Below are 230,686 nucleotides of genomic sequence, written 5' to 3' on the forward strand. Positions count from 1 at the left end.
AGAACTGCGGCATATAAAAGCGTCCTGCTTACTGACCAGAGGTCTGGGCAAGTGGAAGAGGGGTGTCGTCGATCTGCACTTTTTCGCCGGGACGGGCGTGTTGCAGGCCTTCGATGACAATGCGGTCGCCGGGCTTGAGGCCGCCGGTGACGATCCAGCGGTCGTTCTGCACGGCGCCCAGTTGCACCGGTTGCTGCGCCACGCGCAGTTGCTCGTCGATGGTCAGCACCTGGGCCACGCCGGCGCTGTCACGCTGGATGGCGCGTTGCGGCACGGTGATACCGTGCTGAATGACGGCTTGTTCAAGGCGTACGCGGATGAAGCTGCCCGGCAACAGGTCGAGGTCCGGGTTGGGGAACTCGCTGCGCAGAATGATCTGTCCGGTGCCCGGATCGACAGTGATGTCGCTGAACAGCAATTTGCCCGGTAACGGATACAGACTGCCGTCATCCTGAATCAGCGTGGCCTTGACCTGATCCCGACCGACTTCCTGCAATTGCCCGGAACGGAAGGCGCGACGCAGCTCATTCAGTTCACGGGTCGACTGGGTGAGGTCGGCGTGGATCGGATTGAGCTGCTGAATCAGCGCCAGTGGCGTGGTTTCGTTCTGCCCGACCAGCGCACCTTCAGTGACCAGTGCGCGTCCGACGCGCCCGGAAATCGGCGCGGTGACGGTGGCGTAACCCAGATTCAGCTTCGCCCGTTCCACGGCGGCTTTATTGGCCGCCACATCGGCGGCGGTTTGCCGGGCATTGGCGCGGGCGTTGTCGTAGTCCTGGGCGCTGATGGCCTTGTCGTCGATCAACTGCGCGTAGCGCTGCTCCTGCAACTTCGCCTGGAAGGCGTTGGCCTCGGCCTTGCGCAGCGCGGCTTCGGCGCTGTCGAGGTCAGCCTTGAACGGTGCCGGGTCGATGCGGAACAGCACGTCGCCCTTTTTCACGTCGCTGCCTTCACGGTAGGTACGTTGCAGCACCACGCCGGCCACCCGGGCACGTACTTCGGCGATCCGCGGCGCGGCGATGCGTCCGCTCAGTTCGCTGCTGATCGTCAGGGGGCGGGCCTCGATGGTTTCGATACGCACGGTGGCCGGCGGCGCTTCCTCTTCGGCCTTAGAGGACGAATCACAGGCGCCCAGCAACAGCGCCGTGGCGATCAGGCCGAGCCCGGCCAGAAGATTTTTCGACATGTACCACCCCCAATATTGAAGCCCGCATCCTACGGCCAGACGCCGAGGGTAGCGGTGAAGCTTTGTAGCCGCTGTGTGAAATTGTGTAAGGGTTTTACTCAGGTACGGGTGAGGGCGTATATCCTTTACGCCTTGAATTCTTTTGTGACGGTCAGGCCGCTTTCGCGAGCAGGCTCGCTCCCACATGGGTTTTGTGATCGACGCAAAATCAATGTGGGAGCGAGCCTGCTCGCGAAGAGGACCTGACATCCACCACAGCAATATCTGGACACCCCATGCCCAACATCCTCCTGGTCGAAGACGACACCGCCCTCGCCGAACTGATTTCCAGCTACCTGGAGCGCAACGGCTACTCCGTCAGCGTGATCGGGCGTGGCGACCATGTGCGCGAGCGGGCGCGGATCAATCCGCCGGACCTGGTGATCCTCGATCTGATGCTGCCCGGCCTCGACGGCCTGCAGGTCTGCCGTTTGCTACGGGCGGATTCGGCGACGCTGCCGATCCTGATGCTCACCGCCCGCGACGACAGCCACGATCAGGTGCTGGGTCTGGAGATGGGCGCCGACGATTACGTCACCAAACCGTGCGAGCCACGGGTTCTGCTGGCTCGCGTGCGCACCTTGTTGCGCCGCAGCAGCCTCGGCGAGCCGATGACCGTCAACGACCGGATTGTCATGGGCAACCTGTGCATCGACCTGTCCGAGCGCACCGTGACCTGGCGCGAGCAGCCGGTTGAGCTGTCCAGCGGCGAATACAATTTGCTGGTGGTGCTGGCCCGGCATGCCGGTGAAGTGCTGAGCCGCGATCAGATCCTGCAACGCCTGCGCGGCATCGAGTTCAACGGCACCGACCGTTCGGTGGACGTGGCGATCTCCAAGTTGCGTCGCAAGTTCGACGACCACGCTGGCGAGGCGCGCAAGATCAAGACCGTGTGGGGCAAGGGTTATCTGTTCAGCCGTTCCGAATGGGAATGCTGAGCTGATGTTCAGAATCCTGTTTCGCCTGTACCTGGTGACGATTGTCTCCTACAGCGCGGCGATCTATCTGGTGCCGGATCTGGTGATCATGGCGTTCCGCGAACGCTTCATCACCTACAACCTCGACTATTCCCGTGGCCTGCAATCGCTGATCACCCGCCAGTTCCACGCGGCGCCGCATGATCAATGGCCGGCACTGGCGCAGTCGATGGACAAGGACTTCCAGCCGCTGCACATCGTTCTGGCGCGCATCGACGATGCCGAGTTCACCGCCGCCGAGCAGGCGCGTTTGCGGCGTGGCGAGAACGTGGTGCGCATCGGTGACTGGGGTTGGCGCACGTTGGCGGTCACGCCGTTGAATGACGATGTCGCGGTGCAAATGGTGGTGCCGCCGGATCCGCTGGACGTCAATCTGTTGTACTGGAGCATCAACGTGCTGATCGGCGCGAGCATGCTTGCCTGCCTGCTGCTGTGGATCCGCCCGCACTGGCGCGATCTGGAACGCCTCAAAGGCGCCGCCGAACGTTTCGGCAAGGGCCACCTGAGCGAGCGCACACAAATCCCGGCCAGTTCCAACATCGGCAGTCTGGCCAATGTCTTCGACACCATGGCCGGCGACATCGAGAACCTGCTGAACCAGCAACGCGACTTGCTCAATGCGGTGTCCCACGAATTGCGCACGCCGCTGACCCGCCTGGATTTCGGTCTGGCCCTGGCGTTGTCCGATGAACTGCCACCCGCCAGCCGCGAGCGCCTGCAGGGGCTGGTGGCGCACATTCGCGAACTGGATGAGTTGGTGCTGGAGTTGCTGTCCTACAGCCGCCTGCAGAATCCGGCGCAATTGCCCGAGCAGGTCGAGGTGTCGCTGGACGAGTTCATCGACAGCATTCTAGGCAGCGTCGATGAAGAACTGGACTCACCTGACATCGTCATCGATGTGCTGCTGCACGGTCAGCTTGAGCGTTTTTCGCTGGACCCGCGCCTGACCGCACGGGCCATCCAGAACCTGCTGCGCAATGCCATGCGCTACTGCGAGAAACGCATTCAGATTGGCGTGCAGGTCAGCCCCGATGGCTGCGGGATCTGGGTCGACGACGATGGCATTGGCATCCCGGACGACGAGCGTGAGCGGATTTTCGAGCCGTTCTATCGGCTTGATCGCAGTCGTGATCGGGCTACCGGCGGTTTCGGCTTGGGCCTGGCGATCAGCCGCCGGGCGCTGGAGGCGCAGGGCGGGACGTTGACGGTGGAGAGTTCGCCGTTGGGTGGCGCGCGGTTCCGGTTGTGGCTACCGACTGCTGCCTGGCTGAAGTGAAGGAGTAGCTGTGGCGAGGGAGCTTGCTCCCGCTCGGCGGCGAAGCCGGCGCAAAATCGGCAACCGCCGCCGGGTTGCAGATCGCCTGGGGCCGCGTCGCAGCCCGGCGGGAGCAAGCTCCCTCGCCACAGGGATTGCGGTAGTTGTGTCAGATCAACTGGTTCGACTGAATCAGGCCAACCCCGGCCGTCTGCATCCACTCCATGGCCGCCGCCAGTGATCCATTCATATCAATGGCGCGGCAGGCATCCAGCACCACGAACGTATTGAAACCCGCCGCCCGGGCATCCAGCGCCGAAAACATCACGCAGAAATCCAGCGCCAGCCCGACCATGTACACCGTGTCGACACCGCGCTCCTTCAGATAACCGGCCAGTCCCGTGGTGGTACGCCGGTCTGCCTCGAGAAACGCCGAATAGCTGTCGATATCAGGATTGCAGCCCTTGCGGATGATCAGTTGCGCGTGCGGCAGATCCAGTTCCGGGTGAAACTCGGCACCGGCGGTGCCTTGCACGCAGTGTTGCGGCCAGAGTGTCTGTTCGCCGTAGGGCAACTGAATCACGTCGTTAGGCTTGCGCCCGGGGTGACTCGAGGCAAAGGACGCGTGGCCCGCCGGGTGCCAGTCCTGGGCAATCACCACCTGTTTGAACAGGCCACCGAGGCGATTGATCAGCGGCACGATCAGATCGCCTTCGGGCACGGCCAACTGGCCGCCGGGGGTAAAGTCGTTCTGCACGTCAATGACCAGCAGGGCGGTGCGGGGTGAAATCGGCATTGGTGTTTCCTCCTTGGATAATCACCCGCTCAGCATAGTGCCAACGGCACTCAGGCGCCCAGCTTGTCGATCAAGTGTCTGGCCAGGTCTTCCAGCGCCGGCGCCGGGTTGTGCCCGATCAACATCCACGCATGTTCACCTTCGGTCCAGTACACCACGTTCATCTCGTGCCGGCGTTCGTGGGCCAATGGCCGGCTGCCGCTGTTGGAGCGGATCACGCACAACGCCAGCGGCCCATGCCTGGTGTCGAGATAGGTCAGTTGTGCAATCGGCACGCCGTCGTACTCGAGCATCTGTGCCCGCTTGAGTTCCGCACCCGGCAACGTCACCCGCGCTGGCGACAGGTTCAGGCCCAACCGGGCATCCACCGCACGCAGTTGCGCGCGTTGACTGGCTTCGTCGCTTGGCAGGTGATCAAGGGTCTGTGGCACATACAGCGCCATGTAGTCGCCGACCAGAGCGCGCCAGTTATGCGATTGCTGCGCCTGCCAGGCGATAAACAGGCGATCGGCCAGGACCCCGCCGGCCAGCAGACCTGCGGCGGCCGCACCGATGAACCAGCGACGGCTCAGACCTGGGCGCTGGGCCGGTGCGATGGCGTCGAGGCGCGCCTGCAGACGGTCCAGCGGCGCCTGTTGTGCCAGTTCGTCGTAGGCTTTCTTGTACGGCAGGCTGCTGCGATCGAGCCACTGCACGCGCAGGCTGAGCAACGGGTCGTCGGCAATCGCACCGTCGAGCTGGCTGCGGTAGGCCGGGTCCAGCTCGTCATCGAGGTAGGCCGTCAGTTGTTCGTCGGAGGGTCTGTTCATGGGTGGTCACCTCCGGTGGCTTTGGGCACGGCTTGCAGAGGCGGGTATTCCGCCAGTTTCAGGCGCGCGGCGGCCAGGCGACTCATCACCGTACCGATCGGCACTTGCAGGATGTCGGCGACTTCGCGGTAGGACAGGCCTTCGACATACGCCAGGTACACGGTTTCGCGCTGGGCTTCGGGCAAGGCATCGACCCGGCGAATGACTTGCGCGGCCATCACATGCGTCTGCGCGGCGTATTCGCCGTCGAAGGCCAGTTGCCCGTCGGCATCGACCTGACCCGCACCCTGACGAACCCGGCGCGCGCGCACTTCGTTGAGCCAGATCGAGTGCAGGATGCTCAACAGCCAGCGATCCATGCGCGTGCCGGCCACGTATTGACCGGCACGCTCCAGCGCTCGCACACAGGTTGCCTGCACCAGATCCTCGGCCACGTGCCGATTGCGCGACAGCAGCAGACCGTAGCGCCACAAGCGCGCCAGATGCTGTCCGAGTTCTGCTCTGAATGCCTGATCGCTGACGATGATGGCTTTCCTTTATCTATTTCAGGTTTTCGATGAATCGTTGATGGCTTCGGCCAGGTCCTGGTATTCCTCGCAGGAGGTGCCGCAGATCGATTTGATTTGCTGCAACTGTTCCTGCGCCAGGTCGACGCGGCCTTTGATCACATAGGCCTCGCCGAGGTATTCCCGCACTTGCGCGTACTGCGGATCGAGTTTTACCGATTCCAGGTAATAGTGGATGCCCTCATCGGTGCGCCCCAGTTTGCGTGTGGCGTAACCACGATAGTTAAGGGCTTTGGCGGTGTTCGGTTGGTTCAGCGTGTCGAGCAGGGCCAGGGCTTCTTCGTATCGACCGTCCTTGGCCAATCTGTAGGCGTAATCGGTCCGATCGGCATCCGGCACGGCGCTGCTGGTCTGCATCACGCATTTCTGCGATTTGCTGTCCCAGACCTGGCCTTTGGGGCAGTTGGGTTTCTGCACGGGCGCGCTTTCATCGCCATTGGCAAACGCCATCGACGCGGACAGCGCGGTCACCAACAGCAACGGGGCGGCGAACATAACGGAACGGATAGTCATGGGCAAGGCTCCACAGGGGGTTATGTTTCACTTTAAACACCACAGCACGGCATTTTATTCATTGCTTTGTCAGGGTCTGTTCAAGGTACGCGCAAATCGTGGCGGTATGCTCGGAAACGCCAGCCGTCCATCCAGCGCCTTGCCATGCCGCCGCGCTGACACTCGAGGAACTGCCATGAAAGATCAGGTCCATCATTCCGCTGCCGCCGGCTACAGGATTGCCGCCGATACCTACGTCAAGGGCCGCCCCGACTATCCGCCGCAAGTCAGTCAGTGGCTGACGCAGACCCTGGGCCTGGACCGTCACAAGACCGTCATCGATCTGGGCGCCGGCACCGGCAAGTTCACCGGGCGGCTGGCGGCCACCGGCGCGCAGGTGATCGCGGTGGAGCCGGTGGCGCAGATGCTGGAAAAGCTCTCTGCTGCCTGGCCTGAGGTGCTGGCCGTGAGCGGCACCGCGACCGATTTGCCGCTGCCCGATACGTCGGTGGATGTGGTGGTCTGCGCCCAGGCGTTTCATTGGTTCGCCACGACGCAAGCCTTGACCGAAATTGCCCGGGTGCTCAAGCCCGGGGGCAAGCTTGGCCTGATCTGGAACCTGCGCGACACGCAAGTCAGCTGGGTGCCGAAACTTGACGCGATCGTCAATGCCCAGGAAGGTGATACGCCGCGTTATTACACCGGCCACTGGCGTCAGGCGTTTCCGCATCCGGCGTTTGGCCCGCTGCAAGTGCAGCGGTTTCACCACGCGCACACCGGCTCGCCGGAGGACGTGATTTTCAATCGGGTGCGTTCCACCAGTTTCATCGCCGCATTGCCCCAGGCGCAGCGCGACATGGTCGATGAGCAGATCCGCGCACTGATTGCCTCGGAGCCGGCGCTGCGTGGGCGGCATGTGCTGACGGTGCCTTATGAGACGGCGGCGTATGTGGTGGTGAAGGGCGGTTAGATCGGCGGTGCAGCCCTTCGCGAGCAGGCTCGCTCCCACAGGGATCGGTGGTGAATGCAAAAACTAAGTTCACTGAACATCAATGTGGGAGCGAGCCTGCTCGCGAAGAGGCCAGCCCTGACACTGCATCTTTCGACCAGTCCCGCATTTGGCCGAACCGCCATCGTGATGCCTTGTTATAGTTCGGGCCTCATTTTCTGCCCGGTAAAGGATCACTGCCATGTCTCAATACACCGCCTTCAGCGTCGAACTGGCCGACAACATCGCTCATGTGCAGATCAATCGTCCGGAAAAGATCAACTCGATGAACGCCGCGTTCTGGAGCGAGATCGTCGAGATTTTCCAGTGGATCGATGACACCGACGAAGTGCGGGTGGTGGTGCTCAGTGGCAATGGCAAACACTTTTCTTCCGGCATCGACCTGATGATGCTCGCCGGCGTCGCCAATGAACTGGGCAAGGACGTTGGCCGTAATGCGCGCCTGCTGCGGCGCAAGATCCTCACCCTGCAAGCCTCGTTCAACGCCGTCGACAACTGCCGCAAACCAGTGCTGGCCGCGATTCAAGGCTACTGCCTGGGTGGCGCGATCGACCTGATCGCGGCCTGCGACATGCGCTACGCCGCCGAAGACGTGCAATTCTCGATCAAGGAAATCGACATCGGCATGGCCGCCGATGTTGGCACTTTGCAACGGTTGCCACGGATCATCGGCGACGGCATGCTGCGTGAACTGGCTTATACCGGTCGCACCTTTGGCGCCGAAGAAGCACGCAGCATTGGCCTGGTCAATCGCGTGTACAGTGACAAGGAACTGCTGCTCGAAGGCGTGATGGACATTGCCCGCGACATCGCCGGCAAGTCGCCGATTGCGGTCACCGGCACCAAGGAAATGATCAGCTACATGCGCGACCATCGCATCGACGACGGTCTTGAATACGTTGCCACCTGGAACGCCGCCATGTTGCAATCCACCGACTTGCGCGTGGCCATGGCCGCCCATATGAGTAAACAGAAACCCGAATTTCTGGATTGAGAAACCATGACAGCTCGCTGGACCACTGCAGTACTGGACACCGATCAACCCGGCGGCTGGGCCGTGGCGCGCAGCCCCGAAGGCTTTCTGTTCGATGACAACGGCGTGCTGTTCCCCCGGGAATGGCTCAAGCGTCAGGACCTCTCGGTACTTGCCGAACACGGTATAGGCCATCTCGATGGCGAACCGGTGTATCTGCTGGAGCTGCACAGTTCCAGTGAAGTGCCGGGCTGCAACTGGAAAGGCCTGCGGGCGTTCATGCTCGATGGTGATCACACCGTCTACAAGGTGCTGGGTTATGCCGCGCAGATCGGCACCTGGGCGCGCGAACATCGTTTTTGCGGCAATTGCGGTCAGGCCATGACGCAAGTGCCACGGGAGCGGGCGATGTATTGCCAGCCCTGCGAGCTGCGCAGTTATCCGCGCATTTCACCGAGCATGATCGTGTTGGTCACCCGCGGCGACGAGATCCTGCTGGCGCGCTCACCGCGGTTTGTCACCGGGGTCTACAGCACGCTGGCAGGCTTCGCCGAACCGGGCGAGTCGGCGGAGGACTGCCTGATTCGCGAGGTGCGCGAGGAGGTCAGTATCGAAGTGAAGAACATCCAGTACATGGGCAGCCAGTGCTGGCCGTTCCCGCACTCGATGATGCTGGGGTTCCATGCCGAATACGCTGGTGGCGAGATCATCTGTCAGGAAGACGAGATCGAAGACGCCCAGTGGTTCAACGTGCACGATTTGCCGCCGTTGCCGGCGTCAAAATCGATTGCCCGTTACCTGATCGACGTCTACGTGGCGCGCCGTTTAGGCCACGCTGAACCAGTGTTGCCAGGCTAGGCGCACGGTCAGCCCCAGCACCACGGTGATGAACACCGGACGAATGAACTTGGCGCCGCCGCTGATCGCGGTGCGCGCCCCGAAGAATGCGCCGACCATCACCGACAGGCCCATGCTCAGGCCGATAATCCAGTCCACTTGCCCGGAAAACACAAACACCGACAGCGCCGCAATGTTGCTGACGAAGTTCATGCTGCGCGCCACGCCGCTGGCCTTGACCAGATCGATCGGGTAAAGCAGCAGGCTGCTGACGGTCCAGAACGCACCGGTGCCGGGGCCGGCCACGCCGTCATAGAAACCGAGGCTGAAGCCCTGAGTCGATTGCCATTTCTTCTTGATCGGTGCGTCGCTGTCCAGCGGCGCTTTTGGCGTACCGCCGAACAACAGGTACACGCCGCAGGCGAAGACGATCACCGGCAGCATCTTGTTCAGCCATTCCGCTGGCAGGTAGTGGGCGACGATGGCACCGGTCAGTGCGCCGACCAGGGTGCCGATGATCGCGTGCGTCCACTGCCGAGGGTGGAACAGCTTGCGCCGGTAGAAAGTGAAGCTGGCGGTGGCCGAACCGAAGGTCGAACTCAACTTGTTGGTGCCCAGCACCAGGTGCGGCGGCAGGCCGGCGGTGAGCAGTGCTGGCGTGGTCAATAGACCGCCACCGCCGGCGATGGCGTCGATGAAACCGGCAAGGAAAGCGACGAGGGCCAGGATGGCGAGGGTGGTGAGGTCAACGCTGAGTTCGAAAGGCATGGAATCGGCTTATTCGGCAGGGCGCAGAACGGGAGCTGCGGGGAGGGCGCTCATGTTACCTGTATCCAACTGTTGCGGCGACCCGGCTGACGCCTTCGCGAGCAGGCTCGCTCCCACATTTTGAAATGCATTCCACCCTGTGGGAGCGAGCCTGCTCGCGAAGGCATTCTTCATGCCGGCCCAAAACCAACTGTTGCCCACACAACAACCCGCCAACAAATTCCCCGCCACAAAACATCAGCTACACCTGAAAACCCAACAAAACCAGGCATTTCAAGCCTGGCACGCTTGCTGCTCTATCCCCCACATCTCCGCAAATGTCCCGAGGACACGCCAATGAGCAAGCAAGCCGTGAAATTCGCCTACTGGGTGCCGAACGTCAGTGGTGGGCTGGTGGTCAGCAAGATCGAGCAGCGCACCGACTGGGGCATCGACTACAACCGCAAACTGGCGCAGCTCGCCGAGGCCGCGGGCTTCGAATATGCCCTGACGCAGATCCGTTTCACCGCCGGTTACGGTGCCGAGTTCCAGCATGAATCGGTGGCGTTCAGTCATGCGCTGCTGGCCGCCACCAGCAAACTCAAGGTGATCGCGGCGATTTTGCCGGGGCCGTGGCAACCGGCGCTGGCGGCCAAACAACTGGCAACCATCGACCAACTCACCAATGGCCGGATCGCGGTGAACATCGTCAGTGGCTGGTTCAAGGGTGAATTCCAGGCCATCGGTGAACACTGGCTGGAGCACGACGAGCGTTATCGGCGCTCCGAGGAGTTCATCCGTTCGCTGCGCGGGATCTGGAGCCAGGACAACTTCACCTTTCGCGGCGACTTCTACCGTTTCGACAATTACAGCCTCAAACCGAAACCGCTGGGGCGTCCGGAAATTTTCCAGGGCGGCAGTTCACGCGCGGCACGCGACATGGCGGCGCGGGTGTCCGACTGGTATTTCACCAACGGCAACAGCGTTGAAGGAATCAAGGCGCAGGTCGATGACATCCGCGCCAAAGCCGCGGCGAACAATCATTCAGTGAAGATCGGCGTCAATGCCTTTGTGATTGCCCGCGACACCGAGGAAGAGGCGCGCGCCGTGCTGGCGCAGATCATCGATCAGGCTGACCCGGAAGCGGTGAATGCCTTTGGCGACGCTGCGAAGCAGGCGGGCAGGGCGTCGCCGGAGGGCGAGGGCAACTGGGCGAAATCGACGTTCGAGGATCTGGTGCAATACAACGATGGCTTCAAGACCAACCTGATCGGCACGCCCTTGCAGATTGCCGAGCGGATTGTCGCGCTGAAGGCGGTGGGGGTTGATCTGGTGCTGGCGGGGTTTCTGCACTTTCAGGAGGAGGTGGAGTATTTCGGCCGGTGGGTGTTGCCGTTGGTGCGCGAGCTGGAGGCTGAAAAGACTGCCGCCGTCGCCTGAACACCACAAAACCCTGTAGGAGTGGGCCTGCTCGCGATTGCGTATGAACATTCAATATTCAGGTTGACTGACACACCGCTATCGCGAGCAGGCTCACTCCTACAATTGGAACTATGTGAACTTACAGACCGAGTTCGGACAGCCCCGGATGATCATCCGGACGCCGCCCCAGTGGCCAGTGGAACTTGCGCTCGCTTTCCTTGATCGGCATGTCGTTGATGCAGGCATAACGCTGGAACATCAGGCCGTGCTCATCGAACTCCCAGTTTTCATTGCCGTAGGAGCGGAACCAGTTGCCCGAATCGTCATGCCATTCATAGGCGTAGCGCACGGCGATGCGTGTATCGGAGTAGGCCCAGAGTTCCTTGATCAAGCGATAATCCAGCTCTTTGGCCCATTTGCGGGTCAGGAACGCTTTGGCTTCTTCGCGGTTGTGGGCGAACTCGGCGCGGTTACGCCATTGCGTGTCCAGGGTATAGGCCAGCGATACCTTCTCGGGGTCGCGGGAATTCCAGCCATCTTCGGCCAGACGAACTTTTTCAATGGCCGATTCACGATTGAACGGCGGTAAAGGCGGACGCACTTGGGCAGCAGTCGACATTTTCAGTCTCCCGATCTAATTAACGATTAAACAACGGTCAGGCTTATTTAAGGCGTTACAGGTCCAATAACTTACGCGCCATGCATTGCGCATTATCAGCGGCACTGTGATCACCCATCACAAGCGCTACGGTAATGGCGCCGTCAATCAGGATCAGCAACTGTCTGGCCAGACGTTGCGGGTCCTCGGTGCCATGTTCGGTACACAGCTCGCACAGGTAGTCGAGCAGTTTCTGTTTGTGGTCTTTGGCGACCTGACGCACCGGGTCTTCGGGGTCACCGGTTTCGCCACTGGTGTTAATGAAAGCGCAGCCGCGAAAGCCTTCCGAGGCGAACCAGCTCTTGAGTACGGTAAACAGGTTGAGCAGACGATCGGCCGGGGTTTCGGCCTGATCGACCGCGCTGCGGTACCACTGCATCCAGCGCACGTCACGGCGTTGCAGGGCGGCGACGGTCAACGCCTCCTTGTTGGCAAAGTAACGGTAGATGCTCTTTCTGGAGACGCCGGCGGTTTTCACCAGGAGATCCATGCCGGTGGCTGCGATGCCACTTTTGTAGATCAACTTTTCGGTGACATCCAGAATGATGTCGCGGGTCGAGGTGTCAGTGAATTCGTTCATGTGGTTAACAGTAGAACGTTCGTTCTCCTTTCGCAAGCTGTTTTTAAGATCAACAGATCGCAGCCTCCGGCAGCGCCTGCACGGATCCTTGTAGGCGCTGCCGGAGGCTGCGATCTTTCGATCTCTTTACAGACCCTCACAAGACCCGAACCGGTTGATGGTGTAAGCTCTCGGGTTCTTCGGATTCGACCCATTGCGAGCCCTATGCCGTTGCTTTTCAAACGCTCTCTGCTGCCCAAACTGCGCAGCTTTCCGCTGACTGCCGAGGCCGTGACCATTCTGTCCGGCGCCGCCGAGTTCCGTCGTTGCCTCCTGGAGAAAATCGCTGAGGCGACCCAGCGCATCTACATCGTCGCGCTGTATCTGCAGCATGACGAGGCCGGTCAGGAAATCCTCGATGCCTTGCACGCCGCCAAGCTCAAGCGTCCCGAGCTGGAAATTGTCGTGGTGGTCGACTGGCTGCGCGCTCAGCGCGGGCTGATCGGTGCCGGCAAACAGCCGGGCAACGCCGCGTGGTATCAGGAAATGACCCGCACTCACCAGAGTGAAGTGCCGGTCTACGGCGTTCCGGTGCAGACCCGCGAGCTGTTCGGCGTCCTGCACTTGAAGGGTTTCGTGATCGACGATTGCGTGGTCTACAGCGGTGCGAGCCTGAACAATGTGTACCTGCACAAGTTCGACAAGTACCGTTTCGACCGTTACCACGTGCTGCACAGCCGCGAACTGGCGGACTCGATGCACCACCTGGTCAAGCACGGTCTGATCGAATCCAAGGCCGTGCATCGCCTCGACCTGCCGAACCTGCCGACCACCCGCAGCCTGCGCAACGACATCGGCGATCTGCGCAGCCGTCTCAAATACGCGGCATACGACACCAGCGCCGGCAGCACGGCGCATGACGGTCTGTCGGTGAGCCCGCTGCTCGGCGTGGGCAAGAACAACCCGCTGAACCGGGTGATTGTCGAATTGATTGCCAGCGCGCAACAGCAACTGACCATCTGCACGCCGTACTTCAACCTGCCGCTGCCGATCATCCGCGAGGTCAACCGCGCGCTAGCCCGTGGAGTGAAGATCGACATCGTGGTCGGTGACAAGACGGCCAACGACTTTTACATCCCGCCAAGCGAGCCGTTCAAGGTGATTGCGGCGTTGCCGTACCTGTACGAAATCAGCCTGCGCCGCTTCGCCAAGCGGCATCAGCGCAACATCGACAGCGGTCAGTTGAACCTGCACCTGTGGCGTGACGGCGACAACAGCTATCACCTCAAGGGCATGTGGATCGACCAGCGCTATACGCTGCTGACCGGCAACAACCTCAATCCACGGGCGTTCCGCCTGGACCTGGAAAACGCGCTGCTGATCGATGATCCGCAAGGCGAGTGGCTGCAGCCACGGGCGAAGGAGCAGGAAGAGATCTTCCGCAACACCACGCGGATTGCCAGCTTCCAGAACCTGGAAACCTTGCCGGAGTACCCGGCGGCGGTGGCGAAGTTTTTGAAGCGGGTGAGCCGGGTGCGTATCGAGCGGTTGCTCTACCGGATTCTGTAACCGTTAAAAGCAAAAGATCGCAGCCTCCGGCAGCTCCTACATTGGGAATGTGAACATCCCGTAGGAGCTGCCGAAGGCTGCGATCTTTTTTACTGGCGACTCAAATCTGTCAGTTCAGACCGAGCTTGCCACGCAACGTGGACAGGTCTTCGGCCAAGGTATTGACCGGGCCAACCAGCGCCTTGCGGTCGTTATCCTTCACTTTGTCATACGTCTCGAAACCACCGTCCTTGGTCTTGTACTTGGCGAGGATCTTGTCCACGGTGGCAAAGTTCTTGTCGACTTTGGCGACGAACGCCTTGTCCTGTTTCTCGATCTGCGGACGGAACAGGTCGACGATTTTCTTCGCCCCGTCGATGTTGCCCTGGAAGTCATACAGGTCGGTGTGGCTGTAACGGTCTTCCTCGCCCGAGATCTTGGTCGCCGCCACTTCTTCCAGCAGCGCGGCCGCACCACCGACAACTTTTTCCGGCGGGAAGGTCAGGCCGGCCACGCGGGTCTGCAGGTCTTTCACATCGCTGTCCAGCTTGTCCGCCAGGGCGGTCAGGCCTTCGGTGCTCTTCTCCGAGAACAGCGAGTATTCGAGGCGGTGGAAACCGGTGAAGTCTTCAGCCTTGACGCCTTTTTCGTGGTCGTCGACGCGGGAGTCGATGGACGCATCGAGGTCACTGAACAGCTCGGCAATCGGCTCGATCGACTCGTAGTAGACGCGGGTCGGTGCATAGAGCTTTTGCGCGGTGGCCAGATCGCCTTTCTTCACTGCATCGGTGAACTGTTTGGTGTGGCTGCCCAGCTCATCCAGTTGCTCGGTGACGTAGATCTTGTAGTCCGACACCGGCCCGACCAGATCCAGAGGCGCGGTCGCGGCGAATGCCGACAGCGGGGTGTTGAGCAATCCGAGGGTCAGCATTAAGGCGAGTGGCGACTTTTTCATGTAACGGCTCCAAAGGTTTTTTATGGTTAGGCAGCTGTTTTGGGTTGTGTGGCGTTGAGCAGCGAGCGACCGATGAAATCCTTGTCGCCGGTGACACCCGGCAGGGTGAAGAAGTAGCCACCGCCGACCGGTTTGAGGTATTCCTCCAGCGGCTCGCCGTTGAGGCGGGTCTGCACGGTGATGAAGCCTTTTTCCAGATCGGCCTGGTAGCAGATGAACAGCAGGCCCATGTCGAGCTGGCCGTTCTTGTTGACGCCGTTGGAGTAGTTGAACGGCCGACGCAGAATCAGGTTGGCCTGGCTCGCGGCAGTGCGCGGGTTGGCCAGGCGGATGTGCGCGTCGAGCTTGGTCAGCTTGCCTTCCGGGTCCTTGCTGTAATCCGGGACCTCGGTTTCATGCTGGGCGCCCATCGGTGCGCCAGTGGTCTTGACCCGGCCGATGATGCTTTCCTGTTCCTGCAACGGCGTACGGTCCCAGCGTTCGACGAAGTTGCGAATGATCCGCACCGCTTGATAGCTGCCGTGCGCGGCCCAGGCCGGCTCGTCGCTGCCCGGTTGCACCCAGACAATCTTGTCCATCGCCTGGGCGTCGTTGGAATCGGGGTTGGCCGAGCCATCGCGGAAACCGAGGAAGTTGCGCGCCGATTGTGCCGGCACCCCCGGTTTGGCCGGGGCTTGCGGCGGCACGCTGCCTTCCTGTTTCCAGCGCACCAGCAGCAGGTCCGGCAGGTTCTTGACGATGTCGCGCAGGGCGTGAATGTTGGTGTCGGCGGTGTTCGAGCAGAACTGCAGGCTCAGGTCGCCGTGGCAGCAATCGGCCTCCAGCGCATCGTTGGGAAAACCGACCATGCGTTGCAGGCGTTTCGGTTTGGTAGCGGCCAGGCCAAAGCGCTCGTCGAACAGCGATTCGCCCACCGACACGGTGATGGTCAGGTTGTCCGGGGTCACCACCGGGCCGAGGATGCCCGAGTCCGGTGGCGGCAGTTTCGGGTCGATCTGCGCCACCGGGCCGCCCTTCATCAGGAACGCAATGCGCTCGTTGAGGGTACGGAACAGCCGCTCGAGGTCTTCGCGATCGCTGGCCAGCACGTCGAACGAGACGAACATGCCGGACGCCGGCCGTGGGGTGACGATGCCGGTCTGGTGCAAGCCGTGGAAGTCGTGGCGGTCTTCGGTCTTGTCGCTGCTCGGCGCTTCGGTGACTTGCGCCGGGGCGGCGGCCATCGCCGGGCAGCTCAGGGCCGAACCGGCCAGGGCGACACCGGCGACACCCATGCCCATCAGGAGGCGGCGACGTTGCAGATCGAGGTTTTGCAAATCTTTCATCGGTATTCGTCTTCTGCTTACAGGCCGGAGAGGCCGAGGGCGGGATCGATGCCATCCAGAGCGTCGGCGAGAGCCTTGGCCTTGTCGGCGATCTGTTTGCGTTGTTCGCCACTGACCGTGTCGTAAGTGGCGTAGCCGTCCTTGACCTTGAAGCTGTTCAACAGGGTGTCGAAATCGCTCAGCGCGGTATCGATTTTCGGCAGCAGCTCCGGCGCCGATTTGGTCAGCATCGGCCGCAGCAACTCGACGACCTTGTGTGCGGTTTGCAGGTTGCCGGCGAAACCGTTGAGGTCGCCGTGGCTGTAGCGTTCTTCTTCACCACTGGCAGCGCGCACGTCGGCCAGGGTGTTGAGGTTGCGCACCACGATGTTCACCAGTTGCTCCGGTGGCAGCGATTGGGCCAGCAGTTGCTGTTTGAGCGTGGTGACGTCGGCCAGCAGGCGCGCGGCGACCGGCGTCAGGCTGTCGAGACTGCGTTGCTGGAACAGCGCGTATTCAAGGCGATGGAAACCGACGAAGGCCGGATCCAGCTCACGCTTTTCGAAATAATCGGCGCGGGCATTGATGCTGTTGTCCAGTTCCGCCAGGCGTTGCGCGGCTGGGGCCAGGCGCTGGTAAGCGGCACGCGCCGGCAGGTACAGCGCCTGCGCCTGACTCAGGTCGCCGCTGGTAATCGCTTGATTTAGTGCGGTCACGGCTTTGATCAGCGCGCTGCTCTGGCTCGCCAGATACACGCGGAATTCCGACAGTGGCCCAACGAAGGCGACCATCGACGGCTTGGCCTTGGCGGCAGCGTCGGAGGCGGCGGTCGGCGTCACGTGCAGCACGCCACGCGGATTGCTCAACAATCCGCAAGTGATGGCGTAGTCGCCGGGTTGCAGGTTGGCGTTGATCACCTGACTCAGGCCCGGGGCGATGTTCTCGCGCTCTTCGATCACCAGCACGCCGTCGAGGATTTCCCATTCCACCGCCCGGTCGGAGCGGTTGACGATGCGGAAACTGGCGCGGCCGGCGGGAACCGTCAGCTCGTTCGGATCGCAGCTGTGGGCGTTGATGTTGACCACCACTTCGTCGTGGTTGTGCTGACGCTTGGCGGCGGCCATTTTCGAGGCGTAGTAGAACAAGCCGCCGGCGGCGATCATCACGACCACCGAACCGGCCACCGCCCAGCGCAAGGCGCGGGGAGGCGAGGCCTGAGGAATATTAGGCTTTGACATGGGTGCCCTTATTGGCTGGAAACGGAAGACGATTGGCCGGCTGCGTTGGCACTGGAGGGCGGCGCGGGCAGGAAGAACATCACCAGTGCCACCAGCAGATAAATCAGATACGCACCGAGGGTGCTGACGGTCGGCGCATCCTGATAACCGAACATGCCGGCCAGCACCGAGCCCAGCGGGCCATCCATCGGCAGCGTCGCGCTGAAGTCGAACAGCACGGTTTGCAGGTGATTCCACACGCCGGCTTCATGCAGCGCCTGCACCGAATTGGCGAGGATCCCGGCGGCGACCACGAGGATGAACAGCCCGGTCCACTTGAAGAACGCCGACAGGTTCAGGCGCATGCTGCCGCTGTAGATCAGAAAGCCGACGACGGTTGCCAGCACTAGGCCAAGCAGGGCGCCAATCGGCGCGCTCGGGCCTTCGCTCTGCTGGAACACCGCGAGCAGGAAGAACACGGTCTCCAGGCCTTCACGGGCTACGGCGAAAAACACCATGGCGATCAGCGCGATCACCTGATGCCTGGAAGAGGTCAGGGCATGGTCCAGCGAAGCTTGCAGCGAATGCTTGATCGAACGCGCGACCTTGCGCATCCAGAACACCATCGAGCTGAGAATGCCCACGGCGACCAGACCGACTACACCTTCGAACAATTCCTGCTGTTTTTGCGGGAATTCGGCGCTGACCAGTTCCAGACCACCGCCGACCAGCAGCGCCAGCGCAGCGGCGAGAAACACGCCGATCCACACCGCCGGCATCCATTGGCCTCGACCGGTTTGTTGCAGGTAGCTGGCGATGATGCCAACGATCAGGGCGGCTTCAATGCCTTCACGCAGCATGATCAGAAAGGGAACGAGCATTGCGGCAACCACGAGTCATTTAGATAGGTGGCTAAGTTGTAACATAATGACACTCATTCCCAAATGGGGATGGTTGACATTTACCTGAACATTCGCTGAACAGCGCGTTTTTTATCCAGCCACTGTTCAACCTTGTGGGAGCGAGCCTGCTCGCGAATGCGTGGCGTCAGTCGGCACAGTTTTTACTGATCCACCGCTTTCGCGAGCAGGCTCGCTCCCACAGGATCGGTGTTGTGCTGAGGATGGCTGCGTTAAAATGCCCGTCACTCGAAAACAACAAGGCCTGCCTCGCTCCATGTCGGAAAAAGACACCATCGCCGTGCAACTGGTGCGTGAAGCGCTGCTGCAAAGTTGTGCCCCGGGCGGGCCCACGGAAGACGTCTTGAACAAGGTCGGTATCGATTCCACCTTGCTGCAAAGCGCAGCGGGCCGGGTACCCGCCTCGCAATACGCGAAACTCTGGCGCTTGCTGGCCCGCCGTGGCGATGACGAGTTCTTCGGCATGGACCCGCGTCAGCTCAAGTCCGGCAGCCTCGAATTCCTCTGTCGCAGCGCCATGGCGCAACCGACCCTGGCCGCCGGCCTGAGCATGGGCCTGAGTTTCCTCTCGTTGATGCTGGAAAAAATGCCCGCGCAACTGGTGCACCAGCAAAGCCTGGCGGAAATCGTCCTGCTCGAAGACGACCCCGAACCGCGCCGCGCTTTCACCTATTTCACTTATTGGATGATCGTCCACGGCGTGGCCTGCTGGCTGGCGGGGCGGCGGATTCCGATTCTGGCGATTGAATTGCGCTGTCCGGCGCCGGATTTCACCGATGACTACCGGGTGATGTTCTCGGAAAACCTGCGTTTCGACCGTCCACGCACGCGGATGATTTTCGCCGCCGACTGCCTGGATCTGCCGATCAAGCGCAGCGCCGAAGAGTTGAAGCGTTTTCTGGCCCACGCGCCGGCGAACATCCTGGTGAAATACCGCGATCCGGAAAGCCTTGCCAGCCGGATCAAACAGGACCTGCGCCAGTTGTCCGCCGAGCAGTGGCCGGAAACCGAGGCCCTCGCGCAACAATTGTGCATGTCCGCCTCAACTTTGCGTCGACGGTTGTCGGAGGAAGGGCAGACTTATCAAGGCCTCAAGGACAGCGTGCGCAAGGAACTGGCGATCACCTGGCTGGCGGAACCGTCGATAAGTTTCGTCGAGATCGCCACACGGCTGGGGTTTGCCGATGCGAGCTCGTTCTACAAGGCCTTTCGCAAGTGGTCGGGGTCGAATCCGGGGCATTACCGTACGTTGATCCTTAACGAAGCGGTCTGATCCGGATTTTGTGGTGACCGATCCTGCCTCTTCGCGAGCAGGCTCGCTCCCACAATGTGCAATGCATTCCAGAGTAACCCCCATCGACTATTTGCAATGCATTCCCTGTGGGAGCGAGCCTGCTCGCGAAAGCGTCCGCTCAGGCGCTACATGACTTGCCCCTTGGCCAAACCAATCAGCCAGATTGACAGCTTTGACCATTGCCCCAAGCCCTGCGCAGCGCGACTATCCCTGTGTTGTTTACGGTTCCCAGCCTAATAAAAACACAGAGGGATTCTGGCAATGCGCGATTACTTGTCTGCCACCGAACAGTTCAACTATCAGCACACTGTGGACGCTGCGCTCAGCGGCACGCTGGAGGCGCTCAACGCCTGTGTCGAATGTTGCGACCGTCACGCCTTGCCGGGGCGCATCGCGCTGTTCTGGGAGGGCCGCGACGGCGCCAGTGCGACGTACACTTTCAGCGAACTGCAGGATAAAGCCGCGCGTTTTGCCAATTTCCTCCTCGCCCAAGGCGTGCAGAAGGGTGACAAGGTCGCCGGCCTGCTGCCGCGCAATATCGAATTGCTCATTACCGTGTTCGCCACCTGGCGCATCGGCGCGGTGTATCAGCCGCTGTTCACTGCGTTCGGCCCCAAGGCCATTGAACATCGCCTGAACAGTTCCGGCGCCAAAGTGGTGGTCACCGATGCGACCAACCGGCCGAAACTCGCGGAAGTCGCCGACTGCCCGACCCTGGTCACCGTCGGCGGCGCCAAGGGCCAGGGCGTCGTTCGTGGCGACTTCAGTTTCTGGGCCGAGCTGCCCAACCATTCCAACGTCTGCGAACCGGCGATGCTAACGGGCGAAGACCCGTTTCTGCTGATGTTCACCTCGGGCACCACCGGCCCGTCGAAAGCGCTTTCGGTGCCGCTCAAGGCCATCGTCGCGTTCCAGAGCTACACCCGCGACGCGGTGGATCTGCGCCCCGAGGATTCGTTCTGGAACGTTGCCGATCCGGGCTGGGCCTACGGCATCTATTTCGGCGTCACCGGGCCGATGGCGATGGGGCACCCGATCACTTTTTACGATGGCCCGTTCACCCTCGAAAGCACCTGCCGGGTCATCAACAAATACGGCATCACCAACCTCACCGGCTCGCCAACCGCGTATCGCCTGTTGATTGCTGGCGGCAATGAGTTCGCCAAGTCGATCAAGGGCAAGCTGCGCATTGTCAGCAGCGCCGGCGAGCCGCTGAACCCGGAAGTGATCCGCTGGTTTGCCGACAACCTCGGCGTGGTCATCCACGACCATTACGGCCAGACCGAACTGGGCATGGTCCTGTGCAACCACCACGGCCTGCAGCACCCGATCCACCTCGGCGCCGCTGGTTTCGCCTCGCCGGGCCATCGCATCGTGGTGCTCGACGAGCAGTACAACGAACTCGGCGTCGGCCAGCCCGGCATTCTCGCCATCGACCGCACGCAATCGCCAATGTGCTGGTTCGGCGGCTATGAAGGCGTGCCGACCAAGGCCTTCGTCGGCAACTACTACCTGAGCGGCGACACCGTGGAGTGGAACCCCGACGGCAGCATCAGCTTCGTTGGCCGCAGCGATGATGTGATCACCACCTCGGGCTACCGCGTCGGGCCGTTCGACGTCGAAAGCGCGTTGATCGAACACCCGGCCGTGGTCGAGGCGGCGGTAGTCGGCAAACCGGACCCGGAACGCACCGAACTGGTCAAAGCCTTTGTCGTGCTCAACCCGCAATACCGCGCCGAACCGGCGCTGGCCGAAGAGTTGCGGCAACACGTGCGCAAGCGTCTGGCCGCGCACTCGTACCCGCGGGAAATCGAATTTGTCAGCGAATTGCCCAAGACCCCAAGTGGCAAATTGCAGCGCTTTATCTTGCGCAACCAGGAAATCGCCAAGGCTCAAGAGGCCGCGGCGCATAACGTTTCAGCTTGAATCAGGAAGTCAGTCATGCAGATCGAGAACAAGGTTTTTATCGTCACCGGCGGCGCGTCCGGCCTGGGCGCGGCCACCGCTGAGTTGCTGGTCAATGCCGGCGCCAAAGTCATGCTGGTGGACCTGAACGCCGAAGCGCTTGCCGCCCAGGCCCAGCGCCTCGGCGCGCACAGCGTTGTGGCGGACATCAGCAATGAAGCCGCCGCCGAGGCCGCGGTGCAGGCCACGGTCAAAGCCTTTGGCAGTCTCAACGGTCTGGTCAACTGCGCCGGCATCGTACGGGGCGAGAAGATCCTCGGCAAGAACGGCCCGCATGCGCTGAGCAGTTTTGCCCAGGTGATCAACGTCAACCTGATCGGCAGCTTCAACATGCTGCGCCTGGCCGCAGCCGCCATCGCCGAAAGCGAAGCGAATGCCGACGGCGAGCGCGGGGTGATCATCAACACCGCCTCGGTGGCGGCGTTTGACGGTCAGATCGGCCAGGCCGCGTATTCCGCGTCCAAAGGTGCGATTGCCAGCCTGACCCTGCCGGCCGCCCGTGAACTGGCGCGCTTCGGCATCCGCGTGATGACCATCGCCCCGGGCATTTTCGAAACCCCGATGATGGCTGGCATGACCCCGGAAGTGCGCGAATCGCTGGCCGCTGGCGTGCCGTTCCCGCCGCGCCTGGGTAAACCTGCCGAGTACGCCGCGCTGGTTCGGCATATCATCGAAAACAGCATGCTCAATGGCGAGGTGATCCGTCTCGACGGCGCCTTGCGCATGGCCGCCAAGTAAGGAGGATTTGTCATGACTATTTCCAACGATCCGATTGTCATCGTCAGCGCCGTCCGCACCCCGATGGGTGGTTTTCAGGGCGAACTGAAAAGCCTCACCGCCCCGCAACTCGGCGCCGCCGCGATCAAGGCCGCCGTTGAACGCGCAGGCGTCGCCAGCGATGCGGTCGACGAAGTCCTGTTCGGTTGCGTATTGCCCGCCGGCCTCGGCCAGGCGCCTGCGCGCCAGGCGGCACTCGGTGCCGGGCTGGATAAATCGACGCGCTGCACCACCGTCAACAAGATGTGCGGCTCGGGCATGGAAACCACCATCCTCGCTCACGACATGCTGCTGGCCGGCAGCGCCGATGTGGTGATCGCCGGCGGCATGGAAAGCATGTCCAACTCGCCGTACCTGCTGGACCGGGCCCGCGCCGGTTACCGCATGGGCCATGGTCGGGTGCTCGATTCGATGTTCCTCGACGGTCTCGAAGACGCCTACGACAAAGGGCGCCTGATGGGCACCTTCGCCGAAGACTGCGCCGAAACCAACCACTTCAGCCGGGAAGCGCAGGATGCCTTTGCCATCGCCTCGACCACCCGCGCCCAGCAGGCAATCAAGGACGGCAGCTTCAAGGCCGAGATCGTCCCGTTGACCGTGACCGTCGGCAAGGAACAGGTGCTGATCAGTCACGACGAGCAGCCGCCGAAAGCCAAGCTGGACAAGGTCGCCTCGCTGAAACCGGCGTTCCGCGAAGGCGGCACCGTGACCGCGGCCAACTCCAGCTCGATCTCCGATGGCGCGGCGGCACTGGTGCTGATGCGCCAGTCGCAGGCGCAGAAACTCGGACTGAAACCGCTGGCGGTGATTCACGGTCACGCGGCGTTTGCCGACACTCCAGGTTTGTTCCCGGTGGCGCCGATTGGCGCGATCAAGAAGCTGATCAAGAAGACCGGCTGGGCGCTGGATCAGGTTGATCTGTTTGAAGTCAACGAAGCATTCGCCGTGGTGGCGATGGCCGCAATGACCCACCTGGAAATCCCCCACGACAAGCTCAACGTGCATGGCGGCGCCTGCGCGCTGGGCCATCCGATCGGTGCTTCGGGTGCGCGGATTCTGGTGACGTTGCTCTCGGCTTTGCGCCAGAAAGGCCTGAAGCGCGGGATTGCGGCAATTTGCATCGGCGGCGGAGAAGCCACGGCCATGGCTGTGGAATGCGTTTACTAAACACGCGGACTCTGTAGGAGCTGCCGCAGGCTGCGATCTTTTGCTGTTGTTTTTAAAAATCAAAGTCAAAAGATCGCAGCCTGCGGCAGCTCCTACAAAGGTGAGTGTTGCGATTCAATTTAAGGATTCACCATGATTCCCAACGAAGACCAAACCCAGATCCGCGACATGGCCCGGCAGTTCGCCGAGGAACGGCTGAAGCCGTTCGCCGCCGAGTGGGATCGTGAGCACCGTTTCCCCAAGGAAGCCATCGGCGAGATGGCCGAGCTGGGCTTTTTCGGCATGCTCGTGCCCGAGCAGTGGGGCGGCTGTGACACCGGCTATCTGGCCTACGCCATGGCCCTGGAAGAAATCGCCGCCGGCGACGGCGCCTGCTCGACCATCATGAGCGTGCACAACTCGGTGGGTTGCGTGCCGATCCTCAAGTTCGGCAACGATGACCAGCGCGAACGTTTCCTCAAGCCGCTGGCCAGCGGCGCCATGCTCGGCGCGTTTGCCCTGACCGAACCGCAGGCCGGTTCCGACGCCAGCAGCCTGAAAACCCGCGCACGGCTGGACGGCGATCACTACGTGCTCAACGGCTGCAAACAGTTCATCACCTCTGGGCAGAACGCCGGGATCGTGATCGTGTTTGCAGTGACCGACCCGAGTGCCGGCAAGCGCGGCATTACGGCGTTCATCGTGCCCACCGATTCGCCGGGCTATAAAGTCGCCCGGGTCGAAGACAAACTCGGCCAGCACGCGTCGGACACCTGCCAGATCCTCTTTGAAGACGTCAAAGTGCCCGTCGCCAATCGTCTGGGCGAAGAGGGCGAGGGCTACAAGATTGCTCTGGCCAACCTTGAAGGTGGCCGCGTCGGCATTGCTTCGCAAGCGGTGGGCATGGCCCGTGCCGCGTTCGAAGCGGCGCGCGATTACGCCCGTGAGCGCGACACCTTTGGCAAACCGATCATCGAGCACCAGGCCGTGGCGTTCCGCCTCGCCGACATGGCCACGCAGATTGCCGTCGCCCGGCAGATGGTGCATTACGCCGCCGCCCTGCGTGACAGCGGGCAGCCAGCGCTGGTCGAGGCTTCGATGGCGAAACTGTTCGCCTCGGAAATGGCCGAGAAGGTCTGCTCGATGGCGTTGCAGACGCTGGGCGGTTACGGTTACCTCAACGACTTCCCGCTGGAACGCATCTACCGCGACGTGCGCGTCTGCCAGATCTACGAAGGCACCAGCGACATTCAGCGCATGGTTATTTCGCGCAATCTCTGACAAGGAATTTTGCCCATGACTTACGAAACGATTCTGCTGGAACACCATGGCCGCGTCGGCCTGATCACCCTCAACCGCCCGCAGGCACTGAACGCGTTGAACGCGCAACTGGTCAGCGAAGTGAACCACGCCCTCGACGGTCTGGAAGCGGATGCGAACATCGGCTGCATCGTCATCACCGGTTCGAAAAAAGCCTTCGCCGCCGGTGCCGACATCAAGGAAATGGCCGAGCTGACCTATCCGCAGATCTACATGGACGACCTGTTCAGCGACAGCGACCGTGTCGCCAACCGGCGTAAGCCGATCATCGCCGCGGTCAACGGCTTCGCCCTCGGTGGCGGCTGTGAACTGGCGCTGATGTGCGACTTCATTCTGGCCGGCGACAATGCCAGATTCGGTCAACCGGAAATCAACCTCGGCGTGCTCCCGGGCATGGGCGGCACCCAACGCCTGACCCGCGCCGTGGGCAAGGCCAAGGCCATGGAAATGTGCCTGAGCGGGCGCCTGATCGATGCGGTGGAAGCCGAGCGCTGTGGCATCGTCGCGCGGATCGTGCCGAGTGATGAGTTGCTCGACGAAGCGCTGAAAGTCGCGGCGGTGATCGCCAGCAAATCGCTGCCGATTGCGATGATGGTCAAGGAAAGCGTGAACCGCGCCTTTGAGGTCAATTTGACTGAAGGCGTGCGCTTCGAGCGCCGGGTGTTCCACGCGGCGTTTGCCACCCAGGATCAGAAGGAAGGGATGGCGGCGTTTGTGGCGAAGCGGGCGCCGGAGTTTACCGGCAAGTAATACTGCTTTCTCACTGACACCATCGCGGGCTTGCTTGCGAAGCTAGTGAGGCAACATCAAAAGATCGCAGCCTTCGGCAGCTCCTACAGGAAAACAGTGTAGGCGCTGCCGAAGGCTGCGATCTTTTGCTTTTACAGCGAGTAGTTCTTCAGCTCCCGCGCAATCACCATCCGCTGAATCTCGCTCGAGCCTTCATAGATCTGGGTAATCCGCGCATCGCGGTAATACTTCTCGACCGGATAGTCCTCCAGATACCCGTACCCGCCATGAATCTGAATTGCCGAGGAGCAGACTTTCTCGGCCATCTCCGACGCGAACAGCTTGGCCTGTGAGGCTTCCGACAGGCACGGTTTGCCCGCCGTGCGCAGGCGCGCTGCGTGGAGGATCATCAAGCGCGCGGCGTTGATTTGCATGTGCATGTCGGCCAGCAGGTTGGCGATGCTCTGGTGCTCATTGATCGGCTTGCCGAACTGGATGCGATCGCGGGAATACACCAGCGCCGCTTCAAATGCCGCCCGGGCGATGCCCAAAGCTTGCGCGGCGATGCCGATGCGGCCGCCTTCGAGGTTGGACAGGGCAATCGCCAGGCCTTTGCCGCGCTCGCCGAGCAGGTTGGCCTCGGGAATGCTGCAGTTGTTGAGCGTCACTGCACAGGTGTCGGAGGCGCGGATGCCCATCTTGTGTTCGGTGCGATCGACGATGAAGCCCGGCGTATCGGTGGGCACCAGGAACGCGGAAATGCCTTTCTTGCCCAGGTCCGGGTCGGTTACTGCAAACACGATCGCCAGTTTCGCCCGTTTGCCGTTGCTGACGAATTGCTTGGCGCCGTTGATCACCCATTGGCCGTCGCGCAGTTCGGCGCGGGTGCGCAGGTTGTGCGCTTCGGAACCGGCCTGTGGTTCGGTCAGGCAGAAGCAGCCGATCACCTGACCGCTGGCAAGGTCGGCCAGCCAGGTCCGTTTTTGCTCTTCGCTGCCGTAGTTCATGACCGGGCCGCAACCCACCGAGTTGTGGATGCTCATGAACGCGCCGGTCGCGCCGTCGCCGGCAGAAATCTCTTCCACCGCCAAGGCGTACGCGACGTAATCGACGTAAGTGCCGCCCCATTCCTCGGGCACCACCATGCCCAGCAGGCCCAGTTCGCCCATCTTCGCCACCAGGCCATCGTCGATCCAGCCGGCCTTTTCCCACGCTTGCGCATGAGGCGCGATTTCGCCACGGGCAAAGTCCCGGGCCATGTCGCGGATCATCACTTGTTCTTCAGTCAGTTCGAGATCGTGCATGGCTCAGTTCCCGCTCTCAGCAAAACCGTGGAAAAAACTTGCGACGTGCCCGGCGTCCAGCGCAGCGAGGGTCGGCGGGTTCCAGCGTGGTGTCTTGTCTTTGTCGATCAGCAGGGCGCGCACGCCTTCGATCAGGTCGCCGCGCTCGAACCACTGGCGGTCCAGATGCAGTTCAAGGGCAAAGCAATGTTCCAGGCTCAACTGGCGGCCGCGCCGAAGCATTTCCAGGGTCACCGCCATCGCCAGCGGCGAGCGGGTCTGCAGCAGGTCGGCGGTGGCAATTGCCCACGCATGGCTGTCGGCAACCGTCACCGCGCGCAGCTGCTCGACGATGCTCGGCACGTCCGGCAGGGCGAAGAAGTGGTCGATGGCCGGACGCAGTGCCTCCAGCGGTGCATCGGCCAGGGTTTGCACGCCGTTTTTGGCAAGCAGGCTCTGCAGGTCCTTGAGCGGCGTGTCGTGCCATTCCAGGTGATCGAGTTGCTCGTCCAGGCTCGGCAGTTTGCAGCTGTCGACGTACCAGTCGGCCAGTCCGCAATACAGCGCATCGGCCGCACGAATCTGCACGCCACTGACGCCCAGATAGATCCCCAGTTCACCGGGAATCCGCGAGAGGAAATAGCTGCCGCCGACATCCGGGAAATAACCGATGGCCACTTCGGGCATTGCCAGACGACTCTTCTCGGTCACCACCCGCAGATCCGCACCCTGCACCAGGCCCATGCCGCCGCCGAGGACGAAACCGTCCATCAAGGCCAACACCGGTTTGCGGTAGTGATGAATCGTCAGGTCGAGGGCGTATTCCTCGACAAAGAAATCTTCGTGCAGCGTGTCACCGTTTTTGAAGCTGTCATACAGCGAACGGATATCGCCGCCGGCGCAGAAAGCCTTTTCCCCGGCACCGCGCAACACCACGGCGTGCACATTGGCGTCAGCGGCCCAAGCGTCGAGTTGGCGCTGCAACTGGCGAACCATGTCGAGGGTAATGGCGTTGAGACCGGCGGGGCGATTGAGGGTCAGGTGACCGATGTGATTGCGAACCTCGGCCAGCACTTCGTTTTGCGTGGCATCCATGGACGTTGTCCGCGGGGATGAAGCCTGAGCAGTCATCACTAACTCCCTGCTTTTATTGTCTTTATTCGAGAAGCTCGCGCGCGAGCGTTGACGGATCGTAACAGTGCAAATTTGCCGTGTACAACCGGGATATGTGCAGGGGGAGTTTGCGTTTTTGCAGCAGGTTGCGGATTGCCTTTGTGGCGAGGGAGCTTGCTCCCGCCGGGCTGCGAAGCGGCCAGACACTGCGGTTTTACGACTGCTGCGCAGCCGAGCGGGAGCAAGCTCCCTCGCCACAGAGATTCAGGTGCTTATCGGGTGAAAACTTCACCGATGCTGCGCCGCCTGGCGTGCAGTTCGCTGGCATGAATCAGTTGTTCGAGGTCTTCAGGGGTGACATCGATAAACGCTTCCATGTCAGCCAGGGCCAGTTTCAAGTCAGCGGCAGTGATCGCCTGAGTATCCACCGGCACCAATGCCGGCGCTGGCTCGGCCGGGCGTTTCGGGTAGCGGATGCGCGTCAGGTTGTTGTAGGCCAACGCGCTGAGCAGCATGCACGCGGCGGCGAGCATCACCGGCTCCATGGCTTTCCAGTCCAGGGCGAGGGTGGCGGGATCGGCCAGCACCAGCGTCAGCGCGAGCGCACCGGCGGGTGGGTGCAGGCAGCGCAGCCAGCACATCAGGATCAGCGCCATGCCTGCCGCCAGGCACGCACTGCCCAGCGTTCGACCCAGCACGTGGGCCACCAGCAACGCGACAACGCTTGCGCACAGGTAGCCGCCGATGATCGACCAGGGCTGAGCGAGGGCGCCAGAAGACACGGCAAACAGCAACACGGCTGAGGCGCCCAAAGGCCCGATCAGGTGGTACGCAACCTCGATGCCGAACACCTGACTGCACGCCCAGACGCTGAACAAGGTGCCCAGCGCCATGCCGATGGCGGCGCGGCTCCATTCGGTGGGGCGGGTGTTGATGGCGGCGGGCAACCAGCGAGCGAGCATGTGAATCGGGTCCTTGCGGTAAATTCGGGGCAAAAAAAAGGACTTGTCCGTTTCGGAAAGTCCTCGAAGTGTTCCAACTATTGGGGGAGGAACGCGCACAGTGTGCCGTGCAAAGTCGATGCTGACAAATTCATATTAATGCTGCTTCAGTGCATTATTTTTGATGCTGATGCCGCGCGTCTTCCGCTCATGAAGCACAAAAACCCACCCATCGCGGTCAACCCGCTCAATGCATAGAACATCGTCGGTGCCGGGGTGTGCATCAGCAAAAAACCACAGATCACCGGACTTAGCGCACCGCCCAGCGCCGCCAGATTCTGCGCCCCGTAATAGCTGCCACGCAGTTCTTCCGGAGCCAGGGTGTCGACGAACAAAAACTCCGAGGGATAAATGATCATTTCGCCGAGGGTGAAAATGAACATTGCAATGCACCAGGTGAGCAGGCTGTTGGCCAGACTGAAACCGATCAAGCCCAGGATGAACAGACTGGTGCCGGCAGCGATCCAGTAGCGCAACTTCTCGCGACTGAGAAAGCGCCCGATCTGGTATTGCAGCAGGATCACCGTGATCGCGTTGCAGGCAAGCAGGGCCGCCATGGTCTGCAGGGCATTCTTCGAGTCCTCGGTCACCAGCAGGTATTGCGACAGGTACAGGGTGAACCGCCCGTGCACCACGGTGCTGAGCAGGCAACCGCAGGTGAACATGATCAGCGTGCGGTCGTTTTTCAGGGTGATCAGGGTTTTCAGAAAGCTCTGCGGTTGGCCAATGGCGGTCACCGGGTTGGAATCCCTGGGAATCCCGCTCATCAGGAACACGCTGCCAAAAGCTATCGCGGCGGCGATCAGGAACGGCGCAATCGGATAGACCCCGGCAATCACCACACCGAGCATCGGCCCGGTGGCGTAACCGATATTGGTCAGTGTGTAGCGCAGGGAAAACGCCTTGGCCCGCTGACTCATGGGCAGGTTTTCACTGAGGATCGCCTTGGAGCCGATCAGAAACAACGCCGACGCGGTTTCGGTGATGATCAGGGTGACGGTGGTCAGGTAAAGATTCTGGGCGAAGGTCAGCAGGACAAATCCCACGGCGCTGGACAGCATGGCGAGAATCAGCAGCCGGCGCTTTTCCAGACGATCGATGATGTAGCCGCCATACAGCGCGAGCAGGGTCGCGATGAACACCGCGATGCCCAGCAACAGGCCGACATCCTGCTGATTGAGGCCGAGTTTGTTGCTCAGGAACAGGGTGAGCAGCGGACTGGTGATGGCGCGGCTGACCACGATGGTCAGCGAGACGATCATCAGGCGGCGGATAACGAGCGAGTAGGTGGCCACGGTGGGGCGAATGTCCTTATTCAGTTGTTTTTCATTCGGCTGGGCAGGGTGTCGCTTCCATCGCTGGCAAGCCAGCTCCCACAAGGATCTACAGTGCCCACAACGGTCATGTCAACGCTGTCGAGGATGTGCCGGGTCATACGAGGTAATCCCGATAATGCCGTTCATAGACCGACGCCGGATGGTCGGCGTCGATTGCCTGCGCCGATTGCGCCCACCACTGCGCAATCTCGGCGCCGCTGGCGATCCACACATCGTCATGCTTTTGAATGCCATGCAGCAATTCGCGCAACACGCCGATGCGCCCCGCAGTGGCGATGATTTCCGGGTGCAGGCGCAGCAGGTAACACAGACCGAAACGGTGAAACCCGGCGAAGTCCATCTGCAGGTTGCCCAAGGTGTGGCTGTAGGAGGCGATGCGTGATTGCGCCGGCGGCACTGCCGGGCTCAGGTTGAAGGCGAAGTACGGCTCGTCTTCCAGTTCATAATGCAGCGGCAGCTCGATGACCTCCTGGGCAGTCGGATGAGCAAACGGCAAGTCGTCACCGCGCCACGAAGACGACCAGCCAATACCGTGTTCGCGCAAGGCTTCGATGAACCCGGGCGCGCCATTCCCGGCCGGAACGCGAAAACCGCGCGGATGTTCGCCGGTCAGGGCCTGGAGCGCGGCGATGCCTTTGGCGACTTCAGCAGTTTGTGCCGCGAGGTCGAGGTGGTCGTAGTCCTGATGCCGATAACCGGCGCAGGCGATTTCATGGCCGCCCGCCTGAATCGCGGCGATGTGTTGCGGGTTTTCTTCGGCGACGATACCCGGGACGAACCAACTGCTGGTCACGCCCAGTTCCCTGAATAATCCGAGTAAACGCTCGACTCCGCGCTGCGTGCCGTAGCGCCACACCGACAGGGTCTTGTCGCGCCCGGCCACTTCCGGGGCCTGGGTCAGGATGCCGTGAATGTCGTTGTAGTCGACGGTCAGCACCACCGCGCAGCGCTTGCCGTTGGGCCAGACTTGATTGGGTGAAGCGTCGAAATCAGCCATGGTGATGCTCCTTCAGCCACCAGCGGGCGACATCGCGGCAGGTGGCGAACCACACGTCATCGCGTTGGCGCATGTGTTCGAAGAGTTGTTCCAGCAACAGGATACGTCCCGGTTTGCCGGTGATTTTCGGGTGGAACAGGGTGGTCAGGCACAAGCCTTCGTCCATGGCGCCGTCGTACTCACGTTGCCAGTTGTCGAGGGTCAGTGCGTAACTGGCGGTACGATCCAGGCCTGAAGGAAAATTCGGCGCGCGGGTGTAGGCGAGGGAGGCATAGTCGTCCATTTCCCAGCGGCCGGGGATTTCCACCAGCGGCGTGCTATGGCCGGGGACATTGACCAGATAGGGGCGATCATCGCCGCGCATGCTGCTCGAATAGATGACACCCGCCTCAGCGAGCATCGCCGGGGTTTCTGCACGCCAGTCACCGGAGGGCGTGCGAAAGCCTTCGGCGCGGATGTGCAGGTGTTGCCAGAACACGTCCCTGGATTTCGCCATCACGGCTTGCTGTTGTTCCAGCGTCAGGGCGTAGAAGGATTCGTGCTTGTAGCCGTGATAGGCCACTTCATGCCCGCGTTCGACAATCGCCTGACACTGTTTCGGCCAGTTTTCCACGACCCAGGCCGGGACGAAGAACGTGGTCGGCAGATGAAACGCATCGAGCAGATCCAGCAGCCGGGGCAGGGCGCGGTAAGGGCCGTAGCCACCGAAGCCGAAGTATTCTGGCTGGTGCCAGATCGAACCGTTGAGCATGGCATCGCCGGTCGGGCCGTCGAGGTCGAAGGCCAGGGCCAGGCACGCTTTGTGGGGGCCGGGCCAGGTGGGTTGGGGTGAGGAGGACATCACAGCGCTCCGATACTCATGGGAAAACACCGAGAAGGCTGCGATCCGGGACGCAGAGCGTCCTTGGCTGCGTTCCCACGCAGAGCGTGGGAACGATCAATCAAAAGATCGCAGCCGGGTATCAATGGCGAACCATCACTTGCCGGCGTTAATCGTCACTTCCTTGATCGCGCCCAGTTCCAGATCCCACTTCTTCAGGATCGCGTTGTAGCTGCCGTCATCGACCATGCTTTGCAACGCGACTTTCACCGCTTCGCTCAACTCAGGCTTTTTCTTGCTCACGCCCAGCCCGGTGAACTGCACCGTGATCGGCTGGCCGACGGTCTTGTACATGTCCTTTTCCTGGGTCTTGAGGTAGGACAGGGTCTCGCTGCCCTGCATCGCCGCGTCGATTCGGCTCTGGCGCAGTTGCGCACGGGCGTCGGCCGAGCCCTCGGTGCCGATCACGTTGATCGGCGGTTTGCCCGCTGCTTCACAGTTGGCCTTGCTCCACGCGGCGATTTCCGCCGGGAACGTGGTGCGCCGGCTGGTGCCGACTTTCTTGCCGCACAGGTCGATGATCTCGTTGGTCGCCGCGTTCTTCTGCAGGGTGTAGAACTGCGGGCCGCTGGTGAAGTAGTCGACGAAGGTCACGCTGGCCTGACGCTCGGCGGTATCGGTCATGCCCGACAGCACCAGGTCGACGCGGTCGGTGGTCAGCGCGTTGATCATTTGTTCGAAGCCGGTCTCCTGCCATTTGATCTTCACCCCCAGACGCTCGGCCAGAGCATTGCCCAGGTCATAGTCCAGGCCGGTGAGGGTGTTGGTGGCCGGGTCCTTGAAGTCCATCGGCGGATAGTTGGGCATGATCGCCACCACGATCTCGCCTTTTTCCTTGATGCCGGCCGGCAATTCGGCGGCCACGGCGAAACCGCAAGACATGACGGAAGCAAGTACAGCGGGGATAACAAAATTCTTCATGGTCGTTCTCTTATGCATGTTGTGGCACCAAACGGTGCTTAGGTTCGAACGGCAGAAATGAAGCTTTGGGTGCGCGGGTTTTGCGGACTTATTAGTATTTCTTCGGGGCTTCCAGCCTCCACGATCTGTCCGCCGTCCATGAACACCATGCGATTGGAAACCTCGCGGGCAAAGCCCAGTTCATGGGTGACGACGATCATGGTCATGCCGGTCTGCGCGAGATCGCGCATCACCGACAGCACCTCACCGACCAGTTCCGGGTCGAGTGCCGAAGTGGGTTCATCGAACAGCATCAGCTTCGGGCGCATGGCCAGTGCCCGGGCGATGGCAACGCGTTGCTGCTGACCGCCCGAGAGTTCGATCGGGTAGCTGTCACGCTTGTCGGCCAGGCCAACGCGGGCCAGCAATTCCAGGGCTTCTTCGTGCGCTTCCTTGGGGGAGCGCTTGAGCACCTGGCACGGGCCTTCGATGATGTTTTGCAGCACAGTCATGTGCGGGAACAGGTTGAAGCGCTGGAACACCATGCCGGTGGCCAGGCGCTGGCGGGCGATCTGCGACTCGTTGAGCTCGTGCAGCTTGTTGCCGACGACGCGGTAGCCGACCAGTTCGCCGTCGACCCACAGGCCGCCCTTGTCGATCTTTTCCAGCTGGTTGACGCAGCGCAGCAGGGTGCTCTTGCCCGAACCGGACGGGCCGATGATGCACAGCACCTCACCTTGCTCGACTTCGATGTTGATGTCCTTGAGCGCGTGGTACTGGTCGTAATACTTGTTCAGGCTGACGGCCTTGACGATGCTTCTCATGTTCGACTCCTCAAGAACGCTTGCCGGCGCCGCGAGCGAAACGACGCTCCAGACGGCTTTGACCGAAGGACAGCACAGTGACGGTGGCCAGGTACCAGATGCCGGCAACGATCAGCAGCTCCATCACGCGGGCGTTGGCGTAGTAGATGTTCTGGGCGTTGTAGAGCAGTTCCGAGTACTGGATCACGCTCGCCAGCGAGGTCATCTTGACCATGCCGATGAACTCGTTGCCGACCGGCGGAATAATGATGCGCATGGCCTGCGGCAAGATGATCCGGCGCAGCGCCTGCAGACGCGGCATGCCGATCGACTTGGCCGCTTCGTACTGCCCGGTGTCCACCGACAGCAGGCCGGCGCGCACCACTTCAGCGGTGTAGGCGCCCTGGTTGATGCTCAAGCCAAGCAGCGCTGCCACGAACGGGGTCATCAGGCTCACGGTGTCGAGTTCGAACAGGCCGGGAATGCCGATGGTGGGAAAAATCAGCGCCAGGTTGAACCACAGCAGCAGTTGCAGGATCAGCGGCGTACCGCGGAACAGCCAGGTGTAGGTCAGCGCCACGTAGCGCAGGATCGGATTGGCCGACATGCGCATGATCGCCGTGATCACCCCGAACACGATACCCAGCGCCATCGCCAATACGGCCATGATGATGGTGTTGAACAGGCCCCACATGATCGCCTGGGAGGTCAGGAACTGGCCGATGTACGACCATTCGATCTTGCCTTCGGCGAAGGCGCGCACCAGCCCGATGAGGGCGACCACAATCACCGTGGCGAAGAAAATCCGTCCGTAATAGCGGCGTGGCACATGCTGGTATTGGGTGATATCGAACTGGTTTTCCGCCAGTTTGCGCTCCGCCTGGAGTCGCTCTGCCTGAGTCTGGCTCATGGTGTTTCTCCGAACTGTTGTTTCAAATCCAACACATTCCACCTGTAGGAGTGAGCCTGCTCGCGATTGCGATAGCCCATGCAGCATTGGTGTGGCTGACCCACCGCTATCGCGAGCGGGCTCGCTCCCACAGGGTTTGGCGTTGACGGCTTCAGAGGCGGAAGCCCTGATAGTTTTCGGTCCATTGCTGTTGCGCGGCGAGCGCGGTTTTCAAGCGGCCGATCTGTTCGCGCACCTGTTGCGGCGCGGTTCCGCCCCAGCCACTGCGCGCGGCAATGGCCGCTTCCAGCGTGAGGCTGTCGCGTACATCAGCGCTCAGGCGCGGATCGATCTCGGCCAGCAGCGCCGGCGTGGCTTCCCACAATTCGATGCCGTGTTTCTCGCAGGCCTGCACCAGCGCGCCGGTGATTTCGTGCGCTTCCTTGAACGGCACACCGCGCACCGCCAGCCAGTCGGCGACTTCGGTGGCGAGGGTGAAACCGAGCGGCGCCTGGCGCCGCAGCTCTTCAACATTGACGGTCATGGTCGCGACCATCCCGGCCATCGCCGGGAGCACCAGCAGCAAGGTGTCGACACTGTCGAGCACGCCGTTCTTGTCCTCGCTCAGGTCGCGGTTGTACGACAGCGGCAGCGACTTGAGCGTCGAGAGCAGGCCGGTCAGATTGCCGATCAAGCGCCCGGCCTTGCCCCGCGCCAGTTCGGCGATGTCCGGGTTTTTCTTCTGCGGCATGATCGAACTGCCGGTGGCATAGGCGTCGTCCAGGTCGACCCAGCGGAACTGGCGCGACGACCACAGGCAAAACTCTTCGGCAAGCCGCGAGATGTTGATCCCGAGCATGCTGGCGATGAACAGGAATTCGGCGACGTGATCACGGCTGGCGACGGCGTCGATGGAGTTCTCGCAGACCCCGGCATACCCCATTTCCCTGGCTGATTGCTGCGGCTGGCGAGCGATGGCGGAGCCGGCCATGGCTGCGGCACCCAGTGGCGACAGCGAGGTGCGGACATCCCAATCGACCAGACGCTGTACATCACGCAGCATCGATTGCGCGTGGGCCAGCAAGTGATGGGCAAAAACGATCGGTTGCGCCTGCTGCAAGTGAGTAAAACCGGGGCAGATGCTTTCGACGTGCTGCTCGGCCTGCTGCACCAGCGCCTGTTGCAGCGCCAGCACCTCGACCGCCAGGGTGCGCACATGGTCACGCAGAAACAGACGCAGGTCGTTGGCGGTCTGGTCGTTGCGCGAACGACCGGCGCGCAGCTTGCCGCCCAGCGCGCCGAGTCGCTCGGTGAGCAGGCGTTCAATGAACGTGTGCACGTCTTCGTCATCCAGCGTCGGGGCAATGCTGCCGGCGCGGAAGTCGGCACCGATGGCGTCCAGCGCGGCGAGCATGGTCCGGGTTTCCTCTTCGGTGAGCAGGCCGGCGCGTTGCAGTTCACCGGCATGAGCCTTAGAGCCGGCGAGGTCGTACGGGGTCAGGCGGAAATAGCGTTCAGGGCAACGCGACAGCGCCGCCAGGGCAGCGGACGGGCCGCTTTTGAATCGGGCGCCCCAAAGACGGTCGGTGGGTTGAGACATTTGTTGTTTTCCTCGTCGGTAACGCGAACTGAAATCGGTGTGCATGACCTGCGAATACCGGCTGAACAATCAGCGGACGGATTCAGGCCAAGCAGTTTTCAAGAGGGCAGTTGCAATGTCGCGAGAGCTGATCGAAGTGTCAGCTTTTAATGTTTGTCGATCAGTGATTTGGCACTGATGTTCGGGATTTTCTGGCAGTTGCCAAGCCGAGTTTTCTGTGATCATTATTATTAGTCGGCGATGTTTTTGTTGTTGGACACAGATTGTTGAACATTGCGCCAGAGGTAAATCAGCATTATGGAAACCCCACTTTCCAATTCCGGAAACCCGCCATCGAAAACCGCACATCGCGCGCCGCTGGCGCTGAGTGGCCTGGACTTCAAACTGCTCAAGGTGTTCAAGGCGGTGGTTGAGGCTGGAGGCTTCAGCGCGGCGCAAAATGAGCTGAACGTGGGCCTTGCGGCGATCAGCAAACAGATTTCCGACCTGGAAATTCGTATCGGCATGCGCTTGTGCACCCGTGGGCGCGAGGGCTTTCACCTGACCGAAGAAGGGCGTCTGGTGTATCAGGCATCAATTGATCTGTTTGCCTCTGTCGATAACTTCCGCGACCGCCTTAGTTCGGCACAAAACGAACTTATCGGGGATTTGGGGGTGGGCGTAATCGACAATACGATCAGCGATCCGAATTCACCGTTAGTTGCAGCGTTGAAGAAGTTGAATGAAGAGTCGCCGAAAGTAAGATTTCAACTTCAGGCGTCACAACTGGATGAAGTTGAAAGAGGCGTAGTCGAGGGGCGCCTGGTGGCCGGCATTGTTCCGGTTTATCAACATCGAGAAGAGTTTGATTATTACCCGCTGTATGAGGAACGCTCGCAAGTTTACTGCGCGCTCGGCCATCCGCTGTTCGACATGCCGCAGACGCACATGAGCGGTGATGTGCTGCAGGACTACGAGTGCGTCAACCACCGCTACGCGATCCACCGCGACAAACTCAACTATGCGCGCTACGACAGTTTTTCCGCCTCTGCCACTCAGGTCGAGGCTGTGGCATTGCTGATCAAGACCGGGCGTTTCGTGGGTTTTCTGCCCGAGCATTACGCCGCAACACTGGTCGCCGCCGGACAGTTTCGTGCGTTGTTGCCGGAGCGGATTCACATCGTTACGCCGTTCAATCTGATCCTGCGGCACAACACGGTGCGCAGTCCGCTGGTCAAAGCGTTTGCCCAGGCCTTGGGAGTCAATCTCAAGGCTGCGGTTTGAATTGAAGATGCATGGCGCAGCGCCGTTCAATGGGCAATCCGCAGGCTGCTTCGCTGTTTAATGCATCGACTAAATGCGCCGGTGTTGCTTGTGGGGTTAACCGGCTAAAGCCCATTCGTTGATAAAACGGTGCGTTCCACGGCAGATCAGAAAATGTTGTCAGCGTAACGGCGTGAAGTTGCTGCCGGGCAGCGTGCTCAATGGCCATCAACAACAACTTGCGACCCATTCCCTGGCCCTGAAAGTGTTGGCTGACCGACAGTTCCTCGATATGCAATTGGTTGTCGATTTCCACCGCCCGCAGAAATCCGCCAAGTTGCTGATCAGTGAGTTCGGCCACCCACACCCAAGCGCTGCAGATTGCCTGCAAGTGCTGTTCGGCATCGGGTACGGGGGCCTCGGCAAGCCAGGCGAGGCTTGGGTCCAGGCGAAACAGCTCGGCGGCCGAGCGTTCAATGGCGGGGAGGGCGGCGGCATCACTTGGCCGGGCCCGGCGTACAACAAAACTCATGATGACAAAATCCTTGTAGGCGCTGCCGCTGGCTGCGATCCAAAAGCAAAAGATCGCAGCCTTCGCCAAGCTCTACAAGGGTTTCACGTACAACAGCACGTAATCGTTCTTGTCGAAGCGTCCCGACAACACCGGTTGCAGACCGGCCAGCGAAGTACCTTGCAGCGATTGCTGGTCCTTGCTGTCCATCATCAGCCAGGCCGGGCCCTTGATGGCTTCGAGTTGCTGCACCGTTTCGGTGAACTGCGGCTGCAGGTCCTGCTCGACGTTGACCATGAACTTGATCGCCTTGGCGTCTTTGCCCATGCCGTGCAGCACCAGCGGTGCCGGGTTCTGTTGCACCTGCGCGAACGCGGCGCGGCTGAACGCCTGCGTGTCGTACAGGCGCCGCTCCACCGGTTCGAACACCGCGGCATACACCGTCCACAACGCCAGGACCGAGCACAACGCCAACACTTCGGCACGCCAGCGCGGGACCCACAAACGCCACAGCGCGAGCAATTGCAGGACGCCGAGCACGATCAGCACCAGGGTGAGGCCGTTGAGTTGCTCGGGAAACCGGCGCCTGGCAACCAGCAGCGCCACCATCAGCAGCCCCGGCGTCAGCAGCCACAGCGCTTGAATCACGCCACGCAATACGCGGAACACCCGCCCGTGCAGGACCTGGAACGGGTACGCCGCAATGATCGCCGCCATCGGCAGCATCGGCAGCAGGTAACGCGCCTTTTTCGCCTGTGGAATCGACAGGCCGACCATCACGATCAACCCGGCGGCCGCGCAGTACTGGACCAGACGCAACGCCGGCCCACGCTGATGCGGTTTGCTCAGCCAGGTCGCGGCCAGGGCCAGGATTGCCAGCGGGTACGCCAATGCGTAGTTGCCCATGGAACTGGTGAAGTAATACAGCGAACCGCTGACGCCTTCAGTGCCGTCCATGCGCCCCATGAATTGCATGCGGATCACGTCCTGCAGGAACGCCTCGCCACCGCTGAGTTTCGCCAGCCACAACAGCAGGCCGACACACGCTGCGAGTAACACGGAAGCAATCACGCCGAACACGAACAGGCGTTTCCACTCACGGTTGAGCAGGTAGTAACTGCAGAGCATGCCGGTCGGCACCACCAGGCCGATGGGCCCGCGAATCCCGAAGCCCAACAGCAACAGGAGAAAAATCAGCGGCCAGCGACGGCGCGAGCCGAAGTGGTCGTGCGCATAGCCCAGGTAAAACACCGACAGCGCCACGGCGGCGAGCATCAGGTCTTGCGACACCGCGCGCACTTCGGTGACAAAAGTGCTGGTGAGCATCAGCAGCGCAATGCTGATCAATGCCCAGCGCTGCGAATGCACCGCCAGCAAGCGGTACATCAAGCTCACGATCACCGCGCCGGCAATCGCGCTGGGCAGCCACGCGGTCAGGGTGTTGACCGCGCCGAAGGGCAGCGACAACAACCAGATGAACAGCGTCGAAAGCGCCGAATAGTCGGCATACGGTTGGCCGTAGGTGGTGGGGAATACTGTCGGCCCGTGCCTCAACATCTCTTGGGCAAACAGCACGAAACGTGAATCGAAGCCAATGGGAGCCTGTCCGTAAACCCCGGCGATAAACAACAGCAGTGCCAGCAGCCCTGCGATCAGGGACTGCCGGCGGATGACAGGCGACAACGTAATCAAGCGACGTCCGCAGTGTTGGGCCACTGCTGCAGCGGCATCGGCAGTTTGCGCGAATCACCACGGCCGATCGGGAAGTACTTGAAGCCAGCGCGCGCCAGACGCTCGGCGTCGTACAGGTTGCGGCCGTCGAAGATCACCGGGGCTTTCAGACGCTGCTCGATCAAGTCGAAATCCGGCGCCTTGAACTGTTGCCATTCGGTGCAGATGATCAGCGCATCGGAACCTGCGAGCACCGATTCCGGGGTGCCCATCAGCATCAGTTTTTCTTCGTTCGGGTACAGATGCTGGGTTTCCTGCATCGCTTCCGGGTCGAACGCGCGAACACTGGCGCCGGCGGCGAACAGCGAATCGAGCAGCACGCGGCTCGGCGCGTCGCGCATGTCGTCGGTGTTCGGCTTGAACGCCAGGCCCCACAAGGCAAAGGTCTTGCCGCGCAGATCACCTTTGTAGAACGCATTGATGCGGTCGAACAGCTTGTGCTTCTGACGCTCGTTGATCGCTTCGACCGCTTGCAGCAGGTCGCTGGAGCAATGCGCCTGCTCGGCACTGTGGATCAGCGCGCGCATGTCTTTCGGGAAGCACGAACCGCCATAACCGCAGCCCGGGTAAATGAAGTGATAACCGATGCGCGTGTCGGCACCGATGCCCTGACGGACCGATTCGATGTCGGCGCCCAGGTGTTCGGCCAGTTCGGCGATCTGGTTGATGAAGCTGATTTTGGTCGCCAGCATGCAGTTGGCGGCGTATTTGGTCAGCTCGGCGCTGCGCAGGTCCATGAACATGATGCGGTCGTGGTTGCGGTTGAACGGCGAGTACAGGTCGCGCATCACGTCTTGCACTTCGTCACCTTCACAGCCGATGACGATGCGGTCCGGACGACGGCAGTCGGACACCGCCGAACCTTCCTTGAGAAATTCCGGGTTGGAGACGATATCGAACTGCAGTTCACGACCGGCCTTGGCCAGCGCGGCCTGAATGTGTGCACGCAGGGTGTCGCCGGTGCCGACCGGTACGGTGGATTTCTCCACCAGGATCAGCGGCTGCTCACGGTGGCGCGCCACCGCATCACCCACCGACAGCACGTATTTCAGATCGGCCGAGCCGTCCTCGCTGGACGGTGTACCGACGGCGATGAACGCGACGCGACCGTGTTGTACGGCGAGTTTTTCATCGGAGGTGAAATGCAGGCGGCCGGAGTCCAGGCCTTCGCGCACCAGGCTCGACAGACCCGGCTCGAAGATGCTGACGTGCCCCTGGCGCAGCAGTTCGACTTTCTTCTGATCGATGTCCATGCACACGACGTCGTGACCGACTTCGGCCAACACGGCGGCCTGCACCAGGCCAACATAACCGCTACCAAATACTGTGATTTTCATGGAGCACTCCTGAATTCGGGCGCACGAGACGGACGAGTGTTAATAGTGATGACCCCGAGCATGACCAGTGCCACGCCCAGCGATTTAGTGAAACTGAACGATTCGTTGAACAGCGGCAGACTGGCCGCCAGCAGGTACACCAGCGCGTAGCTGATGCTCAACAGCGAATAAGCCCGGCCCAGCGGCAGATCACGCAAGGCCGCGAGCCAGCAGAGCATCGACAGCGCGTAGGCGAAAATCGCCGCCGCCACCACTGCCAATGCCGTCAGATCAGCGCTGCCGGCGCTCAGCGCCGTCAACCATTGGTCCGGCTGCGGCAGGCGCGTCATGCTCCAGCGCATGCCCAGTTGGGCACTGCTGACCAAGCCCACGCTGGCCAGAGCAAAACCGATACCCCGTGCTTTGCTCATGACTGTTGCCCCAGCAAAACCACGCCGCCGATCACCAGTGCCACACCCAGCCAATGCTGGCGGTCGATGGGCTCGCGAAAGACGAAGCGGGCGATCAGAGTGATCAGCACGAAATTGAGGCTGAGCATCGGGTAAGCGATGCCCACTTCAAGACGCTGCAACACCAAAAGCCAGACCAACAGCCCGCTGCCGAGAGAAAACAGCGCCAGCCACAACCACGGCGAACGCAGTTTGTCGGCCCAGGACGACTCGACACCGCGCCAGCTTTCCACGGCGAATTTCTGCGCGACTTGCCCAAGGCAGGTCAGCAGGCACGCCGTCAGCAACAGCAACCCACTCATGACGGATCCTTGGGCAGCACCATGATCACCAGATTGCCCGATTCGTAACGGGTGCCGTCCTTGGGCAGCAGGTCCAGCTCTTCGAGCTCGTCCTGGCCCTTGACGCGCATCAGCACACCGACCGCTCCGCTAGGGCGCGCTTCACGTACCCATTGTTGAACCGTGTCTTTGGTGATCCGGCGTGCAGCGCCTTCCGGGTAGGAGAGGCCGTACTTGAGCTCGCCGACCGTGTTGTACAGCGCGACCTCCGGTTGTTTCATGCGCCAGGCCAATGCCGCCGCCGCGCCCAGATCGTTGCTCAGCAGGTGTGTGGCGTCGGCCAGTTCAGTGACGTGATGACGGATGAACTGATCCGGGGTTTTATTGGCCACCACCGATTTGGGCAATGCCGCCGGCAGGATCCCGGCCAGCAACAGACTGCCCAGCGCCGGCGCCGCCCAGCATTGCAGCGGGAGGAACGCTTGGGCGAGGTTGGCGATGATCCAGCCGATCAGGGCAATGAACACCAGCACCAGGCTGTGCAGCTCGTGGTCGTACACCGGTTTGTTCAGTTGCAGGTAAACCAGTGCAATCAGCGTGACCACGCCCAGCAGCAGGTTCAGCAGACCGTTGATTCCCAGCGCGCGACCTTGCTCCAGACGCAAGCGATCGGCCAGCGCATTGCCCAGCAGCAGCGCCATCGGCAACAGGCACGGCAGGATGTAGGTCGGCAGCTTGCCGTTGCTCAGGCTGAAAAAGCCCAGCGGCAGCAACAGCCACAACAACAGGAACACCATCTTCGGCTGGGCACGGGTTTGCCAGGCTTGCTTGAAGGCCGTCGGCAACAGACCGACCCACGGCAGGCTGAACGCGACCAGCAGCGGCAGGTAGAACCACCACGGCGCGTCGTGCTGCGCATCGTCCCCGGCAAAGCGACGAATGTGTTCATGCCAGAAGAAGAACCGCCAGTAATCCGGTTCCTGCGCGTGCACCGCCAGTGCCCATGGCAGGCTGACGATGATGGCGATGGCGACCGCCACCGGACCGAACACCAGCAGTTCGCGCCAGCGTTTCTGCCAGAGCATCCACGGCAGCGCGATCAGTACCGGCAGCAACCAGGCGAGAAAGCCCTTGGTCATGAAACCCATGCCACAAGCCAGCCCCAACAGCGCCCAGGCGCCCAGACGTTGTCCGGTGCTTTTGCCGTCGAGCGCAAACCACAGCGCCACCAGACTCAGGTTGACCCAGAAGGTGAACTGCGGATCGAGGTTGGCGTACCCAGCCTGGCCGGCGACCACGGTGAAGCTCATGTAGAGCAGGGCGCAGACGAAGCTCTTGCGCGGGTCGTTCCACAACCGGCGCGCGACCAGATAGGCCAGCAGCACACTCAACGCGGTGCTGAGGGCCGAGGCGAAGCGCACGCCGAACAGGTTCTGCCCGAACAATTCCTGGCCGATGGCGATCATCCAGTAGCCGGCAATCGGTTTTTCGAAGTAACGCAGGCCCATGAAATGCGGCGATACCCAGTTGCCGCTCAGCAGCATGTCCTGGCTGATCTGTGCGTAACGGGTTTCGTCGGGGATCCACAGGCCATGGGTGCTCAACGGCAACAGATAGGCCAGCAGACAAAGTCCGACCAACAACGGCAGTGCCCAGCGTTTGGTCATGCGCCTTGCACTCCCAGCCAGCCTTCACGGCCTTCGAGTGCACCGCGTTGCACGCGGCCCACGGGCAAGGTGTTGAAATACTCGGGCAGCAAGTTGCCCAAGGGTTGGAAGTCAATGTGGCGCTGGCGTGCATCGGCCAGCAATTGACGAAAGTCCTGAGCCATCAGAATCCCTTCTACTTCGGCATGAATGGTGTAGACGTTGAGTGCTTGCGGCCGGAACCGGTCGAGGATGAAGGCGTTGAAGTCCTTCGCCGCCACCTGCGGGCCGACGACTTCGTCGAAGGTCGGCAGGTCCACTGGAATCTGCGGCGTACCCGGCGTGCCGTCCGCCAGCAGCGGACGGAACAGGCTCTGCCCCCGGCAATCGCTGTTGTAGCGAAAGCCGAAGGCCTGTTTGGCCTCGATCACGCGCTCGTCCGCACGCCAACCGGCGGCGGCCGAACACTGGATCTTTTCACCGATAATGTCGCTCAACGTGTCGACGCCGCGACGGATCTGTTCGATCAGTTGCGCGTCGCTCCAGCGCCCGGCATTGGCCTGCCAGCCATGGTGATCCCAGGAATGCAGGCCGACTTCATGACCGGCGTCCCGGGCCTGACGCATCAGGTGCCCGAGATCACGGCCAATCGGTTTGCCCGGCCAGGCGGTGCCGGCCAGCAGAATGTCCCAGCCGTACAGGCCGGCAGCGTTGGAGCGCAGCATTTTCCAGAGGAATTGCGGGCGGATCAGGCGCCACAGATGTCGGCCCATGTTGTCCGGGCCGACACTGAAGAAAAACGTTGCCTTGACCTGCGCCTCGTCGAGCATCTCCAGCAGCCGCGGCACACCTTCACGGGTGCCACGGTAGGTGTCGACATCGATACGAAGACCTGCCTGCATTACTTCTTGTCCGCGATTTCGAGCATGGCTTCACGCAGGAAGAAGTCCAGGGTGTTGCCGATGGTCTCGCGCATTTCCACGGTCGGCTCCCAGTTCAGCAGGCGCTTGGCGTTGGCAATGCTTGGCTTGCGGTGTTCCACGTCCTGGTAACCGGCACCGTAGAACGCCTTGCTCTCCACGTCGCGGAAACCGGCGAACGGAGGGAAGTTGTGACGCAGCGGATGCGCTTCGAACTGACGCAGCAGCTCTTCGCCCAACTGACGGATGCTGGCTTCGTTGTCCGGGTTGCCGATGTTGATGATCTGGCCGTTGCAGACGTCGTTGTCGTTATCGATGATGCGCGCCAGTGCTTCGACGCCGTCAGCGATGTCGGTGAAGCAACGCTTCTGCTCGCCGCCGTCGAACAGACGGATTGGCGTGCCTTCGACCAGGTTGAGGATCAGCTGGGTGATGGCGCGGGAGCTGCCGATACGCGCCGAATCCAGACGGTCCAGACGCGGGCCCATCCAGTTGAACGGACGGAACAGGGTGAAGTTCAGGCCCTTGGCGCCGTAAGCCCAGATCACGCGGTCCAGCAGTTGCTTGGAAACCGAGTAGATCCAGCGCTGCTTGTTGATCGGACCAACGATCAGGTTCGAGCTGTCTTCGTCGAAGTTCTTGTCCTGGCACATGCCATAGACTTCCGAGGTCGACGGGAAGATCACGCGCTTGTTGTACTTGACGCAGTAGCGAACCAGTTTCAGGTTCTCTTCGAAGTCCAGTTCGAATACGCGCAGCGGGTTGCGGGTGTATTCGATCGGGGTGGCGATGGCCACCAGCGGCAGGACCACGTCGCACTTCTTGATGTGGTACTCGATCCACTCGGAGTGAATGCTGATGTCGCCTTCGACGAAGTGGAAGTTCGGGTGGCTGCGCAGACGCTCGATGGCGTCGGAGCCGATGTCCAAACCGTAGACTTCGTAGCGGTCGTCACGCAGCAGGCGCTCGGACAGGTGGTTACCGATGAAGCCGTTGACCCCGAGGATCAGCACGCGAGTACGACGTGGCGCACGACCGGATTCGGCACCGCGCAGCAGCGAGCCATCCACCAGACCCAGTTCGTTGGCCAGTTGCGGGCCGCTCAGGTACAGGCCGTTGTCGTTGCGCTGACCGGCGTTGATCACCAGCGAGTCTTGACCGCAGGCAATGCGCAGCGGATCGACGCTGATCACGCGGCCAGGCGCCTGGCCTTCGTTGCCCTTGACGACCTCGGCGCTCCAGACGATCAGCTTGTGCTCGCCCACGGCGCAGAAGGCGCCCGGGTAAGGGCGGGTCACGGCGCGCACCAGGTTGAACAGTTCTTCGGCCGGTTTGGCCCAGACCAGTTTGCCGTCCGCTGGAGTGCGGCGACCGAATACGGTGGCCTTGGATTCGTCCTGCGGGGTTTCGGTGATCTTGCCTTGCAGCATGTTCGGCAGGGTGTCGCGCAGCAGGTCGCTGGCGGCGGTGCGCAGTTTGGCGTGCAGGGTCAGGCCGGTGTCGCTGCGCTCGATGGCAACGCGCTGCTGGGCAACGATGGCGCCGGCATCAGCGCGCTTGACCATGCGGTGCAGGGTCACGCCGGTTTCGGTTTCGCCGTTGACCAGCACCCAGTTCGCCGGGGCGCGGCCGCGATAGCGTGGCAGCAGCGAACCGTGCAGGTTGAACGCACCTTTTTTCGCCAGGGCCAACAGTGGCTCGCTCAGCAGGTTGCGGTAGTAGAAGGAGAAAATGTACTCCGGGTCCAGCTTGGCGATGCGCTCGATCCACAGCGGGTGATTGGCGTCTTCTGGCGCGTGTACCGGAATGCCTTTGTTGGCGCACAGCTGTGCAACCGACGCATAGAACGCGTTTTCTTTCGGATCATCGGCGTGAGTGAACACTGCTGCAATGTCGTAGCCGCTGTTGAGCAGGGCTTCAATGCCGGCGCAGCCAATATCGTGGTAGGCGAAGACAACAGTTTTTGCACTCATGAGAGAACCTGATCGGAAGTGGAAGAATTAGCGGTAGAAGAAAGACCATCAACGGTGACGGCAGGGGCCGGATCGGCCGGCTGGCTGCGCAACACCTTTTCGATGAAGAAACGTGGACGGGCGCGCACATCGCTGTACATGCGGCCCAGGTATTCACCCAGCAGCCCCATGCCGATGAACTGACCACCGGTGAACACGAACAGCACGGCGAACAGCACGAAGGTGCCGTCACCGGCCCATCCGGCACCGAACGCCAGACGCAGAATGATCAGCGCCGCGGCGAACAGCACACCCAGACCGGCCATGGCGAAGCCGACGATGCTCAGCAGGCGCAGCGGGGTGGTGGTCATGCAGGTGACCAGATCGAACATCAGGTTGATCAGGCGCATCGGGCTGTATTTCGAGTCACCGTGTTCACGCTCGGCGTGGGCCACGACGATTTCGGTGGTGTGGCGGGCGAAGCTGTTGGCCAGGATCGGGATGAACGTGCTGCGCTCGCGGCAGGCGAGCATCGCGTCGATGATGGTGCGGCGGTAGGCGCGCAGCATGCAGCCGTAGTCGCTCATGGCGACGCCGGTGGAGCGCTGCACGGCGAGGTTGATCAGTTTCGACGGGTAGCGGCGCAACGCTGAATCCTGGCGATTGCCACGCACGGTGCCGACCACGTCGTAGCCTTTTTCGGCCTCGGCGACCAGCCGTGGAATTTCTTCCGGCGGGTTCTGCAGGTCGGCGTCGAGGGTGATCACCACGTCGCCCTTGCACTGTTCGAAACCGGCCATGATTGCGGCGTGCTGACCATAGTTGCGGTTGAGGATCACTGCCACGAACGGGCTGTTTTCACGGCCGGCGGCTTCTTCGAGCATGTTCGCCGATTCGTCGCGGCTGCCGTCGTCGACCAGTACGATTTCAAAATCGTGTTTCAGCTGGCGGCAGGCCGCCTCGGTACGGCGCAGCAGTTCAGGCAGGCTTTCCTGTTCGTTGTAGACCGGGATGACGATCGACACGCTACGGATTGGATAAGGTTTCACAGGCGGTTTTCCATGATTTGTGCGATGGCACCGACCACGCGATCAAGGTCTTGATCGGTCATGTCGGGGAACAGCGGAATCGAGCACAGCCGCGCCGAGTTCCATTCGGTGTTGGGCAGATACAGGTCGGGGTCACGCTGGCGATACCAGGTGTGCAGGTGGGTGGCGATGAAATGGATACCGGTGCCGATGCCCTGATCCTGCAACGCCTTCATGAACGCTTCGCGGTCCATGCCGCAGCGTTCGCTGTCGATGCGCAGGATGAACAGGTGCCAGGCGTGTTGCTGGGCGTAGGCGGGCAGGGCCAGTGGTTGCACCGGCAGGCCTTCGAACTTTTGCAGGTAGGCGGTGGCCAGTTCGGTGCGACGGGCGTTGATTTCGTCCAGGCGCTGCAACTGCACCAAGGCAATCGCGGCGTTGATATCGGCCAGGTTGTACTTGAAACCCGGCTCCATCACTTGCGCCTGAGGCTTGCGGCCGCCGGTCAGGCGATCATAGGCATCGACGCCCAGGCCGTGGAATTTGAGCATGCGCACGCGGCTGGCGAGGGCTTCGTCGTCGGTGACGAACATCGCGCCTTCGGCACAGGTCATGTTCTTGATCGCGTGGAAGGAAAAAATCGCCGTGCCTTGCGAACCGACGTGACGCCCCTTGTAGCGGGTGCCGGCGGCGTGGGCGGCGTCTTCGATGACCGCAATGCCGTGTTTGTCGGCCAAGGCATACAGCGGATCGAGATCGAACGCGGCACCGGCATAGTGCACCGGGATGATTGCCTTGGTCCGCGGAGTGATGGCCGCTTCGATACGCGCAGCGTCGGTCATCAGCGTGTCGCGGTCGACATCGACGAACACCGGTTTGGCGCCCAGCAGGGAGATCATGTTGGCGGTCGAGACCCAGGTCTGCGACGGGGTGATGACTTCGTCGCCCGGGCCAATGCCGAGCGCGAGCAAGGTGATGTGCATCCCGCCGGTTGCCGAAGACAAGGCCACCGCATGTTTGCAACCGACATACCGCGCAAACTGCTCTTCGAGTGCCTGGTTTTTCGGCCCCGTCGTGATCCAGCCCGAACGCAACACCTGCTCGACGGCGGCAATTTCCTCATCGCCAATACTTGGGCGGGAGAAGGGGAGAAACGCCTGACTCATGGGCACCTCATTGCAAAAAAAATAAAGGTTGGACTAACGATCCGTTGGATCCAACTTCAGCGTAGACACAGAAAAGCGCTCCTGCATCAATGACTTGGCAAAAAAAGCATGACGTCGGGGATAGATTGACTTTTCACGATTTGCCCGGCAGGTTGGGGCATAGCCACTACCGAACCTATGGGAATTAAGGTTATGCCGGTTTTTGTGAAAGGAACATGAAAAACCGGTGGGCGAATCGTTTATCTGTCACTTATACAGCCGCTGTTCAGGCTTCTGCCGTCCATCGTGGTTTTTAGTCAGCCGGTACAGCCCAAGTACCTTCTTTACTTCAAGTACATTGCATTTGTTAGTTGTTGTAGTGCTGTACATTTTTTACTCAAGGTTTAACGTTTGATTGATTTAGTTGCTGCAACCCCCGTCGCTCCAAAAACCAACCCGATGAGCCTCTACCTCGCGCGTTTGGCGCCTTCCAGCCAACTCACCATGCGCTACGTGCTGCAAGATGCAGCCGATCGCCTGGGGTTTGAAGACATGAATGTCGAAGAGATTCCCTGGCACGCCTTGCAACCGGAAGATGTTGTAGCGCTGGTCGCGGCATTGCGTGAAGACAACTACGCACCGAACACTTCTTCGCTGTATGTCAATGCGGTGCGCGGGGTCATGAATGAGGCCTGGCGCATGAGCCTGATCAGCCAGGAACATCTGTTGAAGATGCGCTCGGTCAAGGGCATCGCCGGCACGCGGCTGTCCCAGGGGCGCAATCTCAAGCGCACGCTGATTCACGAATTGATGGAAGTCTGCGCCGCCGACCCACGTCCGCAGGGCCTGCGCGACGCCGCAATCATTGCGTTGCTGTACGGCACGGGCATGCGCAAGTCGGAATCGGTGGACCTGGATCTGAATCAGGTCGATTTTCAGGAGCGCAGCCTGTGCGTCACCGCCAAAGGCAACAAGCAGTTGATCAAGTACGCGCCGGCATGGGCGTTCAGCAAGCTCGATGCGTGGCTGGAATTGCGCCGTTCCCAGCTCAAGGAAGGCGAGGACGACGATGCGTTCCTGTTCAACCGCATTCGCCGTGGCAGCCACATAACCCGCGAGCGCATCACCAAGCATGCGATCTACTACATCGCTCGCCAGCGCGGCACGCAGGTCGGGGTGAAGATCATGCCCCACGATTTCCGTCGCTCGTTCATCACTCGGGTGATCGAGGAGCACGACCTGTCGATTGCGCAGAAACTGGCGCATCACAGCAACATCCAGACCACCGCCAACTACGATGTGCGTGATGACAACGAGCGGCGGCGGGCGGTGGACCGCTTCGACCTGTGATCAGCTCAGGCCGAACACATGCGCTGCGCCAAGGACCGACAGTTGCACCGCGCTGCCGGCGGGCGGCGCGTGCATGCCGGTGCTGCGCACCAGGATCGAACGGGCCGCATTCTGAGTAGCGGATGAGCTCAGCTCGACCGTCAAGGTGCAGGTGTTGCCGGCGAAATCACGGTCGGTGACCTGCGCATGGCAGCCTTGGCTGTCAGACGCCACTTCGACGATCTGCAATTGCTCGGGGCGCAGCATGATCTGCGCGGCGCCGCTGAAGCCGTTGCTGTTCACCGCCACCTGACCCAGATCGCAATGCGCCCAACCCGCCTCGATCCGCGCGGGCAGCACCACGGCTTCGCCGAGAAAGTGCGCGGTCTGTTCATCGTCTGGATAGCGGTAGAGGTCCATTGGATGCCCGGACTGCACCAGCCGTCCGCTGCGCATCACCGCCAATTGATCGGCAAACGACAAGGCTTCGCTCTGATCGTGGGTCACCAGAATCGTGGTGACGCCCGCGTCTTCGAGCAGGCGCGCGACCATTTTGCGCATGGCACTGCGCAAACCGGTGTCGAGGGCGGAAAACGGTTCGTCGAGCAGCATCAGCCGTGGTTGTTGCGCCAGTGCCCGGGCCAGGGATACGCGTTGCTGTTGGCCACCAGACAATTCGTGCGGCCAACGGTTAGCCATGTTGGCGTCGAGCGCGACGCTGTCCATCAATTGCAGAATGCGTTGATGGCGCGCCGCGCCGGTCAGAGCCAGGCCGAAACCGATGTTGGCTGCCACGGTCATGTGCGGGAACAACGCGCCGTCCTGCGGGACGTAGCCGATCTGCCGTTGATAGGCCGGCACCGCGTGGCTGCGGTCGACCAGTGTCTGGCCGTTGAGGGTGAGGCTGCCGGTATCGGGAAACTCAAACCCGGCGATCATCCGCAACAGCGTGGTCTTGCCGGAGCCGGAGGGGCCGACGATCACCGTGCGGCTGCCGGTCGGCACGTTGAGGCTGACGTCGTCGAGCGCCTTTTGCGCACCGAAGGTTTTACTGAGATTGAGCAGTTCGAGAGCGTTCATCGGCCAGCGGTACGCCTGGATTGGTGATAGAGAATGGCCGTCAGCGGCAGTGAAAGCAGGATCATCAGCAGTGCGTACGGCGCCGCAGCGGCGTAATCGATTTCGCTGGTCATCGCCCAGAAACCGGTGGCGAGGGTGCGTGTGCCGTTGGGCGCGAGCAGCAGGGTCGCCGTCAACTCATTGGTGATCGCCAGAAACACCAGCGCTGCACCGGCAGCAGCACCCGGTGCCGCCAACCGTACGGTGATCAGCCACAATGCGCGCAACGGCGAGCGGCCAAGGCTTTGCGCGATGTTTTCCAGCTCGACCGGCGCCTGAGCGAACCCGGCGCGCAGGCTGACCAGCGCGCGCGGCAGGAACATCAGCAGATAGGCCAGCAGCACGGTGATGGTGGTCTGATAGATCGGCCGGGCGAAATGGATGGTCACGGTCACCAGTGCCAACGCAACGACAATGCCGGGCAGGGAACTGGTGATGTAATTGCAGCCTTCCAGCAAACGCTGAAGCTTGCCGGGGGCGCGGATCGACAGCCAGGCGATGGGAATCGCCGCGACGCTGGTCAACAACGCGCCGGCCACGCCATACGACAACGTCTGCAGCAGGGCCGGCATTAACTCGTCGCCTTGCCAGACTTGCACACCACCGGCCACCAGCCAGCGGCCGAGTGTCAGCAACGGCACACCGAGTGCCAGCAGGCAGGTTGTGGCTTGCAGCAGTAACGCCAAAGTTGTCGCGCCGCGCCCCAGTTGCACGCTGCGCTGATCCCGGGCGCTGCCGGAGCCGACTCGGGCATAACGCGCCTGACCACGGGCGGCAGACTCGGCCGTGAGCATCGCCAGACAGCACAGCGCCAGGACTCCGGCGAGCATGTTGGCGGCCGGGCCGTTGAAGGTTGATTTGAACTGATCGAAGATCGCCGTGGTGAAGGTGTCGAAACGGATCATCGCGTACAAACCGTACTCGGCCAGCAGGTGCAGGCCGACCAGCAAAGCGCCCCCGCAGATCGCCAGCCGCAGCTGCGGCACCACCACCCGAAAGAAAACCGCCCATGGCTTGAGGCCCAGCGACTCGGCGACGTCTTCAATCGCCGGATCAAGACGACGCAAAGTCGCGGCAATCGGCAAATACAAAAAAGGGAAATACGCGATCACCGACACCAGCACACCGGCCGGCAGACCGTGGATCGACGGAATCAGGCTGACCCACGCATAACTGTGAACGAACGCCGGCACGGCCAGCGGTGCGACTGCCAGCACTGACCACAAACGTCGGCCGGGCAGGTTGCTGCGCTCGGTCAGCCAGGCCAGTGTTGTTCCGAGCACGATGCACAAGGGCAGGGTGATCAGCACCAGCAGTACCGTGTTGATCAGCAATTCGCCGACCCGTGGGCGGAATATCATGGCTTCGATGGTTGCCCAACCGGTGTACCACGACACGCCGATCACGAACGCAATCGGCAGCAGTGATAGCAATGACACCAGCACCGCCGAGGTCACCACCCACGAGCCGCCGCGCCCGCCAAGCCTGCGGGCAGGGTGGAGAAGGCTGGCGGGGGCCGTCGCAACGGCCGGTGCAGGCAAGGTTTCGGGCATCACTTAGAGCAATCCGGCCTGGGTCATCAGCTCGACGGCTTTTTTGCTGTCGAGGGTCGACGCGTCGACTTTCGGCGCATCGAGGGTTTTCAGCGGGGTCAGCTTCGGGTTGGACGGCGCGTCTTTGCCCACGGCGTATTCGAAAGAGGTGCCGGTTTCCAGAACTTCCTGACCTTCCTTGCTGGTGATGTATTTGACGAACTTCTGCGCGTCCTCAAGGTGTTTGCTCGAGGCCAGCACGCCGGCGCCGGAAGTGCTGACGAACGCGCCCGGATCCTGATGTTTGAAGTAGTGCAGGCGGGTGTTGTTGCTGTTCTCGCCGGTCTTGGACTGATCGACGAAGCTGTAATAGTGATAGATCACACCGCTGTCGATCTGCCCGGCGTTCACCGCTTTGAGCACCGCACTGTTGCCGCGATAGATCGTCGCGTTGGTCTTCATGCCCTTGAGCCATTCCAGCGTGGCGGCTTCGCCTTTCTGTTGCAGGACGGCGGCGACGATGGCCTGGAAGTCGGCACCGGCCGGGGAGGCGGCCCAACGCCCTTTCCAGGCTGGGGTGGCGAGGTCGAGCAGGGATTTGGGCAAGTCCTTTTCCGTCAGCTTGCTCGGGTTGTAGACGAACACGGTGGAACGGGCGGCGATGCCGACCCAATTGCCGTGCGCCGGACGGTAGGCGGAATCGACTTGTTCGAGAGTCGCGGGCGCCAACGGGGCAAACAGTTTGGCATTGTCCACCAGCACCATCGCCGGGGAGTTTTCGGTGAGGAAGACGTCCGCCGGCGAGGCGGCGCCTTCCTGCACGAGCTGGTTGCCCATTTCGGTGTCATCGCCGTTGCGAATGGTCACCGGGATCCCGGTTTCTTCAGTAAACCCGGCCACCCAGGCCTTGGTCAGTGTTTCGTGCTGCGCGTTGTAAACCACCAGACCCACCGAGTCGGCGGCCACCGCGTGCCCGGTGCCGAGCAACGCGGTGACCAGCAATGCGCGCTTGAAGAAGGAGGGAAGGCGTGGATTCATTCGGGCAGCTCCTGTTTTTAGACGTTATGAGCAAATCCTCGCAGGAAACAATGCGAACGATTTGCAAGTATCAAGTCGCGGCAATGTAGGGTGGCAAATGAGAAAAAAACGTCAAAGAAGCCGTTAATACTTGTCATTGCCATTCAAATTTACCGCGACTCTCTACTTTTGTCTTAACGTCGTTGCTCAGGAGTGGGGGATGTAGGCCACGCTTTGGTCTTCACGCCCGTGGAATAGCTGTTCGCCACGGGTGGGCGTGGTGGTGATGACCTGATGATCGGTCTTGAGGCCATCCAGTGGCACGGCATCACCGGAACGGTATTGCGCCACGAAAATCGTGCGTTGCGCATCCCAGTGTTGCCTGCTGGTGCGTTCCAGCCAGGCGATCAGCGTCGCCGTGTCGCCATTGTGCGGGAAGTCCTGGATCGTTTCCGGCACGTAGTAGAACGGTGCACCACCGGTTTGCAGGTACATCGGCACTTTGTTGTCGACCTCGATCATGACCATGCGCCATTGATCCAACGGTGCCTGCTGACGGGCCTGTTCGCGAACCTGCTCGCCGAAGCGGATAACACCGCCGCCGCTGTTGGTCCACGGGTAGAGCACACCCAATATCGCGGCAAGCAACACAGTGGTGACAGCGAAGCCGATCTTCAGCCCACGGCCTGTGCTGTTGCGGGCGGCCAGACGCCGGGTTACCCACCAGGCACCCAGCAACTGCGCGAAGGGCACCAGCGGCAGGACGTAATAGCTGCGGCGACTGCCACTGGCGGTGAAGAACAGCATCAGCAACGCGAGCCCTTGAATCAGCCAGCGGGTATCCGGTTCGATGTGCTTCCAGTTGCGCGCGGCCACCCACAAGGCGATCAACCAGCACGGTGCCCAAGGCAGGGTGTAGACCGGCAGGTAGATCAGGTAGGTGTAGATCGGCCCGAACTGATCGAACGGCTGGAAAAACCGCACGACGTTCTCGCGCAGCACCAGGCCGAGGCCGCTTTGTTCGTAGTTGGGCGCGCCGTAGAAGTGCGAGAGCACGAACGGCGTCATGTAAAACGCCCCGGCAACCAACAGTGCAGCGAACAGTCGCAGGTTCAGGTGGCGTTTCCAGCGGTGCTCGCTGAGCAGGTGCGGCAACAGCACCAGCCCCGGCAGGACGAAACCGATCAGGCCTTTGAACAGCGATGTCAGCGACAGCAAGCCGAAGAACACCACGTAGCGCCGGAACCGAGTGTCATCCGGGCCGCGCCAGTACCACCAGACGGCCGCCAGCACACCGCAAACGGTGAGGATGTCGGCGGTGGCGACTCGCGCCCAGAACACGAAGTAGAACGTGGTCGCCAACATCCAGCCGGCGATCAACCCGGTGCCTTTGCGAAACAGTTGCTCGCCGATCAGGTACACCAGCCACACGCTGAACCACGCGGAAATGACTGAAGACAGGCGCAACGACCAATGCCCCAGTCCGCCGGTGAACCAAGAGGTGGCGGTGATCAGCCAGTACGACAGCAGCGGCTTGTCGTAGTAAGGACTGCCCTTGAGGTACGGGTCGAAATAGTCCCCGCTTTGCAGCATCTGCAACGCGATGTTGGCCCAACGGGTCTCCGGCCCCCACAGCTCACGACTGCCCAGGCCGAGCAGTAAAAGCAGGGCAGTCGCTGCCAGCAGAAGCAGCAACTGCCTCCGTTCAGTCCTGGTCTGGGTCATGGCTGGCTCTGGCTGAAGATGAGGATTTCCAGTTGGCCACGGCGGTAATGCTTACCGTCGATGGGCAGCAGCTCAAGTTGTTGAGCATCGGATGTGCTGTTGACCCGCATCACCACACCCACCGAGCCTTTTTTGCGCGCTTCGGTCATCCATTCACCTACGCCGTCGAGGCTGACCTTGCGTGAAGCCATCGCCGGGTCATCAAGCCCGTATTTGAGCTCGCCAACCGTGTTGAACAGGTCCACCTGCGGGCGACGCAGACGCCAGGAAAGCGCAGATGCAGCGCCCAGGTCGTTACTCAACAACGAGGTGGTCTGGCTCAGTTCCTGCTGGTGTTCGGCAATGAACTGATCCGGCATCTTGCTGTTGACAATGGTCGCCGGCATCGCGGCCGGCAGCAACGCGACGAGCAGGCCAATGCCCAATGCCGGCATCGCCCACAGCGTCAGGGGCCGCACGGTCTGCAATGCGCCGGCAATCAGCCAGCCAAGCAGTACGATATAGCCCAGCGACAGGCTGAACATCTCGGTGTGTTCGTAAATTTCACGGGTCGCCTGCAGATAGATCAGCGCGACCAGCGCAGCGCAGGCCAGAATCACGTTGACCACGCCGTTGGTGCGCAAGACGCGACCGTCCTGGCGATCGAGCCAGCCCATCAACGTGTGGCCCATCAACAAGGCCAAGGGCAGCAGGCACGGCATGATGTAAGTCGGCAACTTGCCGCTGCTTGCGCTGAACAATGCCAGCGGCAGCAGGAACCACAAGGCGAGGAAGGCGATTTTCGGATCGCGCTTTTCGCGCCAGGTGCGCAGCAGTGTCGACGGCAACAGCAATGCCCAGGGCAAGGTGCAAGCAAACAGCAACGGCAGATAGAACCACCATGGGCGCGCGTGCTGGGCATCTTCACCGGCAGCAAAGCGGCGGATGTGTTCGTGCCAGAAGAAGAACCGCCAGAAATCCGGTTCACGGGCATGCACGGCCAGGGCCCACGGCACGCTGACCAGAGCGGCCACCGCAACGGCCACCAAGCCATAGCGCACCAGTTCACCAAAACGCCGCTGCCAGACCATGTAGGGCAGGGCGATCAGCACCGGCAGCAGCAGGGCGAGAAAACCCTTGGTCATCAAACCCATGCCGCAAGCCAGCCCCAACAGCGCCCAGCTCCCGAGGCGCGCGCGCGGGGTGTTGCTGTCGATGGCAAACCAGATCGCGACCAGGCTCAGGTTGACCCACAAGGTGAACTGCGGATCAAGGTTGGCATAGCCGGCTTGCCCCGCGATCAGACCAAAGCTCATATAAAGAAGGGCGCACGCCGCGCTGGTGCGCGGGTTGTTCCACAGACGACGGGCCAGCAGGTAGGCCAGCCACACACTCACGCCGGTGCTGAGCGCCGAGGCGATACGCACGCCGAACAGGTTTTCACCGAAAATCGCCTGGCCGATGGCGATCATCCAGTAGCCGGCAATCGGTTTTTCGAAATAGCGGATGCCCATGAAATGCGGCGCCACCCAGTTGCCGCTCTGCAGCATTTCCTGGCTGATCTGCCCATAACGGGTTTCATCGGGAATCCACAGGCCGTGGGTCATCAGCGGCAGCAGATAAAACACCACGAATGCCAGCACCAGACCGGGGATTGCAAAGCGTTCGATCAAGGTGCTCTGGTGGAGGCGCGGCAAATTCAACGCTGCATGGTGCAGCGGTTTGTTCTCAGACGTCATGACTGGGCCTTGGTGCAGTACAAATGTGCGTTTCAGTGAAGCGCCTGGCGATTCCGTAGCAGGCGTGTCACCGGGTTGGATGAATGCAGGTGCGAGTACGTCCAGTGGACGTGACCTGTATTCAGAGAACTGGCGTGCTCCCAGCTCTAAGTTCTCTCTGGAAAGACAAGCTTTAAACTGGAATATGTCCAGTTTTTGAAACTAAAAAACATGTCTTATTACAAATTGGCAGCCGCCAATGCGCCGGCTAGAGGCTTTCCTGCGCAATGCTGCAAAGTTGCGCAAAAAAACGGCTTGTTATTTATTCATGCGTTGCCAGCCTTCGGGATTCATGATGCCGATGACTTTAAGTTGGTCTTGCGCATCTATCCGGGCTAAAACAGCGCTGCCATATTCGGCAGCCACTGCCCGTGGGTAGCCGGTTTGCCGTTCAAAATCGGCGATGCAGCCGCTGTGGGTCACCAGGATCATGTTCTGCCCGGGCGTCTTGTGCGCCACCATCTCATCACGGATCGTCGGGCCACAGGTTTCCAGCCACTCCTGGGCTACTGCATCGTGACCGAGCATGTAATGCGCAGTCTGCATGGTGCGTGTCAGCGGGCTGCTGAACAGCTCGGTTTTCTCCAGACCCAGTTGCTCAAAGCCACGGCCGACGCTGGCTGCAGCAACGCTGCCGACCTGAGTGATGCCGTCCGCCGGCCCCAGACAGGTATTGGTCGAGCGGTCGCAACGCTCGGTATGACGCACCAGTGCGACGACTTCACCGGCCTGCCAGGCGCTCACCCATTCCCGGGTGGCAGACGCACTGACATAGCGCAGATTGGCGGGCGAGCGTTGGGTCCAGACGAAGCCGCAAATCAGGCTGATCAACAGCAACCCGACAGCAATGATTGCCCAAGTGCGCGGACGAGACAGGTCCCATCGTCTGGGCGCTGATTGTACGTGTGCTAATTCAACCAAAACGTTGCCCCTTGTCATTCCCGAGTTCCATTCAGTTCGCACAGTGCAACGTAAGCTCGAGGAGGTTAGTTACTTTACGGTGGCGTACTTGAATGGCTGCTGAACACTACGTTCAGAGTCGTGTCGGAGCAGTGAAGAACATGTGAAAAATTTGCGAGGGCCAAGTGTGTTTCAACTAAAACGGGTATTTGATAAATAAACTCAAATAGCCGTTTTGTTTATCGGCGCTACTTAACAACGGCGGCGCTGGAGGCGAAGCTGCGCCCGTTGGGCAACGGCATCACGCGATACCTTGTCTATTGTTCTGATATCAGCCCAGGAGTCATCGAGCCGGATGGACCTCAAGCAAAGCCTCGCCAATCGCATCGTGATTGTGTTCGCCTTGATGAGCGCTCTGGTTGCCGGTGTGTTCGCCATGGGCATTGTCGCCACCGTGCATGTCGTGGAACACAAGTTGACCATGACCGCCCTGAGCGGTGGTTTGCGCCGGTTGCTGGCGATGGACGACATCAGTCAATGGCGGCATGAGCCGGAAAAAAGCGAATTGTTTTTTTTCGAGAAAGGCCCCGGTCCCATGGCGCTGACGGAGCCACTGGCGAGCCTGCCCCTGGGGTTCCAGGAAATAACGTTCAACGGTGATGACTTCTACGCCATGGTCGATGCGGTCGGCGGCCGCAAATACGTGCTGCTGCGCAATCAGGAAAGCTTTGAACAGCGTGAGCACCTGCTATTTGTCGTGGTGATCGTCGGCTTCATCCTCAGCGTCATGTTGGCCGTCGCCCTCGGCAGGCTGTTGGCGCGGCAGGTCATGGCGCCAGTGATTCGCCTTGCGGGGCAGGTGCGTCATCGCGATCAGTTGATCGCGTTGGCCCCGGCACTGCATCCCGATTACGCCGATGACGAAGTCGGGGCGCTGGCACTGTCTTTTGACCAGACCCTTGGCCGGTTACGCGAAACCCTGAACCGGGAAAAGCTCTTCACCAGTGACGTGAGCCATGAACTGCGCACGCCGTTGATGATTCTGGCCAGCTCCTGCGAGTTGTTGCTGGCCAACCCCTCGCTTGACCCGCGTTCCACCGAGCAGGTCAAACGCATTGCCCGGGCCAGCGCCGAAATGCGCCAACTGGTCGAGACCTTTTTGATGCTGGCACGCAAGCCCGAAGAGCTTGGAACCGAGTCCACCTGCACGCTCAAGAATATTGCCGATGCACAGGTGGAAATCTGGGGGCGATTGATTCGCGAAAAGGGTCTGGAGTTTATCTACGAGCCACAACTGGCGGGCACCACGCACTATGACCTGACGTTCTTGCAGTCGGTGATGGGCAATCTGTTGCGCAATGCCTGGCACTACACCGATCAGGGCTTTGTGCGGCTGATCTTGCTCAAGGACAGTTTCGTGGTCGAGGACAGCGGTATCGGAATTCCGGAAGAGAAACGCCACGCAATGTTTCAGCCATTCGTGCGCGGTGATGAACAGCGTGGTGAAGGGCTTGGGCTGGGATTGTCGCTGGTGCAGCGAATCTGCAGCCATCAACACTGGCAGGTGCAACTGGTGACCCGTCAACCCAACGGTTGCCGTTTCACCGTCACGCTGTTGGCGGCGACTCAGGGCGTCGAAGGACAGGCGCGCGAATTGCCCGCCGCCTGACTGATCAACGCCGCCAGGCGCCGGACGTTGTTCTGTTGCGCGACCACCAGATCGTCAATCCCCGGGCCGGACGGCGTTTGCAACGTGGAACGGCACGTCAGCAAGCTGTTGTCCGCCGCACCGCTGGGGCGCAGGCGCCATTTGACGTCGATCAGTCCGTACTGGCCGGGAATCGAATCAAACCGCTGCACGTCGATGCGCACCGAGACATTGCCGCGAGTGCCGGTATTGCTCAATTGATCGCTGAGCGCACTGCGCAACTCATCCGCCAGACTTGCGCCCCACCATTGGGTTTCCAGAATCGCCAGGCCGCTGCTGCCCTGACGAATGACAATTTGCGGGCGGTCGACTTGCGGCGGCACGCTGATCCCCTCAATGGGAATCTGCGCGCCGGCCCGGGTGTTGGGTAATTGCACCGGCGTCAGGGTGTGAAAGTTGATCGGGTCGCTGCGGCAGGCGCCAAGGAGCAGGAACGCAGCGAGCACGGTGATCTTCAGCGGTAAAGCCATGGGGTAGCTCCTGTGCTCAATTGCGCGGCGGTCCTTTCAGGTCCAGCGGTGCAGCGTTGTCCGGACGTCCGCGGATCAGCGATTCCGGATGGCGGCCGAGATAATCCGAGAGTTCTCGCAGGGAGCGCGACATGCGCCCGAGTTCGTCGAGGGTTTCCGTGAGTTTTTCCCGCTGTGGCGAATCTTCGGCCAGTGTCGAGCTGGCCGATTGCAGGGTTTTGCTGACGTCGGCCAAGGTGTTCTGCACGCCCGGCAGGGTTTTCGCGTTGAACTGGGTCAGGCCTTTGCGCAGCTCGACGAGGTTGCTGTCAAGGTTGCCGGCAATGCGCTCAACCGGCAGCTTGTTGAGCTTGTCGACCATCGATTCGAGTTTTTCCTGCAACTGTTCGAGGCTGCCCGGAACGGTCGGCAGGACGACCGGGCGAGCCACAGGATCGAACGCGACTTTCTGCGCTTTCGGGAAGAAATCCAGCGCGATGTACAGTTGCCCGGTCAGCAGGTTGCCGCTACGCGCCTGGGCGCGCAGGCCGTTATCGACGAAGGTGCCCAGCAGGCGGATGCCGGCCGCTTCATCGTCAGGGTCGTGCTTGAATTCGGTCAGCATTTTCTTGTAGGCCTGACCGAGGCGTTGCGGGTAAATGACGATCCCGACGTTAAGCGGGAAGGTGCGTTGCTTTGCATCGAAATCCAGGTTGATGCCCACCACCCGGCCGATTTCCATACCGAGGAACTCGACCGGCGCATCGACCTTGAGTCCGCGCAGCGACTGATCGAAACGCAACACCATGTATTGCGCCTTGCCGTTGGGCGGGGCGAGGGCGGTCTGTTGGTCACCGAACAGCTCGAAATCCTTGTCATCGGCGGCGGCCACATCGTTGGGGCTGTAGTCCGGCGCACGGAATGCGATACCGCCCACCAGCATGGTCGACAGTGATTCGGTCTTCACGGCAAAGCCGTTGGCGCCGACATTGATGTCGATGCCGCTGGCGTTCCAGAATCGGGTGTTTTCGGTGACGAACGCGTCGTTCGGTGAGTGAATGAACACTTCGATATCCACCCCTTTGCCTTCGGGGTTGAGGGCGTAGGTGACGACTTGGCCGACCGGAATCTTGCGGTAGTAAACCGGGGAACCGATGTCCAGCGAACCGAGATCCGGCGCGTGCAGCATGAAGCGCTTGCCGGGTTCGCCGTAGGTGATGGGCGGCGGATTTTCCAGCCCCTTGAAGTGTTTGGCGCGGTTGTTGGCCTGACCGATATCGGCGCCGATGTAATCGCCGGAGAGCAGGGTGTCGATGCCCGAGACGCCGCCGGCGCCGATTCGTGGGCGCACCACCCAGAACTGTGAGTCTTCGCGAGTGAAGGTTTCGGCCTGTTTGGACAGTTTGATGGTGGCGTCGACGCTCTTCTGGTCGCCGCTCAACTCGACATCCGTCACCTGGCCGATGACCACATTGCGGTATTTGACCTCGGTTTTGTTAGCCGTCAGGCCGCTGCCGGTCTTGAAATTGACGACGATCGTCGGGCCTTCCTGCAGCACGTTGTGCACCACCAGCGAAATACCGACCAGCACCGCCACGATCGGTACGATCCACACCAGTGAAATGCTGAAACGTCGAGTCTTGATCGGGGCTTGGCCCGGTGCTGGTGATTCATCGGCGGCTGACGACTTCATCCGTGTCCTCCTCGGTTTATCGGGCACTGAGCGTCAGGAACGCAAAAGCACTTCATCAATATAGAAGTGCTTGGCGATAGAGCAAATAGCGAGGAGCTGGTTGCGTGTAGGAGCTGCCGCAGGCTGCGATCTTTTGATCTTGATTTTTAAAGATCAAAAGATCGCAGCCTGCGGCAGCTCCTACAGGGGGATGCGTTCAGCCGACAAGTTCGCGCAGGCGATACCAGAACATGCCCAGTGCCAGCAGCGGCGAACGCAGGGCCGGACCGCCGGGGAAGGTCATGTGCGGCACCGCGCTGAACACGTCCATGCCCTGACTGTGGCCGGCATGAATGGCCTCGCCCAGCAGCTTCGCGCACCAGTGCGTGACGTTCAGGCCGTGGCCGGAATAACCCTGGGCGTAGAACACGTTCGGCTGCTGCTTGAGGCGGCCGACCTGGGGGAAGCGGTTGGCGGTGATGCCAATCTTGCCGCCCCATTGATAGTCGATGCGCACATCCGCCAACTGCGGGAAGACTTTCAGCATCTTCGGGCGCATATAGGCGGCGATGTCCGCCGGGTCGCGTCCGGAATAGTGGCAGGCACCACCGAACAATAAACGCCGGTCCGCCGAGAGCCGGTAGTAATCGAGGCCGACTTTCTGATCGCAAAGCGCAAGATTCTGCGGGATCAACTGTGCGGCGCGCTCCTCGGACAACGGCTCGGTGGCGATAATGTAGCTGCCGGCGGGCAGTACCTTGCCGCTGAGCTGCTGTTCGAGTTCATCCAGGTGTGCGTTGCAACCGAGCACCAGACTGCCGGCGCGGACGCTGCCCGTGGCGCAGCGCACCTGAACGGTTCCGCCGTGGATGATCTGCAGCACCGGGCTCTGCTCGAAAATCCGCACGCCGAGGGACGCCGCCAGACGCGCCTCGCCCTGCACCAGATCCAGCGGATGCAGATGGCCGGAACCCATGTCCACCAGCCCCCCGGCGTAGACGTCGGCGTTGACCACTTGCTGGCGGATCTGCTCGGGGCCGACCAACCGGGTTTCGTGGCGGTAGCCGAGTTCGCCCAGGCTGACTTGTTCGTCCTTGAACGCGGCGAACTGCGCGGGCGTGTTGGCCAGCTCACAGAAGCCCCAGCGCAGGTCGCACTCGATGTTGTGATCAGTGATGCGCTGACGCACCAGTTCCACCGATTCGATCCCGGCGCGCTGCAAGTAACGCACGCCGTCATTGCCGACATAACGGGCAAAGCCCTCGACCTCATGACCAATGCCACGGATCAACTGCCCGCCGTTGCGCCCACTGGCGCCCCAGCCGATGCGCCGGGCTTCGATCAACACCACCGACAACCCGCGCTGAGCGAGTTCGATGGCGGTGTTGACCCCGGTGAAACCACCGCCGATCACGCAGACATCTACGCTCAGGTCGCCGTCCAGCTTGGGGTAAGGAGTGCTCGCCCGCGCCGAAGCAGCGTAATAGGAGCGGGCGTGTTCTTGGGTGTGCTGATTCATTTGTTCGACTTCACTTTGCTCCAGGACCGGGTCATCAGACGCATGATCGCCTGAGGCGGGGTAGAGGATATGTAGAGCTTGTCCAGCACCGCCTGGGACGGGTAGACCTCGGGATTGTTGACCAGCGCCTGATCCATGTACTGCTTGGCAGCCGGGTTCGGGTTGGCGTAACCGACCGACGCGCTGACCTTGGCGATCACTTGCGGATCGAGCAGGTAATTAATGAAGGCGTGGGCTTCCTTGGGATTGGCGGCGTCAGCCGGGATGGCCAACAGGTCGAACCACAGGTTGGCGCCTTCCTTGGGAATGGAGTAGGCAATGTTCACACCGTTCTTGGCTTCCTTGGCGCGGTTGGCGGCCTGGAATACGTCGCCGGAGTAGCCGAACGCCACGCAGATGTCGCCGTTGGCCAGGTCCGACACGTATTTGGAGGAGTGGAAGTAGGTGATGTACGGGCGGATGCTCAGCAGTTTCGCTTCGGCCTTTTTATAGTCTTCCGGGTTTTCGCTGCGTGGGTCCATGCCCATGTAGTTGAGGATCGCCGGGAACACTTCGTCCGCCGAGTCCATCATCGACACGCCGCACTGGGTGAGTTTTTTCAGGTTTTCCGGCTCGAACAGCACCGCCCAGGAATCGATGTGGTCGATGCCGAGCACTTTTTTGACCTTGTCGACGTTGTAACCGATGCCGTTGGTGCCCCACAGGTAAGGCACCGAGTGCGTGTTCTGCGGGTCGTTTTTCTCCAGCAGCGCGAGCAGTTTCGGGTCGAGGTTTTTCCAGTTCGGCAATTGCTCGCGATCCAGCTTGAGGAACGCGCCGGCCTTCACCTGGCGAGCCAGGAAGTGGTTGGACGGCACCACCACGTCGTAGCCGGTGCGGCCGGCGAGCAGTTTGCCTTCCAGGGTTTCGTTGGAATCGAAAACGTCGTAGATCACCTTGATGCCGGTCTTGGCCTGGAAGTCGGCGAGGGTGGTTTCACCGATGTAGTCGGTCCAGTTGTATACGCTGACTTGTGGCTGGGCCAGGGCAGCAGTGCTGCACAACAGCGCCAGTGCGGCGGGAACCATGGATTTCAGTAGACGCATATCGACACCTCTTGAAGTTATTGGATTTTTTCAGGTGGTTCGCGATTCCCCTTGTGGGAGTGAGCCTGCTGGCGAAAGCGGAGGGTCAGACAACGTCGATGGTGACTGTGCTGACGCCTTCGCGAGCAGGCTCGCTCCTACAGGGGATGTGGGGGGATCAGACGCTCAGCAACAGGAACTCGCGCTCCCACGAACTGATCACGCGCTTGAAGTTTTCGTGTTCGGCGCGTTTCACCGCGACGTAGCCGCGTACGAACTTATTGCCCAGGTACTCGGCAACGGTGGCGCACTCTTCCATTTGTGTCAGCGCGTCTTCGATGGTGATCGGCAGGCGCAGGTTGCGGCGCTCGTAGGCTCGACCTTCAACGGCCGCGCTCGGTTCGATGCCTTCAACCATGCCGATGTAGCCACACAGCAGGCTCGCGGCGATCGCCAGGTACGGGTTGGCGTCGGCGCCTGGCAAACGGTTTTCCACGCGCATGGCTTCCGGGCCGGAGGTTGGCACTCGCAAGCCGACGGTGCGATTTTCTTCGCCCCATTCAACGTTCACCGGTGCCGAGGTGTCCGGCAGGAAGCGGCGGAACGAGTTCACGTTGGGCGCGAACATCGGCAGCACTTTCGGGATGTACTTCTGCAGCCCGCCGATGTGATGGCGGAACAGATCGCTCATCTTGCCGTCGGCATCGGCGAAGATCGGTTTGCCGGTCGCAATGTCCACCACGCTCTGGTGCAGGTGCATGGCGCTGCCAGGCTCGTCGCCAATCGGCTTGGCCATGAAAGTGGCGGTGACGTTGTGCTTGAGCGCGGCTTCACGCAGGGTGCGCTTGAACACGGTGATCTGATCGGCCAGATCCAGTGCGTCGCCGTGACGGAAGTTGATTTCCATCTGCGCCGGACCGTCTTCGTGAATCAGTGTGTCGAGGTCCAGGCCTTGCAGTTCGCACCAGTCGTAGACGTCTTCGAACAGTGGATCGAATTCGTTGGCTGCGTCGATGGAGAAGGATTGACGGCCGCTTTCCGCACGGCCGGAACGGCCCAGTGGTGCCTTGAGCGGCAGGTCCGGGTCTTCGCAGCGCTGGGTCAGGTAGAACTCCATTTCCGGCGCCACAATCGGCTTCCAGCCTTTATCGGTGTACAGCTGCAGGACTTTCTTCAGCACGTTGCGCGGCGACAGCTCGATCGGATTGCCGAACTTGTCGAAGGTGTCGTGGATGACGATGGCAGTCGGCTCGATCGCCCATGGAATCACGTACACCGCGTCGGCGACCGGCTTGCAGACCATGTCTATGTCGGCCGGGTCGAGCAGGTCGTAGTAGATGTCGTCGTCGACAAAATCCCCGGTTACCGTTTGCAGCAGCACACTTTCCGGCAGGCGCATGCCTCGCTCATGCAGGAACTTGTTGGTCGGTGCGATCTTGCCGCGGGCGATGCCGGTCAGGTCGCTGACCACACATTCAACTTCGGTAATCTTGTGATCTTTCAGCCAAGTGAACAGCTGATCGAAAGGGGCATTCATAAAGACCTCGTTATTGGTTTTATAGACGCCGGGGAGGGCGGGTTTCATCTTCCGCCCCTTCCCCTGTGGCGCGTTGACGACTATCTTGGGCGTGCCTTGCAGTTCCATCTATCCACTTTAAGCAGTACCAAAGCGCACCAAAAGAGTGCGCAAGGTCTCCCATGACAACGTGTAATCCGCTACAGGTTCAGGCTTTCAATACCGCTGATGTCACCGAGCAAATCCGCGCCACGCCGGGTTGGGTCCAGCATTACCAGCAGATGTCTCCCGGGCATTTCGCCGGGCAGATTCGCTATCTGGATTTGCAGGGCGTGCAGGTTTACGAAGAACAGATGAATACCCGCGTCGAGCAGAATTTCAGTGCGCCTGCGGGAGCCTTGGCGTTCTGTTTCGATCGCAGCGACAACGCGCTGTATCTGCTCAATGAAGAGAGCCGCAACATTTGGATCACCCCGGAGAACTATCAGGAAATCGCCGTGGTGTTTGGCCCGGAATTCGTCCGGCAACACGGTCTGGATGTTCAACGGCTCGAGGGCTTGTTCATGGCGCCGCTGAACTGCGGGCAGAACGCCTTGTTCAGTCGCTGGTTAAGCTCAACACTCACGAAGTTGACGCAAACCCTTGATCCGCCAAGTAAAGAGGCACTGACCCAGCAGTTGCTGGAGGACTGCCTGTTCATCCTCGACAACGCGCACGTGTGCCTGGACCGCGGCGGTTTGCAGCGCCGCGCAGAAGAACGAAACATCATGAAGCGTGTAGGGGAGTGGGCCGCTGATTCGCCGGAGGACACGCTTAATCTGCTCGAACTCGCGCAAGTCGCCGGTGTGTCACTGCGACAGTTGCAACAAGCGTTCAAGGCCTACACCGGGATGACGCCGAGCCACTGGTTGCGCCTGCGAAGGTTGAACAGCGCGCACCGTGAACTGCGCCGGCGCAGCCCGACGGAGACCACCGTCGCGGAGGTAGCGATGCAGTGGTCGTTCTGGCATCTGGGACGGTTTTCCAGCAGTTATCGGGCGTTGTTCAACGAGTTGCCGAGCGAAACGCTAAAGCGGTGAATATCGTCAATTTTCGGCTATCTTCTGTTAACTACACTAAATAGCCGTTTAGTTGAGCTATCACAGTTTTTACTGAACATTCAGGGAGAAGGCCCATGTCTCAACGCAAAAACGCTGCAGATGAGCTGATTGCTGCGCTGGGTCTGGAGCCTCACGTCGAAGGTGGCTATTTTCGTCGAACATTTCAGGCAGATCAGCGCGAGATGCTGCAAACAGCGTCAGGTCCACGCTATTTGGTGACGTCGATCTACTATCTGCTGACCGAGCAATCACCGGTGGGTCAGTTTCATTTCAACCATTCCGACATCCTGCATTATTTCCACTTGGGCGATCCCATCGAGTACAGCCTGATCAACGCGGACGGCTCACTGCAGACATTGATCATGGGCAACGATGTGCTTGCAGGACAGCAACTGCAATTACACGTACCAGGCGGAATCTGGAAAGCTTCACGCTTGCTGGACGGCACACATGGTTTCGGTTTGATCAGCGAAGCGGTGTCGCCCGGATTTGATTTCGCTGATATGCAAATGGGCGAACGCCAGAAACTCACGGCGCAATTTCCACAGCATCAAATGCTGATCGAAAAGCTGACGCGAAGTGAGGATTGAGTGGCGTACATTTCTAGGATCGCAGGTATTAGCGCAAGACGTTTGAGAGCGGCTGCTGGAGATTGAAAACGTGCGTGCAACCGGGCTAATCCTGAAACATCTTGTTACGTGTAATGTATATTATGTTAAATCAGATGCCATGTTAAAAATGCTCATGAGGCTCACAAACGTCCACTCTCTCAACGGGCCATGTACGTTGTGTTCATGGTGAACCATTGTATGAAGCTGATTCAGTGCCGTTACGCTTTATGGTCAGCGTGTACCGCTGCTCGTGCAGACCGGAATCTGGCACCAACGAAGGAGGTGTCACCAGGCTGGCGGCACCTCCTAGACATTTAGCGACGAAAAATGCGGTTTATGAGAATCAACGCTGCAGCACCTATTGCGAGTGCGGCAACTGGTTTTTCTTTAACGAAAGTCGATACGTTATCTAGTGCGTCGCCGTAGGTTTTGGTCAGTTGCCCAGCCGCTTGGTGTCCCGCGCCTTCAGCTTCCATCTTCGAATCACCAATCAGTTTTCCGACCGCGCTCTGCGCCTTGCCGGCCAGTTTTTCTGCTACGCCTTCTACCTGTTCACTCTTCATGATTGATAAACCTTCGTGTAAGTGGGGAACTAAGAACCTACCTATCCAAACGACGATGGATTCCCTAACGCAACTTTAGGCGAGAGGGCTCGGTGGTTAGTTCAATTTTGATGAGCTGCGGAGCCGAGCGTTTAGCTCGCCAGTCGAAACAAAAGAGAAGCGGCATCCCTGCCCCCTCCCTTCTCATTTCTATATCAAGCCGTAGGAATGCGACGGTTGGTCAGGGCCATGCGACCAACAAAGAAGCTCAGGGCCGCTCCCAACAACAGCATTGCCAAGGTACTCCATGCCGCGCGGGAAATTTGCTTGGCAGCAATCTCTCCGGCTTCACGTGCCTTTTGCTCAGCTTGTTGTTTCAGCTCTTCGAATTTCTGCATCGCTTGCTGATAGGCCTGAGCGTAGTTGTCAACGATCTGAGTCGCCTCCTCCTTACTCTTACCGGTGCGGGCAGCAACAATGTTTACCAGAGCCTCTTTGTCCGCAGCGTTAAGCGCCGGCTCACCGGAGGCTTTCACACGCTCAAACCACTGCTTCAATTGATCGCCTGCTTGGACAGGATCAGTGGCTGCGTTGGAGGCTGACTGCTTGCCTTCTGCGGCAGCTTGATCAGCTTTTTGCTCCACATTTTCTGGGGCCAATTCTGGTTTTCCACTTTGCTTCAGCAGCGTCTCCAACTCACCCTGAAGGCTGTTCCAATCCAGTTGAACACCTTGTTCGTTCAATTGCCTTTTGACGCTATCACCTATACCAGGTGCGGCAGCTGCGATGCCGGCACCAGCAGTCGACAGACCTTTACCAACAACAGAGCCAGCAGTTCCAACCACGCTTGCAGCTAGGCCAGCCAATAGCCAAGTCGTGAGCAAGGTCGTGACTGTCCAGGTCAGCAAGCCATGCAAACCGCCGCGATCTGGTGCAGTCCTGCCCGAAACGAAAGCTCCGACTCCAATGGCCACCAGAGTCGAAACGAACAACCATATCCCAGCACCAGTGCCGAAACCGCTGAGCGGATTACCCGCTTGCATCGGTGATACTGCGCTTGCACCGATGGCGGTGCCCAAAACGCTAAGCACTACGTACGTCACCAGAGCAATCGCGCTACCGGCCAATACCGAACTCCAAGACACGCGGAATAACGAACGATTGGTTTCATAGACAGTGGTCATACAGACGCCCTTTCTCAGTTATAGAAGCAAGGCTATGTGCCTTATCCACTCTGAGTATGGCGATTAGATATACGTTCGCCTTTAGCTCAAATGGGCCATATGGCCTAATGCATTTGAACTAAAAAACTGCCTGAAATTCGTAGTTTAGGGGAGCGATTCCCCTTATCGACGGCTGCACTGTACGAATGTGCAACCTACTCCGAATGACGCCAGCGAAAGACATTTGGCGCGAAATCCCGATGAATCGAAGTTTTTTTGTCGGACGATCCCTTGCTGTAGGAGCGAGCAAAATAGCATCATCGCCCAACCACCTTGCGATGCGTACTCCGATGCCCCACATTCCTGCCCCCTTTCCTCCAAACGAGGATGAAAGAGCCCTATCGCTGGAGCATCTCGGAGTGCTGGACTCCGCTCCAGAGAAAGAATTTGACGATATCGTCGAGCTCGCGAGCACCCTATGTGACGTCCCCGTCGCGCTGGTTTCCCTGGTGGACAGAGAACGTCAGTGGTTCAAAGCGTGCGTCGGGCTGGACGTGAGGGAGACGCATCGGGATCTGGCGTTTTGCGCCCACGCGATCCTGGCTCCCGCCGATGTGTTGACCGTCGAAGATGCCAGACTCGATCCGCGCTTCGAACACAGTGCACTGGTGCTTGGCCCGCCCTACATTCGTTTCTATGCGGGCGCTCCGATCATTGATGATACGGGGCATGCACTGGGTACGGTGTGCGTGATTGATACCAAGCCGAGAACACTGGCAGCACCACAGCGTACGGCATTGTTGGCGTTGGCGAGACAAACTGCTTCGCTATTGCAATTGCGCCTGCTCAGACATCAACGAGAGCGTCGAGCAGAAATGCTTCAACAAGAACTGGCCCAGGCGAATGCGCTTAATCAAGTGGCCGAGGAGTCACTGCGTCACGCAAAGCGTATCTCTTCATTAGGAATGGTCACGGCCAGTATTGCGCACGACTTCAACAACGTTCTTCAGGCGCTGAGTGCAAGCTTGCAGATGATCCGCTTGCGCGCCAGACGGCCGAAAGACGTAGAGCAATTTAGTGATACCGGGTTGCAGGCGGTCGAACAGGGCCGGCAGTTAGTCAGCCATTTGCTATCGTGTGTTCGACTCGACGGCCCGAACCTGGTGTGCATTGACGTTGATGCTCGACTTGACGCAATGCGCGATGTGTTGTTTCGCACCGCGACCGAAAGTGTCGAGCTGACTTTCGACCTTTCAGCGCCCGACACCGCTGTAATGTGTGAAGAAGTCCAGTTGAATGCGGCTGTGTTGAACCTTCTTACGAATGCCAGGGATGCGCTCGGGCCAGCAGGAAGTATTTGCATTTCAACACGACTGGCTTGGGTTGAGGATGACGTTGCGCTAGCTGGAGGCCATTACGTTGTGCTCAGCGTCTCGGATACTGGGCCGGGTATACCGGGTGACTTCGCGGCTAAAATTTTTGAGCCTTTTTTCACGACAAAGGAAAGAGGAAAAGGTACGGGCTTGGGCTTATCGCAAGTCCGTGAGTTCGCAGAGAACGCTGGGGGCACTGTCTTGGTAGATACTGCTCCCGACAAGGGAACGGTCGTATCTTTGTACTTGAAATCATTGGGTCGAATCGACTCTGCGGTTAACCCAATACCCTATAGATCTCAGAAACCACCTGCATCGTAGCGTCCTCGATTGTTCCCTCATTACGGCACAAAACCCAACCTTGCTCCTTAACCGCTTGCTCGAACATCGCCGTACATGCGACATGCTCTGCGTACTTCTGGATTACGGTTCCGCCCAATCCTCGCGCTCGTGTCGCAGCCCTTGCCCATGAAATATCCGGATCGGTGACGACGCCGACATGCAGGTCCGGCACTCGCACGTCTCGATCCAGGTTCAACTGGAGAATCTCGGCAAACGGGATGGTTTGGCGAAACGCTGCATCAGACGGATACCAGCGATCTATCAGAATAATGCTGTCCAGCGGCTGCTCCGTCAGCACGTTTCGGGAAATCCAGCGACGACTATCAGCCAGGCGCTGGCACACAGCCCATTCCAGATCCTGGGAAGGATTTCTGGCGAGCGTGTTAATCAGGGCCATGGTTTCACCCCTGAAAGGGTCGCTTTTTCTCTCGCAAAGCCGGATGACTTTCTTGTTGCCTGCCCTCAGTGCCTTCGTAACGGCCTCCAACAGTGTGGTTTTGCCGGTGCCCTTGGGCCCATCCAGAGAAACAAACAGCGGACGATTCATTGTTCACATATCGATGGATTTGCGTTTTTCTGCCTCTGTACATTTGCTAGAACCGCTCGGTGCAAGTGCGCGAAAACAGACATGGGCGACCACTCTAACCGCATTTTGGGCCTTCCAATGGCTGAATTCTCACTTCCATGACATGACCCTGTCCTGACCCGACCACCCTCTTCTGCTTGCAAGCCTGGCTGGCGAACGCGCCTACGAGAACTCGGCAACAGGGTTGTCTACTTGCAGTGAAGACGAGGCACCAGGTACCTCGTCAAATGCATTCAGCGGCTTAAGCGCTCGGATGGGTGTGGTAGATCTTGCTGACAATCGTCCACTGACCTTCAACTTTCAGCAGGTTGAAGAAGTCGGTGAAACGGAATCCTGAAACATTGTCGGTATCGACCCGGGCACTGGCTGCCGTGCCTACGATGTCGATGCGAACGATCGCTGCTTGCGCTTCGGGAGACGGGCGGAAAGCGTTATCGATGACGTCGTACAGGTTCTGGATGGCGCCGCCGACGAGCTTGCCTTCGTCGACCCCGAACATGGTGGCCTGCTGGTTGAATGCGGGCTTCATCAAGGCGCTGTCAGCTTTGGCACCACCGTCGTTGTACTGGCTGAGCACGTCGACGATTGCGTTGTATTCTTGAACGTATGTTGGATTGGACATGAGGTTTTTTCCGAGTGATTCAATATTGATGAAAGCAAAGCCTGCCGTTCAGGCGTGTGCGGTTGGCCAGTCGATGTAACCTTTGGCACCGCCGCCGTAGTAACTCTCCCGTGGCGCAACGGTGAGCTCGATCCCGCGACGCAGGCGATCCACGAGGTCGGGGTTGGAAATGAACAAACGACCAAACGCCACCGCATCAATCCGCCCCTGTGCACGACGCTCGAGCGCCATCGTCAGGTCGTAGTTGTTGTTGCCAATGAATGCCCCTTCGAACTGCGCACCCAGTGCGTCCAGATCCACGCCTTGCGGAACCGTGCGGGAGGTCGCCGTGGCGCCTTCGACAAAGTGCAGATAAGCCAGATTGAATTGATTGAGCTGTTGAATCAGGTAACCGTAAGTCGCCATCACATTGCTGTCGGTGGGCGTATTTCCGGCATCGGGTGTGACTGGCGAGAGACGAATACCGACACGATCGCTACCCCAGATCGAAATCACGGCTGCGGTGACTTCCAGCGTCAGTCGAGCCCGGTTCGCGATGGAGTCGCCATAGGCGTCAGTGCGTTGATTGGTGGAATCGCGCAGGAACTGGTCTAGCAGATAGCTGTTGGCGGAATGAACTTCCACACCATCGAAACCGGCTCGCTTGGCATTCTCTGCGGCCAGCTTGTACTGCTCGATGATTCCTGGAATCTCCGAGGTGTCCAGTGCGCGAGGCATCGACACCTCCACGAAGCCTTTCTCGGTGTAAGTGCTGCCTTCAGCCTTGATTGCCGAAGGCGCTACTGGCGCTTGGCCGTCGGGCTGCAGCTCGACACTCGAAAAACGTCCCACGTGCCACAGCTGACTGACGATTTTTCCGCCCGCTGCGTGCACCGCGTCAGTGACTTTTTTCCAGCCAGCTACCTGTTCGTCTGACCAGATACCCGGGGTCATGGCATAGCCACGCCCTTGGGCAGAAATATTCGTCGCTTCCGCGATGATCAAGCCTGCACTGGCACGCTGGGCGTAGTAAGTCGCGTGCATTTCATTGGGTACGCCGTCCTCGGCCATTCGGCTACGTGTGACAGGCGCCATGACAATTCGGTTAGCCAATTGAAGTGCGCCCATTTGCATGGGCGAAAAAAGGTCGGTGTCAGAAGCGTTTGCGGTCATAAACCCTCATTAAATAGACCGGTCGTCTATTAAAAGTTTAAAAAAAGACGCCCCTCTGTCAGCAGGCGTTTACTGGTGTTCATGCTGTTTCAACGTTGCACTGGGTCACACACGTGATTGTCTGTTTGACCCGTTCGAGAAGGTTCCAGCGCGACCTTCTCCCACTTGGCGATAACCAGCGGTGCAATGGCGTTGCCCAGTACATTAAGCGTGGTGGTGCCGCTGTCGATGATCCTGAAGATACCGGCAATCAATGCCACACCTTCCAATGGCAGACCGGCAGAGGCCAAGGTGGCTGACAAGATCACGATTGCAAACCCAGGCACACCCGCGGCGCCTTTCGAGGTCAGTACCATCGTCACTACCAAGAGAATCTGCTGTGACAGCGACAGGTCGATCCCATAGAGTTGCGCCACGAAGATGGTCGCCACGCCGAGAAAAATCGATGCGCCATCGAGATTGAACGCATAACCCACGGGCACCACGAAACTGACGATTCGCCGCGGTACACCGTAGCTCTCCAGGCGCGTCATCAACTGCGGCATGACGGCGGCTGATGCGGCACTCGAAAATGCCAGAATCAACTCATTGCGAAAGTAGCGGATCAACTTGAAGATGTTTTCGCCCATCAAGTAACAAATACCGCCGAGTATCACCAACGCAAAAACAATCAACGCCAGATAAACCACTCCGATCAACTTGAGCAACGGCAGCAACGAGGCGAAACCGAACGTCGCCACGGTCGCACCAATCATCCCAAATACACCGATCGGCGCGTAAGCCATGACGATTGAGACGACCTTGAACATCGCATCGGAAAGGCTCTGAACCAGCGCGATAAAAGGCGCGCTTTTGTCCTTCGGCAAAGCGTTCAATGCCAGGCCTAACAACACGGCGAAAAACAGCACGGAGAGCAACTTCGCCTCTGACATGGCAACCAACACATTGTCAGGGACGATGTTCTGCAAGATAACCAATGCACCTTTGGACGGTTCCAGAGTGATCGCTGCAGTGCCGTGCGAAATACCGGAAATGTCGGTGCCCCTACCCGGCTCGAAAACGTTGGCGAAACACAAGCCGATGACGATGGCCAACGCCGTAATCGCAAAAAAATAGCCCAGCGACTTCATCCCCATACGGCCAAACGACTTGTTATCGCCACCGCCCGCGATACCCAAAATCATGCAACAGAACACGATCGGAACAACCACCATCTTCATCATCTTGATAAAGATGTCACCGAGCGGTTTGAGGATCTCCGCACTCACCCATGTCTGATAGTGCGGATGCGTATTGAAGTACCAACCCACAAGCACGCCAAGCAACAGCCCGGCAACGATTTGCCACACCAAGGGAATACGTTTCATGTCTAGCCTTCTTGTTGGAATGAAAGGTCTGCGTCTATTCGCAGCTGCTAGAGTCATGAGCTTCCAGCTCACTTGAGATCAAATGGCACAACGCGGTTGTGCCATGGGTGTTGTTACTTGGCGAAGAGCTGGCTCATATCCTTGAAAGCCTTGAACTCAAGAGCGTTGCCGCACGGATCAAAGAGAAACATGGTGGCTTGCTCGCCCACTTGGCCTTTGAATCGAATGTACGGTTCAATCACGAATTCGGTACCAAACGCCTTCAGCCGCTCGGCCAGTGCCTCCCACTGGTCCCAACCTAAAATGATCCCGAAGTGCGGAACCGGAACATCGTGCCCGTCGACCGGGTTGCTATGGACGCTTTCTTGCGAAGCGGTTTTTGGGTGTTCGTGAATCACCAGTTGGTGACCATAAAAATCGAAATCGACCCATTGCGTGCTGGAGCGCCCTTCTTCAAGACCGAAGACTTCACCGTAAAAGGCGCGCGCTGCAGCCAGGTCATAAACAGGGATCGCGAGGTGGAATGGCGAGAGGCTCATCAGAACTCCAAATATTTTTTGTTGGTGGGCGACATTTCCACCGTCATTGGCTCTTTGGATTCAGCCGTTGCCGGGGATGGGAAACATCCTAGGACGGAAAACCAAACATAAAAATCAATATATATTTCTTAGAAACACAATTAATATTTATGAATGATCAAAGAATTGAAGACACTCATTGCCGTGGCGCGGGAAGGCACATTCGCCGCGGCCGGCAACAAGATCGGCCTGACTCAGGCCGCCGTGAGCGCGCAAATCCAGCGCCTGGAAACCGAGCTCGGCTTTGAAATTTTCGACAGGAAAGGACGTTCAGCCCATCTCAATAAGATGGGTCATCAGATACTTCTGCAGGCGCAGGAGCTGCTCAGGCTTTACGACAATCTTGGTTCCACTACGCTGGGCCTGCCTCCCAGCGTGCTGGTCACCATCGGTGCGATCGCCTCCGTGCAACGTTCCTATTTGCCTGATGCGCTGGCGAAGTTTCACCAGCAGTGTCCGCAGTGCCGCACACGTGTCATCCCCGGGCTTTCAATGGAGATGGTCAACCTCGTAGACGCCGGCGAAATCGACATGGCCGTCATCATTCGCCCACCCTTCTCCCTCCAAAGTGACCTGCGCTGGACGACGCTGGCCCTGGAACCCTACCGACTGATCGTGCCACGTGCCCTGGAGGGAGAGGACTGGTCGGAACTGCTGTCCACCCAGCCATTCATTCGCTATGACCGATCATCCTTCGGCGGCAGGCAGGTCGATCGTTTCCTGCGGCAGATGCATTTCACCTTGCAGGAGGTTTGCGAACTGGATGAACTGGAGGCCATCATCAAGCTGGTTGAAAAAGGTGTAGGCATCGCGCTGGTGCCACAGACAGAACCCCATCAGGAATGGCCCGCCGGTGTACGAGCGATCGATTTGGGACAACACACCTTCCACCGGGATATCGGGCTGGTACATCGGTCTCGACAGAGTCTGACGGAGCCTGTGCGAATTTTGGCGCAGCTTATAAGTGATCAGGTAGCAGCCGTTTCGGCATGATTGGCCAGGGGCAGTCTCATGACAAACTCGCTGCCCTTCCCTTCACCTGCACTAGTACCCACTACCGTCCCGCCGTGAGCCTCGATCAACTCACGCACGACCGTCAGGCCAATCCCCAGGCCCGCTCCGTTGAAGCCTACTGCATGAACATCCTGAACAAAGGGCTCGAAAATGAACGGCAGTGCGTTGGGCGTTATACCGATACCGGTATCGCGAATACGTATTTCCAGATGCTCTGACTCAATCGTCGCAGTGAGGCAAACCGAACCCTGTGCAGGTGTATATTTGGCGGCGTTGCCCAGTAGATTGCCAAGGATTTGAGTGAGGCGCGCAGGATCGCCATTAACTATCAAGGCGCATTCCGGCAGATCCGAGCTGAAACTTAAACTGTTAGCGATCATGACCGAGGTGCAGGCCTCTATCGCCTCATGAATGATCTGAGCCATATCGACACGCTGGCAATCAAGACGAAACTTGCCGGTGCTGGCGCGGGCAATATCGAGCAAGTCTTCAACCAAGCGGGACATCTGCTTGACCTGACCCTCGATCAACATCTGCATGCGCGGCAACTCTTCACTCGGCACCCGTACGAGCCTGCCAGCAATCATGCTAATGGGCGTCAGTGGGTTGCGAAGTTCGTGCGCTACAAGATTGAGGAAGTTGCGCTGATTCTCCAGCGCGTGTTCAGCGGCGGCTTGTAGATCTTGTGCACTCAATGCAGCGATGACCAATTGCTCGTTGGCCTCGCGCATCTCAAAGTACATTTTCTGCTCTTCCTGAGCGATTTGCGGAGTTTGCGCATCCGACTGCGCAGAAAGAATTGCCAATACCAACTGCTGGTTTGCCTCGATCAGTTGCTCGACCTGCAGACTATCGACGAGGTGGCTGTTGGCCTGGTTGAGCTTTTTATGCACCGCTGCGAGCACCGCCCGCGCCGCGACTGTTTTCTGGCCGATAAGGAACAGTTCGCGTGCTGCAGTCGCTATGGCTTGGTCATTCTTGCCGTCGGCCTCGCTCATGATATGTCGCTCATCCTTCGAATGTGACCGTACGCTGTTGGGTGGGTCGTCCCCCTAACAGCCCTTCCCTGTCCGGCAACATTTCGCCGACCTGCAAGCCATCATCGTCTATCTGGTACAGCCGCAGTTCATCAGAATGAGCGCTGGCCCGTACCTTGACCACGGCCATGATTCGCAACAAACGGCTTTCCACCTCAATGTAGCGCTGAACGATGATGGCGTCAGTGAGAAATGCCGTGCCGTAAGGACTGAAACGCAGGTCGGTGTAGCGGTCTTCCAGCTCGGAGGTCATCAATACGCTGACCCCTGCGCTGGTGAGAGCCGTCACCATGCGCGACAGCGACTCACGGAAGTCTTCACGAAATGTCGGGGCCAGCGCCAGTTCGAAACCTGACAGGGAGTCAATCACGACGCGTGTGGCGCTCAACCGGGTGATCTCGCTCAACAATAACTGGACGATTTCGTCGATGGACAAGTCGGGCGCGCGGCTGTCCACAAGCCCCACTTGTCCGCTCTGAATCAGTCCTGCGAGTGTGGCGTTCTGGGAGTGATTGGGACGTTGCTCAAATACCGCGATCACGCCAGTCTCGCCATTACGCGCGCCTTCAGCGAGGAACGTTGCGGCGAGAATGCTTTTGCCTGAACCCGAGGGGCCGGCCACCAGCAGGGAATAACCGCGAGGCAAGCCGCCGCCGAGCATCTCGTCGAGCCGTGGCACGCCCATTTTCAGACGCTGAATCGGGAACGTCAGAGGCGCTTCAAACGGGTTGAGTGGGGCCGGCGCAAAGACTTTGATGCCTGACGTGGCGATGCGGAAGGTATGCAGCCCCGGCAGCGTCGGTTGGCCGCGCATCTTCATGATTTCCATCTTGCGCACCATGGAGTTGCGCTGAACGCTCTGACGCAACCAGATCAGGCCATCGGCCACGGTGAAAATCGGATTGGTGTCGGTTTCGCTGAAGTACTCGCCAATCAGGAAGGTGGTTGCCTGCCAAGTGGTCATCAGCATGCCCAGTTGCTGAACGAACTGCGGCAGATTGTTGTTCGGGTTGTCCTGCGTCTGGCTGGCCAGCACCACTGAACGAAACGAGTCGACGAACACCAGCGCCGGAGAATATGCCTCTACTTCAGCGACGATGCGGCGTAGCACTTCATCCAGATCCCCCGCCAGGGTGTCACTGGCCAGGTTGATGTAGCGGACCGAGTGATTGATGGCGTTATCGTCGAAAAAGTCGAATTGCTGTTGGTAACGCAGCATCTTCAACGGTGGTTCGCCGAGCACGGTAAAGAACAGTGCCGGGCGCTCCGGGGTTGCCAAGGCGAACATCATTTGATGCGCCAGGGTGGTTTTGCCACAGCCAGGCGGGCCGGCGATGAGGTTGAACGAGAACTCCGGCAATCCTCCACCCAGCACCTCGTCCAGTCCTGGCACCCCGGTGGCCAGACGGTTGATAGTCACTTTGGTGTTCATGGCGAGTTTTCCTGCGCAGATGTGTCGCTCAAATAAGGTTTCCACACGTCGTGAAGCAAGCGTGAGGTGAGCGAGAGCCCGATCAGCGAAGCAAGCAGATCGTAAAAGGTGGTGAGCATCACTTCACCAAAATACAAGGCGTCTGCTTCGCTTTCTGTAGCGAGTTGAGAATCAAGAACGTTGAGATCCAGCGAGGCTTGCACGCGATCAGATATGTGGGCCACACGCGGGTGCCGTGAAGCACATAGCTGAAGACTGCGCCGATACAGCGCGGCGACCCCTTGCGGACCAATGATCGGGGTAAGGGCTGCTTCCATAGCCTGCAAGAACGAGACAATGACTTGCGCGATCCTTGCAGAATCAGCATTCGGGCCAACCCGTTGCGCCAGAGCAGCTATGATCTGGCGGCTCTCTTCGTTTAGCGCGGACATGGCTAACTGATTTCTGATGGGCAGAACTTGATAGTACACCCGATCACGAATCGCCGAGCCCTAATACGAGGAAGAATTGCTTCGCGTGCAGTGGCGATCGGCCGCTTTCAGGCAAAATCGGGCAAGGCTGCTGTCTATTCACGACGCGCCGTCAACCCGTCTCACTCTGTGGCAGTCAGACGGCCCAAGTTTCTGACCGCTTGATGAGCGAACTTCTATCGGCATCAAAGGCTGGCCGGACGCGTTGTCCAGCAGCACCGAACGCGTCTCCTGCGGCTCGAACAGGAAACGTTCGCCCCACTGCCGCAGACTGATCACAATCGGAAAGATCTCCCGTCCTTTTTCCGTCAGCACGTACTCCTTGTAAGCGCTGCCATCCGACGCCGGGCGAACGTCGAAAACCCCAACCTCAACCAGCGCCTTCAGTCGCGATGCCAGAATATTTTTGGCCACGCCCAAGTTCTTCTGAAATTCGCTGAATCGGCGGATGTCGTCAAAAGCGTCGCGGATGATCATCAGTGACCATCGATCCCCGATGGCCTCCAGTGTTCTGGCTACCGGGCATTCACTGCTGTGTGGTGAGGTGTCTTCCACCATCTTTTTGACCTCGCTGAATATCAGTTGCCGAGTCCGTCGAGCAGACCGGCAGGATGTGGTTGCAATTTGAAACTGATCACAGTGATAATCGAATCCAGTTCTAAATTGAAACCAGTTTAACGCCATGGAGGTGTACATGACAGCAGGTGCCGACTCAGCCACGAAAAGACGCTCCAGACAGCTTTCGGGATTGCTGCATTCGGCTACCGAAGAAAGCAGCAGGAACGAGCGGGTTCGAGGGCTTTCCCCGTCGCTCACGTGGTTGTTTTCTGTCACCTGCGCGTTGGCAGTCGCCAACGTTTATTTCGCGCAACCGTTACTCGATTCAATGGCTCAGAGCCTGGGCGTCGCCTCATCAATGATCGGAGTTGTCGTGACCGCGACTCAGGTGGGTTACGCGTTGGGGTTGCTGTTCATCGTCCCACTGGGCGATCTGGTCAACCGCAAACGGCTGATTCTGACGCAGGTGCTGCTGTCGGCGGTCGCACTCACGGCGGTCGGCGCGGCACAGCAATGGTTGGCCCTGCTGGGGGCCATGATCGTAGTGGGCTTACTGGCAGTGGTTGTTCAGGTACTGGTGGCATACGCCGCTGCGTTGGCAACGCCATCACAACGCGGGCATGCCGTGGGGACGGTCACCAGTGGAATTGTCCTGGGCATTCTTCTGGCGCGGTTTACCTCTGGTCTGATTGCCGACATCGCAGGCTGGCGCGCCGTTTACTTCGTGTCATCTGGGTTGATGCTGAGCATCGGCGCCGTGCTGTGGAAGGTGATTCCTGTCACGGCGGCGCCAAGGCACCAAGACTCCTACTTGGCGCTCATACGTTCACTTTTCAAACTGTTCATCACCGAACGCACGTTACGCAACAGAGGCCTGCTGGCCTTACTGATCTTTGCCGCCTTTTCTGTGCTGTGGACATCCATGGTGCTGCCGTTGAGCGCCCCGCCGCTGTCGCTTTCACACACAGCCATCGGCATGTTTGGATTGGCCGGCGTCGCCGGTGCTCTGGCTGCCCGTGGAGCCGGTCGCTGGGCCGATCAAGGCTTGGGACAACGCGTTACCGGCATTTCGCTGGGGCTCCTGACACTGTCCTGGTTGCCCATCACGTTTGCCGAGACGTCCCTGATCGCACTGGTCTGCGGCGTAGTCCTGCTCGACTTCGCGGTGCAAGCAGTACACGTCACCAACCAAAGCCTCATTTTTGCAGCACGACCCGACGCGCAAAGTCGCATGGTCGGCGCGTACATGTGCTTTTACTCGGTTGGTAGCGCGCTGGGCGCCGCGGCCGCAACCCAGGTTTATGCGCTATGGGGCTGGAAGGCAGTCAGCCTGCTGGGCGCCTTGATCAGCGCTACGGCTCTTGTTCTGTGGTTTCTCACATTGCATTTCTCAACGACCCATCAAGGACGATCAGCATGAAAGCCAGGCACCTACTACTCGCAATCGCGATCACGGCCATATGGGGTGCGAATTTCTCGGTTATCAAGCTGGGGCTCACCAGCGTCGACCCGTTCATTCTTGCCGGCATTCGCTTCACACTTTGCGCGCTCCCGGCGATCTTTTTCATTCCGAAACCTGATGTGCCGTGGCGCTACATCATGGGTTACGGCCTGGTTTTCGGTATCGGACTCTGGGGCGTGGTCAACCTTGGCATCCAGTCGGGTCTTTCCGCAGGCATCGCTTCGCTGGTGCTTCAGTTCAGCGCGTTTTTCACCATCCTGCTGGGGTCCTGGCTATTCAAGGAATCCATTTCCCGCTTTCAGTACGCGGGCATGGGGCTCGCGCTGTGTGGTTTGCTGAGCATCGTCTCCATCGTTGATGGGACAGTCACGACGGCCGGGCTGACCCTGGTGCTGTTGGGGGCGGTTGCCTGGAGTGCGGCCAACGTGATCAACAAAAAAGCCAAGACCACGCAGGTTTTCGCGTTCCTGGTGTGGTCGAGCGCGTTTTCGCCCATCCCTCTTTTCGCGCTTGATTACGCTGTTAACGGCTCGACGGGGTACAGCGCATTGGTGAATCAAATCGACTACCGCGCCGTCCTGTCGATCCTGTTCCAGGTCTACCCCAACACACTGTTCGGCTATTGGGTGTGGAATTCACTTTTGAAGCGATACCCAGTGTCTACCGTCGCGCCATTGTCGTTGTTGGTGCCGGTATTCGGCCTGATTGGTTCAGCAATGATCTTCAATGAGACCCTGTCACTTAACAAAATCATTGCAGTTGTTCTGATCGTGTCGGGTCTTGGTGTCGGGTTATATGGACAGCGCGTCGTCAGTGCGTTGCTCAAGCGAACTGACCGATGCCCGTCGTGACGTGACAGCAGGCGCTGGCAACGCCAGCGCAACTCAGTGCTCCAGCAGCCGCTCGGTCATTGCCATCGATGTCTGCAACGATTGCCCCGTTCGCTGCAGTTTGTTCAACAAGCTGGCCCCCAACCAGAGCTGATAAAGGGTCTCGGCCAGTTGGCGAGCATCGGTCTTCGGCAAACTTTTATCCTGTTGCCCTTCTTCCAGGCACGTCGTGATGCGCGCAACGATGCGTTCGGCGCCGTCACGCAAGGTGAGGCGCATCGATTCGGAGAGGTCGGCAACTTCCGCGCTCAACTTCACCACCAGGCATTCATCGCCATGGCCTTCCACGGTGCAGCGGTTCTGCCAGCCCTGCCAGTAATCCATCAGCCGCTCATAGGCGCTGAGGCCGGGCAGCGTCAGGCGGCGCTCCATGTCCGCGAGGTAGCCGACAAAGTAATCCTCGAGCAGCGCCTGGCCATAGAGCTCCTTGGATTTGAAGTAGTGATAGAACGAGCCCTTGGGCACACCGGCGGTCTGCAGGATCTCGCTCAGGCCAACGCTGGTGAAGCCCTTCTCGGCCATCATCCGGTGGCCGGTATCGAGCAGGTGTTGGCGGGTATCGTCGTAGGTCGGTTTCATGGGGCGCAAAATACCAAACAATAGACCAGTCGTATATTTCTGATGGACAGGAGTTTGCCACAGCGAGCACCCGGAAACACGGTCGTAAAAATTTACTAGACGACCGGTCTAATTGGAATCTATGCTGTGCCCCGTCAATCCTTCCAGGGTGTCGAAGACCCACACGTCACTGACACCAGACCAACCCAGGGTGCGCTATGAAAATCTTGATGGTTCTGACTTCCCACGATCAACTCGGCAACACCGGCAAAAAAACCGGCTTCTGGCTCGAGGAGTTTGCGGCCCCCTACTACGCCTTCAAGGACGCCGGCGCAGACATCACGCTGGTGTCCCCGGCTGGCGGCCAGCCACCGCTCGATCCAAAGAGTGATGAGCCCGATGCCCAAACCGCCGAAACCGATCGCTTTCGCAAAGACCCTGCCGCGCAACAGGCACTGGCCAACACCGGGTTGTTGGCGGATGTCCGCGCTGACGATTTCGACGCCGTGTTTTATCCGGGCGGCCATGGCCCGCTGTGGGATCTGGCCGAGGACAAACACTCGATCGCCTTGATCGAAGCGTTCGACCGCAGCCACAAGCCGCACGGTTTTGTCTGCCATGCGCCGGGCGTACTGCGTCATGTCACCGCGGCCGATGGCAAGCCGTTGATCCAGGGGCGCGAGGTGACCGGTTTCACTAACGCTGAAGAAGCGGCCGTCGGCCTGACGGATATCGTGCCGTTCTTGATCGAAGACGAATTCCAACGTCTCGGTGGGCGCTACTCCAAAGTGGCCGACTGGCAGGTTCACGTGGTCGCCGATGGTCAACTGGTGACCGGGCAAAACCCGGCCAGCTCGGCGGCCGTCGCCGAAAAACTGCTGAAAATGCTCGCCTGACTCGTTAACGAATCAAGCCCTCAGACACCGTGCGCGTCCTGCACGGTGTTTTTTTATCTCGAAACTAGTCGACTGGTCTAATAACACCAGAACAGGAATTACATGAAAAACAGCCCTTTCTTCACCCCCGTCAATGTGGGCCTGCACACCCTGAAGAACCGCATCGTCCTGCCTCCCCTCACCCGCCAACGCAGCACCCAACCGGGCAACATTGCCAACGCCTTGATGGCCGAGTATTACCAGCAGCGCGCCGGCGCCGGTCTGCTGGTGACTGAAGGCACGCAGATCGAGCCGCGCGGTCAGGGATACGCCTGGACACCGGGCATTCACAGCCCTGAACAGATTGCCGGATGGCGCCTGGTCACCGACGCCGTGCATGCCAAGGACGGAGTAATTTTCGCTCAGTTGTGGCACGTCGGTCGTGTGTCGCACACCGCCCTGCAACCCGAGGGGGCGGCGCCGGTGTCGGCCTCGGCGATCGCTACCGACCGGGTCAGCGTCTTTATCGAAACCGCGCCGGGTGCCGGCGAGCTGGTTACGCCGTCCGCCCCGCGTGCGTTGAGCACCGATGAAGTCCAGGAACTGGTTCAGCTCTATATCCAGGCAGCGCGCAACGCGATGGACGCCGGTTTTGACGGCATCGAACTGCACTGTGCCAATGGTTATCTGGTGAACCAGTTCATTTCGGCTCACAGCAACGTGCGCACTGACCCATACGGCGGTTCGTTGCACAACCGGCTGCGGTTTCTGCGTGAAGTGGTGGCGGGCGTCGCCGAGTGCATCGGCAAGGAAAAAGTCGGCGTGCGGTTCGCGCCGCTGTTCACCACCACCGATGAGGCGCGAACTTACCTCGGTCTGGTCGAGGAAGATCCGCACACCACCTACATCGAAGCGATCAAGGTGCTGGAGGCCGTGGGAATTGCCTATCTGTCCATCGCCGAAGCCGATTGGGACGACGCACCCGAGATGCCACTAACCTTCCGCCGCGCCGTGCGCGACACCTTCAGCGGCGCGATCATTTATGCCGGCCGTTACGACGCCGAAACCGGTGCGCAGTTACTCGAATCGGGGCTGGCCGATCTGGTCGCGTTCGGTCGTCCGTTCATGGCCAATCCGGACCTGCCGGCGCGCATCGCCAGTGACTGGCCGCTCAACCCCCTGAACCCGGCCACGGTCTACGGCGGCAACGCTGAAGGCTATGTGGACTACCCGACCTACAGCGAATAATTCCGCGAATTCACACAGCGCTCCCACCTTCGCGGGAGCGCGCCCTCTGCTTCGCGTCTCCCGAGCAACCTCACGCGCTGCGATGTGAGGTTGTCGCCTCTGCATAAAAAAGATTGCCGATTCATTGTCAGGTGATTTTTTTCAGCCTATCTTGAATAAAACCTATACAAAGCACTTCATTGCGTACAACTCTTTCGCTATGGATTGGCCCTTACGCATAGCACCGTTGCGAGAAACCTGAATGAACCCACTACTAGCGAACCACTACCGTGAAATTCTCGTCGGTGTCGGCGAGAACCCCGAGCGTGAAGGTCTGTTGGACACGCCCAAGCGTGCCGCCAAAGCCATGCAGTATCTGTGCAACGGCTACTCCATGAGCCTGGAAGATGTCACCAACGGCGCACTGTTCGAATCGCAGAGCGATGAAATGGTCATCGTCAGCGACATCGAGCTTTATTCCCTGTGTGAGCATCACATGCTGCCCTTCATCGGCAAGGCGCATGTGGCGTACATCCCCACCGGCAGGGTGCTGGGGCTGTCCAAGGTGGCGCGCGTGGTGGACATGTTCGCCCGTCGCCTGCAGATCCAGGAAAACCTAACCCGGCAGATTGCCGACGCGATCCAGCAGATCACCGATGCCGCCGGCGTGGCCGTGGTCATCGAAGCCCGGCACATGTGCATGATGATGCGTGGCGTAGCGAAGCAGAATTCGGTCATGACGTCTTCCGTCATGCTCGGTGCGTTCCGCGACAGCTCGACCACGCGCCAGGAGTTTCTGCAGCTCATCGGGCGGCGATAAACCTGTACAGAGCCTGCCCACTGTACAAGCCAATAATTCGAAATTTCACCCTCATCAGCTGCGCACTCAGGGAGTAAGGCAATGACCCGATTTCTGCTTTTACTGGCACTGGCACTCAGCGTGGCGAGTTGCGGCAGCGTAGATGTCGCCCGTTACGCGGACCAGCAACCGGCGTTGAATCTGGAGCAGTTTTTCAGCCAGCCCGTCAAAGCCTGGGGGATGTTTCAGAAGCGCAGCGGTGAGGTGGCCAAGCGTTTCGAGGTCAACATCGTCAGCCGGCGTGAGGGCAACAACCTGATACTCGACGAGCGCTTCCTGTACAGCGACGGCACCCGCCAACGCCGCGTCTGGACCCTGACACCCGAGGGCCAGGGCCGCTGGAGTGGTCGCGCCGGCGATGTGGTGGGTGTCGCCCAAGGCCAGGTCGCGGGCAACACCTTGCACTGGCGTTATCGCCTGAACCTGCCGGTCGACGACTCGACCTATGAAATGAGCATGGACGACTGGATGTATTTGATGGACGAGGACACCTTGATCAACCGCACCAGCATGTCCAAGTTCGGTGTCGAGGTTGGTCAGGTGACGTTGTTCTTCCGGCGCCAGGGCGCTGGAGCCCACCCATGAACCGCGCGCCGACCATGGCCTCGCTCGACGACGGTTATCGCGCTTTGGTGATCGGTGCCAGCGGTGCCCTGGGCATGGCGTTTTGCGAATGGCTCAAACACGATCCGCGTTGTGCCGGCGTTCGCGAACTGGGCCGCAACACGGTTCCCGAGCTGGACCTTGAGCACCCCGCAACGATTGCCAACGCCGCCACCGAACTGGCGGCCGAAGCACCCTATCAATTGATCATCCATGCCGCAGGCCTGCTTCATCGCGACCGGATCAAACCGGAAAAAAGCTACAGCGCGATCGAAGCAGAGGCACTGCAAGCCGTGTTTCAAGTGAACACACTGGGGCCGGCATTGGTGTTGCGGCACTTTCTGCCGCTGCTCGATCCCCAAGGGGCGATGGCGATGCTGTCGGCAAAGGTCGGGAGTATTGGCGACAACCGTTTGGGCGGCTGGTACGCCTATCGCGCCTCCAAAGCGGCGCTGAACATGCTGATCAAGACCGCCGCCATCGAACTGGCGCGCACTCGCCCGCACAGCCGCTTGCTCAGTCTGCATCCGGGCACGGTTGTGTCAGCACTGTCGCAACCGTTTCGCGGGGCCACCAGCGCCCGCCCGGCGGACGTTGCCGCTGACCAGTTACTGAGCTTGATTGACCAGTTGACGCCGGCCGATAGCGGCCAATTCTTCGCCTACGATGGAGAACGCCTGCCCTGGTAGGCAAGGAGTGAAGCATGAACCTGCAAACCCTCACCGAACGTGCGGCCAACAGCGAAATACGCGAGCTGGAATTACTGTCGCTCGAAGGTGGTTTTTACCTGGCCCGCATCCGTCTGGACCATGGCCAGTTCACCTTGCTCGACGATGCGGCCAAGCCGATGCATCTGCGTTCGATCACCCACCTGCGTGACTTGCTGCAGACCGTGCCGGCCTTTCCCTGTGTGCTGGTGCAGCAATGCGTTCATGACGAAATGTGCGGCCGGGATACCGGCCCCGTCGAGGAGCTGCGCATTCCATTTTCGTTGACCACGCCTTTATGAATCGGACGACGCTGAGCTTTATTGAATGAACGTAACCCGCCGGTTGTGCCTGGTGCTGGGCGACCAGTTGTCCTTTGACCTGGCTTCATTACAGACCCTCGATGTCGAGCACGACACGGTGTTGCTGGTCGAAGTGATGGAAGAGGCCAGCCATGTGCCCCACCATCCGCAAAAGATCGCGCTGATCTTCAGTGCCATGCGCCATTTCGCTCAGGCACTGCGGGACCAGGGCGTTCGTGTTGAATACGTCACCCTGAATGACCCGCACAACAGCGGTTCGGTGCCGGGTGAGTTACAGCGCTGGAAAACCCTGCTGCAAGCCCGGGAAGTACACGTCACCGAATGCGGGGACTGGCGGCTGGAGCAGTCGATGAAGGACTGCGGCTTGCCGATCCATTGGCACACCGATACGCGATTTCTGTGCAGTCGTGCTGAATTCGTCGCCTGGGCAGAAGGCAAAAAACAGCTGCGTATGGAGTTCTTCTACCGCGAGATGCGCCGCAAGAGCCGCTTGTTGCTCAATGGCGATGGCTCGCCGGTGGGCGGCGCGTGGAATTTCGATGCCGAGAATCGCAAGGCGCTGCCCAAAGGCGTGAAAGCCCCCTACCCGGCCCGCTTCAGCAATGACGCTATCACCCTCGAGGTGCTGGCACTGGTCAAGGCGCGCTTCAGTGATCATTACGGCGCACTCGACGACTTCAACTATCCGGTCACTCACGCCGATGCGCAGGCGTTGTGGGCGTACTTTCTGGATTATGGCCTGGCAGGTTTTGGCGATTACCAGGATGCGATGGCCAGTGATGAGCCGTTTCTGTTTCATGCGCGCATCAGCGCCGCGCTCAACATCGGCCTGCTGGATTTGCGCCAGTTGTGCAGCGACGTGGAGTCGGCATATTGGTCCGGAAGCGTCGCGCTGAATGCCGCCGAAGGCTTCATCCGGCAACTGATTGGCTGGCGTGAATACGTGCGCGGCGTGTATTGGCTGAAAATGCCGGATTACGCACTGGGCAACGCCTTCGGCAACACCCGGGCGCTGCCTGAGTTCTACTGGACCGGCGATACGCAGATGAACTGCATGCGCCAGGCCATCGGGCAAAGTCTGCATCACGCCTACGCGCATCACATTCAGCGGCTGATGGTCACCGGCAATTTTGCCTTGCTCGCCGGCATCGCGCCGAGCCAGATCTGCGAGTGGTATCTGGCGATCTACATGGACGCCTTCGACTGGGTCGAACTGCCCAACACCCTGGGCATGGTCATGCATGCCGATGGCGGTTATCTCGGTTCCAAACCCTATTGCGCCAGTGGTCAATACATCAATCGCATGTCCGATTACTGCCGCGGCTGTGCCTACAAGGTGAGCGAAAGCACGGCGGACAATGCGTGTCCGTTCAATGCGTTGTACTGGCATTTCCTGATGCGCCACGGTGACGTGCTGCGCGGTAATCAGCGCATGGCCATGATGTACAAGAACCTCGATCGCATGCCGCAGCCGAAGCAGCAAGCGCTGTGGCAACGCGGGCAGGCGCTGTTGGCTCGCCTGGATAACGGCGAGTCGATCTGAAAACGATCATTTTCCTGCAGCGACCTTGCCTGGACGGTGAAACTTAACGACAACGTGGCCGGTCAACGGATGAATGGCGATCGAACAATCCAGCAGCGCGATCGTGACGCCCCCCGTCGGGCATGCCCGCTCTATGCAGCCAGCCCCTAAAAATTCAACAAAGCAGGTGAGATGGACACCCTCAAACACCTTAGTCGCGACGCGCTCGAGTCCGAGGTACGGAGATTGCGCGCCGCGCTGGAAAACACTCAGGTCGACTCGCGGAACGTCGACATTGAGCAAGACATGGCGGCACAACTGCGCGCCAGTCGAGTCGCGCTCGCCCGCAGTGAGGCGCGTCAGCGTGCGGTTTTTGAATGTGCGGTGGATTTTGCGATGGTCGTCACTGACCCCGCCGGACGCATTACCGAGTGGAACAGCGGCGCGACCAATGTGCTGGGCTGGACGGCTGAAGAAGTTCGCGGCCAGAGCGCAGCCTGCTTCTTCACGCCAGAGGATCGCGCCGCCGGCCGCGTCGAACAGGAAATGCAGCGCGCCCTCGTCGAAGGCCGGGCGCACGATGAGCGTTGGCACCTGCGCAAGGGCGGCGAGCCATTCTGGGCGTCCGGGGAGCTGATGCCGCTCTACGATGAAGACCAGACTCATCTGGGATTCGTCAAAATCCTGCGCGATCGCACCCAGGAACATTTGTTCGGGCGCGCCATGATCGACACCCAGGAACGCTATCGACTGGCCGTCAAGGCGACCAGCGATGCGGTGTGGGACTGGGACCTGCAAACCAACCAGATCATCTGGAACGAGGCGCTGCAGCAGGCTTACGGTTTTGCCCTGGACCACGTTGATGCCAGCGGCGACTGGCGGCTGACGCGGATTCATCCGCAGGATCAGGCGCGGGTGCAGGCATCGATTCGTGCCGCCATCGACGGCGACGGCACGACGTGGAGCGCGGAATACCGCTTCTGTCGTGAGGACGGTTCCTATGCCGAGGTGCTCGATCGCGGCCACTTGATCCGCAACCCCGCAGGCAAGGCCGAACGGATGATCGGCGCGATGCTCGACATGACCCGCTCGCGCAGTGCCGAAACCGCGCTGCGCCGCAGTGAAGAACGTTTCAGCACCATTCTGGAAACCATCGAGTCGGCGTTTGCCATCGTCAAAGTCAAATTCGATGCCGACGACAAGCCCGTCGACTATTACTTCGTCGAGGCCAACCCGGCGTTCGAACACCAGTGCGGGGTCAACCTGCGCGGTAAATGGGTAACCGAGTTCGCGCCCAATCTGGAAAGCTTCTGGTTCGAAACCTACGGCCACGTGGCCAAGACCGGCGAACCGGCCAACTTCGAGAGTTACGCCAACACCTTTGAACGCTGGTTCGACGTGCGCGCGGTGCGAGTCGGCGATCCGGCCGACCGGCAGATTGCAATCCTGTTCAACGACGTCACCGAGCGGCGCGACGCCGAGGAACGCTTGCGCGCCAGCGAGGCCATCGCAAGGGAGAACGTCGAGCGCGTGCAACTGGCCCTCGCGGCCGGTGCGATTATCGGCACCTGGCACTGGGACCTGATCACCGATCGCTTTGCCGTGGACGAGGCGTTTGCGCGGGTCTTCGATCTTGCGCCGGCGCTGGGCCGCGAAGGCCTCAGCCTCGAACAAGTGATCACCACCGTGCACCCCGACGACCGCGACGGCCTGACCCGCGCGATCAACGAAGCCATTGGCCGCGGCGGCGCTTACTCGCACCAGTATCGTGTGCGCCGGGCGGACGGCAACTATCAGTGGATCGAAGCCAACGGCCGCGTGGAATGCGCGGACAACGGTGCGCCGCTACGTTTTCCCGGCGTGCTGATCGACGTCGAAGAGCGGCGCAATGTCGAGGCCGAGCGCGACCGTGCCATCGCTGCGCTGCGGGCGCTCAACGACACCCTTGAACAACGGGTGTCATCGCGCACCGCGGAGCTGATGCAAGCCGAGGAAAAACTGCGCCAGTCGCAGAAAATGGAAGCGGTCGGCCAACTGACAGGGGGCCTCGCCCATGACTTCAACAACCTGTTGGCGGGCATTTCCGGCGCGCTGGAATTGATGGGCGCGCGGATCACTCAGGGCCGCCTGGGCGAAGTCGACAAATACATGGTCACCGCCCAGGGCGCAGTCAAACGCGCCGCCGCCCTCACCCACCGCCTGCTGGCGTTCTCCAGGCGGCAGACCCTCGATCCACGGCCAACCGACGTCAACCTGCTGATGACTGGCATGACCGAACTGATCCAGCGCACGGTGGGCCCGAGCATCCTTCTGGAAACGATTGGCTCGCCGGTGCTCTGGCCAACGCTGGTCGATGCCAGTCAGCTGGAAAACGCCTTGCTCAATCTGTGCATCAATGCCCGCGATGCAATGCCTGACGGCGGACGCATCACCATCGAAACGGCCAATCGCACGATGGACGCCGAAACCGCCCGCGCCATGGACATGCCCGAGGGGCAGTATCTGTGCCTGTGTGTGACCGATACCGGCACCGGCATGTCGGCCGAAGTCATCGCCAAGGCCTTCGACCCGTTCTTCACCACCAAACCGCTGGGCCAGGGCACGGGGCTGGGGCTGTCGATGATCTATGGGTTCGCCAAACAGTCCGGGGGCCAGGTCCGTGTGCATTCGCAGGTCGGCCAGGGCACCACGATGTGCATCTACCTGCCGCGTTACCTGGGCGAGCCGGCGCAAAGCCAGGATGATAAGGACACTGCACCGGCAGCAGTGCCCAAGGCCGGCGAAACCATTTTGGTGGTCGACGACGAACCGACGGTGCGCGCGTTGCTGACCGAAGTGCTCGGCGATCTTGGCTACAACGTGATCGAGGCTGCCGACAGCGTGGTCGGGCTGAAGGTGTTGCGATCCGACGCGCAGATCGACTTGCTGATCACTGACGTCGGCTTGCCGGGCGGCATGAACGGCCGGCAACTGGCCGATGCCGGCCGGGAGATCCGCCCGAACCTGACGACCCTGTTTATTACCGGGTATGCAGAAAACGCCGTGATTGGCGCCGGTCAGCTCGGCCCCGGGATGCAGGTGCTGACCAAGCCCTTTGCGGTCGACACGTTGGTGGCGCGGGTCAGTGACCTGATGTCGGTACGCGCCGAATGAACAGCCGTTGCGACGCTACAATCCAAGCAGACTGGCTGCGGCCAAGGAGTGATAAATGGTGACCTTTGTGATTTTCCTGATTGCCTGCGGTGCGGCGGCAACCACCGGCGTGATATTCAAACCCGGACCCTGGTACGAAGCGCTGAACAAGCCCAAATTCACCCCGCCCAACTGGGTGTTCCCCGTGGCCTGGACGACGATCTACCTGCTGCTGGCCTGGGTCGGCTACCGCTTGACCCTGATCGCTGGCGCTGAGCAGGTGCTCGCCTTGTGGGCGGCGCAGATTGCCTTGAATACGCTGTGGACGCCGGTGTTCTTCGGCGCGCAACGGATATTCGCGGCGATGGTGATTCTTGTGCTGCTGTGGCTGGTCGTCGCCGCGATGGTGGTCCTGGCCTTGCGCCTGGATGTGATCACCGGGTTGCTGCTGTTTCCTTATCTGGCCTGGCTGTGTGTGGCTGCGGCGTTGAATTTTTCGATTCTGCGCAACAACCGGAGCGATGACCGACAGCTGTCATAACTCGCAATTTTCCTGACAAAAAGCCTGTTTTGCAGGCATTGGAAAAATCCTGCCAGCCCGTTGAAAGCGCAAGTCCCCGCTCAGGGCGGGGATTTCGCAATGAACAACAGTTCATTACTGAATTAGTGATTTAACTAGGTAGTTACCTATCTATATAATGCACGTCTCAACTCAACGGGACATTCAACGTGAAGCAGAGTCAACGCCTCTCAGGCATATCAAAATTCATTCTGGTCGGATTGGGCGTGATCATCGCCCTCCTCGGCTTGGCACTTGCTGCTGGCGGCGTGAAATTGGTCAGCCTGGGAGGCTCCTGGTACTTCCTGGTGGGTGGACTGGTGATGGCGGTTTCCGGTCTGCTGATCGCTCGCTACAAAACTTCCGGCGCCTGGTTGTTCGCCGCGTTCCTGGTGGGCACGGCGATCTGGGCGGTGAGCGATGCCGGGCTGGTGTTCTGGCCGGTGTTCTCGCGCCTGTTCATGTTCAGCGCCGTGGGCCTGGCGGTGACGCTGGTCTACCCGCTGCTCAAGCGTGCCAACGGTGGCGTGCCCGGTCGCGGCGCCTACGGCGTTGCCGCTGTGCTGGCTGTGGGGCTGGCCGTGGCTGCGGGCAACATGTTCGTGGCGCACCCGACTGTCGCCGCTACCGGCACGGGCCCGGGCCTGACCCCGGTTGAGCCAGAGAAGGCGCAGAAAGACTGGGCGCACTACGGCAACACCGAAGGCGGCAGCCGCTTCGCTGCGCTGGACCAGATCAACCGCAACAACGTCGATAAGCTGCAAGTGGCGTGGACTTACCATACCGGTGACGTCGCCGAGAGCGATGGCAACGGTGCTGAAGACCAGCTCACCCCGCTGCAGATCGGCAACAAGGTGTTCATCTGCACGCCGCACAACAACCTGATCGCGCTGGATGCCGACACCGGCAAAGAGCTGTGGAAGAACGCGATCAACGCCAAGTCGAAAGTCTGGCAGCGCTGCCGTGGCATGGCGTATTTCGATGCGACCAAAACCATCGCGCAGCCAAGCAACTCGAGCATCATCGAAGCCAAGCCTGCGCCGGCCGCCAACTGCGAGCGCCGCTTGCTGACCAACACCATTGATGCACGCCTGATCGCGGTCGATGCCGATACCGGCGAGTTCTGCCAGGGTTTCGGCAACAACGGCCAGGTTGACCTGAAGGCCGGTCTGGGTGACGTGCCGGACAGCTACTACCAGCTCTCCTCCGCTCCGCTGATGGCCGGCACCACCGTGGTGGTTGGCGGTCGCGTGGCCGACAACGTGCAGACCGACATGCCGGGCGGCGTGATCCGTGGTTTTGACGTGATCACCGGTGCCATGCGCTGGGCCTTCGACCCGGGCAACCCGCAGGATAAAAAGGCTCCGGCCGACGGTAGCACCTATGTACGCAGCACGCCGAACAGCTGGGCGCCGATGTCCTACGACCCGGCGACCAACACCGTGTTCCTGCCGATGGGCAGTTCGTCCACCGACATCTACGGTGTCGAGCGCAGCAAACTCGATCACACCTACGGCGCCTCGATTCTCGCGCTGGACGCCACCACTGGCGATGAGCGCTGGGTGTTCCAGACCGTGCACAACGACCTGTGGGACTTCGACCTGCCGATGCAGCCGAGCCTGATCGACTTCGACAAGGACGGCAAATCCGTTCCAGCGCTGGTCATCGGCACCAAGGCCGGGCAGATCTATGTCCTGGATCGTGCTACCGGCAAGCCGCTGACCGATGTCAAAGAAGTCCCGGTCAAAGCCGCGAACATCCCGAACGAACCTTACTCGCCAACCCAGCCAAAATCGGTGGGCATGCCGCAGATCGGCGCGCAGCACCTGACTGAATCCGACATGTGGGGCGCAACCCCGTACGACCAGTTGCTGTGCCGGATCGATTTCAAATCGATGCGTTACGACGGCCTGTACACCGCACCAGGTACCGACAAATCGCTGAGCTTCCCGGGTTCGCTGGGCGGCATGAACTGGGGCAGCATCTCCACCGACCCGGTCCACGGTTTCATCTTCGTCAACGACATGCGCCTGGGTCTGTGGATTCAGATGATCCCGTCGCAGAACAAGGCTCAGGCCTCGTCCGGTGGCGAAGCGCTGAACACCGGCATGGGCGCGGTCCCGCTCAAGGGCACGCCGTATGCGGTGAACAAGAACCGCTTCCTGTCGGTCGCCGGCATTCCTTGCCAGGCCCCGCCGTTCGGCACCCTGACCGCCATCGACATGAAGACCCAGAAAGTCGCCTGGCAGGTGCCGGTCGGCACCGTTGAAGACACCGGGCCCCTGGGCATCCGCATGCACCTGCCGATCAAGATCGGTCTGCCAACCCTCGGCGGCACCCTGTCGACACAAGGTGGCTTGATCTTCATCGCCGGCACCCAGGACTTCTACCTGCGCGCCTTCAACAGCGGCAATGGCGAAGAAGTGTGGAAAGCGCGTCTGCCCGTCGGCAGTCAGGGCGGGCCGATGACCTACGTTTCGCCGAAAACCGGCAAACAGTACGTCGTCGTCACCGCCGGTGGTGCACGCCAGTCGACCGATCGCGGCGACTACGTGATGGCCTACGCCTTGCCGTAAGCCGCGGTGCCCGTTTGAACAACGGGCACGTCCCTTTGAGCGCGGCACCTGAGGGTGCCGCGCCGCTTTCCGATATCGCTAAAGATTTGCGCAGGAAGATCTCCATGTTTCGTTTTACTCAATCCGCCTGGGTCAACGGTGTGCTGTTGGGCCTGACCTGCAGCGCCGCCCTGCCCGCCCTTGCCGACACCGACGCGAACCTGTTCACCCGCAATACCCTGACCGGCGACTGGGGTGGCCTGCGGCACCAGATGGACGAAGACGGCGTCAAGTTTACCGGCGACTACACTGGCGAAACCGCCTACAACGCTGACGGCGGCCTGCACCGTTCGGCCCGTTACTCGCAGAACATCAAGCTTGGCGTGCAATTCGACCTGAGCAAGTTGTCTGGCGTCGACAACGCCGGCAAGGTGCAACTGACCATCAACGACCGCCGCGGCAACAGCGCCTCCGAAGATCTGGTCGGCAACCGTCTGCCGATTCAGGAAAACTACGGTGGCCTCTACACCCGCCTGACCGAACTCAGCTACGAGCGCAGCCTGTTCACCCCGGCGCTCAACGTGAAGCTCGGTTACATGGCCATGGGCAACGACCTCGGCGGCCTCGACAGCGGCATTCTCTGCAACTTCATGAACGCCGGTTTCTGCGGCCATCCGCTGAACATGTCCGGCGGCAGCGGCTGGACCAATTACCCCAACGCGCACTTGGGCGTGCGCGTGAAGTACGACCTGTCGCCGTCCTGGCAACTGCGCGTGGCGGCGTTCAACGTCGATCCCGAGAGCAACGGCAACTCCAGCCGCGCCTGGCATCTGGGGCCGAAACACACCACTGGCACCGTGGTGCCGATTGAGCTGGTGTACAAGCACGCGGGTGAATTGCCCGGCGAGTACAAGGTCGGCTACTACTACGACAGCTCCGACGTGAAACGCATCGGCAGCGATAAAGAAGTGTCCGGCCGTGGCGGTCATTACCTGCTGATCGATCAAGCCGTATGGCGCTCGCCGTCGTCCGAGGGCCGCAGTCTGCACGCTTTCGGCCAGTACTCGGCGGCCAGCGAAGCCGCTTCGCCGTTCAGCAAGTGGTACGGCACCGGTCTGGTGCTGTACAAACCGTTCGAGGGGCGCCCGCGTGACACCGTTGCGCTGGGCTACGGTCGCGCCGTGCCGAACCCGCGCAGCCGCGATCTACAGCAGGACGCCGCACTGGCCAACGGTACGCCGTTGCCGAATCTGGACAGTGGCGAGCAGTTGATCGAACTCGGCTACGGCTACCAGGCCACCCCGTGGCTGACGCTGCGCCCCAACATGCAATACATCATCGAGCCGGGGGCGTTTTCCGGGCAGGACATCGACAACGCGCTGGTGTTTGGCTTGCAGGTCAAAGCTTCGCTTTGAGCCGACTGGCAGGTCCGCAGACGATAAAAAAACCGGCGCAAATGCCTAATGCTGTTCACCTAAGCCCGACACTGTGACTGTGACTGTGACTGTGACTGTGACTGTGGCGAGGGAGCTTGCTCCCGCTGGACTGCGTAGCAGTCCCTCTTTTGGGGCCGCTTCGCGACCCAGCGGGACTTATCGTCTGCAAATTGTCGTAACCAAGAGTCTCACTGAACAGCGAACCTTTACCCCCAAATCATCGTCCGAGCTAAGGCGTTAACGCTTACCGCTCGCTGCGAGGTTTCCGTTTGAAAGCTGCCATCGTCAAAAAATACCGTCTGATCATCAAGACCATGGGCTATGTCGGCTGGTCGCTGTTCTGGCTGTTGCTCTGGGACATCGCCGTCACCGTCGACTTCATGTTGTTCCTCAACGCCAAGATCAACCTGCCGTTGATGCCCCTGACATTGCTGGGTTCGGCGCTCGTGGTGCTGATCAGTTTCCGCAACAGCAGCGCCTACAACCGTTGGTGGGAAGCGCGAACGCTGTGGGGCATGATGATCAACAACTCCCGCAGCTTCGCCCGCCAGGTGCTGACGCTGCTGGATGACCCCGATAGCGAGGTGAATCCGCTGAAGGCGACGCTGTTGCGCCGCCATGTGGCCTACGTCAATTGCCTCGCGGCGCATCTGCAAGGCCAGCCATGCCCGGAGGAAGTCCGCGCATTCATCCCGGCAGATGAGTTCGCCCGCAGCGGCACTACCAACAACTTTGCCAACGACATCCTCACCGGTTCCGCGTCCTTGCTGGCCCGGGAATACAAGGCCGGGCGCCTGGACAGCATTCGTCTGGCGCGGCTGGAATCGACGATGGTCGAGCTGTCCAACAGTCAGGGCGGCATGGAGCGCATTGCCAACACCCCGCTGCCCTACCCTTACGTGTATTTCCCGCGCCTGTTTATCTCGCTGTTCTGCCTGATCGTGCCGGTGGGGCTGGTGGAATCACTGGGTTGGTTCACCCCGCTCGCCTCGACGGTGGTGGGCTTCATGCTGCTGGCGATCGAACGCATCGGCACCGACCTGCAAAGCCCGTTTCGCCATAGCGAGCATCAGATCCAGATGGAAGCCCTGTGCGAAACCATCGAAAAAAACCTGCAGTCGATGCAACGTGATTCGTTGGGGGAAGTGCGCAGGGTTAAAGAAACGGCTTGAAAACAAGCTTAGGGGAAGCTAGGGCGTAGAGCCCTAGCGAGTTGCAGCGATCACTTTTTCTTTTTCGCCGGCTTGTCTGCCTTTTTGGAATCCTTGGCCTTTTCCGGCTTGCTATCGGCTTTCTTCGCAGACTTCTTCGGTTCGGCGTCTTTCTTCTTGTCTTTCTTGTCGGAAGACTTTGAAAGCGCCGAGGCCGCCGCAGACTTCTTGGCCGGTGACGACTTTTTGTCTTTCAAGTCCTTGCTGGCTTTCGAAGCGTCATCTTTGCTTTTCTTCTCGTCTTTAGCCACGTTTGACCACCTCTCGGAATATGCCGGTATTGGCACAGCGCCTGTGCAATTGATCACAGGTTGATCATTAGGCGTACGCGTTTGGGCGGGGTTCAGATTATTTGGCGGTGTTGACCGGTTGGGGCCTAGGGCGGAAAGCGTTGATTCTTGGCCGGCAGATGTCGGCCAATAGATGCCCGTCGCAATCGACTCGGCCCCTGATCTCCAGCAGCAGTAAGCCAGTGCGTCACTGGTGGAATCGTACGCGTGACGAAATGATGACGGCAGAAAGCTATTATTGTTAAGTTTTTCAACCCCAAGCCGATAAGCGCCAAGAGGCACAACTAGCACCCCGCAGTTGAGAAATCCGAATGTTGTCCAGCAGATCAACGTCGCCAGAAGGTTCCCGAGACGAGCGCTTCGACGGCCTGCTCCACATGGTCAGGCGACAGTTTGGTGTCGTCGCCGTCCTGCTGACGACCGGCGCCCAAGACCTCCAGCGTTTTTGCGCTGGCGCCGGCCCAATTGCGCGCGACACACTGCCAGACCTCCACATGCCGCTTCCCTCCAATGCCAATGCCCATACATTGCTGCTTGTGCCCGATATAAGCCGCGACGAACATCTGCGCAATCACCAGCTGACAAAAACGTTTCCCGCCCTGCGCTTTCTCGCCGTGTGCCCCCTACAGGCTCCAGATGGAGGGCAGCTCGGCCTGCTCTATCTGCTTCACGACCAACCCCGCGAGCTGGATTCCGAGCAACAGAAAGGTTTGCAGGAGTTCGCTCAATTGGCGGCAGGGGCGCTTCTGCTAAAGGAGTCGGATCGAGCAGAGTTTGAGCTTCCGAGCGAAAGCGAGCGACGTAAGACGCTGGCCATCGCCACCAGCGGGACTGGTGTCTGGGACCGCAACATGCTCACAGGCAAAGTCAACTATTCCGATAGTTGGAAGGCCATGCTGGGGTACACCAACAACGAGGTCGGCGACGACGTCGCGGAGGCATACACCCGCATCCATCCCGCCGACTTCGCCTACGTGCTGGCTGTCTACCAGGAGGCCATCGACGGGCGCACCGAGATTTTCGAAGTGGAGCACCGACTACGCTGCCGGGACGGCAGTTACAAGTGGGTCTGCAGTCGCGGCAAGGTGGTGGAATATGACGGCGCCGGCAACCCCGTGCGCATGGTCGGAGCCACCACCGACGTCACTGCCATGTACGCCCTGTCGGAACAGATACAGCTGAACGCCGCGCTGCTGACCGACCTGACCAACGAAATCCCCGGCATGGTTTTCCAGAGTCTGCAGCGGTTGCATGGACAGTACAGCTTTTCCTTCGTCAGCATCGGGGCCCGCGACATTTACGGAGTGACGCCGGAGCAACTGATGCAGGATGCCGACATGCTGCACCTGATCATCCACCCGGACGATCTGCCTGCCTACCTCGGCTCCCTGGAGGCGTCTGCGAGGGATCTCAATCCCTGGAGCCTGGAATACCGGGTACTGCTGCCCGGTGGGGGTGCCGCCTGGCGTCAGGGTGCTGCCCGTCCAAGGGCATTGGCGGACGGCAGCGTGCTCTGGCACGGCATCATCACCGATGTCACCGAGCGCAAGCTAATCGAAGCCGAGCTGCATGTGCTCGCCAGCACGGATTCCCTGACGCAACTCTCCAATCGTCGCCATTTCATGCAGCACCTCGAAAGCGAGTTGGCGCGGGTACAGCGCTCTGCCAGCTATCCCGCGGTAATCCTGATGTTCGACCTTGACCACTTCAAAGCCATTAATGATCGCTGGGGCCATTCGGTAGGTGATCTCGCGCTGCAGCACTTCTCGGCCATTCTCCGCACACAGCTGCGCAGAACCGATGCCGCCGGTCGCATGGGCGGCGAAGAGTTCGCCGTGGTGTTGAGCAATGCTTGCGTCGACGAAGCCAAAATCTTCGCTCAACGAGTCCAGGATGAGCTGGCCAGTGCGCCGTTAGACCACGGAGACGAACGCTTGACACTGGCGGTCAGCGTAGGTATCGCCGCCCTCCATTCAACCGATGTCAGCGCGGAGGCCAGCCTCTCACGCAGCGACAAGGCGCTCTATTGCGCAAAGCGCGCCGGGCGCAACCGCATCGAGTGTTATTGAGCGCGCTGCGAGGCCGTATATCGCAAAGTCACAGGCGCCTTGATGTGGCGCGGTTTCACGAATAAATGACTACAGCAATTGCGCCAATAAGCAGGCAAACGCTCGCCACAGCCGTCAGGCGCAATCGCATCGGCAGGTACCAGGCGTGCAGGCTTACAGCCTGAACCAACCGCCGGTCCTGCCAGAAGTGCACGACAAATCCGACGATCAACAGCAAGCAACCCACAGGCACCGGCAATAACGTGCTGAGCCAGGCGATAAGCGCCGGGATGACGCTCCATATCAGCCGGTCGCGGCGCAGTTCGTCGCTCATGTTTTGCACTGACATGCCAAAGCCCCAGTGCAAGGCGCCGACGAAGCTCAGGATGACCGCGCCATAGTTGACCAGCGCCACCGCCCAAAACGGTCGATGTTCCAGAGACGTGAGGATGAGCAGCGCGAGGCCAATAAACGGTAATAAACCGCCGTAGCCCAGCAGGAAGATATACCTTGGCGGCGAGAGCGAGGACGACACGTTCATTTCAATTGCTTCCAGTGCCCGATATACAAGACTGTAGACCCAAAAGCTCCGACCTGATGCCAACGCCTTTCACCTGAAAACCGTTCAGCCCTTTGCTTGATTGACCGACCGCTTTGGCCGTTAGCAGCCAATTAAGGGTTTAGATAGGCCAGAGGCACGCAAGCTGCCCCTGACCATGCGCCCTCCCCACTCACGCCTGATCCATTGCCTCGATCACGCCCTTGTCCTCGCCCAGGAATCCACCGCTCTGATGCGCCCACAGCCGCGCATAGACGCCATTCTTCTCAAGCAATTCACTATGGGTGCCCTGTTCGATGATGCGGCCATCGTCCATGACGATCAGCCGATCCATCGCGGCAATCGTCGACAACCGGTGGGCGATCGCGATCACGGTCTTGCCCTGCATCATTTCATCAAGGCTTTCCTGAATCGCCACTTCGACTTCCGAGTCCAGCGCACTGGTGGCTTCGTCCAGCAGCAGGATCGGCGCGTTCTTCAGCATCACGCGGGCAATCGCCACACGCTGGCGCTGGCCGCCGGACAGTTTGATGCCACGCTCACCGACCAAGGTGTCGTAGCCGGTATGCCCCTGCCGATCGCTCAACTGGCTGATGAACTCATCGGCCTGGGCGTTGGCGGCGGCGCGGCGGATCTGCGCGTCGGTGGCATCGGGGCGGCCGTAAGCGATGTTGTCGCGAATCGAACGGTGCAGCAGCGAGGTGTCCTGGGTGACCATGCCGATCGCGCTGCGCAAGCTGTCCTGAGTCACGTGCGCAATGTTCTGGCCGTCGATACGAATCTCGCCGCTGTCGACATCATAGAAGCGCAACAGCAGGTTGATCAGCGTCGATTTGCCGGCGCCGGAGCGCCCCACCAGACCGATTTTTTCCCCCGGGCGGATGTTCAGGCTCAGGCCATCGAGCACCTGGCGTTCGCCGCCGTAGTTGAAACTCACCTTGTCGAAGGTCACCGCGCCACCCGACGTGACCAGCACGCCGGCATCCGGCGCGTCCTGCACCTTGGTGCCCTGGGTCAGTGTCGCCATGCCATCCTGGACGGTGCCGATGCTTTCGAACAGCGAGGTCATCTGCCACATGATCCAGTTCGACATGCCATTGATCCGCAACGCCATGGCGGTGATCGCCGCCACCGCACCGGCGCCGACATCGCCCTGGTGCCACAGCCACAGGGCATAGCCCCCGGCGGACATGATCAACGCCACGACCAGCGCCTGATTGACGATTTCGAACAGGCTGACCAGGCGCATCTGGCGGAACCCGGTCAGCTTGAAATCTTCCATCGCCGCCCGCGCAAAGTGCGCCTCACGGTTGGAGTGCGAGAACAGTTTCACGGTGGTGATGTTGGTGTACGCGTCGGCGATGCGCCCGGTCATCATCGACCGCGCATTGGCCTGTTCCTGCCCGACTTTGCCCAGGCGCGGCACGAAGTACCACATGGCCAGACCGAACAACACGACCCAGGCCAGGAACGGCAACATCAGCTTCAGCGCAAAGCCGCCGGCCAGGGCGATGATCGCAATGAAATACACGCCGATCCCCGGCAAGATCTCGATCATCGTGAACAGCACATCGCGCACTGCCAGCGCCGTCTGCATCACCTTGGTAGTGACGCGGCCGGAGAACTCGTCGGAGAAAAACGAAAGGCTTTGCCGCAGCATCAACCGGTGGAAATCCCAGCGCAGGCGCAGCGGCAAGTTAATTGCCAAAATCTGGTGCTGGACCATGGTGCGCAACGCGACCAGCCCGACACTGAATACCATGACGATGCCCATGCCCCACAACACGCGGCTTTCTTGCACAGCCGCTTCGCCGCCAGCCTGCCACGTCGAAAGCAGGTCCACGACCTGACCGAGGAACGAAAACAGCCACGCCTCGTAAATCGACACGGCGGCGCTGAGCAGCGCCAGCGCCAGGATGTAGCCGCGTGCACCCCGGGTGCAGGCCCAGAGGAATTTAGCCAGGCCGTTGGGCGGCGGCGGCACCTCGTCAGGCGGGAAAGGGTCGAGTCTTCGTTCAAACACACGAAGCATGGTGTTCTCCAAAACAGTCAAGTCAGGGAGATTCTGCCATCGAATGGAGGCTGGGAGGTGTTTGTGAAAAAGTGTGTGTTCGTCGTTGGCGCAATTGCTTCAGAATTGCGAGGCAAGGACGTGGCGGGTCAATGCCGATAACCCCACGGTCATCAACCGAGGATCCAGCGACGGGTCATGCCTGATATCCTTGCCTCAAAGGAATTCAGGCCCAGCGCTTTCAAGGACGTAGTAAATGAACTCGCAAAATATCGTGCGTTACTGGCACGCTGTCGAACTGCTGCAACCCCAGGCGGTCCCCAAGCTGAAAAAGCGTGATGGCGACTACCAGCCCTTTTATCAGGACATTCCCACCTCGGCGCAAAGCCTGCCGTGGATGCCAGCCAATCCATTGAGCCGGCAACCCCTGCCGAACAAACGCGTATGGAGTCACACGCTCTACGCACACCTCTACAACAACCTGGATGTGTCTCGCCGGTTGGCAGAGCTGTACGGTGCAGACCAAGGCTACAAGGAACCACAGAAACGGATTTCCGCCCTGTACGCGCTGAAGTTCAACGACCAGGGCATGATGCTGGTCGACAGCCTGGTGTTGTCCAGCGAAGCATGGTTCGTCGGCTGCGCGATCAATAACAGGGACTGGACACACGGCTTCGAGGAAACCCAGGATTCCCTTCGTGAACAGTCCAGAAGCCTGCTAGGGGGTGTGGTTCAGGCTGCCGATCTGGCTTGCCTGACTGACTCCATCCGCAAAACCCTGGGACTCGAAGAGTTTTTCGGCGACGTGCCGCGCGGGAATCGCTTTCGCTCGGCGCCCATCAACCCGAACAAGCCAGAACAGGAAGACGACCCACTCAACAGCTTCCTGCTCAGCGATCTGGCCGCCATGGCTGAAGCCCTTTCTCGTGGTGAAACGAGCGCGCCATTGGCCCACTATCTTAGCCATCATGACTCGACTCAGCGCCTGCATCTGGACAAGCCCGGTGCCGATCTGGCGCTGATCGATCGTCTTGCGCCTTCGCGCTACGCCGCCGGTTGCTGGCCTGCCGAAAAACATCTGGGCCTGGTGCACTCGCAGCAACTGGCAGTCAACAGCCTGCTGCAAAGCCTCAGCAATACCCCCGGCATCATGGGGGTCAACGGACCACCTGGAACTGGCAAGACCACCCTGCTGCGCGACCTGATCGCTGCAGTAGTGACACAACGGGCCGACGTGCTGGCCTCACTGGGCAGAGCCTCAGAGGCGTTTATCAAGGACGGTCGTGAAACCGCCAACGACGGTGGGCGCGATCGCTACGCCTATCAACTCGACCCGCGCCTGTTCGGTTTCGAGATGGTCGTCGCATCCTCTAACAATGGCGCCGTCGAGAACGTCACGCTTGAGCTACCTCAGCAAGACAAGGTCGACCCGTCGTGGTTGCCCGACGCAGAGTACTTCAGCGATCTGGGCGAGTTGACCAGTGGCAAGCCCGCATGGGCAATGATTTCTGCGGCATTGGGTAGCAAAGCCAAACGCACGCAATTCGTCGATCGTTTTTTCTACGGCAAACTTCCGCCTGAAGCGGACAAGGCCAAAGACGAAGCCGAAACGCCTGACCCCGAAACAGTCGATATCTGGGGCCTGGATGAAGACATTTACGATAACGAGCCACCGGCTGATAGCCCCGAAGCGGACGACACTGAAGCCAAAACGCCCCCCAAAGGCATGCGCGAATGGCTGTCCGAACAAGCAGCGTTGATGAAGCCGCTTACGTCCAGTGAAAAAGTCGGCCTCTGGCGCGAGGCTGTCAAACACTATCAGGACGCCAAAGATGCAGAACAGGCTTTGCGTAGTCAGGTAGAAGATATTCTGGAACGGGTTCAGGCCGTGATCAGCGCCAAGGCCCGGGTCAAGCAGATGCAAGAGCATCTTCAGATCCGTCGCACCCAGCGCAGCGATCTCGATAAGGAACAAACGACGCTGGAAACCCTGCAGCTCGCACCTGCGCGCGAGCAACTGCAGGGCGAACTCCGGGCGCTTGAATCGCACCTGATAAAAAAACCTGGTTTTCTCGCCAACCTCTTCAGCCTGTGGGGTGCTTATCGTATCTGGGCTGCCCGCCAGCGTTTGCTTGAAGGTACACACGCCTTGGCCAAGGACGCGTTCGACAGTGTCCAACGCCAGTTGCAACGCATCGTTGGCCGACTCAACGAGTTAGATCGACAACTGGCCGCTGATGAACTGGAGATCGACGAAGCTGTGCGACATGCCGGTGTACAGCTCGACAAGGCACGCAGCGTTGCTCAGGCCGGGCAGGCAGAACATCTGTTGTTCTGGCTGGAACAGGGTCAAATCGGCAGAGGCAGCGAAATCGAATTGGCCGAGCCGTGGATCGTCGAAGGTTGGCGTCAGGCCCGGGCGAAGGTGTTCATCGAAGCACTCAAATTGCATCGCACGTTCTTTCAGATTGAAGCCTCGCGCATGGGCTACAACCTGACGTTCGTCACCAGCATGCTGACCGGTAGTCGTTATTTCGGCGTTTCCCAATCCGTGGTGCGCTCGGCATGGGCTTCGCTGTTCATGGTCGTACCGGTGCTCAGCAGTACTTTCGCCTCATTTGCCCGCTCCTTCGGCAGCCTTGGGTGTAGCGAGATCGGGTGGTTGTTGGTGGATGAGGCGGGTCAGGCCACACCACAGGCTGCCGTGGGCGCGCTCTGGCGCTCGCGCCGAGCGGTACTGGTTGGCGATCCACTGCAACTGGAACCGATCGTTACGGTTTCCGATGCGGTGCTTGAACACATGCGCACCCGTTATCAGGTCGACGCTCACTGGCTGCCGAACCGCCAGTCCGCACAGACACTTGCCGACGAGGCCACGTCCTGGGGGCGCATGGCCGGACCCAAGGATAAAAAATGCTGGGTCGGCCTGCCCTTGGTAGTTCATCGTCGCTGCGATAGACCGATGTTCGACCTGGCCAACCGCATCGCCTACGACGGCGCGATGGTCTACGGAACGATTGCGCCCTCACCTGCCAAGGAAACGCCAGCCTCTCTACTCACCGGGTGGGTGCATGCCAGTGGAAGGTCCTCTGGCAACTGGGTCGATAGTGAAGGTCAGGCACTGGACCGTTTGCTGGCCCAGCTCAAGGCCGACGGCGTACCGCTGGACAGCATTGCGGTCATTACGCCGTTTCAGGATGTGCGTAACCAGCTCAAGGATCGCCTGCACGCCAAGATGGTTCGCGGCACTATTCACACCATGCAAGGTAAAGAAGCTGCAGTGATCATTCTTGTGCTGGGCGGAAGCAGCGAAAACGATGGTGCTCGTGAATGGGCAGTGTCCAAACCCAATCTGCTGAATGTCGCTGCCACGCGGGCCAGACGCCGGCTGTATGTGATTGGTGATCGCAACGACTGGAAGCAGCGCAAACTCTTTTGTGATGTCATGGAGTTTCTGCCCAGCCATTCCGAGCTTACCGCCTGCAGTACGGTCTGACAGAAAACGTCTTGCCCCTTTGACCGTTCTTCGCACTAACGATCAGAGGGGCAATGTTCGTCCACCCCGGGCAGTCAGCCTGCTCACCACACCGCAATATGCGAATCCGCCCGCGGCTCAGTCCCCCCGCACAGCACGCCCGTCACCGGGTCACGCAGAATGATCTGCCCTCTGCCGTAATCCGTCAGGTCACTGGCGATCTGCACCTCATGCCCGCGCCGTGCCAGTGCATTGGCCAGATCGCGCGAAGCGCCCTGTTCGATGCCGACCTTCATGCCTCCGAGCCATTGCCAGCGCGGCGCGTCCAGTGCCGATTGCGGATTCAGACCGAAATCCACCAGGTTCATCACCATCTGCACATGCCCTTGCGGCTGCATGTAGCCGCCCATCACGCCGAACGGCCCAAGGGCCTGGCCGTTCTTGGTGAGAAAGCCGGGGATGATCGTATGGAAGGTCTTCTTGCCCGGGGCGAGCGCGTTGGCGTGGTCGGCGTCGAGGCTGAATTCCTGCCCGCGATTTTGCAGGGCAATGCCGCTGTCAGGCAGGACCACGCCCGAGCCGAAGCCGTGGTAATTGCTTTGAATGAACGAGACCATATTGCCCTGCCCGTCAGCCGTGGCCAGGTACACCGTGCCGCTGGCGTGAGGGTCGCCCGGTTTTGGCGGCTGGGCTTGCTCGCCGATCTGTTGCCGGCGCCGAGCGCTGTAGCCATCACTCAGCAGATCGGCCACGGCCACCCGCATGTGCAGCGGATCGGTGATGTAGTGCAGGCCATCGCTGTAGGCCAGTTTCATTGCTTCCAGTTGCCGGTGCCAGGTCTGCTGGCTGTCGCGGTGATCAAAGTCGAAGCCTTCAAGAATCTTCAGCGCCATCAGTGCGACCAGCCCCTGTCCGCTCGGCGGGATTTCCCAGACATCCACACCGCGGTAATTGACGTGGATCGGCTCCACCCATTGCGCGCGGTAATGCGCCAGATCTGTCGCCCGCAGATAGCCGCCGGTAGCCCGGGAATGCGCATCCAGGCGTTGCGCCAGCGCGCCGCGATAGAAACTCTCACAGCGGCTCGCCGCCAGCTCTTCAAGGGTGCGCGCCTGCGCCGGGTTGCGGAACAGCTCCCCTGCCTTGGGCGCGCGACCGTCAATCAGGAACGTATCGAACCAGGCCTGCAACACGTCATCGCGATGGGGAGCAAACTCATCCAGCGCGATCTGCCACTGATGGGCAACCACCGGCGACAGCGCAAAGCCGTCTCTGGCCAGACTGATCGCCGGCTGCAGCAAATCGGCGAACGGCAACACGCCAAACCGCTGCGACAGCTCGGCCCAGGCTGATGGGCAACCGGGCACCGTCACCGGCGTCCAGCCATACAGCGGCATCTGTGCATGACCGGCCGCCTTGACTGCTTCGATGCTCAGACTGGCCGGGGCATGGCCATTGGCGTTGAGACCATGCAACTGATCCTTGAACCAGACCAAAGCAAAAGCATCGCCGCCCAGGCCACAGCCCGTAGGCTCGACCACGGTCAGCGCCGCTGCCGTGGCGATGGCGGCGTCGATGGCATTGCCGCCCTTTTGCAGCATCTCGATGCCGGCCTGTGCTGCCAGCGGCTGGGACGCCGCGACCATGCCGCGACGGGCGAACACGCTTTGACGTTGCGATGGATAGGGATACTCGTGAGCAGAGAATTTCAACATGGCAAAGGCTCTTCAAAACAGGATTTCATTGGCCGGACTTGATCCGGTTCCATTCGCGGGTGATCAGGCGCTGGATGTTTTCCGGCAGATCGGCCGAGACGAAGGCATGGTTGATCACTTCGTCAGTCGGGTAGATCCCCGGATTGCCGCTGACCTTGGGGTCCATCAGGGCCGTGGCGTCCTTGTTCGGGTTGGCGTAGCCGACGTAGTCGCTGACCGGCGCAATCACCTCGGGACGTAGCAGGTAGTTGATGAAGGCATGGGCGTTGGCGACGTTGCCGGCATCCTTGGGGATCGCCAGCATGTCGAACCAGAGGTTCACGCCTTCCTTGGGAATCAGGTAGCGGATGTCGATGTTTTTCCCGGCCTCGCGCGCCCGGGTCTGGGCCTGCATCACGTCACCGGAGTAGCCGATCGCCACGCAGATATCGCCGTTCGCCAGATCCGCCGTGTACTTCGAAGAATTGAAATACGTCACCGAAGGCCGCAGAGCCATCAGCAGTTTTGACGCCTGCTTGTAGTCGTCAGGCTTGACGCTGTTGGGGTCCAGTCCGAGGTACAGCAAGGCCTGGGGAATGATCTTCACCGGTGCATCGAGAAAGGCCACACCACAGCTTTTGAGCTTGGCGAGGTTCTGCGGATCGAACACCATCGACCACGAATCCAGCACCGCGTCCTTGCCCAACACCGCGCGGACTTTTTCCTCGTTGTAGCCGATGCCGACGGTGCCCCACATATACGGCACGGCGTATTGGTTGCCCGGATCGGCGGCCTGCAAGCGCTGCATCAGACGTGGATCAAGGTGCTTCCAGTTATCGAGCAAGCCGCGTTGCAGCGGCTGATAGGCGCCGGCGCGAATCTGCTTGGACAGAAACTGGCTGGACGGCACCACCACGTCATAGCCCGAGTGCCCGGAGAGCAACTTGGCTTCGAGCATTTCATTGGTGTCGAAGATGTCGTATTGAACCTTGATCGCGCTGTCTTTCTCGAAATTCTTCAGCGTGTCGGGACCGATGTAATCGGACCAGTTGTAAACCTTCACCACCGCATCGGCAGCCTGCAGCATGGGCACCACGGCGACGCAGCACAGCGCCGCGAACAAACTCGATAAACGCATCGTCGATTTCCTTGTGAGGTTCACAGCACGCGGCTGAGAAAGGCCTGGGTACGGGGATGAGTGGGACGACTGAAAATCTGTTCCGGCGGGCCCTGTTCAATCAGTTCGCCCTGATCGAGCACTACCACCCGGTCGGCCACCTCGCGGGCAAACCCCATTTCATGGGTGACTACGACCATGGTCATGCCCTCCTCGGCCAGCTCCTTCATGACCTGCAGGACCTCGCCAACGGTTTCCGGGTCGAGGGCGCTGGTCGGTTCGTCGAACAGCATGGCCTGGGGCTTCATCGCCAGCGCCCGGGCGATCGCCACCCGTTGCTGCTGGCCACCGGAAAGCATCGAGGGGTAATGACTGGCCTTGTCTGCCAGACCGACCCGCTTGAGCAATGCTTGCGCCTGTTCCAGCGCAGCCTGGCGTGGCACGCCCAATACCTGAATCGGCGCCTCGATGATGTTTTCCAGGGCGGTCATGTGCGGGAACAGGTTGAAGCGCTGAAACACCATGCCGATGTCCCGACGCTGGCGTGCGATGTTGCGCTCGGAATCGCGCACCAGGCTGCCGTCAGCCCGGGTGCGATAACCCATGGGCCGGCCGCTGCCCCGAATCTCCCCGCCCTGAATGTCTTCGAGCAGATTGATGCAGCGGATAAACGTGGTCTTGCCCGAGCCCGAAGCACCGATCAGCACCACCACCTCGCCGCGTCGCACTTGCAGCGAGATGCCCTTGAGAATCTGCAGATCACCGAAGGACTTGTGGATGTTCAGCGCCTCGATGATCAGCTCGTCACTTTGATGCGCCATGATTAACGTCCCCTCAGCAGTTTAAGGGTGCTGCGACCGAACATCCGGCTGGAGGCCGGCGGCGGCGCGGAAGGTCGGTCCGACTGACCGAAGCGATGCTCCAGCCAGCGCTGAAAGAAGCCCCACAGCGTGGTGAGCAGCAGGAAATAGATCGCCACCACCAGGTACAACTCGAACACCCGAAAGGTTGCCGAGGTGACCATCTGCGTGCTGAGCAACAACTCCTGCACCCCGATCACGCTGACCAGCGTGGTGTTTTTCAGCATCACGTTGAACTCATTGCCCAGCGGCGGCACGATCACCCGGAACGCCTGCGGCAGGACGATGCGGCGCATCAGTTTGGCGAAGGTCATGCCCAGTGAACGGCCGGCCTCGTACTGGCCCTTGTCCACGGCGCCGATCCCGGCACGAATGATCTCGGCCATGTACGCACCTTCATTCAGGCCCAGGGCGATGATCGCGGCCTGGATGTTGCCGGGGATCACCAGCCCGAACAGCTCGATGTCTTCGAAGCGAAAAATCCCGCCCGCCGCCAGCGCCGTGTAGAGGAAAACGATCTGCACCAGCAACGGCGTGCCACGCATCAGCCACACGTAAAAACGCACCGGCAGATGCAGCAAAGGGTTCTTCGACAAGCGCAACAACGCGGCGGCCAGCCCCAGGACACAGCCCAGCAACATCGCCAGCACACTGATCAGACAGGTCAGCCACAGCCCGGTGAGGTACACCCCACTGGGCTGCAACAGGTACTGCCAGAACACATCCCAATTGAAATTCATCACCGCTTACCTCAATCGAGTGTGTCGCTGGAAACGTGCCATTTACTCAGGAGTTGGTTGTAGCTGCCGTCGCTGCGCATGTCGGTGATGATCTGCTGCACGGCGGCGCTCAACTGCGGATCGTCTTTGCGAATGCCCAGGCCGGTGAGGATCCGGCTGAAGGCCGGAACGCCTTCTTCGAACAGGTCCGGAGCCATCGCGGCGTAATACCCGGCGGTTTCGACCGTCGTGCCGTAAGCGTCAACCTGATTGATACGCAAGGCCTGAAAGGCATCGGTGTCGGTGTTGTAGACCACCAGTTTCATCGGTGGCTTGCCGGCCTTGGCCAGGCTTTCATTTTCGGTATCGAGCAAGGTCTTGATGGTCGAACCGTTGAGCACCGCGATCTTGTGTGTGCTGAGGTCCGCCAGGGTCTTGAGCCCTTTCGGATTGCCCTTGGGCACCACCACCGCTTGACTGGAATACATGTAGTTGACGATGTCGATCACCTCGCGGCGCTCGGGCTTGTCGAACAACTGGTCGACGATCATGTCGCACTGTTTGGCGAGCAATGCCGGGAGCAATCCGGAAAACGGAATCACCCGCCAATCGACTTTTTTGTCGCCCAGACGCTTGGCGATTTCCAGCCCCAGATCGACGGTCAGGCCCTTGGGTTTTTGCGCTTCATCGAAGGACACCAGCGGCGGTGAATCCATGCCCGAGCAATAGGTGAGTTTGTCGACCTTGACCAGGCGCTCCGGCACCGTGGGTGCGGCGACCGCCCACTGTGTACAGAGTCCCAGGGAAATTGCAGCCAGTAACAGGCGAGACGTATGCATGACCAGACACTCCAGTTCGGTTAGTAACGGGGCAGTACTCAAAGTCAAAACATCGGCGGACTCGTGTCCGCTCTGTGGTTATTTTTCCGATTGCAGAAACTTGATCAGCTCCGGCACCGTGCCTTCGATGTGTTCGCGCACCACGGCTTCGGCCTTGCTGGCGTCACCGGCGCGAATCGCATCGAGGATCATCTGGTGTTCCTGGCGGGCACTCAGGGGCTTTTCAATGTGCTGCAGCCAGAGGCGCATCGGCGCTTCGATCAGCGCGTACAGCGCGCTGATCTGCTTCACCAATCGTGGTCGGCCGCTGAGGCTGCACAGGTATTCATGGAACTTGCGGTGGCGGCTGACCCACGCCGCGCTTTCCTCGCGGTAGTCATCCATTTCATCGAGCAGTCGCTCCAGGGCCGTCAACTGACGCTCACTGATTTTTGGCACCGCGACGCGCATTGCCAGCCCTTCCAGCGCACTGCGCATCTCGAACACTTCGTGCATTTCCTCGACATCCAGACCGCTGACCACGGCGCCACGGTTAGGCCGCAACGTCACCAGCCCCTGTGCATCGAGACGGCGAAAGGCTTCACGCACGGGCATCCGGCTCATGCCGATTTCACTGGCAATATCTTCGGCGATCAGCCGGTCGCCCTTGCGATAACGACCACCGCAGATGCCTTCAAGCAGAAAGTTGTAGGCCTCTTCCTCGGCGGTCATCGGTTGACGTTGGTCGTAGGCGGGAGCGAATTGCATGGCAGCACCTTTTGTCTTTTTGTATCCAATTATCCACGGATGCAAAACAGCACATTGCGTGCCAGATGCCTGCATTTCGAGCCAAGGAATTGATTTGCATGATTAAAGGTTAAAGACGTGCGGCAACCTGCAAAGCGCATGTGCTACCTGTTGGCCCAATGCGAGCCCCGCAACGGTGCAAAACGGTAGCCAGGTAACACCGCCTGATCAATCGCCTGGCGCGCGAGGCAAAATCCCCAGCTTTCACTACGCTTGGGAAATCCGCCCTGGCGCAATCACATCAAACACATTGAACATTGCCCGGGGACCGCTGTTCCAGATGATTCAGACAGAGAATCAAGGACGAACATATGGATGTCTTCGCGCCCGCGCTGCCTGTTCCACCCCGGCAAAGCACAATCACCCGCCGCCTGGTGTTCGCGGTCGGGACGCTGTTTGTGGTGGGCGTGATTGCGGTCACCGGCACTTTGCTCAGCATCGCTGCGCGTCTGGATCGCGAGGACGCCGAAGAAACCCGCTTCTACGCGGCGCGCGCTCTGGAAAACCGTATCAGTGCCTCAAAAAGCTATATCAACAGTTACGCCGACTGGACCACCGCTTACGAACACCTGCACAGCAAAATCGACACCGACTGGGCCTACACCCAGCAGAACCTCGGTAAAACCCTGTTCACCACTGACGGCTATGACGGCGTCTTCGTGCTTGATCGCGCAGGCACCCAGTACGCCGTGGTAGAAGGACAGCAGGATGACCGCGACATTTCGCACTTGCTCAAGCTCTCTTCCGCCACGCTGATCGACAAGGTGCAAAACCAGTCCGACCTGACCGTACCGATCGGCACGTATGCGCTGTTCGATGGCTGGCCGGCACTGGTCACGGCCGCCGCGATCCTGCCCAATGATGAACGCCCCGTAGGCGACCCCAGGCAGACCTCGGTGCTAGTGTTCGTTGACAAGCTCACGCCCACCAAGCTGCGGGCGATTGACGTCGCTTATGGTTTGCAAAACCTGAGGCTGATCCCGGACGAACAGCTTCCCGGCGATCTGCCACGGGTACGGCTGGACAATACCGGTTACAGCCTCACAGCGGATCTGGAGCGACCCGGACAGCAACTGTTGTGGTCATTGCTGCCGACCCTGGGCGCGATATTGGTGGTGCTGATGCTACTGACCGCGTACTTCCTGCGCCACGCATTGCGCTCCTCCCGTTACGTCGACCACAGCTTCAGCACATTGCAGGCCTCGAACCATGCACTGGAGACAGCCAATCAAGCGCTGGAAGCCAGTGAAGAGCGCTTTCGTGCGGTGGCCGAAGCGGCATCGGACTGGATCTGGGAAGTCGATAACCAGCTGCGTCTGACCTATCTCTCGGCGCGCTTCAGCGAAGTGACCGGTTACCCGCAAACCCAGTGGCTGGGCCAAGGCATCGGGCAACTGGTGTCGTGCGATACCACGCCACTGGAGTTGTGGCTGACAAAGCTCAGCGAAGACAGCAATACCAGTGACCTGCGCTGCACTTATCGCGATCACGCCGGGCAGCAACGTCACTGTCGGTTGTCGGCGCGGCCGATAATCGACAAGCATGCCGTCAGCGGTTATCGCGGCACCGCCAGCGACATCACCGATGAAGTCGCCGCCCACGCGCAGATCCAGCACCTGTCGATGCACGACGCCCTCACCGGCCTGCCCAATCGCAACCAGTTGGCACGCTATCTGGATGACGCGCTGCTGCTCAAGGAGCACGCACCACCGCTGTCGCTGCTGGTGATCGACCTCGACAACTTCAAACCGATCAACGATTCCCTCGGCCATCCGGCCGGCGATGCGGTGCTGCAGGAAGTCGCCAGTCGTCTGCGCGAATGCACCCGTGAGCACGACATCGTCGCGCGCCTGGGTGGCGACGAGTTCGTCGTGGTGCTCAATGGCATGGACAGCCGCCACGAAGTCGACCGGTTCTGCATACGGCTGGTCGAGAGCCTGCATCAACCGCTGATTTTCGAACATCACCCACTGCACGTGGGTGCGAGCATTGGCATCGCCCTGAGCCGGCGTCAGGGCTTCGTGCCGAGCGAGTTGATCCGCTGCGCCGATATCGCGCTGTATCAGGCCAAGTCCGAGGGCAAAAACACCTGGTGCTATTTCGAAGCACACATGAGTGACCAGATCCAGTCACGCCGGCAGATGGAAAGCGATCTGCGCGGTGCGCTGAAGAACGACGAATTCGTCCTGCACTACCAGCCGCGTTATACGGTCGATGGCAAACACATCGTTTCGGTCGAGGCCTTGGTGCGCTGGCAGCATCCGACCAAGGGCCTGCTCGGGCCGGACCTGTTCATCGGTCTGGCGGAACAGACCGATCTGATCGTCCCGCTGGGGCGCTGGGTGCTGCGCGAAGCCTGTGAAACCGCGCTGACCTGGCCGGCGGACATCTTGCTGTCGGTCAACCTGTCGCCAGCACAGTTCGCCCTCAGCGATGTCGTCGAGGACGTGCGCGAAGCTTTGGTGCAGACGCGTTTCCCGGCCATTCGCCTGGAACTGGAAATCACCGAAAGCGTGATGCTGGTCGACACCAACGGCGCGCTGGCCGCCATGAATGCGCTCAAAGAGCTGGGCGTACGGCTGAACATGGACGACTTCGGCACCGGCTACTCATCCCTCGGTTACCTGCGCGCTTACCCGTTCGACGGAATCAAGATCGACAAGCGCTTCATCGCCTCGATCAGCCACGGCGCCAATGATCGCGCCGTGGTGCAGGCGATTATCGGTCTGGGCAAAGCCATGGGCCTCACCGTGACCGCCGAAGGCGTGGAAACCGAAGAGCAGCTGGACATTCTCGGCAAGGATCAATGCAACGAGGTTCAGGGGTATTTCATGAGCCGGCCAATCGACAAGGCCGCGTTCGCACAGTTGTTGAAGGACTCGCGAGGTGCCCATGCCGAACACATCATTAATGAGTCAACTCGCGCTCATCGACTTTGACGGTCTGTGAAGTGCAGCAGCACGTCTATGGTTTTACGCGGCAAAGCATGCCTTTGCATGAATCAACGCGATCTGTTTTTGGCGCCTACCCGTCAATCTCGCCGTTACGAATCGCCATCATGATCGCTTGCGCCGTCGTCGCGACTCCCAGACGTCGGCGAGCTGAGCGCAGGTGATTTTCTACGGTCCGTTCCGATAAACCAAGAGTGGCTGCTATATCCGACTGCCGCCTGCCTGCTGCCGTCCAGCTCAGCACTTCACGTTCGCGCCTCGAAAGCGTTTTGAGCACCTCGGCAACTGGGGCCTCCAGCAATCGTCGGGCGGAGAAAAATGCCGCTGTCGCCACGATCGTCAACCCGATGCGCACCCGTGGCGACCCGTCGACCGAAATACCGCCCAGGCTCATGGCGCCTTCAAGCCCCTGAGGTCCGAATACCGGCACCTGCAAACCCTGGATGCCCGGGCCGCCAGGGGACTTGATGATCTGATAATGCGCTTCCCCCTGCCCTTGCATCTTGCGCCAGAAGAAGGCTTCGCGAGTCTTCAGAATATGGCGAGTCACCGGGCAATGGCGAACATACGTCTGGGCATCAACGTCTTGCCCGCAGCCAAACCAATCGCCTTCGACCCAGTAGATGCGCTCAAGCACTTCTTCGCTTGCCGATGACGCCGAAAACAGTACGAATCGATCATAGCCGAAGGGGCTGGCGAACCCCCGCACAGCCTTCTTGATCGACTCGAGCTTGTGCGCCGCCTCTATCTCGAGAACGGCGCGCATCAAAGCCTCGGCGGGCTCCTTGTTCACGCCCGCTCGACCTCGTTCAGGAGTGCCGCTGCAGCCAATTTGCCCAGATTGTTGCCTGCCAAAGGGCTGTCGCCGGTCAGCAGCTTGCGGTCCCTGAATGTCGCCCCGGAAATATCCTGATTGACGATCTCGACCCCAAGCGCCTGCAACTGCTCGCCGAACTTCCAGGTCAGATGCCCCGGCATGTATCCGATGTCTGGTGTCTTCGCATCGAGACTGTCGGGAAACGCGCAGATCTTGTAGCCATTGAAGAGGTACGAACTCTTGGACTCACCAACACCCGCTGCCAGCAAGGCCGCAGGCCCGTGGCACAACGAAATCACAAACTTGTCGTTGGCGACAGCCCACTGCAATACGGACTTCACATCGGTACTTTCCGGCAGTCCGATCAGTGCGCCGTGGCCACCTGGTATGAATACACCGATGTAGTCCGAGTTTTCTCCCAGCGCTTTATCGATCACTTCAGCCAGCTTCAGGGGCTTTTTGAACTGCTCGCGGTATTTTGCATAAAAGCCCTGTATCTCAGTATCTTCAGAAGGCATTGCCCAATATTCGAATTTCACCGGATTCCCCGACAAGGTCGCGATATCGAAGGCGAAACCTGCCTTATCGAGGTGATACATGGGCAATAGAGTTTCGACCGGATGATTGCCCGTAGAAAACATCGTGCCGTTGTCGGTCAGCAGATAGCGTTCATCAGCACCGATCAGCAAAACCCTCCAACGGCCCTCTTTATAGGGCTCGGGATAGTCTGCATCACTGAGATCCGACTTCGTGGAGGTGAACTGGCTCAGCGAATAGGGTGAAGGAAAAAAAGCGTTGTCCTCCGCTTTATCCGGGACGGGGCGCTTGTCGTCGTTCTGCGGGTTAGTCATGGTCTTCTCCGTAAATGCGCGAATGGCGTTAACCATGCTAGTCACAGGAATGAGAGGTCACAATGAGGGTTTCCCCTCAATGATAAGCGTTGAATCCAGACGCTCTTTAATTATTGCTGTGCAGCGATTAGCCTTGGCCTACCCACCCGGTTCAGCTGTAAACCGCCCCTACCTGCAAAGGACATTCAATGCCGCTTTCTCTGCCGTTCGAACAAGTCGATGTGTTCGCCGATCACTCCTACGAAGGTAATGCGCTGGCCGTCGTGGTGGATGCCGATGAGCTGACAACCCAGCAGATGCAGGCATTTGCCCGGTGGACACAACTCAGTGAGACGACTTTTCTGTTGAAGCCCGAGGCGCCGGGGGCGCATTACCGCGTACGCATCTTTACCCCGCTGCGCGAGTTGCCCTTTGCTGGCCACCCGACCCTGGGAAGCTGCAAGGTTTGGCTGGCCAAAAACGACAACCCGGAGCATGTCGAGATTATTCAGGAATGCTCGGCGGGCTTGATTCGGGTACGCAAGCAAGGCCCGCATCTGGCGTTCTCTGCGCCGCCACTGGTGCGCAGCGGACCGCTGGACGCAATGACGTTAACTCTGATCGAACAAGGGCTCGGTCTCGCCGCTGGACAGATCCGGGCTAGCCAATTGGTAGACAATGGCCCGGGCTGGGCGGGTGTGCTGCTGACAAATCGCGAAGAAGTGCTGGCGATCAAGCCCGATTACGCCGCACTGCAGGGGCTGAATGTCGGCGTCATCGCTCCGTGGGTGGGTGGCGAGTCTGAAACGGACATAGAAGTCAGGGCCTTCATGGGCGAGGAATGCACCGAGGACGCCGTCACGGGGAGCCTCAATGCAAGCCTGGCTCAGTGGCTGATCGGCGCGGGCATCCTGAGCGACCGTTACACCGTGAGCCAGGGCACTGCGATGGGGCGCCGTGGCCGACTGCACATCGAAAGGGTTGACGGCACCGTCTGGGTGGGCGGAGCAGTACAGCACTGTATGTCGGGCCGAGTGGTCTTTTGATGAACCATGAAACTCAGCGGCGCCGAATTCCATTCGACCACCGCTGCACCTGCTGAATCAGAACTCACAAATACCAGCGATACTCCCGCGCACTGATCTCCTGCATGAACGCCAGGTGATCCTGACGCTTGTTCTCGCAGTACACGTCAACGAACTCGGCGCCCAGTCCGGCCCGCAATTGCGGTTGATTGTGCAGGGCGCGCACGGCGTCGAGGATTTCGGTGGGGAAAGCGATGCCGCTGTTGCGGTCGTCGTTGAGGGGCGGGATCGGTTCTTTGCCGGTTTCCAGCCCGTGTTCCAGGCCCACCAGAATTGCCGCCAGCACCAGATACGGGTTGGCGTCGGCGCCGGCCAGGCGGTATTCGATGCGCAGGTTTTTCGTGTCCGACTCGGGAATGCGCAGGCACGCGTCGCGGTCCTCATAACCCCAACTCGCTTTGGTCGCGGTGTTCACCGTGCCGCTCAAGCGGCGCATGGCGTTCTGGTTCGGCGCGAAGATCGGCATGCTGTGCGGCAGCAAGTCCAGACACCCCGCCACCGCGTGGCGCAATGACTGTTGGTGATTGGCGGCCAGCAGGTTATTGCCCGCCGCGTCATACAGGCTGACGTGCACATGCATGCCGCTGCCCGGATGTTCCACATACGGCTTGGCCATGAAACTGGCGCGGTAGCCGTGCTTGAGCGCAACGCCACGGGTGCTGCGACAAAACAGCGCCGCCCAGTCAGCGGCACGCAAACCGTCGTCCAGGTGGCCGAAATTGATCTCGAACTGCCCCGGCCCCAGCTCGGCGGTGATCACCGTGGCGTCGATGCCCTGGGTCCGCGCGGTTTCGACCATGTCGTCGAGCACCGGGGCGAACCGCGACAGACGCTCGATGTGCATGTTCGGCTGGTCATCGGCGTCGTCGCTGAGTTCGTCGCGGGGGAATTGCGGCAGGCCGTCGCGCAACTTCTTGTCGAACAGGTAGAACTCCAGTTCGAACGCCACCACCGGATGCATACCTTTGCGCGCCAGACGGGCGAGCACTTGCGCGAGCACCTCGCGGGGTTCGAACTCGATCGGTTTGGCGGTGCCGTCGGAGGTGATCAGCATCTGTCCCAGTGGCTGCGCTTCCCAGGTCACCGGTTTGAGTGTGCCCGGAATCAGGCGACGCACGGCGTCCGGGTCGCCGTCGTTGAAGCAGTAATCGCCGATCTTGAACAAACCGCCCTGCACGCCCAGCAGCACGCAGTTTTGCGGCAGTTTCAGTGCGCTGCCGGCGGCGACTTTTTCGAGCATGTCCACCGGGTAGCGCTTGCCGTAGAAGTGCCCGGGAATGTCCAGGGAGATCAGGTCGACATAACGCACCTCGGGGTAGCGTTGGCGAAACGCACGCACTTCGGCGAGCAGGTCAGAGCAGACAGCGTCCATCGTCGGTGGTCCTTTGGTTGTTATCAGGTGTAGACCCAGAGCACGCGCGTGAGCTGCTGGGTGAGGTTGCCGTAACGGCAACGGGCGTGACTGGCGAATTGAAAGCTGTCGCCGGCGCGCAGCGTAACCGGGTCTTCGTCATCGCCCAGCCACAAGGTCAGTTCGCCTTCGAGGACGTAGCCGCCCTGCTCCGAGCTGTCGCTCATGTGTCGGTCGCCACTGCTGGCGCCCGGTTCCAGATGACTTTCGAGCATGGAAAACGACGCGCGCATCTGCGGCGACACCAGAATGTCGGTAATGCCATTGGCGTAATACAACGTGCGGCGCTCGTCCGGGCGGGTGACCCACGGCACCTGCTTGGGCTTGGGCAGGCTGTAGAAATAGGTGGTCGGCACGCCCAGGGTTTCGCTGATCGCGGTGAGGTCGGCCACGGTCGGACGTGACAGCCCACGTTCGACCTGCGACAGAAAACCCACCGAGCGGCCGATTTTGTCGGCCAGCTCTTTCAGGGTGTATTTCTTGTGCTTGCGCAGGTCGTGAATCAGGATCGCCAGCGCAGCGATTTCTTCTTGCTTGTTCATGGCCGGGATTCCAGAAAAAAATTCATCAGATGCTGTCGCGCAGTCGATACCAGGCCTTGCCGATGGCTTCCAGTGGCGCGGCGAGGTATTTGCCACCGGGAAACCGGCCATTGCTCAGGCCCTGATACAGCGCCAGTTCATCCCCCTGGCCGAGGATCGCGTCGGACACCGCCCGGGCCGCCGCCAGCGTCGGCAGCACGCCGTGGCCCGAGTAACCCTGCAGCCAGTAGCGGTTGCCCTCGCAGCCAACGTCCGGGGTGCGATTGATCGTCAGGTCGATGTGCCCGCCCCAGGCAAACTCCAACTCGACGCCTTTGAGCTGCGGGAACACCCGTTCGAGAAACGGCCGGGTCGCCGCCGCGATGTCCTTGGGCATGCCGCCGAGGTAAGTGCAGCCTCCGCCGAACAACAAGCGGTTGTCCGGTGTACGACGGAAGTAATCGAGGACGAACTGGTTGTCGGTCACGCAGACGTTGCTCGGCAGCAATGCAGTGGCTTGCTCCGGCGTCAGCGGCGCGGTGGCGACTTGGTAGGTGCCGACCGGCAGAATGCAGGCGGCCAGTTGCCGGTCGAGTTGATCGAGATAGGCGTTGCAGGCCAGCACCAGCACATCGGCCTTCACCGCACCGCGCTCGGTATTGACCCGAAAACCAGCGCCCTCCTGCTGATAACTCAACGCCTTGCTCTGCTCGTAAATGCGCCCGCCGGCACGCTCGATCGCAGCGGCCAGGCCGAGGGCCAGTTTCAGTGGATTGAGGTGTGCGCCTTCAGGGTCATACAGTCCAGCCTGATAGCGCTCGCTGGCGACCCACTGCGGCAGGTCTTCGCGGGGAATGAATTGCAGGGCGTCGTGGCCCCACTTGTGGCTGGCCTCGTGTTGCCATTCGGTCAGCAGACTGACGCGACGCGGCATCACCGACGTCCACAGATGCCCCGGACGATAATCGCAATCGAACCCGTGACGCCCCGGCAGTGTGCGCAACTCTTGTGCAGCCCAGCGCATGCCGTCCCACAGGCGTTTCGCCCGCTCATGCCCCAGCGCGGCTTCCAATGGTGGCATGTCACACGACCAGCCCAGAATCGCCTGCCCGCCATTACGCCCCGACGCGGCCCACGCCACACGACTGGCTTCCAGCACGGTGACGCGCTTGCCGGCCAACGCCAGACGCAGCGCGGTGTGCAAGCCGCTGAACCCCGCGCCGACGATCACCACATCGCTGTCTTGCGCGCCCTCCAGCACCGGTCGCTGACTGAGGAGATCGGCGCAACTGTGGGCGTAGTAGCTGTCGACATGGCGCTGGGATTGCTGAAACATTCGCGGCCTCGTGAAATTCTGTTCTTGTAATTTCATGAAAATCTACAGAACAAATTTCACGGCGGCAACCGCAAAGCGTCTCTGGCCGGTTAAATCGTCAGCGACCCGCGCCTCAGTCACGCAGCCATGGCAGGTCTTCACGCTGATAGCGATGCGCGCGGAAAATGGCGTTGTTCTCGCCCGGCAGATAGCGTCGCGAAGGCGCATCGGGATAGCTGGCGAAGTGCGGATTGACGTACTCCCAAACCACTTCACCGGCCGGGGTGACTTCGAACAAGCGGCCGAAGTTGGCTTCGGTCACCAGCGTGTTGCCGTTGTGCAGACGCTGTGCGCCACCCATGAACGGGGTGAAAAACGCATAGCCCGGGGTATCGGCGTATTGCCATTCGATGCGTTGGGTGGCCGGATTGATTTCGACGATGCGTGAGTGCGGCATGCTCACATGCGGACGGAAGATGCCGTTGTCGAACACCAGCACGTTGCCGTTTTCCAGTTCACTCGGGCAGTGCTGCTGCGCGACCAGGTCGTGGCCCAGACGCCACAGCACCTCGCCGCTGCCGCGCTGCACGGCAATCACCGAAGACACACTGCGCAGACTGAGAAGCACTTTGCCGTCGCGGCCCGGGGTGACGGCATTGGTCATCGGCCAGTGATGGCGTTCAAAGCACTCGTGCAGCGGGTAATCCTCGGGACGCAGGTGTTCCCAACTGCGCCATTCCCAGACCACCTGACCCTGACGATCGACTTCCTTGACCACGTCGGCGTAAATCACCCCGCCCGGCGCCTCGCTGCCGGGAATACCACCGACCACCCGACCGGCCAGTTCCGCGCTCAACGGCTCGGCGGTGGTGTACAGCAGGTGGCCGTTGTCCAGCCATTGCGCGTCGTGGTGATGCAGCAGATCGGTGTGTTCCCAGACCACCTCACCGTCGGGGGTGACTTCGCTGAACGCACCGCCATGCCACACCGACCAGCCCGGGAACAGATCCGGCGAATCGGGGTGGTTGCCGTTGTAACCGAGGTTGCCGTTACGCAGGATTACCGCGTCTCGGCCAGGGCGCTGCGGCAGTTTCCAGCGATGGACGACTTCGCCGTCCAGGTCGATCAAAAACACATGGCCGTCCGCCGTTTGCGGGCCGAACAAGGTGTAGCCGCCGGCACTGCGGGCATGATCGACCGCGATCAGGCCGCTTTTCTGGCGTTTGCGGGTGGTGCGTTCAAGTGTCGGCATGGCGTACTCCAGGCGGGCAAATCCGGGCCGGGCGCAAGGCGGCCGGTGCGTCCGGTAATCAAGGCAGAGAAGTGTTGGCAGCAGGCGCTTTTAACGGCATTGTCGTGCGTTCATTCCTGCGCTGAATTCAGTATGTCGAGGCCCGCCGTGCCGCTCCATGCCAAACACCCCTCCTTTGCTGCCATGTCGGACACCTCGCCGCTGCCTGAGCGCACCGTGGTGGTGTTGGCGTTCGATGATCTGCTGTTACTCAACGCGGCCGGTCCGCTGGAAGTGTTTGCCGCGATTCCTCGGGTGCTGGCCGGGGACTTCATCGCCCACCCGCCCTATCGCTTGCTGGTGGCGTCGCCGCGAGGCGGTCAGGTCATGTCGATTTCAGGCATCAGCGTCACCACGTGTTCGCTCGAACAGATCGACCAACTGGCCCCGCTGATCGACACCTTGATCGTTGCCGGTGGCCCGGGCATGGCGGCGCTGGAGGCCGACCGGCCCGCCTGCGACTGGCTAAGCCAGCGCGCACCGCAGATTCGCCGTCTCTGCTCGATCGGTACCGGCAGCTTCGCGCTCGCCGCGGCCGGGCTGCTCGATGGCCGCAAAGTCGTGACCCACTGGAAATTCGCTGATGAGTTGCAGGCGCGCTACCCGGCCGTGCAGTGCCAGACCGATGCGCTCTATCTGCACGACGACAACCTCTGGACGTGTGGCGGCGCCACGGCGGGCATCGATCTGGCGCTCGGGCTGGTGGAACAGGACCTCGGCGCCCACGCGGCGTTGGCGCTGGCGCGCTATTTCACGGTGTTTTTGTGGCGTAGCGCTGAACAGCCGCAACTCAGTGCGTCACTCAACGCCCAGGCCAAAGCGTTGCGTACCGATCCGGATGTGCGTCTGGCGCGTTTGCATGGCTGGATTGCCGCGAATCTGAACGGTGATTTACGCGTGGAACGGCTGGCCGAGCAGTTCGGCATGAGCCCGCGCCACTTTGCTCGTGCGTATGTCGCCGCGACCGGAGAAACACCCGCACAAGCGGTGGAGAATTTACGTCTGGAGGCCGCCACCTGGTTGCTCAAGACCACCCGCGAGCCGATCAAGAGGATCGCTGAAACCGTAGGGTTTGGTCGGGAAGAACGCATGCGCCGTGCGTTTCAAAAACAGCTTGGCCTAAGCCCGAACGCTTATCGCAGTCAGACGAATGCACCGCTTGCCGGGCCGCGCCAAACGAACACTGTGACGATTACTCTGGAAGGGCTGGCCCGGTAAGGGTTTGCCGATGTTGCGATCAATGCTCCAGCGCATAACGCCGGCAATGCTCCAGATAGCCCTTCTCATGCTGACCAACCAACTGCACGACACTCGACCACAGCCACGACGGCGCATCCAGGGTCTTTGAACGACAGGCCTGCAGCTCGCGCATCCACGACGCCCGTGTGCTCAGGTCCATCTGCCGGGCGTGAGCCAATCCCACCACGCGGGCCAGATACCCGGCGGCCAGCATCGCATCGGTCTGGCTCAATTGATCCAGCTCCAGTTTCATGTCCTGGGGCAGCAGTTCGCGGATAAAGAAACCATGCTCGAGCACCCGGGCCGCCACCATCCGGTTGCCCAGGCCCGGCGACAGACAGCGGGCGCCTTCGACCACCCGTTTGCCGTTGTCTCGGGGCATCGCCGCGCGAGCCACCCGTGGGGCGGCGGCGGCGACGGCTTCCTTGATGTCGAGCAAGCAATACTCCTGATCGTCGTCCTCACCGACACCCAGCAACACCGCATAACGCTTGAGCCCCAGCGAACTGCAGCCTTTGACCCAATAGGCCGAGTCGAGCATTTTCACCCGGTCATCCTTCGAGCGGCCCTTCAGTGACGTCACCAACGTGTGCAGGTCTGGCGTGGCGCACAGCGTCTTCAGCGCGCTGCGCTCTTCCCGTGACAATGACCAGAAGTGTTTACCCAGCGGAATGGTCGGTTTGGTGCTCTCGATGCGTTCCTGGGCCAGGTGCTTCCAGGTGCGCTGCACCGCGCTGCGCATCCCGGCTTTCACTTGCGCGGGACGTGGCGGTTCTTTATCGACATCGTCTTCGAAGGCCTGCTCGTAACCGCGCATCATCTCTTCGAGCATGCGCGCCGTCGCCACGCCGGGCAGGTCCGAGCCACGGGCGGCGGTGGCCAGAGACAAGGCCAGGCGCACCAGATCATGCGCAGGGTTGCCGATAACGGTCTGGTCGAGGTCGCGGATGTGAATGTCGATCCGCCCTTTCAGGTCGCCGGTCGGCCCCAGATTGCCGGCGTGACAATCGCCGCAGATCCACACCGCCGGCCCTTGCGGCAGGCTGCGGCCCGGCTGGCTGTGCAGCCATTGATAAAACTGAACCGTGCTACCGCGCACATAAGCGTGCGCGGAGCGAGCCATTTTCAGATTGCGCAGTTGTGACAGCGGTTCAAGGCGTGCGGAGGGCCGTGGGGTTTTCATGGACGCTTCTTGCAGTGGATTGTGTCCTGTTGACCGCTCGTCGCCCGCAAATGTTTCAAAGTATTACAAAGGCAGTTCAACCTTGGCCAGCAACCCACCGCCACTGCGGTTGCTCAACGTCAGCTCCCCGCCCTGCTCACGCACGATAGCCCGCGCCGCCGACAACCCGAGCCCGACGCCGCCGGTTTCACGGTTGCGCGAGGTCTCGAGGCGGAAAAACGGGTCGAACACCCGCTCCAACGACGCTTCAGGAATCCCCGGGCCGTTGTCGCTGACGTCGATGCAGACGCTGTAGCCATCGCTGCTCAGGGCAATCGCCGGCTGCTGCGCATACTTCTCGGCGTTTTCCAGCAGATTGACGATCACGCGCTTGATCCCCAGTGGCCGGCCTTCGTACACCAGATGCGCCGGGCCCTGGAAATCGATGGCGATGTGCTGGTCGCGGTAGTCGTCGATGATCGTCTGCAGCAGCTCCGACAGGTCAAACGCGGTGGTTGGCTCCGGCTGGGTGTCTTCACGAAAGAACGCCAGCGCGGCGTTGATCATCGACTGCATTTCTTCGATGTCGCGGATCAGTTTGCCTTGATGATCGAAATCTTCCATGAACTCGCTGCGCAGGCGCATCCGGGTCAGCGGTGCGCGCAAGTCGTGGGAAATTGACGCGAGCATGTGCGTGCGTTCGCTGATGTAGTGCTGAATCTGCGCCTGCATGGTGTTGAAGGCGATGATCGCCTGGCGGATCTCGTCCGGGCCTTCGACCTTGATCGGCGGCGCACGCAGATCGCCGCCAAAGCGGCGGGCAGCGCTGGCAAAGCGTTGCAGCGGGTGGGCCAGTTGCCGTGTGGCAAGCCAGGCCACCAGCACCGTGGCGATCAGGCCGAGGGCGATGATGATCGCGATGCGCGTGCCGACGTCCAGGCCCCAGGAGCGCTCGGGCGACGAAAACAACAGCCAGCTGGCATCCGGCAGCTGAATCAGCGCCGCGTAAAGAGCCGCCGGACTGCCGCTTGGCCAGTCACCGGGATTGAACACCCGAATGGGTCGATCGTCGCCCAGCAACTGATGCAACACCGACGTCTCGCCGGCCATGAGCAGCGTGCCACTGGGTGGCAATCCGAGCTCGGCACGCTGCGCGCTCCACGTCACCTTCTGCTTCGGGCCGCTTGCCGCTTGCGCCAGTTGCGCGCGCAAAGGCGCGGGTGCGGCCTCGATCACCTTGACGGTGGCGGCAATCTGCTCCAGCAACCCGGTGCGTTCAATGGGCGGTCGCGCCCAGCTCCCCGCCACCTCCACGAACAGGAAATTGAGCGCCAGCGAAGCGAGCATGGCCGCGACAATGGTCAAAGCAATCCGCCGACTCAGTGGGTCGCGCCGCAGAAATCGACGGATCACGAGCGCGTGACCGTGGCCGTGAACAGATAGCCGCCGTTGCGCACGGTGCGGATCAGGTCCGGGCGTTTGCTGTCCGGCTCGATCTTGCGGCGCAGGCGGCTGACCTGCACGTCGATGCTGCGATCGAAGGCGTCGTGGCCGTGACCGCGAGACAGGTCGATCAGTTGCTCGCGGGTGAGGATGCGCTGCGGGTGTTCAAGAAACACCACCAGCAGATCGAACTCGCCACCGGACAGCGGAATCATCACGTTGTCCGGAGAACGCAGCTCGCGACAGGTGATGTCCAGATGCCAACCGGCGAAGGCGATCACCGGCCGCGACGGCTCGCTCCCCGGGTTGACCTGCTCACCGGCGCGACGCTGCACGGCACGCAGGCGGGCCAGCAGTTCACGCGGGGCAAACGGCTTGGTGACGTAGTCGTCCGCACCCAGTTCAAGGCCAACGATGCGATCGCTCAACTCGCCCATGGCGGTCAGCATGATGATCGGAATGCCCATCTGCGCCCGCACTTTCTGGCACAGGCTCAGGCCCCCTTCGCCGGGCAGCATCAAGTCGAGAATGATCGTGTCCGGGCGCTGCTGCGCAATTGCCGCCCACATCGCTGCGCCGTCGGCGGCCACGTCGACTTCGTAGGCGTGCTGGACGAAGAACTTCTTCAGCAGGGCAAGAACTTCCACGTCGTCGTCGACGATCAGCAGTCTGCTCACGTTCATGGATCCTCGGGCCAAAAAAGAACGCATCTAAAACTATTCTGGCGCCCGGGTCATTTATTTCAATCGAGCAATATTCCGTCATCTCGGACATCAAGCGGACATGCTGCGGCAAAACCCATCAGGCACCCTTCACGCCATCGACAACCGGGGGGCATTCAATGAGCGCATTGCACAACCGCTATACCGCCGAGGGCCACGACGCCCGCTATCCGTTGATTCTCAGCCAACGCACCACGGCGCCTGAGCGCGACTCACCGTTGCTGTTTCAAGAGTTTTGCCTGGGTTTGGCGAACGACCAGAGCCGGATTGTCCTGCGCCGCTATTTCGAACAATACGGTCCGGCCGATTCGCAATGGGTGGAGTACGTGCATTCGATTCCGACCGCCGACCTCATCCACTGGATCATGACCCACGGCAAGCTGCACATCGAATGCTCGGAGAACACTCCGCCGGCCGGGCAAGGATTCGCCCGATGAAGTGATCTTGGTCACTCCTGCGTCGCGCTTCGGCGCTATACATCCAGTTATTTGTGGTGAGGGAGCTTGCTCCCGCTCGACTGCACAGCAGTCCTCCTCAAGAGCGGGGCCGCTTCGCGCCCCAGCGGGACGGTGCGACGATCCGACAAGCTCCCTCGCGACGGGTTATGTGTTGGGTTTTCAGGGTTTCAAGCTTGCGCCTGCTGTTCGCTGCTCAAAATGCCATGGCAGATCAAGCCCAGAACACCGCGCATGTGTTCGGCATGTGCTGCCCTGTCCGGCTCAGGCTCGGTCGCCAGCCGGATGAAAGCCATGTTCGCGTACTGGTTGAACAACGTCGCCGCCACGTCCAGATCGACCGTCGCACGCACCTTGCCCTGCGCCTGAAAATGCCCGAGCAGCGCCTTGGTCTCTTCGATTACCGCCGCATTCCACGGGCTCAACGCCTGAGCCAGTTCGCCGGTCAGCAGAAACGGCGCCAATTCACGCCACAGCGAGGCCGGCATCGCTTGCAGTTGGTAATCGGTCATCAGGCCCTCGAACTCGCACAGCGCCTCCAGCGGATCGCTGTCGTCATCGAGATTGGCTCGGGCATCGCGCATCGCCTGCTCGTCCGGTTGCTTGAGCAACGCCAGCAAAATCTCCTGCTTGCCGCCGAAATAGTTGACCACCGTCGGCGCGGAAACCCCGGCCTGATTGGCGATCTGCTCCAGCGTGGTGGCGCCGAAGCCGTTACTGATGAACAGCTCCAGCGCTGCCTGCGCGATGACTTCCCTGCGCTGTTCCTTTTGCCGTTCTCTGAGCCCGCTCATGGTGCTGGTGTCCTGTGTTGCTGATGGGCGTCAGCCTACGGATTTCTTTTTTTACCGACAAATATTTTCTTTACAAAAATATTTTTAAGTGACAAATATTGACCGTGCACCGCTGGAATGAACGCGCACCCACCTGCCCCGTTTCTCTGGAGAACCGCCATGTCCGCCGAACTCGATCCGACCCGCAGCACCCGCGATTATCAGGCCGCCGACGCCGCCCACCACATCCACGCGTTCGTCGATCAGAAGGCGCTCAACGAGGAAGGACCGCGGGTGATGGTCAGTGGTGATCGCCTGGCGCTGTGGGACAACGACGGCAATCGGTATCTGGACGGCATGTCCGGTCTGTGGTGCACCAACCTCGGCTACGGGCGCAAGGATCTCGCCGCCGCGGCAACGGCGCAGCTGCAACAACTGCCCTACTACAACATGTTCTTCCACACCACCCACCCGCAGGTGATTGAGCTCTCCGAGCTGCTGTTCAGCCTGCTGCCCCGGCACTACAGCCACGCGATCTACACCAACTCCGGCTCCGAAGCCAACGAAGTGCTGATCCGCACTGTGCGCAAGTTCTGGCAGGTGATGGGCCAGCCCGAGAAGAAAATCATGATCGGCCGCTGGAACGGCTACCACGGCTCGACCCTGGCCGCGACGGCGCTGGGCGGCATGAAGTTCATGCACGAAATGGGCGGCACCATTCCCGACGTGGCGCACATCGACGAGCCGTACTGGTTCGCCCACGAAGGCAATCTCAGCCCGGAAGAATTCGGCCTGCGCGCCGCACGGCAACTGGAAGACAAGATCCTCGAACTGGGCCCCGACAAGGTCGCCGCGTTCGTCGCCGAACCCTTCCAGGGCGCCGGCGGCATGATCATCCCGCCCGCTACCTACTGGCCGGAAATCCAGCGCATCTGCCGCCAATACGACGTGCTGCTATGCGCCGACGAAGTCATCGGCGGTTTCGGCCGCACCGGCGAGTGGTTCGCGCATCAGGCCTTCGGTTTTGAACCGGACACCCTGTCCATCGCCAAAGGCCTGACCTCCGGTTACATCCCCATGGGCGGGCTGATCCTGTCGCGGCGCATGGCCGAGGCACTGGTGGAAAAAGGCGGCGTGTTCGCCCACGGCCTGACCTATTCCGGCCACCCGGTCGCGGCCGCCGTGGCGATTGCCAACCTCAAGGCCTTGCGCGATGAAGGCGTGGTCACGCAGGTGAAAAACGACACCGGGCCTTACTTGCAGAACTGCCTGCGCGAAGTGTTCGGCAACCACCCGCTGGTGGGTGAGGTTCAGGGTGTCGGGCTGGTGGCGGCGTTGCAGTTCGCCGAGGATAAAGCCACCCGCAAGCGTTTCGCCAACGAGAACGACATCGCCTGGCGCTGCCGCACGATTGGCTTTGAGGAAGGTTTGATTATCCGTTCGACCCTGGGCCGGATGATCATGGCCCCGGCGTTGATCGCCACGCGGGCGGAACTGGATGAACTGGTCGACAAGACGCGCATCGCGGTGGATCGTACGGCGCGGGAGTATGGCCGCCTGTAACCCATATCCCCTGTAGAGGGAAATCAGGTATGCCTTGAACTCAGCACATCGGCTCAATCCAGCCCGGTTGATCTTGCCCATCATCAGAGACCTTCCCTGATTGTCGGTCCCTCACGATGGCTCTCTCAACACCACGCTTTGCGCTGTTGGCCCTGCTTTGCGCAGCGACCGACAGTGCTTTGGCTAATGACTTCTTCGACGACGCCAAAACTGAAGGGCTCAGCCGCAACTTCTACCTGAGCAACGACTACCGCTCGCCCTCTCCCGCTGGCAAAAACTATAAGCAGGAATGGGCTCAGGGTTTTATCGGCACGTTCACTTCCGGATACACGCCGGGCGATGTCGGCTTCGGCATCGATGCCCATGCTTTTCTTGGCCTTAAACTCGATGGTGGCAAAGGTCATTCCGGTACCGGCCTGTTGCCGGTCGACAGCAGTGGCCGCAGCGAGCCGGATTACTCCAGCGCTGGTGGCGCCTTCAAACTCAAGGTTTCGCGCACCACCCTGGCGTTCGGCGAAATGACCGTGGAAACCCCAGTATTCGACACCTCGGACAAACGCCTGCAACCGGAATACGCCACGGGCCTGCTGCTCAACAGTCGGGAAATCGATGAAGTCAGTCTGGTGGCCGGGCACTTCACCGCGTTCAAGAATCAGGACAGCTCCTCTGGGCACGGCGATTTTTATGGCTACGGTGCCAACACCGAGGCCGGCGGGATCAGTTTCCTCGGCGCTGACTTGTTCGGCGACAGTCCCGTCGGTGGTTCGCTGTACGCCTCGGAACTGACCGACACCTGGCATCAGTACTACGGCAATCTGCATTTCAAACAGTCTGGCGTGCTGCTCGATGCCAACCTCTACCACACCCGTAATACCGGCCGCGCGCTGGCCGGCGCGATCGACAACACAGCATTCAGCCTGTCCGGCAAATACACCTTCGGCCCGCACGCAATGCTGCTCGGCTGGCAGCGCGTCAACGGCAACACGCCGTTCGATTTCGTCGGCGGCGACTCGATCTACCTCTCCAACTCGATCAAATACGCCGACTTCAACGGCGCCGGTGAACGCTCCTGGCAAGCACGCTACGACCTTGACCTGGGCGCGTTCGGCATCCCCGGCCTCACCTTCATGACCCGCTACGTTTCCGGCAGCCACATCGACGGCACCCACGCCCCCGAGGGCGGCGCGTACAACCCGTTCGATGCCGAGCGCGGTCAATACCAACCGCAGCAAGGCGCTGGCGGCAAACACTGGGAGCGCGATATTGATCTGAAGTACATCGTGCAATCGGGCGCGGCGAAGGACCTGTCGGTGCAGCTATCGCATGTCTCGCACCGAGCCAACGAGGCGCAGGCCGGGGATGATATTGACCGGATTTATGTGGTGATTCAGTACCCGCTGGTTTTTTGATGGCTCGTGGTTAAACAGCACCGTTTAAGCAACACTTCCAGACACTCTCACAGCCTACACATCCTTGCGTCGTTGCCTACGGCTACGCCAGAATCCGCCGGCTTGTGCGCTTTGGCCCGGGTCTCTATCGTTTTCGGGTCGCTGACATATTCAGCGATCGGGTTTAGCGACTCGAATTATTTAAAGGCGCATCAGCACTCCAGGCTTCGTTGCGGGCTTATGTCCGCAATCTCGCTATGGTGGCTGTATGCGGGAGACCTTCGGGTCTACCGGGTGCCTTTGACCGGTTCGCTAACCTGCGTACAGCCGCCACCCTCACCTGTTTAGCGACAGACGTTGGCGGCTCATCCAACAAAGGAGCTTCACCATGTTCAAGGTAACGCCCAACCCGCCAGACTCAGACCCGACGTCACCCTACGAAGCCATCGACTCGAAAAAACTCCACGAAGCTGCCGACCGCGCTCTCGATCATTACCTCAAACCGCCCACCCCAGACATTTCCCGCAAACCCAGTAGCCTGTTCCACGTCGACCCCGGTGCCGACAACGAGACCTTGCTGGTTCACGCCAGTGAATCGCTAGCCTCGGCCAGCGTCATGCTCAGCGATTTCGCCGGTTTGCTGGATGCGCCGTACCGCAACACCCTGCTGGGCATTCAACAAGTGGTGATGCTGGGCGAAATGACCGTCAACCGCGCCCTCGACAACCTCGACCCGCCCGCCTGAAAACCCAATCCCCTGTAGGTCTTCGCGAGCAGGCGAAGGCCTACAAGGAGGTTTGCGGGGCGTCGGGATAATTGGCGGAAGGCAGCCGGAGTCGAACCTGCCCGGGAACGGATGCCGTCCCCAACCGGGTTTGAAGCCCGGCCGCGCCACCGGGCGCGATTGCCTTCCTTTGAACTCAGGGTGCGTCGGCGCTGGCCAGCGCGTTGTCGGGGCGGATCACGCGGGATTCGCCGATGCGCCGGGTCAGGCCGAGGCGGTCGAAGTATTCCAGGTACTGAATACAGCGTTTGCGTCCCAAGCCTAGCGCATCACGAAAGGTTGTCACCTGGATCTGAGGATTTTCCTGTTCCAGGTGCAGCAGCACGCCGGCCATGCGCCGCAGTTGCACGTCCGTCAGAAACAGGTCGCGCACGATTTGATGCATTAAACCCAACCGCGCCAGTTTGCGCAGCAGCAGGCGCACCACCGCGTCGTCTACACCGAGCGTTTTCGCGACATCGCGCACCCACGGCGGATCAAACCCGGCCTGCTCGAACAGCGGCTGCATCTGCTGCCACAGGGTTTCGTCTTCGGCATTCAAGCGCACTTGATGATCGGGCAGATGTAGCCACGGCCCGCTGGCGTTGATCGACCCGGCAGCGCGCAGCTCGTCCAGCAGGCTGGCAAAGGTCGAGCGCTCCAGCGCCAGACCACTGAAGCGGCGCAGGCGATCGCGGTCCGGCCCCATCTGGTCCGGTTCCAGCTCATGCAATTTCGCCAGTTGCTCCAACAGGGTGAACTTCAACTGCCCCCAGCGCTGCACGTTGAACAGCACCGGGCCGTGGCGGGTGTCGATCAGGCGCACATTGGCCGGTAGCGACCAGTCGGCACGCGGGCGATTGAATTGACGCTCCAGCTGCTGCGGATCGAGGCCGCCAGCGCAGTGGTCGAGCAGCACCGGCAGCGCCTGTTCAAGGCTGTCATGGCCGGCCAGGGCTTGCAGTTGCGCCAGTCGTTCCGGGCTGCGACGTTGCCGGGCCGGGGCAAACGGGTCGAGCACCTGGCCGCCGCCGAGGGTGCGCTGGGCGCTGGAGTCTCGCAGGATCAAGCGATCGCCCTTCACCGCATGCACCGGCGCGTTGATCAGCAGTTGCGCATACATGCGCTCGCCGGGGCTCAAGCGCGGGCCTTCGAGCAACGCCACGCGAGCGATGACGTCCTGAGTACCGAGGTGCACGTGCACCGGGTGGAAGTGTTCGAACGTACGCTCACCGGGCAGCAGCTGAAAGTCGATATCGACCCGTTGCGTCGGTGCGTGCAGCCACTCGCTCAGCACCCATTGGCCGCGATGAATCTGTTCCAGCGCCAGGCGCTCGCCACTGATGTTCAAGGCTACCCGTTGCCCGGCGCAGGCCTGTTCGGCGGGCCGATTCTGCGCGTGCAGGCCGCGAACCCGGACGGTTTTACCCAGAGGCCCCAAAACCAGTCTGTCCTCTACAGAAACAACCCCCGACAACGCCGTGCCAGTGACCACAATCCCCGCACCGGCCACGCTGAAAGCGCGGTCGATGGCCAGGCGAAATCCACCTTCGCGACTGCGTTCATGCACTTCGCCCTGAGTGCGCAACAAACTCTGCCGCAATTCATCGACACCGTACCCGGTCACGCTCGACACAGGCACTATCGGCGCCTCGGCAAAAGGCCCGGCCTCGAGCAAATCCAGAACCTGGCGCTGCACCTCTTCCACCCTGCCCGCCTCGACCCGATCGCATTTGGTGATCGCCACCAACGCCCGGGGAATCCCCAGCAACTCGACAATCGCCAGATGCTCACGGGTCTGCGGCATCACCCCGTCATCCGCCGCGACGACCAGCAACACCAGATCGATACCCTGCGCCCCGGCGAGCATGTTGTGGGTGAATTTCTCGTGGCCTGGCACGTCGATAAAACCGGTCAGTCCGGCGCCGGGTTGCAGTTCGGCGTAGAGATAACCGAGATCGATGGTCATCCCGCGTTCGCGCTCCTGCGGGCGGCGGTCGCCGGTTTGCCCGGTCAGCACTTGCAGCAGCGATGTCTTGCCATGGTCGATGTGCCCTGCGGTGCCGACAATCACGACTCGACCCGCAACTGCGGCAACTGCGCCAGCCACGCCGGCTCATCGTCGAGTTGGCGCAGATCCAGCCACAGCGCATCGTCGTCAATGCGACCGAGCACCGGGATCGGCAAGGCACGCAATGCCGCCTCAAGATTGAGCAGGCAACGTCCGCGCAGACGCTTGGACACGTGCGGGCGCAGGCACAGGGCGGCACTGGGCAATCGCGCCACCGGTTGGCTGCCGCTGCCGATCATGCCCAAGGCCTGAACGGCGCTGACCTGCCAGAGTTCGCCCAAGGCCTCGGCCATCGCCGGTTGCAAACGAGAGGCCTGGGCGTAGATGTCGGCTTGCGGGCGAGTCAACAGCCGCAGACTCGGCAGACGCTCGGCGAGGCGATCCGGGTCGCGATACAAACCCAGCACCGCCTCCAGTGCGGCCAGGGTCAACTTGTCGACACGCAAGGCGCGCTTCAACGGATTCTTCTTGATCTTCGCGATCAGCTCTTTGCGCCCGACGATCAACCCGGCCTGCGGTCCGCCGAGCAATTTGTCGCCGCTGAAGGTGACGATGTCCGCGCCATCCAGCAGCGCTTGGCGCACCGTCGGTTCCGCCGGCAGGCCCCAACGGGTCAGGTCCAGCAGACTGCCGCTGCCCAGATCCTCCAGCAGTGGCAAGCCATGCCGGTGGGCCAACTCAGCCAGCTCCGCTGTCGGCACCCGCGCGGTGAAACCCTCAATGCTGTAGTTGCTCGCATGCACGCGCATGATCAAACCGCTGCGCGGGCTGATCGCTGCTTCGTAGTCGCGGGCGTGGGTGCGGTTGGTGGTGCCGACTTCGTGCAGGCGCACACCGGCGCGGGCCATGATGTCGGGAATGCGGAACGCGCCGCCGATCTCGATCAACTCACCGCGCGAGATGATGCCTTCCTTGCGCGCGCCAAGGCTGTTCAGCGTCAGCAGCACGGCGGCGGCATTGTTGTTGACCACGGTGACGGCTTCGGCGCCGGTCAGCTCGCGGATCAGGCCTTCGATCAAATCGTCGCGGTCCCCGCGCTTGCCGCTGGCCAGATCGAATTCCAGATTGAGCGGATAGCGCGCGGCCATCTGCACCGCGTCGATGGCTTCATCCGGCAACAGCGCCCGGCCCAGATTGGTGTGCAGCACCGTGCCGGTGAGGTTGAACACCCGGCGCACGTGGCTGCGCTGCTGCTGGGCCAGGCGCTCACCGACCCGGCCCGCCAGCACTTGCGGGCTGATTTCGATGGCCGACAATTGCCCGTTCAACACGTCAGCACGCAATTCATCCAGCAACTGACGCAAGCGGCTCAGCAACGCCTCACGACCATAACGCTCAAGCAGCGGCAGACAAGCCGGGTGACGCAACAAAGCATCAATGGACGGCAAACGCGGGGCAACACTTGCGGACATCAGCCACTCCCGAAAAAACAAGACTGTCCGGCGAGTGTAGACGCTAAGGTCATTCGTCTCCCGGCGCCAGCAACAGATTCGGGGCCAGACGCTGAAAACCGTCCTGCGCCAGACGCATGTCGAGCAACAGGCTGGTCAGGTCTGCCGACAGCGCTTCGCCTTCGGCATCGTTTTCCAGATACACCAGTTTCAGGTAGCTGTTGCAGCTGGGGCAAACCTCCGCCCGAATTGGCGCCTGATTGGCCGCGTGGCGATCGTCTTCGAGGCTCAGGTAATCCAGACCTTTACTTGACTCGCAATACACGCACTTGACCCGCACCACGTGCCATTCGCAGGCGCACAGCGAGCACACCAGATAACGCAGGCCGTTGTGCTTGCCGCGATGGCGGATCACCCCGGCCATTGCCGGTGAACCACAGCCGGGGCATTGGCTGAGGCTGTCGCCGGGTTTCAGTTGCAGGTTGGGTACGCTGAGCAGCCAGTGGCTCCACGCCACTTGCAGGCCGGCGCCGAGAAACGGCACCAGCGCTGCCGGCACCAGCGAGTATTGGCCGCTGACCAATGCCACGGCCCACGCACGCAACTGTCCGGGGCTGGCCTCCCCTAGCGTGGCTACCGCGTCGAGTACCGCCGGTTGTTCCGGCGGCACATAGCGTTGCAGCAATGCATCCAGATAAGCCTGCCAGCTCTCCTCGCGCACCAGCGTGTCGGCCGCAAATGGCGGCAGGCCGTGGCGCTGGCAAACGTCAAGGCGCTGTTCATCAATCGGCGTAGACAGCGGCGGATCATCCATTACCTGCTGCTGCACCCGGCACAACCCGGCAATCAGATGCAGGTAGTCGGCCAGCGCATGCCCTTCGGCCAGGTGTTCCAGGCGTTGCGCGCGCAGGCTGAACAGGTTGTGCGGTGGCAGGTACAGAAACGGCGGCGAACTGGCCGCCGCTTCGATTTCCCCGGGTTCAAGAATGGTTGCCAAAGGTCAGCCCTTTTTGGTGATCGGTCGTTCCGGCGCATCCGGATGGCGTTCGTCGCGGGTGATGTCGCGGTACCAGAGTTCGTGGTGTTTCTTCGCCCAGGCGCGGCTGACCCAACCATGCAGCATCGCGTCGATGGACCCCTTGATCCACAGCCCGGCGTAGATGTGAATGATGATGCTGAGGATCAGCACAAACCCGGCCAGCGCATGCAGCAGCATCGCCCAGCGAATCACGGTGATGCCGAAATACGCGCTGAAATACGCGCGCCAGATCACCAGCCCGGTGAACAGCAAACCGAGCATGCACAGCAGTAAAGTCCAGAACAGCAGCTTCTGCCCGGCGTTGTACTTGCCCACCGGCGGCACCGTCTCTTCGTCGTTGACCAGCACCCGATCGATGCGGCGCAGCCACTTCCAGTCATTGCCGATGAAGAAGTTCGCGCGCCAGAACCTGAACACCAGGCCGAGGAACAACACGAACATCAGCACGCCCATGAACGGATGCAGAATCCGCGTCCACGGCCCGCCGCCGAACAGGTGGGTCAGCCAGAACATCGACGGATGAAACAACGCCAGCCCGGACAGCCCGGCCATGAAGAACAGAATCGCCACCAGCCAGTGATTGGTGCGCTGGTTAGCGGTGTAACGCAGGATCGTCTTGTTGCTCATGGCCGGTCCTCCCCGCGTGGATCGAAGGTGTGCACCGCCGGATCGACGGTATGCACCGAGGTGTCGGGTGGCGCCGGATGTTCATCCTCCTCGACGCGGTTCGGCCCGATACGCACGTAGTGGAAAAACCCGGCCAGCACCGCCGCGCCCATCGCCAGCAATCCCAGCGGTTTGCTGATGCCCTTCCACAAGCCCACCAGCGGGCTGATGGCCGGCGCATTCGGTAACCCGGCGTAGATCTTCGGCGTGTCGGCGTGGTGCAGCACGTACATCACGTGGGTGCCGCCGACGCCTTCCGGGTCATACAGCCCGGCGTTGTCGAAGCCGCGGCTTTTCAGGTCGACGATGCGTTCGGCGGCGTGTTCCTTCATGTCTTCCTTGCTGCCAAAGACGATGGCCCCGGTCGGGCAGGTTTTCACACAGGCCGGCTCCAGTCCTACCGCAACGCGGTCGGAACACAAGGTGCACTTATAGGCCTTGTGATCCTTCTGCGAAATCCGCGGAATGTTGAACGGGCAACCGGTGATGCAGTAGCCGCAGCCGATGCAGTGATCCTGATCGAAATCGACGATGCCGTTGGCGTGCTTGATGATCGCCCCGGGACTCGGGCAGGCGGCCAGGCAGCCGGGCTCGGCGCAATGCATGCAGCCGTCCTTGCGGATCAGCCACTCGAGGTTGCCGGCGTCGGTTTCGTGCTCGGTGAAGCGCATCAACGTCCAGGTTTCGGCGCTGAGGTCCTGCGGGTTGTCGTAGGTGCCGTGGTTGTGGCCGACCTCGTCGCGCAGCTCGTTCCATTCCGAGCAGGCGACCTGACAGGCCTTGCAGCCGATGCATTTGGTGGTGTCGATCAGCTTGGCGACTTCCTGCTGATTCCTCACCGAGGGCGGCACCGTGGTGGTGGCCGAGCGGGCAATGATGTCTTGGCTGGCCATCTATATTTTCTCCACGTTGACCAGGAATGACTTGGATTCCGGGGTCTGTGTGTTGCCATCGCCGAGGAACGGCACCAGGGTGTTGGTCAGGTAGCCGTGACGCGTCAGGCCGGTAAAGCCCCAATGCAGCGGAATGCCGATCTGATGCACCACCTGGCCGTTGACCTGCAGCGGCCGGATGCGTTTGGTCACCACCGCGACCGCCTCGATGAACCCGCGTTTACAGCTGACCCGCACCCGATCCCCGGCGGCGATGCCCTTCTCCTTCGCCAGCACTTCGCCGATCTCGACGAACTGCTCAGGCTGGGCAATTGCATTCAACTTGCAATGCTTGCTCCAGAAGTGGAAGTGCTCGGTCAGCCGGTAACTGGTGCCGGCGTACGGGAAGTCCTTGGCTTCGCCGAGGCTTTCCCAGACCGAATCGAAGATCCGCGCCGCCGGGTTGCTGGTGGCTTTCTTGTTTTGCGGGTGCAGCGGGTTGATGCCGATCGGCGTTTCGAACGGCTCGTAGTGCTCGGGGAATGGCCCTTCGTTCATCTTGTCGACGGCGAAGAACCGCGCCACGCCTTCGGGGTTCATGATGAACGGGCTCATCCCGGCTTCCGGCGGCACATCGGCCTTGTAGTCCGGCACGTCGGTGCCGCCCCAGGCCTTGCCGTTCCACCACACCAGGCGTTTCTTCGGATCCCACGGCTTGCCCGCAACGTCCGCCGATGCACGGTTGTAGAGGATTCGCCGGTTGGCCGGCCACGCCCAGGCCCAGCCCAGGTGCTGGTGCATGCCATACGGGTCGGCATTGTCGCGGCGGGCCATCTGGTTACCGGCCTCGGTCCAGCTGCCGGCGAAGATCCAGCAGCCGGACGCGGTGCTGCCGTCGTCCTTGAGCTGAGCGAACGCGGCCAGTTGCGAGCCGGCCTTGACCGTTGCGCCGCTGGCATCGGTGAAGTCGGCCATGGCGCTACCATTGATTTCCTTCGCCAGTTCCTCCGGCGAGGGCTCGTCGGGAATCTTGTACGGCCACGACAGTTTCAACAGCGGATCGGGGAATTTGCCGCCCTCGGCCTGATAACGCTTGCGCAGGCGCAGGAACAGTTCGCTCATGATGCGAATGTCGGTCTGCGCTTCGCCCGGGCCATCGGCGCCTTTCCAGTGCCATTGCAGCCAGCGGCTGCTGTTGACCAGTGAACCGTCCTCTTCGGCAAAGCAGGTGGTGGGCAGGCGAATGACTTCGGTCTGGATGTCGGCGCTTTTCACGTCGTTGTACGGCCCGACGTTGTGCCAGAACTCCGAGGTCTCGGTGGCCAGCGGGTCCATCACCACCAGCCACTTGAGTTTGGCCAGCGCGCCCATCACCCGGTTCTTGTCCGGCAATGCAGCGATGGGGTTGAACCCTTGGCACACGTAGCCGTTGACCTTGCCCTGGCTCATCAGGTCGAACATCTTCAGGACGTCATAGTTGGGGATGTCGAGTTTCGGCAAATGGTCATAGAGCCAGTTGTTCTCGACGGTGGCGTTGGCGCCGTACCACGACTTCATCAGGCTGACGTGGAATTTGCTGTAGTTCTGCCAGTAGGACAATTGCCCCGGACGCAACGGCATTTGCGTGCGTTTTTTGATGAAGGCGTTGTAATCCTGCTCGGCGTCGCTGCCCAGGGTCAGGTAGCCCGGCAGCGAGTTGGACAGCAAACCAAGGTCAGTCAGGCCCTGAATGTTCGAGTGCCCACGCAAGGCATTGACGCCCCCGCCCGGCATGCCGACGTTGCCCAGCAGCAGTTGCACCATCGCCGCACTGCGGATGATCTGCGCGCCGATCGAGTGCTGCGTCCAGCCCAGGGCATAGAGAATCGTCATGGTCTTGCCCGGGGTCGAGCAGGTGGCGATTTCTTCCCAGATTTTTTTCATCGCATCGACCGGCATGCCGCAGATCTGGCTCGCGAGATCGATGTTGTAGCGGCTGTAATGCTGCTTCATCAGTTGATAGACGCAGCGCGGGTCCTGCAGGGTCGGATCGACCTTGACGAAACCGTCCTCGCCCAGCTCGTAACCCCAGCCGGACTTGTCGGTGTAGCTGCGTTTGGCCGCGTCGTAGCCACTGAATATCCCGTCTTCGAAGCCATAGCCGGCTTTGACGATGAACGAGACGTCGGTGTAGTTGCGCACGTATTCGTGCTGGATCTTGTCCTCGGTCAGCAGGTAATTGATCAAGCCGCCCATGAAGGCGATGTCGGTGCCGGTACGGATCGGTGCGTAATAGTCGGCCACCGAAGCAGTCCGGGTAAAACGCGGGTCGACCACGATCAGCCGGGCGGCGTTGTGCGCCTTGGCCTCGGTCACCCATTTGAAGCCACACGGATGCGCTTCTGCTGCGTTGCCGCCCATCACCAGGATCAGATTCGCGTTGGCGATATCGGTCCAGGTATTGGTCATGGCACCACGGCCGTACGTCGGGGCAAGACTTGCCACCGTCGGGCCGTGTCAGACACGCGCCTGGTTATCGAACCCCAGCATGCCGAGACTGCGAATCACCTTCTGGGTGATGTAGCCCGCTTCGTTGGACGCCGCCGACGCCGCGAGGAAGCCGGTGGTGAGCCAGCGGTTCACCGTCTGCCCGGTGGCGTTCTGCTCGATGAAATTGGCGTCGCGGTCGGCCTTCATCAGGTCGGCGATGCGATCCAGCGCTTCGTCCCAGCTGATCCGGGTCCATTCGCTGCTGCCGGGTTTGCGCGTTTGCGGATAGAGCAAACGGCCCGGGCTGTGAATGAAGTCCAGCAGGCCCGCGCCTTTTGGGCACAGGGTGCCGCGGTTGACCGGGTGGTCGGCGTCGCCTTCGATGTGAATGATATTTTGCGCGACGTTCTTCGCGGCATCGCCCTGGCTGTACATGATCAACCCGCAACCGACCGAGCAATACGGGCAGGTGTTGCGGGTTTCATGGGTGTGGGCAAGCTTGAAGTGACGCACCTGCTCGGCGAAGGCTGGCGTCGGGGCCATGCCCAACGCGCCCAGGCTAGAGCCTGCAAGGCCGATACCGGCGACCTTGAAGAACTGACGACGGCTGAGATCCATCGTGCACTCCTGATCAGGTGGAACCCGGTACTGATGCCGGGCTTTTTCTGGACAGACACGGTTACGGCAGGATGACTGCCGGTTTTTTCACTGTAGACAATGACCACACGTTCTGTGTGAAAACCGACCGTCGGCCGTTTGTCGGATCATTCCCCTGTAGGAGCTGCCAAAGGCTGCGATCTTTTGCTTTTGATTGTTAAAAACAAGATCAAAAGATCGCAGCCTTTGGCAGCTCCTACAGGGGTTCCGGGTTTATCATGTCGCCCAGGACCCATCCCGCCTTCACGAGACCGCGCATGACTTTCGATTTTGATCAGGTATTCGACCGCCACAACACCGGCAGCACCAAATGGAGCCGCTACCCGGCCGATGTGTTGCCGATGTGGGTCGCTGATATGGATTTCGCCGCGCCGCCGGTGATCATCGAGGCGTTGCAGCAGCGCCTGCTGCACCCGCTGGTGGGCTACAGCGTGGCGCAGGACAATCTGCGTGAAGCCATCGTCGCCGACCTGTGGAACAAGTTCGCCTGGAAGGTCAAACCGCAGGAACTGATTTTCCTGCCCGGGGTTGAATCCGGTTTCAACATGGCTTTGAAAGCCCTGGTGCAGCCGCAGCAGAACGTCGTGGTGCAAGTGCCGAACTACCCGCCGCTGCGGCATGCGCCGGGGCATTGGGGGCTGAACAAGGTCGAGCTGGAGTTCGTCGCCCAGGCCGATGGCACCTACGCCACTCCGCTGGAGGCATTGAGTCAGTCGCTCGCCAAGGGCGGCGCCCTGCTGCTGAGCAACCCGCACAACCCGATTGGCAAGGTGTTCACTGCGCAAGAGCTGACGGATATCGCCGACGTCTGCATGGCGCATGACGCCTGGATCATCTCCGACGAGATCCACGCCGAGCTGTGCTTCGATGGCCGCGTGCACATTCCGACCGCGTCCCTGAGCCCGGACATCGCCAAGCGCACCATCACCCTGATGTCGGCCAGCAAGGCGTACAACATCGCCGGCCTCAAGACCTCGTTCATGATCATCCAAGACGCCGCCCTGCGCGAGCGCGTCAACCACGCCCGCTGCGGCATGGTCGACAGCGTCAATCCGCTGGGCATGGAAGCCACCCGCGTCGCCTACAGCGAAGGCGCACCGTGGCTCGCCGAGCTGAAAACCTACCTGCAGGCCAACCGCGACTGGCTGGTGGACGCCGTGCGCAGTCGCTTGCCGGGCGTGTCTATCAATGTGCCGCAAGGGACGTATCTGGCGTGGCTCGATTGCTCGGCGCTGGATCTGGACAATCCGCAGCAGTTCTTCCTTGAGCAGGCCAAGGTCGGCCTCAGCGCCGGTGTGGATTTCGGCGATCAGCACCAACAGTTCGTGCGCCTGAACTTTGGCTGCCCGCGTTCGTTGCTGGAAGAAGGCATTGGCCGCATGGAGCGCGCACTGGCACAACGCAACACCTGAAAACACCATCAATCTGTAGGAGTGAGCCTGCTCGCGATAGCTGACTGACATTCAACATCAATGTCGGCTGATACACCGCTATCGCGAGCAGGCTCACTCCTACAATGGTTTTGTGGTCATCCAAAATCCGATCGAACTCACGGCAAACCGTCCGGGTCAACCGCCCATACCTGCCCTAAGACCTCGGAGATTTGTGATGACCGACTATCCAAAACCACCCTTCCTCAAACAAGCTCAAGCCGTCCCGGGCTCGCAAAGCAAAATGCAGCCCCATCCCGACTGTGGCGAGCAAAGCTACGTCGGCTCCGGACGCCTGGCTGGCAAGATTGCGTTGATCACCGGCGCCGACAGCGGCATCGGCCGCGCCGTGGCGATTGCCTTCGCCCGTGAAGGCGCAGACGTCGCCGTGGCCTATCTCAATGAACATGACGACGCCAAAGAGACCGCGCGCTGGGTCGAACAGGCGGGCCGCCAGTGCCTGCTGCTGCCCGGCGATATTGCGCAAAAGGCCCAATGCCAGGCGCTGGTGGACCAGACCGTCGAACGCTTCGGGCGCATCGACGTGCTGGTCAACAACGCCGCGTTCCAGATGACCCACGAGACCTTCGAGGAAATCCCCGACGAGGAATGGGTGATGACCTTCGACGTCAACATCACGGCGATCTTCCGCCTGTGCCAGGCGGCGATCAAACACATGCGTCCCGGCGCGTCGATCATCAACACCAGCTCGATCAACTCGGACATGCCCAAACCCACCCTGCTCGCCTACGCGACCACCAAAGGCGCGATCGCCAACTTCACCGGCGGTCTGGCGCAGATACTCGGGCCGAAAGAAATCCGCGTGAACTGCGTAGCACCCGGGCCGATCTGGACGCCGTTGATCGTCTCGACCATGCCCGATGAAGAAGTGCAGAACTTCGGCAGCGAAACCCCGCTGGGACGTCCGGGACAACCGGTGGAAGTGGCGCCGATCTACGTGCTGCTGGCCTCGGATGAAGCCAGTTACATCACCGGCCAGCGTTATGGAGTCACGGGCGGCAAGCCGATGTTGTAAGCCGCCATGAGCTTTGTCATCTGGGTCGCGGTGCTGGGCGCCGTATTGCTGACCCTCGCGCTGACCTCTTCGTACCTGCGCTGGATGCCGGTCACCACCTCGGCCGTGTGCCTGTTGCTGGGGATCGGCATCGGCCCGGCCGGGCTCGATCTGTTGAAACTGTCGGTGGAAAACGCTGCGGTGTGGATGGAGCACCTGACGGAAGTCGCGGTGCTGTTTTCGCTGTTTGTCTGCGGGCTCAAGTTGCGGCTGCCACTGCGCGACAAACGTTGGCGAATCGCATTCGGCCTGGCCGGCCCGGTGATGGTGCTGACCATCGCCGGGGTCAGCCTGTTGCTGCATTGGGGCCTGGATTTGCCTTGGGCACCGTCGCTGCTGATCGGCGCGATTCTGGCGCCGACCGACCCGGTACTGGCCGCGCTGGTGCAGGTCAACGATGCGAGGGATGTCGACGGCGTGCGTTTTGGGCTGTCCGGCGAAGCCGGGCTGAACGACGGGATTGCCTTTCCGTTCGTGATCCTCGGGCTGTTGCTGTTGCAGGCCGACGCGCCTTCCGGCGCCCTGACCGACTGGCTGTTGCGCAGTGTGTTGTGGGCGGTGCCCGTCGGCCTGCTGACCGGTTACTGGATGGGTCGCGGCATCGGGCGGCTGACCCTGTCGCTGCGCATTCATAACGACGACAGCACCTTGAGCCCGAACGATTACTTGGCCCTGGCGTTGATAGCGCTGGCTTACGTCGGCGCGGACGCCATCGGCGGTTTTGGCTTTCTGTCGGTGTTTGCCGCCGGCCTCGGCTTGCGTCAGGAAGAAGTGAAATCCACCGGCGCCAGTCAGCCACCCGCCGAACATCTGGTGCAACCGGTGGTGGGCCACCAGAACATCGAACCGCAGCACGCCGTACACGGTGACACCGAACAGCTGGAAAGCAGCCAGGTCGCCGCCGGGATCATGATGGGCGACATGCTGTCGTTCGGCAGTCTGGTGGAACGGGCCATGGAAGTGTTTCTGGTAACCCTGCTCGGCGTGGTGCTGGTGGCGCATTGGGACTGGCGGGCGCTGCTGGTGGGCGCGGTGCTGTTCTGCGTGGTGCGTCCGGCCTGCGTGGCAATAATGCCGTGGGGCAGCTTGCTCGACGGCCCTCAGCGGTTGTTGATCGGCTGGTTCGGCATTCGTGGGATCGGCAGCCTGTTCTATCTGTTTTATGCCTTGAACCATGGCCTGAGTGCCCCGGTCGCCACGCTGTGCACCGACATCACGCTGTCAGTGGTGGCGCTGAGTATTTTGCTGCATGGCATCAGTACCCAGCCGATCCTCGCTCGCTACGAACAATGGCAAAAACGAAAAAACTGATTCTTCCTGCGTATGCTGCTGGAACAATCCATCGAACTTTCTTCTGAAAATAAATGGATCCCTACACAGATCCTCGCAGTCACAACCATAACCCCTCGCTGGATGCACCCGGCGAGGTCCGGCAGGTTCGGTTCCCCTGCGGCTTGCAGCCTATGAAAAGGAATCTTTGGATAACAAGGTTACGGTCATGAAAGAATGCTCGACTCCTGCACAAATCAAGGCTTGCAGGGCCTTGGCCCTGGAACGCAATCGTCAATTGTTCGAAGACGCCCACGCCCTCAATCGAGCGGCTCACGAGCTGCTGGAAGCGCACAATCTGGATATCGAACAGTTTGAACGCTATCGAGCGCTGCGCCGCAAAGCCGATGCGAAGTTCGAGGAAGCCATCGACCATTTGTGTGTCCTCAACGAGGACTTCCCGCCGATTCCGATGTCGCCGCATCATTCGCAAGAACTGCGTCGGCAGCTTGAAACCGTCGAATGAAAAACCGCCCAAAGAAAAGCCCGGCTGCGAAGTCCGGGCTTTTTCTTTGGGCGGCGATCAGCCTCCGGGATTGGTCACCTGAATGAACACCGCATAAGCCCCCAGCAGCATCCAGAACACCGCAAAGATCCACGGCGTGCGCACCGAGAACAGCAGCGATTTGCGGTAACCCTTGTGGCTCGACTCCATTTCGCTGAACAGCGGCGATTCGTCGTAGGCCAGGCCCATCAGCGGTTCGCTCTGCAGCAACTGACTTTGCTTGAAGTGCCAGTGATCAATGATGTCGTACGCCGCCCGAATGCCCGGCCAGGCGTTGAGCGAACTGAGCAACCCGAGCAGCGCCAGAAAAGGTGGCACCACCAGAGTGAACAACTTGCCCCACTCAGGGTTGAGGTTGGCCATGCATGAAGCGAACGCGATCACCAGAAACGATTGCGCCGCCAGATAGGCGTCGGTGCGGTTGGCGAGGATGCTGGTTTCGTACTGGATCTCGCGACGGTAGAAATCCAGGCGTTCCTTGGGCGAGCCAAACATTTTCGCATCGTGTTCGGTGAGGGTTTCTTCAGCAGTCGGCTCGGTGAGTATGCGAGACAAGGGAAACACGCTCCGGGGGCAGGGAAAGTGTTTAGAAGCGCCTCGTCACGCACTAGTTCAGCCGGATCTGCCGCTCGGTCGTTTCATCGATTGGCCGATGATGTCCATCAGATTGAGTTGAGTGAACGGTTTGGGCAGACGCGGCAACTGAGCGGCGAAGCCTTCCAGGCGCTCGGCGTAGCCAGTGGCCAGAATGATCGGCAGGTCCGGTTTGAGCAGACGCACTGCATGAGCCAGTTGCGCGCCGCTCATCTGCGGCATGGCCATGTCGGTGATCATCAGGTCGACGACCTGGCCCTGATCCAGCAGTGCCAGCGCTTTCGCGCCAGAAGTGGCGCTGAGCACCCGATGCCCAAGGTCTTCAAGCAGCAACGTGGTGCTGGTCAATACCAGCGAATCGTCATCCACCACCAGCACGCTGAGCCGCGGCACCGTAACCGTTTCTGCGTCAGGCACGACCGACGACTTCGTCACGCCGTCAGCGACCACCGGCAACCACAGTTCCGCTGTCGTGCCACGCCCCTTCTGGCTTTTGAGGATAAAGCGGCCACCGAGCTGTTCGATAAATCCGTGCACCATCGACAACCCCAGCCCGGTGCCCTTGCCCAGGCCTTTGGTGGTAAAGAACGGATCCGCGGCTGACGCCAGCGTCCGCTCGTCCATGCCTTCACCGGTGTCGATCAGGCTCAGGCAGACATAGCGCCCCGCTGTCAGGGCGCAATGGTTTTGTTCGAGAACGACCTCGGCACGTGCGCTGATTGCCACGCTGCCGCCATCGGGCATGGCGTCCCGGGCATTGGTGGCCAGGTTGAGCACCGCCAGTTCCAATTGGTTGGTGTCGGCCAGCACCCGCTCCAGCCCTTCGGGCAGGGAGGTCTCGATGCTGATCCCCGGCCCCAGCGAACTGCGCAACAACCCGGTGATGCCTTGCACCAGTTGGACGAGATCGACCGGCTCGGTCTTGAGTTCCTGACGCCGGGCAAAGGCCAGCATGCGCTGGGTCAGCGACACGCCACGCAGCGCGCCCTGGGTGGCGTTTTCCAGCAGGCGGCTGACTTTCGGGTCGTCGCCGACCCGCTTGCGCACGATCTCGAGGTTGCCGAGGATCACGGTCAGCAGGTTGTTGAAGTCATGGGCGATGCCGCCGCTGAGTTGGCCGATGGCCTGCAGCTTCTGCGCCTGGAACAGGGCTTCGCGGGTTTTCTCCAGGGCCTGCTGCGACTGATGGACTTCCGTCACGTCACGGGTAATTTTCGCGAAGCCGAGCAAGGTCCCGGTTTCGCCCCGAATGGCGTCCACCACCACATGGGCAAAGAATCGGCTGCCATCCTTGCGCACCCGCCAGCTTTTGTTTTCGAAACGCCCTTCCCGCGCCGCTATTTCCAGCGCCCGCTGCGGCTCGCCGCGCTCACGGTCTTCAGCGGTGTAGAAGATTGAAAAATGCTCGCCGATGATTTCTTCCGGCAGGTAACCCTTGATCCGCTGGGCGCCCTGGTTCCAGTTGGAAACCCGACCATCGGGGCTGAGCATGTAGAGCGCGTAGTCCGTGACGCCCTGCACCAGCAGGCGGAACTGCTGCTCGCTTTGCTTGAGGGTTTCTTCGGCCATCTTGCGGTCGGTCAGGTCGCGGGTGATCTTGGCGAACCCCAGCAGCGTACCGTCCGGATCGATGATCGGGTCGATTACCACGTGGGACCAGAAATGCGTGCCGTCCTTGCGCACCCGCCAGCCTTCGCCTTCGAACCGCCCTTCGCGGATCGCCGTGTCCAGCGCACGTTGCGGCAAGCCCGCCGCGCGGTCCTGCTCGGTGTAGAACCGCGAGAAATGCTCGCCGAGAATCTCTTGCTTCTCGTAGCCCTTGAAGCGTTTGGCGCCAGAGTTCCAGCTGGTGATGATGCCGTCGGGATCGATCATGTAAATGGCATAATCGACCACCGCATCGATCAGCAGACGAAAACGCATCTCCTCGATCGCGGCGGTTTTGCTCGGGTTGTCACTCATCAAATTCACCGCTGGTTTTTTCCTCGTGCAAGTATGCGGCAATCCGGCGCCTTGGGAAGGTGCAAACACGCTTCAATTCACGGCGTGAGCAGTGTGCTTATTGAGAAGGCGCGCCGAGGGACCACCAGCGAGGCAACAGTTGCTGGATGCGCGGTTCGGCAAACCGGTCATCGATCAGCATCACCACGCCGCGATCCTGTCGTGTGCGGATCACGCGCCCGGCGGCCTGCACCACTTTCTGCACCCCCGGATACAGATAGGTGTAGTCGTAACCGGCACCGAAAATCGCCGCCATGCGCCGCTTCAACTGCTCGTTGACCGGGTTGAGCTGAGCCAGCCCCAGCGTGGCGATGAACGCGCCGATCAGGCGTGCACCGGGCAGGTCGATGCCCTCGCCGAATGCACCGCCCAACACCGCGAAGCCAACCCCCTGGTTCTCGGCAGTGAACTGGTCGAGGAACGCTTGCCGCTGCCCTTCGGCCATGCCTCGGGACTGCTGCCACAGGTTGATGTGCGGATGCCGTTCGGCGAGCAGCGTCAGCACCTGCTGCAGGTAATCGAAGCTGCTGAAGAAGGCCAGGTAGTTGCCCGGACGTTCACTGAACTGGCGGGCGATCAGTTCGACGATCGGCTCCAGCGACGCCTGACGGTGGTTGAAGCGCGTGGAAATCCGGCTGACGATCTGCACCTGCAACTGTTCGGCACTGAACGGTGATTCCACGTCGATCCATACCGTGTCGGCCGGTGTGCCGAGCAAATCGGCGTAATAGTGCCGCGGGCTGAGCGTCGCGGAGAACAGCACGCTGCTGCGCGCCGCTTTCAGGCGTGGGCCAATGAACGCGGCCGGCACCACATTGCGCAGGCACAGTTGCGACAGCGGCCGTTTGCGGTCGAGGTCGCGCTTGCTGATGTCGAACAGGTAATGCTCGTCGAACAGCTCCGCGACCCGGCCGAACTGCAGCATGTCGAAATAGAACGTCTGCAGGGCGCTGTCGAGTCCCTGCGGATGGTCGTTGAGGTAATCGCCAATCGCCGCGCTGCACAGGGACACCGCTTGCAGCAGTTTTTCCGGAGCCTTGTCGTAGGCTTGATACGGGGCCAGTTGCGGCTGGTGCAGCGCGTTCCACTCACGGTTGACCCGTTGCAGCGACTTCTTCAGCGCTTCAGGCGCCGACTTGCGCACACTGGCGAGGGCGGCCTGATCAAGACTGGCGCTGTACATCGAGCGCCCGCGCTCGACCAGGTTGTGCGCTTCATCGGCCAAGACCGCGACTTTCCACTGATTGAGCTGGGAGAGACCAAACAGCAGTGCGCTGAAATCGAAGTAATAGTTGTAGTCCGCCACCACCACGTCGGCCCAGCGCGCCATTTCCTGGCTCAGGTAATACGGGCACACCGTGTGCTGGCGGGCCACATCGCGCATCGCCGCCTGATCGAGCAGACTGATGCGGCTGGCCGCTTCGCGGGCGGCGGGCAGGCGATCATAAAAGCCTTGGGCAAACGGGCACGAGTCGCCATGACAGGCTTTGTCCAGGTGTTCGCAGGCCTTGTCCCGGGCGACCATCTCCAGCACCCGCAAGGGCAAGGTTTCACATTGATCGAACAACACCTGACTGGCATCCAGCGCGAGTTTGCGCCCCGGGGTCTTGGCGGTCAGGAAGAACACCTTGTCCAGTTGCTGCGGCGCCAGCGCCTTGAGCATCGGGAACAGCGTGCCGAGGGTCTTGCCGATCCCGGTGGGCGCCTGGGCCATCAGGCAGCGGCCGGTGCTGACCGCCTTGAACACCGACTCGGCCAGATGCCGCTGGCCGGGACGAAAGTCCGTGTGGGGAAAGGTCAACGCCTGCGCCGCCCGATTACGGGCCTCGCGATGGGCCATCTCCTGCTCGGCCCAGTCGAGAAACAACCGGCACTGTGCCTCGAAAAAAACCTGCAAGTCGCAGGCGCTGAAGGCCTCGACCAGGCAGGTTTCCTTCTCGCTGACGATGTCGAAATACACCAGCGCCAGATTGATCTGCTCCAGCGCAAGCTTGCGGCACATCAGCCAGCCGTAGATTTTCGCCTGCGCCCAATGCAACTGACGATGGTTGGCCGGTTGTTTGCTCAGGTCGCCGCGATAGGTTTTGACTTCTTCCAGGCAGTTTTGCGCCGGGTCATAGCCGTCCGCCCTGCCCTTGACCTTCAGTTGCAGAAACTCGCCTTCCAGCGCCACTTCGCTCTGGTACTGGTCGCTGCGCCGCGAGGCCACCGTGCGGTGCCCGAGCATGCCTTCGAGCGCTGTCGGCGACGGGGTAAACCGCAGGTCGAGGTCGCCGGTCTTGGCCGTGAACTCACACAATGCACGCACCGCAATGCTGTAGCTCAAGCGCTCTGCTCCGCCCATTGCACGTAACACACGGCGACCGGCATCTGGTGTTCGTGGCAGAACTCCAGCCAGCGCAGTTGGTTGTCCTGCAAGCGGTCCCCGGGGCCTTTGACTTCGATCATGCGGTAGGTCTTGTGCTGCGGCCAGAACTGGATCAGGTCCGGCATGCCGGCGCGGTTGGCCTTGATGTCGAGCAGCAGGCGGTTGAACCAGTGCTTGAGGTGTTCGGCCGGCAAGCACGCCAGCGCCTGCTCGAGCAGTTGTTCATTCAACGCACCCCAGAACACGAACGGCGACTGCACGCCCCATTTGGCCACGAAGCGCTCGCGAATGGTCGCCGCATAACGGCCGTCGTCGAGTTGATCGAGACAGGCCTGGAACAACTCCGCGCGGCGTTGCTGAAAGTCTTCGTTGAGCAGATCCACCGGCCCGCGTTGAAACGGATGAAAGAACGCCCCCGGCAGCGGCGCGAAGATCGCCGGCCAGCACAGCAGGCCAAACAGCGAGTTGATCAGGCTGTTTTCCACGTAGTGCACCGGGCCGCTGTCTTCGTGCAGATGCGCCTGCACGTAGAACTCCACTGACAATTCCGGGTCGGTGCGTGGCAATTGCAGGTCGAGGCGCTCGACCGGGCGCGGCGCTGCCCGTTTGAGCGGCGGCCCGCCGAGCTTGCGCCGCAGTCGCGGCAGCATCCGTTGCAGGCTCTGCCGTTCGGCGGCGCTTTCCGGCGCCTGTTCGGCGTGGGTCGCGAGTTCCAGCGCCAGGGCGTATTCGCCGCAGCGCTCCAGCACGCGAATCATTCGCTGACGGGCGCCGGGGTACGCGCATTCGCGGTAAATGCTCAGGGCCAGGGCAAACTCGCTGATGCGCTCGCAATACTGGCCGATCTGGAACAGCACTTTGCCGCGTCGGCGTTGCAGCCACGGGTTGGCAAACTGCAGCGCGCTGACCTGCTCGACAATGGTTTCCAGCGGTTCACCGGCCTCGAAGCGCAACTGGCAGTGATGCAGGAACAGGCAGGCGTCGACGTCTTCACGGCTGCGCAGGCCGCGGGAGTCGGCGCAGAACTCGACTTTTTCGTAGGTAAAGATGCCAAGATCGGCTAGGACGAACTCCGACCAGTCCTGGTACAGGTTGCCGAAGAACATCAGCCGCAGGCGGTCGCACAGGTCCATGATGGTCAGGCTGAACAAGCGTTCATCGAGCGTCGGCGCCCACTCGCACAGGCTGCGTGATTCAGTGAACTGCTCGGCCAGCGCCTGCAGCCATTCGTCCTTGCGGCCCTTGGGTTGCTCGATCACGCTGCCGAACGCCTGCAGCAGTTCTGCCTTGAGCAACACGTCGAACACCTCGGTCAGCGTCAACCGGGCCTGATCGTCGAGCCAGCCGTGACTCAGTAAAGGGTGCGCGGCGTCGCTGATGTCACCGATTTCGCTGTAGTTGAGTTTGCCGAGACGAAAATGCACACCCTTGCGCATGACCATGCGCACCAGCAGCCCCTGCGATGCACGCGGCAGCGCCTTGAAGTCGCGGATAAACCCGTGCTCGGCTTCACTCATCACGTCGGCATAGCGAAGCTCAAGCCAATCAAGCACTTGCCGGAAGTTGTTGAGGTAATAGAACGGGTCGTCGAGGGGGTTTGCAGTCACGGGAATTCTGGGCCATGGCGAGCGAATACTGGTTATGCGTACAGATAACAGCTCTGCCCGGTCGCGTGCAAACGGAAAAAGATCAATGGCAGCGGCAATCAGGATTTTTTCAGGGTGCCATCGAACTTTTCCCGGCTGGATGGCACCAACCGCGTTAGAGACCGAAGACGGTCAATTCATATGGAATGAGGTATTTGAGGTGGGTATGAACATCAAGACTCTGGGTCTTCCCCTGGCGGTAGCCGCCTTTCTGGCATTGGGCGGTTGCTCGACGCCAACCGTGGTGACCCTGCAGAACGGCACTCAGTATTTGACCAAGGACATGCCGAAAACCAAGAACAAGGACGGGTTCTATGAGTTCGAGGATATTTCCGGGACCAAGGTGAGAGTCCGCGGTGATGAGGTCGCGACTGTTCGCAAGGAAGACTGACCCCTCGGTACAGATGTAGGAGCTGCCGAAGGCTCGGGCCGCGATCGGACGATCTTTTGACTTTGATTTTATAAAACAAGATCAAAAGATCGCAGCCTGCGGCAGCTCCTACAGAGGTCAGTCAAAGTGCTGGGTGTTACTCGAAAGCAGGCAGACCCATAATGCTGTGATCGCAGCTGAAATACTGTTCGCCGCGGCGCGCCAGTTCGGCTTGCAGGCGTCGGCAGCGCTCCAGATCCAGTTGGGTCATACGGTCGATACTCAGGTTGCCAGTGGCCTGCTGTTGTTTGCCGTCGCCCAGGCGGAAGGTCACGAATGGCTGTTCCGGCTGGATCTGAAACAGGCTTTTCTCTTCGACCGGCTCAGTGGCTTCGGTCTTCGCCGGTTTCGGCAGTTGATCGGTACTGATCCCGTAGCGGCTCAGAATCGAGGTTGGCGGCAGATCGGCCCAGGCATTGGCCGCTAACAGCGCCAGTCCGACAATCCCGACATACCCCTTGACCCTTCTCACGTGTGCATCTCCTGTACTCAATGGCGACTAGCTGTAGAACGTGTGTGCACGTGCTGGCTTTAGGCCGCTTTTGCTGTTTACAGAGCTTTTGAGTCAGGGCGTGGCTGTCGAGTCACTTCTAACACCCGATTGTGGCGAGGGAGCTTGCTCCCGCTTCAGCGCGTAGCGCTCACAAAGTCTTCAGGGCCGCTTCGCGCCCCAGCGGGAGCAAGCTCCCTCGCCACAGGTTACGGAGGCATCAGGCGATCACGATTCCATCGGCACTGAGGCTATTGAGCGCCACCCCGACCAGCGTCACCGAGTCACCGCCAAACTTCAGCACCGTGTCCTGCCCCACCATCGAGGCATGCGCGCGGAAGTCGTCATTGGGCAACACCCCCTGCACACCGAGGAACACCAGTTTGTCGTTTGCCGTAAAACCGACCACCCGGTCCTGACCGAACGCGCCGTTGAACAGGAACGTATCCGCCCCGCCCCCCGACTCCATCAGGTCATTGCCGGCGCCACCGACAAACACGTCGTTACCGGCGCCGCCGATCAAGTGGTCATTGCCGTCCAGGCCGAACAGCCAGTCACCGCCGGCATGCGCCTTGAGCGTGTCGGCGCCATTGCTGCCTTTGACGCTGGACTCGTACTGCGTGACGTTATTGCCGACCTTCAGGCCGCCGGCCGTCACGCTGTGGGTCACGTCGTCCTTGAACAGGCCCCAGAGAAAGCCCGGTTCCTTGGTGACGATGCTGCCGATGTCACGGGTAATGCTGATCCCGCCGTTGGCGTCGCGGATGTACAGATTGCCGGCGCCGTCGTTGGCGAAGTCGAACTTGCTCACCGATTGCTGCAAGTCGAGGGTGTTGTTGCCGGCGCCGCCGAGGATGACGTTGTAGCCGCCACCGTCACGGAAGGTGTCGTTGCCGGCGCGCCCCTCGAGGTAGTCGTTGCCGCTGCCGCCCTGGATCAGGTCATTGCTGTCGCTGCCAATGATGAACGTGCTGCCCTTATGGGTTTCGGCGTTGCGGTTGAGGTCCTGCACCCAGGTATTGGCCCGCGCCGGGTCCGACAGGTTGGCGACGATGATCGTCGAGTCTTTGCTGGTGAGGTCGTAGAACTTCGACTCGATGATGCGGTTCATACCGTCGCCGTACGCGGTCGGCAGGTGCGAGATCCAGGTGGGGATGTTGAGGATGGAGAACGGCAGCAGATTCCACGCAGTCGAGGCGTAGTGATCGTTGAAGCTGACGATGTTATCGGTGGCCGATTCCTTGGGCGCGTCGTGCACGCCGATCGAGGCGCCGGTAAAGGTCGAGCCGTCGAGGGCGCGGAACACCGGATCGTTTTCGTAACCGACGTTGAGCACCTTGTCGGTGCTGCTCTGGGTGGGCGAGGCGTAGGCGATGTAGTTGGAATCGGCGAAGAACCCGCCCCACTTGCCGCCGCTGAGGTCGGCCATGCTGTTGACCGCCAGCCCGCCGAGGCTGTGGCCGCTGACGAGGACATCCTTGCCGCTGAGGCCGTTGGCCTTGGCGAACGCCACCACATCGTTGAGCAGATTGCCGAACGCTTCACCGACGTAGTTCTTGGCGTAATCCTTGGGGCCGAAGGCCGCCAGCAAGTCGTTGATCACATCGCCAATCGAATCGAGGATCAGATTTTCCCGCGGGCCGCTGGTGCCGCGAAAGGCAATGCCGATTTCCGTGAGATGGCCCTGGGCGTCGTATTTGCCGAGGATTTCCACTTGGGCGGTGGTGTAACCGGCCTTCTCGCCGAAGAAGGTTCCCCGGGCGTCGGTCTTGCCGTCGTAGCCCAGTTGCGAGGCGGTGATCGGCGTCCAGCCAGCCTTTTTCACGGCGTCGAGGGCGAGTTTTTCCGAGTCGGGGTTCCACGGAATACCGGGGATCACCCCTTGCGAATCCGTGCCGCCGAGCAGCGCTGTCACCAGCGTGGCCGGCAGGCCGAGGCCGAAGCCATTGTGCTGATAACCGCTGGCAAAGCCGTTATCGAGGTTGTGATAGGAATACAGCGTGATCGCCATGGCATCGCTGAACAATGCCTTGGAATCGGCTGTGCCGAAGTTCTTGTAGTCATACACACCCATTGCTATTGCCTCTCTTTTGTTGGAATTGTCAGAGATAGCTCACAGCCAGGGCGCCCCACGGGGACGCCCCGGAGCATTTCAGTACTACTTGCATAAAAGGCTTCGATCTTTAGATTTTAAAAAACAAAATCAACAGATCGCAGCCTGCGGCAGCTCCTACATCCATAAATCCTTGTAGGAGCTGTCGAGTGAAACGAGGCTGCGATCTTTTGATCTTGAAAACACAATCAACAGATCGCAGCCTGCGGCAGCTCCTGCAGGGGGAATCGTTGTTCAGGCGAACACGAAAGACGAGTCCGACAGGTTAGCCACTCCCACCCCGATCAGGGTCACGGCAAAATCGCCAATCTTCAGCACGGTATCGTTACCGGCCTGCGCCGTATGCTGCTTGTAGTCGTAGCCCTGCCCCGCACCTTCGACGCCCATGAACACCAGTTTGTCGCTGCCCTGGTAGCCATTGATCGCGTCGAAACCGAACGCGCCGCTGAACAGGAAGGTGTTGTTGCCACCCACCGCCGTCATCACGTCGTTGCCGGCGCCACCGACGAAGGTCACATGGCCCTTGTCGCTGATCAGCCTGTCATCGCCGCCCAGACCGAACAGCCAGTCACCGTCAGCGGTGGCGTGCAGCGCATTGCCGTACGCATCGCCGTTGAGCGAATGGGTGTACTGGGTCAGTTCGTTGCCATTGGTCAGCCCCTTGGCCGTAACGCCCCAGGTGATCTCCTTGCTGCCCCACCACGAACCCGACTCCTTGCTCACCAGCGCGCCGATGTCGCGGGTCATGCTGATGCCGCCGTAGGCATCGCGCACGTACAGCGTGCCGTCACCGTCGTTGGCGAAGCTGAAGTTCTGCAGCGGCTTCTGCAGCTCGAAGGTGTTGTGACCCTGACCGCCAAGGAGGATGTTGAAGCCACCGTCATCGCGGAAACGGTCATCGCCGCCCAGCCCTTCGAGGAAGTCGTTGCCCGCCCCGCCCTTGAGCCAGTCGCTGCTCTGGGTTCCGATGATGAAGGTGCTGCCGGTGTGTGGCTCGCCGCTGCGCCCCAGGTCCTCGACCCAGGTCTTGCCCCGGGAAGACTCTTCAAGATTGGAGACGATGATCGTCGAGTCTTTGTGCGTCAGGTTGTAGAACGTCGAATTGATCACCCGGTTCAAGCCATCGGCGTAGCCAAGCGAGCTATGCGCTGACCAGTTCAGCGGATTGACGATGCTGAACGGCACCAGGTTCTGCGCCGTGGACGCATAGTTGTCGGTGAAGTTGACGATGTTGTCGGTGGTCGACTCATGCGGCCCGTCGTGCTTGCCCAGCGAGCCGCTACTGAAGGTGGTGCCGTCCAGTGCACGAAACACCGGATCGTTTTCGTAACCGATGTTCAGCACGTTGTTGCCAGTGCTGCTCTGGGTGGGCGAGGCAAACGCGATGTAGTTGGCGTCCTTGAAGAACCCGCCCCAATTGCTGCCACTCAACTCGGCCACGCTGTTGACCCCGAGACCGCCAAGGCTGTGGCCGCTGAACAGCACGTCCTTGGCCGCGATGCCATGAGCAATGGCGAACGCGGCAACAGCCTTGAGCAGGTTGTCGAAGGCGTTCTTCGCGTAGTTGCTCGCGTAATCCGACGGCCCGATGGCGGCCAGCAGATTGTTTTTCATGTCGCCGAAGGTGTCGCTGTAACCCAGCCCGCCGGTGCCACGAAAGGCCACGCCGATGCCGACCAATTTGCCGGCCGCGTCGTATTTGCCGAGCACTTCAGCCTCGGCGCTGGTGAAGCCGTCCTTCTCGCCGAAGAACGTGCCTTGTGCCCCGACCTTGCCCTGATAGCCGAGCGCATTCGCGGTGACCGGCTTCCAGGCGGTGGCCGGCAACGGCTGACCGGTCGGGGTGTAGGCGTACAGCGTCAGTGCGATGGCATCGCTGTACAAGGCTTTGCCATCGGCATTTTTATAATCGAACAATCCCATGTTGTGCTCTCTCTTCCTGCAAAACCGGCGGCTCCCCAAGGAACCGCCGGTAGCCCGTTAGAACTGCCAGTCGAGGGTCAGACCCACACCGTGGTCCTTCTCGTTGTTACCGATCAGCCCGTTGTAGTCCAGGTTGACCCGGACATCGCGATTGAGCGCCAGCCCGGCACGCACGCCGACCACTGCCGCATCACGATCCATCGACACACTCTGCACAGTGAAGGCGCTGTTGCCATTGGCGAACGCCAGGTGGCTGTCAGCATCGACGCTGCTCAGATTGTGCTGCCAGCCCAGGGTCGCGCCCAGTTCCAGCTGATGTTGCTCCGACAACGCGAAGGTGCGCTTGGCGCGCACGCCAAGGGTCGACAGCACCACATCGCGGTTGTCTTCACCGCCCTTGAGCGCCGCGGCGTCACCCTTCTCGGTGAAGCTATCGGTGTTCAGGTGCACGTACGACAGATTGGCGAACGGCTCCAGATTCATCGGTTGCAGCCGCAGATCGTATGCGGCTTCGGTGAACACTTGAGTCGTTGCGGCATCGTGCTTGGTTTTCTCTTTACCACTGACACCCGCGAACTGCAGGTCGCGTTTCACATCCACGCGATGCCAGGTGTAAGCCGCGCCAGCGCTCAGGCGCAGTGCATCGACCTGATGCCCCAGATACGCACCCAGGTGGTAGCTGTCGACCGAGGCCGACGAATGCGTGCCGCCGCCCATGTTCAACGAACTGTCGCTATAGCCAGTAACGAAACCCAGACGGGTATCTTCAGCAATCAAGCCGTCGACCCCGGCCAGCAGGCCGCCGATGGAGCTGTTGGAATCGGCATTGTCATGCCCGCCATCGGTCTTACCCCACGAACCGAGGACCTTGACCCAGGCGTTGCTGCGATCGTCGGTCGGTGCGTCGGCATTGAACAGATCGCGCTCGCGCAGACGCTCGCCCACCGCTTCACGCAGATAACGGCTGTCGTTGATCAGCAGGGTACCGATGGCCGGATGGATTTCCCCGGACAGCTGCTGGAACGCCTGTTGCGCAGAAGCCGCGTTCGGCGACAGCAGCAGGGTTTCGAACAGTGCATTGCCCGCGCCCAGACGCTCGGCAGCCGCACCGACTGCACGCTGGTTCGGCGTCAGGCCAACACTGGCGAACGACGCACCATTGCGCCCCACGTCCAGTTGCACGCCGTTCGCCGAGTACGCCAGCGTGCCGCCGAGGAACGCGTAGTTCGGCAGCACTTGGCCGAACTGGCCTTGAATGCCCCCGGCCGCTTGCAGGATGTTGAACTGAGTGCCAAGCAGGCTTTTAACCTCCGTGGTGGTGAGCAACGTCGGGCTGTTTTCCAGCGACAGGCTGACCGTGGCGCCATCAATCAGCGCCTGGCCACCGGCAACGATCTTGTCGCTGCTGGTCGGCGACACTTCCACCGCATAGGTCGAACCGCGCTCGAAGGTCACGTCCCCGGCCACGTTCAGCGTGCCGATGGAGTTGCCCGGCGCCACGGTACCGCCGCTTTTCGCGGTCAGGGCGCCGATACGGCCGTTACCGCCGAGGATGCCGCTGTCGTTGACCGTGACCGCCGACGCCAGCGAGCCGTTGATCGCCAGACGCCCCTGATTGACCAGGGTCGGGCCGCTGTAGGTGTTGTTGCCGGTCATGACCAGAGTGCCGATGCCCTGCTTGGTCAGGCCGCCGTGGCCGGAAATGTCGTTGCGCCAGGTGTCGAGGCCGCAGGTGATGTCGTTGCACACGCGCTCGGTCGGTTTGCCCTTATCGATGATCGCGCCGATGCCCGGCAGATCGGCGACAAACTGCCCCGAACCGTAGGCGCCCTGGATACGGAATTCTTCGGGGATGTCCTTCTCGGTCACGAACATCGCCGGGCCGTCGATCCCCTTGCGCAGGTTGATCATGCCCCAGCCGTACAACGCGTCGATCCCCGGTGCGCCGAGGTCGGTGGCGGTCGTCCGCAACACCGTGGCGACCTGATCGCCGCTCATGTACGGGAAGCGCTCCATTAGCACCGCCATGGAGCCGGCCACGTGCGGCGCGGCCATCGAGGTGCCGTTGTAGTTTTTGTAGCCGGTGGTCAGGTTGTCGGCGTTGGTGCCGCTGATGATCGAGCTGTAGATCTGCGTGCCCGGCGCCGAGACGCAGAAACTCGCGGTATAACCGCAGCGCGAGGAGAACGTACTCATGATGTACGGGTTGGCGCTGGCCAGGTCCGGGTTCTTCTGCAACGCGGCGACGGTGATCCAGTTCGGCGCGATGTCCGGCACGAAATAACCGAGGCCGGCGATGGCGTCCGGGTTGTTCAGGTTGTAATCGTTACCGGCGGCGAAAATCGTCACGATGCCACTGCGGGCGGCGGCAATCGCCCCGTCGTAGGCACCGCCGGGCTTGGTGCCGAGCAGCGTGCGAATCTCGTTGAACTGCAATTGCGCGTCATTGACGGTGAAGTGCGGATACGCCGGGTTGCGGCCACCGAGGTCGAAACGGTCGGTGATACCGATGCCCCAGCTGTTGTTGATGATCCGCGCACCACTGGCGATCAGCGCATCCCAACCGGCCTTGTACACCGCGCCGTCGTTGCCACGGACGATGCCGTCCTCCGGGCCCGGGTCGCCGTTGTCGGCACTGATGATCTGCGCCCCGAATGCCACGCCATGCATCGGCCCGCCGTCACGGCTGCCGGCGGCGATACCGCCGACGTGGGTGCCGTGGGCACCGAGCTTGCCGTCGGAACCGACCGAGGGCGAACCGTCATAGCGGAACGCATCGCCGGCTTTGACCGGGATGTACGGGTCTGTGTACTCGCGGATCCCGCTGGTGACCAGGGTCACGACTTTATTGCTGCCGGAGAACTCCGGGTGCGCGGCGTACACCGGCTGGTCGAAGATCCCCAGTTTGACGCCTTTACCGGTGTAACCGGCAGCGTAAGCGTGGTCGGCACCGATTGCGCCCAGGCCCCATTCCGCCTGGAACTCGGCGCTGCGCCAGCTGGCGGGATCGCCCGCGCGACCGTTTTCCACGTAAGGCGCCGCGTGCGCGGTGCCCCAGCTGGCCAACGCGCAGAGTACGGCGCCATTAAGGGTTTTCATGGCGAAGCGAGCCCCCGATTGCGCGGGGGTATTATTCTTATTCATCCAGCGACCTTCCTTAGTGTTGTTGCGAAAAATCCGTTTACTTCAAATTCATGAATGCTGCTTTTTGTGGCGTGTTCTTTGAATCTGTAGGAGCTGCCGCAGGCTGCGATCTTTTGATCTGGCTTTTAAAAGATCGCAGCCTGCGGCAGCTCCTACGGGGGGCGCGTACACCCTCCGTCAGAACTGCCAGTTCAGGCTAAGCCCCACGCCATGGCTCTTCTCGCGGTTGGCCAGTTGCCCGTTGTAATCAAGGTTGACCCGCACGTCCTTGCTCAACGCCAGGCTGGCTTGCACGCCGACCAGCGCGGCGTCGCGCACCAGCGCCGAACTCTCGACCGAGTACGCTGTGCTGCCGCTGGCAAAACGCAGGTGTTGTTCGGCGTCGATATCGCTGAGGCTGTGCTGCCAGCCGAGATGCCCACTCAGGTCCAGCGCCTGCTGATTCGACAGGTTGAAGCGCTTGACCGCCCGCACACCGAGGGTGCTGAGCACCGCATCACGCTGGTCGCCGGTGCTTTTCAGCGCCGCCGCGTCGCCCTTTTCGGTGAAGCCTTCAGTATCCAGATGCACGTAAGCGAGGTTGGCGAACGGCTCCAGGGCCAGCGGTTGCAGGTTCAGCCGGTAAGCCGCTTCACCGAAGACCTGCGTGGTGGCCGCGTCGACCTTGGCTTTCTGTTTGGCGCTGACGTCGCCGTATTGCAGGTCGCGTTTGACGTCGGCGCGGTGCCAGCTGTAGGCCGCGCCGGTGCTCAGGCGCCAGGCGCCGATGTCGTGACCGGCATAGGCGCCGAGGTGGTAGCTGTCGACCTTGGCCGACGAATGCGTGTCCGAGCCCATGTTCAGCGAGCTGTCGCTGTAACCGGTGACCAGACCGATGCGCGTCTGCTCGTCCAGCGCACCATCAACACCAGCCAGCAAACCGCCGATCGAGGTGCTGTAGCGCGACGTGTCAGAACCGGAGTCGGTCGAACCCCAGGCGCCGAGCGCCTTGATCCAGCCATTGCTTTGTGTGGCGCTGGCATCGTGCAGACGCTCACCCACCGCGTCGCGCAACTGGCGGCTGTCATTGATCAGCATCGAGCCGAGCGCCGGGTATATCTCCCCGCTCAGTTGCTGGAACGCCTGTTGCGCCGACGCCGCCGAGGGTGAGAGCAGCAGGCTTTCGTACACCGAATTACCGGCGCCCAAGCCCTCGACAGCCGCCGCGACCGCGCGCTGGTTCGGCGTTTGTCCGACGCTGGCGAACGCGGTTGCGTTGCGCTGGATGTCGAGCTCAATGGCGTTGGCCGTATAGCCGAGGTTGCCGCCGATGAACAGGTAGTCCGGCAGCACCGCGCCGAACCGGCCCTGAATACCACCGGCCGCTTGCAGAATGTCGTACGAGTGACCGAGCAGGCTGCGGGTTTCGGTGGTGCTGAGCAAGGTCGGGCTGTTTTCCAGCGACAGGCTGACGGTGGCGCCACTGATGCGCGCGGTGCCGCCGGCAACGATGCGGTCACTGCTGATCGGCGACAGCTCGACCGCGTAGGTCGAGCCCGGTGCGAAGGTCACGTCGCCGGCCACATTCAAGGTGCCGATCGAGTTGCCCGGAGCCACGCGGCCGCCACTGTTGGCGATCAGCGAAGCGATCCGCCCGGAACCGCCCAGGGTGCCGCTGTCGTTGACCGTCACTGCCGAGGCCAGCGAACCGTTGACGCTGAGCAGGCCGCCATTGACCGTGGTCGGGCCACGGAAAGTGTTGTCGCCAGTCAGCAGCAAGCGCCCTGCTCCGGACTTGATCAGGCTGCCCTGATAGACCCGGGTCGCCGCTGCGGCATCACGGGCCATGCCCACCGCGTAGTCGGTCTGGTCCTGCTGACTGGCGCCGGCCGGAACGCCGTTCTGCCAGCCCTTGTCCCGCAGGGTTTGCTGCCAGGCGTTGTGTTCGGCGAGGTCTTCGCCCTGCCGCTGGAGCAGCGCCTTGTCGGAGATGTCATTGCTCCAGACATCGCTTTGCCCGGCGCCCAGATTGGCATCGAACGCCCCCAGCAATTGCCCCGGCCCGTGCAGCGCCCGGTTCAGGTTGGCCACGCCCCAGCCGACTCGTTCGTTCGGAGCATCGGTGACCGAACCGTCGAGTTGCGTGGCGGTGGTCAGCAGCACTTCAAGCGCCTGCTGATTGTTCATGTACGGATAGCGTTCCATTACCAGCGCCAGCGCGCCGGTGGCATGCGGCGCGGCCATCGAGGTGCCGGACTTGATCGCGTAATCGCCGCCCGGAATGGTGCTGTCGATCTTTGCCCCGGGCGTGGTGATGCACCAGTATTTGGCGATGCCGCACTGGTTGTACTTCTGCTGATTGCTTTGATCCAGCCCGGACACCGCCAGCCAGTGGCCTTCGAGGTCCGGCTGAAAGTACGGCAGCGCCGAGCGTACGCTGGCGTTCGGGTAGCCGCTGTTGCCGGCGCTGAACACGTTGATCACGCCACGGCGCGAGACGTCCGCTGCGGCATCCAGCCAAGTGCCCTGGTTCCAGTGCTGGGCGTACGCGGCGTGCAGATCGGCCAGGGTGCGATAGCTGACATCCGGCGGCTGGCTGCCCCAGCTGTTGTTGATCGCGCGCACGCCGGCAGCGGCCAGGGCGTCGTACGCCGCTTTGAAATAACGCGGATCGGGCTTGGGGCCGAACAGGAAGCTGTCGTTGTTATTGGTGTTGCCGACGTAGATCTGCGCGTTGTACGCCACGCCGTGCATGCCGTTGCCGTCACGGCTCGCGCCCATGGTGCCGACCACGTGAGTGCCGTGGGAATCGTTGTTGGGGTTGAGGGTGCCGTTGACGCTGAACAGCGATCCGTCGACGTAACTGCCAGACGCCAGCACCGGGTGATAGCGGTCAGTGGCGAACTCGGGATGGGCGGCATCGAAGCCGGAATCGAGCGCGCCGATCTTCACGCCTTTGCCGGTGATCCCGGCGGCGTAGGCTTGATCTGCCTGCATCCGCGCAAGGCCCCAGTCGCGCTGAAATTCGGCGCTGCGCCAACTGGCCGGATCGCCGGGCTGGCCGGATTCGAGGTATTGCGCATTAGCTTGCGCGATGGATACTGCGAGCAACAGAGTGCCGACCGCTGCCGGCTTGATGCGTACGTCCATGTTCACCACTCACTTTTCTTATGTTTTTTATTACCCGTTTCACCGGGCGAGCATTTCTTGAAATATCGAGCGAATCCCCATTTGTGGCGAGGTAGCTTGCTCCCGCTGGCTGCGCAGCGGCCCAAAATCTGGTGAGCGCTGCGCACTCAAGCGGGAGCAAGCTCCCTCGCCACAAGTTCGGTGCCAAGCATTAACGCGGGTTGCTTTTCGGGCCTTGTCCGAAGGCCTCATCCACCCGCGCCAGGTCCTGTTCGTTGAGCGTCCCGGCGTAGTAATGCAGCTTGGTCCAGGCCATCAGGTAGTCGTAGCGCGCCTGGGCCAGATCGCGGCGGGTGGTAAACAGTTGTTGTTCGGCGTTCAGCGCATCCAGGTTGGTACGCTCGCCACCGAGGATGCTTTGCTTCGTCGACACCACCAGCGCTTCAGCCGAGGCCAGGGCCTTCTGGTACGCGCGCAGTTTGTTGACGCCCGACAGGCAGGCGCTGAACTGGCGACGCAGCTCGATCAGGGTTTCGCGGGTCTTGCCGTCGAGTTCGTATTCGGCCTGTTCCATGGTGCGGCTGGCCTGACGCGTCGAGGCCGAAACCCCGCCACCGGCATACAGCGGAACATTGACTTCAAAACCGATGGTGTTGGTGTCGTAGCGCTGGTTATAGGTGTTGCCGCTGTCCGATTCAGTCTGGCGCAGTGAGGCATAGGCGCTGACTTTCGGCAGGTGCCCGGCGCGGTTGCGCTCCACTTCGTAACGCGCCACTTCCACTGCCTGACGCTGCGAAGCCAGGTTCGGGTTGTTGCTGATCGCCAGCTCGTGCCAGGTGTCGTAGCTGGCCGGCATCAGCGCGAAGGTCTGGAAGTTCTGATCCAGCGGCGCCAGCTCACTGATGTCCACCGTCGGCACGCCAACCAGCGCTCCCAGTTCACGCAGCGCGGCGTCCTGCTCGTTGCGCGCCTCGATCTCCTCGGCGGTCGCCAGTTCATAGCGCGACTCGGCCTCGAGGATGTCGGTCCGCGTGCCCTCGCCCTGCTTGAACATATGCTCGTTCTGCTGGAACTGCTGCTCGTAGGCCTTTTTCTTGGCCTGGGCGATGTCGATCTGATCCTGGGCGAACAAGGCCTTGGTGTAGTTGTCCAGCACCCGCACCAACAATTCCTGGCTCTTGCCGCGAAACGCCTCGTCGGCGAACAACGACTGCGCCACGCCCTTGCGATAGGCGGCGTAGGCTTCGTAGTCGAGCAGCGGTTGCTGCAAGGTCAGGGTCGAACCGTAACTGTTGTAGTTGCGGTTTTCGGTCACGTTGCCGCGATTGGTCAGTTGCGTAGCCTTCGAGGTGTTGTGACCGCGGTTGTAGTTGTAACCCAGTCTTGGCAACAGTCCGGCGCGGCCGATGGCGCGGTTTTCCAGGCCAGCGTCGCGCTCCTTGATCGCGCCGAGGAACACCGGGTCGTTGCGCAATGCCTGTTCGTAGACCTCGAACGGTCCCATGGCCGCCAGCGCGCTGTTTCCTGCGAGCAGCGCGAACGCTGCTCCCAACATCGAAAGCTTATTCATACAGCCGAACATCCTTATTCTTCAGTCAACGCAGAGCCAGCCCGATCGAGCAATGGTTTGAACAGGTAATTGAGCAGTGAACGTTCGCCGGTGCGCACGAACATTTCCGCCGGCATACCGGGCTTGATCACCAGACCGTGGAGTTTCTCCATCGCCTGATCACTGACGCTGCTGCGCAGCACGTAGTACGGCACGCCGGTTTTCTCGTCGACCATCTGGTCGGCGGAAATCAGGCTGACCTCACCCGGCACACGCGGGGTCTTGCTCTGGTTGAATGCGGTGAAGAGGATGTCGACCGGCAGGTGCGTACCGACCTTGTCGATCAAATTGATCGGCAAGTGCCCTTCCACTTCCAGCGTGGTGCCTTGCGGAACGATCTCCAGCAGGGTCTCGCCCTGACGCACCACGGCGCCTTCGGTGTGCACGCCGAGGTTGACCGCGACGCCGTCGGCGGTGGCAACGATTTCGCTGTGCTGCAGGTCGAAACCGGCCGAGGTCAACTGCTCGGAGAGGGTCACACTCTTGAGCTGCGCGTCCGCCAGTTGCGTGCGCACTTCTTTCTGGTATTCCTCGCCATGCTGCTGCAGCTTCAGGCGCGATTCGAGGATGCCCTGCTCCACGCGGCCGCTTTCACCGGTGTTTTCAGCCAGTTGCTGCTGCACTTGCGACAGCTGACGCTGGTATTCCATCAAGCGATTGCGCGGGATGTAGCCGTTATCCGCCAGCGGCTGCAGGTTGCTCAACTGTTGTTGCAGGGAGTCGGCCTGGGCATTGAGGTCGGTGCGCGCGCGACGCATGCCGGACAGTTGCGCCGTGGCGCCTTCGATGCTCGCACGCAACCCGGCCTGTTCGCGGTAGAACGCTTCGCGGCGGCTGCTGAACAGTTGGCGCTGGCCTTCGAGGACCAGGGCCAGGCGCGGATCCGGATCGTTGCTCAGCTCCGCTGGAAAGGTGATCTGTTTGAGGTTGTCGCGCTCGGCCTGCCAGCGCGCAAGGCTGGCCCAGGCCATGCGGTATTGCGCCTGCAACGATTGCACATCGGCGGCGACCTGGGTCTGATCGAGGCGGAACAGCGGTTGCCCCTGTTTCACGATCTCGCCTTCACGCACCAGGATCCGGCTGACCACGCCGCTGCTCATCGATTGCACGGCCTTGCGCTTGCCCGAGACCACCACGGTGCCCTGCACCGGGATGCCCTGATCCAGCGGCGCCAGTGCGGCCCAGGTGAAGAAACTGCCGGCGCCGACGATGGCCAGAATCCAGCCCATGCGCGCGAAAAATTTCGCATCGCGCTCGGGGCGCTCGGTGATGTACGCGTGTTCCATGCTCGCTTCGTTTTCAGTGTTCATGCTGGCGCTGCTCATACACCCGAATTCCTTGTCGTGGGCTGGTATTGCCGGCTCATGCTGAGCCCGCCCGGTGCCTGGGCAGATTTTTCCCGTTGTTGCTCCTGGGCGCCGGACAGCGCCTTGAGGACTTCCTGACTGGCGCCGAACGCCTGCAGGCGACCGTCATTGAGCACCAGCAACTTGTCAGCCTGGGCCAACACCGAAGAGCGGTGTGTCACCAGCACCACGGTGGTGCCTTTGGCCTTGAGCTGGGCGATGGCGCTGGCGAGTGCCGCTTCACCGACGGTGTCGAGGTTGGAGTTCGGCTCATCGAGCACCACTAGGCTCGGGTCGCCATACATCGCCCGGGCCAGGGCCACGCGCTGCTTCTGGCCGCCGGACAAGCCGCTGCCGTCCTCACCCAGTTGCGTGTCGTAGCCTTGCGGCAGGCGCAGGATCATTTCGTGCACGCCGGCCTGTTGCGCGGCGGCCACGACTTTCTCGGGGCTGGCCTCGCTGAAGCGGGCAATGTTCTCAGCGATGCTGCCGCTGAACAGTTCGATGTCTTGCGGCAGGTAGCCAATGTACGGGCCGAGCTCGTCGCGGTTCCAGCGATGGATGTCGGCACCGTCCAGGCGCACCGTGCCACCCAGGGTCGGCCACACGCCGACCAGCACTCGGGCCAGGGTCGACTTGCCGGAACCGGAGGCACCGAGCACGCCCAGCACTTCGCCCGCGCCCAGATTGAAGTTGATCATCTGCAAGGTCGCCGCACGCTGACCCGGAGGGCCGGCACTGACTTGCTCGAAGGTGATCTGGCCTTTCGGCGCTGGCAGCGCCATGGCGTCGTCACTTGGCGGGAACGCTTGCAGCAAGGAATCCAGACGCCGGTAGGCGAGTTTCGCCCCGCTCCACTGTTTCCACACCGCGATCAATTGGTCGATCGGGCTGAGCACGCGGCCCATCAGAATCGAGCCGGCAATCATCATGCCGGCGGTCATGTCGCCTTTGATCACCAGCAAGGCACCGAGGCCAAGCACCAGCGATTGCAGGCATAGGCGCAGGGTTTTACTGATCGAGCTGATGACCGCACCGGTGTCGCTGGCCTGGTTCTGCAGGCCCAGGAACCGTGAGTGCACGCCAAACCAGCGCTTGCGCAGCGCACCGAGCATGCCCATCGCTTGAATGGTTTCGGCGTTGTGCAGGTGGCTGGTCGCCAGTTGGCTGGACTTCTGCGAGAAACCGGCGGCTTCGCCCAGCGGCTTCTTGGTCATGTATTCGTTGAGACACGCCAGCGCGATCAGCAGCAGCGCGCCCGCCGTGGCGAGCACGCCCAGCCAGACGTTGAACAGGTAGATGACGAACAGGTACACCGGAAACCACGGCGCATCGAAAAACGCGAACAGGGCCGGCCCGGTAACAAACTGGCGAATGTGGGTCAGGTCGCCCAGCGATTGCCCGGCGTTGCCCTCGCCCTTGAACAGGTTGCGCTCGAACGCCGCCTGATAGACCCGCAGGTTGAAGCGGCGCTCCAGTTGGCTGCCGATGCGAATCACGATGAAGCTGCGGATCACCTCCAGCATGCCAATGAATGCAAAGAACCCGACAACCATCAACGACAGCATCGCCAACGTTGTTTCGTTCTGCGAAGACAGCACGCGGTCGTAGACCTGCAGCATATAAATGGAGGGCACCAGCATCAGCACGTTAATCAGAGCGGTAAAGCACCCGACGCTGATCAGAATGCTTTTATAGTCACCCAAAGCCTTGAATAAGGGAACGGTGGCTGGGGCCTTCGCCATCTTCATTGATTATTCCTGAAATGTATTTCCCGCCGCTCTTTGGCGAGACGCTTCCATTAATTGTCCGCGCATTAGCCGGACGACCTCTTGCAACTTCTTCCTGACACTTCAATCACAACTTCCGTTATTCAACCGGATAATCGTTGTTTGGGCGTGATGCTTATAACTGCAACGTCGCACCTTATATTCAACTGTCAGTCATTTCTGAACTTCACGGCTGTGGCACACGGCGTTTGAGCGTAATCATCAGACCCGACTTCAAAGTGCTCAGATAAAGCCCATCACGTTGTCGGCTGAAGAACTGGATTCTTGAACCTTCCTTTCCGGTAATCGACAGTCCGTCCGGGTCGGGAAACCAGCCGATTGGCGCCTGTCCCAGCCAAGCCTCCAGGCATTCGGCACCTTTGCCCAGCGTCTGGTTGGGCTCAAGGTCGATCAGACAGGTGTTCGAGGGTTTGTCTTGCAGCGCCTGCGCCTGCGGGGCGTCGTCCGCTGCGGTCAGAATGGCTTGCCACTGTCCGGCAAAAACGGATGGATCTTCGAGTCTGAGGCTGCTTGCCATGGTTGTTTCTCCAGAAATCATGATGAACGCTGCCGAAAGCCACGCCACTGCCTTGTAGGTAAAAGCTTTATAGATCATGAGAAAATTCGCTCCGGCGCTTAGCCTTGCCCAGCAGTCGACACGATGCAAGCAAAGAAAGCGGCGCATCACGCGCCGCTTTCGTTTTCACATCACGCCACGATGTCGCTGGTCGCTGCCTGGCCCACGGTGCTGACCTGGAAGTCCGCCACGCCGTGCCCGGAGAAGTCCACCGACAACAGGCTGTTGCCGCCCGACGAGGTCAGGACCGCGTCACCGGCGGCACCGGTGAAGCTGCTGACGAAGTGCAGGCCTGCACCTTTGGTGATGGCGCTCAGGTCGATTTTGTCGAGACCGCTGACGAAATCGAGGATCTGATCGATTGCACCCGGCTTGGAGTCGGAACTGGACGCGAACACGAACGTGTCCGAACCTGCACCGCCCCACAGTTTGTCCGCACCACCGGCGCCGTAGATGATGTCGTTGCCGGCACCGCCTTTCAGCTCGTTGGACACACTGTTACCGATCAGCAGGTCGTTGCCCGAACCGCCGATGGCGTTCTCGATGGTGACGCCCTTGGCGATGGACACGTTACCGATCAGGCCGCCAACGTCAGAGAACGAGGCCTCATTGAGGTTGATCTTCTGATTCTGGGTGAAACCCGAGAAGTCGAAGGTGTCCTTGCCGCCCGCATCCCACACCGAGAACACCAGCTTGTCGCTCGACGACGAGGCGCCGAGGAAGTCGCGACCGGCGTTGGAGTTGAAACCGTAGGTGGTGTCACCGGTGCGGGTGGTCAGGTTGGCACCGTAGAGCTTCTGGATCGCCGCGATGTCGTCCATCAGCGGGCCGGAAGCATAGGCTTCCACACCGCCCTTGCTGAAGTTCTGGTTGGTGTTGCTTTCGCTCCAGTAACTCATGAGGCTGTAACCGCGGGTGTCTTGCCCGTAGGAAGCATCCTTGTAAGTCGGGTTGCCTTCGCCGGCGTTATAGTCGCCAGGGTGAGACAGGCCCAGGGTGTGACCGATTTCGTGCGTCAGCGTTTGACGCCCGTAATTGCTCAGGCCCGGAGTTTTGTTGACGTCATAGCCACTGCCGGTCAGGTACCAGGACTGACCGTCGTAGCCCGGCTCGGTGCCTGGCAGGAACGCAAACGCCGCCGCGCCTTCCTGGCCGCCGCTGTAGTTACCGAAGGTCATGTGACCATCGCCGCCGCGGGCCGACTCGGTGAACGTCACGTTGGCGACATCCGCCCAGGATTGCATGGCGAGCACGGCCTGAGCTTTCTGCAGGGCGCTGAACTGACTGAAACCGGTGACGCCCAGACCGCTGAAGTTAGCGGTTTTGGCGGTCAGAAAGGTGTAGGTCAGTTCGATCTTGCCGCTGTTGTCGAGGTCGTGCCAGGAGGCACCGTCTCGCAGCAGTTGGGTAGCGGCTTGATCCACCGAGTAGGAGGGTTTGCCATTGACCGTGAGGTTGCCGCCACGATCGTACTGATGGCTGAAGCTATTGATCTGGTTCCAGGCGGAGCTGGTTGCAGCCAGAGACTGCACGGCGCCGACAGGCACGAATGTGTCTGCGGTGATATCAATAGCGTTAGCTTTTACTTTCGACATAAACACACTTCCTTGTTTAGCAATGGAACAGTTTTTGTCAGATAGCGACAATCCCTGGCGAGATCGTCCTATCACTCGCCCAATGAGGGCGTAAGAAACCTGACACAATTTGAAATCTGTCGTCTAGCGTTTTTTTGAGATCAATTTGCACTGTTCCGTAAAACTGCCGTAAACAAAGCCTGCGGGGTCGAAAGAATGTTTTAGCGTGGCGCGCACCGTCCAATTGTCTGACGATTTTCTATTTAAATATTAAATATCGGTAAGTTGCATTTTGATAGATACGTCTCACTTTTCTGCACTCTATTAGTGCGATGCCAGTGTATTGATATCAATTTAATAAATACCGTTCGGATCACTGCAAAACTCATACGGGAGCGAGCCTGCTCGCGAAAGCGTCCGTCAGACAATACTGCGTCGAATGACGAAATGCTTCGCGAGCAGGCTCGCTCCCACAGGTTTTGCATGGACTGAAAATGATCAGCTACCGGTGCGGATCTTGTTCCACACCCGCGTACGAATCCGGTCAATGTTCAGCGGCATCGCCTCCAGGGCAAACAGCTTGCTCATCATTTCCGGGCTCGGATAGACCTTGGTGTCGCTCTTGATCGCCGGGTCGATCAGGCCATCAGCCTGTTCGTTGCCATTGGCGTAGTGCACGTAATTGCTGATGCCGGCCATCACGTCCGGGCGCAGCAGGTAGTTCATGAACGCGTACCCGGCCTTCTCGTCCGGCGCATCGGCGGGCATGGCGACCATGTCGAACCAGATCGCCGCGCCTTCCTTGGGAATCGCGTAACCGATATCGACGCCATTCTTCGCTTCCTTGGCGCGGTTTTCCGCTTGCAGGATGTCGCCGGAGAAGCCGACCGCCACGCAGATATCGCCATTGGCCAGGTCGCTGGTGTATTTCGAGGAATGGAAATAGCTGATGTAGGGGCGCACTTTCATCAGCAGCGCTTCGGCCTTCTTGTAGTCCTCGGGGTTCTTGCTGTGGTGCGGCAGGCCCAGGTAGTTGAGCGCCGCCGGCAGCAGTTCCGGGCCGTTATCGAGGATGGCGACGCCGCACTTCTGCAGCTTTTCCATGTACTCGGGCTTGAAGATCAGGTCCCAGGAGTCTACCGGCGCGTCGTCGCCCAGCACCGCTTTGACCTTGGCAATGTTGTAGCCGATCCCGGTGCTGCCCCACAGGTACGGGAAGCCGTGCTCGTTGTTCGGGTCGTTGACCTGCAGAGCCTTGAGCAACACCGGGTTGAGGTTCTTCCAGTTCGGCAACTGGCTCTTGTCGAGCTTCTTCAGCGCCCCGCCCTGAATCTGCCGGGCCATGAAGTGGTTGGACGGGAACACCACGTCGTAACCGGATTTGCCGGTCATCAACTTGCCGTCCAGGGTTTCGTTGCTGTCATAGACGTCATAGGTGACGCCGATGCCCGTGTCTTTCTGGAAGTTTTTCGTGGTGTCCGGCGCGATGTAGTCGGACCAGTTATAAACCTTGACCGTTTCGGCGGCATGGCTGATCGAGGCGGCCAGCAGCAGCGGCGCCAGGGTAAGTGCTTTCTGGAGCATGGGTCGATTCCTGTAGAGACTATTGTTGTTGGCAGGCAATCAAAGGATCAGACAATCAGAAAATCAGCACGTAGGTCTTGCGCACAGTCTCCTGGATATCCCAGATACCGAGCGTGTTGGCCGGCAACATCAGTGCGTCGCCACCTTGTATGTGCAGGGTTTCGCCGCCGTTGTCCGGGGTGAACGTGCAACGGCCGGAAATGAAATGGCAGAACTCCTGAGCGGTGATCTGCCGGCGCCAGCGCCCCGGGGTGCATTCCCAGACGCCGGTTTCGACGCCGTCGTCGCGCTCGACGCTGGTGGTCGAGGCAATGGCGATCGGCTCACCCAGTGGCACGGCCACCGGATTCGACTCCTCGAGTAGCAGGGTGGCGGTGTTCTTGAACTGCGTAATGCTCATGGTGGGACCTGTCTTTTGAAGAAAACGGCGGTTAGTGCATGAAACCTTCCATGAAGCCCGCCACCTGACTGGCGAGCTTGCGCCGCCACGGTGCGGTGGCCGGGTTGGCCAGGGTCTGGTCTTCGTGAACGAAACTTTTGATGATCGCGTTGTAGCCCAGCCAGCGGCACGGCTCCGGCTCCCAGGCGCGCAACGCATGAATCCCGCCGTCCGGCAGCACCCACGGCTGGTGCACCAGTTCGGTATCGCGCTCCAGAATCAGATCGGCCAGGGTCCGGCCGCCGAGATTGCTGGCACCGACACCCTCCCCGCCGTAACCACCGGACAGCGCAATGCCGTTGGCGCGGTCGCAGAGCATGTGCGGCTTGAAATGCCGGGACATGCCGAGATTGCCGCCCCACGCGTGGGTGATCTGCACGTTTTTCAGTTGCGGGAACAGTTCGCCAAACAGATAGCGGCGCAGCTCGACTTCATCGCGGGTCAGGTCGAAGTTGTGGCGCAGCTTGCCGGCGAACTGATAGCCACCGCGGGCGCCGAAAATCAGGCGGTTGTCGGCACTGCGCTGGCCATAAGTGACCTGGCGGCTGAACTCACTGAAGGCCTGGCCACGGTTGAGGCCGATTTCATCCCAGGTGGCTGCCGTCAACGGCTCGGTGGCGACAATCAGGCTTTGCACCGGCAACTGATAGCGACCCAGCGGCGGCAGCGTGACCGAATAGCCTTCGACGGCCGGCACGATCCAGCGACTGCGCACGCTGGCCTTGGCCGTGCGCAAGCTGCCGGACTGCCAGTGGGTGACAGGGCTGTTTTCGTAGATCTTCACCCCCATGTTCTGCACGGTACGCGCCAGACCGCGCACCAGTTTCGCCGGGTGGATGGTCGCCACGTGCGGCGCATAGATCCCGCCATAAGGCTTGGCGACGCGAATCTGTTGCGCCAGTTGCTCAGGGCTCAGCCAGCGGTAATCGTTGTCGGTCAGACCTTGGGCATGCAATTTGGCGAGGTATTCACGCAGGCTGGCTTCCTGCTCCGGGTAGCGCGCCGCGCAATAAAGCACCCCGCCTTTGCGGTAATCGCAGTCGATGCCCTCACGTTCGAGGACGACTTCCACTTCATCCGGGATGCTGTGCAGCAGGTCAAACGAAGCGCGGCGGTGTTCCGGTGACAACCCGGCGAGCAGACGATCCTCGCCCAGCAGATTGCCCATCAGCCAGCCGCCATTGCGTCCGGACGCACCAAAACCGGCGGTTTGCGCCTCGACGATGGCGATGTCGAGGCCCGGCGCGAGTTTTTTCAGGTAGTACGCAGTCCACAGCCCGGTGTAACCGGCACCGATGATTGCCACGTCGACATCCAGATCCTGCTCGAGCGTCGGCCGCGCGATCAGCGGCTCGTCGAGTTGATCCATCCACAAACTGATAGTGCGCCACGCCGGCATGCAAGACTCCGCCACTGAAAACCTTCGATGGCGTCGATCCTAGTGCGTGACTTCAATGGCTGTCTTGCGCGCGTGCCCGCAAAGAAATTTGTTTGGCGTAAGCCTTGGGCGACTGGCCGGTGTGTTGGCGAAAACAGCTGTAGAACGCCGACAGCGAGTTGAACCCGGCGGCAAACGCCAGTTCGTCGATACGCAGCGGCGGCGTGGCGAGGTCCAGCGACTTGAGCAAATGTTGCAGGCGCGCCTGGTTGACGTAGCGATAAAAGCTCTGCCCCAACACCTGATTGAGCAGATAGGAAATCTGATTGCGGCTGTAGCCGCACTCCTTCGCCACCCGCTGCAGGTCCAGCTCCGGATCAAGATACGGCTGCTGCCGGTCGAAGTATTGCTGCAGGTCTTGCGCCATGAAGCTCAACTGGCGCGGCGACAACCCCAGGCGACTGACCGCCGGACGTTGACTGGGCACGGCATCACCATGGGATTGTGCGCGAACCAGCGAGGCATATTCGTTGACCCGCCAGATCAAGCCGTCCTTGACCGTGATCGCTTCGCTGGAACGAAACGACACCAGTCCGTCGCCGCCGCGCAGCGTCACTTCGTATTGAATGAACGCCGTGTTGCCATCCACCCGGATCCGGTCGCAGTGCTCCAGCGCTTCGTCGGATTCTCGCGGCATGCTGACGCGCACGTACTCGCGCAATTCGTCGAGACAAAGGACGCGGTTCTGGAAGAAATCGTTGTACTGGACCTCCGGGTGGTACAGCGCCATCACGCTGTCCAGATCGCGGTGTTTCCAGCTCAGGTGATAGCGCATGACCGTGGCGGCCGTGGCCGGGGTCTGTTCTGGGCCGTCATCGTCTGCGTGCATAAGGCGCTCGGGACAAAAGAATCGAGCTTGCCCAAGTTCGGCTCAGCGATCAACGGCTAAGCCATAGTGGCCTTTTGGCGTTGGCTGATCCGGGCATGACTTACATCAAAAAATGCGCAGCAATCGCAAAATGAACTGAAAAATCTCACAGAAAATTCACCTTTGGATGCTACTTTTAATGTCACTGACCGGTTGAGCCATTGAAGGTTCTTCCCACCTAACATGAGCAAATGGAAGCGCTCGATGAAGAAGGCGGGCAACACATGAATAAAGGTTCCAGTAAAGTCACGTTCCCCAACGCGTGCCAGCTGATGCGCTGGCACTTTCACCCGATGGGCTTCGAAGCGACGATGGACGCACCGGGCAGCATGATTGCCCGTCTGTTTGATCGTGCCAGCGGAGAAACCATGATCGCCATTGCCGGTATTCCTTGCGCCACGGTGATGAACGCTGCCGATGTCGAGCGCATCATCGAAGCTGTGGAAGACGAACTGGAGGCCTTTATTCCTTCGGAATCTCTTAAGAGTTACGCATAAGCTCTTGTTTTAAAACGAAAAGCCCGCGAATCATCGCGGGCTTTTTTATGCCTGGTCTTTATGCGGTTTTCACCTTGGCGCGGTGATCGGCAAAGAACACTTTGCCTTGGGCAACCCGGTCGGACGCCTTTGGCATGTTCACGGCTTGGGCATCCTGCGGCTCAACGTACCAGTAACAGTGACTGACCGCGCGGGTAATGCCGACGTAGGCCAAACGCAGGATCTCGTCCTTTTGCGCCGTGTCATACGGCTCGCTGTCGCCAGCCTTGCCCAGTCCGGCCATGCGGTAAACCTGATTCTTGTAGGGCGAACTGGTCAGGTGCTGGCAATCACCGAGCAGGAAAACCGCATCCGCCTGCAGGCCCTTGGCGCTGTGGTAGGTGAGCTGTTTCAGGCGTCGCGCTTCATACGGCAAGCTAGAATCAACATTAACTACAGGCTGAATATGCTGCTCTATCAATAACTTATCGCTGCTTTTTCGATAAAGCATCAAGATTGAATCGCCGCGATTGTAATGCTCGACCAGGCGCTGCCCCATGGCTTGATCGTCGCGCTCAAGCACGTTGACCGGTTGCAGCGGTTTGGGGGCGCCGCTGGCCTTGGCTTTTTTCCCCGGGATCGCCGGAGCGGCGCGGACGATGTGTTCAGCCGCATCGATGATGTGCTGATGGCTGCGATAGTTGTCGCTGAGCATCACCCGGGTGGTGCTCGGCGACGGGAATTCCTTGTTGAACTCCATGAAGTAACTCGGCGAACTGCCGCGCCAGCCGTAGATCGACTGCCAGTCGTCCCCCACGCACAACAACGATGAGCGCTGCGCGCCGCGCCCCACATGCATGGCCGGACCACGGCTGCGGATTTCCGCCAGGCTGGCACGGATCCACGAGACGATCTGCGGCGACACGTCCTGAAACTCGTCGATCATCAGGTGCGACATCGGCCGTAACAGCTCATCACCCAGCAGTTTGAGGTTCTCCGGGGAGTGCTCGCTGAATAGCGCGAACATCCGGTTGTAGGTCATCACCGGCGGTTTCTGATCGAGCAGATGATCTTCCAGTGCGCGCCAGAACAGACTCAGCGCCTCGAAGAAAAACCGGTCCGGATCGTCCTTGGCAAAACTCATGCGACCGACAGCGTCAGGAACATCCAGCCCGAGGTTTTCGATGAAGCCGGCCGCCGCGACAAAACAGTCCAGCAACGGCGCTGAGACCAGCTCACCCTTGACCTTGTAATCGAACCCGGGACCCGCGCTCGCATCTCCGGCCAATGTCGACAACACCCGCTTTGACGCTTCGTAACTATCAAGCCAAATCAATGGCTTACGACAGAAAGCTTGAAACAGGGTGCGCTTTACCGCCCACTCCGCGCGCACGCTGAGCTTGGCGTTGGGCCGGCAAATCTGCGGGTTTTCCCGAGGGTCGAAACCGAGCACCACCCAGGCATCCAGGCTGGGAATGTAGCCGTGGCAATGAAAGGTCGAGCCGTTGATCTCGAAGGTCTGCCGGCAGGGCTCGATGCCCTTGATCGGCCACGCGCCGGCGCGAAACCACAAATCTTCAATGGCATCGCACAGCTCCTCATCGCGCTTGGCCGCCAACTCGGTCACCGCCACGCGCTTCTGCACGTCCGGGTGATCGCGCTCCAGCTCCTTGAGCTGCAACCCGGCCTTGGCCAACGGCTGAATCAACTGACGGAAACGTTCGTCTTCAGTAAACAGACGGTGGTAACAAGCGTTGAGCAGGCGCCGCTGGGCGTCGTTGATGCGCAGGTCGAACGGGTTGCTGTCGACCTCCTCGTCAGCACCTTGTACCCGGTCACTGAGATTCTCGAACGCCTGCAAGCGCTCGAACCCCGGCAGGCTGCGGACCATTGGCAGAATGCGCGAGTGAAAGGTTCGCACCAGTTCCCGCGCCTGTTTCAGGCTCAGTGCCTGCCCCCACAAGGCGAACAACTCGACCAGTTTGTTGATGAAGTCCTTGCGTGACTCGCGGGTGAACGTCACCACCGTCATCGAATCCAGCTCGAACCCAAGGTAGTGCGTGAGCAACAGGATACGCAGCACCAGGGTCGTCGACTTGCCAGCCCCGGCCCCGGCAATTATCGAGGTTGAAGGCGTATCACTGAAAATCATCTTCCATTGAGCGCTGCTTGGCTGGGCGTGCTCAGGCAGCAGTCGCGCTACATCGGCTTTCATGCGCTTTTTCAGTTCGGCACTCAGCGGCAGACGCCAATCGTCGAACAGGTGGTTGTCGACGCTGGGCGGACGATGCTCGGTGTTACGGCTGTCACGAATCAGCAGGACCTGCCGGCCTTCTTCCAGCCCTTCGAGCTTCCCCTCTTTGAAGCCGTACTCCACGCCAGCGGTGTGGCCACTGCGAAAACCGTCGGCCTGGCCGTGCAGCCATGACGCGCGATGCTGCGCGCGCAAGCGTGTCAGGCCATGACCGAAGAAACGTGCGGCCAGACGCTTGAACCAGGGCATCTCGGCCAGTGGACGGAGTTCGGGAGGAAGATCGGGAGTGTGTTGCGTCACGCTGAGGGGCTCCAGTGTGTAAGGCTGTGCGGCTATGGTCGCCGTATTTGCCCACGAGTTCTAGCGAAATGCTTACAGGTCATTGGTTTAGGCGATGAACTGAAAGTCGGATGAGACTGTTTCGAGCCGGTTTCCCATCAGTGAATTCGATCAGAATGCTGCACTTTTTACGCTTTTTATCGATTGTTGACTGATAGATGATGCCTGTCATTAACCGACGGTCTCGCTTCGTGGCTCAGGCGTTTCGCCCCATGGCGAACCTTTTGAGGAGACGATCATGCTTGAACTCAGACCTTTCAACACGCTGGGCGGCGCTCACCACGGCTGGTTGGATGCCCATCACCACTTTTCGTTCGCCGAGTACTACGACCCGCAACGTATGAACTGGGGCAACCTGCGGGTGTGGAACGATGACGTGATCGCTGCAGGTACTGGCTTCCCGCAGCACCCGCACCGCGACATGGAAATCATCACTTACGTGCGCGAAGGGGCGATTACCCACCAGGACAACCTTGGCAACAAGGGCCGCACCGAGGCTGGCGACGTGCAAGTCATGAGCGCGGGCACAGGCATTGCGCACAGCGAATACAACCTGGAAGCCAAGGAGACGCGGATTTTCCAGATCTGGATTCTGCCGACCGAAACCGGCGCACCGCCATCGTGGGGTGCCAAACCGTTCCCCAAAGGCCAGCGCGAAGGATTCGTGACATTGGCCAGCGGCAAGGACGGCGATGACCAGAGCCTGCGCATTCGCGCCGATGCACGCTTGGTGGCGGCGAATATCAAGGCGGGGGAAACAGCGGAGTATCGGCTGGATGAAGGCCGACGTGCGTATCTGGTTCCGGCCACCGGCGTGATTGACGTCAATGGCTTGCGTGCACAAGCTCGAGACGGTGTTGCGATTGAGCATGAAACGCTGCTGACCGTGACGGCGCTCGAAGACAGCGAAATCGTGCTGGTGGATCTGGCTTGATGACCTGAACTGCAGGCGCAAAAAAGGGGCGACCATTATGGTCGCCCCTTTTTTTGTGGCGAGGGGGATTCATTCCCTCACCACAGAAGAACTCACCACCCCGAAGATCACTGAGTGGAAATAGCGCCATCCACCAGGGTTTGCGCTTCGGCAACCAGTTGCTTGAGGTGATCGTCGCCAATGAAGCTTTCGGCGTAGATCTTGTAGATGTCTTCGGTGCCGGACGGACGCGCCGCGAACCAACCGTTTTCGGTCATCACTTTCAAACCGCCGATGGCCTGATCGTTACCTGGCGCATGGCTGAGAATGCTCTGAATCTTCTCGCCTGCCAGTTCAGTCGAAGTGACCTGATCCGGCGACAGTTTGCTCAGCAGCGCTTTCTGCTCGGGGTTGGCCTTGGCGTCTACGCGCACCGAGAACGGCTCGCCCAGTTCATCGGTCAAGCCGCGATAGATCTGGCTTGGATCGCGACCGGTGCGAGCCGTCATTTCAGCTGCCAGCAAGGCCGGGATCAGACCGTCCTTGTCGGTGCTCCAAACGCCACCGTCCTTGCGCAGGAACGACGCGCCGGCGCTCTCCTCCCCCCCAAAGCCCAGCGAGCCGTCGAACAAACCGTCGGCGAACCATTTGAAACCGACCGGCACTTCGTACAGGCGACGGCCCAGGCGTTTGGCCACGCGATCAATAAGACCGCTGCTGACCACGGTTTTACCCACGCCAGCATCAGCACGCCATTGCGGACGATTCTGGAACAGGTAATCGATGGCCACCGCCAGGTAGTTGTTCGGCGCCAGCAGACCGCCCGAAGGGGTGACGATGCCGTGACGATCGTGGTCCGGGTCGCAGGCGAAAGCGACATCGAAACGTTCCTTGAGGCCGATCAAGCCTTGCATGGCGTGGCTGGACGATGGATCCATGCGGATCTGACCGTCCCAGTCGACCGTCATGAAACGGAACGTCGAGTCGACCTGTTTGTTCACCACGTCCAGATCAAGACGATAATGCTCGGCAATGGCCGACCAGTAGCGCACCCCTGCTCCGCCCAGCGGATCGACACCCAGACGCAGTTTGGCGTCACGGATCGCATCGAAGTCGATCACGTTGATCAGGTCGGCGACGTAGGTGTTGACGTAGTCGTGACGGTGCGTGGTGCTGGCCTTGAGCGCCTGCTCGTAGCTGATGCGTTTAACGCCAGCCAGTTTGTTGGCAAGCAACTCGTTGGCCTTGGCTTCGATCCACTTGGTGATGTGGGTGTCGGCCGGGCCGCCGTTGGTAGGGTTGTATTTGTAGCCACCGCTTTGCGGCGGGTTGTGCGATGGCGTGATGACGACGCCATCAGCCAGCCCCGACGTGCGACCACGGTTGTAGCAAAGGATCGCGTGCGATATTGCCGGGGTCGGCGTGTACTCGTCACCTTCGGCAATCATCACGGTCACGCCGTTGGCGGCCAGCACTTCCAGCGCACTTGCCCCGGCCGGGGTCGACAGCGCATGGGTGTCGATGCCGACGAACAGCGGGCCAGTGATGCCCTGCGCTTCACGGTACAGGCAGATCGCCTGGCTGATCGCCAGCACGTGCCATTCATTGAAACTCAGATCGAAGGAGCTGCCGCGGTGGCCGGAGGTACCAAACGCCACGCGCTGGGTAGAAATCGACGCATCCGGTTGGCCGGTGTAGTAAGCCGTTACCAGTCGCGGGATATCGACCAACAATTCTGCCGGTGCCGGTTTGCCCGCAAAAGGACTGATAGTCATGCAAAACCTCTGAAATAGAGTGGTTCAGGAAATACAACGCAGTTTACTGGCAGTTTGACCGCAGCGCGACGGGATCTATCCGACAGTTTTCAACGTTCATTTCAGAGGTGCCCATCGCAATGCATCTCCCTGTCTGTCGAGCGTCCCACCCCACTCGTGCTCAACCTGAAGCGGCAGGTTGAGGGTGCAGATCACGCTTGTGAAATCCGTGCAAAACCAAACCGGATCCCGCGCAAGCTTCATGCGCCTGACGACGCGGCGGGAATAATCGCTTGTATCAACGTTCCGCAAACTGCTCACTGATACCTGAATCCATGTCCTCCGGGCTGGTTGCGCCGAGTGAGATGTCCCTGGCTCGCAAGGCATTTCCACCCAGCGGTTGCATGGCATAAAGACGGCCGATCAACCTGACTGGCAGACCACTGACATCGGTCATCCATTGCAGGACCTGCTCCGGACCGTGCAGGCCCTGCATGGCGCGGTGCAGATCAGGCATGGCGACCAACATGCCGGGATGACAGCTGCGCAGGAAACGCTCCAGACCTGCGCCCTGTTCGATGAAGGGCGAGAACAACAGGCAAACCGATTGCGCTTCGTTCAGGCCGTACGCCCTGTGCAGCCTGCTCGTCGCCTGCTCGCGCAGTTCATCAATGGCCTGTAAATGACCCAGCCGTGTCATCAGTTGCTCGCAAACCGATTCAGGTACATGCCTGTGCTGCATGTTCGCCAGTGTCCGCCGGACATGCTCCGAAAAGCCGGCTTCATAGCTGCGCCCGCTAATGAATTCGGCTTGCAGACCATACAAATGAGCCTCGATCAGCGGATCCGCGTACTCACCCTCGCCTTGATTGAACGCCCACTCCTCGGGCTGAAACCCGAGAAACTCGCTGAGTAAAGGCCAGCGCTCCTCCAGGTTACCCAGCACCATGTCGTGAATATCGACAAAGGTTGTACGCCGGCAGGATTCGAACCCGTCCTCCGGGCGCCAGCACAGCCGCTCGGAATCGCTGTAAAACCCTCGATACAAGTCCCCGCCCAATCCGTCGAGCAAGGCAAACAGTTCATCGAAGGTACCGGCATGGGGCGCCAGCGCGCCGATTCCGGCCTTTTGCACAGCAAGATCCAGGTGCTCGATGAATTGCTTCTGGCGACTCGGCGGTTCACTGCAAACCCATGCGTCGACCCCCTTCCCCCAACGGGCAATCTGGCCGTAAAACTCGGCCCAGGCCAGGCAAGCATCGTCCCACAGGGCGAAGCCTTCGTCCCTGGCCCGTCGGTGCCCCATCATCAGCACGTTGATGCGATTGGCCTCGGCGTTCTCACTGCTGATGGGGGCCAGGTGACTGAATGGCAGCACTTGACGGTGATCGACCATCAGCAAATCGACCCTGGGATCATCGTAGAGAAACAAGGCACCAAAACTGCGGTGCAGGTTGTCGAGCGTCGCCGTCCCGGCCCCGCTCCAGCGCAACGTGGCGACACGCAACTGGAAGGTGGCCGGTGCACGCCCGGCGATACTCAACTGCGCGGCGCGCAACAGCGCCAGCGTATAACAACTGTCACGGGTACCGGATGGCGTGACCATGACCTTGTAGTCCCCCATGCGCTCCATGCCGCCAGCGGCGACCACCAGTCTTTGAATCAGCAGCTGCAGCGCCGTCCGTTCGGCTCTGGAGAAGAAGCTCAGCAGTCGTTGCAATACTTGCTGGTAGACATAGTTCATTGCCTGATCATGGATCGTGCTCATCAGTACTTTACCCGGCCTAAAAAAGTCATATCGCGCATCAGCAGTGATACTGGCGCAATAAATTCATCAATAAGTAATAGACGATCAAATACTAACACTTATGCTTTTGAAGTTATTTGAAACACTTGACCAAGCAAATACCGCCTCGCGAACTCGCAGAGCGCCGTAAACCCGCGCCAGCATTGACTTTTTTCCAAATAAAAAACATCTGAGGAAACTTCTTACAGCGTCCCACGACTATTGAGTACAAGAAAAGCAGAACTGATATAGGAAATACCCTACGCCCATTAAACAGAATTTGACGGCCTGCCGATGAGAGAAGTTTTAAACATTGCCAGAGAGATGCAACGCACACGCAGGATTCATTAATCGAGATGAAATCAATCACTCAATGATCAGGGCCAATATGACGTTCAGAAGGTACAGACAGGGCGCAAAACTGATTCAGACGCACACCGACCAGGCTCTGAGCCTGGCAGGCTGGTCATTCGCCGGGAGTAAAACGCGAGAGTCCGTGGGGGCACGGACTCTGGAGGGAAGGTGTTACGCGGGCTCGACCTGCAGGGCGACGCGTTCGCGGCATGGGCACTCGTCCATGTAGCGATGGGCTTCAACGAACTCGTTGAACGGAAATACCCGCGTCTTGAGCGGCAGCAGCACGCGGTCAGCGGTCAACTGGTTGATGTCACGCAAGGCACGTTGCAACGCGACGTGATCCTGAGTGATGCCCAGCTCCGGCTTGCCGGTGAAATTGCCGATGCAGTGCACGAAGAACTGGATGTTTTTCTGGAACGCCGCGCAAGCCGGGAACGGTGTCTGGTTGCCGCCCTGCAGGCCATAAAGGACCAGGCTGCCGCGCGGTGCAAGCACATCACCGAGCAACGACATCTGCGGGCCGCCAAGACCGTCGAACACCACGTCGACACCGCGGTTGTCAGTGATCTTGTTGATTCGCATCAACAGGTCTTCTTCCTCGGTGACGATGACTTTCTCGGCCCCCAGGGACAACAGGTATTCACGTTCTTCCGCGGTTTTGGTCGCCGCAATCACCCGCACACCCAGCGCCTTGCCCAACTGGACAAAGGACGGACCGGCGCAATGGCTGGCGTCAGTGACCAGAGCAAACTGCCCCGGTTTGACCCGCGCCAGATCGGCGTAAGCAAAATAGGCGATCAACAGCGGCGTGTAATGCACACTCGCTTCGATCGGGCTGAGCACGTCCGGATAACGGGTCAACGCGGTACGTGGCAAGACGATCTGCTCGCCATACACCGGATAGTCGTTCGGGCTCTCGGCCGGGAAACTGGCTACCTTGTCGCCAATCGACAGATCCTCCACGCCCTCACCGACCGCCGTGACCACACCGGCCATTTCATGGCCGAGACCGGAAGGCAGACGTGCCTGGGACGAGGCCAGGTTCTGACGCCAGAGAATGTCGTACCAGCTGATGCCGATCGCCTCGACACGCACCTGCACTTCGCCAGGACCTGGCTGAGCGGCCGCATGCTCTTCGCATTTGAGCACCTCGGCCGGACCAAACTTGTGAAAACGGATCGTGCGGGACATCGCAAACCTCGTCAAAGTAACCTCTAATGCCATGAACTCTATCTGGGCTTTTGACCCAAGACTATCAGTGGCTATTAATAGTCGACATGCCTGTCATTGATTCCGCAGTATGGACAGCGTTCGCAAAATCGATGAAAAAAACGCCGCAACCGGCTCGCTAAAGCTGAATTTACCGGTGCAGAGTACCAGCCTTTCCCCGTAATATTCATGCCGGCCATTGTTCTCATATGGTCGCTCTCGTCAAGCTTGATGACTCTGCCAGGACTCCAGATGAATCGTAATGACCTGCGTCGTGTCGACCTGAACCTGCTGATCGTGTTCGAAACATTGATGCACGAACGCAGCGTGACCCGTGCCGCCGAAAAGCTTTTTCTCGGACAGCCGGCGATCAGTGCGGCGCTCTCGCGCCTGCGCAGTCTGTTCGATGACCCTCTGTTTGTGCGCACCGGACGCAGCATGGAGCCGTCCGCTCGCGCCGTGGAAATCTTCGCCCTGCTCTCGCCGGCGCTCGACTCGATCTCCACGGCAGTCAGCCGTGCGGCGGAATTCGATCCGGCCACCAGCACCTCGGTGTTCCGCATAGGTTTGTCCGACGACGTCGAATTCGCCCTGCTGCCGATGCTGCTCAAACGCCTGCGCGCCGAAGCCCCGGGCATCGTGCTGGTGGTGCGCCGCGTCAACTACATCCTGATGCCGGGCCTGCTCGCTTCCGGCGAAATCTCCATCGGCGTCAGCTACACCACCGACCTGCCGGCCAACGCCAAACGCAAGGTCTTGCGTCGCAGCCAGCCGAAACTGCTGCGCGCCGACACCGTGCCAGGTCCGTTGAGCCTGGACGACTACTGCGCCCGCCCGCATGCGCTGGTGTCGTTTGCCGGCGACCTCAGTGGCTTTATTGATGAAGAGCTGGAGAAACTCGGCCGCAAGCGCCACGTGGTGCTGGCCGTGCCGCAGTTCAACGGCTTGAGCACGTTGCTCGCCGGCACCGATATCGTCGCCACCGTGCCCGACTACACCGCCGATGCGCTGACAGCTGCCGGTGGCGTACGCGCGGAAGACCCGCCGCTGCCGACGCGCACGTTTGAGCTGCACATGGCGTGGCGTGGGTCGCAGGATAACGATCCGGGGGAGCGTTGGTTGCGGTCGCGGATTCAGATGTTCTTTGGCGACCCGGACAGTCTCGAGTTGCCTGCGCATTGAGCAGGCAACGCTCTCAATGAACACCCGCCCGACCGGGGCCTGTAGTTCTTTAACTCAAGCCCCGGACCGGGCGACGCGATACAGTGACAAGGCGTAAAACGACAGCGCCAACGCCGCCAGCATCCCGCCAACCAACCCGATGTAAGCAAAGCCGAACTGGCTACCCACCCAGCTCCCGACCAGTGCCCCGCCGCCGATACCGATGTTGTAGATCCCGGAAAACAGCGCCATCGCCACGTCGGTGGCGTCCGGCGCCAGCACCAGGACTTTCGACTGCAACGCCAGGCCGAAGCCCATGATCGCCATGCCCCAGAACACACTCAGCACGCCGAGGTACGAAACGTTGCCGCTCAACGGCAGCAGTAAAGCCAGGCACAAGGCGAGCAACGATACGCAGATGATCAGGAAGCGCTGTGGGTTATAGCTGTGCAGGTAGCTGAACAGCAGCGAGCCAAAAATGCCGGCGCCGCCGAATAACAACAGCAGGAGCGTCACCACATCACCGCTCATGTTGGCCACCGTCAGTACGAACGGCTCGATGTAGCTGTAGGCGGTGAACTGGGCAGTCACCACCAGAGCTGTCAGGAGATAGATCGCCATCAGCGCAGGCCGCTTCAACAAGATCGGCAGGCTTTTGAGCGAGCCGGAATTCTGGCTCGGCAGCAACGGCAAAACCCGTGTCAGGCAAAGCACCAGCGCGGCCGCAAACCCAGCGATGACAATGAAGGTGGTGCGCCAGCCCATGGCCTCGCCCAGCAAGCGTCCAAGGGGAATACCCAGCACCATCGCCAGCGACGTACCGGTGGCCAGCAAACCGAGGGCCTGAACCTGTTTGCCCGGTGGGGCCAAGCGTACGGCCAGTGACGCGGTGATCGACCAGAACAGCGCATGCGCCAACGCCACACCGATCCGGCTCACCAGCAGCACACCGAAGCTGGTCGCCAGACTCGACAGGATGTGACTGGCGATAAACATGCCGAACAGCACGATCAGCAGTTTGCGCCGCTCGACGTTACGCGTCAGCAGCATGATCGGCAGCGACGTCAGGGACACCACCCAAGCATAAATGGTCAGCATCAGGCCGACCTGCGCCGTCGACATGTCGAAGCTGCTGCCGATCGAACTCAACAGGCCAACCGGTACAAATTCGGTGGTGTTGAACACAAACGCAGCCAGTGCCAAGGCGATTACCGCGTACCAATTGCCGCTGGCTGTAGTCGTAGAATTACTCATTTAAACGTCGTTTTACTCTTCGATGAACGCGCGCACTCGATCTGTGCCCCATCAGTGGGTTTGCTGTAACGCTCTGCGCTGGCGCAACGGTAAGCGGTTGCAGGGGTGATTCACAACCAGCAGCCGAAAATCGAGCGACCTTTTTCACTGGCCCGAGTAGCCTTTGACGCGCATGCAATCATTGGTCAGGTCGATCTGTTTTTCCGCAATGACGATCCCGTCCCCCACGGCACTGCCCATGCCATGGGTTGTATCGTTCGCGGCGGGGCTTGAGTGGTAGCTGGCGGTCGCCGCTTTGGCCTGGTATTGGCATTCAGCTTTATCGTGTTGGATATCAGCAACACTGGCGCCTGGCCGGGACCAGTCATGAACAGACGTAACGCACGCGCTCAACAGCGCCGCGAATATGGCAATCGTTATCAGTTTCATGGTTGTACCGCCCATCAATAAAAGTTTTTCGACTGATTCGGCTTGCAGTGATCGCATCACTTGCAACTGAACGTCACGTTCGCCACGTCATTCGCCGGATCCACCGGCAAGCGCGACTGCACATGAAACACATCGACTTGCTTGCCCAGCGACGCGCACTTCCGGTTGGCGCCGTTCAATGCCAGCTGCCGTACCCCGGAATGCGTGTGTTTGGCCAACTGCGTCTTCGCCGACGCCTGATACTCATACGGGCCCAGTTTCACATCATGGGATTGCCAGACGTAATTGCAGACCAATGCGACCGCGCTCACAGCAATGATCATATTGAGTTTCATGACCGGTACCGATCGCTGCACATTTGCTTCTTCATAACACTCACCTGGATAGCCAAAACCGTTTCCGCGTGGTCATCCGCAATCTCGATGACGCCGTGGAGTCATGATTGAGCAGTTGGATATCGAGGTGAAGAAAAACGAAGTATCTTTCAGACTCCATTAGAAATACTTAACGGGAATGGCGGCCATGCAACTCGACGCAAAACAGATGCAGGCGTTCCTCGCCGTGGTCGACAGCGGCAGTTTCGAAAAGGCGGCAGAACGTCTCAATGTGACGCCGTCGGCCGTGTCGCAGCGAATACATGCACTTGAAGTTCGCCTCGGCAGCTCGATGGTGGTGCGCGGGCGCCCCTGCGAGCCAACGCTGGCGGGAAGAAAACTGATGTTCTATCTGCGCCGTGCAACCGTGCTTGAAGAAGAACTGCTCAACGAGCTGACCGGCGATGAACAGGACCACCTGCGCGTGGTGATTGCGGTCAATGGCGACACACTGGCGACCTGGTTCTTCCCGGCACTGGCCGAGATCTTCGTCAGCGAGAATATTTTGCTCGACGTCGTGGTCGACGATCAGGATCACACCTATGCCCTGCTGGAAAGCGGCCAGGTCATCGGCTGTATCGGCACGCGTTCCCAGCCTATGCGCGGGTGTTTCGCCGAGCTGCTCGGGTCGATGCGCTACCAGTTGGTCGCATCGCCAGAGTTTCAGCAGCGCTGGTTTGCCAAGGGCCTGACCCGCGCGGCGGCGCGCAAGGCGCCGGTATTTGCCTACTCACGCAAGGACACCTTGCAGTCGGATTTCATGCAGTCACGCTTCGGCCTGCCCGCCGACGCTTACCCCACGCACTACCTGTCACTTCCGGAAGCACGCCTGAAAGCCATACGCCGCGGACTCGGCTACGGCATGGTGCCGTATATGCAAGTCAGCGATTTGCTGAAAAGTCGCGAACTGGTGGATGTGGCACCGGGGCATTTCACCGATGTCGAGCTTTATTGGCATGCGTGGGCGCTGCAATCACCGCGCATGGAGCTGCTCTCCGACCGCGCAGTCCATGCCGCGCGACGGATGTTGAGCAGCAAGGGGCCGACAAAACGCTCAACCATGCCGAAAAAGTAATTGGCGTCACTGGCTGGCGCGAATCAAGCGTTTTTCCGGGATCCCGTTGGCCTCCAGCAAGCCTGCGTCGGCACAACCGCAGCTACCATGATGGCAAAGTGCTAATGACAAATCCGGCAATAAAGTTTAACGTACCGCCGCCCCGACCGATGGAGGGTCGGGCATTCGCACTCAGTTAAGGAAAACGATGGCAATGGTCTATTGTCGTGCTTGCGCCAAGGAGCTACACGAAACGGCGCTCACCTGCCCCCAATGCGGGGCTGCCCAACAGGCCTTCGTGCCGCAAACGCAAGCCGAAATACCCTGGCTGGCCATCGTTTCATTGATCCTCGGGATCATCAGCGCACTCACCCTGTTTGATGACTCCGAATGGGACAGGGAGGCGATTGTCGGTGTCGGCATCCTCAGCCTTGCAGGCCTCACTTGCGGCATCGTCTGTATCAACCAAAAACACCCAGGAAGAAACCTCGCGATCGCCGGCATCATTTTGTCAGGCCTTGCCGCGTTCGTTTTGTCCTGTCTATCGATTGAATAATTTTAGGGAAAAAATATGAGCTTGGTTTTCTGCCGTGGTTGCGCCAAGGAAATTAGCAGCCTGGCTGTGGCATGCCCACAGTGTGGTGCACCTCAGGCCACTCAACAGTCCTATGCAAGCGGCCCCGCCATTACGACGGGCAACCCCTACATGGAAGCGCTGAAGAATTACGCCGAATTCAAAGGCCGCGCTACCCGCCGCGAGTACTGGATGTTCGTGCTGATCAACCTGGGTATCTGCATTGTCATGGGCGTTCTCGACGCCATGCTCAATACCAAGGGCATTCTTTACAACCTCTACAGCCTGGCCATGTTGCTGCCGAGCATTGCCGTCGGTGCGCGCCGTATGCACGACACTGACCGCAGCGGCTGGTGGTTGCTGCTGCCGATCGTCAACCTGGTGTTTCTGGTGCAAGACAGCCAGCCAGGTGCAAACCGTTTCGGGCCGAACCGTAAAGGTAACAACTGAGTCAGCCTGTCACTGTTGATCGAGACGGCCTTCATGGCCGTCTCTTTGTTTGTGCAACCTGTACCTGAGCAGCCCGCGCACTTTTACTCGGCACGCAACACACCTTTGTCATCAAACCAATTGATAGCCCCCTAACGAAAGGTGCATGCTAGAGGGCTCGAATCGGTCTTATATCATTCCGAATGATAGTTACCTTTGCTTCATTCGATTCGTGCCATCACAGCCCGCCGAGCATCATCCGCCCATCTTCAATACATTGGCGGATGATTCCATGGAACAGTCACTCAAACATTTGCGCTTCCCTCTGGCCATGCTGGCCGTGCTGGTGATGAGCGCTTGCGGCAAGACTCCGGAGACTGCCGCCACGATGCCCGCTGCCAAAGTCAGCGTGGCCAAAGTGCTGGAACAACCGGTCAACGAGTGGGACGAATTCACCGGGCGCCTCGAAGCGCCGGAAACCGTTGAAATCCGTCCTCGGGTCTCCGGCCAGATCGACGACGTGGCCTTCACCGAAGGCGCGCTGGTCAAGAAAGGCGACCTGCTGTTCCAGATCGATCCACGTCCATTCCAGGCTGAGGTGCGCCGCCTCGAAGCCCTGGTCGCTCAGGCCCGCGCCAACGCCACTCGCAGTGAAAACGAAGCCGGCCGCGGTGAACGTCTGCGTGCCAGCAACGCCATCTCTGCCGAACTGGCCGACTCACGCACCAGCGCTGCACAAGAGGCCCGCGCCGCCGTCGGTGCCCTGCAAGCGCAACTGGATCTGGCCAAACTGAACCTCAGCTTCACCCGCGTCACGGCACCGATCAGCGGCCGCGTCAGCCGCGCCGAGATCACCGCCGGCAACCTGGTGACCGCCGACACCACACCGCTGACCAGCGTGGTTTCCACCGACAAGGTCTACGCCTACTTCGACGCCGATGAGCGCGTGTTCCTCAAATACACCCAACTTGCCCGTAACGGCCAGCGCGGCGCCACCACCCCGGTGTACATGGGCCTGTCCAACGAAGACGGCAACCCGCACCTGGGGCAGATGAACTTCGTCGACAACCAGGTCAACCCGAAAACCGGCACCATCCGTGGTCGCGCCGTGTTCGACAACAGCGACGGCACCTACACCCCGGGCCTGTATGCACGGCTGAAACTGGTCGGCAGCGGCACCTATAACGCCATGCTGATCAATGACGAAGCCGTCGGCACCGATCTGGGCAAGAAGTTCGTGCTGGTGATGGATGCGGACAACAAGACCGCTTACCGCGCCGTCGAACTGGGTCCGAAAATCGAAGGCTTGCGCATCGTTCGTACCGGTCTGAACAAGGACGACACGATCATCGTCAAGGGTCTGCAACGGGTTCGTCCTGGCTCCCCGGTCACCCCTGAAGTGGTGCCGATGGCCAGCGAACAGACCATCGCGGCACTCGCTCAACAACGTCAAGCGCTGGAAGCCAGCAACCTGCTCAAAGTCGCACCTGCCAAAGGTGCACAGGGTTCGGCTGTGAAGCTGGCTGCTACGACCCCACGCGGTTAAGGGACGACAACTCCGATGAATTTTTCCCAATTCTTCATTTCACGGCCGATCTTCGCAGCGGTGCTGTCGCTGTTGATCCTGATCGCCGGTGCGATTTCGCTGTTCCAGCTACCAATCAGCGAATACCCGGAAGTCGTGCCACCGACCGTGGTGGTGCGTGCCAACTTCCCGGGTGCCAACCCCAAAGTCATCGGTGAAACCGTGGCCGCTCCGCTGGAGCAGGCCATCACCGGCGTCGAGAACATGCTGTACATGTCCTCGCAGTCCACCGCTGACGGCAAGATCACCCTGACCATCACCTTCGCTCTGGGCACTGACCTGGACAACGCGCAGGTGCAGGTGCAGAACCGGGTGACCCGTACCGAACCGAAACTTCCCGAAGAAGTGACGCGCATCGGTATCACCGTCGACAAAGCCTCGCCCGACCTGACCATGGTTGTGCACTTGACCTCGCCGGACAAGCGCTACGACATGCTCTACCTGTCCAACTACGCGATCCTCAACATCAAGGATGAGCTGGCGCGTCTGGGTGGTGTTGGTGACGTGCAGCTGTTCGGTATGGGCGACTACTCGCTGCGGGTCTGGCTTGATCCGAACAAGACCGCGTCGCGCAACCTGACCGCCACCGATGTGGTGACGGCGATTCGTGAGCAGAACCGTCAAGTGGCTGCCGGTCAACTCGGTGCGCCCCCTGCCCCGAATGCCCAGAGCTTCCAGCTGTCGGTCAACACCCAGGGCCGTCTGGTTTCTGAAGAAGAGTTCGAGAACATCATCATTCGCGCAGGCGACAACGGTGAAATCACTCGGCTCAAGGACATCGCACGCGTCGAGCTGGGTTCCAGCCAGTACGCCCTGCGTTCGTTGCTGAACAACCAGCCTGCTGTAGCGATCCCGATCTTCCAGCGCCCAGGCTCGAACGCCATCGAGATCTCGAACGAAGTTCGCGGCAAGATGGAAGAACTGAAGAAAAGCTTCCCGCAAGGCATGGACTACAGCATCGTCTATGACCCGACGATCTTCGTGCGCGGCTCGATCGAAGCGGTGGTTCACACCCTCTTCGAAGCGCTGATCCTCGTGGTGCTGGTGGTGATCCTGTTCCTGCAGACCTGGCGTGCCTCGATCATTCCGTTGGTGGCGGTGCCGGTATCGTTGATCGGTACGTTTGCGGTGATGCACCTGTTTGGCTTCTCGCTCAACGCCCTGTCGCTGTTCGGTCTGGTATTGGCCATCGGTATCGTGGTGGACGACGCCATCGTGGTGGTGGAGAACGTCGAGCGCAACATTGAACTGGGGCTCAACCCCTTCGATGCGACCAAAAAGGCCATGGGCGAAGTGACAGGCCCGATCATTGCCACGGCGCTGGTGCTGTGTGCGGTGTTTGTGCCGGCGGCGTTCATCTCCGGCCTCACCGGGCAGTTCTACAAACAGTTCGCACTGACCATTGCGATCTCGACGGTGATCTCGGCGTTCAACTCGCTGACCCTGTCGCCAGCACTGGCTGCCGTATTGCTCAAAGGGCATGACGCGCCGAAAGACCGCTTCTCCAAGGTGCTCGACAAGATCTTCGGGGGCTGGCTGTTCCGTCCGTTCAACCGCTTCTTCGACCGCGCCAGCCATGGTTATGTCGGCACGGTGCGCCGTGTAATCCGCAGCAGCGGCATCGCCCTGCTGCTGTATGCAGGCCTGATGGTGCTGACGTTCTTCGGTTTCGCCAACACCCCGACCGGTTTCGTCCCAGGCCAGGACAAGCAATACCTGGTGGCCTTCGCGCAACTGCCGGACGCCGCGAGCCTGGATCGCACCGAAGACGTGATCAAGCGCATGTCCGATCTGGCGCTGAAACAGCCCGGCGTGGAAAGCGCCGTAGCGTTCCCCGGCCTGTCGATCAACGGCTTCACCAACAGCCCGAACGCCGGCATCGTGTTCGTGACCCTGAAACCGTTCGACGAACGTAAAGACCCAAGCATGTCCGCCGGTGCCATCGCCGGGGCCTTGAACGGTCAGTACGCGAACATTCAGGAAGCGTACATGGCGATCTTCCCGCCACCGCCGGTACAAGGCCTGGGCACCATTGGTGGTTTCCGCCTGCAAATCGAAGACCGGGGCAACCTGGGCTACGACGAGCTGTACAAGGAAACCATGAACATCATCGCCAAGAGCCACAACGTGCCGGAACTGGCCGGGCTGTTCACCAGCTACACGGTGAACGTGCCGCAGGTCGATGCCGCCATCGACCGCGAAAAGGCCAAGACCCACGGCGTGGCCGTCAGCGACATCTTCGACACCCTGCAGATTTACCTGGGTTCGCTGTATGCCAACGACTTCAACCGCTTCGGGCGCACCTATCAGGTCAACGTTCAGGCTGAACAACAGTTCCGCCTCGAATCCGACCAGATCGGTCAGCTGAAAGTGCGCAACAACAAGGGCGAAATGATCCCGCTGGCGACCTTCATCAAGGTCAGCGATACCTCGGGCCCGGATCGCGTGATGCACTACAACGGCTTCATCACTGCAGAAATCAACGGTGCAGCAGCCCCCGGCTACAGCTCGGGCCAAGCGGAAAAAGCCATCGAGAAACTGCTCAAGGATGAACTTCCGAACGGCATGACCTACGAGTGGACCGACCTGACCTACCAGCAGATTCTGTCCGGCAACACTGCGCTGTTCGTGTTCCCGCTCTGCGTATTGCTGGCGTTCCTGGTGCTCGCCGCTCAGTACGAAAGCTGGAGCCTGCCACTGGCGGTAATCCTGATCGTACCGATGACCCTGCTGTCGGCCATTACCGGGGTGATCATCTCCGGTGGTGACAACAACATCTTCACCCAGATCGGCCTGATCGTACTGGTGGGCCTGGCCTGTAAGAACGCGATTCTGATCGTCGAATTCGCCAAGGATAAACAGCTGGAAGGTCTCGACCCGCTGGCTGCGGTACTGGAAGCCTGCCGTCTGCGTCTGCGGCCGATCCTGATGACCTCCTTCGCGTTCATCATGGGTGTGGTGCCACTGGTGTTCTCCAGCGGTGCCGGTGCCGAAATGCGTCACGCCATGGGTGTGGCGGTGTTCTCCGGGATGCTCGGGGTGACCTTCTTCGGTCTGCTGCTGACCCCCGTGTTCTATGTGCTGATCCGCAACTTCGTGGAGCGCAGCGAAGCTCGCAAAGCGGCCAAGGCGCACAATCTTCAAAAGCCACTGGAGGCGCACCCATGAGTCTGAAAGTCTTCCTGCCGAGCCTGCTGGTGCTGGCCCTGAGTGCCTGCGCCGTCGGCCCTGACTACAAGACCCCGACGACGGAGGCGGCGAACATCACGTCCGCCACCGACGGCGCCGCCGGCCAGAAGAACTTCGACCGTTCGAAATTTGAAGGCATCTGGTGGCAGCAATTCGACGATCCGACCCTCAACCAGTTGGTGACTCAATCGCTGCAAGGCAACCGTGAACTGCGCGTGGCATTCGCCCGCTGGAAAGCCGCTCGGGCGATCCGCGACGACGTCAGCAACGATGCGATGCCGACCATCACCAGCCGCGCCAGCAGTGATCTGGCCAAGGGGCAAATCCCTGGCCAGACCACCAAACGGGTCAACAGCGAGCGCTACGACCTGGGGCTGGACATGGCCTGGGAACTGGACTTGTTCGGACGTATCCAGCGCAATCTGGAATCGGCCGACGCCGAGCAACAAGCGGTCGAGGCGGATCTGTACCAACTGCAAGTCACCATGATTGCCGAACTGGTCGATGCCTATGGCCAACTGCGCGGCGCACAACTGCGCGAGAAAATCGCCGTCGCCAACCTGGAAAACCAGCAGGAGTCGCGCAAGATCACCATCAGCCTGCGTGACGCCGGCGTGGGCGATCAGCTCGACGTCGAACGGGCCGATGCGCGCCTGGCCTCGGTCGAAGCCAGCGTGCCGCAACTGCAAGCAGAACAGGTTCGGCAGAAGAACCGTATCGCCACCCTGCTGGGTGAGCGTCCGGACAAACTGAGCGTCGACCTGAGTCCGAAAGACCTGCCGGCGATTGCCAAAGCGCTGCCGATCGGTGACCCCGGCGAGCTGCTGCAACGGCGCCCGGACATCCTCAGTGCCGAGCGCAAACTGGCGTCGGCCACGGCGCGCATCGGCGTGGCGAAAGCCGACCTGTTCCCTCGGGTCAGCCTCAGCGGGTTCCTCGGCTGGACGGCCGGGCGTGGTTCGCAGATCGGTTCCTCGGCGGCCAACGCCTGGGCACTGGGCCCGAGCATCACCTGGGCGGCGTTCGACCTTGGCAGCGTGCGTGCCCGCTTGCGCGGCGCCGATGCGGATGCCGAAGGCGCACTGGCGACCTACGAGCAACAAGTGCTGCTGGCCCTGGAAGAATCGGAAAACGCCTTCAGCGATTACGGCAAACGTCAGCAACGCTTGATCTCGCTGATCCGTCAGAGTGAATCGAGCCGCAAGGCCGCTGATCTGGCGCAAATCCGCTACCGCGAAGGCACCACCGATTTCCTCGTGCTGCTCGACGCCCAGCGCGAACGGTTGAATGCCGAAGACAGCCAGGCCCAGGCCGAAGTCGATCTGTATCGCGGCATCGTCGCGATCTACAAGGCCCTGGGCGGTGGCTGGCAGCCAGAGACGGTCGCCAGCAAGTAAGCGTCTTGACAGAGCTCCTTTGGTTGGCCGCAACCAACCAATTTTTTGCCCCGCGTATCATTCGGTCGCGGGGCTTTTTTGTGCCCGCCCCTGTAGGAGCTGCCGCAGGCTGCGCCTACCGGTCAATTCGCAATCCCGGGTTTGACTGATGGCCTTGTCTGACCGAAGCTTGCCCCTCTGCTAAAGAACACCCGTTCACGGAAATCGCATGCCTCAGTCCCGCCGTTACCTGCTCATCAGCCTTGGCCTCGTGCTGCTCATCGTCGTTGCCTGGTTATCCCTGCGCTCCACCGCCCCGGTGGTGCCCGAGGCGATCCAACGTGGCTACAGCGAAGCCCTGACCGCGGCCCGTTCCGGTCAACCGGGGGCGGCGCGGCAGTTGTATCAGCAGCTTGCGCGCCCGGACCTGTCAGTCAAACGCAGCGTCTGGCTGTTGGCCGAGCTGCCCAACTACCCAAGCCCGCAGGCGCTGAAACTGGCCGATGCCCATCTGCAAAACGAAGCGCCCGAAGTGCGCCTGGCAGCGATTCAAAGCATCGTGGGACTGGTGCCCGGTGGCCAGCGCAGCTTGCTGCTCGGGCCGATGCTTGATGATGAAGACCAAAGCGTGCGCTTCGCCGCAATCAACGCCCTGCTGGGCCTGACGCCGGATGAACTGGGTTTGTATTTCGCCCCGCTGCAACAGGCGATTGACGGTTGGGAACAGGTGCTCAAAGGCCAACCGGAAAGCGCCGCCACCTACGCACAACTGGCGCGCCTGTATCTGCACAACGCCGAACTGAAACAGGCCCAGCAGGCACTCGATAACACCCTGCGCCTGGAGCCGGGCAACCTGCAGGCGCTGGTGATGCAGATCGATGTCCTCGACCGCCAGGGCCAGAGCGATGCCGCCCGCCAGTTGCTCGCCAAAAAGTTACAGGCCCAACCGGATTCCGCTTACCTGCAGCACGCGTTGGGTTTGTGGCTGTTGCATCACGGCCAACGCGAATTCGCCCTGCTCGGCTTGTCCAAAGCCGTCGAACTGGAGCCTGACAACAAGGACTTCCGCTACGACCTCGCCACCACCCTGCACGCCGCCGAAGAACTCGAAGCGGCGCAGAAACAGTTGCAGGAAGTCGTACAGCGCCACCCCGCCGACCGCAAGGCCCGGGTGCTGCTGATCAATTACTGGAAGGAAAGCGGGCAGTTGCAGAACGTGCAGATTCTGCTCGCACAACTGGAACAGATGAACCCCGACGACCCCGCCTTGCAACAAGGACTTTGAGCCAACACCTCTGCGTTCAATGACATTTTGATATCGAAACCTCGGAACCGTGATGACCGACAGCGGTCAAGTAATCAGGTAGAGCACAACGGCTGGTACAGCCTGCTGCCTCGATTCCCCTAGTCATGAGAGGGCATTCTTTGTCTACGTCCAACGAGTTGATCAGTGCAAAAGCCGCCACCGGCATCACCGGCCTGGATGACATCCTGGCCGGCGGTCTGTCCCGGAGCCACGTGTTTTTGCTCGAGGGTGAACCCGGCACAGGCAAGACCACCGTCGCGTTGCATTTTCTGATGGCTGGCGCCCGCGCCGGCGAACGCTGTCTGTACATCACGCTGTCGGAAACCGAGCGTGAATTGCGTCAGGGCGCGGCCTCCCACGGCTGGGAACTGAACGACAACATCGAAATCTTCGAGCTGACCCCGCCAGAAAGTCTGCTCAACGCCGAGCATCAGCAAAGCCTGCTGTACTCCTCCGACCTTGAATTGGGCGAAGCCACCAAGCAGATTTTTGAAGTGGTCGAACGCTTCAAACCGACCCGCGTGGTGCTCGACAGCCTGTCGGAGATTCGCCTGCTGGCGCAAAGCTCGCTGCGTTACCGTCGACAGATTCTGGCGATCAAACATTACTTCGTGCGTTACGACGCCACCGTCCTGCTGCTCGACGACTTGACCACCGAGTCCCTCGACAAGACCGTGCACAGCGTTGCCCACGGGGTGGTCCGCCTCGAAGAACTGACCCCCAACTATGGCGCCGAACGCCGACGCGTGCGCATCGTCAAGTATCGCGGCCAAAAGTATCGCGGTGGTTTCCACGACTTCACCATCATGGGCGACGGCGTGCATGTGTTTCCGCGTCTGGTGGCCGCCGAGCACCGCAGCGACTACCCACGCCTGCAACTGCGCAGCGGCATCAAGGAAATGGACGCGCTGCTGGGCGGCGGTGTCGAAACCGGCTCCAGTACGCTGATCCTCGGCCCGGCGGGTACCGGCAAATCGCTGATCTCGATGATCTTCGCCGCCGCCGCCGTGGAACGCGGGGAAAAGGCCGCGTTGTTTATTTTCGACGAAGAACTGGGCTTGTTGTTCGAGCGCATGAACAACATCGGTATCGACCTGAAAGCGCTGCAGGCCACCGGCAACCTGGTGATCGAGCAAGTGGACGCTGCCGAACTGTCCCCTGGCGAATTTTCCCACCGGGTGCGCCGCTGCGTCGACGAGCAAAAAATCAAGACCGTGGTGATCGACAGCATCAACGGCTATCAAGCGGCGATGCCGGAAGAGAACGCACTGGTGCTGCACATGCACGAGTTGTTGCTGTATCTGAACCGCCAGGGCGCAGCGACCTTCATGACCGTTGCCCAGCACGGTCTGGTCGGCGACATGCAGGCGCCGGTCGACATCACTTACCTGGCCGACACGGTGATCCTGTTGCGTTATTTTGAAGCCCTGGGCAAGGTTCGCCGGGCCATTTCGGTGATCAAGAAACGCACCGGCAGCCATGAATCGACCATCCGCGAATACCGGATTTCCGCGCAAGGCATGACCATCGGTGAACCGCTGGAAGCGTTCCAGGGCGTGTTGCGCGGTGTACCGACCTATTTCGGCGCGAGCAAGCCGCTGTTGCAGGAAGATACCTTGTGACGGTTACCGTACCGCTGGCAGAACGGGCACTGATTCTGGCGCCCATGGGGCGTGACAGCCAGGTTGCGCTGATGATCCTCAATGAGGCCGGATACGGCGGGGTCATCGCTGCTGATCTGGGCGCGCTGTGCGCTGAACTGGAGCCCGGCGCCGGGCTGTTGCTGATTGCCACCGAAGCCCTGCTCGGACCGGAACTGGAAACCCTGCTGCAGTACCTGGAACAACAGCCGGCGTGGTCGGATCTGCCGATCGTCCTGCTGACCCACCACGGCGGCCCGGAACAAGGCCCCTCCTCGCGCCTGAGCAAACTGCTGGGCAATGTCACCTTTCTTGAGCGTCCGTTTCATCCGGCGACCCTGGTCAGCCTGGTGTCCACCGCCCTGCGCGGGCGCCGACGACAATACGAAGCTCGCGACCGTCTGATCGACCTGAGTGAAAGCGAACGGCGCCTGCAGTCGACCCTCGAAACCCTTGAGCAGCAGGTCGAGGAACGCACCGCGCAACTTCGGCACAACGAAGAAGCCCTGCGCCAGTCGCAGAAAATGGAAGCGGTCGGCCAGCTCACCGGCGGCATCGCCCACGACTTCAACAACATGCTCACCGGGATCATCGGCAGCCTCGAACTGCTGCGCCGGCGCTTGGCGCGCGGCCGTCTGGATGACCTCGACAGCCTGATCGACCTGGGCGTGACCTCGGCCAACCGCGCGGCCGGCCTGACCCACCGTCTGCTGGCCTTCTCCCGCCGGCAATCGCTGGATTCCAAAGCGGTGGAGATGAACGCGCTGGTGCAATCGATGGGCGAGCTGCTGCAACGCAGCCTCAACGAAAGCATTCAGTTGGACATGCGTCTGAACGACAAGCTGTGGGTGGCCGAAGCCGACCCCAATCAATTGGAAAGCGCCCTGCTTAATCTGGTGCTCAATGCCCGCGACGCCATGCCCGACGGCGGCAAGCTGGTGGTCGAGACCAGCAACCAGGTCCTGCACCCCGAGTTCACCGAGGCCTACCCCAGCCTTGAACCGGGCGATTACGTGATGCTCAGCGTCACCGATAACGGCAGCGGCATGCCGCAGAGCGTGATCAACCGCGCATTCGATCCGTTCTTCACCACCAAACCGATCGGCCAAGGCACCGGTTTGGGCCTGTCGATGATTTACGGCTTCAGCAAACAGTCCCGTGGTCACGTCTCGATCGACAGCGAAATCGATCAGGGCACCACGGTCAAACTGTACCTGCCGCGCTTTCGCGGCGAAGAGCTCGACCACCCGGTTTGCGATATCCAGCAAGCCCCGGATGCGCTGGATGGCGAAACCGTACTGATCGTCGAAGACGACCCGGCTGTGCGCGTGCTGGTCAGCGCGGTGCTCAGTGAGTTGGGTTATGCGTTTGTCGAAGCGAGCGATGCCGATGGCGCCGTGCCGATCCTCAACTCGACGCAGCGCATCGACCTGCTGATCAGCGACGTCGGCCTGCCCGGCATGAACGGGCGACAACTGGCGGAAATCGGCCGGCAGTACCGCCCGGGGCTGAAGGTGCTGTTCATCACCGGTTACGCCGAACACGCTGCCGTGCGCGGCGGCTTCCTCGACTCCGGCATGCAGATGATCACCAAGCCGTTCACCTTTGATCTGCTGACTGCCAAAGTCCGCGAGATGATCAATAACTGATCCCCCAAAACAACTGTAGGAGCGGCCAAAGGCTGCGATCTTTTGATCTTGTTTTCAGAATCAAACGATCGCAGCCTGCGGCAGCTCCTACAGGGGCGTCTCAGTGTTTTGGATCAGGCCAGCAGTTCCTGAATCTTTTCCTGCAACACGTCCAGATCGAACGGTTTTTCCAGGATCGGCGCCTTGTTGGTGATCGGGCTGCCGGTCTCGCGGATTTCCTGCGGATAGCCGCTGATGAAGATCACCTTCAGGTCCGGACGCAGCTTTACGGCCGGTTCGGCGATCTGCACGCCGGAGATTCCGCCCGGCAGGCGGAAATCGGTGATCAACATGTCCAGATGCGGTTTGGTCGCAAGAATCTCGAACGCCTGCTCGCCGTTTTCGGCCTGCAACACGCGGTATCCCAGCCCCGACAAGTAATCTGTCAGGATCATCAAGATAACCGGTTCGTCCTCGACGACGAGTACTACATCTTGTGCATCTACGCTCATGGGAAGCCTTTGTTCGGTCAATAGCTGCTGATACGACCGTGCGGTCACTCAGAGGTTGCGTCGGATGTGCCGTTTTCCTGGATTGGCAGACAAACGCGAAACAGGGCGCCTTCGTTGATTTGACTCTCGACGACGATGGAACCGCCATGGGCGGCGACGATCTGCTCGGAAATGAACAGACCCAGTCCGAGACCAGCCACTACCGTCTTGGCGGAGACCCGTTCGAACTGCTGGAAAATACGTTTCTGGTTCTCTTCGCTGATGCCGATCCCACGGTCCTGAACCTCGACGCGCGCCTCGTCACCTTCGCGGTAAACCCGCACCTGAATCGGGCTGCGACCGCCGTAGCGCAAGGCATTGGTCAGCAGGTTCGACACCACCTGCTCAATGCGAAACTCATCCCAGCAACCCTCCACCGGTTCCGGGGCGGTGAAGGTCACCTCGGTCTCGGCCGCCTCCATTTGCTGGGCAAAATTCTGCAGCAGGTTGCTCACCAGTTGCGTCAGATCGAAACGATTCGGCCGGATCGACAGCTTGCCGGTACGAATCCGCGAGACGTCGAGCATGTCTTCGATCAGCCGAATCAGGCTTTTGATCTGACGCTCGTCGCGGTCGACCATCGCGTGCATCTTGTCGAGGGTGAACGCCGCGGCGTTATCCCGCGCCAGGTGCATTTTGCGCAACTGGGTTTCGAGTATCAGGCCGTTGAGCGGCGTGCGCACTTCGTGGGCGACGATCGACATGAAGTCATCGCGCATCCGCACCGCCTGCTCCAGCTCCAGCTGCGTGCTCTGCAGTTGTTGCAGCAGCGCTTCCTGCTCGCGACGAGCCTGCTCCAGGGCTTCGACCTGTTGCTTCATGGCCTTGCTCTGGCGGTACAGGTCGACGAACACGTTGACCTTGCTCTTCACCGCGTGGATATCCAGCGGCTTGTGCAGGAAGTCCACCGCCCCGCTCTCGTAGCCCTTGAACGCGTAGTTCAGTTCACGGCCGGCGGCGCTGACGAAGATGATGGGAATGTTCTTGGTTTTCTCGGTGCCACGCATCAACTCGGCGAGTTCGAAACCGTTCATACCCGGCATCTGCACATCGAGGATGGCCATGGCGAACTCGTGTTGCAGCAGCAACGAAAGGGCTTCGTCCGCCGACAGCGCCTTATAAACGGTGCGGTCTTCGCGTTTGATCAGTGCCTCGAGAGCCAGCAGGTTCTCCGGCAGATCGTCGACGATCAGCAATTTGGCCTGGATATTACTCAGCATGCGATTCGTTCCAGCTCGACAAGCAGACGGCCGATGCCGTGAATGGGTAGGACATGGTCCGGCTGCTGAAGCTTCAGTGCAGCCAGAGGCATGGTGGCGACCTGTGCATCTTTAGGGTCCTGAACGATGGTCAGCCCGCCGCGCTGTTTGACTTGCTTCAGGCCGCGAGCGCCATCGTGATTGGCGCCGGTCAACAGCACAGCGGCCAGCGACTCGCCATAAACGTCGGCGGCCGATTCGAACAGGTAATCAATGGCGGGTCGGGAATGGTGCACGCGGTCTTCAAGACTCAGCGACAGACTGCGATCCTGCTCCACCGACAAGTGATAACCGGGTGTCGCGAAATAAACGGTGCCGGGCATGATGTCTTGCTTGTCGGTCGCCTCTTCCACCGGCAGCATCAGGCGTCGGGAGAACACTTCAGCCAAATGACTGCGGCGTTCCTCCGGCAGGTGCAACACGACGATGATCGGCAGCACGTATCCCTGGCGCAGCGGCCCGAGCAGGCTCAGCAGCGCCTCGACGCCACCGGCGGAAGCCCCGACCACAATCGCCTCGACGCGAGGCAAATCCACGGCATCGTTCATAGTTTGCGGTAAATCCGTTCTTGTTTGACCAGTGGCTCGAACTGGTTGGCGTAACCGGAAAAATCCAGCGTTTCCTTGCTGCCCAGCACCAGAAAACCACGGTGGCACAGCGATTCATGAAACAGACCGAAGGCACGGTCCTGAAGTTTCTTATTGAAGTAAATCAGTACGTTGCGGCAGGAAATTAACTGAGTTTCGGAGAACACGCTGTCCGTCGCCAGACTGTGATCGGCAAAGGTCACGTTCTCACACAGGCTCTTGTCGAAAATCGCGTAACCGTAGGCCGCCGTGTAGTAATCGGCGAAAGAGCGCTGACCACCGGCCTGCTGGTAATTGGCGGTGTAGGCGCGCACGTTCTCCATCGAGAAGATGCCCTGCTTGGCCTTATCCAGCGAGCGCGGGTTGATGTCGGTGGCGTAGATGATCGTACGGTCAAGCAGGCCTTCTTCGCGCAACAGGATCGCCATCGAATAGACCTCTTCGCCGGTGCTGCACCCGGCGATCCAGATCTTCAGCGATGGATAGGTGCGCAGCAGCGGCACCACTTCCTTGCGGATCGCCAGAAAGTGCGACGGATCGCGAAACATCTCGCTGACCGGGATCGTCAGCAACTGCAACAACTGCATGAACGCGGTCGGATCGTGCAGCACTTTCTCCTGCAACGCGGAAATGGTCGCACACTCGAACTGGCTCAAGGCGTGCTGCACCCGGCGCTTGATCGAAGCGCCCGAGTAATCGCGAAAATCGTAGCTGTACTTGAGGTATATCGCCTCGATCAGCAAGCGTAATTCGATTTCGCTGTTGCGCTCTGCGGAGTGACTGCTATCCACTAAATGCGTTCCATCTTCGGTAACCACACGCGAATCAACGAGAACAGACGATCCAGATCGATGGGCTTGGCCAGGTAATCGTTGGCGCCCGCCTGCAGGCAACGCTCCTGATCGTCCTTCATGGCCTTGGCCGTTACCGCAATGATCGGCAGCTTGCGCCAGCGCGGATCCTTGCGGATTTCAATGGTGGCTTCAAAACCATCCATCTCCGGCATCATCACGTCCATCAACACCAGATCGATGTCCTCGACCTCATTCAACTTATCAATCGCCTCGCGGCCATTCCGGCCGATCACCACCACGGCGCCCTTGTGCTCCAGCGCACTGGTCAGGGCGAAGATGTTGCGCACATCGTCGTCCACCAGCAGCACCTTGCGACCTTCGAAGACCTTGTCGCGGCTGCGGGCGGTCTTGAGCATCTTCTGCCGTTCATGGGACAACTGCGATTCGACTTTGTGCAGAAAGAGTGTCACCTCGTCCAGCAAGCGCTCCGGCGAGCGTGCGCCCTTGATGATGATCGAGCGCGAATACTTGCGCAGCTCAGCCTCTTCATCGCGAGTCAGGTTGCGGCCGGTGTAGACAATGACCGGCGGGAACGAGCAGATGTCCTCGGTAGACATGCGCTTGAGCAGATCGTTGCCGAGCATGTCCGGCAGCTTCAGGTCGATCACCATGCAGTCGTAAATCGTCGTGCGCAGTTTCTCCAGCGCCTCCTGCGCCAGGCCGACGGCAGTGATTTCAATGTCGTCATCACCGATCAGGCGGGCAATGCTTTCACGTTGCAGGTCGTCATCTTCCACCAGCAGCACGCGCTTGACCTTCTGCGTCAGCTTGGCTTCCAGGCGGGCGAACACGTCCTTGAGCTCTTCACGGGTGGTCGGTTTGACCGCATAGCCGATGGCGCCCATGTGCATGGCCGCTTCGACGCGATCTTCAACCGAAATGACGTGCACCGGAATGTGCCGGGTCTCGGCGTGTTCTTTCAGGCGCTGCAGCACGGTCAGCCCGGAATGATCCGGCAGGCGCATGTCGAGCAGGATCGCGTCCGGGATAAACTCGCGGGCCAGGTCGTAACCTTCGTCCGCACCGTGGGCGACCAGACACTCGTAACCCAGTTCATGGGCGAGGTCGTAAAGGATGTGCGCGAAGTTCGGCTCGTCTTCCACCACCAAAATGCAGCGGGTAGCAAACGGCGCCCTGCCCCGGTCATCGGCGAAACGCGGGATGTGTACCGGCGCCATCGGCGACACTGCGATCGAGGACGGCGCCAGCGGTACCGGGGCGGTGACTGGCGGCGGCGTAAAGGTCAACGGCGCGGACGGTGCTTCGCCCGGTTCCAGGTATTGCTGTGGCAACACCAGCGTGAACACGCTGCCCTGCCCCGGCGCGCTACTGACGCTGATCGAACCGCCGAGCAAGGCCGCCAGATCCCGCGAAATCGACAAGCCGAGCCCGGTGCCACCGTATTTGCGGTTGGTGGTGCCGTCAGCCTGACGGAAGGCTTCAAAAATGCTTTCCAGTTGATCGGCCGCGATGCCGATCCCGGAGTCGCGCACGATAAACGCAATGCGCTCGTCCGGCTGGCCGGCGATGGTCAGGCTGACCGTGCCCTTCTCGGTAAACTTCACGGCGTTGGACAGCAGGTTCTTGATCACCTGTTCCAGACGCTGGCGGTCGGTGTACAGCATCGCCGGGGCGCCCGGTTGCAGATCGACGCTGAACGTCAGCTGCTTGTCCGCCGCCAATGGCTCGAACACGCTGCGCAGGCCGTCCGCCAGACGTGCAACGCTGGTGTTTTCCGGGATCACTTCGAGCTTGCCAGCCTCGACCTTGGAAATGTCGAGAATGTCGTTGATCAGGTTCAACAGGTCATTGCCGGCCGAATAAATCGATTCGGCAAACTTAACCTGTTCGGCCGTCAGGTTGTCCTGCGGGTTTTCCGCGAGCAACTTGGCGAGGATCAGCGAACTGTTCAGCGGCGTGCGCAGTTCGTGGGACATGTTGGCGAGGAATTCGGATTTGTACTTGCTCGAACGCTGCAGTTCTTCGGCGCGCTCTTCGAGTTGCACCTGCACCTGATTGAGTTCGGTGTTCTTCAGGTCCATGGCGTCGCGTTGCTCGGCCAGGGTTTGCGCCTGTTCGGCCAACTGCTCGTTGGTCTGTTCCAGTTCGACCTGCTGGGTCTCCAGATGCGCCTGAGATTCCTTGAGAATCCGCGACTGCTCTTCCAGCTCTTCGTTGGCGGTCTTGAGCTCTTCCTGCTGTACCTGCAACTCTTCGTTGAGCTGCTGGGTTTCGGCCAGGACTTCCTGCAAACGCTGGCGATAGCGCGCGGCCTCGATCGAGGTGCCGATGTTGCCGGCAATCAGCTCCAGCAATTCGACGTCGCGTTGGCTCAGCGGGCGCAGGAAGCCCAGCTCGATCACGCCGTTGATCTGGTCATCATTACTGGTCGGCACCACCAGCACACTGCGCGGCAGGCCTTCGCCGAGGCCGGAGCTGACTTTGAAATAGTCCGATGGCACCGAATCCAGGCGAATCAGGCGCCCTTCCTGGGCCACCTGGCCGACAATGCCTTCTCCGCTGTAGATCGCCTGACCTTGTTCTTCCTGCTCGCGCGAGAAGCCGTAGGCCGCTACGCGCTTGAGGCCGCCATGCTCTTCGCGCACGTAGAGCGCCGCGACTGCCGTGCCCAGATACTGCGCGCAGAATTGCAGAATGTTGCGCCCCAGCAGATTCAGCGTCAGTTGCCCCAGCACCTGCTCCGCCAATTCGGTCTGGCCGCTGCGCATCCACGCCTGACGCTCCAGGCGTTCGGCACTGGCTTGCTGCGCAGCGAGGGTGGCGCTGTAGCTGTCCGACAGGTTGACCAGGTCGCGACGACCAACATAAGCCAGCAAGCCGCTGATGCTGGCAATAAACAGCAGATACAGGGTGATGCTCCAGATCGTGGTGCGGCGCACGTCCTCGTTGCGCGAGGCACGCAACTGCTGCTCCATGTCGATCACGTCTTCGAATTGCTTGCGGATCTCGTCGGTCAGGCGCTTGCCACGCCCGGCCTTGACCGCGCCCTTGTAGTCACCGCTGGAGCGCTGCAGATCGATCATCGATTGCGCGTAGTTGCTCCACTCGGTCTGCAACGCCTGCAGACGCCGCAACCGGTCAGTCTGCACCGGGTTGTCGGCGGTCAGTTCGAGCAAGGTGTTGAGCGCCACGTTGATCCGCGGCTTGGCGGTCTCGTACGGGTCGAGGAAGTGCTCGTCGCCGCTGAGCAGGAAGCCGCGCATGCCGGTTTCCAGGTCCACGGTGAGCTTCACCGCTTCGTTGGCGTTGTTGATCACACGGTCGGTGTGCTCCACCCACTGGATCACCGACAGCAGGTACGTGATCAATGAAATGAAAAACACCGCACTGATCGCGCCGACGCCCAATGGCAGACTGATGTTGCGGGTCAGAAGTTTGCGAAACCGTGATTCATCAATCGAAGACGGAGTGGGCATGGGGCGGCCTTGTCGAACTGTCGAAACCGGGGAGTTTGCCCCAAAACAGCGGCATGGATCCATTTTTCTCACAGATTTAGCAGCAATTTCCTACTTTTACCCACGCCTCAAGACCGTCCAACGGTTATCCTTGCCGCCCGAAATACAGCTAATCTTTTTTCTGCCGATTCGGGAACTTGTGGCTATGCGCCACTTACTCATGCAAGAGCCCGGCATTTTCGACCGGTCGCCGTTCCGATTTCATTTCTTGAGAGCCAACCTATGTCCACCCCAGCGCCCACCATCCTAGTAGTTGAAGACGACGACATCGTGCGCATGCTCATCGTCGATGTGCTGGAGGAGCTGGAATTCAGTGTCTTGGAAGCCGAAGACGGCAAGCAGGCGCTGGAGACTCTGGGCAATCAAGACCAGCACATCGACTTGATGATGACCGACTACGGCTTGCCTGTAATGGATGGCCGTGAACTCGCCAACAAGGCGCGTGAACTGCGCCCGGACCTGCCCATTCTGTTTGCCAGCGGTTACGCCGAAAACATCGACGTACCCGCGGACATGCATGTGATCGGAAAGCCGTTCTCGATTGATCAATTGCGCGACAAGGTCAAACACATACTTGCCGCCCGGTGACCGTTGTTTCCTCGGTCAGCCAAACCGCGGCTGACCGAGGGAAGCGCTTATTCCGACACGGACTGGTTGCCGTAGGCGATATCCTCCCGCGGAACCAACGAATCCGCACCGTCACCGACTATTTTCGCCACGTCTCTGCCCACTCCCCGGACAGTGCCGTCCTGGCTCGCCTGAATGGCCGCGCGCAACGCTTGTGGGTTGGGTATGAACGTGCCAGCACGGTCGTATGCCCCAAGAATCAATCGTGGCGAAATATCGACGGCGTAGTTGATCTCCAGTGGCGGCAATATTTTCAGCCCGGAGTTCGGGCGAAAAATCATCTCGGTATTGGCGTACAGATGGAAGCCCTCCAACTGCCGGGCATCAATGAAATAGGTGTACCCGCCCTTGTCCCCACCGTACACAAAGGCGCCGGCGCCATCCTTGCGGTAAAACGCCGAAGTGGAAATACCTGCCCCGTCTGGTGCCAGGGCATCGTGCGCGCCGCCATAGCCGCCCTTGAATCCGTTGACCTGATTGAGATCGGTGATCGGTGTGCGCTGACGGAAGCCGTCCTTGAAAATCACCGAAGGATCACGGGTGTCGCCGCGAAAGGTGAATCCCTGGTACACGAAGCCTTTCTGCGGCCCGGCGTGGTGCACGACCTGGGTTTGATTGGTGATCATCTGCGCAACGCTGGGGCCACCCGCCAACTCTCCGAGCTGGCCAGCGACCACCGCGCCTTTTGCCACGTCGGGTATCTCCTTGCCGACGGTGCTTGCCAAATGGTGCGACACACTCCCGCCAGGTCGACGTAACAACGAGGGTCTGTTGGCCTGCGTCAGGTGACTGATGACGCGCTGACTCAAGCGTTTTTTCGCCGCCACCGATAGCGCCTTGCCAATCAGTCGTTCACCAATCGGTCCCGCCAACTCAGCCAGAACGCCGATCGCCGCATTGATACGCAAGCGGTCGGTTTCGCCAGGATCATCGGCGATTTCCGCACGGATCAGGTCAGTGGCCGAAGCACCGATGCCAACCAGCAGGGATACCAGCACTTTCACCGACGTCGCCCCCAGCACCCCGCTGCCACCCCAGGGAAGCGAAGCGGCCATGGCCAGGCATTGTAAAAAATAGCCTGTGGCCTCCAATGCAAGATCGGTGATGCGCTCCTGCGGAGTCGACACCAGCGTGTCGATATCCTGCAGGGCACGCTCGATCTGCAGCTCATACAAGTGACGCCCGATGTCGTCACTTACAGAAAATACCAGCTCCCGGTAGTTGGGCCGCGTGGCAAACAGCGGAAATTCCAGGCCGCGATATTTGAAATCCCTGACGTGCGCCTGTTGCTGCGCCCGAAGCGGGACTCGTTTGAGCAGCGATTTCTGCAAGGCTTCATTGCCTTCAAGAAAGACCCCTCTTTCATCATGACCTCCTGGAAAGGCAATGGCCTGTTTATCCTCGCCAAGCAAGAACAGAACGCCATTGGAAAGGTTGTTGGGGCCGATAAACACCGCATTGTCCACTTGCAGATTGGGGTCGCTGTGCAAATACAGAGTGCGGGGCTTGAGGTCACCTCTGAGAAACGCGAAGGCAATATGCCGGTCATCGAGTGGGCGGTTGTCATCCTTGATGAACTCGACGACTTGTTTGATCAACTCAAGTTTTTTCAGATGGGAACCGAGCAGCCGAGCACCGTCCGTTAAAAGATTGCGCCTGACATGCGCCTCGAAATCGTCCTGATAGTTCGCGTCGACAAAGGCTTCGATCAGGCCATCCGGGTAAAACGATGGCCACAGAACCTCCTTGTAACCATGTTCCTTGAGCACTACCAAGTGATGATCGGTGCAAATTTCCGCCAGCGTAAAGCGCTTCTGTCGCCATTTGGCCGGGGCTTTTTCGGGTTTTAACGAATCACTGCGAATGGCCGCATCATGCTCCAGATATTTGACTTCAATGGTGGCGTCATAGGTGATCTGCTCCAGCTCCCTGGACGAAGCGACCCATAAGCGTGCGGTATCTTCGATGCGGGTACGGATGAAATACGCAGGGTTGAAACTCACGGGGTCGGTCATGGCCGCGCAATGACTGACGATTTGATCGGTGAGCTCCTTGATATTCACCGAGTCGATAATGTCATCCGCGTTTTGCCCGACTTTTGGCTGGGTCAACGCCTCGACCCGGGGCTCATTGGAACTGTCCGTGCCCCATGGATTCAAGAGTGCCAGCAAACTGTACGTGTCACCCGCCACTCGCCCAAGATCAAAAACGTTCGATGCAACTTTCATAGTTTAACTTCCAGGTTCGGGTCAGCGACAATCGCCAACCGGGATTTGTTTAACTCACAAATCACCCTACATCCCGGAAAGATAAAAATTAATCACCACTGTGTTAATAGCGATTGCCAACATTCAGACAATAAGTTTGGCCACTTGGATATTAAACAATCAATACAACTCACAACTTGAACGTCTGCCAGCTTTTCTGCCTGTAAATGTACGCAGCTGATGTGGTCTAATTGCGCCCTCTTCTGTTTTCTGTTTTCAAGGAATACCCGTCAATGACTGCACCCCAGCCCACCAAAGTTCTGGTCATCGGCTACGTCTGGCCCGAACCCCGTTCTTCGGCGGCCAGCGGGCACGTGATGCAGATCCTCGACACCTTTCTCGAACAAGGCTGGGACATTACCTTCAGCAGCCCGGCCGGCCCGGGTGAGCACAAGGCTGACCTGAGTGCGCTGGGCATTCGCGAAGTCGCGATCGAACTGAACAACAGCAGCTTTGATACCTTCGTCAGCGAACTGGCCCCGGACATCGTGCTGTTCGACCAGTTCATGATGGAAGAGCAGTTCGGCTGGCGCGTCGAGAAACAGTGCCCGAACGCGCTGCGAGTCCTCGAAACGTCCGACCTGCAAAGCCTGCGACATGCCCGCCACCAGCGGCTCAAGGAGCGTCTGAAAGTCGCCCCGGATGATCAGGATTTCACGCCGCTGTTTGCACCGGCGTTGCACGAAGAATTCGAGCTCATGGCCGACAGTGACATGGCCAAACGGGAAATCGCCGCGCTGTATCGCTGCGATCTGAACCTGATGATTTCCGAGGTCGAAATCCAGCTGCTGGTGGAGGAATTCGGCCTGCCGCGCGACCTCCTGCACGAATGCCCGCTGATGATCGACCTGCCGCAAAACGCGCCTCGGTCCTTCGCGGCGCGCGCGCACTTTCTCAGCATCGGCAACTTCCGGCACGCCCCGAACTGGGACGCCGTGCTCTGGATGAAAACCACGATCTGGCCGTTGATTCGCGCACGTCTGCCCCAGGCGCAATTGCACATCTATGGCGCTTACACACCGCCCAAAGCCACCGCGCTGCACAATCCGGCGCAGGGTTTCCACGTGATGAACTGGGCCGAAGACGCCCTGCAAGTCATGTCAGCCGCGCGCGTGTGCCTGGCGCCGTTGCGTTTCGGTGCCGGAATCAAAGGCAAAATCGTCGATGCGATGCTCTGCGGCACACCGTCGGTCACCACGCCGATCGGCGCCGAAGCGATGCACGGCGGCCTGCCCTGGCCCGGCGCGGTGGCCTGCAGCGCCCAGGCGCTGGCGGATCAGGCCGTGCAGTTGTATCAGGACGAGACGCTATGGAACGAGGCGCAATTGGCCGGTCAGACATTATTGACCGAGCGTTACCGCAAAACCGTTCATGGGCCGGCGCTGATCGACAAGTTACAACAGTGCATGAAGAACTTGAATCAACTTAGAAAAGCCAACTTTACCGGCAGCATGTTGCGTCATCATCACCACAAGAGCACTCAATACATGTCACAGTGGATTGAGGCAAAAAACCGCAACGACCACACCATTAAAGAGTCATAAAAAACAACATATATCTAGCATTAATCCGCGCCTTGCCCATTCAACTCCTTATCCATTAATAATAAATAACTCACCCAATAACGGTAGTGGGTTATTTATTATTTATTCAAGGAATAACGGACATGGAAAGCATGGAAATTAAAAGCACCCTGGGTAATAACGCCCTTAATAACTGGATGGCCACAACACCGGGAATCGAAGACCTACCGCTATACAAGCTGGCATTGCCCGGTACGCACAATGCCGGCTGCGACTGGCAGGCTTCCTACGCATTGATCCCGGGTGCGCACTGGGTGGCCTGTCAGCACAAATCGTTTCATCAACAATTGAACAATGGGGCGCGAGCGCTCGATATTCGTCTGGTGTTGACCAGCAAGGGCGATGGCATCGACAAGCTGCGAATTCAGCACAATGGTTTTCTGTCGTCGCGCACCTTGGGCGATCTGGTCACGGACATCAACCGCTTTCTTTCGGACAACCCGGACGAGTTCATTGTGCTGGACTTTCACGAGTTGAAAGGCGGCGACCAGCCTTTTGACTTTGCCTGGTTCAACAAGCTGATGATGCACTTTCTGCGCGACCGAATCATTCCGGCAAAGAACCGTTACTCGAGCCTGCGTCAACTGAAAGACATCAGCCGTACGCAGCGAGTCCTGATGCATGCCGACTGGCATCACGACCTGGACTTTGAATGGTTCAATGACCAGATCGAACATGCCTGGATCGGCACACAAACGCCCAGCGCCAGTGATCTGCAAAAGTACATCACCAAAGTCATGGAGTCTCCGCCCTCCTCCTATCGTCCCTGGTCGCTGTCGGCCACCAGTTATTCGGCACTGGGTGGCCCGGTGGACATTCATACCCACCTGGACAAATGGTTCGATCCCGCCAACAGCGACTGGCTGCTCAAATGCAACATCGTCAATGTCGACTTCATTGAAGAATCGCAGCTGGTCTCGTTCTGCCGCACGGCGAACCTGATCAAGGCCCGCCGCCTCTGACTTACGCCAGGCAGTGCCATACATTGGCTATTCATTAGCGGATGTTGCCACTGCTGGACAGATTTTCCGCTATTCGTATGCTGTGATTCGCGTTCGCCGACAATCGGTGAACATCCCGATGCCGCCCCCAGCGGCCTCGGCCATATCAATAGCTTTCCCAAGGATCGGGGGAGCATGGACAGGACGTCACGATGAGCAGCATTGCAGCAGCATTCGACACGCGTAAATGGATGAGTCATGTACTGGATATCGAACAGCTCAAGTTGACCGATATCGTCTGGCCCGGCAGCCATAACAGCGGCATGGACAAAAAGGCGCCCAATCACAAACTGGTGCCGGGCAACTGGATCACCTGCCAGAACGATTCATTTGCCTGGCAACTGGACAAGGGCGCCCGGGCATTCGACCTGCGCCTGGGCTACACCACAGCGTCGGGACGGCCGACCTTTTATTTTCACCACAACGGCTATGAGTCGCACCGGCACCTCGACGAACTGGTCGAGGCGCTGGCGGCATTCCTTGAGCAGAACGCCGACGAATTCGTGGTGCTGGATTTCCACCAGCTTGGCGATGGCGACAAACCGTTCGATCACCAACAGCTGAACGACTTCTTGCTGCGGCGCCTCGGTTCGCAGCTGATTCCGTTCGCCGACGCGATGTGCACGGTGGGTGAGCTCAAGCGTGCCAGCAGCAGACGCCGGATCGTGCTGGCCGCGCCACATTCGCGAGGTCTCGACGACCAGTATTTCTGGCCATACATCCCGCACAAATGGACCCGTCAGGTGTTCACCGACACGGCCACGCTGGAACGGCACATCGAGACCACCCTGCGAGACGCGCCCTACGAAACCTTCCTCTGGTCATTGCCCGTCACCTGCTATTCGCTGCTGGGCGGCCCGGCGGACATCAAGCACAAGATCAATGACTGGTTCCATACCACCCGTGACTGGGTAACCCGTTGCAGCATCATCAGTACCGATTTCTTCGACCAGTCCGATATCGTTCGTTATTGCTGGGTCGCCAACAGCATGAAAGCCGTGTACGGGCGGTCGCTGCACGAATCCGGCTGAACCGGGGCTGGCACAGCAGGCGCAGAAAGGGGCATGATCGACGAGCGATAACAAGAAAAGTGCCCCGACATGACCCGAACTGCCCGTGTGACCGACCCTTCCTACGAGTTGATGGATGACCATGACGGGTTGTCCATCATCTACCGCCAGCACGGCTTCCCCTGCCCGCTGGTGCGCTGGCACTTTCACAAGGAATACGAGCTGCACCTGATCGTCGCCAGCTCCGGCAAGGTGTTCATCGGCGACTACATCGGCAACTTCTACCCACAAACACTGTTTCTCACCGGCCCCAATCTGCCGCACAACTGGATCAGCCAGGTGGCCGAAGACGAGGTGGTGGAAAAGCGCGACATGCTGGTCAATTTCACCGACGAGCTGTTCGACAGCGGGCATCAGGTGTTTGCCGAACTCAAGACCCTGGGCCCCCTGCTGGAGCGCGCGCAGTACGGCATCGAGTTTCGTGACAAGGATACGATCCGTCAGGCGATGACGCTGATGCAGCGAATTGCCGACACTCGCGGCATCACCCGTCTCGGACACTTTTTCATCCTGATGGAACTGCTGGCAGCGACGGACGACTATCAATTGCTGTCCGGCGCCACCAACACGCAACTCGCCGACGAGCACAACATCGATCGCACCAACCGCGCCGTCGATTTCATCTTCGACCATTACGCGCGGGAGCTGACGCTGGAAGAAGTCGCCGAGCACCTGGGCATGAAACCGACCTATTTCAGCCGCGTGTTCAAACAGGCCACCGGGCGCAACTTCATCGAGTTCGTCAATCGCCTGCGCATCAGCAAATCCTGCGAACTGCTGGCCGACGGCGACAAACCGGTGACCGAGGTGTGTTTCGAGTCGGGATTCAACAACATCTCCAATTTCAACCGGCGCTTCCAGCAGCTCAAGGGCATGACGCCGTCACACTATCGCCGCCTCGCCGTTCAACGCCTGACCGAACAAAACCACGGCTGATACCCCCGCCCCCTGCAGGAGTGAGCCTGCTCGCGATAGCGGTATATCAGAACAGGCAGCGGTGAATGACATACCGCTATCGCGAGCAGGTTTACTCCTACAGTCTTGTATGAAACCTGTACTGATTCGATATCCCCGCCCCGCTGAAAAGCCCTTCCCTGCGTTTACACCCACAAACCCCAGTGCAAAAAAGTATTGATTTGAGTGCGACGGATGATTTGTCAGCCTGTCGATTGAGGGCTGTAATCAGCACACATTCTTCCTGCACAGGAAGACACAAAAACAATAACTGTCCTTCTGCTTCTCAACAGACGCAGAAAAGGAGTGCACGATGCAACCCACTGCAAAAGCTCTGCTTGCCCTCACCTGCATGACCCTCAGCAGCGTCAGCCTTGGCGCCCAGACCCTGACCATCGCCACCGTCAACAACAGCGACATGATTCGCATGCAAAAGCTCTCGAAAACCTTCGAGACCGAGCATCCGGACATCAAGCTCAACTGGGTGGTGCTGGAAGAAAACGTCCTGCGCCAGCGCCTGACCACCGACATCGCCACCCAGGGTGGCCAGTTCGACGTGTTGACCATCGGCATGTACGAAGCGGCGCTCTGGGGCGCCAAGGGCTGGCTGGAACCGATGAAGGATCTGCCGGCCAGTTACGCCCTCGACGACGTCTTCCCGTCGGTGCGCGAAGGCCTGTCGGTCAAGGGCTCGCTGTACGCCTTGCCGTTCTACGCCGAAAGCTCGATCACCTACTACCGCACCGACCTGTTCAAGGATGCCGGGCTGAGCATGCCCGGGCGCCCGACCTGGGAACAGATCGCCGGCTTCGCCGAGAAACTCACCAACAAGGATAAAGAACAGTACGGCATCTGCCTGCGCGGCAAGGCCGGTTGGGGCGAAAACATGGCGCTGATCACCACCGTTGCCAACGCCTATGGCGCGCGCTGGTTCGATGAGAAATGGCAGCCGGAATTTACCGGTCCCGAGTGGAAGAATGCCCTGAACTTCTACGTCGACACCATGAAGAAATCCGGCCCGCCGGGCGCCTCCAGCAACGGTTTCAACGAGAACCTGGCGCTGTTCAACAGCGGCAAGTGCGCGATCTGGGTCGACGCCAGCGTCGCCGGCTCGTTCGTCACCGACAAAACCCAGAGCAAGGTCGCCGATCACGTCGGCTTCACCTTCGCCCCGCATCAGGTCACCGACAAGGGTTCGGCGTGGCTCTACTCCTGGGCCCTGGCGATTCCGACCAGCTCCAAGGCCAAGGATGCAGCGAAAGCCTTCAGCGCCTGGGCCACCTCCAAGGAATACGGGGAACTGGTGGCCAAGACCGACGGCATCGCCAACGTACCACCGGGCACCCGCGCCTCGACCTACAGCGATGCGTACATGAGCGCGGCGCCGTTCGCCAAGGTCACGCTGGAATCGCTGAAAGCGGCGGACCCGAGCAAACCGACATTGAAACCGGTGCCTTACATCGGCATTCAACTGGTGACCATTCCTGAGTTCCAGGGCGTGGGAACCCAGGTCGGCAAGCTGTTCTCGGCGGCGCTGATCGGCCAGACCACGGTGGATCAGGCCCTGGCTGCCGCGCAGCAAACCACCGAACGCGAGATGAAGCGCGCCGGTTATCCCAAGTAACCGCCACCGCCTCCAATTGTGGCGAGGGAGCTTGCTCCCGCTGGGCTGCGAAGCGGCCCCAAACACTGCCAACGCGATACATCCGTCACACCGCGTTTGCCGGGTTTACGACTGCTGCGCAGTCGAGCGGGAGCAAGCTCCCTCGCCACAGAGAACTCGCTTTATCTCGAGTAAGTGACCACCACCATGAATACTTCAACTGCCAAAGCCCACCTCGACCTGTCGCAACCTGCGCGCAAGGTCCGCGTACGCAATCCCGGCTGGTTTCTGGTCAGCCCTTCGGTGGCCCTGTTGCTGCTGTGGATGATCGTGCCGCTGGGCATGACCATTTACTTTTCGATGATTCGTTACAACCTGCTCGACCCGGGGGTGAACGAATTCGTCGGGCTGGAGAACTTCAGCTATTTCCTCACCGACTCGGGCTTCCTGCCCGGCGCCACCAACACCCTGTTGCTGGTGGGCAGCGTGCTGCTGATCAGTGTGGTGTTCGGTGTGTTGATCAGTGCGTTGCTTGAGGCCAGCGAGTTTCTCGGTCGCGGCATCGTGCGGGTGATGCTGATTTCGCCGTTCTTCATCATGCCCACTGTGGGAGCGTTGATCTGGAAGAACCTGATTTTCCACCCGGTCTCGGGGATCCTCGCCTACGTCTGGCGGCTGTTCGGCACCGAACCGGTGGACTGGCTGGCGCACTACCCGCTGCTGTCGATCATCATCATTGTCTCGTGGCAGTGGCTGCCCTTCGCGATCCTGATCCTGATGACCGCCATGCAGTCCCTCGACCAGGAACAGAAAGAAGCTGCGCGCCTGGACGGCGCCGGACCCGTTGCGATCTTCTGGCACCTGACCCTGCCGCACCTGGCGCGACCGATTGCCGTGGTGGTGATGATCGAAACGATCTTCCTGCTGTCGGTGTTCGCCGAGATTTTCACCACCACCAACGGCGGCCCCGGCTACGCCTCGACCAACCTCGCGTACCTGATCTACAACCAGGCGCTGGTGCAGTTCGACGTCGGCATGGCTTCGGCGGGCGGCTTGATTGCCGTGGTCATCGCCAACATCGCCGCGATCATTCTGGTGCGGATGATCGGCAAAAACCTGACTGACAAAGCCTGAGGCCCGCCATGACTCTTCAACAATCCCGCCGGCTGCAAAGCCTGCTGCTCGGCACCCTGGCCTGGGCCATCGCGATCGTGATTTTCTTCCCGATCTTCTGGATGGTGATGACCAGTTTCAAGACCGAGATCGACGCCTTCGCCACGCCGCCGCAGTTCATCTTCACGCCAACTCTGGAGAACTACCTGCACATCAACGAGCGCAGCGACTACTTCAGTTTTGCCTGGAACTCGGTCGTGATCTCGTTCAGCGCGACGGCCCTGTGCCTGCTGATCGCGGTACCCGCCGCCTACTCGATGGCGTTCTACGAAACCCAGCGCACCAAAGGCACGCTGCTGTGGATGCTCTCGACCAAGATGTTGCCGCCGGTGGGCGTGCTGATGCCGATCTACTTGCTGGCGAAGAGTTTCGGCCTGCTCGACACGCGCATCGCACTGATCGTGATCTACACCCTGATCAACCTGCCGATCGTGGTCTGGATGATTTACACCTACTTCAAGGACATCCCCAAAGACATCCTCGAAGCCGCCCGCCTCGACGGCGCCACCCTGTGGCAGGAAATGGTCCGCGTGCTGCTGCCGATCGCCAAGGGTGGCCTGGCCTCGACCGTGCTGCTGTCGCTGATCCTGTGCTGGAACGAGGCCTTCTGGTCGCTGAACCTGACCTCGTCGAAAGCCGCGCCACTGACAGCGTTGATCGCCTCCTACTCAAGCCCCGAAGGCTTGTTCTGGGCCAAGTTGTCGGCGGTCTCGACCCTGGCCTGTGCGCCGATCCTGATCTTCGGCTGGATCAGCCAGAAACAACTGGTGCGCGGCCTGTCGTTCGGCGCCGTGAAATGAAAATTGAAAAGCAAAAGATCGCAGCCTTCGGCAGCTCCTACACAGAGCACGCCGTTCCCCTGTAGGAGCTGCCGCAGGCTGCGATCTTTTGATCTTAAAAAAACAACATTGCGGAGGCCCATCCTCATGGCCAACCTGAAAATCAAGAATCTGCAAAAAGGTTTCGAAGGCTTCTCCATCATCAAGGGCATCGACCTTGAGGTGAACGACAAGGAATTCGTGGTCTTCGTCGGCCCGTCCGGCTGCGGTAAATCTACCCTGCTGCGGCTGATCGCCGGGCTCGAAGAAGTCAGCGGCGGGACCATCGAGCTCGATGGCCGCGACATCACCGAAGTCAGCCCGGCCAAGCGCGATCTGGCCATGGTGTTCCAGACCTACGCGCTGTACCCGCACATGACCGTGAAAAAGAACATGTCGTTCGCCCTCGATCTGGCGGGTGTTCCGAAAGCCGAAGTCGAGAAGAAAGTCGGCGAAGCGGCGCGGATTCTCGAACTCGGGCCGATGCTGGAGCGCAAGCCGAAACAACTGTCCGGCGGCCAGCGCCAGCGTGTCGCCATCGGCCGCGCGATCGTGCGCAATCCGAAGATTTTCCTGTTCGACGAACCGCTGTCCAACCTCGACGCCGCGCTGCGGGTGCAGATGCGTCTGGAGCTGCTACGCCTGCACAAGGACCTGCAGGCGACCATGATCTACGTGACCCACGATCAGGTCGAAGCAATGACCATGGCCGACAAGGTGGTGGTGCTCAATGGCGGCAAGATCGAGCAGGTCGGCTCGCCGCTGGACCTCTATCACAACCCGGCCAACCTGTTCGTCGCCGGGTTCCTCGGCACGCCGAAAATGGGCTTCCTCAAGGGCAAGATCGCTCGCGTCGACGGCCAGGGCTGCGAAGTCTCGCTGGATGCCGGCACCCGCATCACCCTGCCGTTCAACGCCGGCAACCTGAGCGTCGGCAGCGCCGTGACCCTGGGTATTCGCCCGGAGCATCTGGAACTCGCGCAACCGGGCGACTGCACCCTGCAAGTGACCGCCGATGTCAGCGAACGGTTGGGCAGCGACACCTTCTGCCACGTCACCACCAACGCCGGCGAAGCCCTGACCATGCGTGTGCGTGGTGACCTCGCGAGCCGCTACGGCGAGCAACTGAACCTGCACCTGGACGCCAGCCATTGCCACCTGTTCGACGCCGACGGCGTGGCGCTGACCCGCCCGCTGCGCGCGGCGGCCTGAACTTCGAGACTTGCCCGATGAAACTGAACAAACACAACCTGCACCGCCTCGCCCCCGAGGTGCAACTGCCGGCGTACAGCCTCGGCGATACCCGTCAGGGCATCGCACACATCGGCGTCGGCGGTTTCCACCGCGCGCATCAGGCGTATTACACCGACGCGCTGATGAACACCGGCCAGGCCCTGGACTGGGCGATTTGCGGCGTCGGCCTGCGCGCTGAAGACCGCCGCGCCCGCGATGACCTCAAAGAGCAGGATTATCTGTTCACCCTGTTCGAACTCGGCGACAGCGACGACACCGAAGTGCGGGTGATCGGCGCGATTCGCGACATGCTGCTGGCCGAAGACGGCGCGCAGGCGTTGATCGACAAACTCGCCGACCCGCAGATCCGCATCGTCTCGCTGACCATCACCGAGGGCGGTTACTGCATCGACGACAGCACCGGCGAATTCATGGCGCACCTGCCGCAGATCCAGCACGATCTGGCGCACCCGGGTGCACCGACCACCGTGTTCGGCTTCCTCTGCGCGGCCCTGGAGAAACGCCGTGGCGCAGGCACGCCAGCGTTCACGATCATGTCGTGCGATAACCTGCCGCACAACGGCGCGGTGACCCGCAAGGCGCTGCTGGCCTTCGCCACCCTGCGTAACGCCGGGCTGCGCGACTGGATCGAACAGCACGTCAGTTTCCCCAACGCCATGGTCGACCGCATCACGCCGATGACCAGCACCGCCCACCGTCTGCAACTGGCCGACAAACATGCGGTGGACGACGCCTGGCCGGTGGTCTGCGAGCCGTTCGTGCAGTGGGTGCTGGAAGACAAATTCGTCAACGGGCGGCCAGCCTGGGAACAGGTCGGCGTGCAGTTCACCGATGACGTTTCGCCGTACGAAGAGATGAAGATCAAACTGCTCAACGGCAGCCATCTGGCCCTGACTTACTTGGGTTTCTTGAAAGGCTACCGGTTCGTCCACGAGACCATGAACGACCCGCTGTTCGTGCGCTACATGCGCGCCTACATGGACCTCGACGTCACCCCGCAACTGGCGCCGGTGCCGGGCATCGATCTGTCCGACTACAAAGACACGCTGGTGGCGCGATTTTCCAATCAGGCAATCGCCGATCAACTGGAACGGGTGTGTTCGGACGGCTCGTCGAAGTTTCCCAAGTTCACCATTCCGACGATCAATCGCTTGATTGCCGACGGGCGTGAAACCAAGCGTGCAGCGCTGGTGGTAGCCGCCTGGGCGCTGTACTTGAAGGGCGTGGACGAGAACGGCGACCGCTATTCGATTCCCGATCCGCGCGCGGCGTTCTGTCAGGGGCTGGTGGCCGATGATGCGTTGATCACTCAACGGTTGCTGGCGGTCGAAGAGATCTTCGGCACGGCGATTCCGCGCTCGGCGGAGTTTGTTGCGGCGTTCGAATGGTGCTGCAACAGCTTGCGCGAGGTGGGTGTGACGCGCACGTTGGAACGGGTCTTGGCTTGAGTGATGCGGTGACTTTACTGGCGCCTTCGCGAGCAGGCTCGCTCCCACAGATGAACGCATTTCAAAATGTGGGAGCGAGCCTGCTCGCGAATGGCGGCCTCACCTTGGCAGACCTGACACCCTGAGGACCTCACTGTGACCACCCGACAACTCTTCCTCGGCATCGACTGCGGCACCCAGGGCACCAAGGCGATCATTCTCGATGCCGCCAGCGGCCAGGTGCTCGGCCAGGGCGCCGCCACCCACACGATGATCAGCGGCGCCAACGGCCGGCGCGAGCAGGACACCCAGCAGTGGCTGGACGCCTTTGCCCTCGCCACCCGCCGCGCCTTGCTCGCGGCCGATGTCGACGGCCAGGCGATCCTCGGCGTCGGCGTCTCCGGCCAGCAACACGGCTTGGTGCTGCTCGACGATCAGGGCCAGGTGCTGCGTCCGGCCAAGCTGTGGTGCGACACCGAAACCACTGATGAAAACGACCGCTTGCTCAAACACCTCGGCGGCGAAAAAGGCTCGCTGGAGCGTCTCGGCGTGGTCATCGCGCCGGGCTACACCGTGTCGAAACTGCTGTGGACCAAAGAACAACACCCGGAGGTGTTCTCCCGCGTTGCGCGCGTCCTGCTGCCCCACGATTACCTGAATTACTGGCTCACCGGCCGCGCCTGCAGCGAATACGGCGATGCCTCCGGCACTGGCTATTTCAACGTGCGCAGCCGTCAGTGGGACTTGCAACTGCTGCGCGACATCGACGCCACGGGTCGATTGCAAGCGGCGTTGCCGGAGCTGATCGACGCGCATCAGGCGGTGGGCACGCTGCTGCCGGCGATTGCCGAACAACTCGGCCTCAACCCGAATGCGCTGGTCGCCAGCGGCGGTGGCGACAACATGATGGGCGCCATCGGCACCGGCAACATCCAGCCCGGGGCGATCACCATGAGCCTCGGCTCCTCCGGCACGGTGTACGCCTACGCCGAGGCGCCGAAGGTCAGCGCGGATGCGTCGGTCGCGACGTTTTGCTCGTCCAGCGGCGGCTGGCTGCCGCTGATCTGCACCATGAACCTGACCAACGCCACGGGCGCGATCCGCGAGCTGTTCGACCTTGATCTCGAACAGTTCAACGACCTCGTCGCCCAGGCGCCTATTGGCGCCGAAGGCGTGAGCATGTTGCCATTCCTCAACGGTGAGCGCGTCCCCGCCCTGCCCCATGCCTCCGGCAGCCTGCACGGCCTGACCCTGAGCAACCTGACTCAGGCCAACCTGTGTCGTGCCGTGGTCGAAGGCACCACGTTTGGTTTGCGTTATGGACTGGATCTGTTGCGCCACAATGGTTTACAAAGCCGCAGCATTTGCCTGATCGGCGGCGGCTCGAAAAGCGCGGTGTGGCGACAGATCGTGGCCGACATCATGAACACCCCGGTGATCTGCACCGAGCAAAGCGAAGCCGCAGCCCTCGGCGCAGCGATCCAGGCGGCGTGGTGCAAATCCTGGTCGAACGGCCACGAAGACACCCTTTCGACCCTGTGCGAACGCTGCGTGAAGCTTGACCTGAGCAGTGAAACCCTGCCGATCGCCGCCAATGTCGCGGCGTTCCAGCAGGCCTATGAACGCTATCAACAGCATGTCGCAACCCTATAAAGAGCGAACAATTATGTATTTGGTGTGTGGCGAAGCCCTGTTTGATTTCTTCAGCGAAGACGATGCCAGCGGCCTGGCCTCGCAAGTGAATTTCAAGGCGATTGCCGGCGGCTCGCCCTTCAACGTCGCGGTCGGCTTGCGCCGCTTGGGTGTGGACTCGGCGCTGTTTGCCGGGCTGTCCACGGACTACCTGGGCCGGCGTTTGCAGCAAGTGCTGCGCGAAGAAGGTGTGCGCCCGGACTATCTGCTGGACTTCGCCGCGCCGACCACGCTGGCAATGGTGGCGGTCGGCGCCAATGGCTCGCCGCATTACAGCTTTCGCGGCGAGGGCTGCGCCGATCGCCAGTTGAGCGTGGCGCATCTGCCGCCGCTCGGCGCTGACGTCCGGGGTCTGCACATCGGCTCGTTCTCGCTGGTGGTGCAGCCGATTGCCGACACCCTGCTGACCCTGGTGCAGCGCGAAAGCGGCAAGCGCCTGATCACCCTCGACCCCAACGTGCGCCTCAACCCGGAACCGAACATCGACATGTGGCGCGAGCGCGTGGCGACGCTGGTACGGCTGGCCGACATGATCAAGGTCAGCGACGAAGACCTGAGCCTGCTGTATCCCGAGCAGGATCCACAACGCGTCATCGAAGGCTGGCTGCAGCATCGCTGCCAGTTGGTGTTCCTGACCCGAGGTGGCGACGGCGCCACCGTATTCAGCCGCGGCCATGGTTCATGGTCAGTGCCGGCGTGCTCGGTGAAGATCGCCGATACCGTCGGCGCCGGCGATACCTTTCAGGCCGCACTGATCACTTGGCTGACCGAACAGGGTCTGGACTCGGTGGAGGGTGTGCAACAACTCAACCGCGAGCAGATCGACGCGATGCTCAGGTTTGCCGTACAGGCGGCCGCCCTTACATGCAGCAAGACCGGTCCGGATTTGCCCTATCGTCACCAGTTGAGCTGAGCGCGTAGACTGTCGCCCTTTTTGCGCGCAGGGGGATGACGGTTTGATTTCGGGGCGGACGGCGGGACTTTTGTTATTGGCGGGACTACTCAGCGGCTGCGGCACCTCGCCGCCGCGTTCACCTGAAGACCTGTGCGCCATCTTCCGCGAGAAAAGCGATTGGTACGACGCGGCGCAAGTCACGCAAAAGCGCTGGGGCGTACCGATCCAGGTGCCCTTCGCGATCATGTATCAGGAGTCCGGCTACCGCTACGACGCCAAGACGCCGCGCAAATACCTGTTGTGGGTGATCCCGTGGGGCCGGGTCACCACAGCATCGGGCTACGCTCAGGCCAAGGATGAAGTCTGGTCCGACTACCAGAAAAGCACCGGCCGACACGGCGCCGATCGCGAAGACTTCGACGACGCCATCGACTTCGTCGGCTGGTACATGGACAAGACCACCTCGATCAACGGCGTGTACAAGTACGACGCCTACAACCAATACCTCAACTACCACGAAGGCTGGGGCGGTTTCCGCAACAAGACCTACGCCAGCAAAGCGTGGCTGATGCCCACCGCACGTAAGGTGCAGGCGCGCTCCGACATGTATGCGCGGCAATATGCCGGGTGCAAGGACGATCTGAATCGCGGCTTCTGGAGCCGGTTCTGGCATTGGTTGTAGCGGCCAGTCTCAGGCCTACCAAAGATTCCCTGTAGGAGCTGCCGCAGGCTGCGATCTTTTGATCCTGTTTTTTACAATCAAGATCAAAAGATCGCAGCCTGCGCCAGCTCCTACAGAGATGAGGTTTACAGGACGGAGAAGTTGTAACTCACAATCAACCGGGTCTCATCCACATCCCGCGCAAACTTTTCATAGTTGGTACGGTAAGTCGCATTGCGCAGACGCAGACTCACATCCTTGAACGTGCCCGTCTGGATCACGTACTTCAACTCGCTGTCGCGTTCCCACTCTTTGCCTTCCTGATCGCTGCCCGGGACCTTGATGTGGTCACCGTTCACATAACGGGTCAGGAAGCTCAGGCCGTTGATGCCGATTGCCTTGAAGTCATAGTCGTAACGCAACTGCCAGGAACGCTCCTGCGCGGCGGCGAAGTCGTTGACCTGCACGTAGTTGACCAGATACGGATTGCTGCCATCGAGGTACGGCATCGAGTTGTCACCGTTCATGCGCTGCCAGCCGGCGCTGAACGTGTGGCCGCTGATGCCGTACGAGAGCATGCCGCTCAAGGCGCGGTTGTCGATGGGACCGGCCCGCTCCGCACCGCTGTCGGCACTCTTGATCACGCGCAGATCGGCCTTCAGCACGCCGTCGCCCAACGGCTGATTGCCGAGCAAACCAATGAAGTGCTGACGGTAGATGTCTTCCAGCTCCGCGTAGTGATACTGCGCGGTCAGGCGATCGTTGATCTTGTAGTCGAAGCCGTACATGTCGAAATGATCGGCGGTGGTGTTGCAGGCGTAGCGCTTGTTCTTGCAGTGCACGCGGATGTCTTGCGAGTCGGTGGAATCCCGTGCGGTGTACTTGTCCAGACGCGCGGCCATGAAGGTCAGGTCCTTCACTTCTTTGGAAGTCAGCATCGCACCGTTGAACATTGTCGGCAGCAGACGACCGTCGTTGTACTTGAGCAGCGGCAGATCCGGCAGCAGCGCGCCGTACTTCAACACCGTGTCCGAAACCTTGACCTTGGCGGTCAGGCCCATTTTTGCGTACTGGCCCTTCGAGCCGCGCGGGTTCTCGCCGCTGGACGGCAGCAAGCCGCTGTTGCTGCGATCAGGGCTGGAATCGAGCTGCAAGCCGAGCATGCCCAGCGCATCGATACCAAAGCCGACCGTGCCCTCGGTGTAGCCCGATTGCAGGTTGAGAATAAAGCCCTGCGCCGACTCTTCACGCTTGGAAGCGCCTTGGTCGCTGGAGGTGTGCCCATCACGGAAGTCGCGGTTGAAATACACCGTGCGCGATTCGATTTTCGCCGTGGTGTCGTCGAGAAAACCGCTGGCCTGAACCTGTGCGGCAAAACCGGCGCACAGCACGACGGCTCCGACGCCAAACGACTGGCGCGGGGTGATGAGGGGAAATGGGGGACGCATGAAAAACTCCAACAGTGCAGCGTTTGCGCCGGGGCGCAGTTAGCCAGAAAAATAGCTCCCGTCCCGGGTCAAAAACAGCCGGGAAGAAGGTGACACGCAGGGGTGAAGAGCAATGATGGCAGATGGCTTTGACGGGCTGAAGGCGACTTTAGTCTGAAACTGACCGGCTATTCTCCAGCCTGCGACGGGCTCAAACCGCGCGTCGACCAGTGGCTCACGACTGCGAAGCCCCCGGTTTTATTGGCTATAAACGTCGCCCTAGGGGTTTTCCCTATACCCTGCGGCCCCCGTCCCTACGGCATTTGCGCCTTGAACGAGGCGATTTAATCCTCCATCATCCGTCACCTGCTTATTCAATGGACGGAATTCAAGGCATGCTGGACGCCAACGCTACCCACATTACCCTTACCCTCGAAGGCGCCTCCGCCGACCTGCAAGTGCTCAGCTTCACCGGTCGCGAAGCCCTCAACGAGCCTTTCCGTTTCGACCTCGAACTGGTCAGCGCCCGCCCCGACCTCAAACTCGAAGAGCTGCTGCACAAGCCCGGCGTCCTGACCTTCGGCGCCACCGGAGAAGGCCAGATTCACGGCCTGGTGTACCGCATCGAGCAAGGCGATTCCGGCAAGACCCTGACCCGTTACAGCCTCAGCCTGGTGCCGCAACTGGCCTATCTGCGGCACAACCACGACCAGCAGATTTTCCAGAATCTCAGCGTGCCGAAGATCATCGCCCAGGTGCTGGAAGATCGCGGCATTCTGGCCGACGCCTACAGCTTCCAGCTCAACGCGGAGTACCCGCAGCGCGACTACTGCGTGCAGTACGACGAGTCCGACCTGCACTTCATCCAGCGTCTGTGCGAAGAGGAAGGCATTCACTTCCACTTCCAGCACAGCAGCAGCGGCCACAAACTGGTGTTCGGCGATGATCAGACGGTGTTTCGCAAACTCAAGGCCGTGAGCTACCAGCAAGACTCCGGCATGAGCGCCGACAAACCGGTGATCAAGCGCTTCAACCTGCGCCTGGAAACCCGCACCAGCCGCGTCAGCCGCCGTGATTACGACTTCGAAAAACCGAAGATCCTCCCCGAAGGCGCGGTCAAATCCGAGTTCGCCCCGGACCTCGAAGACTACGATTACCCCGGCCGCTTCACCACCCGCGAGCGCGGCAAATTCCTCTCGACCCGCGCCCTGGAACGCCATCGCAGCGACTACAAACTCGCCGAAGGCAAAGGTGACGAACCGACCCTGACCAGCGGCCACTTCCTGACCCTGGCCGAACACCCGCGCGCCGAGTGGAACGACTTGTGGCTGCTGCTGGAAGTCTTCCACGAAGGCAAACAACCGCAGGTGCTCGGCGAAAACGTCACCAGCGACGTCACCGACAACAAAAGCGATTTCCACCAGGGCTACCGCAACAGCTTCCTCGCCACCCCGTGGGACGCGCACTACCGCCCTGCCCTCGAACACCCGAAACCCAAAGTCCTCGGCAGCCAGACCGCGGTCGTCACCGGCCCGACCGGCGAAGAAATCCACTGCGACCAGTACGGCCGCATCAAAGTCCAGTTCCACTGGGACCGCGACGGCCAGTCCGACGACAAAACCACCTGCTGGCTGCGCGTCGCCAGCGGCTGGGCCGGTGCCGCCTACGGCGGCATCGCCATCCCGCGTATCGGCATGGAAGTCCTCGTCACCTTCCTCGAAGGCGACCCCGACCAGCCACTCGTCACCGGCTGCCTGTACCACAAGGAAAACGTCGTCCCCTACGACCTGCCGGCAAACAAAACCCGCAGCACCTTCAAGACCCTCAGTTCACCGGGCGGCAAGGGTTATAACGAGTTTCGTATCGAAGACAAAAAAGGCGCGGAGCAGATCTACATTCACGCCCAGCGTGATTGGGATGAAAACATCGAGCACGACCAGAAGATCCGCGTGGGGAATGAGCGGCATGACACGGTTGAGGCCAATGCCTACAGCGAATTCAAAGTCGAAGAACACCGCATCACCCATCTGAATCGGGTGAGTGAGATGCGGGCGGATGATCACCTGACCGTTGCAGTCACCCAGCACCTCAAGGTGGGCACGGCGCAATTCGTCGAAGCCGGCAGCGAAATCCATTACTACGCCGGCCAGAAAGTCGTGGTCGAAGGCGCAATGGAACTGACCGCCAAAGCGGGCGGCAGCTTCGTCAAGGTCGACGCCGGTGGCGTGACCATCAGCGGTGCCGAGGTGAAGGTTAATACCGGCGGCGCACCGGGCGTAGGTACGCCAGCGGCGCCTTTGCTGCCGGGACCAATGAAGGTGGCGGATGCGGATAAGGCGGGCAAAGCACCGCTCCCCGTTCGTCTCAATGAATCAGGCATCACACCGTTATGCGGCAAACAGAGTAACGGCGCTTGCAGCCGTAAGGATTGCACATGCATGTAAAAGCGCTGAGCGCTCTCTTGGCAGAGCCTCGCTACAACTTCTCGGATCTGCCGGCTGCGAGCGAATCGCTGTGCTTCATCATCGATCAGGGCCTCCAGCCGCAAGCCTTGAGTCGGCTCTATCGAGTCGGTGAACCGGTTGTTTCCCAAGGGCTGTTCTTTGGTACTGACTTCGCAGAGATTCCTGAGGGGCCGTTGTGGTTAGTCGCCCCCAGAGGCAGCAAAATGGCTGCAGAAGCGACAAAACTTTGTGAGGAACACTTTTCGGGAATTGCGATCTCAACACCTGATCCGGAAAAAGCCCTGGCTCACGCACGCTGGCTCCTTAGAGTTAACGACGGTTCTGGGGGGCAGAGTTTGTTGAGCTTCCACAAACCGAGCCTGTGGGCAGCATTGGCTTACACCGCCGGTAAAACCTTTGACCAGTTACTGGGCTGCTGGAGCGCCGTTTACTCCCCCGCGCCAAAGAACTTCGGCGAGCAGCGTGGTCCATGGTTGGCCTGGATAGCCAACAAAGAATCGACATGGCCAGGTGACAAAGCACCATTCAACCTTCCGGAGGCAGCCGCGCAAGTTCAAGCTCGCCTCGGCTGGGTGTATTGGGTAGACGAGGAATACACAGCTTTTGAAGAGCCAAGTGATGACCGTCTGAACGATATCGCCGATAACCTCGACCTGCTGCTCAAGAGCAACATCTATGAAGGTGATCACCTGCTCAAGCTTGGACATGCCGTGAACGGTCCACTGTTTGAAACACAGCCGGAGATCATGGCGATCCTCCAATCAAAGGACGAGTCGTTTATCAAAGTAGATCGGCTCCTGGAATCAGCCGCCGTCGCCGAACGTTAACGGCGACGCGACAACAGAACGGAATCACCATGGAAATCACGAATCACGCCGTCATGCCCGGCGAAACCCTGAGCCAGATTGCCTCGCGCTACAACAGCACCGTGGCGCAACTTCGCCAACTCAACCCCTTCATCACCAATCCGGACAACGTCAAAGTCGGATGGAACCTGAGCGTCCCTAAAAACGCGCAAGCCGCCTCAGCTTCACCCGCTGCTTCGACACCCGCTGCGCCTGAAGCGCCTGCCGAGACGGCTCCGAATGCTGCAACGCAGTGCTCTGCGGAAGACTTGGTTGAGCTGGATCCGATCAAGGACTCTCCGGATCAGAGCTCAAAGACCTTCAAACCCCACGCATCTCCGTGTTCTAAAAAGTTTGCCAGCGCGATTTATGCCACCGAGGAGCAAGAGTTCTGGCTGCTCCCTGAGCGGGCAAAGTCTGCCATCAAAGAATCGATGTTCGCGCTGGATAAAATGATTGCCCCCAGCAAACCACGTGATGCACGCCTGAACGGGCTGCAGGAATCGGGTTTGCTGGAATACTTCCTTGAGCCCAAGTTGAGTAACTTCCTCACGGGTGCGAAGCGTACACGTATGGAAGAATTTGAGGCGATGGGGGATGAGATCGAAATCGATCCCGCCACCGCCAAAAAGAGGCAAAACGAAGCTAACGGAAACAAACCAGCAGCGGCTCCTGCACAGTCTCCACAAGAGGACACCCCGCAATCGCGCCTGGACCGTCTAACGGCAGACCTGGCTACTGACCAGGAAGTCCACAAAGCCTATGCCGACTTTTACAAGCAGAGGGCTGAGTGGCATGCGCTGAAAAAAGAAGCGGTAGCGGCTGCGAAGCTGGAAGGCTACACCTACGAAAGCGGCTCTCTCTACTCCAAAGAGGCGATCGAAGCGCGCGCACGGGTACAAGCTTATCTGGAAGCTCGCAAAAAACTCCTCGGCAACAAAGACTTCAAGCAGGTTCCGCTGGAAGACGTTGCCAAAGCCTTGGCAGAAAAGAAGAAAAGTTACGAAAACATCTGCAGCGGCATGAATGACTGCACCGCCGATCTCGTCGGCTATGTTTATACGCTCATCAAAAACGCCGATGCGCTTGATTACCATGCCTACACTGAATCCATTATCAAAGCTTCTGAGTACGGCATCGCACTTCCAGAATTCGCTTTGATCAGTGACGGCCTTCCATCCGGTATCGAGAAATTCAAACTGTACCTGGACACCGAGAAAAAGCAGGCGGAAGTTACAGCTCAGCTTCAGGAGAAATACAAGCGCTGGATCGAGGCAACAGGCCAGAATGCCCAAGCGCCAGCAGGCCTGGTTGATGCGGAACGTACCGAATGGGATCGCCTGCAAAAAATAAAAGACGACCTTCAGGCCACAGCCCAAAGTAATGTCAGCACTAGCAAACCTGGACGTTTTCTGGTTTGGGAACCGGAAGAGTTCCAGCCAAAACCGGTGGACCGAATGGTGAAACCGGGCTTTCCGCTGCGTGAAGTCAGTCTTTCTGACACCAAAGGCACGCCTTTGAGCTGGTTCAGCATGGCGAACCTGAAAGACGCAAAAAAAATCATGAAGGAGGATTCAAAAAAAGCGGCCGGCTCAGTAAAAAAGGTCACTCAAAGTTTGCCCGCGGACGCAACTGAAGGCTCCGATAAAAACAGTGAAATCAATTCGTTCCGCCAATGGCTTCTAGATCAGGGAGCCAAAAAATTCAGCGATCAGGTCGGCGACTGTTTCGATGCAAAAGGCTGGTTCAAAGCCAAAGACTTTTATACTTACTTGAAAAAGCAAGGCTATGAGGTCACTGAACTGGAAGACGACGCGACCCTGACCAACTGGGGCAATCACCTTCAGCAACTGGTGTTCAAGAAAAGTGTGCGCGGCAAAGTTAGGCTTTTTGATGCCAGTCCCCAAGCGCAATTCGTCCGCTGCCTGACGCCGCCACAGCCAAGCATTCACGGTGAAGTGAAGCTCGAAGGCCCTAAAATGTCTGCCGCCGAAGGCTTCCAGATATCTGGCGAGATGGGCTTGAGCCTGGACCTTGCCCGTGGCGAAGTTCAGTTGTTGAAAGTCGACATGCCTGCCAAAGCCAGTGCTCAAGACATCACGCTTGATTACTTCCTGGACGGCAGCCCGCAAAAAATGAATTTCGGCCGCTTCTCCTTCCACTTTGGTGTGAAGGCATGGGGCTACGCCGGAGCATCGTTGCTGCTAGCCGGCAGCGTGGAGTTGAGCCCCATCCTCGGCAACGTCAAATACGGCGCCTCCCTCAGCCCGGTCAAACGCGCACAGCGTGAAGACGCATCAGCCAAAGAAGAACGTGCAGATCACGATGCGGCCAAGAAATCCAAGGCCGACAGCGGCGACAACAGCCCTACTCCCGATCTTGAACACAAGTCGAAATCCGGCACCGTGACCAGCACCCAAAGCACAGACCAAGTGCTGACCGGACGTGCCGCCAATGTCCAGATCGAAAACGGAGCGAAAGCGACTTTCAATGTTTTCGGAGGCTTGCAAGCCGCCATCGAACTCAGCGGCGCACTGAACTGGGCACCACCTAAAGAACTGGTCGCCCTGCGCACCGCACCAACGATGGGTATCGGCAGCGATAAAGACGCGAAAAAAGCCAATCCGTGGCTAACCCTTGCCAAACTGAGTGGGTCTGTGGGGGTTGCGCTGGGCGCAGGATTCCAGGGAACGGCGCAGATTTCTGTGGATAAGGGACGCTTTATTCTCAATCTGAAGGC

188 protein-coding genes, 1 tRNA gene and 1 pseudogene (2 of these 190 only partly in view) are annotated in these 230,686 nt (G+C 60.5%); 76 read left to right on the forward strand and 114 right to left on the reverse strand.

Annotated elements, in window-relative coordinates; genetic code table 11:
- Both HBN98_RS19770 and HBN98_RS19775 read right to left on the reverse strand, forming a co-directional pair.
- Positions 1–13 carry the 5' end (the start) of an efflux RND transporter permease subunit gene (locus HBN98_RS19770; protein WP_083369174.1) on the reverse strand. It extends 3,086 nt beyond the left edge of the window, so only the first 13 of its 3,099 coding nucleotides appear in the window; it begins with the start codon at positions 11–13; its stop codon lies beyond the left edge, outside the window.
- A gap of 15 nt (positions 14–28) precedes the next feature.
- Positions 29–1,186, reverse strand: a complete 1,158-nt coding sequence (locus tag HBN98_RS19775; protein ID WP_083369173.1) for an efflux RND transporter periplasmic adaptor subunit — start codon at positions 1,184–1,186, stop codon at positions 29–31.
- A gap of 275 nt (positions 1,187–1,461) precedes the next feature.
- Here HBN98_RS19775 and HBN98_RS19780 point away from each other — a divergent pair, with 275 nt between their 5' ends.
- Both HBN98_RS19780 and HBN98_RS19785 read left to right on the forward strand, forming a co-directional pair.
- Positions 1,462–2,163 (forward strand): response regulator, encoded by a 702-nt coding sequence (locus HBN98_RS19780; RefSeq protein WP_003224662.1) that lies wholly within the window; start codon positions 1,462–1,464, stop codon positions 2,161–2,163.
- Positions 2,164–2,167: 4 nt separating this feature from the next.
- Positions 2,168–3,478, forward strand: a complete 1,311-nt coding sequence (locus HBN98_RS19785) for an ATP-binding protein (protein ID WP_083369172.1) — start codon at positions 2,168–2,170, stop codon at positions 3,476–3,478.
- 148 nt (positions 3,479–3,626) lie between these two features.
- Here HBN98_RS19785 and pncA read toward each other — a convergent pair whose 3' ends face one another.
- The 4 genes from pncA to HBN98_RS19805 all read right to left on the reverse strand — a co-directional run bounded on the left by pncA (position 3,627) and on the right by HBN98_RS19805 (position 6,141).
- On the reverse strand, positions 3,627–4,253 hold the full coding sequence (pncA, locus tag HBN98_RS19790; RefSeq protein WP_083369171.1) for a bifunctional nicotinamidase/pyrazinamidase: 627 nt from the start codon (positions 4,251–4,253) through the stop codon (positions 3,627–3,629).
- A 50-nt stretch (positions 4,254–4,303) separates the two neighbouring features.
- Positions 4,304–5,062 (reverse strand): anti-sigma factor, encoded by a 759-nt coding sequence (locus HBN98_RS19795; RefSeq protein WP_083369170.1) that lies wholly within the window; start codon positions 5,060–5,062, stop codon positions 4,304–4,306.
- On the reverse strand, positions 5,059–5,544 hold the full coding sequence (locus HBN98_RS19800) for a sigma-70 family RNA polymerase sigma factor (RefSeq protein ID WP_186352869.1): 486 nt from the start codon (positions 5,542–5,544) through the stop codon (positions 5,059–5,061). The genes HBN98_RS19795 and HBN98_RS19800 overlap by 4 nt, the downstream gene beginning before the upstream one ends.
- A 63-nt stretch (positions 5,545–5,607) precedes the next feature.
- A complete protein-coding gene (locus tag HBN98_RS19805) occupies positions 5,608–6,141 on the reverse strand; it encodes a tetratricopeptide repeat protein (RefSeq protein WP_083369168.1) in 534 nt (177 codons plus the stop codon).
- Between the two features lie 175 nt (positions 6,142–6,316).
- Between HBN98_RS19805 and HBN98_RS19810 the strand changes: the two genes are divergently transcribed.
- From HBN98_RS19810 to nudC, 3 genes are all read left to right on the forward strand, one after another.
- On the forward strand, positions 6,317–7,090 hold the full coding sequence (locus HBN98_RS19810) for a class I SAM-dependent methyltransferase (protein WP_083369167.1): 774 nt from the start codon (positions 6,317–6,319) through the stop codon (positions 7,088–7,090).
- Between the two features lie 220 nt (positions 7,091–7,310).
- Positions 7,311–8,123, forward strand: a complete 813-nt coding sequence (locus tag HBN98_RS19815; RefSeq protein WP_083369166.1) for a crotonase/enoyl-CoA hydratase family protein — start codon at positions 7,311–7,313, stop codon at positions 8,121–8,123.
- Between the two features lie 6 nt (positions 8,124–8,129).
- Positions 8,130–8,960, forward strand: a complete 831-nt coding sequence (gene nudC / locus HBN98_RS19820) for an NAD(+) diphosphatase (protein WP_083369165.1) — start codon at positions 8,130–8,132, stop codon at positions 8,958–8,960.
- On the opposite strand, the gene HBN98_RS19825 is transcribed toward nudC, so the two are convergent.
- Complete coding sequence (locus HBN98_RS19825) at positions 8,928–9,707, reverse strand: TSUP family transporter (protein ID WP_083369164.1); 780 nt, start codon at positions 9,705–9,707, stop codon at positions 8,928–8,930. The two genes, nudC and HBN98_RS19825, sit on opposite strands and share 33 nt — an antisense overlap.
- A gap of 336 nt (positions 9,708–10,043) precedes the next feature.
- Between HBN98_RS19825 and sfnG the strand changes: the two genes are divergently transcribed.
- Complete coding sequence (gene sfnG, locus HBN98_RS19830; protein ID WP_083369163.1) at positions 10,044–11,126, forward strand: dimethylsulfone monooxygenase SfnG; 1,083 nt, start codon at positions 10,044–10,046, stop codon at positions 11,124–11,126.
- 121 nt (positions 11,127–11,247) lie between these two features.
- Here the strand turns inward: sfnG and HBN98_RS19835 are convergent, their stop codons facing one another.
- On the reverse strand, positions 11,248–11,727 hold the full coding sequence (locus HBN98_RS19835; protein WP_083369162.1) for a nuclear transport factor 2 family protein: 480 nt from the start codon (positions 11,725–11,727) through the stop codon (positions 11,248–11,250).
- Between the two features lie 55 nt (positions 11,728–11,782).
- Complete coding sequence (locus HBN98_RS19840; protein WP_083369161.1) at positions 11,783–12,346, reverse strand: TetR/AcrR family transcriptional regulator; 564 nt, start codon at positions 12,344–12,346, stop codon at positions 11,783–11,785.
- A 204-nt stretch (positions 12,347–12,550) separates the two neighbouring features.
- Here HBN98_RS19840 and pssA point away from each other — a divergent pair, with 204 nt between their 5' ends.
- On the forward strand, positions 12,551–13,894 hold the full coding sequence (gene pssA / locus HBN98_RS19845; protein ID WP_083369160.1) for a CDP-diacylglycerol--serine O-phosphatidyltransferase: 1,344 nt from the start codon (positions 12,551–12,553) through the stop codon (positions 13,892–13,894).
- Positions 13,895–14,003: 109 nt separating this feature from the next.
- Here pssA and efeO (HBN98_RS19850) read toward each other — a convergent pair whose 3' ends face one another.
- From efeO (HBN98_RS19850) to efeU, 4 genes are read right to left on the reverse strand one after another with little or no spacing between them, the layout of a single operon-like run.
- Positions 14,004–14,828, reverse strand: a complete 825-nt coding sequence (gene efeO, locus HBN98_RS19850; protein WP_064587470.1) for an iron uptake system protein EfeO — start codon at positions 14,826–14,828, stop codon at positions 14,004–14,006.
- A 26-nt stretch (positions 14,829–14,854) separates the two neighbouring features.
- The gene (efeB, locus tag HBN98_RS19855) at positions 14,855–16,153 is read right to left on the reverse strand and encodes an iron uptake transporter deferrochelatase/peroxidase subunit (RefSeq protein WP_083369159.1); all 1,299 of its coding nucleotides are present in this window, start codon (positions 16,151–16,153) and stop codon (positions 14,855–14,857) included.
- A 17-nt stretch (positions 16,154–16,170) separates the two neighbouring features.
- On the reverse strand, positions 16,171–17,370 hold the full coding sequence (efeO, locus tag HBN98_RS19860) for an iron uptake system protein EfeO (RefSeq protein WP_064587472.1): 1,200 nt from the start codon (positions 17,368–17,370) through the stop codon (positions 16,171–16,173).
- Positions 17,371–17,378: 8 nt separating this feature from the next.
- On the reverse strand, positions 17,379–18,230 hold the full coding sequence (gene efeU, locus HBN98_RS19865) for an iron uptake transporter permease EfeU (protein ID WP_083369158.1): 852 nt from the start codon (positions 18,228–18,230) through the stop codon (positions 17,379–17,381).
- A gap of 295 nt (positions 18,231–18,525) precedes the next feature.
- Between efeU and HBN98_RS19870 the strand changes: the two genes are divergently transcribed.
- The 6 genes from HBN98_RS19870 to HBN98_RS19895 all read left to right on the forward strand — a co-directional run bounded on the left by HBN98_RS19870 (position 18,526) and on the right by HBN98_RS19895 (position 25,521).
- Positions 18,526–19,542, forward strand: a complete 1,017-nt coding sequence (locus HBN98_RS19870; RefSeq protein ID WP_083369157.1) for an AraC family transcriptional regulator — start codon at positions 18,526–18,528, stop codon at positions 19,540–19,542.
- A gap of 282 nt (positions 19,543–19,824) precedes the next feature.
- On the forward strand, positions 19,825–21,489 hold the full coding sequence (locus HBN98_RS19875; RefSeq protein WP_083369156.1) for an AMP-binding protein: 1,665 nt from the start codon (positions 19,825–19,827) through the stop codon (positions 21,487–21,489).
- 15 nt (positions 21,490–21,504) lie between these two features.
- Complete coding sequence (locus HBN98_RS19880; RefSeq protein ID WP_083369155.1) at positions 21,505–22,266, forward strand: SDR family NAD(P)-dependent oxidoreductase; 762 nt, start codon at positions 21,505–21,507, stop codon at positions 22,264–22,266.
- Between the two features lie 12 nt (positions 22,267–22,278).
- Positions 22,279–23,472, forward strand: coding sequence for an acetyl-CoA C-acyltransferase (locus HBN98_RS19885; RefSeq protein ID WP_083369154.1), 1,194 nt, complete (start codon positions 22,279–22,281; stop codon positions 23,470–23,472).
- A gap of 132 nt (positions 23,473–23,604) precedes the next feature.
- Positions 23,605–24,732 (forward strand): acyl-CoA dehydrogenase, encoded by a 1,128-nt coding sequence (locus HBN98_RS19890; protein ID WP_083369153.1) that lies wholly within the window; start codon positions 23,605–23,607, stop codon positions 24,730–24,732.
- A gap of 15 nt (positions 24,733–24,747) precedes the next feature.
- Complete coding sequence (locus HBN98_RS19895; RefSeq protein ID WP_064587483.1) at positions 24,748–25,521, forward strand: enoyl-CoA hydratase; 774 nt, start codon at positions 24,748–24,750, stop codon at positions 25,519–25,521.
- Between the two features lie 131 nt (positions 25,522–25,652).
- Here the strand turns inward: HBN98_RS19895 and HBN98_RS19900 are convergent, their stop codons facing one another.
- The 10 genes from HBN98_RS19900 to argH all read right to left on the reverse strand — a co-directional run bounded on the left by HBN98_RS19900 (position 25,653) and on the right by argH (position 36,303).
- Entirely contained in the window at positions 25,653–26,804 is a 1,152-nt protein-coding gene (locus HBN98_RS19900; protein ID WP_064587485.1) for an acyl-CoA dehydrogenase family protein, read from the reverse strand.
- A 3-nt stretch (positions 26,805–26,807) separates the two neighbouring features.
- Entirely contained in the window at positions 26,808–27,914 is a 1,107-nt protein-coding gene (locus HBN98_RS19905; protein WP_083369152.1) for an enoyl-CoA hydratase/isomerase family protein, read from the reverse strand.
- 254 nt (positions 27,915–28,168) lie between these two features.
- Positions 28,169–28,858 (reverse strand): HPP family protein, encoded by a 690-nt coding sequence (locus HBN98_RS19910; protein ID WP_083369151.1) that lies wholly within the window; start codon positions 28,856–28,858, stop codon positions 28,169–28,171.
- A gap of 146 nt (positions 28,859–29,004) precedes the next feature.
- Positions 29,005–30,216 (reverse strand): MFS transporter, encoded by a 1,212-nt coding sequence (locus tag HBN98_RS19915; RefSeq protein WP_222935025.1) that lies wholly within the window; start codon positions 30,214–30,216, stop codon positions 29,005–29,007.
- Between the two features lie 112 nt (positions 30,217–30,328).
- The gene (locus HBN98_RS19920; RefSeq protein WP_083369149.1) at positions 30,329–31,231 is read right to left on the reverse strand and encodes a polysaccharide deacetylase family protein; all 903 of its coding nucleotides are present in this window, start codon (positions 31,229–31,231) and stop codon (positions 30,329–30,331) included.
- Positions 31,224–32,072 carry a polysaccharide deacetylase family protein gene (locus tag HBN98_RS19925; protein WP_064587495.1) on the reverse strand — a complete coding sequence of 283 codons (849 nt, stop codon included), beginning with the start codon at positions 32,070–32,072 and terminating at the stop codon, positions 31,224–31,226. Before HBN98_RS19925 ends, HBN98_RS19920 begins: the two co-directional genes overlap by 8 nt.
- Before the next feature lie 135 nt (positions 32,073–32,207).
- On the reverse strand, positions 32,208–33,032 hold the full coding sequence (locus HBN98_RS19930) for an ABC transporter substrate-binding protein (protein ID WP_064587497.1): 825 nt from the start codon (positions 33,030–33,032) through the stop codon (positions 32,208–32,210).
- A 38-nt stretch (positions 33,033–33,070) separates the two neighbouring features.
- Positions 33,071–33,835 carry an amino acid ABC transporter ATP-binding protein gene (locus HBN98_RS19935; RefSeq protein WP_064587499.1) on the reverse strand — a complete coding sequence of 255 codons (765 nt, stop codon included), beginning with the start codon at positions 33,833–33,835 and terminating at the stop codon, positions 33,071–33,073.
- 10 nt (positions 33,836–33,845) lie between these two features.
- On the reverse strand, positions 33,846–34,724 hold the full coding sequence (locus HBN98_RS19940; RefSeq protein ID WP_083369148.1) for an amino acid ABC transporter permease: 879 nt from the start codon (positions 34,722–34,724) through the stop codon (positions 33,846–33,848).
- Positions 34,725–34,875: 151 nt separating this feature from the next.
- The gene (argH, locus tag HBN98_RS19945; RefSeq protein WP_083369147.1) at positions 34,876–36,303 is read right to left on the reverse strand and encodes an argininosuccinate lyase; all 1,428 of its coding nucleotides are present in this window, start codon (positions 36,301–36,303) and stop codon (positions 34,876–34,878) included.
- Between the two features lie 297 nt (positions 36,304–36,600).
- Between argH and HBN98_RS19950 the strand changes: the two genes are divergently transcribed.
- Entirely contained in the window at positions 36,601–37,566 is a 966-nt protein-coding gene (locus HBN98_RS19950) for a LysR family transcriptional regulator (RefSeq protein ID WP_083369146.1), read from the forward strand.
- Here HBN98_RS19950 and HBN98_RS19955 read toward each other — a convergent pair.
- From HBN98_RS19955 to arnB, 10 genes and pseudogenes are all read right to left on the reverse strand, one after another.
- On the reverse strand, positions 37,550–38,077 hold the full coding sequence (locus HBN98_RS19955) for a GNAT family N-acetyltransferase (protein WP_083369447.1): 528 nt from the start codon (positions 38,075–38,077) through the stop codon (positions 37,550–37,552). The two genes, HBN98_RS19950 and HBN98_RS19955, sit on opposite strands and share 17 nt — an antisense overlap.
- Positions 38,078–38,149: 72 nt before the next feature.
- Positions 38,150–39,748 carry an ArnT family glycosyltransferase gene (locus tag HBN98_RS19960; protein WP_083369145.1) on the reverse strand — a complete coding sequence of 533 codons (1,599 nt, stop codon included), beginning with the start codon at positions 39,746–39,748 and terminating at the stop codon, positions 38,150–38,152.
- Positions 39,743–41,124 (reverse strand): annotated as a pseudogene (locus tag HBN98_RS19965) (UDP-glucose dehydrogenase family protein); the annotation flags it as partial. The pseudogene HBN98_RS19965 and the gene HBN98_RS19960, both read right to left, overlap by 6 nt.
- Entirely contained in the window at positions 41,121–41,534 is a 414-nt protein-coding gene (gene arnF / locus HBN98_RS19970; RefSeq protein WP_083369143.1) for a 4-amino-4-deoxy-L-arabinose-phosphoundecaprenol flippase subunit ArnF, read from the reverse strand. The pseudogene HBN98_RS19965 and the gene arnF, both read right to left, overlap by 4 nt.
- Positions 41,531–41,875 carry a 4-amino-4-deoxy-L-arabinose-phosphoundecaprenol flippase subunit ArnE gene (gene arnE / locus HBN98_RS19975; protein ID WP_064587509.1) on the reverse strand — a complete coding sequence of 115 codons (345 nt, stop codon included), beginning with the start codon at positions 41,873–41,875 and terminating at the stop codon, positions 41,531–41,533. The genes arnF and arnE overlap by 4 nt, the downstream gene beginning before the upstream one ends.
- The gene (arnT, locus tag HBN98_RS19980) at positions 41,872–43,521 is read right to left on the reverse strand and encodes a lipid IV(A) 4-amino-4-deoxy-L-arabinosyltransferase (protein ID WP_083369142.1); all 1,650 of its coding nucleotides are present in this window, start codon (positions 43,519–43,521) and stop codon (positions 41,872–41,874) included. Before arnT (HBN98_RS19980) ends, arnE begins: the two co-directional genes overlap by 4 nt.
- Complete coding sequence (gene arnD, locus HBN98_RS19985) at positions 43,518–44,402, reverse strand: 4-deoxy-4-formamido-L-arabinose-phosphoundecaprenol deformylase (protein WP_083369141.1); 885 nt, start codon at positions 44,400–44,402, stop codon at positions 43,518–43,520. Before arnD ends, arnT (HBN98_RS19980) begins: the two co-directional genes overlap by 4 nt.
- Entirely contained in the window at positions 44,402–46,393 is a 1,992-nt protein-coding gene (gene arnA / locus HBN98_RS19990; protein WP_064587512.1) for a bifunctional UDP-4-amino-4-deoxy-L-arabinose formyltransferase/UDP-glucuronic acid oxidase ArnA, read from the reverse strand. Before arnA ends, arnD begins: the two co-directional genes overlap by 1 nt.
- Positions 46,390–47,421 (reverse strand): undecaprenyl-phosphate 4-deoxy-4-formamido-L-arabinose transferase, encoded by a 1,032-nt coding sequence (gene arnC, locus HBN98_RS19995; RefSeq protein WP_064587513.1) that lies wholly within the window; start codon positions 47,419–47,421, stop codon positions 46,390–46,392. Before arnC ends, arnA begins: the two co-directional genes overlap by 4 nt.
- Complete coding sequence (gene arnB / locus HBN98_RS20000; RefSeq protein ID WP_083369140.1) at positions 47,418–48,566, reverse strand: UDP-4-amino-4-deoxy-L-arabinose aminotransferase; 1,149 nt, start codon at positions 48,564–48,566, stop codon at positions 47,418–47,420. The genes arnC and arnB overlap by 4 nt, the downstream gene beginning before the upstream one ends.
- Positions 48,567–49,004: 438 nt before the next feature.
- Here arnB and HBN98_RS20005 point away from each other — a divergent pair, with 438 nt between their 5' ends.
- On the forward strand, positions 49,005–49,895 hold the full coding sequence (locus HBN98_RS20005; protein ID WP_083369139.1) for a site-specific integrase: 891 nt from the start codon (positions 49,005–49,007) through the stop codon (positions 49,893–49,895).
- Here HBN98_RS20005 and HBN98_RS20010 read toward each other — a convergent pair whose 3' ends face one another.
- The 6 genes from HBN98_RS20010 to pmrG all read right to left on the reverse strand — a co-directional run bounded on the left by HBN98_RS20010 (position 49,896) and on the right by pmrG (position 57,963).
- Positions 49,896–50,954, reverse strand: coding sequence for an ABC transporter ATP-binding protein (locus HBN98_RS20010; RefSeq protein ID WP_083369138.1), 1,059 nt, complete (start codon positions 50,952–50,954; stop codon positions 49,896–49,898).
- Entirely contained in the window at positions 50,951–52,546 is a 1,596-nt protein-coding gene (locus HBN98_RS20015) for an ABC transporter permease (RefSeq protein WP_083369446.1), read from the reverse strand. The genes HBN98_RS20010 and HBN98_RS20015 overlap by 4 nt, the downstream gene beginning before the upstream one ends.
- Positions 52,547–52,549: 3 nt before the next feature.
- The gene (locus HBN98_RS20020; protein ID WP_083369137.1) at positions 52,550–53,563 is read right to left on the reverse strand and encodes an iron ABC transporter substrate-binding protein; all 1,014 of its coding nucleotides are present in this window, start codon (positions 53,561–53,563) and stop codon (positions 52,550–52,552) included.
- Positions 53,564–53,749: 186 nt separating this feature from the next.
- The gene (locus HBN98_RS20025; RefSeq protein WP_083369136.1) at positions 53,750–55,267 is read right to left on the reverse strand and encodes an ArnT family glycosyltransferase; all 1,518 of its coding nucleotides are present in this window, start codon (positions 55,265–55,267) and stop codon (positions 53,750–53,752) included.
- Complete coding sequence (gene arnT / locus HBN98_RS20030) at positions 55,264–56,985, reverse strand: lipid IV(A) 4-amino-4-deoxy-L-arabinosyltransferase (protein WP_083369135.1); 1,722 nt, start codon at positions 56,983–56,985, stop codon at positions 55,264–55,266. Before arnT (HBN98_RS20030) ends, HBN98_RS20025 begins: the two co-directional genes overlap by 4 nt.
- A gap of 297 nt (positions 56,986–57,282) precedes the next feature.
- Positions 57,283–57,963 carry a lipopolysaccharide core heptose(II)-phosphate phosphatase PmrG gene (gene pmrG / locus HBN98_RS20035; RefSeq protein WP_083369134.1) on the reverse strand — a complete coding sequence of 227 codons (681 nt, stop codon included), beginning with the start codon at positions 57,961–57,963 and terminating at the stop codon, positions 57,283–57,285.
- A gap of 316 nt (positions 57,964–58,279) precedes the next feature.
- Here pmrG and HBN98_RS20040 point away from each other — a divergent pair, with 316 nt between their 5' ends.
- Positions 58,280–59,593: a sensor histidine kinase gene (locus HBN98_RS20040; protein ID WP_083369133.1), complete on the forward strand. Its 1,314-nt coding sequence runs from the start codon at positions 58,280–58,282 to the stop codon at positions 59,591–59,593.
- Here HBN98_RS20040 and HBN98_RS20045 read toward each other — a convergent pair.
- From HBN98_RS20045 to HBN98_RS20065, 5 genes are all read right to left on the reverse strand, one after another.
- Positions 59,551–60,102, reverse strand: coding sequence for a PqiC family protein (locus HBN98_RS20045; RefSeq protein WP_083369132.1), 552 nt, complete (start codon positions 60,100–60,102; stop codon positions 59,551–59,553). The genes HBN98_RS20040 and HBN98_RS20045 overlap by 43 nt on opposite strands.
- Positions 60,103–60,118: 16 nt before the next feature.
- Positions 60,119–61,774 (reverse strand): PqiB family protein, encoded by a 1,656-nt coding sequence (locus HBN98_RS20050; RefSeq protein ID WP_083369131.1) that lies wholly within the window; start codon positions 61,772–61,774, stop codon positions 60,119–60,121.
- Between the two features lie 196 nt (positions 61,775–61,970).
- Positions 61,971–63,272: an NAD(P)/FAD-dependent oxidoreductase gene (locus HBN98_RS20055; RefSeq protein WP_083369130.1), complete on the reverse strand. Its 1,302-nt coding sequence runs from the start codon at positions 63,270–63,272 to the stop codon at positions 61,971–61,973.
- On the reverse strand, positions 63,269–64,357 hold the full coding sequence (locus tag HBN98_RS20060; RefSeq protein ID WP_083369129.1) for a polyamine ABC transporter substrate-binding protein: 1,089 nt from the start codon (positions 64,355–64,357) through the stop codon (positions 63,269–63,271). Before HBN98_RS20060 ends, HBN98_RS20055 begins: the two co-directional genes overlap by 4 nt.
- 157 nt (positions 64,358–64,514) lie before the next feature.
- Positions 64,515–65,873 (reverse strand): glutamine synthetase family protein, encoded by a 1,359-nt coding sequence (locus HBN98_RS20065; protein WP_064587526.1) that lies wholly within the window; start codon positions 65,871–65,873, stop codon positions 64,515–64,517.
- A gap of 161 nt (positions 65,874–66,034) precedes the next feature.
- Between HBN98_RS20065 and HBN98_RS20070 the strand changes: the two genes are divergently transcribed.
- Together HBN98_RS20070 and HBN98_RS20075 are read left to right on the forward strand one after the other, a co-directional pair.
- Complete coding sequence (locus HBN98_RS20070) at positions 66,035–66,931, forward strand: helix-turn-helix domain-containing protein (RefSeq protein ID WP_083369128.1); 897 nt, start codon at positions 66,035–66,037, stop codon at positions 66,929–66,931.
- Between the two features lie 95 nt (positions 66,932–67,026).
- Positions 67,027–67,542: a cupin domain-containing protein gene (locus HBN98_RS20075; protein ID WP_083369127.1), complete on the forward strand. Its 516-nt coding sequence runs from the start codon at positions 67,027–67,029 to the stop codon at positions 67,540–67,542.
- A 335-nt stretch (positions 67,543–67,877) separates the two neighbouring features.
- Here HBN98_RS20075 and HBN98_RS20080 read toward each other — a convergent pair whose 3' ends face one another.
- Both HBN98_RS20080 and HBN98_RS20085 read right to left on the reverse strand, forming a co-directional pair.
- Positions 67,878–68,126 carry a CsbD family protein gene (locus HBN98_RS20080; RefSeq protein ID WP_083369126.1) on the reverse strand — a complete coding sequence of 83 codons (249 nt, stop codon included), beginning with the start codon at positions 68,124–68,126 and terminating at the stop codon, positions 67,878–67,880.
- A 194-nt stretch (positions 68,127–68,320) separates the two neighbouring features.
- Positions 68,321–69,289, reverse strand: a complete 969-nt coding sequence (locus HBN98_RS20085; RefSeq protein ID WP_064587530.1) for a hypothetical protein — start codon at positions 69,287–69,289, stop codon at positions 68,321–68,323.
- Between the two features lie 329 nt (positions 69,290–69,618).
- On the opposite strand from HBN98_RS20085, the gene HBN98_RS20090 reads away from it, so the two are divergent.
- On the forward strand, positions 69,619–70,962 hold the full coding sequence (locus HBN98_RS20090) for a sensor histidine kinase (RefSeq protein ID WP_083369125.1): 1,344 nt from the start codon (positions 69,619–69,621) through the stop codon (positions 70,960–70,962).
- Here HBN98_RS20090 and HBN98_RS20095 read toward each other — a convergent pair.
- The 5 genes from HBN98_RS20095 to HBN98_RS20115 all read right to left on the reverse strand — a co-directional run bounded on the left by HBN98_RS20095 (position 70,919) and on the right by HBN98_RS20115 (position 75,249).
- Positions 70,919–71,530, reverse strand: a complete 612-nt coding sequence (locus HBN98_RS20095; RefSeq protein WP_083369124.1) for a dTMP kinase — start codon at positions 71,528–71,530, stop codon at positions 70,919–70,921. The genes HBN98_RS20090 and HBN98_RS20095 overlap by 44 nt on opposite strands.
- 280 nt (positions 71,531–71,810) lie before the next feature.
- Positions 71,811–72,191 (reverse strand): nuclear transport factor 2 family protein, encoded by a 381-nt coding sequence (locus tag HBN98_RS20100; protein ID WP_083369123.1) that lies wholly within the window; start codon positions 72,189–72,191, stop codon positions 71,811–71,813.
- 48 nt (positions 72,192–72,239) lie between these two features.
- Positions 72,240–73,343 carry an alkene reductase gene (locus HBN98_RS20105; protein ID WP_083369122.1) on the reverse strand — a complete coding sequence of 368 codons (1,104 nt, stop codon included), beginning with the start codon at positions 73,341–73,343 and terminating at the stop codon, positions 72,240–72,242.
- An 89-nt stretch (positions 73,344–73,432) separates the two neighbouring features.
- Positions 73,433–74,710: a cation:dicarboxylate symporter family transporter gene (locus HBN98_RS20110; protein WP_083369121.1), complete on the reverse strand. Its 1,278-nt coding sequence runs from the start codon at positions 74,708–74,710 to the stop codon at positions 73,433–73,435.
- Between the two features lie 113 nt (positions 74,711–74,823).
- Entirely contained in the window at positions 74,824–75,249 is a 426-nt protein-coding gene (locus tag HBN98_RS20115; RefSeq protein ID WP_083369120.1) for a VOC family protein, read from the reverse strand.
- A 153-nt stretch (positions 75,250–75,402) separates the two neighbouring features.
- On the opposite strand from HBN98_RS20115, the gene HBN98_RS20120 reads away from it, so the two are divergent.
- Positions 75,403–76,281 carry a LysR family transcriptional regulator gene (locus HBN98_RS20120; protein WP_083369119.1) on the forward strand — a complete coding sequence of 293 codons (879 nt, stop codon included), beginning with the start codon at positions 75,403–75,405 and terminating at the stop codon, positions 76,279–76,281.
- Here the strand turns inward: HBN98_RS20120 and HBN98_RS20125 are convergent.
- From HBN98_RS20125 to HBN98_RS20140, 4 genes are all read right to left on the reverse strand, one after another.
- On the reverse strand, positions 76,257–77,300 hold the full coding sequence (locus tag HBN98_RS20125; protein WP_083369118.1) for a sensor histidine kinase: 1,044 nt from the start codon (positions 77,298–77,300) through the stop codon (positions 76,257–76,259). The two genes, HBN98_RS20120 and HBN98_RS20125, sit on opposite strands and share 25 nt — an antisense overlap.
- Positions 77,301–77,310: 10 nt before the next feature.
- On the reverse strand, positions 77,311–78,771 hold the full coding sequence (locus tag HBN98_RS20130) for an ATPase domain-containing protein (protein WP_083369117.1): 1,461 nt from the start codon (positions 78,769–78,771) through the stop codon (positions 77,311–77,313).
- Positions 78,768–79,202 (reverse strand): hypothetical protein, encoded by a 435-nt coding sequence (locus tag HBN98_RS20135; RefSeq protein ID WP_083369116.1) that lies wholly within the window; start codon positions 79,200–79,202, stop codon positions 78,768–78,770. Before HBN98_RS20135 ends, HBN98_RS20130 begins: the two co-directional genes overlap by 4 nt.
- Positions 79,203–79,340: 138 nt before the next feature.
- A complete protein-coding gene (locus tag HBN98_RS20140) occupies positions 79,341–79,799 on the reverse strand; it encodes a winged helix-turn-helix transcriptional regulator (RefSeq protein ID WP_083369445.1) in 459 nt (152 codons plus the stop codon).
- A gap of 136 nt (positions 79,800–79,935) precedes the next feature.
- Between HBN98_RS20140 and HBN98_RS20145 the strand changes: the two genes are divergently transcribed.
- Both HBN98_RS20145 and HBN98_RS20150 read left to right on the forward strand, forming a co-directional pair.
- A complete protein-coding gene (locus tag HBN98_RS20145; RefSeq protein ID WP_083369115.1) occupies positions 79,936–81,219 on the forward strand; it encodes an MFS transporter in 1,284 nt (427 codons plus the stop codon).
- Entirely contained in the window at positions 81,216–82,112 is an 897-nt protein-coding gene (locus HBN98_RS20150; protein ID WP_083369114.1) for an EamA family transporter, read from the forward strand. Before HBN98_RS20145 ends, HBN98_RS20150 begins: the two co-directional genes overlap by 4 nt.
- 33 nt (positions 82,113–82,145) lie before the next feature.
- On the opposite strand, the gene HBN98_RS20155 is transcribed toward HBN98_RS20150, so the two are convergent.
- Positions 82,146–82,730 carry a TetR/AcrR family transcriptional regulator gene (locus tag HBN98_RS20155; protein WP_064587543.1) on the reverse strand — a complete coding sequence of 195 codons (585 nt, stop codon included), beginning with the start codon at positions 82,728–82,730 and terminating at the stop codon, positions 82,146–82,148.
- A gap of 197 nt (positions 82,731–82,927) precedes the next feature.
- Here HBN98_RS20155 and HBN98_RS20160 point away from each other — a divergent pair, with 197 nt between their 5' ends.
- The 12 genes from HBN98_RS20160 to HBN98_RS20215 all read left to right on the forward strand — a co-directional run bounded on the left by HBN98_RS20160 (position 82,928) and on the right by HBN98_RS20215 (position 97,679).
- On the forward strand, positions 82,928–83,605 hold the full coding sequence (locus HBN98_RS20160) for a type 1 glutamine amidotransferase domain-containing protein (RefSeq protein WP_083369113.1): 678 nt from the start codon (positions 82,928–82,930) through the stop codon (positions 83,603–83,605).
- A 102-nt stretch (positions 83,606–83,707) separates the two neighbouring features.
- Positions 83,708–84,832: an alkene reductase gene (locus tag HBN98_RS20165; RefSeq protein WP_083369112.1), complete on the forward strand. Its 1,125-nt coding sequence runs from the start codon at positions 83,708–83,710 to the stop codon at positions 84,830–84,832.
- A 241-nt stretch (positions 84,833–85,073) separates the two neighbouring features.
- Positions 85,074–85,631: a GTP cyclohydrolase I FolE gene (gene folE, locus HBN98_RS20170; RefSeq protein ID WP_064587546.1), complete on the forward strand. Its 558-nt coding sequence runs from the start codon at positions 85,074–85,076 to the stop codon at positions 85,629–85,631.
- Between the two features lie 81 nt (positions 85,632–85,712).
- On the forward strand, positions 85,713–86,255 hold the full coding sequence (locus HBN98_RS20175) for a DUF3833 domain-containing protein (protein ID WP_064587547.1): 543 nt from the start codon (positions 85,713–85,715) through the stop codon (positions 86,253–86,255).
- Positions 86,252–86,962, forward strand: coding sequence for an SDR family oxidoreductase (locus tag HBN98_RS20180; RefSeq protein ID WP_083369111.1), 711 nt, complete (start codon positions 86,252–86,254; stop codon positions 86,960–86,962). The genes HBN98_RS20175 and HBN98_RS20180 overlap by 4 nt, the downstream gene beginning before the upstream one ends.
- Before the next feature lie 14 nt (positions 86,963–86,976).
- Positions 86,977–87,282: a DUF6482 family protein gene (locus tag HBN98_RS20185; RefSeq protein ID WP_064587549.1), complete on the forward strand. Its 306-nt coding sequence runs from the start codon at positions 86,977–86,979 to the stop codon at positions 87,280–87,282.
- A gap of 25 nt (positions 87,283–87,307) precedes the next feature.
- A complete protein-coding gene (locus HBN98_RS20190; protein WP_083369110.1) occupies positions 87,308–88,846 on the forward strand; it encodes a cryptochrome/photolyase family protein in 1,539 nt (512 codons plus the stop codon).
- A gap of 285 nt (positions 88,847–89,131) precedes the next feature.
- Positions 89,132–91,978, forward strand: coding sequence for a PAS domain-containing hybrid sensor histidine kinase/response regulator (locus tag HBN98_RS20195; protein ID WP_229755012.1), 2,847 nt, complete (start codon positions 89,132–89,134; stop codon positions 91,976–91,978).
- A 55-nt stretch (positions 91,979–92,033) separates the two neighbouring features.
- Positions 92,034–92,498, forward strand: a complete 465-nt coding sequence (tspO, locus tag HBN98_RS20200; protein WP_169844069.1) for a tryptophan-rich sensory protein TspO — start codon at positions 92,034–92,036, stop codon at positions 92,496–92,498.
- Between the two features lie 188 nt (positions 92,499–92,686).
- The gene (locus HBN98_RS20205; RefSeq protein WP_083369108.1) at positions 92,687–95,092 is read left to right on the forward strand and encodes a glucose/quinate/shikimate family membrane-bound PQQ-dependent dehydrogenase; all 2,406 of its coding nucleotides are present in this window, start codon (positions 92,687–92,689) and stop codon (positions 95,090–95,092) included.
- Positions 95,093–95,196: 104 nt separating this feature from the next.
- On the forward strand, positions 95,197–96,486 hold the full coding sequence (locus HBN98_RS20210) for a carbohydrate porin (RefSeq protein WP_083369107.1): 1,290 nt from the start codon (positions 95,197–95,199) through the stop codon (positions 96,484–96,486).
- Positions 96,487–96,776: 290 nt separating this feature from the next.
- A complete protein-coding gene (locus HBN98_RS20215) occupies positions 96,777–97,679 on the forward strand; it encodes a bestrophin family protein (protein WP_083369106.1) in 903 nt (300 codons plus the stop codon).
- Positions 97,680–97,729: 50 nt separating this feature from the next.
- Here HBN98_RS20215 and HBN98_RS20220 read toward each other — a convergent pair whose 3' ends face one another.
- Entirely contained in the window at positions 97,730–97,969 is a 240-nt protein-coding gene (locus tag HBN98_RS20220; protein WP_064587554.1) for a hypothetical protein, read from the reverse strand.
- A gap of 350 nt (positions 97,970–98,319) precedes the next feature.
- Here HBN98_RS20220 and HBN98_RS20225 point away from each other — a divergent pair, with 350 nt between their 5' ends.
- The gene (locus HBN98_RS20225; protein WP_064587555.1) at positions 98,320–100,077 is read left to right on the forward strand and encodes a sensor domain-containing diguanylate cyclase; all 1,758 of its coding nucleotides are present in this window, start codon (positions 98,320–98,322) and stop codon (positions 100,075–100,077) included.
- 55 nt (positions 100,078–100,132) lie between these two features.
- Here the strand turns inward: HBN98_RS20225 and HBN98_RS20230 are convergent, their stop codons facing one another.
- Together HBN98_RS20230 and HBN98_RS20235 are read right to left on the reverse strand one after the other, a co-directional pair.
- Positions 100,133–100,597 carry a DUF3429 domain-containing protein gene (locus tag HBN98_RS20230; RefSeq protein ID WP_083369105.1) on the reverse strand — a complete coding sequence of 155 codons (465 nt, stop codon included), beginning with the start codon at positions 100,595–100,597 and terminating at the stop codon, positions 100,133–100,135.
- Between the two features lie 190 nt (positions 100,598–100,787).
- Positions 100,788–102,647: an ABC transporter ATP-binding protein gene (locus HBN98_RS20235; protein WP_064587557.1), complete on the reverse strand. Its 1,860-nt coding sequence runs from the start codon at positions 102,645–102,647 to the stop codon at positions 100,788–100,790.
- Positions 102,648–102,882: 235 nt separating this feature from the next.
- Here HBN98_RS20235 and HBN98_RS20240 point away from each other — a divergent pair, with 235 nt between their 5' ends.
- The gene (locus HBN98_RS20240) at positions 102,883–106,122 is read left to right on the forward strand and encodes an AAA domain-containing protein (protein ID WP_083369104.1); all 3,240 of its coding nucleotides are present in this window, start codon (positions 102,883–102,885) and stop codon (positions 106,120–106,122) included.
- 83 nt (positions 106,123–106,205) lie between these two features.
- Here the strand turns inward: HBN98_RS20240 and HBN98_RS20245 are convergent, their stop codons facing one another.
- The 6 genes from HBN98_RS20245 to HBN98_RS20270 form a co-directional block, all read right to left on the reverse strand.
- Positions 106,206–107,816 carry a gamma-glutamyltransferase family protein gene (locus tag HBN98_RS20245; protein WP_083369103.1) on the reverse strand — a complete coding sequence of 537 codons (1,611 nt, stop codon included), beginning with the start codon at positions 107,814–107,816 and terminating at the stop codon, positions 106,206–106,208.
- Between the two features lie 25 nt (positions 107,817–107,841).
- A complete protein-coding gene (locus tag HBN98_RS20250) occupies positions 107,842–108,933 on the reverse strand; it encodes a polyamine ABC transporter substrate-binding protein (protein WP_083369102.1) in 1,092 nt (363 codons plus the stop codon).
- Positions 108,934–108,953: 20 nt separating this feature from the next.
- Positions 108,954–109,733 (reverse strand): amino acid ABC transporter ATP-binding protein, encoded by a 780-nt coding sequence (locus tag HBN98_RS20255; RefSeq protein ID WP_083369101.1) that lies wholly within the window; start codon positions 109,731–109,733, stop codon positions 108,954–108,956.
- Positions 109,734–109,735: 2 nt separating this feature from the next.
- The gene (locus HBN98_RS20260) at positions 109,736–110,512 is read right to left on the reverse strand and encodes an amino acid ABC transporter permease (RefSeq protein ID WP_064587562.1); all 777 of its coding nucleotides are present in this window, start codon (positions 110,510–110,512) and stop codon (positions 109,736–109,738) included.
- Between the two features lie 11 nt (positions 110,513–110,523).
- A complete protein-coding gene (locus tag HBN98_RS20265; RefSeq protein WP_083369100.1) occupies positions 110,524–111,330 on the reverse strand; it encodes an ABC transporter substrate-binding protein in 807 nt (268 codons plus the stop codon).
- Between the two features lie 78 nt (positions 111,331–111,408).
- Positions 111,409–112,077 (reverse strand): GntR family transcriptional regulator, encoded by a 669-nt coding sequence (locus HBN98_RS20270; RefSeq protein ID WP_064587564.1) that lies wholly within the window; start codon positions 112,075–112,077, stop codon positions 111,409–111,411.
- A gap of 350 nt (positions 112,078–112,427) precedes the next feature.
- Between HBN98_RS20270 and HBN98_RS20275 the strand changes: the two genes are divergently transcribed.
- Positions 112,428–115,055, forward strand: coding sequence for a bifunctional diguanylate cyclase/phosphodiesterase (locus tag HBN98_RS20275; RefSeq protein WP_083369099.1), 2,628 nt, complete (start codon positions 112,428–112,430; stop codon positions 115,053–115,055).
- Between the two features lie 85 nt (positions 115,056–115,140).
- On the opposite strand, the gene HBN98_RS20280 is transcribed toward HBN98_RS20275, so the two are convergent.
- Entirely contained in the window at positions 115,141–115,860 is a 720-nt protein-coding gene (locus tag HBN98_RS20280; RefSeq protein WP_083369098.1) for a PA1136 family autoinducer-binding transcriptional regulator, read from the reverse strand.
- Positions 115,857–116,735, reverse strand: coding sequence for a glyoxalase III HchA (gene hchA / locus HBN98_RS20285; protein WP_083369097.1), 879 nt, complete (start codon positions 116,733–116,735; stop codon positions 115,857–115,859). Before hchA ends, HBN98_RS20280 begins: the two co-directional genes overlap by 4 nt.
- A 188-nt stretch (positions 116,736–116,923) precedes the next feature.
- Here hchA and HBN98_RS20290 point away from each other — a divergent pair, with 188 nt between their 5' ends.
- Positions 116,924–117,760 carry a PhzF family phenazine biosynthesis protein gene (locus HBN98_RS20290; protein WP_083369096.1) on the forward strand — a complete coding sequence of 279 codons (837 nt, stop codon included), beginning with the start codon at positions 116,924–116,926 and terminating at the stop codon, positions 117,758–117,760.
- Positions 117,761–117,824: 64 nt separating this feature from the next.
- On the opposite strand, the gene HBN98_RS20295 is transcribed toward HBN98_RS20290, so the two are convergent.
- The 4 genes from HBN98_RS20295 to HBN98_RS20310 form a co-directional block, all read right to left on the reverse strand.
- Positions 117,825–119,171, reverse strand: a complete 1,347-nt coding sequence (locus HBN98_RS20295) for a glutamine synthetase family protein (protein ID WP_064587569.1) — start codon at positions 119,169–119,171, stop codon at positions 117,825–117,827.
- Between the two features lie 23 nt (positions 119,172–119,194).
- Positions 119,195–119,752 carry a helix-turn-helix domain-containing protein gene (locus tag HBN98_RS20300; RefSeq protein ID WP_064587570.1) on the reverse strand — a complete coding sequence of 186 codons (558 nt, stop codon included), beginning with the start codon at positions 119,750–119,752 and terminating at the stop codon, positions 119,195–119,197.
- 25 nt (positions 119,753–119,777) lie between these two features.
- A complete protein-coding gene (locus HBN98_RS20305; protein ID WP_083369095.1) occupies positions 119,778–121,067 on the reverse strand; it encodes an NAD(P)/FAD-dependent oxidoreductase in 1,290 nt (429 codons plus the stop codon).
- 112 nt (positions 121,068–121,179) lie between these two features.
- A complete protein-coding gene (locus HBN98_RS20310; protein ID WP_083369094.1) occupies positions 121,180–122,298 on the reverse strand; it encodes an aryl-sulfate sulfotransferase in 1,119 nt (372 codons plus the stop codon).
- Between the two features lie 147 nt (positions 122,299–122,445).
- Here HBN98_RS20310 and HBN98_RS20315 point away from each other — a divergent pair, with 147 nt between their 5' ends.
- The gene (locus HBN98_RS20315) at positions 122,446–123,555 is read left to right on the forward strand and encodes a GlxA family transcriptional regulator (RefSeq protein ID WP_151101565.1); all 1,110 of its coding nucleotides are present in this window, start codon (positions 122,446–122,448) and stop codon (positions 123,553–123,555) included.
- A gap of 19 nt (positions 123,556–123,574) precedes the next feature.
- On the opposite strand, the gene HBN98_RS20320 is transcribed toward HBN98_RS20315, so the two are convergent.
- The 3 genes from HBN98_RS20320 to HBN98_RS20330 form a co-directional block, all read right to left on the reverse strand.
- The gene (locus HBN98_RS20320; protein WP_083369092.1) at positions 123,575–124,759 is read right to left on the reverse strand and encodes a DUF2252 family protein; all 1,185 of its coding nucleotides are present in this window, start codon (positions 124,757–124,759) and stop codon (positions 123,575–123,577) included.
- Positions 124,760–124,822: 63 nt separating this feature from the next.
- Complete coding sequence (locus tag HBN98_RS20325) at positions 124,823–126,151, reverse strand: ATP-binding protein (RefSeq protein ID WP_083369091.1); 1,329 nt, start codon at positions 126,149–126,151, stop codon at positions 124,823–124,825.
- On the reverse strand, positions 126,148–126,864 hold the full coding sequence (locus tag HBN98_RS20330; RefSeq protein WP_064587576.1) for a response regulator: 717 nt from the start codon (positions 126,862–126,864) through the stop codon (positions 126,148–126,150). The genes HBN98_RS20325 and HBN98_RS20330 overlap by 4 nt, the downstream gene beginning before the upstream one ends.
- 158 nt (positions 126,865–127,022) lie before the next feature.
- On the opposite strand from HBN98_RS20330, the gene HBN98_RS20335 reads away from it, so the two are divergent.
- Entirely contained in the window at positions 127,023–127,340 is a 318-nt protein-coding gene (locus HBN98_RS20335) for a hypothetical protein (RefSeq protein WP_083369090.1), read from the forward strand.
- A 188-nt stretch (positions 127,341–127,528) separates the two neighbouring features.
- Here HBN98_RS20335 and HBN98_RS20340 read toward each other — a convergent pair whose 3' ends face one another.
- Positions 127,529–128,152, reverse strand: coding sequence for a TetR/AcrR family transcriptional regulator (locus tag HBN98_RS20340; protein ID WP_083369089.1), 624 nt, complete (start codon positions 128,150–128,152; stop codon positions 127,529–127,531).
- 159 nt (positions 128,153–128,311) lie between these two features.
- Here HBN98_RS20340 and HBN98_RS20345 point away from each other — a divergent pair, with 159 nt between their 5' ends.
- From HBN98_RS20345 to HBN98_RS20355, 3 genes are all read left to right on the forward strand, one after another.
- Positions 128,312–129,694, forward strand: a complete 1,383-nt coding sequence (locus HBN98_RS20345) for an aspartate aminotransferase family protein (RefSeq protein ID WP_083369088.1) — start codon at positions 128,312–128,314, stop codon at positions 129,692–129,694.
- A gap of 116 nt (positions 129,695–129,810) precedes the next feature.
- On the forward strand, positions 129,811–131,103 hold the full coding sequence (locus HBN98_RS20350) for an OprD family porin (RefSeq protein WP_083369087.1): 1,293 nt from the start codon (positions 129,811–129,813) through the stop codon (positions 131,101–131,103).
- Between the two features lie 367 nt (positions 131,104–131,470).
- The gene (locus HBN98_RS20355; protein ID WP_083369086.1) at positions 131,471–131,827 is read left to right on the forward strand and encodes a DUF6124 family protein; all 357 of its coding nucleotides are present in this window, start codon (positions 131,471–131,473) and stop codon (positions 131,825–131,827) included.
- A gap of 72 nt (positions 131,828–131,899) precedes the next feature.
- Here the strand turns inward: HBN98_RS20355 and HBN98_RS20360 are convergent.
- The 7 genes from HBN98_RS20360 to fdnG all read right to left on the reverse strand — a co-directional run bounded on the left by HBN98_RS20360 (position 131,900) and on the right by fdnG (position 140,971).
- A tRNA-Sec gene (locus HBN98_RS20360) sits at positions 131,900–131,995 on the reverse strand.
- A 7-nt stretch (positions 131,996–132,002) separates the two neighbouring features.
- Positions 132,003–133,919 carry a selenocysteine-specific translation elongation factor gene (gene selB, locus HBN98_RS20365; RefSeq protein ID WP_083369085.1) on the reverse strand — a complete coding sequence of 639 codons (1,917 nt, stop codon included), beginning with the start codon at positions 133,917–133,919 and terminating at the stop codon, positions 132,003–132,005.
- Positions 133,916–135,328, reverse strand: coding sequence for an L-seryl-tRNA(Sec) selenium transferase (gene selA, locus HBN98_RS20370; protein WP_083369084.1), 1,413 nt, complete (start codon positions 135,326–135,328; stop codon positions 133,916–133,918). Before selA ends, selB begins: the two co-directional genes overlap by 4 nt.
- A gap of 49 nt (positions 135,329–135,377) precedes the next feature.
- Positions 135,378–136,304, reverse strand: coding sequence for a formate dehydrogenase accessory protein FdhE (gene fdhE / locus HBN98_RS20375; RefSeq protein ID WP_064587586.1), 927 nt, complete (start codon positions 136,302–136,304; stop codon positions 135,378–135,380).
- 3 nt (positions 136,305–136,307) lie between these two features.
- On the reverse strand, positions 136,308–136,973 hold the full coding sequence (locus HBN98_RS20380) for a formate dehydrogenase subunit gamma (protein ID WP_064587587.1): 666 nt from the start codon (positions 136,971–136,973) through the stop codon (positions 136,308–136,310).
- Positions 136,970–137,905, reverse strand: a complete 936-nt coding sequence (gene fdxH / locus HBN98_RS20385; RefSeq protein ID WP_064587588.1) for a formate dehydrogenase subunit beta — start codon at positions 137,903–137,905, stop codon at positions 136,970–136,972. The genes HBN98_RS20380 and fdxH overlap by 4 nt, the downstream gene beginning before the upstream one ends.
- Positions 137,906–140,971, reverse strand: coding sequence for a formate dehydrogenase-N subunit alpha (gene fdnG / locus HBN98_RS20390; RefSeq protein ID WP_151101563.1), 3,066 nt, complete (start codon positions 140,969–140,971; stop codon positions 137,906–137,908).
- A gap of 296 nt (positions 140,972–141,267) precedes the next feature.
- On the opposite strand from fdnG, the gene HBN98_RS20395 reads away from it, so the two are divergent.
- The 4 genes from HBN98_RS20395 to HBN98_RS20410 all read left to right on the forward strand — a co-directional run bounded on the left by HBN98_RS20395 (position 141,268) and on the right by HBN98_RS20410 (position 145,310).
- Complete coding sequence (locus HBN98_RS20395) at positions 141,268–142,422, forward strand: MalY/PatB family protein (RefSeq protein ID WP_083369082.1); 1,155 nt, start codon at positions 141,268–141,270, stop codon at positions 142,420–142,422.
- 196 nt (positions 142,423–142,618) lie between these two features.
- Complete coding sequence (locus HBN98_RS20400; protein WP_083369081.1) at positions 142,619–143,476, forward strand: glucose 1-dehydrogenase; 858 nt, start codon at positions 142,619–142,621, stop codon at positions 143,474–143,476.
- A gap of 6 nt (positions 143,477–143,482) precedes the next feature.
- A complete protein-coding gene (locus tag HBN98_RS20405; protein WP_083369080.1) occupies positions 143,483–144,826 on the forward strand; it encodes a cation:proton antiporter in 1,344 nt (447 codons plus the stop codon).
- 187 nt (positions 144,827–145,013) lie between these two features.
- Positions 145,014–145,310 (forward strand): hypothetical protein, encoded by a 297-nt coding sequence (locus HBN98_RS20410; RefSeq protein ID WP_064587594.1) that lies wholly within the window; start codon positions 145,014–145,016, stop codon positions 145,308–145,310.
- A gap of 57 nt (positions 145,311–145,367) precedes the next feature.
- On the opposite strand, the gene HBN98_RS20415 is transcribed toward HBN98_RS20410, so the two are convergent.
- From HBN98_RS20415 to HBN98_RS20430, 4 genes are all read right to left on the reverse strand, one after another.
- The gene (locus HBN98_RS20415; protein ID WP_064587595.1) at positions 145,368–145,904 is read right to left on the reverse strand and encodes a hypothetical protein; all 537 of its coding nucleotides are present in this window, start codon (positions 145,902–145,904) and stop codon (positions 145,368–145,370) included.
- A 57-nt stretch (positions 145,905–145,961) separates the two neighbouring features.
- Positions 145,962–147,905 carry a hybrid sensor histidine kinase/response regulator gene (locus HBN98_RS20420; protein WP_083369079.1) on the reverse strand — a complete coding sequence of 648 codons (1,944 nt, stop codon included), beginning with the start codon at positions 147,903–147,905 and terminating at the stop codon, positions 145,962–145,964.
- A gap of 97 nt (positions 147,906–148,002) precedes the next feature.
- On the reverse strand, positions 148,003–150,270 hold the full coding sequence (locus HBN98_RS20425; protein WP_151101562.1) for an ATP-dependent DNA helicase: 2,268 nt from the start codon (positions 150,268–150,270) through the stop codon (positions 148,003–148,005).
- Positions 150,267–151,919, reverse strand: coding sequence for a VRR-NUC domain-containing protein (locus HBN98_RS20430; RefSeq protein WP_083369078.1), 1,653 nt, complete (start codon positions 151,917–151,919; stop codon positions 150,267–150,269). Before HBN98_RS20430 ends, HBN98_RS20425 begins: the two co-directional genes overlap by 4 nt.
- Positions 151,920–152,124: 205 nt before the next feature.
- Here HBN98_RS20430 and HBN98_RS20435 point away from each other — a divergent pair, with 205 nt between their 5' ends.
- Positions 152,125–152,349, forward strand: coding sequence for a YgdI/YgdR family lipoprotein (locus HBN98_RS20435; RefSeq protein ID WP_064590001.1), 225 nt, complete (start codon positions 152,125–152,127; stop codon positions 152,347–152,349).
- Positions 152,350–152,485: 136 nt separating this feature from the next.
- Here the strand turns inward: HBN98_RS20435 and HBN98_RS20440 are convergent, their stop codons facing one another.
- The 14 genes from HBN98_RS20440 to HBN98_RS20505 all read right to left on the reverse strand — a co-directional run bounded on the left by HBN98_RS20440 (position 152,486) and on the right by HBN98_RS20505 (position 174,331).
- Complete coding sequence (locus HBN98_RS20440; protein WP_083369077.1) at positions 152,486–152,860, reverse strand: hypothetical protein; 375 nt, start codon at positions 152,858–152,860, stop codon at positions 152,486–152,488.
- Between the two features lie 238 nt (positions 152,861–153,098).
- Positions 153,099–154,952 (reverse strand): polyurethane esterase, encoded by a 1,854-nt coding sequence (locus HBN98_RS20445; protein WP_083369076.1) that lies wholly within the window; start codon positions 154,950–154,952, stop codon positions 153,099–153,101.
- A 273-nt stretch (positions 154,953–155,225) separates the two neighbouring features.
- Positions 155,226–156,914 (reverse strand): polyurethane esterase, encoded by a 1,689-nt coding sequence (locus HBN98_RS20450; protein WP_083369075.1) that lies wholly within the window; start codon positions 156,912–156,914, stop codon positions 155,226–155,228.
- A 57-nt stretch (positions 156,915–156,971) separates the two neighbouring features.
- On the reverse strand, positions 156,972–160,058 hold the full coding sequence (locus tag HBN98_RS20455; protein ID WP_083369074.1) for an autotransporter serine protease: 3,087 nt from the start codon (positions 160,056–160,058) through the stop codon (positions 156,972–156,974).
- Between the two features lie 177 nt (positions 160,059–160,235).
- Positions 160,236–163,187 (reverse strand): autotransporter serine peptidase EprS, encoded by a 2,952-nt coding sequence (eprS, locus tag HBN98_RS20460; RefSeq protein WP_083369073.1) that lies wholly within the window; start codon positions 163,185–163,187, stop codon positions 160,236–160,238.
- A gap of 190 nt (positions 163,188–163,377) precedes the next feature.
- Positions 163,378–164,748: a TolC family outer membrane protein gene (locus tag HBN98_RS20465; protein WP_083369072.1), complete on the reverse strand. Its 1,371-nt coding sequence runs from the start codon at positions 164,746–164,748 to the stop codon at positions 163,378–163,380.
- 2 nt (positions 164,749–164,750) lie between these two features.
- A complete protein-coding gene (locus HBN98_RS20470) occupies positions 164,751–166,100 on the reverse strand; it encodes an HlyD family type I secretion periplasmic adaptor subunit (protein ID WP_083369071.1) in 1,350 nt (449 codons plus the stop codon).
- The gene (locus tag HBN98_RS20475; RefSeq protein WP_083369070.1) at positions 166,097–167,872 is read right to left on the reverse strand and encodes a type I secretion system permease/ATPase; all 1,776 of its coding nucleotides are present in this window, start codon (positions 167,870–167,872) and stop codon (positions 166,097–166,099) included. The genes HBN98_RS20470 and HBN98_RS20475 overlap by 4 nt, the downstream gene beginning before the upstream one ends.
- A gap of 205 nt (positions 167,873–168,077) precedes the next feature.
- On the reverse strand, positions 168,078–168,506 hold the full coding sequence (locus tag HBN98_RS20480; protein ID WP_156792146.1) for an AprI/Inh family metalloprotease inhibitor: 429 nt from the start codon (positions 168,504–168,506) through the stop codon (positions 168,078–168,080).
- Between the two features lie 92 nt (positions 168,507–168,598).
- Positions 168,599–170,062: a serralysin family metalloprotease gene (locus HBN98_RS20485; RefSeq protein WP_083369069.1), complete on the reverse strand. Its 1,464-nt coding sequence runs from the start codon at positions 170,060–170,062 to the stop codon at positions 168,599–168,601.
- 477 nt (positions 170,063–170,539) lie between these two features.
- Positions 170,540–171,625, reverse strand: coding sequence for a polyamine ABC transporter substrate-binding protein (locus HBN98_RS20490; RefSeq protein ID WP_083369068.1), 1,086 nt, complete (start codon positions 171,623–171,625; stop codon positions 170,540–170,542).
- Between the two features lie 55 nt (positions 171,626–171,680).
- Positions 171,681–172,025, reverse strand: a complete 345-nt coding sequence (locus HBN98_RS20495) for a cupin domain-containing protein (protein ID WP_064587610.1) — start codon at positions 172,023–172,025, stop codon at positions 171,681–171,683.
- A 31-nt stretch (positions 172,026–172,056) separates the two neighbouring features.
- Positions 172,057–173,463 carry an NAD(P)/FAD-dependent oxidoreductase gene (locus HBN98_RS20500; protein ID WP_083369067.1) on the reverse strand — a complete coding sequence of 469 codons (1,407 nt, stop codon included), beginning with the start codon at positions 173,461–173,463 and terminating at the stop codon, positions 172,057–172,059.
- Positions 173,464–173,515: 52 nt separating this feature from the next.
- Entirely contained in the window at positions 173,516–174,331 is an 816-nt protein-coding gene (locus tag HBN98_RS20505; RefSeq protein ID WP_083369066.1) for a helix-turn-helix transcriptional regulator, read from the reverse strand.
- 263 nt (positions 174,332–174,594) lie between these two features.
- Here HBN98_RS20505 and HBN98_RS20510 point away from each other — a divergent pair, with 263 nt between their 5' ends.
- Positions 174,595–174,867: a DUF1652 domain-containing protein gene (locus HBN98_RS20510; RefSeq protein WP_064590002.1), complete on the forward strand. Its 273-nt coding sequence runs from the start codon at positions 174,595–174,597 to the stop codon at positions 174,865–174,867.
- A 58-nt stretch (positions 174,868–174,925) separates the two neighbouring features.
- On the opposite strand, the gene HBN98_RS20515 is transcribed toward HBN98_RS20510, so the two are convergent.
- Complete coding sequence (locus HBN98_RS20515; protein WP_083369065.1) at positions 174,926–177,400, reverse strand: UvrD-helicase domain-containing protein; 2,475 nt, start codon at positions 177,398–177,400, stop codon at positions 174,926–174,928.
- Between the two features lie 277 nt (positions 177,401–177,677).
- Between HBN98_RS20515 and HBN98_RS20520 the strand changes: the two genes are divergently transcribed.
- Positions 177,678–178,373, forward strand: a complete 696-nt coding sequence (locus HBN98_RS20520) for a pirin family protein (RefSeq protein WP_064587614.1) — start codon at positions 177,678–177,680, stop codon at positions 178,371–178,373.
- A gap of 107 nt (positions 178,374–178,480) precedes the next feature.
- On the opposite strand, the gene pgm is transcribed toward HBN98_RS20520, so the two are convergent.
- The 3 genes from pgm to HBN98_RS20535 form a co-directional block, all read right to left on the reverse strand.
- Positions 178,481–180,127: a phosphoglucomutase (alpha-D-glucose-1,6-bisphosphate-dependent) gene (gene pgm / locus HBN98_RS20525; protein ID WP_083369064.1), complete on the reverse strand. Its 1,647-nt coding sequence runs from the start codon at positions 180,125–180,127 to the stop codon at positions 178,481–178,483.
- A gap of 277 nt (positions 180,128–180,404) precedes the next feature.
- Positions 180,405–181,874, reverse strand: a complete 1,470-nt coding sequence (locus tag HBN98_RS20530) for a hypothetical protein (protein ID WP_083369063.1) — start codon at positions 181,872–181,874, stop codon at positions 180,405–180,407.
- A 543-nt stretch (positions 181,875–182,417) separates the two neighbouring features.
- On the reverse strand, positions 182,418–183,440 hold the full coding sequence (locus tag HBN98_RS20535; protein WP_064587617.1) for a zinc-dependent alcohol dehydrogenase family protein: 1,023 nt from the start codon (positions 183,438–183,440) through the stop codon (positions 182,418–182,420).
- Between the two features lie 270 nt (positions 183,441–183,710).
- Between HBN98_RS20535 and HBN98_RS20540 the strand changes: the two genes are divergently transcribed.
- Positions 183,711–184,640: a LysR family transcriptional regulator gene (locus HBN98_RS20540; RefSeq protein WP_007963542.1), complete on the forward strand. Its 930-nt coding sequence runs from the start codon at positions 183,711–183,713 to the stop codon at positions 184,638–184,640.
- Between the two features lie 54 nt (positions 184,641–184,694).
- Here HBN98_RS20540 and HBN98_RS20545 read toward each other — a convergent pair whose 3' ends face one another.
- The 3 genes from HBN98_RS20545 to HBN98_RS20555 form a co-directional block, all read right to left on the reverse strand.
- Entirely contained in the window at positions 184,695–185,873 is a 1,179-nt protein-coding gene (locus tag HBN98_RS20545) for a sugar transporter (RefSeq protein ID WP_083369062.1), read from the reverse strand.
- Positions 185,874–186,017: 144 nt separating this feature from the next.
- Entirely contained in the window at positions 186,018–186,302 is a 285-nt protein-coding gene (locus HBN98_RS20550) for a hypothetical protein (protein ID WP_151101561.1), read from the reverse strand.
- 56 nt (positions 186,303–186,358) lie between these two features.
- Positions 186,359–186,625, reverse strand: a complete 267-nt coding sequence (locus HBN98_RS20555) for a hypothetical protein (RefSeq protein WP_083369060.1) — start codon at positions 186,623–186,625, stop codon at positions 186,359–186,361.
- 199 nt (positions 186,626–186,824) lie between these two features.
- On the opposite strand from HBN98_RS20555, the gene argP reads away from it, so the two are divergent.
- The 9 genes from argP (at position 186,825) to HBN98_RS20600 (ending at position 199,478) form a co-directional block, all read left to right on the forward strand.
- A complete protein-coding gene (gene argP / locus HBN98_RS20560) occupies positions 186,825–187,751 on the forward strand; it encodes an HTH-type transcriptional regulator ArgP (protein ID WP_083369059.1) in 927 nt (308 codons plus the stop codon).
- Between the two features lie 187 nt (positions 187,752–187,938).
- On the forward strand, positions 187,939–188,286 hold the full coding sequence (locus HBN98_RS20565; protein WP_083369058.1) for a hypothetical protein: 348 nt from the start codon (positions 187,939–187,941) through the stop codon (positions 188,284–188,286).
- Between the two features lie 15 nt (positions 188,287–188,301).
- Positions 188,302–188,754, forward strand: coding sequence for a DUF805 domain-containing protein (locus HBN98_RS20570; RefSeq protein ID WP_064587623.1), 453 nt, complete (start codon positions 188,302–188,304; stop codon positions 188,752–188,754).
- Positions 188,755–189,025: 271 nt separating this feature from the next.
- Complete coding sequence (mexE, locus tag HBN98_RS20575; RefSeq protein WP_083369057.1) at positions 189,026–190,279, forward strand: multidrug efflux RND transporter periplasmic adaptor subunit MexE; 1,254 nt, start codon at positions 189,026–189,028, stop codon at positions 190,277–190,279.
- Positions 190,280–190,294: 15 nt separating this feature from the next.
- Positions 190,295–193,486, forward strand: coding sequence for an efflux RND transporter permease subunit (locus HBN98_RS20580; protein ID WP_083369056.1), 3,192 nt, complete (start codon positions 190,295–190,297; stop codon positions 193,484–193,486).
- Positions 193,483–194,904, forward strand: coding sequence for an efflux transporter outer membrane subunit (locus HBN98_RS20585; RefSeq protein WP_083369055.1), 1,422 nt, complete (start codon positions 193,483–193,485; stop codon positions 194,902–194,904). Before HBN98_RS20580 ends, HBN98_RS20585 begins: the two co-directional genes overlap by 4 nt.
- A 208-nt stretch (positions 194,905–195,112) precedes the next feature.
- On the forward strand, positions 195,113–196,168 hold the full coding sequence (locus HBN98_RS20590) for a tetratricopeptide repeat protein (protein ID WP_083369054.1): 1,056 nt from the start codon (positions 195,113–195,115) through the stop codon (positions 196,166–196,168).
- A 140-nt stretch (positions 196,169–196,308) separates the two neighbouring features.
- Positions 196,309–197,811: an ATPase domain-containing protein gene (locus tag HBN98_RS20595; protein ID WP_083369053.1), complete on the forward strand. Its 1,503-nt coding sequence runs from the start codon at positions 196,309–196,311 to the stop codon at positions 197,809–197,811.
- On the forward strand, positions 197,808–199,478 hold the full coding sequence (locus HBN98_RS20600) for an ATP-binding protein (protein ID WP_083369052.1): 1,671 nt from the start codon (positions 197,808–197,810) through the stop codon (positions 199,476–199,478). Before HBN98_RS20595 ends, HBN98_RS20600 begins: the two co-directional genes overlap by 4 nt.
- A 113-nt stretch (positions 199,479–199,591) precedes the next feature.
- Here HBN98_RS20600 and HBN98_RS20605 read toward each other — a convergent pair whose 3' ends face one another.
- From HBN98_RS20605 to HBN98_RS20625, 5 genes are read right to left on the reverse strand one after another with little or no spacing between them, the layout of a single operon-like run.
- The gene (locus HBN98_RS20605) at positions 199,592–199,969 is read right to left on the reverse strand and encodes a response regulator (protein ID WP_083369051.1); all 378 of its coding nucleotides are present in this window, start codon (positions 199,967–199,969) and stop codon (positions 199,592–199,594) included.
- Between the two features lie 44 nt (positions 199,970–200,013).
- Positions 200,014–201,228: a hybrid sensor histidine kinase/response regulator gene (locus tag HBN98_RS20610; RefSeq protein WP_064587631.1), complete on the reverse strand. Its 1,215-nt coding sequence runs from the start codon at positions 201,226–201,228 to the stop codon at positions 200,014–200,016.
- A complete protein-coding gene (locus HBN98_RS20615; protein ID WP_083369050.1) occupies positions 201,222–201,815 on the reverse strand; it encodes a chemotaxis protein CheB in 594 nt (197 codons plus the stop codon). The genes HBN98_RS20610 and HBN98_RS20615 overlap by 7 nt, the downstream gene beginning before the upstream one ends.
- Positions 201,812–202,645 carry a CheR family methyltransferase gene (locus HBN98_RS20620; protein WP_064587633.1) on the reverse strand — a complete coding sequence of 278 codons (834 nt, stop codon included), beginning with the start codon at positions 202,643–202,645 and terminating at the stop codon, positions 201,812–201,814. Before HBN98_RS20620 ends, HBN98_RS20615 begins: the two co-directional genes overlap by 4 nt.
- The gene (locus tag HBN98_RS20625) at positions 202,645–206,145 is read right to left on the reverse strand and encodes a response regulator (protein ID WP_083369049.1); all 3,501 of its coding nucleotides are present in this window, start codon (positions 206,143–206,145) and stop codon (positions 202,645–202,647) included. The genes HBN98_RS20620 and HBN98_RS20625 overlap by 1 nt, the downstream gene beginning before the upstream one ends.
- 261 nt (positions 206,146–206,406) lie before the next feature.
- On the opposite strand from HBN98_RS20625, the gene HBN98_RS20630 reads away from it, so the two are divergent.
- The gene (locus tag HBN98_RS20630; protein WP_083369048.1) at positions 206,407–206,772 is read left to right on the forward strand and encodes a response regulator; all 366 of its coding nucleotides are present in this window, start codon (positions 206,407–206,409) and stop codon (positions 206,770–206,772) included.
- A gap of 47 nt (positions 206,773–206,819) precedes the next feature.
- Here HBN98_RS20630 and HBN98_RS20635 read toward each other — a convergent pair whose 3' ends face one another.
- Complete coding sequence (locus HBN98_RS20635; RefSeq protein ID WP_083369047.1) at positions 206,820–209,039, reverse strand: hypothetical protein; 2,220 nt, start codon at positions 209,037–209,039, stop codon at positions 206,820–206,822.
- 272 nt (positions 209,040–209,311) lie between these two features.
- Here HBN98_RS20635 and HBN98_RS20640 point away from each other — a divergent pair, with 272 nt between their 5' ends.
- From HBN98_RS20640 to HBN98_RS20695, 12 genes are all read left to right on the forward strand, one after another.
- On the forward strand, positions 209,312–210,622 hold the full coding sequence (locus HBN98_RS20640; RefSeq protein ID WP_083369046.1) for a glycosyltransferase: 1,311 nt from the start codon (positions 209,312–209,314) through the stop codon (positions 210,620–210,622).
- 131 nt (positions 210,623–210,753) lie between these two features.
- Positions 210,754–211,623 carry a phosphatidylinositol-specific phospholipase C domain-containing protein gene (locus HBN98_RS20645; protein WP_186352858.1) on the forward strand — a complete coding sequence of 290 codons (870 nt, stop codon included), beginning with the start codon at positions 210,754–210,756 and terminating at the stop codon, positions 211,621–211,623.
- 191 nt (positions 211,624–211,814) lie between these two features.
- Positions 211,815–212,693, forward strand: a complete 879-nt coding sequence (locus tag HBN98_RS20650; protein WP_064587638.1) for a phosphatidylinositol-specific phospholipase C domain-containing protein — start codon at positions 211,815–211,817, stop codon at positions 212,691–212,693.
- A gap of 69 nt (positions 212,694–212,762) precedes the next feature.
- Positions 212,763–213,668 carry an AraC family transcriptional regulator gene (locus HBN98_RS20655; protein WP_083369045.1) on the forward strand — a complete coding sequence of 302 codons (906 nt, stop codon included), beginning with the start codon at positions 212,763–212,765 and terminating at the stop codon, positions 213,666–213,668.
- A 331-nt stretch (positions 213,669–213,999) separates the two neighbouring features.
- Positions 214,000–215,310 carry an ABC transporter substrate-binding protein gene (locus HBN98_RS20660; protein WP_083369044.1) on the forward strand — a complete coding sequence of 437 codons (1,311 nt, stop codon included), beginning with the start codon at positions 214,000–214,002 and terminating at the stop codon, positions 215,308–215,310.
- A 186-nt stretch (positions 215,311–215,496) separates the two neighbouring features.
- Positions 215,497–216,423: a carbohydrate ABC transporter permease gene (locus tag HBN98_RS20665; protein ID WP_083369043.1), complete on the forward strand. Its 927-nt coding sequence runs from the start codon at positions 215,497–215,499 to the stop codon at positions 216,421–216,423.
- Between the two features lie 8 nt (positions 216,424–216,431).
- A complete protein-coding gene (locus tag HBN98_RS20670; RefSeq protein WP_003225143.1) occupies positions 216,432–217,262 on the forward strand; it encodes a carbohydrate ABC transporter permease in 831 nt (276 codons plus the stop codon).
- Positions 217,263–217,388: 126 nt separating this feature from the next.
- Positions 217,389–218,492: an ABC transporter ATP-binding protein gene (locus tag HBN98_RS20675; protein WP_083369042.1), complete on the forward strand. Its 1,104-nt coding sequence runs from the start codon at positions 217,389–217,391 to the stop codon at positions 218,490–218,492.
- A 17-nt stretch (positions 218,493–218,509) separates the two neighbouring features.
- Positions 218,510–219,982 carry a mannitol dehydrogenase family protein gene (locus tag HBN98_RS20680; protein ID WP_083369041.1) on the forward strand — a complete coding sequence of 491 codons (1,473 nt, stop codon included), beginning with the start codon at positions 218,510–218,512 and terminating at the stop codon, positions 219,980–219,982.
- Positions 219,983–220,117: 135 nt separating this feature from the next.
- Positions 220,118–221,614 carry a xylulokinase gene (gene xylB, locus HBN98_RS20685; protein ID WP_083369040.1) on the forward strand — a complete coding sequence of 499 codons (1,497 nt, stop codon included), beginning with the start codon at positions 220,118–220,120 and terminating at the stop codon, positions 221,612–221,614.
- Between the two features lie 13 nt (positions 221,615–221,627).
- Positions 221,628–222,566, forward strand: coding sequence for a carbohydrate kinase family protein (locus HBN98_RS20690; RefSeq protein ID WP_083369039.1), 939 nt, complete (start codon positions 221,628–221,630; stop codon positions 222,564–222,566).
- A gap of 43 nt (positions 222,567–222,609) precedes the next feature.
- Positions 222,610–223,230, forward strand: a complete 621-nt coding sequence (locus HBN98_RS20695; protein ID WP_083369038.1) for a transglycosylase SLT domain-containing protein — start codon at positions 222,610–222,612, stop codon at positions 223,228–223,230.
- A gap of 125 nt (positions 223,231–223,355) precedes the next feature.
- Here HBN98_RS20695 and HBN98_RS20700 read toward each other — a convergent pair whose 3' ends face one another.
- A complete protein-coding gene (locus HBN98_RS20700) occupies positions 223,356–224,657 on the reverse strand; it encodes an OprD family porin (RefSeq protein ID WP_083369037.1) in 1,302 nt (433 codons plus the stop codon).
- 374 nt (positions 224,658–225,031) lie between these two features.
- Between HBN98_RS20700 and HBN98_RS20705 the strand changes: the two genes are divergently transcribed.
- The 3 genes in view from HBN98_RS20705 to HBN98_RS20715 are tightly spaced (at most 29 nt apart) and all read left to right on the forward strand, a layout consistent with a single transcriptional unit that may run on beyond the window.
- Positions 225,032–227,080 carry a type VI secretion system Vgr family protein gene (locus HBN98_RS20705; RefSeq protein ID WP_083369036.1) on the forward strand — a complete coding sequence of 683 codons (2,049 nt, stop codon included), beginning with the start codon at positions 225,032–225,034 and terminating at the stop codon, positions 227,078–227,080.
- Positions 227,071–227,928, forward strand: a complete 858-nt coding sequence (locus HBN98_RS20710) for a DUF4123 domain-containing protein (protein ID WP_083369035.1) — start codon at positions 227,071–227,073, stop codon at positions 227,926–227,928. Before HBN98_RS20705 ends, HBN98_RS20710 begins: the two co-directional genes overlap by 10 nt.
- 29 nt (positions 227,929–227,957) lie before the next feature.
- Positions 227,958–230,686, forward strand: the 5' portion of a protein-coding gene (locus HBN98_RS20715; RefSeq protein ID WP_083369034.1) for a LysM peptidoglycan-binding domain-containing protein. Its footprint extends 823 nt past the window's final position; only the first 2,729 of its 3,552 coding nucleotides appear in the window; it begins with the start codon at positions 227,958–227,960; its stop codon lies beyond the right edge, outside the window.

This window comes from Pseudomonas koreensis, assembly GCF_012986595.1.
GTDB lineage: Bacteria > Pseudomonadota > Gammaproteobacteria > Pseudomonadales > Pseudomonadaceae > Aquipseudomonas > Aquipseudomonas koreensis.

Coding starts and splice junctions, on each gene's coding strand:
- HBN98_RS20495 (WP_064587610.1), bottom strand. CDS start 172,025: ATGAGCATTACGCAGTTCAAGAACACCGCCACCCTGCTACTCGAGGAG.
- HBN98_RS19925 (WP_064587495.1), bottom strand. CDS start 32,072: ATGTCCTCCTCACCCCAACCCACCTGGCCCGGCCCCCACAAAGCGTGC.
- HBN98_RS20180 (WP_083369111.1), top strand. CDS start 86,252: ATGAACCGCGCGCCGACCATGGCCTCGCTCGACGACGGTTATCGCGCT.
- HBN98_RS20450 (WP_083369075.1), bottom strand. CDS start 156,914: ATGGGATTGTTCGATTATAAAAATGCCGATGGCAAAGCCTTGTACAGC.
- HBN98_RS20630 (WP_083369048.1), top strand. CDS start 206,407: ATGTCCACCCCAGCGCCCACCATCCTAGTAGTTGAAGACGACGACATC.
- HBN98_RS20400 (WP_083369081.1), top strand. CDS start 142,619: ATGACCGACTATCCAAAACCACCCTTCCTCAAACAAGCTCAAGCCGTC.
- HBN98_RS20300 (WP_064587570.1), bottom strand. CDS start 119,752: ATGAACAAGCAAGAAGAAATCGCTGCGCTGGCGATCCTGATTCACGAC.
- HBN98_RS20155 (WP_064587543.1), bottom strand. CDS start 82,730: ATGAAACCGACCTACGACGATACCCGCCAACACCTGCTCGATACCGGC.
- HBN98_RS20290 (WP_083369096.1), top strand. CDS start 116,924: ATGCCGCTTTCTCTGCCGTTCGAACAAGTCGATGTGTTCGCCGATCAC.
- arnA (WP_064587512.1), bottom strand. CDS start 46,393: ATGAGTGCAAAAACTGTTGTCTTCGCCTACCACGATATTGGCTGCGCC.
- HBN98_RS20140 (WP_083369445.1), bottom strand. CDS start 79,799: ATGGTGGAAGACACCTCACCACACAGCAGTGAATGCCCGGTAGCCAGA.
- HBN98_RS20355 (WP_083369086.1), top strand. CDS start 131,471: ATGTTCAAGGTAACGCCCAACCCGCCAGACTCAGACCCGACGTCACCC.
- HBN98_RS19875 (WP_083369156.1), top strand. CDS start 19,825: ATGCGCGATTACTTGTCTGCCACCGAACAGTTCAACTATCAGCACACT.
- HBN98_RS20080 (WP_083369126.1), bottom strand. CDS start 68,126: ATGAAGAGTGAACAGGTAGAAGGCGTAGCAGAAAAACTGGCCGGCAAG.
- HBN98_RS20245 (WP_083369103.1), bottom strand. CDS start 107,816: ATGTTGAAATTCTCTGCTCACGAGTATCCCTATCCATCGCAACGTCAA.
- HBN98_RS20405 (WP_083369080.1), top strand. CDS start 143,483: ATGAGCTTTGTCATCTGGGTCGCGGTGCTGGGCGCCGTATTGCTGACC.
- HBN98_RS20700 (WP_083369037.1), bottom strand. CDS start 224,657: ATGCGTCCCCCATTTCCCCTCATCACCCCGCGCCAGTCGTTTGGCGTC.
- HBN98_RS20530 (WP_083369063.1), bottom strand. CDS start 181,874: ATGAGCACGATCCATGATCAGGCAATGAACTATGTCTACCAGCAAGTA.
- arnT (WP_083369135.1), bottom strand. CDS start 56,985: ATGACGTCTGAGAACAAACCGCTGCACCATGCAGCGTTGAATTTGCCG.
- HBN98_RS20275 (WP_083369099.1), top strand. CDS start 112,428: ATGGATGTCTTCGCGCCCGCGCTGCCTGTTCCACCCCGGCAAAGCACA.
- pssA (WP_083369160.1), top strand. CDS start 12,551: ATGCCGTTGCTTTTCAAACGCTCTCTGCTGCCCAAACTGCGCAGCTTT.
- HBN98_RS20520 (WP_064587614.1), top strand. CDS start 177,678: ATGCTTGAACTCAGACCTTTCAACACGCTGGGCGGCGCTCACCACGGC.
- HBN98_RS19895 (WP_064587483.1), top strand. CDS start 24,748: ATGACTTACGAAACGATTCTGCTGGAACACCATGGCCGCGTCGGCCTG.
- HBN98_RS19950 (WP_083369146.1), top strand. CDS start 36,601: ATGGAAACCCCACTTTCCAATTCCGGAAACCCGCCATCGAAAACCGCA.
- HBN98_RS19955 (WP_083369447.1), bottom strand. CDS start 38,077: ATGAGTTTTGTTGTACGCCGGGCCCGGCCAAGTGATGCCGCCGCCCTC.
- HBN98_RS20310 (WP_083369094.1), bottom strand. CDS start 122,298: ATGCCGACACTTGAACGCACCACCCGCAAACGCCAGAAAAGCGGCCTG.
- HBN98_RS20500 (WP_083369067.1), bottom strand. CDS start 173,463: ATGCCGGCGTGGCGCACTATCAGTTTGTGGATGGATCAACTCGACGAG.
- HBN98_RS20465 (WP_083369072.1), bottom strand. CDS start 164,748: ATGTTCGGCTGTATGAATAAGCTTTCGATGTTGGGAGCAGCGTTCGCG.
- HBN98_RS20550 (WP_151101561.1), bottom strand. CDS start 186,302: ATGAAACTGATAACGATTGCCATATTCGCGGCGCTGTTGAGCGCGTGC.
- HBN98_RS20395 (WP_083369082.1), top strand. CDS start 141,268: ATGACTTTCGATTTTGATCAGGTATTCGACCGCCACAACACCGGCAGC.
- HBN98_RS20345 (WP_083369088.1), top strand. CDS start 128,312: ATGTCCGCCGAACTCGATCCGACCCGCAGCACCCGCGATTATCAGGCC.
- HBN98_RS19935 (WP_064587499.1), bottom strand. CDS start 33,835: ATGAGAAGCATCGTCAAGGCCGTCAGCCTGAACAAGTATTACGACCAG.
- nudC (WP_083369165.1), top strand. CDS start 8,130: ATGACAGCTCGCTGGACCACTGCAGTACTGGACACCGATCAACCCGGC.
- HBN98_RS20690 (WP_083369039.1), top strand. CDS start 221,628: ATGTATTTGGTGTGTGGCGAAGCCCTGTTTGATTTCTTCAGCGAAGAC.
- HBN98_RS20235 (WP_064587557.1), bottom strand. CDS start 102,647: ATGCTTCGTGTGTTTGAACGAAGACTCGACCCTTTCCCGCCTGACGAG.
- HBN98_RS20055 (WP_083369130.1), bottom strand. CDS start 63,272: ATGAATCAGCACACCCAAGAACACGCCCGCTCCTATTACGCTGCTTCG.
- HBN98_RS19870 (WP_083369157.1), top strand. CDS start 18,526: ATGTCGGAAAAAGACACCATCGCCGTGCAACTGGTGCGTGAAGCGCTG.
- HBN98_RS20585 (WP_083369055.1), top strand. CDS start 193,483: ATGAGTCTGAAAGTCTTCCTGCCGAGCCTGCTGGTGCTGGCCCTGAGT.
- HBN98_RS20455 (WP_083369074.1), bottom strand. CDS start 160,058: ATGAATAAGAATAATACCCCCGCGCAATCGGGGGCTCGCTTCGCCATG.
- HBN98_RS19835 (WP_083369162.1), bottom strand. CDS start 11,727: ATGTCGACTGCTGCCCAAGTGCGTCCGCCTTTACCGCCGTTCAATCGT.
- arnD (WP_083369141.1), bottom strand. CDS start 44,402: ATGCAGGCAGGTCTTCGTATCGATGTCGACACCTACCGTGGCACCCGT.
- HBN98_RS19885 (WP_083369154.1), top strand. CDS start 22,279: ATGACTATTTCCAACGATCCGATTGTCATCGTCAGCGCCGTCCGCACC.
- HBN98_RS19805 (WP_083369168.1), bottom strand. CDS start 6,141: ATGACTATCCGTTCCGTTATGTTCGCCGCCCCGTTGCTGTTGGTGACC.
- HBN98_RS19795 (WP_083369170.1), bottom strand. CDS start 5,062: ATGAACAGACCCTCCGACGAACAACTGACGGCCTACCTCGATGACGAG.
- HBN98_RS20565 (WP_083369058.1), top strand. CDS start 187,939: ATGGCAATGGTCTATTGTCGTGCTTGCGCCAAGGAGCTACACGAAACG.
- HBN98_RS20065 (WP_064587526.1), bottom strand. CDS start 65,873: ATGAATGCCCCTTTCGATCAGCTGTTCACTTGGCTGAAAGATCACAAG.
- HBN98_RS20010 (WP_083369138.1), bottom strand. CDS start 50,954: ATGAACGCTCTCGAACTGCTCAATCTCAGTAAAACCTTCGGTGCGCAA.
- HBN98_RS20250 (WP_083369102.1), bottom strand. CDS start 108,933: ATGCGTTTATCGAGTTTGTTCGCGGCGCTGTGCTGCGTCGCCGTGGTG.
- HBN98_RS20270 (WP_064587564.1), bottom strand. CDS start 112,077: ATGCAATTCGCTCCCGCCTACGACCAACGTCAACCGATGACCGCCGAG.
- HBN98_RS20615 (WP_083369050.1), bottom strand. CDS start 201,815: ATGAACGATGCCGTGGATTTGCCTCGCGTCGAGGCGATTGTGGTCGGG.
- HBN98_RS20605 (WP_083369051.1), bottom strand. CDS start 199,969: ATGAGCGTAGATGCACAAGATGTAGTACTCGTCGTCGAGGACGAACCG.
- HBN98_RS20675 (WP_083369042.1), top strand. CDS start 217,389: ATGGCCAACCTGAAAATCAAGAATCTGCAAAAAGGTTTCGAAGGCTTC.
- HBN98_RS20610 (WP_064587631.1), bottom strand. CDS start 201,228: ATGCTGAGTAATATCCAGGCCAAATTGCTGATCGTCGACGATCTGCCG.
- HBN98_RS20115 (WP_083369120.1), bottom strand. CDS start 75,249: ATGAGCCTCTCGCCATTCCACCTCGCGATCCCTGTTTATGACCTGGCT.
- HBN98_RS20635 (WP_083369047.1), bottom strand. CDS start 209,039: ATGAAAGTTGCATCGAACGTTTTTGATCTTGGGCGAGTGGCGGGTGAC.
- HBN98_RS20320 (WP_083369092.1), bottom strand. CDS start 124,759: ATGAAAACCCCACGGCCCTCCGCACGCCTTGAACCGCTGTCACAACTG.
- HBN98_RS20160 (WP_083369113.1), top strand. CDS start 82,928: ATGAAAATCTTGATGGTTCTGACTTCCCACGATCAACTCGGCAACACC.
- HBN98_RS20505 (WP_083369066.1), bottom strand. CDS start 174,331: ATGCACGCAGACGATGACGGCCCAGAACAGACCCCGGCCACGGCCGCC.
- HBN98_RS20640 (WP_083369046.1), top strand. CDS start 209,312: ATGACTGCACCCCAGCCCACCAAAGTTCTGGTCATCGGCTACGTCTGG.
- HBN98_RS20020 (WP_083369137.1), bottom strand. CDS start 53,563: ATGAATCCACGCCTTCCCTCCTTCTTCAAGCGCGCATTGCTGGTCACC.
- HBN98_RS19905 (WP_083369152.1), bottom strand. CDS start 27,914: ATGACTGCTCAGGCTTCATCCCCGCGGACAACGTCCATGGATGCCACG.
- HBN98_RS20670 (WP_003225143.1), top strand. CDS start 216,432: ATGACTCTTCAACAATCCCGCCGGCTGCAAAGCCTGCTGCTCGGCACC.
- eprS (WP_083369073.1), bottom strand. CDS start 163,187: ATGGACGTACGCATCAAGCCGGCAGCGGTCGGCACTCTGTTGCTCGCA.
- HBN98_RS20490 (WP_083369068.1), bottom strand. CDS start 171,625: ATGCTCCAGAAAGCACTTACCCTGGCGCCGCTGCTGCTGGCCGCCTCG.
- sfnG (WP_083369163.1), top strand. CDS start 10,044: ATGAGCAAGCAAGCCGTGAAATTCGCCTACTGGGTGCCGAACGTCAGT.
- HBN98_RS20545 (WP_083369062.1), bottom strand. CDS start 185,873: ATGAGTAATTCTACGACTACAGCCAGCGGCAATTGGTACGCGGTAATC.
- HBN98_RS20335 (WP_083369090.1), top strand. CDS start 127,023: ATGAGCGCATTGCACAACCGCTATACCGCCGAGGGCCACGACGCCCGC.
- HBN98_RS19930 (WP_064587497.1), bottom strand. CDS start 33,032: ATGAAGAATTTTGTTATCCCCGCTGTACTTGCTTCCGTCATGTCTTGC.
- HBN98_RS20095 (WP_083369124.1), bottom strand. CDS start 71,530: ATGAATCGTCCGCTGTTTGTTTCTCTGGATGGGCCCAAGGGCACCGGC.
- efeO (WP_064587472.1), bottom strand. CDS start 17,370: ATGTCAAAGCCTAATATTCCTCAGGCCTCGCCTCCCCGCGCCTTGCGC.
- HBN98_RS20340 (WP_083369089.1), bottom strand. CDS start 128,152: ATGAGCGGGCTCAGAGAACGGCAAAAGGAACAGCGCAGGGAAGTCATC.
- pncA (WP_083369171.1), bottom strand. CDS start 4,253: ATGCCGATTTCACCCCGCACCGCCCTGCTGGTCATTGACGTGCAGAAC.
- HBN98_RS19940 (WP_083369148.1), bottom strand. CDS start 34,724: ATGAGCCAGACTCAGGCAGAGCGACTCCAGGCGGAGCGCAAACTGGCG.
- HBN98_RS20445 (WP_083369076.1), bottom strand. CDS start 154,952: ATGGGTGTGTATGACTACAAGAACTTCGGCACAGCCGATTCCAAGGCA.
- HBN98_RS20705 (WP_083369036.1), top strand. CDS start 225,032: ATGCTGGACGCCAACGCTACCCACATTACCCTTACCCTCGAAGGCGCC.
- HBN98_RS19890 (WP_083369153.1), top strand. CDS start 23,605: ATGATTCCCAACGAAGACCAAACCCAGATCCGCGACATGGCCCGGCAG.
- HBN98_RS20555 (WP_083369060.1), bottom strand. CDS start 186,625: ATGATCATTGCTGTGAGCGCGGTCGCATTGGTCTGCAATTACGTCTGG.
- arnT (WP_083369142.1), bottom strand. CDS start 43,521: ATGACCAAACGCTGGGCACTGCCGTTGTTGGTCGGACTTTGTCTGCTG.
- HBN98_RS20265 (WP_083369100.1), bottom strand. CDS start 111,330: ATGCATACGTCTCGCCTGTTACTGGCTGCAATTTCCCTGGGACTCTGT.
- HBN98_RS20130 (WP_083369117.1), bottom strand. CDS start 78,771: ATGAACACCAAAGTGACTATCAACCGTCTGGCCACCGGGGTGCCAGGA.
- HBN98_RS20420 (WP_083369079.1), bottom strand. CDS start 147,905: ATGAGTGACAACCCGAGCAAAACCGCCGCGATCGAGGAGATGCGTTTT.
- HBN98_RS19840 (WP_083369161.1), bottom strand. CDS start 12,346: ATGAACGAATTCACTGACACCTCGACCCGCGACATCATTCTGGATGTC.
- HBN98_RS19780 (WP_003224662.1), top strand. CDS start 1,462: ATGCCCAACATCCTCCTGGTCGAAGACGACACCGCCCTCGCCGAACTG.
- HBN98_RS20060 (WP_083369129.1), bottom strand. CDS start 64,357: ATGCGTCTACTGAAATCCATGGTTCCCGCCGCACTGGCGCTGTTGTGC.
- HBN98_RS20380 (WP_064587587.1), bottom strand. CDS start 136,973: ATGAGCAACAAGACGATCCTGCGTTACACCGCTAACCAGCGCACCAAT.
- HBN98_RS20005 (WP_083369139.1), top strand. CDS start 49,005: ATGAGCCTCTACCTCGCGCGTTTGGCGCCTTCCAGCCAACTCACCATG.
- HBN98_RS20305 (WP_083369095.1), bottom strand. CDS start 121,067: ATGTTTCAGCAATCCCAGCGCCATGTCGACAGCTACTACGCCCACAGT.
- HBN98_RS20135 (WP_083369116.1), bottom strand. CDS start 79,202: ATGTCCGCGCTAAACGAAGAGAGCCGCCAGATCATAGCTGCTCTGGCG.
- hchA (WP_083369097.1), bottom strand. CDS start 116,735: ATGACTAACCCGCAGAACGACGACAAGCGCCCCGTCCCGGATAAAGCG.
- argH (WP_083369147.1), bottom strand. CDS start 36,303: ATGTCTCAACCCACCGACCGTCTTTGGGGCGCCCGATTCAAAAGCGGC.
- HBN98_RS19920 (WP_083369149.1), bottom strand. CDS start 31,231: ATGGCTGATTTCGACGCTTCACCCAATCAAGTCTGGCCCAACGGCAAG.
- argP (WP_083369059.1), top strand. CDS start 186,825: ATGCAACTCGACGCAAAACAGATGCAGGCGTTCCTCGCCGTGGTCGAC.
- HBN98_RS20015 (WP_083369446.1), bottom strand. CDS start 52,546: ATGCCCGAAACCTTGCCTGCACCGGCCGTTGCGACGGCCCCCGCCAGC.
- HBN98_RS20175 (WP_064587547.1), top strand. CDS start 85,713: ATGACCCGATTTCTGCTTTTACTGGCACTGGCACTCAGCGTGGCGAGT.
- HBN98_RS20435 (WP_064590001.1), top strand. CDS start 152,125: ATGAACATCAAGACTCTGGGTCTTCCCCTGGCGGTAGCCGCCTTTCTG.
- HBN98_RS20350 (WP_083369087.1), top strand. CDS start 129,811: ATGGCTCTCTCAACACCACGCTTTGCGCTGTTGGCCCTGCTTTGCGCA.
- HBN98_RS20100 (WP_083369123.1), bottom strand. CDS start 72,191: ATGTCCAATCCAACATACGTTCAAGAATACAACGCAATCGTCGACGTG.
- HBN98_RS20050 (WP_083369131.1), bottom strand. CDS start 61,774: ATGAAGTCGTCAGCCGCCGATGAATCACCAGCACCGGGCCAAGCCCCG.
- selA (WP_083369084.1), bottom strand. CDS start 135,328: ATGTCCGCAAGTGTTGCCCCGCGTTTGCCGTCCATTGATGCTTTGTTG.
- mexE (WP_083369057.1), top strand. CDS start 189,026: ATGGAACAGTCACTCAAACATTTGCGCTTCCCTCTGGCCATGCTGGCC.
- HBN98_RS20045 (WP_083369132.1), bottom strand. CDS start 60,102: ATGGCTTTACCGCTGAAGATCACCGTGCTCGCTGCGTTCCTGCTCCTT.
- arnF (WP_083369143.1), bottom strand. CDS start 41,534: ATGAGCAAAGCACGGGGTATCGGTTTTGCTCTGGCCAGCGTGGGCTTG.
- HBN98_RS20075 (WP_083369127.1), top strand. CDS start 67,027: ATGTCTCAACGCAAAAACGCTGCAGATGAGCTGATTGCTGCGCTGGGT.
- HBN98_RS20260 (WP_064587562.1), bottom strand. CDS start 110,512: ATGAATTTCAATTGGGATGTGTTCTGGCAGTACCTGTTGCAGCCCAGT.
- HBN98_RS20570 (WP_064587623.1), top strand. CDS start 188,302: ATGAGCTTGGTTTTCTGCCGTGGTTGCGCCAAGGAAATTAGCAGCCTG.
- arnB (WP_083369140.1), bottom strand. CDS start 48,566: ATGAGTCAGGCGTTTCTCCCCTTCTCCCGCCCAAGTATTGGCGATGAG.
- HBN98_RS20580 (WP_083369056.1), top strand. CDS start 190,295: ATGAATTTTTCCCAATTCTTCATTTCACGGCCGATCTTCGCAGCGGTG.
- HBN98_RS20665 (WP_083369043.1), top strand. CDS start 215,497: ATGAATACTTCAACTGCCAAAGCCCACCTCGACCTGTCGCAACCTGCG.
- tspO (WP_169844069.1), top strand. CDS start 92,034: ATGGTGACCTTTGTGATTTTCCTGATTGCCTGCGGTGCGGCGGCAACC.
- HBN98_RS20025 (WP_083369136.1), bottom strand. CDS start 55,267: ATGACCCAGACCAGGACTGAACGGAGGCAGTTGCTGCTTCTGCTGGCA.
- HBN98_RS20240 (WP_083369104.1), top strand. CDS start 102,883: ATGAACTCGCAAAATATCGTGCGTTACTGGCACGCTGTCGAACTGCTG.
- HBN98_RS20090 (WP_083369125.1), top strand. CDS start 69,619: ATGCCCCACATTCCTGCCCCCTTTCCTCCAAACGAGGATGAAAGAGCC.
- HBN98_RS20195 (WP_229755012.1), top strand. CDS start 89,132: ATGGCGGCACAACTGCGCGCCAGTCGAGTCGCGCTCGCCCGCAGTGAG.
- HBN98_RS20070 (WP_083369128.1), top strand. CDS start 66,035: ATGACAACGTGTAATCCGCTACAGGTTCAGGCTTTCAATACCGCTGAT.
- HBN98_RS20650 (WP_064587638.1), top strand. CDS start 211,815: ATGAGCAGCATTGCAGCAGCATTCGACACGCGTAAATGGATGAGTCAT.
- efeU (WP_083369158.1), bottom strand. CDS start 18,230: ATGCTCGTTCCCTTTCTGATCATGCTGCGTGAAGGCATTGAAGCCGCC.
- folE (WP_064587546.1), top strand. CDS start 85,074: ATGAACCCACTACTAGCGAACCACTACCGTGAAATTCTCGTCGGTGTC.
- HBN98_RS20645 (WP_186352858.1), top strand. CDS start 210,754: ATGGAAATTAAAAGCACCCTGGGTAATAACGCCCTTAATAACTGGATG.
- HBN98_RS20295 (WP_064587569.1), bottom strand. CDS start 119,171: ATGGACGCTGTCTGCTCTGACCTGCTCGCCGAAGTGCGTGCGTTTCGC.
- HBN98_RS20165 (WP_083369112.1), top strand. CDS start 83,708: ATGAAAAACAGCCCTTTCTTCACCCCCGTCAATGTGGGCCTGCACACC.
- HBN98_RS19810 (WP_083369167.1), top strand. CDS start 6,317: ATGAAAGATCAGGTCCATCATTCCGCTGCCGCCGGCTACAGGATTGCC.
- HBN98_RS20660 (WP_083369044.1), top strand. CDS start 214,000: ATGCAACCCACTGCAAAAGCTCTGCTTGCCCTCACCTGCATGACCCTC.
- HBN98_RS19880 (WP_083369155.1), top strand. CDS start 21,505: ATGCAGATCGAGAACAAGGTTTTTATCGTCACCGGCGGCGCGTCCGGC.
- HBN98_RS20485 (WP_083369069.1), bottom strand. CDS start 170,062: ATGTCGAAAGTAAAAGCTAACGCTATTGATATCACCGCAGACACATTC.
- HBN98_RS20625 (WP_083369049.1), bottom strand. CDS start 206,145: ATGCCCACTCCGTCTTCGATTGATGAATCACGGTTTCGCAAACTTCTG.
- HBN98_RS20040 (WP_083369133.1), top strand. CDS start 58,280: ATGGACCTCAAGCAAAGCCTCGCCAATCGCATCGTGATTGTGTTCGCC.
- efeB (WP_083369159.1), bottom strand. CDS start 16,153: ATGAAAGATTTGCAAAACCTCGATCTGCAACGTCGCCGCCTCCTGATG.
- HBN98_RS20255 (WP_083369101.1), bottom strand. CDS start 109,733: ATGGCGCATCAAAGTGACGAGCTGATCATCGAGGCGCTGAACATCCAC.
- HBN98_RS20470 (WP_083369071.1), bottom strand. CDS start 166,100: ATGAGCAGCGCCAGCATGAACACTGAAAACGAAGCGAGCATGGAACAC.
- HBN98_RS20475 (WP_083369070.1), bottom strand. CDS start 167,872: ATGAAGATGGCGAAGGCCCCAGCCACCGTTCCCTTATTCAAGGCTTTG.
- pmrG (WP_083369134.1), bottom strand. CDS start 57,963: ATGACAAGGGGCAACGTTTTGGTTGAATTAGCACACGTACAATCAGCG.
- HBN98_RS20655 (WP_083369045.1), top strand. CDS start 212,763: ATGACCCGAACTGCCCGTGTGACCGACCCTTCCTACGAGTTGATGGAT.
- HBN98_RS20540 (WP_007963542.1), top strand. CDS start 183,711: ATGAATCGTAATGACCTGCGTCGTGTCGACCTGAACCTGCTGATCGTG.
- pgm (WP_083369064.1), bottom strand. CDS start 180,127: ATGACTATCAGTCCTTTTGCGGGCAAACCGGCACCGGCAGAATTGTTG.
- HBN98_RS19910 (WP_083369151.1), bottom strand. CDS start 28,858: ATGCTCGCTCGCTGGTTGCCCGCCGCCATCAACACCCGCCCCACCGAA.
- HBN98_RS20225 (WP_064587555.1), top strand. CDS start 98,320: ATGTTGTCCAGCAGATCAACGTCGCCAGAAGGTTCCCGAGACGAGCGC.
- HBN98_RS20510 (WP_064590002.1), top strand. CDS start 174,595: ATGAATAAAGGTTCCAGTAAAGTCACGTTCCCCAACGCGTGCCAGCTG.
- HBN98_RS20590 (WP_083369054.1), top strand. CDS start 195,113: ATGCCTCAGTCCCGCCGTTACCTGCTCATCAGCCTTGGCCTCGTGCTG.
- HBN98_RS20410 (WP_064587594.1), top strand. CDS start 145,014: ATGAAAGAATGCTCGACTCCTGCACAAATCAAGGCTTGCAGGGCCTTG.
- HBN98_RS19775 (WP_083369173.1), bottom strand. CDS start 1,186: ATGTCGAAAAATCTTCTGGCCGGGCTCGGCCTGATCGCCACGGCGCTG.
- efeO (WP_064587470.1), bottom strand. CDS start 14,828: ATGAAAAAGTCGCCACTCGCCTTAATGCTGACCCTCGGATTGCTCAAC.
- HBN98_RS20145 (WP_083369115.1), top strand. CDS start 79,936: ATGACAGCAGGTGCCGACTCAGCCACGAAAAGACGCTCCAGACAGCTT.
- HBN98_RS20330 (WP_064587576.1), bottom strand. CDS start 126,864: ATGAACGTGAGCAGACTGCTGATCGTCGACGACGACGTGGAAGTTCTT.
- HBN98_RS19785 (WP_083369172.1), top strand. CDS start 2,168: ATGTTCAGAATCCTGTTTCGCCTGTACCTGGTGACGATTGTCTCCTAC.
- HBN98_RS19900 (WP_064587485.1), bottom strand. CDS start 26,804: ATGCACGATCTCGAACTGACTGAAGAACAAGTGATGATCCGCGACATG.
- HBN98_RS20190 (WP_083369110.1), top strand. CDS start 87,308: ATGAACGTAACCCGCCGGTTGTGCCTGGTGCTGGGCGACCAGTTGTCC.
- HBN98_RS20105 (WP_083369122.1), bottom strand. CDS start 73,343: ATGACCGCAAACGCTTCTGACACCGACCTTTTTTCGCCCATGCAAATG.
- HBN98_RS20230 (WP_083369105.1), bottom strand. CDS start 100,597: ATGAACGTGTCGTCCTCGCTCTCGCCGCCAAGGTATATCTTCCTGCTG.
- HBN98_RS20710 (WP_083369035.1), top strand. CDS start 227,071: ATGCATGTAAAAGCGCTGAGCGCTCTCTTGGCAGAGCCTCGCTACAAC.
- fdxH (WP_064587588.1), bottom strand. CDS start 137,905: ATGGCCAGCCAAGACATCATTGCCCGCTCGGCCACCACCACGGTGCCG.
- arnE (WP_064587509.1), bottom strand. CDS start 41,875: ATGAGTGGGTTGCTGTTGCTGACGGCGTGCCTGCTGACCTGCCTTGGG.
- HBN98_RS20210 (WP_083369107.1), top strand. CDS start 95,197: ATGTTTCGTTTTACTCAATCCGCCTGGGTCAACGGTGTGCTGTTGGGC.
- HBN98_RS20110 (WP_083369121.1), bottom strand. CDS start 74,710: ATGAAACGTATTCCCTTGGTGTGGCAAATCGTTGCCGGGCTGTTGCTT.
- HBN98_RS19815 (WP_083369166.1), top strand. CDS start 7,311: ATGTCTCAATACACCGCCTTCAGCGTCGAACTGGCCGACAACATCGCT.
- HBN98_RS20120 (WP_083369119.1), top strand. CDS start 75,403: ATGATCAAAGAATTGAAGACACTCATTGCCGTGGCGCGGGAAGGCACA.
- HBN98_RS20085 (WP_064587530.1), bottom strand. CDS start 69,289: ATGACCACTGTCTATGAAACCAATCGTTCGTTATTCCGCGTGTCTTGG.
- HBN98_RS20125 (WP_083369118.1), bottom strand. CDS start 77,300: ATGAGCGAGGCCGACGGCAAGAATGACCAAGCCATAGCGACTGCAGCA.
- HBN98_RS20480 (WP_156792146.1), bottom strand. CDS start 168,506: ATGATCTATAAAGCTTTTACCTACAAGGCAGTGGCGTGGCTTTCGGCA.
- HBN98_RS19825 (WP_083369164.1), bottom strand. CDS start 9,707: ATGCCTTTCGAACTCAGCGTTGACCTCACCACCCTCGCCATCCTGGCC.
- HBN98_RS20680 (WP_083369041.1), top strand. CDS start 218,510: ATGAAACTGAACAAACACAACCTGCACCGCCTCGCCCCCGAGGTGCAA.
- HBN98_RS20150 (WP_083369114.1), top strand. CDS start 81,216: ATGAAAGCCAGGCACCTACTACTCGCAATCGCGATCACGGCCATATGG.
- HBN98_RS20535 (WP_064587617.1), bottom strand. CDS start 183,440: ATGTCCCGCACGATCCGTTTTCACAAGTTTGGTCCGGCCGAGGTGCTC.
- HBN98_RS20185 (WP_064587549.1), top strand. CDS start 86,977: ATGAACCTGCAAACCCTCACCGAACGTGCGGCCAACAGCGAAATACGC.